Source organism: Xanthomonas sp. WHRI 10207 (assembly GCF_040202975.1).
In the GTDB taxonomy this organism is placed as follows: domain Bacteria; phylum Pseudomonadota; class Gammaproteobacteria; order Xanthomonadales; family Xanthomonadaceae; genus Xanthomonas.
Genome location: NZ_JBEGDX010000004.1, coordinates 113644 through 340721 on the forward strand (window position 1 = coordinate 113644; position 227078 = coordinate 340721).

The 227078-nt window shown below is 63.5% G+C and carries 207 protein-coding genes, 1 tRNA gene, 10 other RNA genes and 2 pseudogenes (2 of these 220 only partly in view); 127 read left to right on the forward strand and 93 right to left on the reverse strand.

Going from position 1 to position 227078, the window contains the following annotated elements; genetic code table 11:
* The 5 genes and pseudogenes from dtd to ABQU90_RS14745 all read left to right on the forward strand — a co-directional run.
* Positions 1–321, forward strand: the 3' portion of a protein-coding gene (gene dtd / locus ABQU90_RS14725; protein ID WP_311239047.1) for a D-aminoacyl-tRNA deacylase. 120 nt of this gene lie to the left of the window's left edge; 321 of the gene's 441 nt are visible here — the last part of the coding sequence; its start codon lies beyond the left edge, outside the window; the stop codon is at positions 319–321.
* Positions 322–429: 108 nt separating this feature from the next.
* Positions 430–2307 carry an RNA polymerase sigma factor RpoD gene (rpoD, locus tag ABQU90_RS14730; protein ID WP_055847682.1) on the forward strand — a complete coding sequence of 626 codons (1878 nt, stop codon included), beginning with the start codon at positions 430–432 and terminating at the stop codon, positions 2305–2307.
* A 241-nt stretch (positions 2308–2548) separates the two neighbouring features.
* On the forward strand, positions 2549–2797 hold the full coding sequence (locus ABQU90_RS14735) for a DUF6566 family protein (protein ID WP_323522565.1): 249 nt from the start codon (positions 2549–2551) through the stop codon (positions 2795–2797).
* Positions 2798–3016: 219 nt separating this feature from the next.
* Positions 3017–3092: transfer RNA gene (locus ABQU90_RS14740), tRNA-Ile, on the forward strand.
* Between the two features lie 76 nt (positions 3093–3168).
* Positions 3169–4356: pseudogene (locus ABQU90_RS14745) on the forward strand (IS3 family transposase).
* Between the two features lie 215 nt (positions 4357–4571).
* Here ABQU90_RS14745 and ABQU90_RS14750 read toward each other — a convergent pair.
* The gene (locus ABQU90_RS14750; RefSeq protein ID WP_115555138.1) at positions 4572–4931 is read right to left on the reverse strand and encodes a hypothetical protein; all 360 of its coding nucleotides are present in this window, start codon (positions 4929–4931) and stop codon (positions 4572–4574) included.
* Between the two features lie 484 nt (positions 4932–5415).
* Complete coding sequence (locus ABQU90_RS14755; protein WP_323522563.1) at positions 5416–7863, reverse strand: mechanosensitive ion channel family protein; 2448 nt, start codon at positions 7861–7863, stop codon at positions 5416–5418.
* A gap of 570 nt (positions 7864–8433) precedes the next feature.
* Here ABQU90_RS14755 and ABQU90_RS14760 point away from each other — a divergent pair.
* Positions 8434–8970: a hypothetical protein gene (locus ABQU90_RS14760; protein WP_323522562.1), complete on the forward strand. Its 537-nt coding sequence runs from the start codon at positions 8434–8436 to the stop codon at positions 8968–8970.
* 259 nt (positions 8971–9229) lie between these two features.
* Here ABQU90_RS14760 and ABQU90_RS14765 read toward each other — a convergent pair whose 3' ends face one another.
* Complete coding sequence (locus ABQU90_RS14765) at positions 9230–10084, reverse strand: NmrA family NAD(P)-binding protein (RefSeq protein WP_323522561.1); 855 nt, start codon at positions 10082–10084, stop codon at positions 9230–9232.
* A 119-nt stretch (positions 10085–10203) separates the two neighbouring features.
* Here ABQU90_RS14765 and ABQU90_RS14770 point away from each other — a divergent pair, with 119 nt between their 5' ends.
* The 7 genes from ABQU90_RS14770 (at position 10204) to ABQU90_RS14800 (ending at position 14647) form a co-directional block, all read left to right on the forward strand.
* On the forward strand, positions 10204–11196 hold the full coding sequence (locus ABQU90_RS14770) for a GlxA family transcriptional regulator (protein WP_323522560.1): 993 nt from the start codon (positions 10204–10206) through the stop codon (positions 11194–11196).
* Between the two features lie 151 nt (positions 11197–11347).
* Positions 11348–11893, forward strand: coding sequence for a cysteine hydrolase family protein (locus ABQU90_RS14775; RefSeq protein ID WP_323522559.1), 546 nt, complete (start codon positions 11348–11350; stop codon positions 11891–11893).
* Positions 11894–12102: 209 nt separating this feature from the next.
* Entirely contained in the window at positions 12103–12528 is a 426-nt protein-coding gene (locus ABQU90_RS14780) for a DUF2946 family protein (protein ID WP_349780881.1), read from the forward strand.
* Positions 12529–12590: 62 nt separating this feature from the next.
* Positions 12591–12806, forward strand: coding sequence for a hypothetical protein (locus ABQU90_RS14785; protein ID WP_323522557.1), 216 nt, complete (start codon positions 12591–12593; stop codon positions 12804–12806).
* A 254-nt stretch (positions 12807–13060) separates the two neighbouring features.
* Positions 13061–13522, forward strand: coding sequence for an SCO family protein (locus tag ABQU90_RS14790; protein ID WP_323522556.1), 462 nt, complete (start codon positions 13061–13063; stop codon positions 13520–13522).
* Between the two features lie 99 nt (positions 13523–13621).
* Complete coding sequence (locus tag ABQU90_RS14795) at positions 13622–14167, forward strand: copper chaperone PCu(A)C (protein ID WP_323522555.1); 546 nt, start codon at positions 13622–13624, stop codon at positions 14165–14167.
* An 81-nt stretch (positions 14168–14248) separates the two neighbouring features.
* Positions 14249–14647 (forward strand): winged helix-turn-helix transcriptional regulator, encoded by a 399-nt coding sequence (locus ABQU90_RS14800; protein ID WP_349780882.1) that lies wholly within the window; start codon positions 14249–14251, stop codon positions 14645–14647.
* A gap of 180 nt (positions 14648–14827) precedes the next feature.
* Here ABQU90_RS14800 and ABQU90_RS14805 read toward each other — a convergent pair whose 3' ends face one another.
* Both ABQU90_RS14805 and ABQU90_RS14810 read right to left on the reverse strand, forming a co-directional pair.
* Positions 14828–16975 (reverse strand): TonB-dependent receptor, encoded by a 2148-nt coding sequence (locus ABQU90_RS14805; RefSeq protein ID WP_323522626.1) that lies wholly within the window; start codon positions 16973–16975, stop codon positions 14828–14830.
* 191 nt (positions 16976–17166) lie between these two features.
* Positions 17167–17610, reverse strand: coding sequence for a DUF2946 family protein (locus tag ABQU90_RS14810; protein WP_349783478.1), 444 nt, complete (start codon positions 17608–17610; stop codon positions 17167–17169).
* 42 nt (positions 17611–17652) lie between these two features.
* On the opposite strand from ABQU90_RS14810, the gene ABQU90_RS14815 reads away from it, so the two are divergent.
* From ABQU90_RS14815 to map, 3 genes are all read left to right on the forward strand, one after another.
* The gene (locus ABQU90_RS14815) at positions 17653–17865 is read left to right on the forward strand and encodes a hypothetical protein (RefSeq protein WP_323522553.1); all 213 of its coding nucleotides are present in this window, start codon (positions 17653–17655) and stop codon (positions 17863–17865) included.
* A 155-nt stretch (positions 17866–18020) separates the two neighbouring features.
* Complete coding sequence (locus ABQU90_RS14820) at positions 18021–18248, forward strand: ParD-like family protein (RefSeq protein ID WP_323522552.1); 228 nt, start codon at positions 18021–18023, stop codon at positions 18246–18248.
* Positions 18245–19021, forward strand: coding sequence for a type I methionyl aminopeptidase (map, locus tag ABQU90_RS14825; RefSeq protein ID WP_323522551.1), 777 nt, complete (start codon positions 18245–18247; stop codon positions 19019–19021). Before ABQU90_RS14820 ends, map begins: the two co-directional genes overlap by 4 nt.
* A 30-nt stretch (positions 19022–19051) precedes the next feature.
* On the opposite strand, the gene ABQU90_RS14830 is transcribed toward map, so the two are convergent.
* Both ABQU90_RS14830 and ABQU90_RS14835 read right to left on the reverse strand, forming a co-directional pair.
* Complete coding sequence (locus tag ABQU90_RS14830; protein ID WP_323522550.1) at positions 19052–19600, reverse strand: hypothetical protein; 549 nt, start codon at positions 19598–19600, stop codon at positions 19052–19054.
* A gap of 187 nt (positions 19601–19787) precedes the next feature.
* Positions 19788–19861, reverse strand: a non-coding RNA gene (locus ABQU90_RS14835) — sX9 sRNA.
* A gap of 120 nt (positions 19862–19981) precedes the next feature.
* Between ABQU90_RS14835 and ABQU90_RS14840 the strand changes: the two genes are divergently transcribed.
* Positions 19982–21781, forward strand: coding sequence for a chloride channel protein (locus tag ABQU90_RS14840; RefSeq protein WP_323522549.1), 1800 nt, complete (start codon positions 19982–19984; stop codon positions 21779–21781).
* Positions 21782–21919: 138 nt separating this feature from the next.
* On the opposite strand, the gene ABQU90_RS14845 is transcribed toward ABQU90_RS14840, so the two are convergent.
* A complete protein-coding gene (locus ABQU90_RS14845) occupies positions 21920–22135 on the reverse strand; it encodes a hypothetical protein (RefSeq protein WP_323522548.1) in 216 nt (71 codons plus the stop codon).
* Between the two features lie 158 nt (positions 22136–22293).
* On the opposite strand from ABQU90_RS14845, the gene ABQU90_RS14850 reads away from it, so the two are divergent.
* The 4 genes from ABQU90_RS14850 (at position 22294) to ABQU90_RS14865 (ending at position 23688) form a co-directional block, all read left to right on the forward strand.
* Positions 22294–22363, forward strand: a non-coding RNA gene (locus tag ABQU90_RS14850) — sX9 sRNA.
* Between the two features lie 237 nt (positions 22364–22600).
* Entirely contained in the window at positions 22601–22777 is a 177-nt protein-coding gene (locus tag ABQU90_RS14855; RefSeq protein ID WP_323522547.1) for a hypothetical protein, read from the forward strand.
* Positions 22778–23072: 295 nt separating this feature from the next.
* The gene (locus ABQU90_RS14860) at positions 23073–23303 is read left to right on the forward strand and encodes a DUF1653 domain-containing protein (protein ID WP_323522546.1); all 231 of its coding nucleotides are present in this window, start codon (positions 23073–23075) and stop codon (positions 23301–23303) included.
* Between the two features lie 49 nt (positions 23304–23352).
* Entirely contained in the window at positions 23353–23688 is a 336-nt protein-coding gene (locus tag ABQU90_RS14865) for a hypothetical protein (protein ID WP_115529022.1), read from the forward strand.
* 216 nt (positions 23689–23904) lie between these two features.
* Here the strand turns inward: ABQU90_RS14865 and ABQU90_RS14870 are convergent, their stop codons facing one another.
* The 3 genes from ABQU90_RS14870 to ABQU90_RS14880 form a co-directional block, all read right to left on the reverse strand.
* Positions 23905–24642: a DNA/RNA non-specific endonuclease gene (locus ABQU90_RS14870; RefSeq protein WP_055847762.1), complete on the reverse strand. Its 738-nt coding sequence runs from the start codon at positions 24640–24642 to the stop codon at positions 23905–23907.
* 583 nt (positions 24643–25225) lie between these two features.
* Positions 25226–25369 (reverse strand): hypothetical protein, encoded by a 144-nt coding sequence (locus tag ABQU90_RS14875; RefSeq protein ID WP_349780883.1) that lies wholly within the window; start codon positions 25367–25369, stop codon positions 25226–25228.
* An 88-nt stretch (positions 25370–25457) separates the two neighbouring features.
* Entirely contained in the window at positions 25458–25859 is a 402-nt protein-coding gene (locus ABQU90_RS14880; protein WP_323522545.1) for a Rid family hydrolase, read from the reverse strand.
* Between the two features lie 124 nt (positions 25860–25983).
* Here ABQU90_RS14880 and ABQU90_RS14885 point away from each other — a divergent pair, with 124 nt between their 5' ends.
* Positions 25984–26910, forward strand: coding sequence for a LysR family transcriptional regulator (locus ABQU90_RS14885; protein ID WP_323522544.1), 927 nt, complete (start codon positions 25984–25986; stop codon positions 26908–26910).
* A gap of 328 nt (positions 26911–27238) precedes the next feature.
* Here ABQU90_RS14885 and ABQU90_RS14890 read toward each other — a convergent pair whose 3' ends face one another.
* Entirely contained in the window at positions 27239–29107 is a 1869-nt protein-coding gene (locus ABQU90_RS14890; protein ID WP_323522543.1) for a M14 family metallopeptidase, read from the reverse strand.
* Positions 29108–29685: 578 nt separating this feature from the next.
* Between ABQU90_RS14890 and ABQU90_RS14895 the strand changes: the two genes are divergently transcribed.
* The 3 genes from ABQU90_RS14895 to ABQU90_RS14905 are packed head-to-tail and all read left to right on the forward strand — an operon-like array spanning position 29686 to position 33150.
* A complete protein-coding gene (locus ABQU90_RS14895; protein WP_323522542.1) occupies positions 29686–30426 on the forward strand; it encodes an ABC transporter ATP-binding protein in 741 nt (246 codons plus the stop codon).
* 10 nt (positions 30427–30436) lie between these two features.
* Positions 30437–31873 carry an ABC transporter permease gene (locus tag ABQU90_RS14900; RefSeq protein ID WP_323522541.1) on the forward strand — a complete coding sequence of 479 codons (1437 nt, stop codon included), beginning with the start codon at positions 30437–30439 and terminating at the stop codon, positions 31871–31873.
* Entirely contained in the window at positions 31873–33150 is a 1278-nt protein-coding gene (locus ABQU90_RS14905; protein WP_323522540.1) for a DUF3526 domain-containing protein, read from the forward strand. The genes ABQU90_RS14900 and ABQU90_RS14905 overlap by 1 nt, the downstream gene beginning before the upstream one ends.
* 366 nt (positions 33151–33516) lie before the next feature.
* Here ABQU90_RS14905 and ABQU90_RS14910 read toward each other — a convergent pair whose 3' ends face one another.
* From ABQU90_RS14910 to ABQU90_RS14925, 4 genes are read right to left on the reverse strand one after another with little or no spacing between them, the layout of a single operon-like run.
* Positions 33517–34173: a DUF2894 domain-containing protein gene (locus tag ABQU90_RS14910; RefSeq protein WP_323522539.1), complete on the reverse strand. Its 657-nt coding sequence runs from the start codon at positions 34171–34173 to the stop codon at positions 33517–33519.
* Entirely contained in the window at positions 34170–34835 is a 666-nt protein-coding gene (locus ABQU90_RS14915) for an OmpA family protein (protein WP_115514018.1), read from the reverse strand. Before ABQU90_RS14915 ends, ABQU90_RS14910 begins: the two co-directional genes overlap by 4 nt.
* The gene (locus tag ABQU90_RS14920; protein ID WP_323522538.1) at positions 34832–37489 is read right to left on the reverse strand and encodes a DUF802 domain-containing protein; all 2658 of its coding nucleotides are present in this window, start codon (positions 37487–37489) and stop codon (positions 34832–34834) included. The genes ABQU90_RS14915 and ABQU90_RS14920 overlap by 4 nt, the downstream gene beginning before the upstream one ends.
* A gap of 10 nt (positions 37490–37499) precedes the next feature.
* Complete coding sequence (locus ABQU90_RS14925) at positions 37500–38237, reverse strand: DUF3348 domain-containing protein (RefSeq protein ID WP_323522537.1); 738 nt, start codon at positions 38235–38237, stop codon at positions 37500–37502.
* Positions 38238–38700: 463 nt separating this feature from the next.
* On the opposite strand from ABQU90_RS14925, the gene paoC reads away from it, so the two are divergent.
* From paoC to ABQU90_RS14945, 4 genes are all read left to right on the forward strand, one after another.
* Entirely contained in the window at positions 38701–40914 is a 2214-nt protein-coding gene (gene paoC, locus ABQU90_RS14930) for an aldehyde oxidoreductase molybdenum-binding subunit PaoC (protein WP_323522536.1), read from the forward strand.
* Positions 40915–41142: 228 nt separating this feature from the next.
* Positions 41143–41218, forward strand: a non-coding RNA gene (locus ABQU90_RS14935) — sX9 sRNA.
* Between the two features lie 322 nt (positions 41219–41540).
* The gene (locus ABQU90_RS14940; RefSeq protein WP_055847794.1) at positions 41541–41753 is read left to right on the forward strand and encodes a hypothetical protein; all 213 of its coding nucleotides are present in this window, start codon (positions 41541–41543) and stop codon (positions 41751–41753) included.
* A gap of 317 nt (positions 41754–42070) precedes the next feature.
* Positions 42071–42388: a hypothetical protein gene (locus ABQU90_RS14945; RefSeq protein WP_323522535.1), complete on the forward strand. Its 318-nt coding sequence runs from the start codon at positions 42071–42073 to the stop codon at positions 42386–42388.
* Positions 42389–42625: 237 nt separating this feature from the next.
* Here the strand turns inward: ABQU90_RS14945 and ABQU90_RS14950 are convergent, their stop codons facing one another.
* Together ABQU90_RS14950 and ABQU90_RS14955 are read right to left on the reverse strand one after the other, a co-directional pair.
* Positions 42626–42841, reverse strand: a complete 216-nt coding sequence (locus ABQU90_RS14950; protein WP_055847800.1) for a hypothetical protein — start codon at positions 42839–42841, stop codon at positions 42626–42628.
* 9 nt (positions 42842–42850) lie between these two features.
* The gene (locus tag ABQU90_RS14955; protein WP_055847802.1) at positions 42851–43102 is read right to left on the reverse strand and encodes a YkgJ family cysteine cluster protein; all 252 of its coding nucleotides are present in this window, start codon (positions 43100–43102) and stop codon (positions 42851–42853) included.
* Between the two features lie 473 nt (positions 43103–43575).
* Between ABQU90_RS14955 and ABQU90_RS14960 the strand changes: the two genes are divergently transcribed.
* Positions 43576–43743, forward strand: coding sequence for a hypothetical protein (locus ABQU90_RS14960; RefSeq protein WP_323522534.1), 168 nt, complete (start codon positions 43576–43578; stop codon positions 43741–43743).
* 116 nt (positions 43744–43859) lie between these two features.
* Here the strand turns inward: ABQU90_RS14960 and ABQU90_RS14965 are convergent, their stop codons facing one another.
* Positions 43860–45023, reverse strand: coding sequence for a zinc-dependent alcohol dehydrogenase (locus ABQU90_RS14965; protein ID WP_323522533.1), 1164 nt, complete (start codon positions 45021–45023; stop codon positions 43860–43862).
* 255 nt (positions 45024–45278) lie between these two features.
* Here ABQU90_RS14965 and ABQU90_RS14970 point away from each other — a divergent pair, with 255 nt between their 5' ends.
* On the forward strand, positions 45279–45911 hold the full coding sequence (locus tag ABQU90_RS14970) for a DUF4142 domain-containing protein (RefSeq protein WP_323522532.1): 633 nt from the start codon (positions 45279–45281) through the stop codon (positions 45909–45911).
* Between the two features lie 515 nt (positions 45912–46426).
* Here the strand turns inward: ABQU90_RS14970 and ABQU90_RS14975 are convergent.
* The gene (locus tag ABQU90_RS14975; protein WP_323522531.1) at positions 46427–47293 is read right to left on the reverse strand and encodes a glucose 1-dehydrogenase; all 867 of its coding nucleotides are present in this window, start codon (positions 47291–47293) and stop codon (positions 46427–46429) included.
* Positions 47294–47542: 249 nt separating this feature from the next.
* Here ABQU90_RS14975 and ABQU90_RS14980 point away from each other — a divergent pair, with 249 nt between their 5' ends.
* The gene (locus ABQU90_RS14980) at positions 47543–48184 is read left to right on the forward strand and encodes a DUF6766 family protein (RefSeq protein ID WP_323515026.1); all 642 of its coding nucleotides are present in this window, start codon (positions 47543–47545) and stop codon (positions 48182–48184) included.
* A 136-nt stretch (positions 48185–48320) separates the two neighbouring features.
* A complete protein-coding gene (locus tag ABQU90_RS14985; protein WP_161961694.1) occupies positions 48321–48506 on the forward strand; it encodes a hypothetical protein in 186 nt (61 codons plus the stop codon).
* A gap of 107 nt (positions 48507–48613) precedes the next feature.
* On the opposite strand, the gene cydB is transcribed toward ABQU90_RS14985, so the two are convergent.
* The 3 genes from cydB to ABQU90_RS15000 form a co-directional block, all read right to left on the reverse strand.
* Positions 48614–49630, reverse strand: a complete 1017-nt coding sequence (cydB, locus tag ABQU90_RS14990; protein WP_323522530.1) for a cytochrome d ubiquinol oxidase subunit II — start codon at positions 49628–49630, stop codon at positions 48614–48616.
* Positions 49621–51030: a cytochrome ubiquinol oxidase subunit I gene (locus ABQU90_RS14995; RefSeq protein WP_055847819.1), complete on the reverse strand. Its 1410-nt coding sequence runs from the start codon at positions 51028–51030 to the stop codon at positions 49621–49623. Before ABQU90_RS14995 ends, cydB begins: the two co-directional genes overlap by 10 nt.
* Positions 51031–51326: 296 nt before the next feature.
* Entirely contained in the window at positions 51327–51608 is a 282-nt protein-coding gene (locus tag ABQU90_RS15000; protein WP_323522529.1) for a hypothetical protein, read from the reverse strand.
* A 538-nt stretch (positions 51609–52146) separates the two neighbouring features.
* Here ABQU90_RS15000 and ABQU90_RS15005 point away from each other — a divergent pair.
* Complete coding sequence (locus ABQU90_RS15005; RefSeq protein WP_323522528.1) at positions 52147–53427, forward strand: sigma-54-dependent transcriptional regulator; 1281 nt, start codon at positions 52147–52149, stop codon at positions 53425–53427.
* The gene (locus tag ABQU90_RS15010; RefSeq protein WP_407078631.1) at positions 53427–53678 is read left to right on the forward strand and encodes a hypothetical protein; all 252 of its coding nucleotides are present in this window, start codon (positions 53427–53429) and stop codon (positions 53676–53678) included. The genes ABQU90_RS15005 and ABQU90_RS15010 overlap by 1 nt, the downstream gene beginning before the upstream one ends.
* 575 nt (positions 53679–54253) lie before the next feature.
* Here ABQU90_RS15010 and ABQU90_RS15015 read toward each other — a convergent pair.
* Positions 54254–54760: a YciE/YciF ferroxidase family protein gene (locus tag ABQU90_RS15015; RefSeq protein ID WP_323522527.1), complete on the reverse strand. Its 507-nt coding sequence runs from the start codon at positions 54758–54760 to the stop codon at positions 54254–54256.
* Between the two features lie 508 nt (positions 54761–55268).
* Between ABQU90_RS15015 and ABQU90_RS15020 the strand changes: the two genes are divergently transcribed.
* Positions 55269–55463 carry a hypothetical protein gene (locus ABQU90_RS15020; protein WP_115514003.1) on the forward strand — a complete coding sequence of 65 codons (195 nt, stop codon included), beginning with the start codon at positions 55269–55271 and terminating at the stop codon, positions 55461–55463.
* A 44-nt stretch (positions 55464–55507) separates the two neighbouring features.
* On the opposite strand, the gene ABQU90_RS15025 is transcribed toward ABQU90_RS15020, so the two are convergent.
* Positions 55508–56716: an FAD-dependent oxidoreductase gene (locus ABQU90_RS15025; protein ID WP_323522526.1), complete on the reverse strand. Its 1209-nt coding sequence runs from the start codon at positions 56714–56716 to the stop codon at positions 55508–55510.
* A 336-nt stretch (positions 56717–57052) separates the two neighbouring features.
* On the opposite strand from ABQU90_RS15025, the gene ABQU90_RS15030 reads away from it, so the two are divergent.
* The 5 genes from ABQU90_RS15030 (at position 57053) to ABQU90_RS15050 (ending at position 61650) form a co-directional block, all read left to right on the forward strand.
* Positions 57053–58345, forward strand: a complete 1293-nt coding sequence (locus tag ABQU90_RS15030) for a sensor histidine kinase (protein ID WP_323522525.1) — start codon at positions 57053–57055, stop codon at positions 58343–58345.
* Entirely contained in the window at positions 58342–59118 is a 777-nt protein-coding gene (locus tag ABQU90_RS15035) for a LytR/AlgR family response regulator transcription factor (RefSeq protein WP_323522524.1), read from the forward strand. Before ABQU90_RS15030 ends, ABQU90_RS15035 begins: the two co-directional genes overlap by 4 nt.
* A 45-nt stretch (positions 59119–59163) precedes the next feature.
* Positions 59164–59547, forward strand: a complete 384-nt coding sequence (locus ABQU90_RS15040) for a hypothetical protein (RefSeq protein WP_323522523.1) — start codon at positions 59164–59166, stop codon at positions 59545–59547.
* Between the two features lie 187 nt (positions 59548–59734).
* Positions 59735–61330 (forward strand): APC family permease, encoded by a 1596-nt coding sequence (locus tag ABQU90_RS15045; RefSeq protein WP_055847846.1) that lies wholly within the window; start codon positions 59735–59737, stop codon positions 61328–61330.
* A 29-nt stretch (positions 61331–61359) separates the two neighbouring features.
* A complete protein-coding gene (locus ABQU90_RS15050) occupies positions 61360–61650 on the forward strand; it encodes a DUF7684 family protein (RefSeq protein ID WP_115513997.1) in 291 nt (96 codons plus the stop codon).
* A gap of 203 nt (positions 61651–61853) precedes the next feature.
* On the opposite strand, the pseudogene ABQU90_RS15055 reads toward ABQU90_RS15050, so the two are convergent.
* Positions 61854–62543: pseudogene (locus ABQU90_RS15055) on the reverse strand (hypothetical protein).
* 545 nt (positions 62544–63088) lie between these two features.
* Here ABQU90_RS15055 and ABQU90_RS15060 point away from each other — a divergent pair.
* Positions 63089–64009, forward strand: coding sequence for an oxygenase MpaB family protein (locus ABQU90_RS15060; RefSeq protein ID WP_323522522.1), 921 nt, complete (start codon positions 63089–63091; stop codon positions 64007–64009).
* 614 nt (positions 64010–64623) lie between these two features.
* Here ABQU90_RS15060 and ABQU90_RS15065 read toward each other — a convergent pair.
* The 5 genes from ABQU90_RS15065 to ABQU90_RS15085 form a co-directional block, all read right to left on the reverse strand.
* The gene (locus ABQU90_RS15065; protein WP_323522625.1) at positions 64624–66693 is read right to left on the reverse strand and encodes a M13 family metallopeptidase; all 2070 of its coding nucleotides are present in this window, start codon (positions 66691–66693) and stop codon (positions 64624–64626) included.
* 149 nt (positions 66694–66842) lie between these two features.
* The gene (locus ABQU90_RS15070; RefSeq protein ID WP_323522521.1) at positions 66843–67538 is read right to left on the reverse strand and encodes a glycosyltransferase; all 696 of its coding nucleotides are present in this window, start codon (positions 67536–67538) and stop codon (positions 66843–66845) included.
* Between the two features lie 223 nt (positions 67539–67761).
* Positions 67762–68757 carry an aldo/keto reductase gene (locus ABQU90_RS15075; RefSeq protein ID WP_323522520.1) on the reverse strand — a complete coding sequence of 332 codons (996 nt, stop codon included), beginning with the start codon at positions 68755–68757 and terminating at the stop codon, positions 67762–67764.
* 628 nt (positions 68758–69385) lie between these two features.
* A complete protein-coding gene (locus tag ABQU90_RS15080; protein ID WP_323522519.1) occupies positions 69386–69955 on the reverse strand; it encodes a flavodoxin family protein in 570 nt (189 codons plus the stop codon).
* A gap of 317 nt (positions 69956–70272) precedes the next feature.
* Positions 70273–71169 (reverse strand): LysR family transcriptional regulator, encoded by an 897-nt coding sequence (locus ABQU90_RS15085; RefSeq protein ID WP_323522518.1) that lies wholly within the window; start codon positions 71167–71169, stop codon positions 70273–70275.
* 106 nt (positions 71170–71275) lie between these two features.
* Here ABQU90_RS15085 and ABQU90_RS15090 point away from each other — a divergent pair, with 106 nt between their 5' ends.
* The 4 genes from ABQU90_RS15090 (at position 71276) to ABQU90_RS15105 (ending at position 75910) form a co-directional block, all read left to right on the forward strand.
* On the forward strand, positions 71276–71686 hold the full coding sequence (locus ABQU90_RS15090; RefSeq protein WP_323522517.1) for a DoxX family protein: 411 nt from the start codon (positions 71276–71278) through the stop codon (positions 71684–71686).
* A gap of 40 nt (positions 71687–71726) precedes the next feature.
* The gene (locus tag ABQU90_RS15095; protein ID WP_323522516.1) at positions 71727–72533 is read left to right on the forward strand and encodes a DODA-type extradiol aromatic ring-opening family dioxygenase; all 807 of its coding nucleotides are present in this window, start codon (positions 71727–71729) and stop codon (positions 72531–72533) included.
* Positions 72534–72893: 360 nt separating this feature from the next.
* Positions 72894–74138, forward strand: coding sequence for a putative DNA modification/repair radical SAM protein (locus ABQU90_RS15100; RefSeq protein ID WP_323522515.1), 1245 nt, complete (start codon positions 72894–72896; stop codon positions 74136–74138).
* 332 nt (positions 74139–74470) lie between these two features.
* On the forward strand, positions 74471–75910 hold the full coding sequence (locus tag ABQU90_RS15105) for a UdgX family uracil-DNA binding protein (RefSeq protein ID WP_323522514.1): 1440 nt from the start codon (positions 74471–74473) through the stop codon (positions 75908–75910).
* Between the two features lie 300 nt (positions 75911–76210).
* Here the strand turns inward: ABQU90_RS15105 and ABQU90_RS15110 are convergent, their stop codons facing one another.
* Positions 76211–76768, reverse strand: coding sequence for a fasciclin domain-containing protein (locus ABQU90_RS15110; protein ID WP_055847877.1), 558 nt, complete (start codon positions 76766–76768; stop codon positions 76211–76213).
* Positions 76769–77090: 322 nt separating this feature from the next.
* On the opposite strand from ABQU90_RS15110, the gene ABQU90_RS15115 reads away from it, so the two are divergent.
* The 5 genes from ABQU90_RS15115 (at position 77091) to ABQU90_RS15135 (ending at position 82167) form a co-directional block, all read left to right on the forward strand.
* A non-coding RNA gene (locus ABQU90_RS15115) (sX9 sRNA) lies at positions 77091–77166 on the forward strand.
* Positions 77167–77307: 141 nt separating this feature from the next.
* Complete coding sequence (locus ABQU90_RS15120; RefSeq protein WP_323522513.1) at positions 77308–77949, forward strand: hypothetical protein; 642 nt, start codon at positions 77308–77310, stop codon at positions 77947–77949.
* A 499-nt stretch (positions 77950–78448) separates the two neighbouring features.
* Positions 78449–80086: a Na+/H+ antiporter gene (locus ABQU90_RS15125; protein ID WP_055847883.1), complete on the forward strand. Its 1638-nt coding sequence runs from the start codon at positions 78449–78451 to the stop codon at positions 80084–80086.
* A gap of 378 nt (positions 80087–80464) precedes the next feature.
* Positions 80465–81409 carry an ABC transporter ATP-binding protein gene (locus tag ABQU90_RS15130; protein ID WP_055847885.1) on the forward strand — a complete coding sequence of 315 codons (945 nt, stop codon included), beginning with the start codon at positions 80465–80467 and terminating at the stop codon, positions 81407–81409.
* The gene (locus tag ABQU90_RS15135) at positions 81406–82167 is read left to right on the forward strand and encodes an ABC transporter permease (RefSeq protein WP_055847888.1); all 762 of its coding nucleotides are present in this window, start codon (positions 81406–81408) and stop codon (positions 82165–82167) included. Before ABQU90_RS15130 ends, ABQU90_RS15135 begins: the two co-directional genes overlap by 4 nt.
* Before the next feature lie 417 nt (positions 82168–82584).
* Here the strand turns inward: ABQU90_RS15135 and ABQU90_RS15140 are convergent, their stop codons facing one another.
* The gene (locus ABQU90_RS15140) at positions 82585–82851 is read right to left on the reverse strand and encodes a DUF3297 family protein (protein WP_055847890.1); all 267 of its coding nucleotides are present in this window, start codon (positions 82849–82851) and stop codon (positions 82585–82587) included.
* 164 nt (positions 82852–83015) lie between these two features.
* Between ABQU90_RS15140 and ABQU90_RS15145 the strand changes: the two genes are divergently transcribed.
* Positions 83016–83567: a DUF6630 family protein gene (locus ABQU90_RS15145; protein WP_055847893.1), complete on the forward strand. Its 552-nt coding sequence runs from the start codon at positions 83016–83018 to the stop codon at positions 83565–83567.
* Between the two features lie 4 nt (positions 83568–83571).
* Here ABQU90_RS15145 and ABQU90_RS15150 read toward each other — a convergent pair.
* The 3 genes from ABQU90_RS15150 to ABQU90_RS15160 all read right to left on the reverse strand — a co-directional run bounded on the left by ABQU90_RS15150 (position 83572) and on the right by ABQU90_RS15160 (position 88177).
* Positions 83572–83647: non-coding RNA, sX9 sRNA (locus ABQU90_RS15150), on the reverse strand.
* A gap of 127 nt (positions 83648–83774) precedes the next feature.
* On the reverse strand, positions 83775–85679 hold the full coding sequence (locus ABQU90_RS15155) for a S8 family peptidase (RefSeq protein WP_323522511.1): 1905 nt from the start codon (positions 85677–85679) through the stop codon (positions 83775–83777).
* A gap of 62 nt (positions 85680–85741) precedes the next feature.
* Positions 85742–88177, reverse strand: a complete 2436-nt coding sequence (locus ABQU90_RS15160; protein ID WP_323522509.1) for a YadA family autotransporter adhesin — start codon at positions 88175–88177, stop codon at positions 85742–85744.
* Positions 88178–88380: 203 nt separating this feature from the next.
* Here ABQU90_RS15160 and ABQU90_RS15165 point away from each other — a divergent pair, with 203 nt between their 5' ends.
* Positions 88381–89784 carry a sensor histidine kinase gene (locus ABQU90_RS15165; RefSeq protein ID WP_323516882.1) on the forward strand — a complete coding sequence of 468 codons (1404 nt, stop codon included), beginning with the start codon at positions 88381–88383 and terminating at the stop codon, positions 89782–89784.
* On the opposite strand, the gene ABQU90_RS15170 is transcribed toward ABQU90_RS15165, so the two are convergent.
* The 7 genes from ABQU90_RS15170 to msrB form a co-directional block, all read right to left on the reverse strand.
* Positions 89766–90452 (reverse strand): response regulator transcription factor, encoded by a 687-nt coding sequence (locus ABQU90_RS15170; RefSeq protein WP_115555131.1) that lies wholly within the window; start codon positions 90450–90452, stop codon positions 89766–89768. The two genes, ABQU90_RS15165 and ABQU90_RS15170, sit on opposite strands and share 19 nt — an antisense overlap.
* A 435-nt stretch (positions 90453–90887) precedes the next feature.
* Positions 90888–91172: a DUF4031 domain-containing protein gene (locus ABQU90_RS15175; RefSeq protein ID WP_104615032.1), complete on the reverse strand. Its 285-nt coding sequence runs from the start codon at positions 91170–91172 to the stop codon at positions 90888–90890.
* Between the two features lie 8 nt (positions 91173–91180).
* Positions 91181–91762 carry a hypothetical protein gene (locus ABQU90_RS15180; protein WP_323522508.1) on the reverse strand — a complete coding sequence of 194 codons (582 nt, stop codon included), beginning with the start codon at positions 91760–91762 and terminating at the stop codon, positions 91181–91183.
* Positions 91763–91967: 205 nt separating this feature from the next.
* A complete protein-coding gene (gene motB / locus ABQU90_RS15185) occupies positions 91968–93140 on the reverse strand; it encodes a flagellar motor protein MotB (RefSeq protein WP_323522507.1) in 1173 nt (390 codons plus the stop codon).
* Between the two features lie 10 nt (positions 93141–93150).
* The gene (motA, locus tag ABQU90_RS15190; protein WP_055847909.1) at positions 93151–94005 is read right to left on the reverse strand and encodes a flagellar motor stator protein MotA; all 855 of its coding nucleotides are present in this window, start codon (positions 94003–94005) and stop codon (positions 93151–93153) included.
* Between the two features lie 97 nt (positions 94006–94102).
* The gene (locus ABQU90_RS15195; RefSeq protein ID WP_323522506.1) at positions 94103–94258 is read right to left on the reverse strand and encodes a hypothetical protein; all 156 of its coding nucleotides are present in this window, start codon (positions 94256–94258) and stop codon (positions 94103–94105) included.
* Between the two features lie 194 nt (positions 94259–94452).
* Positions 94453–94917 carry a peptide-methionine (R)-S-oxide reductase MsrB gene (msrB, locus tag ABQU90_RS15200; RefSeq protein ID WP_055847914.1) on the reverse strand — a complete coding sequence of 155 codons (465 nt, stop codon included), beginning with the start codon at positions 94915–94917 and terminating at the stop codon, positions 94453–94455.
* Between the two features lie 597 nt (positions 94918–95514).
* Between msrB and ABQU90_RS15205 the strand changes: the two genes are divergently transcribed.
* Positions 95515–95943, forward strand: a complete 429-nt coding sequence (locus ABQU90_RS15205) for a hypothetical protein (RefSeq protein WP_115513974.1) — start codon at positions 95515–95517, stop codon at positions 95941–95943.
* Positions 95944–96222: 279 nt separating this feature from the next.
* Here the strand turns inward: ABQU90_RS15205 and ABQU90_RS15210 are convergent, their stop codons facing one another.
* Positions 96223–96702: an Lrp/AsnC ligand binding domain-containing protein gene (locus ABQU90_RS15210; protein WP_005992148.1), complete on the reverse strand. Its 480-nt coding sequence runs from the start codon at positions 96700–96702 to the stop codon at positions 96223–96225.
* Between the two features lie 147 nt (positions 96703–96849).
* Between ABQU90_RS15210 and ABQU90_RS15215 the strand changes: the two genes are divergently transcribed.
* Entirely contained in the window at positions 96850–98139 is a 1290-nt protein-coding gene (locus ABQU90_RS15215) for a D-amino acid dehydrogenase (protein ID WP_323522505.1), read from the forward strand.
* On the forward strand, positions 98139–99227 hold the full coding sequence (alr, locus tag ABQU90_RS15220) for an alanine racemase (RefSeq protein ID WP_323522504.1): 1089 nt from the start codon (positions 98139–98141) through the stop codon (positions 99225–99227). The genes ABQU90_RS15215 and alr overlap by 1 nt, the downstream gene beginning before the upstream one ends.
* Positions 99228–99745: 518 nt before the next feature.
* On the opposite strand, the gene ABQU90_RS15225 is transcribed toward alr, so the two are convergent.
* Positions 99746–100321: a DUF3016 domain-containing protein gene (locus ABQU90_RS15225; RefSeq protein ID WP_115513971.1), complete on the reverse strand. Its 576-nt coding sequence runs from the start codon at positions 100319–100321 to the stop codon at positions 99746–99748.
* Between the two features lie 248 nt (positions 100322–100569).
* Here ABQU90_RS15225 and ABQU90_RS15230 point away from each other — a divergent pair, with 248 nt between their 5' ends.
* The 5 genes from ABQU90_RS15230 (at position 100570) to ABQU90_RS15250 (ending at position 105384) form a co-directional block, all read left to right on the forward strand.
* On the forward strand, positions 100570–101016 hold the full coding sequence (locus ABQU90_RS15230; protein ID WP_323522624.1) for a hypothetical protein: 447 nt from the start codon (positions 100570–100572) through the stop codon (positions 101014–101016).
* Positions 101003–101293: a hypothetical protein gene (locus ABQU90_RS15235; protein WP_055847930.1), complete on the forward strand. Its 291-nt coding sequence runs from the start codon at positions 101003–101005 to the stop codon at positions 101291–101293. Before ABQU90_RS15230 ends, ABQU90_RS15235 begins: the two co-directional genes overlap by 14 nt.
* Positions 101294–101416: 123 nt before the next feature.
* A complete protein-coding gene (locus ABQU90_RS15240) occupies positions 101417–103450 on the forward strand; it encodes a PAS domain-containing hybrid sensor histidine kinase/response regulator (protein ID WP_323522503.1) in 2034 nt (677 codons plus the stop codon).
* Positions 103451–103649: 199 nt separating this feature from the next.
* Positions 103650–103958, forward strand: a complete 309-nt coding sequence (locus ABQU90_RS15245; RefSeq protein WP_323522502.1) for a DUF3247 family protein — start codon at positions 103650–103652, stop codon at positions 103956–103958.
* Positions 103959–104046: 88 nt separating this feature from the next.
* Positions 104047–105384 carry a PQQ-dependent sugar dehydrogenase gene (locus tag ABQU90_RS15250; RefSeq protein WP_323522501.1) on the forward strand — a complete coding sequence of 446 codons (1338 nt, stop codon included), beginning with the start codon at positions 104047–104049 and terminating at the stop codon, positions 105382–105384.
* 804 nt (positions 105385–106188) lie between these two features.
* On the opposite strand, the gene ABQU90_RS15255 is transcribed toward ABQU90_RS15250, so the two are convergent.
* Positions 106189–106449, reverse strand: coding sequence for a hypothetical protein (locus tag ABQU90_RS15255; protein WP_115513966.1), 261 nt, complete (start codon positions 106447–106449; stop codon positions 106189–106191).
* A 212-nt stretch (positions 106450–106661) separates the two neighbouring features.
* Here ABQU90_RS15255 and ABQU90_RS15260 point away from each other — a divergent pair, with 212 nt between their 5' ends.
* From ABQU90_RS15260 to ABQU90_RS15270, 3 genes are read left to right on the forward strand one after another with little or no spacing between them, the layout of a single operon-like run.
* Positions 106662–107729: a class I SAM-dependent methyltransferase gene (locus tag ABQU90_RS15260; RefSeq protein ID WP_055847941.1), complete on the forward strand. Its 1068-nt coding sequence runs from the start codon at positions 106662–106664 to the stop codon at positions 107727–107729.
* Positions 107726–108439, forward strand: a complete 714-nt coding sequence (locus tag ABQU90_RS15265) for a pseudouridine synthase (RefSeq protein WP_104615048.1) — start codon at positions 107726–107728, stop codon at positions 108437–108439. The genes ABQU90_RS15260 and ABQU90_RS15265 overlap by 4 nt, the downstream gene beginning before the upstream one ends.
* On the forward strand, positions 108436–109116 hold the full coding sequence (locus ABQU90_RS15270) for an HAD family hydrolase (RefSeq protein ID WP_323522500.1): 681 nt from the start codon (positions 108436–108438) through the stop codon (positions 109114–109116). Before ABQU90_RS15265 ends, ABQU90_RS15270 begins: the two co-directional genes overlap by 4 nt.
* Before the next feature lie 463 nt (positions 109117–109579).
* On the opposite strand, the gene ABQU90_RS15275 is transcribed toward ABQU90_RS15270, so the two are convergent.
* The 6 genes from ABQU90_RS15275 to ABQU90_RS15300 all read right to left on the reverse strand — a co-directional run bounded on the left by ABQU90_RS15275 (position 109580) and on the right by ABQU90_RS15300 (position 114925).
* Entirely contained in the window at positions 109580–110386 is an 807-nt protein-coding gene (locus ABQU90_RS15275; RefSeq protein ID WP_323522499.1) for an SDR family oxidoreductase, read from the reverse strand.
* A gap of 187 nt (positions 110387–110573) precedes the next feature.
* Complete coding sequence (locus tag ABQU90_RS15280) at positions 110574–111134, reverse strand: DUF1415 domain-containing protein (RefSeq protein ID WP_323522498.1); 561 nt, start codon at positions 111132–111134, stop codon at positions 110574–110576.
* Positions 111135–111266: 132 nt separating this feature from the next.
* A complete protein-coding gene (locus ABQU90_RS15285) occupies positions 111267–112124 on the reverse strand; it encodes an alpha/beta hydrolase (RefSeq protein ID WP_323522497.1) in 858 nt (285 codons plus the stop codon).
* On the reverse strand, positions 112102–113841 hold the full coding sequence (locus ABQU90_RS15290; protein WP_323522496.1) for an ATP-binding response regulator: 1740 nt from the start codon (positions 113839–113841) through the stop codon (positions 112102–112104). The genes ABQU90_RS15285 and ABQU90_RS15290 overlap by 23 nt, the downstream gene beginning before the upstream one ends.
* Entirely contained in the window at positions 113834–114295 is a 462-nt protein-coding gene (locus ABQU90_RS15295; protein WP_323522495.1) for a hypothetical protein, read from the reverse strand. Before ABQU90_RS15295 ends, ABQU90_RS15290 begins: the two co-directional genes overlap by 8 nt.
* 144 nt (positions 114296–114439) lie before the next feature.
* Positions 114440–114925: a YajQ family cyclic di-GMP-binding protein gene (locus ABQU90_RS15300; protein WP_055847960.1), complete on the reverse strand. Its 486-nt coding sequence runs from the start codon at positions 114923–114925 to the stop codon at positions 114440–114442.
* A 106-nt stretch (positions 114926–115031) separates the two neighbouring features.
* Here ABQU90_RS15300 and ABQU90_RS15305 point away from each other — a divergent pair, with 106 nt between their 5' ends.
* From ABQU90_RS15305 to ABQU90_RS15325, 5 genes are all read left to right on the forward strand, one after another.
* Positions 115032–115928, forward strand: coding sequence for a DMT family transporter (locus ABQU90_RS15305; protein ID WP_115529180.1), 897 nt, complete (start codon positions 115032–115034; stop codon positions 115926–115928).
* Between the two features lie 142 nt (positions 115929–116070).
* Entirely contained in the window at positions 116071–117078 is a 1008-nt protein-coding gene (locus tag ABQU90_RS15310) for a methionine ABC transporter ATP-binding protein (RefSeq protein ID WP_115513957.1), read from the forward strand.
* Positions 117079–117080: 2 nt separating this feature from the next.
* The gene (locus tag ABQU90_RS15315) at positions 117081–117773 is read left to right on the forward strand and encodes a methionine ABC transporter permease (RefSeq protein ID WP_228323645.1); all 693 of its coding nucleotides are present in this window, start codon (positions 117081–117083) and stop codon (positions 117771–117773) included.
* A 217-nt stretch (positions 117774–117990) separates the two neighbouring features.
* On the forward strand, positions 117991–118791 hold the full coding sequence (locus ABQU90_RS15320; RefSeq protein WP_055847969.1) for a MetQ/NlpA family ABC transporter substrate-binding protein: 801 nt from the start codon (positions 117991–117993) through the stop codon (positions 118789–118791).
* Between the two features lie 533 nt (positions 118792–119324).
* Positions 119325–119882 (forward strand): CcdC protein domain-containing protein, encoded by a 558-nt coding sequence (locus tag ABQU90_RS15325; protein WP_115554651.1) that lies wholly within the window; start codon positions 119325–119327, stop codon positions 119880–119882.
* Positions 119883–120012: 130 nt separating this feature from the next.
* Here the strand turns inward: ABQU90_RS15325 and ABQU90_RS15330 are convergent, their stop codons facing one another.
* Positions 120013–120684, reverse strand: a complete 672-nt coding sequence (locus tag ABQU90_RS15330) for an OmpW/AlkL family protein (protein WP_115513954.1) — start codon at positions 120682–120684, stop codon at positions 120013–120015.
* A 144-nt stretch (positions 120685–120828) separates the two neighbouring features.
* Here ABQU90_RS15330 and ABQU90_RS15335 point away from each other — a divergent pair, with 144 nt between their 5' ends.
* The 6 genes from ABQU90_RS15335 (at position 120829) to ABQU90_RS15360 (ending at position 128464) form a co-directional block, all read left to right on the forward strand.
* Positions 120829–121389 carry a DNA-deoxyinosine glycosylase gene (locus ABQU90_RS15335; RefSeq protein WP_323522494.1) on the forward strand — a complete coding sequence of 187 codons (561 nt, stop codon included), beginning with the start codon at positions 120829–120831 and terminating at the stop codon, positions 121387–121389.
* A gap of 185 nt (positions 121390–121574) precedes the next feature.
* Positions 121575–122333 carry a DUF2884 family protein gene (locus ABQU90_RS15340; protein WP_323522493.1) on the forward strand — a complete coding sequence of 253 codons (759 nt, stop codon included), beginning with the start codon at positions 121575–121577 and terminating at the stop codon, positions 122331–122333.
* A 127-nt stretch (positions 122334–122460) separates the two neighbouring features.
* Positions 122461–124224 (forward strand): dihydrolipoyllysine-residue acetyltransferase, encoded by a 1764-nt coding sequence (locus ABQU90_RS15345; protein ID WP_323522492.1) that lies wholly within the window; start codon positions 122461–122463, stop codon positions 124222–124224.
* Positions 124221–124868 carry a hypothetical protein gene (locus tag ABQU90_RS15350; RefSeq protein ID WP_115562941.1) on the forward strand — a complete coding sequence of 216 codons (648 nt, stop codon included), beginning with the start codon at positions 124221–124223 and terminating at the stop codon, positions 124866–124868. The genes ABQU90_RS15345 and ABQU90_RS15350 overlap by 4 nt, the downstream gene beginning before the upstream one ends.
* A gap of 16 nt (positions 124869–124884) precedes the next feature.
* Positions 124885–126714: a dihydrolipoyl dehydrogenase gene (lpdA, locus tag ABQU90_RS15355; protein WP_323522491.1), complete on the forward strand. Its 1830-nt coding sequence runs from the start codon at positions 124885–124887 to the stop codon at positions 126712–126714.
* Positions 126715–127186: 472 nt separating this feature from the next.
* On the forward strand, positions 127187–128464 hold the full coding sequence (locus ABQU90_RS15360) for a Xaa-Pro dipeptidase (protein ID WP_323522490.1): 1278 nt from the start codon (positions 127187–127189) through the stop codon (positions 128462–128464).
* Between the two features lie 385 nt (positions 128465–128849).
* On the opposite strand, the gene ABQU90_RS15365 is transcribed toward ABQU90_RS15360, so the two are convergent.
* A non-coding RNA gene (locus ABQU90_RS15365) (sX9 sRNA) lies at positions 128850–128925 on the reverse strand.
* Between the two features lie 283 nt (positions 128926–129208).
* On the opposite strand from ABQU90_RS15365, the gene ABQU90_RS15370 reads away from it, so the two are divergent.
* Positions 129209–129904 carry a DUF6624 domain-containing protein gene (locus tag ABQU90_RS15370; protein ID WP_323522489.1) on the forward strand — a complete coding sequence of 232 codons (696 nt, stop codon included), beginning with the start codon at positions 129209–129211 and terminating at the stop codon, positions 129902–129904.
* A 52-nt stretch (positions 129905–129956) separates the two neighbouring features.
* Here the strand turns inward: ABQU90_RS15370 and ABQU90_RS15375 are convergent, their stop codons facing one another.
* Positions 129957–130769, reverse strand: a complete 813-nt coding sequence (locus ABQU90_RS15375; protein WP_055847993.1) for a hypothetical protein — start codon at positions 130767–130769, stop codon at positions 129957–129959.
* A 632-nt stretch (positions 130770–131401) separates the two neighbouring features.
* Here ABQU90_RS15375 and ABQU90_RS15380 point away from each other — a divergent pair.
* From ABQU90_RS15380 to ABQU90_RS15425, 10 genes are all read left to right on the forward strand, one after another.
* The gene (locus ABQU90_RS15380) at positions 131402–131767 is read left to right on the forward strand and encodes a hypothetical protein (RefSeq protein ID WP_074059361.1); all 366 of its coding nucleotides are present in this window, start codon (positions 131402–131404) and stop codon (positions 131765–131767) included.
* A 25-nt stretch (positions 131768–131792) separates the two neighbouring features.
* The gene (gene atpB / locus ABQU90_RS15385) at positions 131793–132593 is read left to right on the forward strand and encodes a F0F1 ATP synthase subunit A (RefSeq protein WP_055847994.1); all 801 of its coding nucleotides are present in this window, start codon (positions 131793–131795) and stop codon (positions 132591–132593) included.
* A 73-nt stretch (positions 132594–132666) separates the two neighbouring features.
* Positions 132667–132969, forward strand: a complete 303-nt coding sequence (gene atpE, locus ABQU90_RS15390; RefSeq protein WP_002814105.1) for a F0F1 ATP synthase subunit C — start codon at positions 132667–132669, stop codon at positions 132967–132969.
* A gap of 113 nt (positions 132970–133082) precedes the next feature.
* On the forward strand, positions 133083–133553 hold the full coding sequence (locus ABQU90_RS15395; protein WP_055847997.1) for a F0F1 ATP synthase subunit B: 471 nt from the start codon (positions 133083–133085) through the stop codon (positions 133551–133553).
* Between the two features lie 3 nt (positions 133554–133556).
* Complete coding sequence (locus ABQU90_RS15400) at positions 133557–134084, forward strand: F0F1 ATP synthase subunit delta (protein ID WP_055847999.1); 528 nt, start codon at positions 133557–133559, stop codon at positions 134082–134084.
* Between the two features lie 47 nt (positions 134085–134131).
* Positions 134132–135679 (forward strand): F0F1 ATP synthase subunit alpha, encoded by a 1548-nt coding sequence (gene atpA / locus ABQU90_RS15405; RefSeq protein ID WP_055848002.1) that lies wholly within the window; start codon positions 134132–134134, stop codon positions 135677–135679.
* A gap of 181 nt (positions 135680–135860) precedes the next feature.
* Positions 135861–136724 (forward strand): F0F1 ATP synthase subunit gamma, encoded by an 864-nt coding sequence (gene atpG, locus ABQU90_RS15410; RefSeq protein WP_055848004.1) that lies wholly within the window; start codon positions 135861–135863, stop codon positions 136722–136724.
* A 124-nt stretch (positions 136725–136848) separates the two neighbouring features.
* Entirely contained in the window at positions 136849–138255 is a 1407-nt protein-coding gene (gene atpD / locus ABQU90_RS15415) for a F0F1 ATP synthase subunit beta (RefSeq protein WP_055848007.1), read from the forward strand.
* Between the two features lie 137 nt (positions 138256–138392).
* Positions 138393–138815 carry a F0F1 ATP synthase subunit epsilon gene (locus ABQU90_RS15420; protein ID WP_055848010.1) on the forward strand — a complete coding sequence of 141 codons (423 nt, stop codon included), beginning with the start codon at positions 138393–138395 and terminating at the stop codon, positions 138813–138815.
* 228 nt (positions 138816–139043) lie between these two features.
* Positions 139044–139631, forward strand: a complete 588-nt coding sequence (locus tag ABQU90_RS15425) for a chorismate mutase (protein ID WP_323522488.1) — start codon at positions 139044–139046, stop codon at positions 139629–139631.
* A gap of 403 nt (positions 139632–140034) precedes the next feature.
* On the opposite strand, the gene ABQU90_RS15430 is transcribed toward ABQU90_RS15425, so the two are convergent.
* Positions 140035–140418, reverse strand: coding sequence for a GtrA family protein (locus ABQU90_RS15430; RefSeq protein WP_323522487.1), 384 nt, complete (start codon positions 140416–140418; stop codon positions 140035–140037).
* A gap of 134 nt (positions 140419–140552) precedes the next feature.
* Here ABQU90_RS15430 and ABQU90_RS15435 point away from each other — a divergent pair.
* From ABQU90_RS15435 to ABQU90_RS15450, 4 genes are all read left to right on the forward strand, one after another.
* Positions 140553–140628, forward strand: a non-coding RNA gene (locus ABQU90_RS15435) — sX9 sRNA.
* A gap of 80 nt (positions 140629–140708) precedes the next feature.
* Positions 140709–142073, forward strand: a complete 1365-nt coding sequence (gene glmU / locus ABQU90_RS15440; protein WP_323522486.1) for a bifunctional UDP-N-acetylglucosamine diphosphorylase/glucosamine-1-phosphate N-acetyltransferase GlmU — start codon at positions 140709–140711, stop codon at positions 142071–142073.
* 194 nt (positions 142074–142267) lie between these two features.
* A non-coding RNA gene (locus tag ABQU90_RS15445) (sX9 sRNA) lies at positions 142268–142337 on the forward strand.
* Between the two features lie 15 nt (positions 142338–142352).
* Positions 142353–143273 carry a right-handed parallel beta-helix repeat-containing protein gene (locus tag ABQU90_RS15450; protein WP_323522623.1) on the forward strand — a complete coding sequence of 307 codons (921 nt, stop codon included), beginning with the start codon at positions 142353–142355 and terminating at the stop codon, positions 143271–143273.
* A gap of 147 nt (positions 143274–143420) precedes the next feature.
* On the opposite strand, the gene ABQU90_RS15455 is transcribed toward ABQU90_RS15450, so the two are convergent.
* From ABQU90_RS15455 to ABQU90_RS15485, 7 genes are all read right to left on the reverse strand, one after another.
* Positions 143421–144773 (reverse strand): sensor histidine kinase, encoded by a 1353-nt coding sequence (locus ABQU90_RS15455; RefSeq protein WP_323522485.1) that lies wholly within the window; start codon positions 144771–144773, stop codon positions 143421–143423.
* 8 nt (positions 144774–144781) lie between these two features.
* On the reverse strand, positions 144782–146125 hold the full coding sequence (locus ABQU90_RS15460; protein WP_323522484.1) for a sigma-54-dependent transcriptional regulator: 1344 nt from the start codon (positions 146123–146125) through the stop codon (positions 144782–144784).
* 194 nt (positions 146126–146319) lie between these two features.
* Complete coding sequence (locus tag ABQU90_RS15465) at positions 146320–146790, reverse strand: hypothetical protein (protein WP_323522483.1); 471 nt, start codon at positions 146788–146790, stop codon at positions 146320–146322.
* 120 nt (positions 146791–146910) lie between these two features.
* Positions 146911–148119 carry an ABC transporter permease gene (locus ABQU90_RS15470; protein WP_323522482.1) on the reverse strand — a complete coding sequence of 403 codons (1209 nt, stop codon included), beginning with the start codon at positions 148117–148119 and terminating at the stop codon, positions 146911–146913.
* Positions 148120–148184: 65 nt separating this feature from the next.
* A complete protein-coding gene (locus ABQU90_RS15475; protein ID WP_323522481.1) occupies positions 148185–149480 on the reverse strand; it encodes an ABC transporter permease in 1296 nt (431 codons plus the stop codon).
* A gap of 11 nt (positions 149481–149491) precedes the next feature.
* On the reverse strand, positions 149492–150211 hold the full coding sequence (locus ABQU90_RS15480; protein ID WP_115528958.1) for an ABC transporter ATP-binding protein: 720 nt from the start codon (positions 150209–150211) through the stop codon (positions 149492–149494).
* A 47-nt stretch (positions 150212–150258) separates the two neighbouring features.
* Positions 150259–151530 carry an efflux RND transporter periplasmic adaptor subunit gene (locus tag ABQU90_RS15485; protein WP_115528957.1) on the reverse strand — a complete coding sequence of 424 codons (1272 nt, stop codon included), beginning with the start codon at positions 151528–151530 and terminating at the stop codon, positions 150259–150261.
* 205 nt (positions 151531–151735) lie between these two features.
* Here ABQU90_RS15485 and glmS point away from each other — a divergent pair, with 205 nt between their 5' ends.
* Complete coding sequence (gene glmS, locus ABQU90_RS15490; RefSeq protein ID WP_323522480.1) at positions 151736–153565, forward strand: glutamine--fructose-6-phosphate transaminase (isomerizing); 1830 nt, start codon at positions 151736–151738, stop codon at positions 153563–153565.
* Positions 153566–153613: 48 nt separating this feature from the next.
* Here the strand turns inward: glmS and ABQU90_RS15495 are convergent, their stop codons facing one another.
* On the reverse strand, positions 153614–156115 hold the full coding sequence (locus tag ABQU90_RS15495) for a hypothetical protein (protein WP_323522479.1): 2502 nt from the start codon (positions 156113–156115) through the stop codon (positions 153614–153616).
* A gap of 653 nt (positions 156116–156768) precedes the next feature.
* Between ABQU90_RS15495 and ABQU90_RS15500 the strand changes: the two genes are divergently transcribed.
* Both ABQU90_RS15500 and ABQU90_RS15505 read left to right on the forward strand, forming a co-directional pair.
* A complete protein-coding gene (locus tag ABQU90_RS15500; RefSeq protein ID WP_055848035.1) occupies positions 156769–157242 on the forward strand; it encodes a hypothetical protein in 474 nt (157 codons plus the stop codon).
* 235 nt (positions 157243–157477) lie between these two features.
* Entirely contained in the window at positions 157478–158632 is a 1155-nt protein-coding gene (locus ABQU90_RS15505) for a hypothetical protein (protein ID WP_323522478.1), read from the forward strand.
* A gap of 102 nt (positions 158633–158734) precedes the next feature.
* Here the strand turns inward: ABQU90_RS15505 and gloA are convergent, their stop codons facing one another.
* From gloA to ABQU90_RS15525, 4 genes are all read right to left on the reverse strand, one after another.
* Positions 158735–159259, reverse strand: a complete 525-nt coding sequence (gene gloA, locus ABQU90_RS15510; RefSeq protein WP_323522477.1) for a lactoylglutathione lyase — start codon at positions 159257–159259, stop codon at positions 158735–158737.
* A 215-nt stretch (positions 159260–159474) separates the two neighbouring features.
* Positions 159475–160512, reverse strand: coding sequence for a copper resistance protein B (locus ABQU90_RS15515; RefSeq protein ID WP_407078780.1), 1038 nt, complete (start codon positions 160510–160512; stop codon positions 159475–159477).
* A 233-nt stretch (positions 160513–160745) separates the two neighbouring features.
* Positions 160746–162572, reverse strand: a complete 1827-nt coding sequence (locus ABQU90_RS15520) for a copper resistance system multicopper oxidase (protein WP_323522475.1) — start codon at positions 162570–162572, stop codon at positions 160746–160748.
* Positions 162573–162797: 225 nt separating this feature from the next.
* On the reverse strand, positions 162798–163193 hold the full coding sequence (locus tag ABQU90_RS15525; RefSeq protein WP_323522474.1) for a CopL family metal-binding regulatory protein: 396 nt from the start codon (positions 163191–163193) through the stop codon (positions 162798–162800).
* A 132-nt stretch (positions 163194–163325) separates the two neighbouring features.
* Here ABQU90_RS15525 and ABQU90_RS15530 point away from each other — a divergent pair, with 132 nt between their 5' ends.
* The 3 genes from ABQU90_RS15530 to ABQU90_RS15540 all read left to right on the forward strand — a co-directional run bounded on the left by ABQU90_RS15530 (position 163326) and on the right by ABQU90_RS15540 (position 167359).
* Positions 163326–164429 (forward strand): PLP-dependent cysteine synthase family protein, encoded by a 1104-nt coding sequence (locus ABQU90_RS15530; RefSeq protein ID WP_323514793.1) that lies wholly within the window; start codon positions 163326–163328, stop codon positions 164427–164429.
* A 96-nt stretch (positions 164430–164525) separates the two neighbouring features.
* Positions 164526–166550, forward strand: coding sequence for a M3 family metallopeptidase (locus ABQU90_RS15535; RefSeq protein WP_323522473.1), 2025 nt, complete (start codon positions 164526–164528; stop codon positions 166548–166550).
* 137 nt (positions 166551–166687) lie between these two features.
* Entirely contained in the window at positions 166688–167359 is a 672-nt protein-coding gene (locus ABQU90_RS15540) for an SH3 domain-containing protein (protein ID WP_311238834.1), read from the forward strand.
* A gap of 244 nt (positions 167360–167603) precedes the next feature.
* Here the strand turns inward: ABQU90_RS15540 and fabB are convergent, their stop codons facing one another.
* Positions 167604–168812, reverse strand: coding sequence for a beta-ketoacyl-ACP synthase I (gene fabB / locus ABQU90_RS15545; RefSeq protein WP_115528947.1), 1209 nt, complete (start codon positions 168810–168812; stop codon positions 167604–167606).
* Positions 168812–169327, reverse strand: coding sequence for a 3-hydroxyacyl-[acyl-carrier-protein] dehydratase FabA (fabA, locus tag ABQU90_RS15550; protein WP_039421849.1), 516 nt, complete (start codon positions 169325–169327; stop codon positions 168812–168814). The genes fabB and fabA overlap by 1 nt, the downstream gene beginning before the upstream one ends.
* Before the next feature lie 340 nt (positions 169328–169667).
* Here fabA and dinB point away from each other — a divergent pair, with 340 nt between their 5' ends.
* The 3 genes from dinB (at position 169668) to gph (ending at position 171678) form a co-directional block, all read left to right on the forward strand.
* Positions 169668–170747, forward strand: coding sequence for a DNA polymerase IV (gene dinB, locus ABQU90_RS15555; RefSeq protein WP_323522622.1), 1080 nt, complete (start codon positions 169668–169670; stop codon positions 170745–170747).
* A 90-nt stretch (positions 170748–170837) separates the two neighbouring features.
* Positions 170838–170910: non-coding RNA, sX9 sRNA (locus ABQU90_RS15560), on the forward strand.
* Positions 170911–171027: 117 nt separating this feature from the next.
* Positions 171028–171678 (forward strand): phosphoglycolate phosphatase, encoded by a 651-nt coding sequence (gene gph, locus ABQU90_RS15565; RefSeq protein WP_323522472.1) that lies wholly within the window; start codon positions 171028–171030, stop codon positions 171676–171678.
* Between the two features lie 355 nt (positions 171679–172033).
* Here gph and ABQU90_RS15570 read toward each other — a convergent pair whose 3' ends face one another.
* Both ABQU90_RS15570 and msrC read right to left on the reverse strand, forming a co-directional pair.
* A complete protein-coding gene (locus ABQU90_RS15570; protein WP_323522471.1) occupies positions 172034–172426 on the reverse strand; it encodes a TfoX/Sxy family protein in 393 nt (130 codons plus the stop codon).
* A complete protein-coding gene (msrC, locus tag ABQU90_RS15575) occupies positions 172423–172905 on the reverse strand; it encodes a free L-methionine (R)-S-oxide reductase MsrC (protein ID WP_055848072.1) in 483 nt (160 codons plus the stop codon). The genes ABQU90_RS15570 and msrC overlap by 4 nt, the downstream gene beginning before the upstream one ends.
* A 117-nt stretch (positions 172906–173022) precedes the next feature.
* On the opposite strand from msrC, the gene bioD reads away from it, so the two are divergent.
* Positions 173023–173697: a dethiobiotin synthase gene (bioD, locus tag ABQU90_RS15580; RefSeq protein WP_323522470.1), complete on the forward strand. Its 675-nt coding sequence runs from the start codon at positions 173023–173025 to the stop codon at positions 173695–173697.
* Positions 173698–173862: 165 nt separating this feature from the next.
* Here bioD and ABQU90_RS15585 read toward each other — a convergent pair whose 3' ends face one another.
* The 3 genes from ABQU90_RS15585 to ABQU90_RS15595 form a co-directional block, all read right to left on the reverse strand.
* On the reverse strand, positions 173863–174198 hold the full coding sequence (locus tag ABQU90_RS15585; RefSeq protein WP_323522469.1) for a phasin family protein: 336 nt from the start codon (positions 174196–174198) through the stop codon (positions 173863–173865).
* A gap of 191 nt (positions 174199–174389) precedes the next feature.
* The gene (gene queD / locus ABQU90_RS15590; RefSeq protein ID WP_323522468.1) at positions 174390–174743 is read right to left on the reverse strand and encodes a 6-carboxytetrahydropterin synthase QueD; all 354 of its coding nucleotides are present in this window, start codon (positions 174741–174743) and stop codon (positions 174390–174392) included.
* Between the two features lie 169 nt (positions 174744–174912).
* Positions 174913–176298, reverse strand: a complete 1386-nt coding sequence (locus tag ABQU90_RS15595) for a DEAD/DEAH box helicase (protein ID WP_055848080.1) — start codon at positions 176296–176298, stop codon at positions 174913–174915.
* 378 nt (positions 176299–176676) lie between these two features.
* Here ABQU90_RS15595 and ABQU90_RS15600 point away from each other — a divergent pair, with 378 nt between their 5' ends.
* Positions 176677–177666, forward strand: coding sequence for a fumarylacetoacetate hydrolase family protein (locus tag ABQU90_RS15600; RefSeq protein ID WP_323522467.1), 990 nt, complete (start codon positions 176677–176679; stop codon positions 177664–177666).
* A gap of 43 nt (positions 177667–177709) precedes the next feature.
* On the forward strand, positions 177710–178372 hold the full coding sequence (gene maiA / locus ABQU90_RS15605; RefSeq protein WP_323522466.1) for a maleylacetoacetate isomerase: 663 nt from the start codon (positions 177710–177712) through the stop codon (positions 178370–178372).
* A gap of 312 nt (positions 178373–178684) precedes the next feature.
* Here maiA and ABQU90_RS15610 read toward each other — a convergent pair whose 3' ends face one another.
* Positions 178685–179818, reverse strand: a complete 1134-nt coding sequence (locus ABQU90_RS15610; protein WP_029221250.1) for a PilT/PilU family type 4a pilus ATPase — start codon at positions 179816–179818, stop codon at positions 178685–178687.
* A gap of 99 nt (positions 179819–179917) precedes the next feature.
* Between ABQU90_RS15610 and ABQU90_RS15615 the strand changes: the two genes are divergently transcribed.
* From ABQU90_RS15615 to ABQU90_RS15665, 11 genes are all read left to right on the forward strand, one after another.
* Positions 179918–180301 (forward strand): DUF4398 domain-containing protein, encoded by a 384-nt coding sequence (locus ABQU90_RS15615; RefSeq protein ID WP_055848089.1) that lies wholly within the window; start codon positions 179918–179920, stop codon positions 180299–180301.
* Complete coding sequence (locus tag ABQU90_RS15620) at positions 180298–181188, forward strand: coiled-coil domain-containing protein (RefSeq protein WP_055848091.1); 891 nt, start codon at positions 180298–180300, stop codon at positions 181186–181188. The genes ABQU90_RS15615 and ABQU90_RS15620 overlap by 4 nt, the downstream gene beginning before the upstream one ends.
* 353 nt (positions 181189–181541) lie before the next feature.
* Positions 181542–181760 (forward strand): HP1242/YdcH family protein, encoded by a 219-nt coding sequence (locus ABQU90_RS15625; protein ID WP_005991804.1) that lies wholly within the window; start codon positions 181542–181544, stop codon positions 181758–181760.
* Positions 181761–181999: 239 nt separating this feature from the next.
* On the forward strand, positions 182000–183370 hold the full coding sequence (locus tag ABQU90_RS15630; protein ID WP_115528940.1) for a pyridoxal-phosphate dependent enzyme: 1371 nt from the start codon (positions 182000–182002) through the stop codon (positions 183368–183370).
* An 89-nt stretch (positions 183371–183459) separates the two neighbouring features.
* Complete coding sequence (locus tag ABQU90_RS15635; protein ID WP_323522465.1) at positions 183460–184644, forward strand: cystathionine gamma-synthase; 1185 nt, start codon at positions 183460–183462, stop codon at positions 184642–184644.
* Positions 184641–185486, forward strand: coding sequence for an ABC transporter permease (locus tag ABQU90_RS15640; protein ID WP_115528938.1), 846 nt, complete (start codon positions 184641–184643; stop codon positions 185484–185486). The genes ABQU90_RS15635 and ABQU90_RS15640 overlap by 4 nt, the downstream gene beginning before the upstream one ends.
* Positions 185476–186822, forward strand: coding sequence for an ABC transporter ATP-binding protein (locus ABQU90_RS15645; protein WP_311238788.1), 1347 nt, complete (start codon positions 185476–185478; stop codon positions 186820–186822). Before ABQU90_RS15640 ends, ABQU90_RS15645 begins: the two co-directional genes overlap by 11 nt.
* Positions 186819–191051 (forward strand): glycosyltransferase, encoded by a 4233-nt coding sequence (locus tag ABQU90_RS15650; RefSeq protein WP_311238787.1) that lies wholly within the window; start codon positions 186819–186821, stop codon positions 191049–191051. Before ABQU90_RS15645 ends, ABQU90_RS15650 begins: the two co-directional genes overlap by 4 nt.
* A gap of 479 nt (positions 191052–191530) precedes the next feature.
* Positions 191531–192586 carry an acyltransferase family protein gene (locus tag ABQU90_RS15655; RefSeq protein ID WP_323522464.1) on the forward strand — a complete coding sequence of 352 codons (1056 nt, stop codon included), beginning with the start codon at positions 191531–191533 and terminating at the stop codon, positions 192584–192586.
* A 71-nt stretch (positions 192587–192657) separates the two neighbouring features.
* Positions 192658–194361 carry a hypothetical protein gene (locus ABQU90_RS15660; RefSeq protein ID WP_323522463.1) on the forward strand — a complete coding sequence of 568 codons (1704 nt, stop codon included), beginning with the start codon at positions 192658–192660 and terminating at the stop codon, positions 194359–194361.
* Positions 194361–195914, forward strand: a complete 1554-nt coding sequence (locus tag ABQU90_RS15665) for a hypothetical protein (protein WP_153066281.1) — start codon at positions 194361–194363, stop codon at positions 195912–195914. The genes ABQU90_RS15660 and ABQU90_RS15665 overlap by 1 nt, the downstream gene beginning before the upstream one ends.
* A gap of 4 nt (positions 195915–195918) precedes the next feature.
* Here the strand turns inward: ABQU90_RS15665 and ABQU90_RS22815 are convergent, their stop codons facing one another.
* Genes ABQU90_RS22815 through ABQU90_RS15690 form a run of 6 tightly spaced genes read right to left on the reverse strand, consistent with a single transcriptional unit; the run spans position 195919 to position 201056 of the window.
* The gene (locus ABQU90_RS22815) at positions 195919–196332 is read right to left on the reverse strand and encodes a GtrA family protein (protein WP_323522462.1); all 414 of its coding nucleotides are present in this window, start codon (positions 196330–196332) and stop codon (positions 195919–195921) included.
* Positions 196329–197267 (reverse strand): WxcM-like domain-containing protein, encoded by a 939-nt coding sequence (locus tag ABQU90_RS15670; protein ID WP_323522461.1) that lies wholly within the window; start codon positions 197265–197267, stop codon positions 196329–196331. The genes ABQU90_RS22815 and ABQU90_RS15670 overlap by 4 nt, the downstream gene beginning before the upstream one ends.
* Entirely contained in the window at positions 197264–198214 is a 951-nt protein-coding gene (locus ABQU90_RS15675) for a glycosyltransferase family 2 protein (RefSeq protein ID WP_115528931.1), read from the reverse strand. Before ABQU90_RS15675 ends, ABQU90_RS15670 begins: the two co-directional genes overlap by 4 nt.
* Entirely contained in the window at positions 198208–199311 is a 1104-nt protein-coding gene (locus tag ABQU90_RS15680; protein WP_115529172.1) for a DegT/DnrJ/EryC1/StrS family aminotransferase, read from the reverse strand. Before ABQU90_RS15680 ends, ABQU90_RS15675 begins: the two co-directional genes overlap by 7 nt.
* Before the next feature lie 54 nt (positions 199312–199365).
* On the reverse strand, positions 199366–200310 hold the full coding sequence (locus ABQU90_RS15685) for an electron transfer flavoprotein subunit alpha/FixB family protein (RefSeq protein WP_323522460.1): 945 nt from the start codon (positions 200308–200310) through the stop codon (positions 199366–199368).
* Entirely contained in the window at positions 200310–201056 is a 747-nt protein-coding gene (locus tag ABQU90_RS15690; RefSeq protein ID WP_323522459.1) for an electron transfer flavoprotein subunit beta/FixA family protein, read from the reverse strand. The genes ABQU90_RS15685 and ABQU90_RS15690 overlap by 1 nt, the downstream gene beginning before the upstream one ends.
* A gap of 231 nt (positions 201057–201287) precedes the next feature.
* Here ABQU90_RS15690 and rfbB point away from each other — a divergent pair, with 231 nt between their 5' ends.
* From rfbB to rfbD, 4 genes are read left to right on the forward strand one after another with little or no spacing between them, the layout of a single operon-like run.
* A complete protein-coding gene (gene rfbB, locus ABQU90_RS15695; protein ID WP_115528929.1) occupies positions 201288–202343 on the forward strand; it encodes a dTDP-glucose 4,6-dehydratase in 1056 nt (351 codons plus the stop codon).
* Between the two features lie 52 nt (positions 202344–202395).
* Positions 202396–203283, forward strand: a complete 888-nt coding sequence (gene rfbA, locus ABQU90_RS15700) for a glucose-1-phosphate thymidylyltransferase RfbA (protein WP_115528928.1) — start codon at positions 202396–202398, stop codon at positions 203281–203283.
* A complete protein-coding gene (gene rfbC / locus ABQU90_RS15705) occupies positions 203280–203837 on the forward strand; it encodes a dTDP-4-dehydrorhamnose 3,5-epimerase (RefSeq protein WP_115528927.1) in 558 nt (185 codons plus the stop codon). Before rfbA ends, rfbC begins: the two co-directional genes overlap by 4 nt.
* Positions 203834–204742: a dTDP-4-dehydrorhamnose reductase gene (gene rfbD, locus ABQU90_RS15710; protein WP_323522458.1), complete on the forward strand. Its 909-nt coding sequence runs from the start codon at positions 203834–203836 to the stop codon at positions 204740–204742. The genes rfbC and rfbD overlap by 4 nt, the downstream gene beginning before the upstream one ends.
* 100 nt (positions 204743–204842) lie before the next feature.
* Here rfbD and ABQU90_RS15715 read toward each other — a convergent pair whose 3' ends face one another.
* Complete coding sequence (locus ABQU90_RS15715; RefSeq protein WP_115562895.1) at positions 204843–206246, reverse strand: mannose-1-phosphate guanylyltransferase/mannose-6-phosphate isomerase; 1404 nt, start codon at positions 206244–206246, stop codon at positions 204843–204845.
* Positions 206247–206294: 48 nt separating this feature from the next.
* Positions 206295–207641: a phosphohexomutase domain-containing protein gene (locus ABQU90_RS15720; protein WP_115554616.1), complete on the reverse strand. Its 1347-nt coding sequence runs from the start codon at positions 207639–207641 to the stop codon at positions 206295–206297.
* A 134-nt stretch (positions 207642–207775) separates the two neighbouring features.
* On the opposite strand from ABQU90_RS15720, the gene ABQU90_RS15725 reads away from it, so the two are divergent.
* On the forward strand, positions 207776–208507 hold the full coding sequence (locus tag ABQU90_RS15725) for a CoA transferase subunit A (protein WP_323522457.1): 732 nt from the start codon (positions 207776–207778) through the stop codon (positions 208505–208507).
* A complete protein-coding gene (locus tag ABQU90_RS15730; RefSeq protein ID WP_115528924.1) occupies positions 208507–209139 on the forward strand; it encodes a CoA transferase subunit B in 633 nt (210 codons plus the stop codon). Before ABQU90_RS15725 ends, ABQU90_RS15730 begins: the two co-directional genes overlap by 1 nt.
* 30 nt (positions 209140–209169) lie before the next feature.
* On the opposite strand, the gene ABQU90_RS15735 is transcribed toward ABQU90_RS15730, so the two are convergent.
* Entirely contained in the window at positions 209170–210819 is a 1650-nt protein-coding gene (locus tag ABQU90_RS15735; protein ID WP_323522456.1) for an electron transfer flavoprotein-ubiquinone oxidoreductase, read from the reverse strand.
* A 125-nt stretch (positions 210820–210944) separates the two neighbouring features.
* Between ABQU90_RS15735 and ABQU90_RS15740 the strand changes: the two genes are divergently transcribed.
* The gene (locus ABQU90_RS15740; protein ID WP_323522455.1) at positions 210945–211544 is read left to right on the forward strand and encodes an alpha-ketoglutarate-dependent dioxygenase AlkB family protein; all 600 of its coding nucleotides are present in this window, start codon (positions 210945–210947) and stop codon (positions 211542–211544) included.
* A 496-nt stretch (positions 211545–212040) separates the two neighbouring features.
* Positions 212041–212115, forward strand: a non-coding RNA gene (locus ABQU90_RS15745) — sX9 sRNA.
* Between the two features lie 22 nt (positions 212116–212137).
* On the opposite strand, the gene ABQU90_RS15750 is transcribed toward ABQU90_RS15745, so the two are convergent.
* The 4 genes from ABQU90_RS15750 to ABQU90_RS15765 all read right to left on the reverse strand — a co-directional run bounded on the left by ABQU90_RS15750 (position 212138) and on the right by ABQU90_RS15765 (position 215745).
* Positions 212138–212782 (reverse strand): ABC-type transport auxiliary lipoprotein family protein, encoded by a 645-nt coding sequence (locus ABQU90_RS15750; protein WP_323522453.1) that lies wholly within the window; start codon positions 212780–212782, stop codon positions 212138–212140.
* Positions 212779–213705, reverse strand: a complete 927-nt coding sequence (locus ABQU90_RS15755) for an MlaD family protein (protein WP_055848166.1) — start codon at positions 213703–213705, stop codon at positions 212779–212781. The genes ABQU90_RS15750 and ABQU90_RS15755 overlap by 4 nt, the downstream gene beginning before the upstream one ends.
* A gap of 2 nt (positions 213706–213707) precedes the next feature.
* Positions 213708–214547, reverse strand: a complete 840-nt coding sequence (locus tag ABQU90_RS15760; RefSeq protein WP_323522452.1) for an ABC transporter ATP-binding protein — start codon at positions 214545–214547, stop codon at positions 213708–213710.
* Between the two features lie 85 nt (positions 214548–214632).
* On the reverse strand, positions 214633–215745 hold the full coding sequence (locus tag ABQU90_RS15765; protein WP_055848169.1) for an MlaE family ABC transporter permease: 1113 nt from the start codon (positions 215743–215745) through the stop codon (positions 214633–214635).
* 166 nt (positions 215746–215911) lie between these two features.
* Between ABQU90_RS15765 and ABQU90_RS15770 the strand changes: the two genes are divergently transcribed.
* Positions 215912–217171 (forward strand): threonine/serine exporter family protein, encoded by a 1260-nt coding sequence (locus ABQU90_RS15770; RefSeq protein WP_055848172.1) that lies wholly within the window; start codon positions 215912–215914, stop codon positions 217169–217171.
* A 59-nt stretch (positions 217172–217230) separates the two neighbouring features.
* Here ABQU90_RS15770 and ABQU90_RS15775 read toward each other — a convergent pair whose 3' ends face one another.
* The 3 genes from ABQU90_RS15775 to ABQU90_RS15785 all read right to left on the reverse strand — a co-directional run bounded on the left by ABQU90_RS15775 (position 217231) and on the right by ABQU90_RS15785 (position 220198).
* Positions 217231–217695: an H-NS histone family protein gene (locus ABQU90_RS15775; RefSeq protein ID WP_055848175.1), complete on the reverse strand. Its 465-nt coding sequence runs from the start codon at positions 217693–217695 to the stop codon at positions 217231–217233.
* A gap of 143 nt (positions 217696–217838) precedes the next feature.
* Positions 217839–219533, reverse strand: coding sequence for a proline--tRNA ligase (locus tag ABQU90_RS15780; protein ID WP_323522451.1), 1695 nt, complete (start codon positions 219531–219533; stop codon positions 217839–217841).
* A 263-nt stretch (positions 219534–219796) separates the two neighbouring features.
* A complete protein-coding gene (locus tag ABQU90_RS15785) occupies positions 219797–220198 on the reverse strand; it encodes a DUF4124 domain-containing protein (RefSeq protein WP_323522450.1) in 402 nt (133 codons plus the stop codon).
* 122 nt (positions 220199–220320) lie between these two features.
* Here ABQU90_RS15785 and pssA point away from each other — a divergent pair, with 122 nt between their 5' ends.
* The 5 genes from pssA to ABQU90_RS15810 all read left to right on the forward strand — a co-directional run bounded on the left by pssA (position 220321) and on the right by ABQU90_RS15810 (position 225437).
* Complete coding sequence (pssA, locus tag ABQU90_RS15790) at positions 220321–221094, forward strand: CDP-diacylglycerol--serine O-phosphatidyltransferase (protein WP_055848184.1); 774 nt, start codon at positions 220321–220323, stop codon at positions 221092–221094.
* A gap of 10 nt (positions 221095–221104) precedes the next feature.
* Positions 221105–221584 carry an alanine acetyltransferase gene (locus ABQU90_RS15795; RefSeq protein WP_323522449.1) on the forward strand — a complete coding sequence of 160 codons (480 nt, stop codon included), beginning with the start codon at positions 221105–221107 and terminating at the stop codon, positions 221582–221584.
* Entirely contained in the window at positions 221581–222063 is a 483-nt protein-coding gene (gene rimI, locus ABQU90_RS15800) for a ribosomal protein S18-alanine N-acetyltransferase (protein WP_323522448.1), read from the forward strand. Before ABQU90_RS15795 ends, rimI begins: the two co-directional genes overlap by 4 nt.
* Before the next feature lie 855 nt (positions 222064–222918).
* On the forward strand, positions 222919–224052 hold the full coding sequence (locus tag ABQU90_RS15805) for a pectate lyase family protein (protein WP_115513896.1): 1134 nt from the start codon (positions 222919–222921) through the stop codon (positions 224050–224052).
* Between the two features lie 242 nt (positions 224053–224294).
* Complete coding sequence (locus ABQU90_RS15810) at positions 224295–225437, forward strand: pectate lyase family protein (protein ID WP_055848197.1); 1143 nt, start codon at positions 224295–224297, stop codon at positions 225435–225437.
* Positions 225438–225739: 302 nt separating this feature from the next.
* On the opposite strand, the gene ABQU90_RS15815 is transcribed toward ABQU90_RS15810, so the two are convergent.
* Positions 225740–227078, reverse strand: partial view of a transglycosylase SLT domain-containing protein gene (locus ABQU90_RS15815; protein WP_323522447.1) — the 3' portion only. 635 nt of this gene lie beyond the right edge of the window; the window shows 1339 of its 1974 coding nt (coding positions 636–1974); its start codon lies off the right edge, out of view — the gene reads right to left on this strand; its stop codon occupies positions 225740–225742.

The window sequence follows — 227078 nt, forward strand, 5'->3', positions numbered from 1 at the left end:
CAGATCCGGCGCCTTGCCGAGCGCCTGCTGAGCTACCGGGTGTTCGGCGACGATGCCGGCAAGATGAATCGCTCGCTCACCGACACTGCCGGCGGTCTGTTGCTGGTCAGCCAGTTCACCCTGGCCGCCGACACCAGTTCCGGTAACCGGCCGGGCTTCAGCACTGCGGCACCGCCGTTGGAGGCTGAACGGGCGTTCAATCAATTGGTGGCGATCTGCCGCGAAAATCACCACGCCGGGGTGGAAACCGGGCGCTTCGGTGCCCATATGGTTGTCGACCTGGTCAATGACGGCCCGGTGACCTTCCTTCTCAGACCCTAGTCAGCGCAGTTCTACCAGCGGTCCTGTCTTGATTCCGGCAGACCGGGCTTCACGCTGGTATAATGCTAGGTTCTCTTTCCAATCTCAAAGCCGGTGGCGCGAGCACTCATGGCCAACGAACGTCCTGCCCAGCAATCCGACATCAAGCTACTGATCAGCAAGGGCCTGGAACAGGGCTATCTGACCTACGCCGAAGTCAATGACCATCTGCCCGACGACCTCGTCGACCCGGAGCAGATCGAAGACATCATCAGCATGATCAACGGCATGGGCATTGATGTCCATGAAGTTGCCCCCGATGCCGAAACCCTGCTGCTCAACGATGGCAACACCGGCAACCGCGAGGTTGACGACACTGCCGCCGAAGAAGCCGCCGCAGCGCTGACCGCGCTCGATACCGAAGGTGGCCGTACCACCGACCCGGTGCGCATGTACATGCGCGAAATGGGCACGGTCGAGCTGCTGACCCGCGAAGGCGAAATCGCCATCGCCAAGCGCATCGAAGAAGGCCTGAGCCAGGTCCAGGCAGCACTGGGCGTGTTCCCGCTGTCGACCGAAATGCTGCTCGCCGATTACGAAGCGCACAAGGAAGGCAAGAAGCGTCTGGCCGAGATCGTGGTCGGCTTCAACGACCTGATCGAAGAAGCCGATGCCGCCGCTGCCGCGTTGGCCGCCGCCGGCCCGGTTGCCGTCTCAGAAGACGATGCTGCCGACGACGACGACGCCGAAGATGGCGACGACGACGCTGCCGAAGAAGAGGCCGGCCCGACCGGTCCGGACCCGGTCGAAGTCGCCACGCGCATGGAGAACCTGGCCAACGAATACGCCAAGTTCAAGAAGATCTATGCCAAGAACGGCGCCGAGCACAAGCTGGTGGTCAAGGCGCGCGAAGACATGGCCGCCATCTTCACCACGCTCAAGCTGCCGCTGCCGCTGACCGACGCGCTGGTCACCCAGCTGCGTGGCGTGGTCAACGGCATCAAGGATCACGAGCGCAAGGTGCTGCACCTGGCGACCACTGTGGCACGCATGCCGCGCAAGGACTTCATCCGCTCCTGGGAAGGCAACCAGACCAACCTGGAATGGGTGGAAGACGCACTTAAGCGCAAGCAGAAGTGGTCGTCCGCGCTGCGCGACGTCAAGGACCAGATCGTGTCCGAGCAGCAGGGCTCGATCGAGATGGAAAAGGCCAACTACCTGACCCTTGGCGAGATCAAGGAGATCAGCCGTGCGATGGCCTATGGCGAAGCCAAGGCGCGCAAGGCCAAGAAGGAAATGGTCGAGGCCAACCTGCGTCTGGTCATCTCCATCGCCAAGAAGTACACCAACCGCGGCCTGCAGTTCCTGGATCTGATCCAGGAAGGCAACATCGGCTTGATGAAGGCCGTGGACAAGTTCGAATACCGTCGCGGTTACAAGTTCTCCACGTATGCGACGTGGTGGATCCGTCAGGCCATCACCCGTTCGATCGCCGATCAGGCGCGCACCATCCGTATTCCGGTGCACATGATCGAAACGATCAACAAGTTGAACCGCATTTCCCGTCAGATGCTCCAGCAGTTCGGCCGCGAGGCCACGCCGGAGGAGCTGGCCAAGGAAATGGACATGCCGGAAGACAAGATCCGCAAGGTGATGAAAATTGCCAAGGAGCCGATCTCGATGGAAACCCCGATCGGCGACGACGAGGATTCGCATCTGGGCGACTTCATCGAGGACACCAATGTGGAGTCCCCGATCGACAACACCACCAACATCAATCTCTCCGAGACGGTGCGGGACGTGTTGGCCGGCCTGACCCCGCGCGAAGCCAAGGTGCTGCGGATGCGCTTCGGTATCGACATGAACACCGATCACACGCTGGAAGAAGTCGGCAAGCAGTTCGACGTCACCCGCGAGCGGATCCGGCAGATAGAAGCCAAGGCGCTGCGCAAGCTGCGTCATCCCAGCCGCTCGGAACAGTTGCGCTCGTTCCTGGACATCGACTGACCTTAGTCGTTGCTGGATAGTCGTCGCACAACAGCCCCGCACATGCGGGGCTGTTGCGTTTCAAGCACCTGCCCGGTGATGCTAGTCGGGCAGCAGCGGCGCAGATTCGGACGGCGTGGCTTCACGCCTTTGCGACGAAGCCGCACCGCAACGCACTATTAAGTGGATGTTTCCTGCAATCTCACGCGAGATTGCAACCGGCGCCTTACCTTCGAGCGCGACAGGAACCTGAGACCGTCCGATGAGCAGACAAAGCCGCTTCGAAACCACCACGTACTGCGAGCATGAAATCCGCGTACGCGTCGAACAGGCTTCGCCCACAGCCAAGTGGACACTGTGGGTCGATGTGTACGCTGACGGCGGCGGCACTCGCCTCCCGCGCATCAACGACGGGACCCAGACCTGGGACACCTACCAGGACGCCATCGCGCAGGGGTTTCGCGCAGGTCGCCAGTTGATCGATAAGCAACGTCAGATAGTGGATGCTTGATGGTGTGGGTTGCAGGCATCTATCTACCAAGCGTCCAGCAGACACCAGACACCAGACACCAGACACCAGACACCTGCAGAGTCGCAGCAAGCGGGCGCAGATACGAACCCGCAGAGAAGACGGTGCCGCAGCAGACAAGCTCGCGGACAGACAGGTAAACTTGCTCGACTCCTGAGGGCCCGACGCATGGCATGCGGCATCAGCGAGCGCTGTGCAGCAGGGCCTATAGCTCAACGGTTAGAGCAGAGGACTCATAATCCTTTGGTTCCAGGTTCGAATCCTGGTGGGCCCACCAAAAAACAGTCCATGAATCGCTCCGGCTTTCCTACGACACCTTGCAGCCGTAACTCACGGTAGCAATAGGGGTGTCTATGAGCAGCAAGCGATACACCGAAGCGTTCAAGGTCGAGGTGGTCACGCAGGTCACCGACCGTGGCCACTCAGTGGCCGATGTGGCCAGCCGGCTCGGCATCTCAATCCACAGCCTATATGGTTGGCGGAAGCACTAGGCCTACCCATCGTCCACGCATTCGGCGGCAATCGAACAGACCTCGGAGTTGCGGCGGGTCACCGACGAGCGAGACACACTAAAAAGGCCGCAGCGCACTTTGCCAAGCTGGCCGTATTAAATACGCGTTTATGCTCGATCATGAGCGGGACTTTCGCCTTCGGAATATGTGCGGGGCGTTCGGCCTACACCCCGGCGGATACGACGCATGGCGGAGCGCGCCGATGTCGCAACGTGACAAGAATGACGCGCGCGTTCTCGGTCTGATCAAGCCGTCCTTGCTGGAAAGCGGATGTGTGTATGGTGACCGCAAGATCAACTGTGACCTTCGCGATATAGCTGAGTCGTGCGGCAAGCATCGGACAGCGCGACTGATGCGACATGAAGGCTTGCGTGCCCAGGTCGACTATGGCCGCCGGCCCGGTGTTCGTGGCGAGAAACTGGCCGCCGTGGCCAGCAATCAACTGGCGCGTCAGTTCGATCCTGGCGTGGCTAATCAAGCATGGGTCACCGACATCACCTACAGTCGAACGCACGAAGGCTGGCTGTACCTGGCCGTGGTGCTGGATCTTTTCTCAAGGACGATTGTGGGCTGGGCGATGCAATCGACCATGCATACCAACCTGGTGCTCCACGCATTGATCATGGCCGTATGGCGACGTCAGCCGCCTGCAGGACTGCTGGTCCACTCCGACCAAGGCACACAGTTTACCAGGCACGACTGGCAGGACTTTTTGAAGGCACACGGCTTGGTCAGCAGCATGATCCGTCGCGGTAATTGCCACGACAACGCAGTTGCTGAAAGCTTCTTCCAGCTCCTGAAACGTGAGCGCACCAAGCGACGGGTCTATGTGATACGCGAGGAAGCCAAGTCCGATGTCTTCAACTACATCGAGATGTTTTACAACACACGGCGACAGCACGGGCATAACGACGGGCTGTCGCCGGTAGAGTTTGAAAAGCAGCAATCATCATGAGGCTGCGGAGTGTCTACAGAAGTCGGGGCGATTCAGTGCGCTGCTGGCACTTGAGCGCAACAAACCAAATTTGAAGCGCTTACGGGGCTTGCTCCGCGATGGCCGCTATGTCGGCGATCGCTTTACAAGGAGTGCGCGAGATATTGGGGGAGAAGTGCAGATCGCAAAGCAAAGCGAACTGCACACCTTCCGACCATTCGAATGCGATGACGCTCAATTCTCATCCGAAGAGTGCCATCTCTTTTTCGTACCTGCGGGTCCCCGCTTTACACGCCGTGACGAGCGTCTTTTATGGTTTGCTGTCGTAATTGTTGTCTTCGTAAATGGAGAAGCCGCCCCTGATTTCCTTTGCCTTCAATGGCGTACTCGAGAGCATCAAGTCGAGCGCTTTGCGGGGAGTCAGCTTACCTTTCACGATGAAAGTCGGAAGTTCTTTCACATCCGTGTTTGCGACTTCGTCAGCATCGATCGATACTGGGCAACGTGTCAGTTCTGTGAACCGAGCAACTGCCTTGCCTAGGGGCATAGATGGGATGTTCACTCGGATCGCTTTATTTTGACAATTGTAAAAGCTTGGTTCCTGCGCAAGCACGGTCTGGGAACTTATTGCCAATGCTAACAGCGCAACTATCAGATAGATTTTTTTCAACTTATTATCCAAGCGTCATCATAGGATTTATCATTTAACTACAAATCCAGGCTGACATCCGCGATACGCAAGTAAGATTCAGCCTATGGACAGGGGGGGGTGGAGAAATATATTATAATTAGGTATTATCTATTTATAATATAAGTCGGCCCCTGGCAACCTGTGCGACCTATCAAAGCCCGTTCAAATTCTTCCGAGCAGCAAAGCCAAGTGGATCATCTGCAAGCTGGCATTGAGCTTGCGCTCGCAGTTTTTCATAGCTTTGGGTTTTTCTCCATAATCCTTTGGTTCCAGGTTCGAATTCTGGTGGGCCTAACGATGCAAGTCGTTTCTTGGTGTAGTGCGAATCGGAATGGAGTGGCAGTTCAAGCAGTTAGCTGATCCCACTCTGTTCACAAGATTTTCTCCTGTCAGCGCAAGTCCCAAACCTCGTTAACGCTGCTTTTGTAGGTGCTGAAAAATTGCAATTGATCTGCTGATCAGCTCAACCATCCGCTTGAGCGGGCAACTGATACACCGCTGCTGCTGCATGTGCCAACCCGACGCCGTGCGCTAGCAGCGCTTCGTAAAGCCGCATGACCAGCGCGCTACGCACGGCTCCTGCGTCGTCGTACTCGTGTGTCCAGGCGCGGACGACAAACTCCATTGCAACGTTTCCGATGTTGTCGAACAACGCCAACGGTGCTGGCGATTTGGATACACCGTCGGTGGTGCGCGCGACCTCGGTCAATAGTGCTTCCACCTCTGCAGGGACGCTGCCATACGCGACGTTGACGCGAATTTCCAGCCGGCGGCTGCGGTCCAGGAGTGTCCAGTTGACCAATTGTTGTGAGATCAATTGGCCGTTGGGCACCATGACGCTGGCGCCATCGAATGTGGACAGTCGCGTGGCGCGCATGCCGATGTCGCGTACCCGGCCCTTGGTTCCTCCGACTTCCACCACGTCACCGGGTTGAAATGGTCGCTCGAAAATCAGCACGAGTCCCGAGACAAAATTGTTCACGACGTTTTGCAGGCCAAGACCGACGCCGACACCGAGTGCGCCAAGCACGAATGTCAGTTGGCTCGCCTTGAAACCGGCTGCAGAAAATGCGCCAAGCAGCCCGAGTATCAACACCGCGTAGTAGCTCAGCGACGCAACGCTGTTGGCAACGCCGTGCGGTAACGACATGCGCGATAACACCTCGCCGTCCAGCACCAGGCGCACCGTCTTGGCCAGCCAGAACGCGAGGATAACCGTGAGTACGAACAGCAGAACATGGCCAAGACTCAGTCGCAGGTCACCTAATGCCCAGCTGTGACCGAGCAAGGCCGAAAGCGAGTCATGCACGGGCACCAATACGCGGAAGCGATCGAGCGTATAGGCAATCCAGCCAATGACGGCTGCAGCGACAAGCAGTCTGAGTAACATCTGTACTGCGGGGCCTGCATGTTGCCGCGCCAGTTTGAAGCGTGAGACACCGGGCCGCTTCAGCAATAGCTGCACCCAGGTTGCCAATACCGTCATGCCTGCAGCAAGAAGCAAGGCGAAATACAGGCTATCGATGACCCCACCAGTGAGTGTTTCAGCCAGCGAAACATTGCCGACAGCATTGGCCAGTAGGGAACATCCCAGCAGTATCGCCGCCCCATGCACGGTGAGGCGTAGCGCCTGTCCGATGTGTCCCGCAGTGGCGTGGTGAGCGTTGTGATGTGCGCGCCAGAGCAGCAAGGCAGCTGCGGCGAGCCCAAGCAACGTCAACCCGAGGATGTAGAGCCGGTAAATTACCGCACTGGAAAGAAACACAAAGCCTAGTCGCAATAACAGGAATAGCGCTGTCGCCACGTAGGGTGAGATACCCAGTAAACGTCGTTGTGAGCCGGGCAACAGGCGCATGACAGGAATCACCGCGACAACTAATGCGAGTTGGTGGGTAAGCATCGGAGCGTCGGGCTGAAAAGCAAACACACCGATGACCAACAGCAGCAACCAGCAAGACATGGGGCGCGCCAACACCGTTGCTTCCGCCTGACTTATCTGGCCATTTGCGATCGGAGCGCGGCTGCGCCACGCGAGCCATAGCAATAGCGGCAGTGAGCTGACCAACAGCGTTTGCAATGCACGCCTGCCCATCATCGTGTCGCCGTTGACATACTCACCGGCAAACCGTGATTCGATCTCCAAACCGTTGCTGATCGCGGCGCTGTTTTGGGTCAACGGCAAGATGCTGGCGTATGCCAGCTGCCAAAGAGGCAAACTATCAATGCGCAACAACCGCGCGTCATACGCCTTAATTGCCTCGTTGACCCCGCGTTGCGAACTCTCGATGCGAGCATCGACCGCGTTGCCCCGTTGCCCGAGTGCGATCAGCCTAGCGAGCGGGTCTGAAAGACCGCTCTCAGCTTGCACCAGATCGGCGATGACCTCGTCTACCCGCTGATGCAGCGCCGCTGGAAGTTCCTGCCCGATGGTTGCGGTCCATGCATCCCTACGCGCGGCCAATCCTGCGGCTTCGTTGGCGCGCTGGGTGGTGGCCACTGCCAAGTCTGCTCGCCATTGCGCGAGCTGTCTGGCCTGGAAGCGCCAGTGACGCGATAGGCTTTCGAGGCGTGGAATGGGGAGCATCCGCATCTCCGCGATGCTAAGTCTCCAAAACGGATCCTCGACCGCCGCTTCGATCGTCGCCAGTCGACGAGCGAACGATTCGGCCGGCGCACCGGAATCGACATTCGCTACGCGCGCACGCTCGGCCAGGCGCTGGTCCAGATCCGCCAGCGTCGGAATATCGGCGACATCGATTGCGGTAGGCCTTGTGGCGGGCTCTGCCGGCGTCGCGGTCAACGCCTGTGTCGTCGCAGAAACTGCACCGAAATTTGATGGGTGCGCATTCGCCGAAAGCGTCGAAAAAACGCAAGCGAACAACATGCATGCGACGCGTAGGGAAAAGACCATGACAGTTCCGCAAGACGGCTGGTAGATGCCGGATGCTAGCAGCACAATCATGCGCGTGATGGGAAATGAGCGCGGACTTTTGTAATCAGTAGAAAAAAACAAGAAGGCGATCGCTGGGTTGCTCCGAGTTTCCCGGGTCGTTGAAACCAAGCAGCGCGCTTGTTCGCCACGCATGCAGCTCTGTGGCTTACATGCGCGCACTTTTATGGAAGAGTTCGCTGAGCATGCGAGCATTGGATAGTTTAAATTGGCTGAAGAAAATGTCATGCAGATGAGTCTGCTGCTGTTTTCTCTTGCTCTGACCTTGCTAACAGTGGACTCTCTTTGATGGATCGTTATCGCGTTTTGCTCAACGGAACACTGGTCTGGGCATCGCGACGAAGAAAGTGTTCCAGGTCGTTGGCTAACAGACAGACCGTCTGACACCTGTTAGCTGAATTGCATGCTTCATGTCCGGCTCTATCTATTGAGAAAGTAAGGATCGTCAGGAGATGCGTGCTGTTCTGCCCGGCAGGGAAATCACGCGCTTCTTGATCGGCGCACCCGTAAAAAAAGATTCGTCCACACTCCATGACAACCACACGCGAGGCAAACGTGATGATGAACCCATCGGTTAGAAAAATCGGCGTATTGGCGACATCAGTCATGATGCTCCTGCTCGTGATGTCGCCCCCTGCATCGGCAGATATGGCAGCACGTACGGACTTCGACCTGATTTGCTCAGGAAACGGAGAGCACCTGGCGAGCCACAATACTTATGGTTACGAGTGGGATCGGAACAAGCACAAATACGTGCAAAACGATGGCGTTCAGTACGATCGCGAGCAGATGCAGGCGACGTTTCAGGTCGAAATCCATAATGGAACAGGTCGGATCAGGCCACCTAAAAGCATGGCGCCCCCTATCTCAAGAAGCGACGATGGTGGGTGGTGGAAGTTGCAAGATCTAAGCATCACGCCGGACCGCATCCAAGCTGCGTTCAAGTTCAATGGCATGAATGTGCCAAAGATTTCGATCGATAGGCACAGTGGGTTCATGACGATGAAGGGCTCGGAAACCTTTGAGGGGACCTGCACTGCGGTGGAGCCAGAGCGTAACCGCTTCTGAGGTGTGGACCGAACTTTCAGTCTGCGCGAAGCACAAGCTGCTGTGTGCAGTTACGTGACAGGCACGACAACGCGGTACCGGCAGTATGAACGTCTCTGACTATGCCGCCGCTTGGGCGCATGCTTGCGAGGGCGCAGCGTTATACCGGCAGCCACTCATTTGCACGCACGATCACGCCGTGCCGGCGCAGTACAGGCTTAAGCGATGCCTGTATTGCGCCGCCGGCTCAGCCGGGTAGTCACTGCACTAGCCGTCATCGTTAGCCGAGCAGATCCTTCAACCACTGTTCGACGCTGCGCGGCGTGCTGCCGAGCAATTGCTGGGCGCTGGTGGCGGGGTTGATGGTATTGGCAGGAGTTTGCCAAAGGGCCTGGTAGAACCCGGCGACGGCCATCGCAGCGGGGCCGAGCAGGGGCTGCAATTGCTCGCCGAATGCTTCGGGTTGCACGGGTTGAAAGTGCACATCGCGCTTGAAGTGCTTGGCCATTGCTGCGGCGAGGTCTGCGCCCAGCAGGCCTGGTAGCTGGCCGACGCCGACCACACCGGTGATGGCTGGCTGATCGAACAGCAGCGCAGCAACGTCGGCGATGTCCAGGTGCGAGCTCCAGGACACCGGAAAATCTTCCCGGATCGGGTAACCGAGGACGCCGTTGGCGTGCACGCCGCCGATGACCATGGGCAGCAGCAGGTTTTCCAGATACAGGCGTGGGGCGATGACGGCGCTGGAGACGCCGCTGCGCTGCACGCCATCGATCAGGAGGGCGATGGCCGAGTCGGGGGCTGCCTGCAATGCGTTGTCCGGTTCGTCGACGATGCTGCCGCTGGTGGAGATCAGCACGCGCGCGGGCTTTGCGGCGTCGATGGCCTGGACGATATTGGTGGCGTAGGCCACGCGCACGTCCTCGGGCGCCTGAGGCAGGTGTATGAAGACGCCCTGCGCGCCGCGATAGGCATCGGTCAATGATTGGACGGAGCCATTATCGATCTGCATCGAGGGGCGGGTGACCGCGTCGGCGTTGCGCACTGCGGCCACGGCCTGCTTGCCGGCCTGCAACAGCACATTGAGCAGCGGGGCGCCTTGTGCGCCGGTGGCACCATGGATGATGTAAGTCATTGGCATACTCCTGTGGACGTGAGAGGGAAGCTGTGGCGCAGGAGCATGGACGGCGTACTTCGGTTACTTCAACTGCACTAATGGCGCGCTGCTGAATGCAAGTCGGCGTGGAGAACGAGATGACATCCAGGCAAAGGGTCGAGGTTGGTGTGGTGCTGTATGCCAATGCGCAGCAGGCGGCCGTGCTTGGCCTTACCGATCTGTTTGCGGTGGCTAACCGGCTTGCAGGCGCGAGCGGTGCAGTCGAGGGCGCATTGATCCAGGTCACGCATTGGCAGCAGGCAACGCCCAGCATTGCGCCGTCGCGTGTAGTTGAGAGCGATACACACGTTGGTGCGCGCCTGTGTGCGTTGATCCTGCCGCCAAGTCTGGGCGATGCGCCGGATGATGAGCGCAATGGCAGCCTGATTGGCTGGCTGCGCGCGCAACATGCCCAAGGTGTCATGCTGTGCTCGGTGTGTGCGGGTGCGTTCTTGCTGGCCGGCACCGGCGTGATGGACGGACGTCGCATGACCACGCACTGGCTGCATGCAGACGCGCTGCAGCAGCGCTTTCCGGCGGTCCGGGTCGATTCGGACGAAATGCTCATCGACGAGGGCGATGTCATGTCCGCCGGTGGCGTGATGTCGTGGACAGATCTGGGTCTGCGGCTGGTGGATCGCCTGCTGGGGCCGGTAGTCATGCTGGAAACCGCACGCGTGCTGCTGGTCGACCCGCCGGGCCGGCAGCAGCGCTATTACAGTGTGTTTTCGCCACGTTTGACGCATGGCGACGCGGCCATCCTGCGGGTGCAGCACTGGCTGCAGGAGACCGGTGCGCAAGATGTGGCGCTGACCCGTCTGGCCACACAGGCGGGGCTGGAGGCACGCACGTTCTTGCGCCGGTTCCAGAAGGCGACCGGCATGACCAGCACGGAGTATTGCCAGCGGCTGCGGATCGGCCGGGCGCGTGCCTTGCTGGAAGCAAATGCCATGACCATCGATGCGATTGCGTGGGACGTCGGTTACCAGGATGCGGCGGCATTCCGTAAGGTGTTCAAACGCATTCTTGGACTGTCGCCCAGCGACTATCGGCAGCGATTTGCGGGTGCAAGCAGTGCCAGGGCGACCTGAGCTTACCGGCCGTCTGCTTCTTCGACGCGCGTCTCCGGCACGTCGAGCGGCGGTGGGATGTCGCTAACGGCCCGGTGATGTCGGCGGTGCCACTCGTCGTGATCACCGTGCAGGCGCATGCTGATGCATGGTATTCAACGCGAGAAACACCATGACCAAGGCCGTCATCGTCATCGATCTGCAGAACGATTATTTCCCCGGTGGGAAGCTGCCACTGACCGGCATCGAAGCGGCCGCAGCAAATGCGTTGTCAGTGATCGTCAATGCGCGTGACACTGGCGTTCCGGTGTTGCACGTGCGTCACGAGGCGGCTGTGGGTGCCCCGTTTCTTGTGGCCGGTTCGCAGGGCGCGCAGACCCATGACACAGTTGCGCCACAGGATGGCGAAGTGGTCATCGTCAAGCAGCACGTCAACGCCTTTCGCGAGACGCAGCTTGCGCAGCAGCTACAGCAACACGGTGTGACGGACGTGGTGATTGTCGGTGCAATGAGCCACATGTGCGTGGATGCCTGCGTACGCGCCGCCGCCGACATGGGCTATACGGTGACAGTGCTGCACGATGCCTGCGCCACGATGGACCTGGACTTCGATGGCACCAAGGTGCCTGCGGCCCACGTGCACGCGACGATGATGGCGGCGTTTCAGTTTGGCTATGCGGCGGTGCGATCCACGCAGGAGCATCTGCAGGGTCAGTGAGACAACGGCGCGCGCGTGGCGCTCGGTGCTGATGATGCAGACCGATTGCCGCGCGGGATACGCCTGGCCCGGATGCGGTGCGCAGTGCATGCAGTGCGCTCCGCCGCGCGAACCCAGGTGTCCGGCTGCGACGAAGGGTCGCAGGTGGCGTGCGGTTTTTTCATTACACTTCGCGGGTGCGCCTCCGTCCCTCGCCCTTGTTCAGCATGATGCAGCGTCTGGCTTGCCTGGCGCTGCTATTGCTGTTGGTCGCGCCCTTGGTCAGCCGCACGCTCCAGAACGCCTCCGGCGTTCTGGACGGGCCGCTTTGCCACAGTCAGCCCTGGCCAGCTGGCGAGGCGGCCGATGCCGTCGGTGGCACTGCACATGCCGCGCAGTTGGCAGCAGACGCCCAGGCCGGGACAGCCAAGCGGTGGCCGAGCGCCGAACACGATCTGCATCACACCGATGGCGGCCATGCGTTTGCCTGCGATTACTGCCTGCTCGCCGCGCGGCTGCTGCCCTGGCTGCTGCTGGCGTGCGTGCTGTTTGCGCTCCGTCGGGGCCGGCGTGCGGTTGAGCGTCTTGCCGCTGAGGCTCCATCAGCCGCACGCTGGTTGGCACATGCGCCACGCGGCCCACCGCTGTTTGCCTGAAACATCGGATGGAGAGCCGCACCCGTCAGCGGGTGTGATGTTGGATGTTCTGGAGCGTGTAGATGACCTACTTTGCTTTGCCGCCCCGCGCGGCGGCGACGCCTTGCCTTGCTCTTTTGACGCTGGTGCCGACACTGGCGTTGATTACACCTGCCCAGTTGCGCCGGCTGACTGCAGGCGAGCCACAACAGCCGAGTCGGATTGCTTCGAGCGATGGCGTACCGAACGCGGAGCACTGCGACCAGGCAGTTGGCGTACAACCGCAGGAGCGCCGGTGAATGACACGGCGGACGAATGTGTGCAGCAAGGGCTGCGATTGCTGCCGCTTCGCAATCAATGGCGCGCGATAGAACGGCATGCGCAAGGCCGCTCTTAATGGATGGGAATCAGGATGCAAGCAATGCGATCTGTGTGGAAGCGACGACTGTCGTACGTGATGCTGGGGTGTCTGGTCTGCGTATTGGCCGGATGTGGGCAATGGGGCGGTGGGTCCGCTCCCAATGGCGCAGACCTCAGCGCGATGGCGCGCGGAATGGATTTTTACCTTTACGACACCGAAGGTACGCCACGGCCATTGCGCAGTTTTCGTGGCAAGGCGTTGGTGTTGTTCTTCGGCTTCACCCATTGCCCGGATGTGTGCCCGACGACGCTGGCGCGTGCGGCGCAGGTCAAGCGCAAGCTTGGTGCGGATGCGGCGAAGGTGCAATTCGCGTTCGCCACGCTGGACCAGCAACGCGATAAGCCAAACGTGCTCAGGACCTACGTGAAGGCATTCGATCCGGACTTTATCGGCTTGACCGGTAGCGAGGGCGACATCCGGGTGGCGGCAGGCAATCTGAAAGTGAGTTATGCAAAAGTGCCGATGGGGCCGACATACACCATCGATCACTCCACCCGCAGTTTTCTTTTTGATCGCGACGGACAGCTGCGCGTGGGTCTGGCCCACGAGCAGACGGTGGACTCGGTTGTGCACGATATCCGGCAAGTGCTCTAACTGACGTACGAGCGACCTGCCGGCTTCCCGAATTTCAATGTCGATGACCGCGATGCAATGCGCTGTGGCGTACGCACGGCTCGACCCAAGGAGAACGAAATGAAATTGCATCTGTTGATGGTGAGTGCATTGTCTGCTTTGTCGATGGTGGCCTGCGAGCGCGCACCTGCGCCCGAAGCCAGCCCGGCGCCGGCTGCCGTGGCACCTGCGTCGACCGTAGCGCCGGCTGCAGCGCCTGTGGTGGTGGCGAGCGGCGCGTGGTCGCGCGCCACGCCGCCGGGCGCGCCGGTGGCGGGCGGCTATCTCACCTTGCGGAATCAGTCGGCAACACCGGATCGCTTGGTGGCGGTGGAATCGCCGGCCAGTGCACAGGTGGAAATCCATGAGATGACGATGGATGCGGGTGTGATGAAGATGCGCCATCTAGAACAGGGGCTGGTCTTGCCGCCAGGCAAAGACGTGGTGCTGGGTAGCGGCGGCACGCATCTAATGTTCATTGCACCGCACGCGCCATTCGAACAAGGCAAGCCGGTGGTGGCTACGCTGGTGTTCGAGCATGCGCCACGCGTCGAGGTGCACTTCGACGTTCGTCCCATCGGCGCATCGGCACCCAATGCCGAATCGCATGACCAGCATATGCACTAGACAGCGTCGTTGGGAATCGATGTGCCAGCACGGCGACGTGCTGGCAGCCAGGGGTCGTTCACTGCCAGGATCAGCCAGCCGATGGAAAGGTCAACAACTCCATGTTGTGGTGTCGCGCGTTTTTTCCGGTTGCTGGAGGGGCCATGGGCGTCGTTGATCGTGCGCGAGCTGCTTGCGGGGCCGCGCCGGTTCACCGAACTCAGGCAGCTATTGCAGGGCATCAGTGCACATACATTGACCAGTCACCTGCGGCGCTTTGAGGCCTCCGGTCTGGTGGCGCGCACCGCGTACGCGCAGACGCCGCCGCGCGTGGTGTACGAACTTACGCCATTGGGTGAAGGGCTGCATGGCGTCTTCGATGCACTGCGAAAATGGGGCGAATCGCTGCCAGCAGACACTGTTGCGGTGACGCAACCGGAGGATGACGTGGCAATGAGCATGCGGGAGATTGCAGCGGTCTGCCCGCTTGCCAGACCTTGAGCAAGCGTTTGGCACAAGCGCCACGGCATGGTCTGCAGATGCGGGCGGTGTCGTCGGGCGATTCCAACGGTTGATGCGTGCGCAGCTGCAAAACTAAAGCAGTGAGCAACGTAGCGCGTCGATCGATACCTGCAAACAGCATGTGGCTGGAACACAGCCACATGCTGCGCGACAGGTTGTCTAGAAGCGATGGTTCACGGTGAACTCCATGCGTCGATCCGGGCCGTATAGCCACTGCGTTTCGGTGTAGTACGCGGTGGTGAAGTACGCCTTGTCGAACAGGTTATAGATGCGTGCCGTCAGTGCCGTGTCCTGACGCACCTGCCAGCGTAGCGATACATCGGTGGTGGTGTAGCCGGGCAGTGCCAGCGCGTTGGCGGTATCGGCATAGCGCGTGCCCACATAACGCAGGCCCGCGGCGGCTGTCCAATCGGGCTGAAAGTTCCAGCTGAGCCATGCATTGGCGAGCCGTGCGGCGACATTGGGCGGGACGTTGCCTGCCCGCGAGATGGCAACTGCAGGGGCACCGGTGGCCTCGGTGAAGTCGTCGTAGCGGGCGCGTAATACGGTTGCGTTGAGATCCAGTTGCCAGCCGTTGCGCGTGGCGAGCGAGAGCGATGCTTCGATGCCGCGCGTGCTTTGCGCACCGACCTGCACCCGCAGATCGGGGTCGACGGGGTCGCGGGTGAGCAAGTCGGATTTGCGGATGTGATACGCGGCCAGCGTCCATTCGCCGCGTCCTTGCGCAAATGCCTGTTTCAGGCCCACCTCGGTTTGCCGGCCTTGCGACATCCCAAACCGGCTGTTGGCCGGGCTGAGCATCAGCAAGCCACCGACCGGGTCTGCGGCGCGCGCGTATTGCGCGTACAGCGCCAAGCCGGGCTGCAGATCGTAGACTGTGCCGATACGCCAGCCAACGTTGGAAAACGTGGTGCTGAAGGCCTGCGTACCGACGACAAGGTTCTGCCGATCGAGCGTGGAGTGGTCATAGCGCATCCCGCCGAGCACCGACCAGGCCGGGCTCAGTGCGAGCCGGTTTTCCAGGAATACTGCGTACTGCCGGGCACTGTTGCGATACCGCGGAATGGTGGGAATGTCGCTGCTGAAACGCCCGGGCACCGGTGCGTACGGGTCCACCGGACCGGCGCTGCCGACATAGGTGTTGTTGGTGTGCTGAAAGCGGCTGTCATTCGCATCGACACCGAACGAAAACATGTTGTCGAACCCTCCCACGCGTCCTCGCACGACGCTATTGGCGGTAAGCCCGGTCTGTTGTTGGTCGTGACCGATGGCCGTGTTGTCGGAGCGGTCGATCAGCCGCGTGGCGGTGTCGTAAAGATAGGCTTCGGCGTTGCGCCAATCGCGCTGACTGTCGATGTGGTACAGGCGCATGCTGAGAGTGAGTGCGGAGGTGGGCGTCCACACCGTGTCCAGCTGGGTCCACTGGTCGCGGAAGCGGATGACGCCATCGCCGATGTTGTAATTCTTGTGGCGCAGCGCCGGTAGCTGGCGTCCATCCACCAGTGGCGTTCCGAAGTAGCGCATCGGCGTCTGATAGCCGTAGGCGTAACGCAGGGTGGTGTGCAAGGTGGGGGCGATCTGCCAGCGCAGTGCGCCGGAAAAAGTGGCATCTGCGGCGCGGCCACGGTCTACCCAACCGCCGGTGGCATTGCCGCTGACATCCATGCGGTAGGACAGTGCATCGGTCAGGCCGCCGCCGCTGCCGAAGGCCAGGCGTGCGGTGTCCTGGGTCCCGAGAGTGGCCTGGATGTCGTTTTGAATGGCACCGGCGCTCGGCATTTTCGGGATGATGTTGACGACGCCGCCAATGGCGCCATCGCCATAGATCACCGAGGCCGGCCCACGCAGGACTTCGATGCGTTCGATGGACCAGGTGTCGAATGGAAAAGTGACGCCCACGCCGCCGTATTGGCGCAGGCCGTCATACAGGCGCATGACCGATGCGCTGTCGGTAAAGCCGCGGGTGGAGAGCGCGCTCAGCCCGTTGCCTGGATGCGCCATGGCACTGATGGCGCCGGCGCGGGTAATGGCGTCGGTGACGTTGCTGTCGCCGCGTGCATCGAGTTGATCGCGGGTGATGACATCAAGGCTGGCCGGTGTCTGGAACGGGCTCAGTCCCAGCGACGTGCCGGTCGATGCAGGTGTGTCGCGTACGGCTTGGTCCTGGCTGACGAAGATGGTGGACAGCGTGTTGGGCGTCTCCTGTGCGATTGCAGAGAATGCAGTGCAGAGCAGTGGCGCGGCCATGGCGCTGCGCAGCGCCATGGAAAGGCGCTGCGGGTGGGGCAAGTCGGTGTGCATGGACAGATCCAGGCAAGCGGCTCCCGTGACGGGTGCCGGTATCGAATAAGAAACAGGTACGCGAGTGCTGCCGCCTGTGCTGGAGCCCGTGTGCAAGACAAGGCAGCCAGGCACCACGATGGTGTGTTCGGACGCGCGGGGCAGCGACACATGGACGGCGACGAGTGCCGCCGATGCCATCCCTGTCGGTTGGACGTTTAAGCGCTGGCCGGCGGCCCGCGTGGAGCGTGCGCGTAGCGGAATCGCCCGGTAACGATCGGCAGCGTATCGGGCGAGGCGAACACCGGCGGAGCGGGCGCAGCAAGCGGCAACCATGCGGCAAGCAGCACCGGCAGCATGCGCGCCGCCAATGCGCAGTAATCGCATGCATCGTGTTGCTGGGTGTGGTCGCTGCCGATTGGCGCGCCGCCCCATGCGTGTCCAGTGGGTGTCGCCGCTTCGGCAATCGCCGCAACTGCTGTCTCGCCGTGGTGGCAAAGCTCGCTGACGATGGGAGGTGCGACGGCAGCCGCCTGCACCAAGCGTGAGACAACCGGTGCCACGGCCATCAGCATGGCAGCCATGATGGCCAACCAGGCAAATGTGCGTAGAGGTGTCCGCCGCTGTCTCACTACTGCGGATTCTATGTCAGCTGTGCGCACGCGATGCGGCAAGGCGATGCGTCGGCGGCATTTTGCGTGTTGATGAGGGTCCTGCTTTGCGCAGTGGTCGCCCGTGCTTGCCGCGCGGAGTATCTGTTCGGTTTTGTGGTGGGCATGACCTTCGTGTTCGGCGCGATGTTGCCATGCATCGTGTTCGTGGTGATTGCAACACTCTCTGCCGTTGCGCATTTCATGCTGTGGCCGGCGCTGCTGTGGGGCGTCGGCAAGGTGCGCGTGCGCCAGCCCCAGGTCTGATCCTGCGTCGGCATGCAGGGCTCTACGGGTGAGCGCCCGCAGGCCACCACCGATGCGTACCGAACCCTGCCGCACGGGCTGCTCAACCCATCGCGTGGCTTGTCGTCAAATATACGGTTCGTATACGATATGTATATTCAAAGCCGGGAGCCACCATGGGCATCGTCAATATCGATGACGACCTGCACGATCAACTGCGGCGCGCCTGTACCGTCACCTGTCGGTCGATCAATGCGCAGGCCACTTTCTGGATCAAGGTCGGCATGTTGTGCGAGATGCATCCGGAATCCTCGTTCCAGGACATCGTGGCGCAGGAGCTGCGCGCGGCGGGAGTGCGGCCGCAAACCTTGAAGCCGCATGCGGCAAAACCAGGGCGTGCATGATCAAGTCGCCGGATGAGATCGCACTGATGGCGATCTCCGGGCAGCTGCTTGCGCAGGTGTTTCATGCGCTGGATCGGCTGCCGCTGGAAGGGCGCAGCACGTTGGAGCTCAATGCCTTTGTCGAGCGCATGATTGTGGATGCGCTCGACGCACGGCCTGCAAGCAAGGGGCAGTACGGGTTCGAATTCGTGCTCAACGCGTCGATCGACGATGTGGTTTGCCACGGTGTGCCGTCGGCCGACGATGTGCTGCGCAGCGGGCAGATCGTCAATCTGGATATCACGCTGGAAAAGAATGGCTTTATTGCGGATTCCAGCACCACGTATCTGGTGGGCGAGGTTGCCTACCCGGCGCGGCGGCTGGTGCAGACCGCCTATCAGGCGATGTGGAAAGGCATCGCTGCGGTACGGCCCGGTGCGCGCCTGGGCGATATCGGGCAGGCCATTGCGCGGCATGCGCGCGATCACGGCTATAGCGTGGTCAAGGAATATTGCGGGCATGGCATCGGGCGCGAAATGCACGAAGAACCGCAGATCCTGCATCACGGCCACGCAGGCACCGGTTTGACGCTGCAGGAAGGCATGGTGTTCACCATCGAGCCGATGATCAATCAGGGCCGCGCAGCGATCCGTTCGCAGCCTGACCAGTGGCCGGTGTACACCCGCGATGGCAAGTTGTCGGCGCAGTTCGAGCACACGGTGGCGGTGACGCGCACCGGCGTGCGTGTGCTCACGCTACGGCCCGACGAAAAGCCGCTGTGCCCGGTGGAGTGATGCACCGCAAAGCGCGGCGCGCGGCGGCTGTCATTCTGGCGATGCGCGCCTGGACCCGTCGGGGAAGCGTGGGATGAGCAGAGTGGTGTTGGTCTGCAGCAGCGTCTGTACGGTTGTTTCCACACCGATAAACCGTCTGCGTTGCAGCAGATAAACCACCATGAGCAGCGCCAAGAACATCAGCGTTACGCCTGGCTTGATGATGACTGCGGGAACCAGAATCCCAGCCACGATATACGCCATGGTCCAGTTGCAGTAGCCGGTGATAGTGATCTCGCGGTGCCTGCGGTCGATCGCGATGTGCCCGCGCATGATCGGTGGGTACATCGGGCCGATGATCACCAGAAACGTCTCGCGAAACGCGTAGACATGCTCGGACAACGGATGGAATCTGAGTTCCGGCCAGCGCGACTGATCGAGCGCATGTTCCACCTGTGCCAATGAAAAACAGTCCAGTGCCTGACGGCTTGCCGGAATCCGGCGCCGGAACACCGGCAATCCCCATCCGAAGTACATGCGGTTCCAGCTGATCGACAGAACGCCTTCGATCGCGATCACTACCAGCAGCAGGTTGAACATCGAGGCTCCTTATCGTGTATCGGCTACTGCTGCGGGGTATGGCGAGGGACTGCAGTCACTCGGTGCCACCGCCGACTGTAGCAACCCCGCATGTGGCACAGGCCATCGCGCATCCAGCGCGCAGCATTCAGGGGCGCTGTGGCTGCCAGATTGCGTCAGGTCAGCGAAGCTGATGCACACTAAGGGCGGCAAAAAGGTAGCGAGTCGTCGTCAGCTGGGTGTGGACGGCGCACGCAGAACCGCAGTGTACGAGTGGTACATACCGATTCCGAGCAATCACCACACCCGCTCGGCGGTTGCGCAGTCGGTTTGTTAACCACTTTAATTTTCACGGTTGAGGTCGCTACTCGCGACGTGCCGATCCAGCGACCCCCTGGTGCCATGCAGCCACAGTCTCACAATATCCTTCCTGCGCAGTCGTCCACTGCCGCGCAGCTGCGCCGACCCGTCGAGTGGTTGCGCCGGCAGTTGCGTGCCAACGACCTGTGGTTTATCGGGCTGGCTGCGCTGGTGGGATTGGTCGCTGCCGCATTGATGGTGCTGCAGGCCGGAATCGCGCACGCGTTGCAGGCCTGGTTGTATGGGTTGGGGCCGGACGCGCGGCTCAGCACGGCAACCTCGATCACGCCAACGCAATTGCTGGTGCTGCCGCTGGGCGGGCTGCTGGTGGGCCTGGTGGCGTTGATGGCGCGACGGCGCAAGCGGCCGTTGGTGGATGCGGTGGAAGCCAATGCGCTGCACGGCGGGCGCATGTCGATGCGCGATAACCTGATCGTTGCGGTGCAGACCTTGTTGTCCAACGGCTTCGGCGCATCGGTCGGGTTGGAGGCGGCGTATACGCAAATGGGATCCGGCGCCGGCTCGCAGCTCGGTCGCATCCTGCGGGTGCGCCGCGCGGACATGCGCACTCTGGTCGGTGCCGGTGCGGCGGGTGCCATTGCCGGCGCCTTCGGTGCGCCGCTGGCGGGTGCGTTCTACGCGTTCGAGATCGTGATCGGCGCCTACACGCCATCGGCCTTGGCACCGGTGGCGGCTGCCGCATTGGCCGGTGCGTTCATGGCCAACGCGCTGGGTGCAGCGCCGTACTCGTTACCGGCGGCGGTGGCGTACCAGTTGCAGCCACGCGACTACGCGATCTACGTTGCGCTGGGGTTGGTGTGCGCGTTGATCGGCATCGCTGTGATGCGTCTGGTGGCCGGCATCGAACGCAGTGTGGGGCGCATCAATCTGCCGCTGTGGGGCCGCCCGGTCATCGGCGGGTTGCTGCTGATTCCATTGGCGATGTACTCGCCACAGGTGTTGTCCTCCGGCCACGGCGCGTTGCACCTGGATATGACCAGCAGCACCACCTTGCAGGTACTGGCTACGCTGTTGGTGCTCAAGTGCATTGCTTCCGGCATTTCATTGGGTTTCGGCTTCCGTGGCGGCTTGTTCTTCGCATCCCTGTTCATGGGCTCGTTGGTCGGCAGCCTGTTCGCCGTGGCCGTGAACCTGTTGGTGGGCGCGGCAGTGGTGGACGCGACCAGCGCCGCGTTGGTTGGTATGGCCGCACTGGCGGCGGCGATCGTGGGTGCACCGATGACCATGGCGATGCTGATCCTGGAGGGCACGCACGACTTTGTGCTGGCCAGCGCGGTGATGGCGGCGGTGCTGGTGGCCAATACGGTGGTGCGTCAGGTGTTTGGTTATTCGTTTTCCACCTGGCGGCTACATCTGCGTGGCGAAAACATACGCAGCGCACGCGACGTGGGCTGGGTCCGCAATCTGTCGGCCGGCAAGATGATGCGCAAGGACGCCAACCACACCGCGCACGACATCAGCGTTGGCGAATTCCGGCGGCGTTTTCCGCTGGGCTCGACCCAGCGCGTGGTGCTGGAAGATGCGGCCGGGCACTATGCCGGCGTGGTGCCGCTGGCGGTGCTGTATGCCGACAACGTGCAACCGGATGCGCCGGTCAGCGACTACGCCAGACATCGCGATGCGGCGTTGCTGGCAGACACCGACATCGTGGCGATCATGAAGGTCTTCGATGCCACGCAGGCCGACGAGCTGGCGGTGATCGATACCGACCGCCGGGTGCTGGGCGTGTTGTCCGAAGGCTTCGTGCGCAAGCGCTACGCCGAAGAGCTGGAAAAGCGCGAGCGCGAATTGATGGGCGAACGGGCCAGCGGCGACGACTGACGCCGTGGACCGAACCCGGTGCGCTCGCGTGAGTGCTGGATTGCGCCGACCAGTGCTGCGATGCGCGGGATCTACGACCACGCGACACGCGCCGGCCAGTGCATGCACCGCGATGCGCGTGCGCCTACGCGAGTGCCACTACACGGCAGCTGGCGAGTTGGCTCGTCCGTTGGCTGTCGCAGCGGTGTCTGATGGGTGTGGCGCAAGCGCATGCGCGGCCATCAGCGCGGTGAGCCGGCGGTGGCAGTCGCGCAGGGCAAGTGCGGAGGCCGGCATGTTGCAGGCGTCGAAGGTGTGCGCTTCCGCCTTCCAGGCGGCGAGCAGGTCTTCCAGGTCACAGAGCAGGCTCGGCATGGGGAGGTTCTCCGATGGGCGTTCTGTACCTACGGCTGCGGACAGCGGACGGATGCAGGACCGTTGTGCTGCAGGCTGACTCGGTTATTCAACAGCGGCTAACAACACGACTGCGCTCAACGCCAGGAGGCGTTGCCGGTGCTCGCTACGGTATAGATATGCGTACACGCCGGTTCTGAGCGTGCCGTCCACATCCCCCTGACGACTGCTCGCAACGTTTTGTCAGCGGCTCTAAAGCCACAGCGCGGTGAGCCGCCCCCAACGTGGGGACATCGCATTCGATATCGGCCGTGTGCCCCTCCGGCTTCTCGCGCCCGCGCACCGTTGGGTGCAGAGCGCCCGCGCCTTCGCCGGCCCGCGCACGTGATAACGCTGCATGCCGCTCACGCCGCCCGCAAGCCACACATGCGCGTCACTGCGTCGGGAGGAGGGTGGCTACACGGCTTTCTGCTAAAGGAGACGCGCATGCGCACTCAAGATAACGATAACGTCCGGATCGACGATCCCAGCCCGCCCGCCGGGATCAAGGCGCCCGGCAAGAACGATGATCTGCTGCAGGATGGCCCCGCCCAGGACAGCGAGATCGATGACGAAGACAGCATCGATGGCGATGGCGATGGCGATGGCGACGAAGACCAATAGGTCTGGGCGGGTGGTGCTGCACGGCGTGGTCCTGCACCGCGTCGTGCACACGTGCAGCGGGGGCGTGATCAATGAGAAGCACTACTTTGCTGATGTCTCCGCCCGCTGTTGCGGATGCCTGTTGCTGCGACGGTCCAGACGCCGCCATCGGCCTCTCGCCCGTCTGTGCTGCGCCGCTGGCATCCCCAGTGCAGCATGGGACGCGGATACGACAGCGGCCATGTGCGCATCGACCTCACTCGTAAGCACGCAGCGTCCGACCTACACTGCACAGCCTTCCAGACTGTTGAATGCTATGGAAACGTTGCCGCCATTACCGACAATCGCACTGGGCGAGTATCACCACTTCAAGGGCGGTCGCTACGAGGTGCTGGGCGTTGTGCGTAGCAGTGAAACCCTGGAGCCGCTGGTGCTGTATCGGCCGCTGGACAGCGAGATCGGCCTGTGGGTGCGGCCGTACGCGATGTTCATGCAACAGGTGGACGTGGATGGCGTGATGCGTCCGCGCTTTGCGCCGGTGGCGTGATCGGCGCGTGCCGTGATGCGGTAGCTTGCAAGCGCCCGATAAGGCAGCCATGAGCACGGCCAAAGCGCCGCTCACCACGCCCGACGGGCGCTACCTGATTGTACGTGGCCGGTTGTGGCGCACATCCGATCCACAGCTGAGCGCAGCGGTGCGCGCGAGGTTGGTCGCCGAGCTGATGGATGCACGTCGTGCGGTCAAGGCAGCCAAGCGTCACGACGATGCGCAGCAGCTGGCGCGCGCACGCGCCGAGGTCGATGCCGCCAAGATCGCCTTGGGAGAGCGCGGCCCGGTATGGTGGACAGACGGTGCCGACGACCTCACTCGGCATTTGGTCAAGAACACGCCGTATGCGGACTGGTTTGATGGTCTCGACGCCGCGCACTAGCGTGCACGCGGCAATATGCTGCAGAGCGTGATCGATAACAGAGGCGACGGAACCGCAGCGATGGCAGTGCTGCACGGCTCTGCGCACATCCGCGTGGTGCAACCTCGCAAGAACCTGTCGGCTCAGTACGCAAGCTGCCACACGCACAGCCGCGACCAGTTGCAGCGACCCAGCTCGATGCCGCCGGGCTGGGTCGTTGCTGACTGCGTAGGCGACTCAGCCCAGGTCGCAGTTGCTCGGCTGCGGCCAGGTGGTGGTGGGCAGCATTGCCTTGACGGCGGCCGGTGCGGTGATGCCGATGGTGCTGGCACCGTACAGATCTTCAAGCTCGTCGATGCTGACGATGTAGCTGTCCAGCGAACCCAGATTGGCGCTGTTGGGAATCAGCCAGCTGATGGCGCGCGTGCCGCCGCCGGGGTTGGCGGTGATGATGGTCTTCCAGAAGAAATCCGGTGTGCGAATGCCGTGGCTGCTCAGAAAATAGTCGTTGCTGGTGTCGCTGTAGATCACCCCGCCGTAGACCTGCACGCTGGCGATATCGCGGTAGCACTCGGCCACGTTCTCTGCGCGCACCCAGATGCCCTGATTGAAGCTGGACACCTGCGGCACGATGTTGGACATCAGGTTGGCGCGACGGATGTAGGTCGCGTTGTAATCCATGTGGTTGGAGGTCACCAGATGGCCGCGGTCGTAGCCGCTGCGCACGCTGGCATACGACGCTGCGGTGGTCTGTCCGCCGCAACCGCTGGGCAGCTCGGTGTCCAGATTGAAACTGGATGGACGCGCGGCCGATCCGGTGTCGGCTTGCAGGACGTATTCGTAGCGCAGCGCGGTGTGGTTGGTGCAGTCGTAGCGAAGCGTGTAACCGCCCTTATTGAGGGTGACGACTTGTGCCTGGGCCGCGGCACTGAAACCGGTGAGTAGCAGAACGGCAAGCAGGGTCCTGAAGCGCATGGGAGTGAATCTCCTAGGAATCGTTCGGACGCACAACGCCACCGCCGATTGCTCATAGAGCAGATCGACGTTCAGCGGAAAGTGCGCTGGTCGGGGGACAGGTTGGCTCGGTCTCTAGCGAGCACAACAGCTATCGCATGCAAATGTTTCTCGTTGGTGACGTAAGCGTGAGGAATGTGCGCTTGCACCATTTTTTTCGATGAAGGTGCGATAGAGATCACACATTTCCGTGCATACGTCGCGCAGGTGATAAGCCTTCGGTTATGCCTGGAGCACCTGCATACGCGACTGGATCACGCTTCACACTTCACACCGCGGGCCGACAAGCACGCCGCGATTGGCGTCTGGGTGACCACGGACGCCGAGAGTCGGCAGTGGCGTCCGTACCCTCTGGTGCGTGGACACGATCGGTTTCCACACCGCCAAGGTCATCGACGCACCAAGCACGCGCGCGTCGCCTGGCAACGGCGCGGCATCACCGCATCGTCGCGCCGGCGGACACAAAAAACCCCCCTTCCGCAGTCCGTGCGAAAGAGGGGCGTTTGCGCGTGTCGTGAGACGCGCGGTTCGAGTGGTCGATGCGCTATGCGACGTTTCTTTCCAGGTGCTGTCTGCTTGCAGGCTCCAGCTGGAACAGCGACACCAACTGCGTCAACGTGCCGGACTGCTTTTCCATTGCGCGTGCTGCGGCCATGGCTTTTTCCACCAATCGATCAACGGTACTCATCCGTTTTCGCTAGCGCCGCTGCGGCCATCAACCGAGCGCGATCGCTGCAGATCCGGCTGCAGCGCGCGATGCTACGCGTTGGACGAGCTTACTGACCGGAGGCCGGCAATTTGACCACCACCTTGATCTCGAAGCGGAAGCCGGCCAGCCAGGTCACACCGACGGCGGTGACGGCGGGGTAGGGCGCCGGTCCCCAGTAGCTGGCCCAGCGGTCCCACGCCGCATCGAACACGACTTCGGGGTTCACCATGAACCAGGTGACATCGACCACGTCCTGCGATGTGCAGCCGGCGGCACTGAGGATGGCATCGAGATTGTCGAACGCACGCGCGATCTCTGCGTCCAGCTCCGGCTCGGGCGAGCCGTCTTCGCGGCTACCGACCTGGCCGGCGACGAACATCAAGCCATCGGCACGCACCGCGGGCGAATACCGATGACGCTCGTACAGCGCGTGGCGGCCTTGCGGAAAAACAACGTCACGTGTGGCCATGGGACTCTCCTTCAAAGTGCGACAGAACGGACGCCCACCCTAAGCGCCTGGCCGCGCGCGATAAATCCGCAGCCTTGAGCAACACTGTTTGTAGAATCCAACTAATCTTGGCGCAGGAGTGGCGATGGATCGGTTCGATGCGATGCAGGCGTTTGCGCGTGTGGTTGAGACCGGCAGTTTCACCAAGGCGGCAGACACGCTGGAGATGAGCCGGGCCAGCGTGACGCATCTGGTGCAGCAACTCGAAGCGCGGTTGCGGGTGACGCTGCTCAACCGCACCACCCGCAGGGTGCACGTGACCGCCGACGGCGCCGCCTATTACGAGCGCGTGGTACGCCTGTTGGCGGACATGGACGATGCCGAAACCAGCTTGTCCGATGCATCGACGCTACCGCGCGGACGCTTGCGTGTGGATGTGCCCAGCCCGTTTGCACGCTTGATCCTGATGCCGGCGGTGCCGGCGTTTCATGCGCGCTATCCGGATATCCAGCTGGATATGGGCGTCAGCGACCGGCGCGTGGATCTGATCGGCGAGAACGTGGATTGCGTGGTGCGCGGCGGCACCATCGCCGATCAGTCGTTGATCGCGCGGCGGGTGGGTGATCTGCAGACCGGCGTGTATGCAGCGCCGAGTTATCTGCAACGGCTGGGCACGCCTGCGCATCCTTCGGAACTGGAAAACACCCGCCACCGCTGCGTCGGTTTCATGCGCTGGGGCACCACCACCACCGTGCCCTACGCGATGCAGCGTGGCGAGGAAGCAGTGACCGTACACGGCCGGCATGTCGTTGCCGCCGACGACGGCAATGCCTATCTCGCCGCCGGGCTGGCCGGCATGGGCGTGTTGTGGCTGCCGGTGTACATGGCTGCCGCACACGTGGCCAGCGGCGAGCTGGTACCGGTGTTCGAAGACTGGCAGCTGGAGCCGATGCCCTTGTCGATCGCGTTTGCGCCCAATCGCCACGTCAGCGCCAAACTGCGGGTGTTCATCGATTGGGTGATCGAGCTGATGGCCGCGCATGTGCATGTGGTGCGCCCGAGGTCGCGTTGAGTCTTGCGTGATGCGTTCGGCTTACGTAAGGGCGATGGCGCGGGGCATGCGCTGCCTCACGTCTCATGGAAAATTGGGCGGCGCCTACGAACTGGCGGGTCTGATTCAGGTGCCGCTGGTGTATGCGTTCAAGTTCACTCCCTACGACTGACGTTCCGTCTCAACAGTCGGCATGTCGAGGCGATGCTTTGACCTCATCTGCAACTTGCACACAGCGACGCAGGCCCGGACGCACGCGCCGCGTCGTGAGAACACGCACGCACCGTAGAGACGCAAGCGTGTGCTGCGCACGATGCAGCCAGTTCAACGCACGACCAATCCCATTGTCTTACTCTGCCAGTTCGCGTCGGACCGGATAACGCCAGCCGCTGATCGCCGCGAACGGCGCGCGCGCGTAGATCCATTGCAGGCGTGCATCGCCATCGGCGCGGAATGCGGCATCGCTGGCGAGCTTGCGTTCGAATTTGGCGCGCAGTGCGGCGTCGTGTTGCAGCAGCCCTTCGGTGAAAGTCACCAGCTCGGTGCCATACAACCCGCTGTCGGGACTGCCGGCATTGCGGAAGCGCCCACTGACCAGTAGCGAATCGCTGCTCTGCGGTTCGAGCAATGCAGCGGCCAACATGCGCATCGGTTGATCGGCTGGCACGCGAACGCTCCCCGCCGGGAAGGTTTCTTCCACGCGGCTTGGATGCGCTTGTTGCGTGTCGGCGTCCTTGAGGATGCGGATCTGCTGCACCATGCGTGTGCGTGGCTGCGACAGACGCTCGTGGCGGATGCCGTGGGCCTTGAGCAGGTCCACCACGTCGTCGTTGCCCGGTGGAATCCACCACGCCAGTGGATACTGCACCGCCTGCGTTTGCCGGTAGCCAATCACCGGCATCGTCCAAGTTTCGTCGCGACCTTCCCAGCGCAGCTCCTGGCGACCGGAAACCGGCGACAGCGCACGGGTATAGCTCACTCCCTTGAACGGTACCTGCGCTATCGGCTGCGGCAGGCGTTCCCATGCCACCATCAACTCCTGCGGCCGCGCCGCGCGATCTGCCTGCTTGGCTGCCGCGATGGCATGCGCATCCCGGCCGACCAACTGCAGCGCCGCTTCCAGCAGCACGTAATCGCCGAGCACGCGTTGCCGATACGACTTCAGGTGGTGATTTTCCACCAGCACGGTGGGAATGCCGGCGAAGTCACCGTAGCCGGTGGAGTAGCGCGGGCCTTCCGGCGCGTGGCGCAGCCCGGAGCGCGGGTTGTCCTTGTCGACCAGGCTGGGGTAGATGGCGGGGGAGTGGCCTAGCTTGCGCAGTGCGTCGCTGACCACCGGCGTGAAGCGCTGCTGCAGCCAGTCGGCGGTGGCACGTGAGCGCGCGTAGGTACCCCAACCGGCGTAGGTAAAGGTGATGTCATATTGATGATCCAGCCCATCGCTGACGTGCAGATCCAGATACAACGCCGGGTCGAGTGCGTGCAGCAGCGCCACCATCGCACGCGTTTCCGGCGTTTCCGGCGCTTCCAGCGCGAGATAGTCGCGATTGAGGTTGAGGCCGCGCGTGGTGCTGTTCCAGCCCATCTGTTGCGGGCCACGCAGTGCTGCACCAATCAGCGGGCCGCGCTGTTCGTGCCCGTCGATATTGAGGATCGGCACGAAGACAAAATCCACATCGTCGAGCAGGTGATCCTTGCCGCGCTGTGCGATATCGCGCAACAACATCAATCCCGCGTCCTTGCCGTCGATCTCGCCGCCATGGATACCGGCCTGCGCCAACACCACCGGCTTCCCGGGCTTGCCCTTGTGCGCACGGACCAGCAGCAACTCGCGCCCTTCGCCCGTTCTGCCGAACACTTCCAGCGACAACACCGGCGAGGCGGCGACCAGGCGCTCCAGCCATTCGCGCGTCTGCGCATAGCTGGGCGTGCTCGCAAAATCGCTGCGTTCCACCGGAGTGCGCCACGGATCGCCTGGCCCGGCAATCAATGCTTCGCTTGCACCCTGCCACGCGCGCACCGGCGGTAGCAGCGCGGTGGTATCGATGGGCTGCGCGCCGAGCTGTGCGGCACTGAATAGCGCTGCGACCAGGACGGTGGCGGAGGCAGCGTTGATGCGGCGCGTAGCGCGAGTGACCGCAGGGCACGTGCTCGGTTGCGATGCCAGTGCGTCGAACAAAGCAGGATGCACAGCGGTCGTACGTGGATCGGGGCTCATGTGGGGCGTCGTGATTCCGTTGGAGAGGCTGCAGTGATGACGCGCGAGACGGGTGTAGCGGTCTGCGCAAGGACATTGGGCTCGATGGACAGCGGCTGTCCTGATCAAGCGTGTCGGCCTTGACCAAGCGCGTTGCATGGCGGCTATGACGATGCCTGGAAATGCGAGCGCAGCGTGGTGCTGTTTACGTAATATTGTAACAAATATGTCGGCGCCCTCAAGGCAGCGGCACTGCAGCTGGAATCTCACGGACGGCACATCCGACTCACTTCGCGACCACGCACGCACACCAGATTGCCTCGAAGCAATCGCAGCCAAGCTCCCTCTGCACTGGGAGAAGGTCTGGGGTAAGAGGCCGTGGGCCAGCAGACAATCGCTCGCAGATAAGCGCTTTGAGCGCCGCTATCGCAAAGCCCCAATGCTGCAATAAGCCCGCTCATGCAACGCTTGTTACGCGTGACGCCGAACCATCCTCAAATCAAGGTTGCCGACATGCGCGTCAACGCAGTCCAGCAGCTACAAACTCAAGCAATCCGAGCTATGTGATAACGTATCACTTTGCTCGCCCACCCCATGCCATGCCCCCAAACCTGCAGTCAAACGCCGCGATTTCCATCCACGATCTGCACGTCGCCTACGCCGGGCGCGCGGTGCTGAAAGGGCTGAATCTGCACATCGCGCCCGGCAGCGTGTACGCGCTGCTCGGTGGCAACGGCGCCGGCAAATCCTCCACCCTGTCGGCGCTGCTGGGCTTCGTCAAACCCGCCTCCGGCAGCGTGCGGGTAGACGGCATCGACCCGGTCGCCGCGCCTGGCAAGGCACGCGCGCGGCTGGCGTATCTGCCGGAGAACGTCGCGCTCTATGAGCATCTGAGCGCGCTGGAAAATGCCGACTACTTGCTTGCGCTCGCCGGGCAGCGCTGCAGCCAGGCCGACATCGGCCAGGCGTTCGCGGCCGCAGGCTTGCAACGCGAAGCCTGGAGCCAGCGCCTAGCCGGATTTTCAAAGGGCATGCGCCAGAAGGTGGCGATTGCCGTGGCCACGCTGCGGCAGGTGCCGGTGCTGTTGCTGGACGAGCCCACCTCCGGGCTGGACCCGCGCGCCATTGCCGACTTCAACCAACTGGTCAGCGGCGTGCGCGCGCGCGGCGGCGCTGTGCTGATGGTCACGCATGATCTGCTGGGTGCGGTGGACGTGGCCGACCGGATTGGATTTCTCGAAGACGGCCGCATCGTCGAAGACCTCGGCGCCGGCGACAGCGGCTTCGATGTGCGCACCTTGCACGCACGCTTTGCACGGCCGCAGGAACGCGCTGCATGAGCGTGCGTGCATGAGCCCTGTGTGGTTGGTCGCGCGCGAAGAGCTGCGTTTCATGGCCCGCAATCGCTCCGCCGCCATCGGCGTAGTGTTGCTGATGCTGCTGACCTTGGTGGCGGCTTTGACCGCCGCGCATCACCAGCGTGAGGTCACCGAATTCCGTGCGCGTCAGCAACAGGCCGCGCAGCAGGCCTTCGACGCGCAGCCGGACCGTCACCCACATCGGGTGGTGCATTACGGTCATTTCATCTATCGCCCGTTGCCGGCCCTGGCCGCGTTCGATTCGGGCGTGGATGCCTTCACCGGCAACAGCATGTTTCTGGAAGGCCATCGTCAGAACACCGCCAACTTTGGCGATGTGCGTCAGAGCTCGCTGCTGGTGCGCTTCGGTCAACTGACACCGGCCTTCGTGCTGCAGGTGCTGGCACCGTTGATGCTGGTGTTTCTGGGGTATGGCGCCGTGGCTCGCGAACAGGAGACCGGCACGCTGCGCGTGTTGCTGCTGCAAGGCGCCACGCGCCGGCAACTGCTCGGTGGCAAATATCTCGCGCTGGCCGCCGTGGCCGGCGTCTGTCTGTTGCCGGCCTTGGTCGGCCTGATACCGATCGCGTTGCTGCCGGGCCAAGCGGTGCTGGTCGCGCTGCTGGTGCTGGCTTATGGCATGTATCTGCTGGTGTGGTGTGGCTTGGTGTTGGCGGTGTCGATGCTGTGCCGGCGCGGCCGCGATGCGCTGCTGGTGTCGCTGGCGCTGTGGGTGTGGCTGGCCCTGCTGGTGCCACGCGTGGCGCCGGATGTGGCCAGTGCGGCGTACCGGCTGCCCACGCGGTTGGAAACCGATGTGGCGATCCAGCGCGACTTGCGCACGCTCGGCGACAGCCACAACCCGGACGACCCGCACTTTGCGCAGTTCAAACAACAGGTGCTGGCGCGTTACGGCGTGCAACGGGTGGAAGACCTGCCGGTCAATTACAAAGGGTTGCTGGCACTGGAAGGCGAGCGGCTCACCGCCAGCCTGTTCGAGCGCTATGCGGCGCGCGATGCACGCATCCAGCAACAGCAGAATTTGCTGGTGCGCACGTTTGCCTTGCTGAGCCCGACGGTAGCGTTGCGCGAGGTCTCGATGACCCTGGCGGAAACCGATCTTCTTGCGCACGAACGCTTCCTCGCACAGGCCGAGCGTTACCGTTACACGCTGGTGCAACAGCTCAATCAGCTGCAGGCCGATGCGGTGAGCATGGCCGACGACACCGCGCAGGATGCCGGTGCCGATCAACGCAAGCGCATTGCGTCGGCGCATTGGCAGCGCATTCCGGTCTTTACCTTTACCCCGGCGTCCAATGCCGACGTCGTAGGCGTGGCAGCTGCGCCGCTGGGTCTGATTGCAGCGTGGATGCTGGCTGCCTTGTGCATATTGCTGGCCGCCGGACGGCGCGTGGGAGTGGCACGCTGATGGTGCTGTGGAAATACGAAGCGCTGTTGTTGCTACGCGCACGCGCGGCCGTGGCCGGATTGCTGCTGCTCACCCTGCTGACGGTGTGCAGCCTGCTCTCCGGGCAGCACGTCATCGACGCACAGCGCACCAACATCGCACGCATCGCACCGCTGCAACAGGAAGACAGCGCGGCAGTGGAAGCGTATGTCGCGCGCTCCAACGATGCCGGCAGCGCGGCGTACTACAGTTTCCACCCGACCTGGGACACGCCATCGCCATTGGCCTTCGCCGCAGTGGGCATGCGCGATGTGTCGCCGTACATCTTGCGGATACGCGCGCTGGGTCTGGAGGCGCAGATCTACGATGGCGACAGCTATAACCCCGAGCTGGCGCTGGCCGGGCGTTTCGATTACGCCTTTGTGCTGGTGTTTCTATTGCCGCTGTTCGTGATCGCGTTGCTGTTCGATCTGCGCTCCGGCGAGCGCGAGGCCGGGCGTGCGCGCATGTTGGCGGCATTGGCAGGCGCGGGCACCGCCTTGCTGGTGCGCCGCGTGGTGGTGCGTGCGGTGGCGGTGCTGGCCTGTTTGTGCGTGCCGTTCGCAATCGCTGCAAGTCTCAATGCGGTGCCGCTGCTGCAGCAACTGGCAATACTGGCGCTGACCTGCGCCTATCTGCTGTTCTGGGTGCTGCTGGCGGTGGTGGTGGGTCGCATCCGTTGGCGGCCGGCCGCGCATGCGACAGCGCTGGCCACCTGTTGGGTGGTGCTGGCGCTGGTGGCGCCGGCCTTGGCGCATGTGGCGATCAATCAGGCAGTACCGGTCAATCAGGGCACCGAAATTGCGCGGCTGCAACGCGAGGCGGTGAACCATGCCTGGGATATTCCTCGCCAGGCCACGTTGCAGCGGTTCTACGCAGGCAATCCGCAGTGGGCGGATTCGCCGCCGTTGACCGATGCGTTTCACTACAAGTGGTATTTCGCCTTCCACGAAAACGGCGATCAGCAGGTCGCCCCGCAGGTCGCCGCCTATCGGCAGGGCTTGCTGCGCCGCGAAGCACTCGCGCGGCGCGTGGCCAGTGTGTTGCCGCCGGTGGCAGTGCAGGCCGCGCTCACGCGCTTGGCGCACACCGATCTGCAGGCGCAGCTGGCCTATCAGGATCGCATTCGCGCCTATCACCAGGCATTGCGTACGTTCTATTACGGGTACCTGTTCCGCGACCGTCCGTTTACACGCGACGACTTCCCGCGTGCGCCGCGTTTCGACGCTGCCGCCAAGCCGGCGCTGCAGGGCAGCTAGGCGCGGCCAACGAAATAATTGCGCTCCGCGCCAGGCGTGCGCGGTCGATGCCCGGTATGGCTTGCGCAACTCGCAGGCTCCGGTTCCACGCGCCGTCCACACTCACCGGACGATGGCTCGGTCAGTTTTTTACCCGCTCCCAGTAGTCGCCAGGACGTGCGCCTGCGTTGCGCGTCGTGGAAGGTATGCGGGGGGCCTAACGATGCAGCTAGATGCGGTCTCTTGATCGGTCGGCGTCTCTATCAGCCACGTAGACGATGCAGCGTCGGCGGGTCGATCAAGATGCTTTGACGCTAGCGCAGCAGTGCCGCGTGACATGTGGTGGTGAGTAAACACCTTGCACGGTGAATGACACAAGCACCGCAATCACCCAGCGCTGCGCCGCTTCGACGTGCCACTACGGCTGCGCTTCTTGCCGGCGGCCAGCGGTGCGGCCGTTTCGTCGGCCAGCACGCCGCCGTGTTGCATCTGCTCCAGCCACGACAACGCATCGACATAGCCGAGGAAGTGCTGCAGATAGCCGGGCGAGCGTTCGCGCATCAGGGTGATGCAGCGATGCACCAGTACGCTGGAATTGAGCGGGCCGGCATCCTTGGGGGCGTCCTGCAGCGATTGACGCACCTGGCTGGCAGTACGCACCGTGGTCCAGGTGCGGCGGAAATCGTCCAGCGCCGGCAGCTCCGGAAACAGCTGCGCATCGGCGGCCGCGGTCTTTCTGCTGTCCACTTCCATCAACGCGGCGTGGCCTGCCAGCTGGTCGGTCAGGGCGCCGAGCGGGCTACGCTGCGTTGGTTGCGACGCAACGCCGGCCTTCGTGCCACGCGCAGTTTTTTTGATGGTGGCTCCATACGCATCGACCAGACCGGCAAGCGTTTGTTCCAGCACCGCACGCACTGCATCGGCCTGCGTTTCGGCACGCGTGGCCAGGGTCTGCATCAGATGGAAGCGCACCGGGTCCAGCCGATCGGCGCCCTGGCTGCGCCAACGCTCCAGGCGCGCGCGTGCGGATGCCGGTGTGCTCATCGTGTAGCGGCGGCCTGCGTGGGCGCGGCTCGCTGCGCACCGGATGGGCGCGCGATCGGGGCGATCTCCACGCGGCGATTCTTGGCGCGGCGCGCCTCGTCGGCGTTGGAGTCCACCGGTTGCTGCGCGCCGAACGCCGCAGCGAACACCGATGCGGCCGGCACGCCTTCGGCGATCAGTGCGCGGGTCACGGTGAGCGCGCGTTGCGCGGACAATTCCCAGTTGTCGGCATAGCGGCGGTTGCCGCCCAGCACCGGGCGGTCGTCGGTAAAGCCGCTGACCATCAGCAGTTCCTCGCGCGCGCTCAGGTACTGCGCCAATGGCGCCGCAAGCGACTTCAACACTTCGCGTCCTTCCGGCTGCAGTTGATCGGAGTTGAACGCAAACAGCACGTTGCCGCGAATGCCGATGCGACCATCGACCAGCGTGACGCGGCCGGCAGCCAGCGGCGCGGCCAGCGCCTGTTCCAGGGTCTTGCGGCGCTGCGCTTCGGCCTGGCGCTGTTTGACTTCCTGATCGAGACGGCTGGACAGCTGTAGCTGCACGCCGATCACCCCGACCAGGATCAGCACGAAGGCGCCCAGCAGCACCGACATCAGGTCGCCGAATGCGGCCCAGATCGGGGTGCCCGATTCGCCATCGCTTTCGATCTCGTCGCTCATGCCGGCTCCGCTGCGCCGGCGTCGCTACGGCGGCCTTCAAGCTGACGCAGTTCTTCGATGATCTGCTTCTGCGACAGCATGCTGAGGTCGACCACCTCACGCGCCTGCGCCACGTAATACGCCAGCTGGTCGTCGCTGCGCGCGAGCGAAGCATCCAGCGCGGTGGCAACGTGTTGCAGGCGTTCGTTGAGCTCGCCGGTGGAGCTGCTGAACAACTGCACCGCCATGCCGAAGGCTTCGCCGAGGCTGGCCACTTCCACCGCGCTGCCACTGACGTGCGCGGCCACCGCACCGAGCTTGCCGGTTTCGCTGCCGATCTGTTCGGTGAGTTGGCTGCCCACGCGCTGCAGCAGATCTGCCGAAGTGGTGACCAGCGCATCGACGGCTTCGCGTTGCTCGGTGGAGGCGTGATTGACCGCGTTGAGCAAGGTGTCCAGCGTGGCCAACAGGCGGCTGCGTTCTTCCAGCATGGCGGTGTCGCGCACCATGCTTTCCGACAGGTTCTGGCGCAGCTCGGCCACCACATCGGCCGCGGCCTTGGGCGCTTCGGAGGCGATCTGCATCAGGCGCGAGACCTCGGCAATCGTGGCGCTGGTTTGCGCCTGCGCCTGTGTGGACAGTTCGCTGGCAGTGTTGGCCAGGGTGTCGCAGATGGCCTGCTGTTGCTGGGTGACGCGCTCGCCGGTCTGTTCCCACTGCGTGGCCAAGGTGGCGCTCATCGCGGTGAAGCGCTCGCTCCACACTGCAAGACGCTGCGCATCGCGCGCTTCCAGCGCGGCCTGCAACTCGGTGTGCGAGTGCTGCAAGGTGCCGACCAGGTCTGCGGCATGCGTATCGAAGCTGGCGGTTGCGGCGGTCAGCGCGTTCTGGTGCTGGGTGGCCAACGCGGCGCTGGCGTTTTGCTGTTGTGCCAGCGCGTCGCTCCAGGCAGTGGCGGTCTCGCTGCTGGACTGCTCCATGCGCTTGGACACCGCATCCACCAGCGCGTTCGAACGCGCATCGAAGGTGCTGGCGAACTGCGTCAGTGCGTTCTGCAAGTCGTGCGTGAGCGTGTGATTGGCGCGCTGCTGTTCGGCCACCGCAGCGGTCCAGGTGGCTGCCGTGGAGGCGGTGCTGGTCTCAAAGCCGCTGGTCAACCCGTCCAGCTGCTGCTGCACCGCCTGCTGCACGCCGTGCTGCAAGGTGGTGGTCTGCTCGGCAAGCTGTTCCAGCGTGGCCTGCAACTGCGTACCGAGCGACTGGGTGGTGCGTTGTTGTTCGGCAAGCACCGACGCCCAGGTGTCGGCGTTGGCGGCGGTGCTGCGCGCAAAGCCGTCATCGAGTGCGCGCAACTGTTGCTGCACGGCGGAGCCGACGCTGTCCTGCAGAGCGCTGTTGCGCTGCTCGACCTGCGCCAGCATGGCTTGCATCTGCTCGATGAGCGCCTGCTGCGTACGCTCCTGCGCGGCCAGTGCGGCCTGCCAGTGCTCGGCCGCAGTGCGTGCGCTGTCCTTGAAGCCGGCGTCGAGGCCATGCAGTTGCTGCTGTACCGCTGTGCTCACGCCTTCCTGCAACGCTGTGGTGTGCTGGGCGATCTGCGTAAGCGTGGTCTGCAGCTGCGTGTCGAGCGCCAGCTGTGCGTGTTCCTGCGCGGCAAGCGCGGTGGTCCACTGTTGCGCGGCGCTGCTGGCACTGCGATCGAATCCGCTGCTGATGCCGTCCAGCTGCTGTTGCACAGCCTGGGTAAGCTGCGCGTGCAGCGCGGCGGTGTCGCGCGCAATGCTGGCCATGGTGGTCTCCATCGCCGGCTGCAATGCCGCGCCAACCGCGCGCGCGCTGTCTGCAACGCCGGCCTGCAGCGATTGCTCCATCGAGGTGGCCAGCCGTGTGTAGGCGGCTTCGGTTCTGGCATGGAACTCGGCCTGCTGTGCGGCCAGACGTTCGTCGGCGGCAATGCTCTGCTGCTCGATGCTGCCCATCAATGCATGCAGGCGATCGATCAATGCCGGCATCAACGCGCTTTGTTGCTGCTGCAGCTTGAACACTTCACCGCGCTGGTGCGCGTCCGAATGCGGATGCAATTCGGACGCGATCTTCAGATCCAGCCGCTGCACGGCCTGCAGCCGCTCGCGGCGGCACAGCGCCGACAACAGACCCAGCATAGCCGAGGTGGCAACACCGGCGATGGAGGTGCCGAAGGCGAATGCCAGGCCTTCCACCGGTGCCGCCAGCGACCCGCGAATGGCCTGCAGGTCGGTGGCGCTTTGCAGCGCAAACCCGGTGCCCTTGAGCGTGGCCATCATGCCGAGCAGGGTGCCGAGCATGCCCAGCAATACCAGCAGGCCGACCAGGTACGACGTCAGCACGGGCGCCGGCAACGCCACACGCGCACCCTGGATGCGCAGACGCACCGCATTGCGCAGGCTCGGGTGCAGCTGCTCCAGCCACGTGTCCAGCGCCGACGGCGCGGCGGTGAGCCCGGTCACTGCGGTATCCAGCGTGGCGCTGGCCTGACGATAGCGATACAGCTCCAGCGCACCGGCGAGATAACACGCGCCGATCAGCGCCGCGACGCAGGCGCCCAACGGGTTGTTACCCAGATAGCCGAACCCGACCCAACAAACCGCCAACAGGCCGACAAGAAACACACACACGTGTACAAGAGTTTTGAACATGACGTCCCAGTTAGCGGGTACGAAGCGCTGCAAGCAGGCCTTCGATCGGGTGAAAACGAACATCCAGTTCGGCGAGCAACACGCTCTGCATGTCTTTGCGAAATACATCCAGCCAGCCATCGGACACCGCGCGCGGCGCGATCTCCTGATCGGGTGGCGCGCTGTGCGCGTACGCGGCCTCGCGCAGGCGGTCGAAATGCGTGCCCAGCAGGCCCGGCACGGTGTTCAACAAGGTCTGCTCGCGCGGGCTCAAGGTCAGCTCCATCACCGCATCCACTTCGGCCAGCCGTGCCATGTCGCTGGACACCAGCGCCAGCAGGTCGCGCAGCCGCCCGCGCAGATCGCCGGTGGCGGTGCGCATGGCACGTTGCATCGCCAGGTAGTGCTGCCGGAACGGCGCGTAGTCGGGCACGGGCGGCGCTGCTTCCGTGTCCGTCGCAGCGCGCGCCTCGTTGCGCAACCGCGCGACCAGCGCATCCAGATCGGCCACGCTGCTGGTCGCAAGGCCGGCGCGCACGCGGGCGCAGGCGTCGGCATCGAGCGGACGCGGTTCTGGCAGGTCGTCGGTCTCGGGCAGCTTGCCATCCAGCGCCTTGGACACGGCCACTGCGCGTGTCCAGTCGATCCACTGGCTCAGCCGGTCGGCCAGCGCATGGTTGGACTGGGCGACGCGGACATCGCTGAGGCGTGCGAGCAGGCGAATGAACGCCGGGCCCGAGAGGGGCGCCCGTGGAGCAGCTTTCGCCATTGTTCCGGTCAAAGACCGCGCATTTTACACGGGAATGACAGCGGGTCGGCCGGCGACACCGGGCGTGCGCTGCGGTGGCTGGTGACGTTCATGGTTGGGCAGAACTGCGGTCAGGGTGGTATTCGGGAGTCGGGCTGTGGCGGCAGGTGACTGGCCGGAGCGTCGTCAGCGCAGATGCCCGCTGCAATCGGTCGAGCCGGCAGCATCAGGTGAGACGGTTGCGGCGCCTGCGCTTGCGCCGATTCATGAACGATGTTCATGACCGCATGCCGCCTACATGGCATCGCGCGGCGCGCGGGTTTGCTACAACCACAGCAGAGCAGCCGGCGCCCGCCATGCAGGGCTGTCGTCGCGCGTCAGGCACTTAGCCATCGCGTCCAGGCACTCGCCATCGCCGGATCTGGCGCCATCGCAGACCTGCCGCTGCGCGCGCAGGCCGCCCGCACCCCTCAGGAGCATCCGCATGAAGTTCGACACTCCCGCAGGACCCAACCCCAGCGACCAACTCAAGGTGCTGGGCCAGCCGGTCGACCGCGTGGACGGGCCGCTCAAGGTGACCGGGCAGGCCCGCTACGCCTATGAATGGCACGACCAGCCCGGGCAGATGGCTTACGGCTACATCGTCGGCGCGGCGATCGGCAAGGGCCGTATCACCGAGATGGACACCGCCACCGCACGGGCGGCGGCCGGGGTGATCGCTGTGCTCACCTACCAGAACGTGCCCACGTTGGGCACCGGCGAGTTCTACGTGCAGCGGTTTCTGGCAGCGCCACAGGTGGACCACTACCACCAGGCGGTGGCCGTGGTGGTGGCCGAGACCTTCGAGCAGGCCCGTGCGGGTGCGGCGCTGGTGCGGGTGCGTTACGCGCGCGAGCGCGGGCAGTACGACCTGGCCGCCCAGCAGGCTAGCGCCCCGGTGGCGCCGCAGGCTCCGTTCGGTGGGCCGCCACAGACCGCACAAGGCGATTTCGCCGCGGCCTATGCCGCCGCGCCGTTCACCGTGGATGCCACCTACCGCACCCCCGACCAGGCGCACGCGATGCTGGAACCGCACGCCACCATCGCGCGCTGGGAAGGCGAGCAGCTGATCTGCCACACCGCCATCCAGCAGATGAACTGGGGCACGCGCGATCTGGGCAAGGCACTGGGCGTGCCGAAGGAGCGCATCCGGCTGCTGTCGCCGTTCATTGGCGGTGGCTTCGGCGGCAAGGGCACCGCGCAGGCGGATCTGGTGCTGGCCGCGCTGGCCGCGCGTATCACTGCACGGCCGGTCAAGCTGGCCCTGCAGCGTCCACTGATGTTCAACAGCACCATCCACCGGCCCGCCACCATCCAACGCCTGCGCCTGGGCGCCACCGCCGACGGGCGGCTGACCGCGATCGGGCATGAGAGTTGGTCTGGCAATCTGCGCGGCGGTCGCAGCGAGCCGGCCACCTTGTCCACCCGTGCGCTGTATGCCGGCGCCAACCGGATGACTGCGGTACGGCTGGCGGTGCTGGATCTGGCCGAAGGCAACGCCATGCGCGCGCCCGGCGAGGCGCCGGGGATGATGGCGCTGGAAGTGGCGATGGATGAACTGGCCGAACGCGTGGGCATGGACCCGGTGCAGCTGCGCATCGTCAACGACACCCAGGTGGACCCGGAACAGCCGCAGCGCCCGTTCTCCACGCGGCCGTTCGTGGCCTGCCTGCGCAGCGGCGCGCAGCGCTTCGGCTGGTCGCAACGCAATCCCACCCCCGCCAGCGTGCGCGATGGCCGGTGGCTGATCGGCATGGGCATGGCCAGCGCCATTCGCGGCGCGCCGATCTCCAAGGCCGGCGCGCGTGCGCGACTGGACCGCAGTGGCACGCTGACCATCGAAACCGACATGACCGATATCGGCACCGGCAGTTACACCATCGTGGCGCAGATCGCGGCCGAACTGCTCGGCGTGCCGCTGCAGCAGGTGGTGGTGCGGCTGGGCGATTCCAGCTTTCCGGAAACGCCCGGTTCGGGCGGGCAGCAGGGCGCTGCCTCGGTCACTGCTGGCGTCTATGCCGCCTGCATGCAGCTACGCGAGACGGTAGCGCAGCGCCTGGACATTGCCGCAGACCAGGCCCGGTTTGCCGATGGCATGGTGCATGTGGGCGGCCGCGCCATCCCACTGGCGCGGGCGGCCGAGCATGGCGAGCTGGTCGCCGAGGACGCCATGGAATACGGCACGCTCAAGCAGCAGTACGCGCAGCAGACCTTCGGCGCGCACTTTGCGCAGGTGGCGGTGGATGCCGACACCGGCGAAATCCGCGTACGCCGGCTGCTGGCGGTCTGCGCCGCCGGACGCATCCTCAATCCCAAGACCGCGCGCAGCCAGGTGATTGGCGGCATGGTGATGGGCGTGGGCGCGGCGTTGATGGAAGAGATGGCGGTGGATACGCGGCTGGGCCTGTTCGTCAATCACGACCTGGCCGGCTACGAAGTGCCGGTGCATGCGGATATTCCGCATCTGGAGGCGCATTTCATCGACGAGGTGGACCCCACCATGTCGCCGTTGAAGGCCAAGGGTGTGGGCGAGTTGGGCTTGACCGGCGTGGCGCCGGCGCTGGCCAATGCGATCTACAACGCCACCGGTATCCGCGTGCGCGACTATCCGATCACGCTGGACAAGCTGCTGGCGCAGCTGCCGCGCAGAACGGGGTAAGTGCAGAAGGAAAAAAAGCGGTGTGGCGCCGGCCGGTGTATGCACCAGCGCCAGTGCCGTCAGCGAGCCATCGCGCGTTGGGTTGGCGATGGAGGCGATGCATCAAGCCGCGGACGATGCATCCATGTGCTAGCTGCTATGCGTGCGATTGAGCGCACCTGACACTGCGCGCTGCTAACAAAACTAAGGTGCTCATCGCCAGGTGTGCGCGGCCGGTGCTCGATGCGCATGTGCCCTTCGTACACTGCGGTTCTGAGCACGCCAGCCGCACCCACCTCACGACTGCTCGCGCCGTGGTGTAGTCGCTCTGATTGGAAGTTTTCCGCATCGATACCGATGCAAGTCGGGCAGCGCCAGATCACCTGTCATGTGCGTCTCTGGCGACCGCGTGCCAGTGACCGCACACTAACGAGCACGACCATGCAGTTGAGCTGCGCACTGCTCTACGCAGCATAAAAACCGTGTCGTTGGGCGAGCCTGGGCGCGATGGACACACCGTTCCAGCTGCCTCTGTACCCGTCTCTCTAACCAATTCAGGTTGTCGCACACCGTCGCCGAATTACTTCTGTTTTGTAAGGTGAACGGGTATAAGCTGCCGGCCGGGGAACACCCCAACGAGGAACGCAATGGACCACTCCGACATGCAAGTGTCCGATCTGCTGGTCTTGGAACTGCAAGGGTTCCACGACGCCTATGGCAGTGGACCGGACTTCTGGGACGCTTATCAACGCATCATGGGCGTGGCGGCGCAGGCCGGCGGCAACATGATCAATCTGGCCAACGAAATGGCCTCACTGGCACAAGGGCTCGGCGCCATCGATCGCGCGCAGCTGCTGTAACTTCCTCTCGCGGTCTGGTGCTGGCGTGCGGCTGCCGCCACGGCGCCGTGCACGTTGTGCCACCTTCGCATGCGTGACGATCCGCGCGCTCACCTCATCTTTCTGTCGTTTTCACGCACGCCTGCTGTGCGCATTTTTACGGTTGACGCATCGATGGCACGTTCGTGATCTTCGCCGATCACGCAGTGTCGGTCGGGGCGCTATCGCAATGCGCTGGGCAGTGGAGATGCGACGCGCCTGCGTTGCCCGCCAGTGCAGCGGCGCCCCCAACCCCGTGCCGGATGCAGTGATCCGGCACCTTGTTGAGGAGCCAAGGTGTGAGCGAAACAGTCGAAGGCGTGCGTGTGCATCTGATCGGTGGCCCGCACGATGGGCAGATGCTATGTGGCACATCATTGCCGGGCGTGATGCTGCCGGCGGGGTATCGCATGACGCCCTGGCCGGGCGGCCAATCCGGCATTCATTGGCACCGTGAGCTCAATCTGGCTTGCGTGCATGGGGCGCTGGCGGCAGATGAAGTGTGTGCAGCGCTGGGTGCGCAATGGCGTCGTTATCTGGCGACACGGCGGCAGCAAGCCGCCGCAGGCAAGGACGTAGACCTGCCCGACGGGTGTGCGAAGACGGCGTTGGCGTGATGACGCTAGCGCCGGCCGAGTGCGCCGCTTTCTGCGTAGGACACACATTGTTGGCGAGGCGGAGAACGCTCAGCGCGTTCGCTATGGTGCGGTCGCGTGCATACGGCAGCCGGGCGCTAGACAAGGCGCGGTCGATTCACTGACTCAAGGATTCGCGGGTGTGCATGTGGTGCGACATCCGCAGCGAATGCGCGGCGTTAAAGGCAAACGCAATACCGCGCGCTTGGCAGGTGAGGCTTACTCCGCGTCGGCGGGCGCCTTGGCCGGTGTGACCACGGCATTGTCAGGCGCGCCGCGCTTCTTCTCACGGCGCAGCGGCGTGTCGCCCAGGCGCTCAATTGCGCCACCGGATTGCTGAAACGCTTCCAGGTCGGCAGCCAGACGCTGTTCGGACAAACGCGGCTTGCCCGGTTGGTTGCTCACGGTCATCGACTGGCGGCGGGAGTTATTCATCGCGAATCCTCATGCGTTGTAGAGCGTCAAGGGGATGCCCCGCCGGCGCTGATCGTCGTAGGTGGCACGCACGTCGCGGCAGTACGGGCCGGACATGACAAAACGCCGACAAATCGCCGGGCGCGTTTCATAGATCGAGCAGCACATGCGCGCGGAATCGATCGCCACGCACCAACCTTCCTCATCGCGCGCCATCACGTGCCAGCCTTGCGGTGTCACGCTGGTCAGATGCTCGGGGATACGGTCGGTTGGATCGACCATGACGGTGAGCCGGCAACAGACGGCATCGCAGCGTTCGCAGAGATTCTTGATGGAAAAGGCCAGATTGAAGTGAAGGCGACACCGGGCTCCGGCCGCAAGTGCACCATACACCCTGCACGCGGCCGGATGTGAACCGGCGCCCGCAGGACCCGCTCTGACCGCGCACCAAGGGACGTGCGGGCTGAGCGGCGCGTCTCGGCGAGTTGCCCACCGGCAGCAACGCACGCCCGCGACGCAGCAAAGCGCGGATGCACCGAGATGACGTGCGGCATTGGCGTCTGGACGCGCCGCTTGATCGATGCAGATGACTCGTCGTGCTGACCTTGGTCGTCACGGTCGCTGAGCAACTGGCCTGAAGAACAGGCCCGCGCCGCGTTGCCTTTGTCACGCCGGTGCGAAGACGGGTTGCACCCCTGCCATCGATGGTGCGCCGTAGCGTGGTGGTGTCCGTAGCACGCATCAGGAGTACCGCCATGAACACATCCAGGCAGCCTCCATCCGCGCACGACCAGCCCGCAGGTCACGATCAGGACCACAGCGCCAAGCAGAAGCAGGACGCGCTGCAGGACGAGGCGGTGGAAGAAACCTTCCGGGCCGGCGGCCCGGTATCGCCGTTCGTGCCGGCCAAGCCGCTGGACTGAGCGCGGCGACTACGACATCTCGGCTGCCGAGAAGTGATGAACGCTGGTGGCGATCACAACCAAGCAGGCCCGGTCAGTGATCGGGCCTTCCTGGTTCATGTAGTTGGACGCGACGCTTACGGCGTCAGGACCACCTTGCGGCAGTCGTCCTGCTTCTTGTCGAACAACGCGTAACCCCGCGCTGCATCAGCCAGTGGCATGCGGTGCGAAATGATGGCATTGGGCTTGAGCTCACCGTTGCCGATACGCTCCAGCAGGTACGGCATGTGTTTTTGCACGTGCGTCTGGCCCATCTTGAAGCTCAGCCCCTTGTCAAAGGCATCGCCCAGCATAAAAGCGTGAATAAATCCGGCATACACGCCGGGCACGCTGACCACGCCGCAGCGCCGCGTAGCCGCGATGCATTGGCGGATCGCCACACCGCTGCTGCCTTCCAGCTTGAGGTTGGTGAGCGCGGTTTCGATTGCGCTGCCTTCCGCCTCAAAGCCCACCGCCTCGATGCTGGCATCCACGCCACGGCCGTCGGTCTGCGACACGATCACATCTGCCGGGTCGTCGATCTCGTCGAAGTTGATCGGGATCACGCCGTAGGCCTTGGATGCAAAGTCCAGACGGTACGCATGCCGGTCGACCATGAAGATGCGTTCTGCGCCCAGCATGCGGCAGCACGCCGTAGCCATCAGGCCCACCGGGCCGGCGCCGAAGATCGCCACCGTGGAGCCCTGCTTGACGCCCGCATCGACAACAGCCTGATACCCGGTCGGCAAGATGTCGGACAGGAACAACACTTGTTCGTCGTGCAGCGCATCCGGCACCACCAGCGGCCCGACGTTGGCCTTGGGCACACGCACAAATTCGGCCTGCCCGCCAGACAAGCCGCCGTAGAGGTGGCTGAAACCAAACAAGGCCGCAGGCGGGCGCATGTCTTTGTGATTCAGCGCGGCGCCCTTGCCGGTATTGGTAGTTTCGCACGCAGAAAATTCTTGCAGCATGCAGTGGAAGCAGCGCCCACACGCCACCACGAACGGAATCACTACGCGGTCGCCTGGCGTGACTGCGGTAACGTCCGGGCCGACCTCTTCAACGATGCCCATGAACTCGTGGCCAAGAATATCGCCATGGCGCAGGTCCGGAATCTTGCCGCGGTACAGATGCAGATCCGAGCCGCAAATCGCCGTGGCGGTGACGCGCAAGATCAAATCATCGCGTTCGACCAGAACCGGGTCCGGTACGGTTTCGACCCGCACATCGCGTGAGCCGTGGTAGTTGAGGGCAAGCATGTGGATCTCCTGAAGGCCGACGGGGCGCGGCAACGCAGAGCAGTGTTTGCATCCGGTCGTTAAGCCAGTCAGCACGGTGCGTGCGCACGGTGTGCACGTGCTTGCTCCACGACATCGCGTTGATGCGCATGTCACGTCTGGATAACCCGCGCGCTCGCAGTCTGACTTTACGCGCAGCACTGCGTTGTAACGTAAATGCGGTGACGCAATCCCGACAATTCATGATCGCCACGTGCGATCACTCAGGAGACAGGCATGGGACTTTTCAAGATGGTGACGGCCGGCGCAGTGGGTTATGTGGCATATAGGGCTTGGCAGCGTAGTCAGGGTCTGGCAGCGGACACGCAAGTCGAGCAGGGCGCACGGGAGGATCGCCAAACCGCGCAATCTGCCATCGGGACCACGCCGCCGCATGGCGACCCGCTGCACGCCAGTGTTGGTGATGCACGCGACCGCCAGCAGGCGCTGGGCGCGCTGGCCATCTTCAACGAGCAAGAGCGCACGCTAGCGCAGCTGGCGGTGGTCAAGGGCGTCGAAGGCGAGCTGCTGGATTTCGCACGCAAGATGGATGAAGCGCATAGCGCTGCACTGACCGACCTCAGCCGTTTCGCACCAGACCGCAGCGGTCCGCTGGGGCAGGCCGCATCTGCGCGTTCCAAGAGCGCACGCGACCAACTGCAAGCGTTGCACGGGCAGGCATTCGAAACGCAGTATCTGCAAACTGCCGTGCGCAGCCACGCGCAGGCACTGGAACTGCTGGATAAACAATTGAGCAGCGAGCCGGGCTCCAGCGATCTGGGCAAAGAGCTGCACCGCACGCGCGAAACCATCGCCGAGCATTTAGACCATGCGAAGGCACTCAGCGCGAAGCAGACCCAGCCGCATTGAGATCAGCTAGCAGTACTTCAGAGCAGCTAATAAACGGCTGCGTTGTGGCTAGGCAGACGTGATGGTCGCTCAATGAGGCATGTGCCACTCGTATATCGATTCTGAAAGCATCTTCTACGCCCATCTGGCAGAGGTCAGTAACACTCTGCTAGCCGCTCTAGAGCCAGCAACATCGTGATGTTTGACCAGGGTCATAGGCGGGTGGTTTGTGGGTCACGTGACCGTCGGGCGCGAGTATTGAACTCCAAGTTGATCATCGCGCAACGTAGATAAGACAGGCAGCCAAAGCTGCCTGTCTTTTTGACTGAAGTATGGTGCGTGACTGCGCACTGTAGTCACCTGGCGCAACTGACGCAGTGCAGTCTTGCGTTGGATTGAATCAGCAAGCCGAACAATGTGTTTTTCATGCTGTCGCGCAGGTGTCGGCTTAATTCCAAGCAAGCGGCAACCCTATCTCGGTCGAACAAACCCGCATCCCCTAAGGGTGACGCGGGCGCGATCACATCACGCGCGCGTTAAAGCGTGACAGCGCCGCCGGAGATCGTCAGGAGCGTGCCCGAGGTGTAGCTGGCCGTGTCGGCTGCGAGCATGACGTAGGCCGAGGCTAATTCCACCGGCTGCCCAGGACGTCCCATCGGTGTCTGCGCTCCGAAATTCTGCACAGATTCTTCGTCCATGCCGGAGGGAATGAATGGCGTCCAGATCGGGCCGGGCAGCACTGCGTTGACGCGGATCTTCTTTTCGGCAAGCACGCCGGCTAGGCCGATGGTGAGATTGGCCAAGGCACCCTTGGTGGCCGCGTAAGGCAGGATGTTGGGGGTCGGCTTCTTCGATTGCACCGATGCAGTGTTGATGATGGAACCACCATCTTTCATCAAGGGCACAGACAGCTGCACCAGATTGAAGACGGCGTGTACGTTGGTGTCGAAGGTCTTGCGCCACTCGTCCAACGTAATGTCTTCGAAGTTTTGGAAATATTTCTGATAGCCGGCATTGTTGACCAGGATATCCAGGCCGCCGAAGGTGCTGTTGACCTTGTCGATCAATGCGGCTGCCTGGCTAGGGTCGCTGATGTCGCACCCCACCAACAATGCCTTGACGCCGGCTTTCTCGATCAGTGCGCCGATCTTGTCTGCATCTTCCTGCTCGTCGGGCAGAAATGCGATGGCCACATCGGCGCCTTCACGAGCATACGCGATCGCAACGGCCGCACCGATGCCGCTGTCGCCACCGGTGATCAATGCACGCTTGCCCTTCAATTGCCCATGGCCGACGTAACTGTCTTCGCCGTGGTCCGGGCGCGGGTCCATCTTTTCGGTACGGCCCGGGAAGCCTTGCTGCTGGGGCTTGAATGGCGGGCGCGGATAATTGGGTACGGGCATGATCGTCTCCTGACATTGGGTTCGCTGACGTGCAGCACGCGAGTGCTGCGCTGAAAGCCAGTGTGAGCATGCAAACGTAAACATCAGGACTAGGCGATGTCGGCAGCGCGTATGCTGGCGACCCACGCGTGGGTGGCGCAGCTGTCTGTTCGGTTACGGAGTTGCATTGATTAGCGTGCGCGTCGTTGCGAGCTTCATGTGTTCTTGCTCACTGCATTCGATACTGAGCGCACTGTCAGGAGATCCACCATGTTTTTGCGCCGTAACGGGCTGTCGTTGTGTCTGCTTGCGCTGACCTTGTTTTTCATCGGCTGCCAGATCTATGCCGGGCTCCACGCCTACAACACGGAGCTACGCGAGCATGGATTGCCGACGCTGCAGCTGGCTGCCTATTTGCACAGCCCGCACTTCATGTCTGCGCTGTTCGAGAATTGGGAAAGCGAATTTTTGCAGATGGGCATGTACGTGTTGCTGACGGTCAAGTTGCGTCAGGTGGGATCTGCGGAATCGCGCCCGCTCGACCCCGGTCAAGAGCACACGTCGATCAAGCCAGGCCCTGCGCCGTGGCCGGTACGTGCCGGTGGGCTGTGGCTGCGCCTATACCAGCATTCGCTGGCGATCGCGTTTGGCATCCTGTTCCTGATGAGTTTTGTGTTGCATCTGATCGGCAGCTGGCGGCTGGAGCTGCTGGAACGTGCACAGAAGGGCTTGCCACCGATCAGCATGCTCGACCATTTCACCGATGCCGGGTTCTGGTTCGAATCGATGCAAAACTGGCAAAGCGAATTTCTGGCGGTGTTTTCACTGGTGGTCTTGACGATCTGGCTGCGCCAGAAGGACTCGCCACAATCCAAACCGGTCGAGGCGCCACATTCGCAAACCGGCGGATGATGGTGGTCGCAAGACCGCTGCGCAGACACTACTCGGACCCGCTAAAGAGCACTTCACGCCATCACACAACGTCGTTCACCGCACTGCAATGTGCCTTTGCCTAGCGTGACATCACACCGTGACGCAGGAGATGCAGATGGGGACCGAACCGAAAAAACCATGGGGCCCTGACGCCGATCAGAGCAAGCCATTTACGCCGCAGGAAAGGCGCAACGAAGATGCGGACTGGAAAGTGCACGACATGCCCGACGAGGACCGTGACGTGAACAAGGCCGACCCGGAGCACGATTACGAACGGCCGGACGGATCGGAAAAGCGCTGAGATCTCTCGCAATTGAATAGCACAGCGCCCGCAAGTGCTGACGTTGTGCTATCTGCCGCGTTGTGATGTCATGCCCGCACTCCACGCCGCGCAGCGTTGGAGCAGGCTCAATGGTGATAGCCCACATCCGCCGCGATCTTGCCGCGGAACACTCGATACGACCACACCGTATATCCCAACACCAGCGGCAACAGCACGATCAGGCCAACCATCGGAAAGATTTGCGACGACGGTGGTGCGGCCGCCTGCCAGATGGTGTAGCTCGGCGGTACCAGATACGGCCACATGCCCAGCACCAGCCCGATAAAGCCCAGCACGAAGATCGCCAGCGTCAGCAAGAACGGCGAGGCATCGCTGCGTGAGCTGTCGCTGCTGCGCCACAGCGCCAGTGCTACTGCCGCGGTCACCACCGGAATGGGCGACAACCACCAGAAGTTGCCATGCGCAAACCAGCGCGCCATCACGTGCGAGCTCAGGAACGGCAGCCACGCGCTGACCAGCACCAAAAAAGTCACCACCACACCGACCAACGGCTTGGTCAGCTGACGCGCCAGGGTGTGCGTGCGCCCCTCGGTCTTGAGGATCAGCCAGGTGCTGCCGAGCAGCGCATAGCCGAACACCAAGGCCGCACCGGTGAGCATGGTGAACGGGCTGAACCATCCGAAGACACCGCCGATATAGCGCCCATTCTCCAACGCCATGCCTTCCACCAGCGCACCCAGAATGATGCCTTGCGCGAATGCAGTGAGGATCGAGCCCGCGATGAACGACAGCGTCCACAGCCGCCGCGAGCGCTGCGCCTTGAAGCGGAACTCGAAGGCCACGCCGCGGAACACCAGCGCCATCACCATCAATAGCACCGGCAGATACAGCCCCGACAGGATCACCGCGTACGCCGCTGGAAATGCCGCGAACAAGCCTGCGCCACCGAGCACCAGCCAGGTCTCGTTGCCGTCCCAGATCGGCGCGGCAGTGTTCATCATCAGGTCTACTTCCTGCTCGTCGCGTGCGAACGGCGCCAGCATGCCCAACCCCAGCACAAAGCCATCGAGCACCACGTACATCAGCACGCCAAAGCCGATGACGCCGAACCACGCCACCGGCAACCAGTAACTCAGTTCCACGGTGCGTTCTCCTGCTCCAACGCGGTGTCTGCTGCCGACAACGGGCGTGCTGGGGTGTGTTCGCCGCCGGCCACGTCCGGGCCGTCGTGACTGGGGTGCGGGCCGGCGCGGACCAGCTTGGTCAGATAGAAGATGCCGAAACCGAACACGAACGCGTAGCCCAGCACATACACCAGCAGCGACACCGCCACGGTGGCTGTCGATTGCGGGCCCACCGCGTCGGCGGTGCGAAGCAGTCCATACACCACCCACGGCTGTCGCCCGATCTCGGTAACGAACCAGCCGGCGACCAGGGCGATAAAGCCGGCCGGCAGCATCACGTTCCAGGCCAGGATCAGCGCTTTTGCATGCAGCCGGCCGCGCCACCAGGCAATGGCGGAAATCCACGACAGCAACAGCATCGCCATGCCCAGGCCGACCATGATGCGGAACGCAAAGAACACCGGCGCCACCGGTGGCCGCTGATCGCGCGGCACCGAGGTCAGCGGGGTGATCTCGCCATCGGTGCTGTGGGTCAGGATCAGGCTGCCCAGACGCGGAATAGCGACTTCATAGTCGTTGCGCTCGGCCTCGGAATTAGGCAACGCAAACACCACCAGCGGCACACCGGCGCCGGCTTTTTCGTTATGCCAGTGCGCTTCCATCGCTGCCACCTTGAGCGGCTGATGTTCGAGCGTGTTGAGGCCGTGCTGGTCGCCGACCATGACCTGGATAGGCAGCACGATGGCCGCAAACGCCACCGACAGCCGCAACATGCGCGCCGCCTCGGTCAGATGCACGCCCTTGCGCAAGTAATATGCCGCCACACCGCCCACCACGAAGCAGGTGGTGATGAACGAGCCAAGCGCCATATGCGCAAGCCGATACGGAAACGATGGATTGAAGATGATCTGCATCCAGCTCACCGGATGCACGATGCCGTTGACCATCGCGTAGCCCTGCGGCGTATGCAGCCAGCTGTTGGACGACAGGATCCAGAAGGTGGACACCAGCGTACCGATCGCCACCATGCAGGTCGCAAAGAAGTGCAGCTTCTCCGACACGCGACCCCAGCCGAACAGCATCACGCCAAGAAAGCTCGCTTCCAGAAAAAACGCGGTGAGCACTTCATAGCTCAGCAGCGGCCCGATCACGCTGCCGGCAATGCGGCTGAGCTCCGGCCAGTTGGCGCCGAACTGGAACGCCATCACGATGCCGCTGACTACGCCCATGCCGAAGGAAACGGCGAAGATGCGCAACCAGAAAAAGTACAGCCGCTTCCACCCCTCGTCGTGCGTGCGTAGCCAACGCCATTCCAGAAAGCCCAGCAGATTCGCAAGGCCAATGGTGAAGGCGGGGAACAACACATGGAACGAAATGACGAAGGCGAACTGGATGCGGGACAACAACAGCGCTTCCACAGGGATCTCCCTAGTGCCGGACGAGCGTGGGTACGTTCACGGCGACACTGGCGTGGCAAAGATGATGGTCATTGGTGATCGTGATCGTGGGATCGGGGCTGACGTACAACGTCAGCATCTCGGGAAAGCGCTGCGCTATCGCGTTGCGCCTCGTCATGCTGCGGACCGCAGGCGTGTGCGCATGCGGCACTTAAGGGTGATCCGGCGTAGCGAGCGCAACTGCAAGGTGGCAATGCCGCGTTGCCGCGCCCGTTATCCGCGTGCCTGCCGTAGGCTTGCCTGCAACGGCGCGCCGACTACGCGCTGCGTAAATGCCGCAGGCAGCGTGGTGCTAGCCAGTCGGCAAGGGCCGCATTGGTCGAACCCGCGGTCAGACACAATGCATCGCGCACTGCCTTGATCGCCTGATGTTCGGTCAGATCCGGCTGCGCGTTGTAGGCATCGCAGACGGCGCGCACCGTGTTTTCGGGGATGCCATCGAAGGAGTGATAGCCCAACTGGCCACGCCGATGCTGGTCCCGCCAATACGTCAATTCGTTTTGCACATCGGCGTGGCGATGTACCGACACTGCATGCATGAGACACCTCGCTCGGCTAGGTCAGGGAGCAATGTTTGCGCGTTGAAAGTACGTTGCTGTGAGGATGGCCTGCATGCCGTCTCCACACGACACGCGCCGGCAGTGGATCACGTCTCAGGCCACTACGTTCACTGGCCGACTGGTCTAATACAAGGGCTCGGCATCAGCTCACGTCACTTCCGGCCAACCACCGGTTGCGATGCAACAGCACAAGCGAACTGATCTATTGAGTTCAGCCCGGCTGCGCACTCCAAGAATGCGCGGCAACCGTGCTGGCAAACCTTGCACTGTTTGGCGTTTCGGCATGCCCGGCGCGGCGACCGACCCCGACCATGACGCTTGGCACTGGCAAATTCAGGCCCAGCCGTGCGTACTTCGCGTATGAAGCGGCGAGCTCGACTTAGGGGGAAGGGCGCCGTTCGATCACGATGGTCGTGACTGCAGCGTGCAATCTCGTGGTGATACGCAGGCGCACTCTTCGCGCCGCCGTCACAATTCTCAACTGAACATGTACTAGTCATTGCGGACAGAAGCGCTCATGGACAGTCTTTCCTGCGCCATCATCGACGACGACGTGGAGTTCTGCGATCAGGTGGTGGAGTTAGCCACCGATAGCGGCTTCCGTGCCAAGGGCATTCACACTCTTGGCGAAGCCAGCCGTTGGTTGGACAGCAATTTCCCCGATCTACTGGTCGTGGACGTTGGCCTGCCCGACGGCAGCGGTTTCGATCTCATCGAACGGTTGGACCCGGACCACACACCGAAGATCGTGGTGGTGTCGGGCGATTACGCCTATGAAACCCAGGGCCGCGCGCAGCAGTTCGGCGTCAGCGAGTTCTTGACCAAGCCGTTCGCGCCGGAGCGCCTGGAGCGCGTGCTGGGCGGCCTGCGTGAGGCGCAGCAGGGCAATCTGGGCATCATTGGCAATAGCGACAGCATCGTGCTGTTGCGCAAGGACATCGTGCGCGTGGCGCCGACCGATTTGAATGTGCTGGTGACCGGCGAGACCGGCACCGGCAAGGATCTGGTCGCCCGTGCCATCCACCGGGTGTCCGGCCGTCGCGGTCGCTTCGTGCCGGTCAACTGCGGCGCGATTCCGGAAGAGTTGCTGGCCAGCCAGCTGTTCGGTCACGAGCGCGGCAGCTTCACCGGCGCCGACCGTCGTCACGCCGGATTCCTGGAACAGGCCGCCGATGGCACGCTGTTTCTGGATGAAATCGGCGAGATGCCCAAGCGGTTGCAGGTCTATCTGCTGCGGGCGATCGAGTCGCGCAGTTTCATGCGTATTGGCGGCAACGAAGAGATTGCGCTGGATGCCCGCGTGGTTGCGGCCACGCATCAGCATGTGCAGCGCGAGCACGCGGTGCTGCGCGAGGATTTGTTCTACCGTCTCAACGAGTATCCGATCCAGGTGCCGGCGCTGCGCGAACGCCGCGGCGATGCGCGCGTGCTAGGGCTGCGCGTGATCAACGAACTCAACGTCAAATACGGCAAGCGCAAGCTGCCGACCAAGTCGCTGCTGCGCTATCTGGCGTATCACACCTGGCCGGGCAACGTGCGCGAGCTGCGCTCGTTCATCCACTATCTGTATCTGCGCTCGGACGGCGATCTGCTGACTGCGCCGGATGTGGAGCAGACCGTGCCGCAGGCCGACGAAGACGGGTTGTTGATTCCGGCCGGCTGGACCATGCGTCAGGCCGAGGACGCCATGATCGAATCGGCCCTGGCGCGTACGCGCTTCAACAAGAAGGCGGCGGCACGCGAGTTGGGGATCAGCGTGCGGACGCTGCACAACCGGTTGAGCGACAAGGACGCGTAGTGACGGACGCTGCATTGCAGGGACGGCAGCGCGAGCTGCTGCATCAGTTGCGTAACCGTCTCAACGTGATGGGCTTTGCGTTGTACGCCTTGCGCAGCGACACCTCCAAGCCGATGGAGACGCTGCGTAACGCACATCAGTCCGCCACTGAACTGCTCAACCAGCTGGGCGAGCAAGAGCGTGCCCAGCAACTGGCCGACGACCCGCACCCCGAGGCATCGCCGGCAGCACTGCCGCCTGGCGACCACTGATCCGTCGTGCTCTTCTGACTGGGTGTGCTGGGTCTGGGATCTGGTAATGGCTAGAGCAGTCGTGCCGATGCGGAAGCGCGGCGCGTGCAGATCAATTGCATCCAGATGCACAAGCCCATCGATGCTTCAGCGGTGGCCCTACTCGTATAACTGCCCTTCGGAGTCGAAGGTTTCGCGTGGCGAGGTGGTGATGTGTCAGGGTATGGAAGCACCCTTCGTGCGGAAGCTGGCCTGTCCGCGCTGTGCATTGGTAGATAGTGACTTTGTGCAGATACTGGAAACGAGCCGGGTATGACCCACCGACGTTTGCAGTCAATCTCAAAGAGCTGAGTGACGCCGACCAAATGATTGAATCGTCCAGCAAAGAGTTTCTATCGCCAAACTGAGGAGCGATGGATGCCGAACGATCCGCACCGTAACTGTGCTAAGCCGCCAAGTGGCGAACCCGGCCACGGCATGCGCGCTGAAGGGCGCGCGTGCCGTGGTACCGAGCGCGTGCCGATTCCACTGGCGGTACGGCGCTTTCCTCGATCCACAGCGCCGCCCCTGCCAATAGCGCCGCCCCGAATGGTTGATCAGGCCGCCTTGATGGTCCTGGCTGCTTTCTGGTTGCCGCCTTGTTCGGCAAGCAGGGTCAGCTTTTCGTCGGTGGCCTTTTCTTCTTCCAGTGTGGCAAGCAGCAGCGGTAGCGCATCGCTGTAGCCGAGTTGCTTGGCCATTGCCGCAATGGTGCCGTACGAAGCGATTTCGTAATGCTCCACCTTCTGTGCGCCACCGATCAGCGCGGCGTCGCGCACTGGGCCGGCTTCGATTTCATCGATTACCTCGCGGCTTTCTTCCACCAGGCCTTCCATCGCCGCGCACTTGATGCGCTTGAGCTTGATGCCCAGCACGTCGACCACCTGGTCAATGCGTTCGATCTGACCCTGGGTTTCTTCCAGATGGGTTTCGAACGCGGCTTTCAATTTCGGCTCGGTCGCAGCACGTGCCAAACGCGGTAGCGATTTGGTGAGTTGCTTTTCGGCACTATAGATGTCCGACAGCTCGTGGATAAAAAGTTCTTCGATCGTCTTGATCGCCATGGGTGGCTCCCGTTGTTGTTCAGAGGTTTGAAATATCGCGCTCGCCGCCTGGCGGTAACGCTTTTTGGTTGCTCGCGTTCGACAAACGCGAGCACGATGGTTTTCTGATACGTGATTAGTAAGTCGGCCAAAGCGTCTGGCCTCAGGCCGTATCGCGTGATCGCTAAGCTAGTCTTGCGAGTGTTAGCGCGATTGGTGGAAACGGTGATCCCGATGCGATGGCGGCCTGTGCCGTAACGAGTGCGTGCACGCATCGCTCACGTAGGCGCGCGTTAGAGCACGGCAAGCTGGCTGGCAGATGTTTCTGCGTGAGCGTGCGTGCATCGCTGCCGCCTGCATCGGGCTGTACAGATGCGACGCGGCGTTACTACAGATGCCGTCTTACTGAAATAGCGAAAGGCCATGCGCAGGCAATATATCGGCGATGGCATGCATGTCGGTGGCATGTGTGCATGCGACATAGACGGATGCGCTACAACGCTGTTCACACGCCTGCACGAGATGTCCTATGACTCCGCTGGATAAACCGTTACGTCGCGAACTGCAGATCGGCGACCAGGCGTATACGTTGATCATCGACCCCGACGGGTTGAAGCTGGTCGAGAAAGGAAAACGCAAGGGCGTGCACTTGCGCTGGGACGCGCTGGTCAATGGCGATGCCGCACTGGCCATCGCCTTGAATGCCTCACTCGGCGATGGGTGATGTGCTCAAGGCGCCGTGCATAGCACCGCGATGACCCGCTTGGCTCAGGTCGTCGGAAACAACTGCGCCAGCGTGCGCACTGCTGCTTCGGTTGCGGCACGGTCGGGAGTTGCATCGGCATTATTGAAGTCGTTGGCGCCCTGCGCTTGTACCAGCAGCCCGTCGCGACGCGGCACCACATTGAGATTGTGGCCGCGCCAGACCAGACCGTAGGTGACCTCCGGTTGCGGGATCAGGCGTGCGGTCTGCCCACGCACCGGAATCACGCTGTTGTCGCCCAGCAGTGCACGCGCGCCGTAGCCGGTGGCGTTGATCACGATTTTTTCGCGCAGGTCGGCAAACTGACGCGGATCGTCGAAGCTGCGTGTGTAAAGCTCGCCGCCCGCCTGCAGAAAATCCTGCAGCAACAGCCGCGCATATGCGCTGATGTTGAAAGTCAGCTGGCTGTAGCGCCGCACGAACGGTACCGGGAACGGGTGGCTGCCGGCAGTCAGTGCTTGCGAGCGCGGGCCAAGGTCGTGCAGCAGCGTGCGCTCCAGTGGCGGGTAGTCTGGTTCGTGCGCCTCGGCCGAGGTGACCGGTTGATCGAACGGCACATCCGACAAGGCATAGCCATCGCGCCATTCGATCGGCTCGCCGGGTAAGCCGAGCAGGGTCTGATATCGGCGAAACGAGATCCGCGCCATCTCTTCCCAGCGCGTCTTGAAATCGGCTGTGGCGTGCTCGCTGGTGCAGACGCGCGAATCCGGCGACCACACGCCGGTGGCATAGAACGAGCGCACGTCCGGCAGCCGCTCGCGGGCATAAATGCGCACGCGTAGGCCGGCGCGTTGCGCTGCCACCGCCGTGGTCAGCCCAATCGCGCCACAGCCGATCACTGCCAGCTCGCGCACGTTTGCATCGGCCGCGCGCACCAGTCGCAATGTGTGTTCGGCTGCGCCCCACGACAACGACCAACCACTGCCGCCGTGCCCGTAGTTGTGCACCACGGTCTTGCGTCCGATGCGTTCTGCCTCGATGCGCGGGCCCTGCGCACGGAACGGCCGTGTGCAGCCGTCGATGGCGATGATGCGATCGACCGATGCGCGCATCGGCGTCAGTGCAGGCGCGGCAGCGAAGGGAATCGGCAATGCATCGGGCGGCGGCAACGGTGTGGACGGCGCAATGGCCGCCTTGCCGGTGGCAGCCCAACTGCCGGTCGAAGCGGCCGCAAGCGCAAGGCCTGCGCTGTGCAGAAAATGACGGCGGTGCATGCGACTCCTGCGCGGTGGTGTGGGTGGTCGGCCGACTGCGATGTAAGACGCGCCGGCGTCCCTCAGCAACACAGCGGGGCCACCCGATGGCAACGCACGCCGACCTGGCACGACAGCGTGCTAGGCCGCATGCCTTACGGCAACCAGGCAAGCGGTCTGTTGCTTGCGTGTGTCGAGCATACCGCGCAGGCCTTGGTCTGCCGACCGGCCAGGTCGGGTTTCGTCCTGCGATCCCGGTACTTGAGGTGGCGCTGACGGCCATTCGTCGCCCGGGGCTTTCGCAGCGGCACGTGCCGGCTATGCTCGCTCCCGTCCCATCTCCGACGAGTCCCTACCGTGTCTGCCAGCGTCTTTCTGATCGTGCGTATCGTGTTCGCCTGGGCTGCCGCGCTGGTGGTGGCGGGCAGCATGTGGGCGCAGCTGTTCGGCTCTACCGGCGCGTTCTTCGGCCTGATCTGCATGGTGCTGTTGACGCTGGCGTTGATGAGCGCGATTACCCATGTGCGGCGCGTCCGCCTGATCGCCGGACGGTTGGACCACGACACCTTGTCTACGCGTCAGCGCCGCCAGATCGAAGTGCCGCTGGAGGCACAGGCCAGCTTTGCGGTGGTGGAAGAGGCAGTGCGTGCGCTGCCTCGCGTGCAGGATGTCGAATGCGCGCCGGGCAGCCTGCTGATCCGTGCCAAGATCCGCCGCTTCGACCCATACGCAGGCCGCAAGCCTTCGCGCTGGAATCTGTTTGCGCGCTTTGCCATTACCCACAACCAGGTGCTGGTGACGATTGCGCCAGGGCAGGGCACCAGCAGCGTCACCGTGTTGTGCGAGCCCGATGCCGGCGCCTGGGTGGACCTGTTTGCAGTGGACGAAGGCAGCAACTTCGAGAACGCCGAAGCGATGAATCGCGCGGTGGTGCGCCGGGTCGGCGAGCAGCGTCGCGACGAGCAGGCCGCCGCCGAGCAATCGGTGATGGAAAAGGAACTGGCCGTGGCGCGCTTGAACCTGCTGCATGCGCAGGTGGAGCCGCACTTTCTCTACAACACGCTGGCCAGCGCCCAGGTATTGGCGCGCACCGATCCGCCGCGCGCGGACATCATGATCGGCCACTTGATCCAGTACCTGCGCCGCTCGCTGCCCAGCGCGGACGATGCAACTTCCACATTGGGCGAAGAACTCGAACGCACCCAGGCGTATCTGGAAATCCTGCGTATCCGCATGGGCGCGCGGCTGGCGCTGCAGGTGGAAGTGCCGTACGAGCTGCGCGGCCTGCAGGTGCCGTCGATGATGTTGCAGACGCTGGTGGAAAACGCCATCAAGCACGGGCTGGAGCCCAAGCCCGGCGGTGGCACCGTGTGGATCCTGGCGCGCTGCCTGGACGACCACCAGGCAACGCTGACCGTGGCCGACGACGGCCAGGGGTTCAACACCCATAGCCACGGCACCGGCATCGGGCTGAAGAATCTGCGCGAGCGGCTTCAATTGATCTACGCCGGCAAGGCGAGCTTCGCCATCGTGTCCAATTTCCCCAGCGGTGTGGCGGCCACGCTCACGCTGCCCTTGCCAGCGCAACCGGCCGCAACGCGCCCGCCGCCGCTGCCTGACGCCGCCACCACCGAGCAGGTGCAGGCGTGAGCGCGCTACGTGCGGTGATTGCCGAAGACGAAGCGCTGCTGCGGCAGTCCTTGCTCGCGCTGCTGGCCGAGGTGTGCCCGCAACTGCAGGTGGTTGGCGAATGCGAAGACGGCGCCAGCGCGCTGGAGACCATCGCCACTCAGCAGCCGGATGTGGTGTTTCTGGATATCCGCATGCCCGGCCTCACCGGCATCGAGGTGGCACGCGCGATGCGCGAGGTCAGCCCGCGCACGCAGGTGGTGTTCGTCACCGCCTACGATCAGTACGCCATCGATGCGTTCGAACACGGTGCGGTGGACTACCTGCTCAAGCCGATCAACCGCGAACGTCTGCAGGCCACCTGGCAACGCGTGCAGCAACGCGCCGCCGCCGGGCAGCCGGACGGCAGCTTGCTGGAAGCGCTCTTGCAGCGTCTCTCTGCACGCCCGGTAGCGCCCGGCGTCGCGCCACCACTGGCCTGGCTCACTGCCACCAGCGGCCGCGAGACGCGTTTGATCGCACTGGATGAGGTGGCGTATTTCCAGGCCGATCAGAAATACACCACGGTGATGACGGCCGGCGCTGAGGCGCTGCTGCGCACCCCGCTGCGCGAGTTGCTCGATGTGCTCGACCCGCAGGTGTTCAAGCAGATCCACCGCTCCACCATCGTCAACATGAAGGCGGTGGCCTCGGTAGTGCGCGACGACACCGGCAAGGGCCGGCTGGCCCTGCGCGGGCGCAGCGAAACGCTCACCGTCAGCCAGCCGTTCATGACCCTGTTCCGCGGCATGTAATCCCCCGTCTCCCCCATACCGCATCGACAAGAAAGGACTGCTTCCATGCGCCTGATCGCCTCCCTGGTGTATTGCCTGCTCGCCCTGGCCGGCTGCCACGAACGCAACGGCACCACTTCGATCACCCGCGCCACCAGCGATGGCCGCGACGTGCTTTTCAGCAAGACTTTGGTCACCGAGGCCGAGACCAATGTGCATTGCCTGGCCAGCAGCAGTGGCCAGTGCCATTACCTGATCTATGAAGAGCAGTGCCCGACTGCCACCACCGCCGCCACGGCCAGCGGCGGCACGCCGGCGCCGGTGTGTGCGCGCAAGACACTGGACAGCTTTGCGCTGCTGCCCGGTCAGGTCCGCGCGCTGCGCGGTCTTCCGGCGGCAGCCCACACCTGCGTTGACCGCAACGTGCCTGCTGCCGAGTGCCACGGGTAAGCCGCAGCACGTGGCAGCACGGCGGTGGTGCGTAGTGCAAGCAACAACTGCGACGGGCGCACAGATGCGCGCGTCGTCGCATCGCGGTGTCGCGCAGAGCCTGAATACGCACTGACGACAAGCGGCCGCTTCTGCGATCATTGTCGGCTTGTTGCCGGTTTGCGGCGCCCTCACTGTCAGGCTTTTCATGTCCGAACATTCGTTGCGCCGCGACGTCGGCCCTTTTGCGCTCATGCTCACCGGGCTGGGCTCGATCATTGGTTCCGGCTGGTTGTTCGGCGCCTGGCGCGCGGCTGGGCTGGCCGGTCCGGGCGCTGTCTGGGCCTGGATTCTGGGCGCGGCGATCATCACCACCATCGCGCTGTCCTACGCCGAACTGGGCGCGATGTTCCCCGAATCCGGCGGCATGGTGCGTTACAGCCATTACTCGCACGGCTCGTTGGTGGGCTTCATCGCCGGCTGGGCGAACTGGATCGCGATCGTCTCGGTCATCCCGGTCGAAGCCGAAGCCTCGGTGCAGTACATGGCTTCCTGGCCGTGGGCCTGGGCGCAGGGTCTGTATGTGCAGGCACCTGGCGGGGCTGGCGAGTTGTCGGTACCCGGGCTGCTGATTTCGGCGGTGCTGGTGCTGGTGTATTTCTTCCTCAATTTCTGGAGCGTCAAGCTGTTTGCGCGCTCCAACACCTTGATCACCGTGTTCAAGCTGGTGGTGCCGGCGGCGACCGGCGTGGCCTTGATCGCCAGCGGCTTTCACAGCGAAAACTTCAGCGTCGGCATCCATGGCGATGCCCATGTGATCGACCTGGCGGCAGTGCTCACTGCGGTGGCCACCGCCGGCATCGTCTTCAGCTTCAACGGCTTCCAGAGCCCGGTGAATCTGGCCGGCGAGGCACGTAATCCGGGCCGCAGCATTCCCTTCGCGGTGCTTGGCTCGATCGCGCTGGCCACGGTGGTCTACGTGATCCTGCAGGTGGCCTATATCGGCGCGGTGCCGCCGGATCTGCTGGCCAAGGCCGGCTGGCACGGCATCGATTTCCGCTCGCCGTTCGCCGAGCTGGCCATCATCGTCAACCTGCATTGGCTGGCGATGCTGCTGTACATCGATGCGTTCGTCAGCCCCAGCGGCACCGGCATCACCTACACCGCCACCACCGCGCGCATGGTCTACGGCATGGAAAAGAACGGCACCATGCCGGCCGCGCTGGGCAAGCTGCACCCGGTGTGGGGCGTGCCGCGCATGGCGATGTTCTTCAACCTGGCGGTGTCGTTCGTGTTCCTGTTTTTCTTCCGCGGCTGGGGCACGCTGGCGGCGGTGATCTCGGTGGCGACGATCATTTCCTATCTCACCGGGCCGATCAGTGCGATGGCGCTGCGTCGCCACGCGCCGGAACTGCATCGCCCGCTGCGCATCGCCGCCTTGCCGGTGCTGGCCGGCGTCGCGTTCGTGATGGCGACCGAACTGCTGTACTGGGCGCGCTGGCCGCTGACCGGCGAGATCATCCTGCTGATGGTCGTGGCGCTGCCGGTGTACTGCTACTACCAGGCCAAGCAGGGCTGGCCGGATCTGCGCCGCAATCTCAAGGGCGCGGCCTGGATGATCTGCTACCTGCCGATCATTGCGCTGCTGTCCTGGGCCGGCAGCAGCGATTTCGGCGGCCATGGCTACCTCAGCTACGGTACCGACCTGGCGGTGGTCGCCGCAGTCGGCGTGGTGTTCTACATCTGGGGCGTCCGCAGCGGCTGGCGCACCCCGTCGGTGGAGCAGGCGGTGGCGCGGGCTTGAGTGGGGCTGCGCACCTGGCCTGAAGCGCAATGCGGAATCCACGCAAGATCGTCCTGCATTCACTGCACGGCGAACGGCCAGGGCTAGCCGCTCTGGTCGCCGACTGGATCGCTGAAGGTGTCAACTACGTCGGTGTGGTCGGCGTCGATGCCGACCGCATCGAGGACCTGATCGATGACTTGTGCGTGGGAGATGGTTCGGCACCGTACTTCATGCTCACAGCGGCGCATGGCCCGGACGAGTCTCTGGAGGATGCTGTGTCCTTGGCGCAGCTACTGTCCGATGAGTTTGCAGGCCCGGTTCGTGTGATTGAGTTCTAGTCGTTCGAACATGCTGGCGCCACCGCGTCGTGCAACTCTTGCTTCAAAGGCGCATTAGGGCCATGACACAGCGACTCGAAGGACCTGGCGTGCGTCAGGATCAGGGCACTGGTCGGTGTTCAAATGCAAGACGGCCGATGGAATTCCTTCGGCCGTCTTGCAGTTCAATCGCGCGTTCTGGTCTGCGATCTGTGCGCAATGCTTCAGGCGTTGGCCACCAGCCGTGGCGCGCCATCGAAACGGTCCAGGTCGCGCAGCAATTCGGTGTAGCGACGCAGGCGGCCCATCTCACGCATGTTGACGATGTCCTCGTGGCGCAGTTCGCGCTTGGAGGTCACTTCCTGCTTGTAGTGCAGCACTTCCGGGTAGCGACGCGTCATGTCCAGCGCGTCGGCAACGCACTCGACCGAGTCTGCGTCCGGCGCCACCCGCGCGCGGCTGTTGAAGGCGCGCAACCACCGCTCGAAACCGGCGCTGTGATCGAACAGATCGGCGATGTACCACATGATGAACAGGATCGACGCCCACGAGGTAAAGATGATCACCACGCGGCTGAAGGTCAGGTGGTAGTCGTTCTGCCACAGCTGATGCGTGATCACGCCGAGCAGCACCAGCGAAATCGCCTGCCAGCCGATGATCGAGGCGATCACCCATTGTTTTTTGGCCACCTTGAGCAGATCGAGCTCTTCGTCGAGCTGCGTGTCGGTCTTGTCGCGCCAGTAGACGACCTGCTCGTCGAAGGAGCGTCGATGGAGTGCGTTGTCCTGCAATAGCAGGCCTAAACCCTGAAACAAAGCGATCATGACAAGCTCCTAACGGATGACTGGTACGAACGACTTGCTGCATCGGCGGTTGCCGGTGCCCTGGAGCGACCGACGCGCCTTGCGATGCATGACAGAGGTCGGACAGCTCTAGTTCTAGCACTTTCGCTGTGCATGGCAATGCCTGCGGCGAACCTGTGGCCGCGCAAAGTTGCGCACTTGCGCACAAAACGCTGAATTCAGGCGGTTTGTCTGCAATGCCATGGCATCGCGCGCGCATTGCATCGCCACTCTTGTTGCACTGCACACTTGCTACTGCGGCGATACCGCGCGTCACCGGCTTGGGCAGGTTGGGGATTTGCAGGCTAGGGATTGGGGTGCGTCGGCGGGGGTAGGCGAGCGCGGCTACCAAAACGACGGCGCGGCCTCGGCGTGGGCGCGGCCGGTGCTCGTCACCGGCACTGCCCTGCGGAAGCGGACGGCGCGCCCGTGCCGTCCGCGTCCACCTGACGACTGCGCTATTAGGTGATGGTCGCTCCAAGCGCGGGCGCTGCGCCCACGCAGCCGGCTAAACAAGAACGACGGCGCGTCGCTGTGGCTGACCGGTGGATGAGGCAGCTGTGGCAGGGTAGCCGCGCACTGACGTGATCATGCAAGCGCATCCGTATCATGGCGGCATGTCAGCCGTCCTGCGTACCCTCACTGCCCCCGCCGCCGAACAGATCCGCCGCTGGGTGCTGGGCGCGTTTCCGCGTGGCCAGAGCACCATCGAATACGATCAGCCGCTCGGCGATCCCGGCATTTTCGGGCCCGACAGCGTCACCTGGCGCGTGCACTCCGAATTTCCCGGCATGTTGTCCGGCGGGTTGTGCGCATTGATGCTGCAACTGTTGCACCCGCGCGCGCTGGCCGGGGTCTACGACCACTCCAACTTCCGCGCCGATCTGGTCGGTCGGCTGCGGCGCACCACTAACTTCGTCGCCGGCACGACCTACGCGCCGCAGGCCGAAGCCGAGCAGCTGATCGCGCGCGTGCGGCGTATCCATTCGCATATCCGCGGCCACACCGCCGACGGGGTGCCGTACGAAGCCAACGACCCTGCACTGCTGACCTGGGTGCATGTCACCGAAGCCTACGGATTTCTGCAGGGCTGCCGGCGCTATTGCCGTGATGTGCCGAGTGCCATTGCCGACCGCTATTACGACGAAGCGCGACACGTTGCCGAAGCCCTCGGCGCTACCGACGTGCCCGCCAGCGAGGCCGCGGTGGAGGCGTATTTTGCGTCGGTGCGCGGCGAGCTGCGCATGGACGCACGCTCGCGCGAGGTGCTCGACATCCTCACCAGCATCCAGCTGCCGGTGCCTGCGGCAGGGCTGTCGCGCGGCGTGTTCCTCGGTGCCGGCACTGCGTTATTGCCGGTCTGGGCCAGCGACATGCTGGGCCGCACCACCACCCAGCGCGCACAGGCACGCGCATCCGCCCGCCTGCTGCGTAGTCTGTCGCCGTTGTTCCGCACCGCGTTGCGCGACGGCTTATCGGCACGTGCCTGCCGGCGCATGCAGTTGGAACCGGCGACGTTGCTGCAGTGGCCTGAGTAGCGGTTTGGCAGGTGGGATGTGTGTGTGGCTTGCGTGCTGGTTTAGTGCTGCATGGTACTGCGGGTGCGGTTACATCGCCGCGACTACCGACCCTCACCCCAACCCCTCTCCCGGTGGGAGAGGGGCTTGTCTGCGGCGTCTTCTCGCAAGGCTTTAATAACCGATCAATCCTGCAGTGAATGACCTGCGATGTGCCTGCGCATCCGGCACCAAGTTTGTCTCACGCAGCGATTTGACCTGCGGTATGCCTGAGCGAGCGGCCTGCAACGTCCTCTCTCGCGGTGATTGACCTGCATGTAAAGAGCAATCGGCAGCCAAGACCCTCTCCCCCGAGAGATGCGTTTGGGTGAGGCAATAGCGCGCGTGGAGCGACAACGCCAGTAAAGAGCAATCAGCAGCCAAGACCCTCTCCCCACGAGAGATGCGTTTGGGTGAGGAAATGGCGCGCGTGGGGCCACAGCGCCAGGCATGTCGGGCCGACATCAGGCCGACACTGCAACCTACTGCACAGACTCCGCTGCGAGCGATGGCCGAGTGAGCAGGATGACTGTCCGATGATGGCAGGCACGCCGACAGTCGCGTTTACATCGTCGCTTCACGACCAACGCCAGCACTTACCAGATCTTGACCCGCTGCTCGGGCGCTAGATACAGCTGTTGATCCTGCGTCACATCGAAAGCCGGGTACCACGCATCCAGATTGCGCACGGTCTGCGCGCGGAAGCGTCCGGGTGCGTGCACATCGGTCAGCACGGCATTGCGTAGTGCGGCGTCGCGGTACTTGCCGCGCCAGGCTTGCGCAAAGCCAAGGAAGAAGCGCTGATCCGGGCTGAAGCCATCGATGGTTTGCGGCTGCTTGCCCTGCAGCGACAACTGGTAGGCGTCGTACGCGGTGGCCAGGCCGGCAACGTCGGCGATGTTTTCGCCCAGCGTCAGCTTGCCGTTGACCGCCAGATCGTCGAACGGCTTGTACGCGCCGAACTGCGCGGCCAGCGCATTGCCGGCGGTCTCGAATTTCTTCAGATCCTGCGGCGTCCACCAGTTATGCAGCTCGCCGTGCTCGTCGAACAGTGCGCCCGTGTTGTCGAAGCTATGGCTGATCTCATGCCCGATCACCGCGCCGATCGCGCCGTAGTTCACCGCATCGTCGGCGGCCGGGTCGAAGAACGGCGGTTGCAGAATCGCGGCCGGGAAGAGCAGGCGATTTTCCAGCGGCACATTCAACGCGTTGACCTCCTGCGGCAGCATGTACCACTCGCGATGATCGACCGCCTTGCCCAGCTTGGCGATGTTGCGGCGATACTCGAACAGGCCGGCGCGTTCCACGTTGCCCAGCGCATCGTCGCGACGCACGTCGAGTGCGCTGTAGTCGCGCCAGCTGTCCGGGTAGCCCACCGCCACGGTCAATCCGGCAATCTTGGCCTTGGCGTGCTGTTTGGTCTCCGGCGTCATCCACTCCAGCGCATCGATGCGCTTGCCGAATGCAGCGATCAGGTTCTTGACCATCTCTTCGACGCGGGTCTTGGTTTGCGCACTGACGTACTTCTGCACGTAGCGCTTGCCGACCGCTTCGCCCAATGCGGCGTTGGTGGCATCGATCCCACGCTTCCAGCGTTGGCGTTGTTGCGGCGTGTCTTCCAGGGTGGTGCCGTAGAACGCAAACTGCTCATCGGCAAACGCCTTGGACAGATACGGTGACGCACGATCCAGTGCACGAAAACGCAGATAGTCCTTCCAGGTCTGCAGCGGCTCGGACTGCACCAGCGCCGACAAGCCGCGCACGGCTTGCGGCTGCCACACGATGAAGTCCTGCTGCGCCTTCAGACCGGCGGCATCGAAGAACAGCGGCCAGTCCAGGCCGGGAGCGTTCCGCGCGAAATCGGACTGTTTCCAGGCATTTGCGCCCGCCTGCACGTTGTTGGTCTGCTCGGGCGTGGCGTGCACGCGCGCGATTGCGACTTCCAGGGCCAGGATGCGCTCGGCCTTGGCCGGAGCATCGTCGATGCCGGCCAGTTCCAGCAGCTTGACGATGTGGGCGCGGTAGGCATCGCGCAGCCGCGCCATGCGCCCGCCGTCCAGGTAGAAACTGCGCTCGGGCATGCCCAGGCCGCCTTGCACCAAGTACGGCGCGTAGCGGCCGGGGTTGTGCAGATCCTGCGAGACCCACAGGCCGAACAGACGGTCGGTGTAGAAATTCGTTGAGTTGAGCAGGTCCACATCGGCGCGTAGCTGCCCACCCAGGGTGCGTGCCAGCGCCTGCTTGTCTTCCAGCTGCGCGATGGCGTCGAGCTCCGGCTGCACCGGCCGCACGCCCTTTGTCTCGATGCTGGCTTCGTCCATATAGGCGGCGTAATAGTCGCCGATCTGCTTGTCCTCACCGGTGACGCGGTCGTTGGCGGCAGCGCCTTCGATGATGTCGCGGCTGTGCCGCTCGGTGTCGATGGCGATGCTGACGAAGCTGTTCAAGCTGGAGCGGTCGTCGGGAATCTGCGTGGTCTTGACCCAGTTGCCGCTGGCGTAGCTGAAGAAATCGTTGCCCGGCGCCACGCTGCGATCCATGCCTGCCATATCGAAGCCGAAATCACCGAGCTTGGGCGTGCTGGGGGCGGGCGTGGTGCGGGTGTCGGCCGCTGGCGCCGCGCCATCGCGGTGACAGGCTGCAGTGGTCAATGCCGCAGCAGCCATGGCAGCGATCAGGACAGGGCGGTGCAAAGAAGCCATGCGGCGTAACTCGGAAACAGGAACGAGGACCGCAGTGTAAGTGGCATGCGGTGCCACGTCCCGATTTGAGGGCAGGCGCCTATGCATCCTGGCGCGTTGTGGACACGCTCGGTTCAGCGCCGTCGCTGATACCAAAAACCCAGCGCGTCGCGGGTCTGCAGCATGCGGCGCCCGCGCCACAGGAAACGCAGCAGCAAGCCCAGGTGCTCGCGCTTGGAAAAACTGCGCAGCTTGCGGTCGGAGGTGTGCACGGTCTGGCGCAGGATCACAAAGCGCCCGCAGCGTGCCAGCGCACGGCTCAAGGCCACATCTTCGCCGGCGTAGTAGCGCGTATCGAAGCCGCCCGCGCTGACGAAGGCCACGCGCGTGCAGAACAGAAAGCAGCCGGGCGCGATGCCGGAAACGCGAAAGAACCAGCCGAACGCAGCCTGCGCTGCACGTTCGAACCACACCCGGTCGCCCTGCAGATGCACCTGCGCACCGCCGCCCACCGCGCCGGCCTCCAGCGCGGCCAGTGCGGCGCCGACCACCTGCGGGTTGATCAAGGTATCGGCATCCAGAAACAGCAGGCGCTCGCCTTGTGCGGCCTGCGCGCCCGCATTGCGGGTGGCAGCAATATGCCGCAGCTCGACCTCCAGCACTTTTGCACCGTTGTCGCGCGCAATGCGTGCGGTGTCGTCCTCGCAAGCATCGGCCACCACAATCGCTTCGTAGTCCAGCTGCATCGCCTGTGCGCAGGCATGCAGGCACTGCAGCGTTTCGCCGATCAGTGCAGCCTCGTTATGCGCGGGAATCACGAAGGACAGCATGGGACGTGGTGTGAGCGATGATGCGCCGAGTGTGCAAGCAGCGGTGGTGCGATGGCGTGAGTACATGCGATCGGCACAGCCACACCGTGCTCAGCCGGACGTGGCCGTCAGGGCGAGGCACGCATGTCTGCCGCCTGTGTTTCTTCGTGCCGGCGCTGTGCACAGACGCTTTCAGCAGTCCAGCGCGAAACCGCAGCGATTGCTGCGGTTTCGCGATCATGGCTCAGCGGTTGACCGCGCCCATCATCGCTTCGGGATAACGCGTGCCGGCCGCAGCCTGCGCCGGGAAAATCGCATCGATGCGCGCCAGTTCGTCGGGCATCAGTGCCACCTCCAGCGCGGCGATGTTCTCGTCCAGATATGCCTGACGCTTGGTGCCGGGGATCGGGATCAGGTCCTGGCCCTGCGCCAGCACCCAGGCCAGTGCCAGTTGCCCGGGTGTGATGCCCTTGTCGGTGGCGATCGCCTTGACCTGCTCCACCAACTGCAAATTGCGGGTGAAGTTGTCGCCCTGAAAACGCGGCGAATGCCGGCGGTAATCATCCGCGTCGAAGTCGTCGGGCGATGAGAACGCGCCGGTGAGAAAACCGCGGCCCAGCGGCGAGTACGGCACGAAGCCGATGCCGAGCTCGCGCACGGTGGCGAACACGCCGTTGTCTTCCGGCTCGCGCGACCACAGCGAGTATTCGGTCTGCACCGCAGTGATCGGGTGCACGGCATGTGCGCGGCGGATGGTGGCTGCGGCCGCTTCCGACAGCCCGAGAAAGCGCACCTTGCCCTGTTCGACCAGACGCGCCATCGCCCCGACGGTGTCTTCGATCGGCACGTTGGGATCCACGCGGTGCTGGTAGTACAGATCGATGTGCTCCACGCCAAGACGGCGCAGGCTGGCCTCGCAGGCGGACTGCACGTAGGACGGGCTGCCATCGATGCCGCGCACCGACGGGTCGTTGGGGTCGAGCTTGATGCCGAATTTGGTGGCCAGAAACACTTCGTGCCGGCGGGATGCGATCGCCTTGCCCACCAGCACTTCATTGGTGTGCGGGCCATACATGTCGGCGGTGTCGAGCAGACTGATGCCGCGGTCGAGCGCGCGATGGATTACCGCGATCGAGGTGGCCTCATCGCTCCGGTCGCCATAGAACGCGCTCATACCCATGCAGCCGAGGCCGAGTGCGGAAACGGTGGGGCCGGACCGGCCAAGTGTGCGGGTTTGCATGGTGGGGGGAAGCTCCGTGCAGCGAGGTAGGCGGGGAGAGTGGCGCGGCGTGCGTTAGCGCGATGTAGCCCACTCGCGAATGCTTGAGGCTGGTGAGTGGGGGTGGCGATGCCTTTTTGCTTGGGAATTGCAGCGACGTGCGGTTTCCACGGTTTAACGGCGGATGCGCTCAGCGAGAGTCCAGTTGTTGAGGGCACTGATTACAAGGCAGCGTCGCATAGTGAACAACTTTTGCTGCGGCATTCGATGACCTGTGGCGACACACAGCGTCTGCGTCTCGTTGCGCTTGCCGTATCGCCCATTGCGCGCGACGTGTTGCCGACGCCGCCATCGGCACTCTGGCCTGATGTCGAACACAGCACGCGCGATGTTGCAGAACATCATGCTGTCGTCGACGCAAGGCGCGATCTAGTATTGCCACGCGATTTAGGCATCACTGAGTGCAGTGCGCGCAGCCCCAGCGAGCCGCCAGCGCGGTCACACAACGCAGTCAATGCCAACGACATCGGCCAAGCTGCACGCCTGCTCTCGGCGCCACGCCTGCAACCGCATCGTCAAACAAACCAACGCCCGCGCGTATCGGGCCGCCTCAAGCCGGCCCAGACGCGCGGGCGCTGCGGTGGTGGCCTCAGTCTTTGAGCTTGTTGGCGAACTCGGCGACGCGCTTGCCGAGCAGCTTTGCGGTTTCCAGATCGCCGCTGCGCGGGGCTTCGTCCGGCGATGCGTCCGAGGGCGAGATTGCCAGCGCGCCGCCCCAACCGGCGGTCCAGTTGATGTCCTGCGGCCCGTGCGCCTTGGTGTTGGACGGCGGCAGACCGGTGCCGACCCAGACCTGCCCGTGCTGCTGCGACAGGGTCCAGAAATACTGGATGGTGGCGTACTTGTCGCCGTTCACCGAGGCCGAGTTAGTGAAGCCGGCGGCGACCTTGTCCTTCCATGCCTGCGCAAACCACGGCTTGGAGCTGTCGTCGGCAAACCTCTTGAACTGCCAGGCCGGCCCGCCCATGTAGGTGGGGCTGCCGTAGATGATCGCGTCGGCTGCGCCGATCGCCTCCCAGGCGTCGTCGGGCAGTTTGCCGTCTTGGTCGATGCGGTACAGCGTGGCCTCGCCGACACTGGCGGCCCCTGCATGCACGGCTTCGGCCTGCTTGACGGTGTGGCCGTAGCCGCTGAAATACACGATGACGATCTTGCTCATGGACGCTCCTGCTGAATGAGGGAGGCCGATTGTGCGCACACCAGCCGCGACAGATGAATGACCACGTGCGGGACGAACTGTTGCCGCGGCCGCTTGGGGCGGCCAATACAACCACTACACCGCCACCGGACCGGCGCAGCCGGCGTTCTGTGCTCACATATTCCGGTTCTGAGCCCGACATCCACACCAACGTAGGATTGCTGATGCGTGTTGCCGGCCGCTTTAGCCAGCAGCCGGCGCTAGGTGCGGCGTGTGCCAGGCGCGCTGCCACACTGCCACACCAACCGACGATAGCTGACGCGTGTTGCCGACCGCGCTTAGCCGGCCGCCGGCTCGGCCAGGCATTCGAGCAGGTAGTCGATGAAGCTGCGCACCTTCGGCGCCAGATGGCTGCGGCTGGCGTACACCGCAAAGATGCCGATCTCGCCGAGTTGGTAGTCGGGCAGGATGCGCAGCAGTCGACCGCTGGCGATATGCGCATCGGCCAGGAAGTCCGGCTGCATCACGATGCCCTGGCCGGCCAGCGCGGCCGCATTGAGCACGTGGCCGTTGTTGGCGCGCAGCCCGCCGTGGATGCGTACATCGACATCGCCGTCCGGGCCATGGAAGCGCAGCTCGTCGCCGCTGGGCGAGTATTGGTACAGCAGACATTCATGGCTGGCCAGGTCGGACGGGTGCTTCGGCGTGCCGGCGCGCGCCAGATACGCCGGCGCTGCGCAGGGCAGCAGCCGGACCTTGCCCAGTTGCCGCGCGATCAGCATCGGCGCCGGCTGGCGGGTGATGCGGATGGCCACATCGAAGCCTTCTTCGACCATATCGACCAGACGATCGGTCAGCGACAGGTCCAGCTCCACCTGCGGGTAGCGTGCACGAAAGCCGGGCAGCAGCGCGCCCAGGCGCTCGATCCCGTAGCTCACCGGCGCATTGACTCGCAGCACACCGGACGGCTCCAGCGCCTGCGCGCCGATGGTGGCTTCCAGGTCGTCCAGATCGGCCAGCAACTGCAGGCAACGCTGGTAGTACGCCGTGCCGGCGCTAGTCAGGCTGACCCGGCGCGTGGTGCGGTTGAGCAGGCGTGTGCCCAGGCGTTGTTCAAGCGCGGCGACCTGGCGGGTGACGTTGGCGGTGGAACGGTCCAGCGCATCGGCGGCGGCGCTGAAGCCGCTGCGTTCGGCCACCGCGGTGAACACACGCATCGCATCGAGGGTATCCATGGACGTTCCGATTGTTTCTTTGGTTGCAATAAATTATCCGAATCCGATGTATTTATCAGATTTTAGTAAGTAATAGGCTGTGTGGATCCTCAACGGAGTGCCCGTCATGTCCACCCACCTCGCACGACCTGGGACTGCTGCCTACGGCGCGGCGCTGCTGCGTATCAGCCTGGGCGCCCTGTTCCTGGTGCATGGTCTGACCAAGCTGTTGGTGTTCACCCTGGCCGGCACCGTGGGCTACTTCCAGTCGCTCGGCCTGCCCGCCGCGCTGGCCTACCTCAGCATGGCGCTGGAACTCGGCCTCGGCCTGGCGTTGCTGTTGGGCCTTTACGCGCGCTGGGTGGCGCTGCTGGGCGTGCCGCTGCTGCTGGGCACCATCGTCAGCGTGCATGGCGCCAACGGGTTCGGTTTCTCAAACCCGGGCGGCGGTTGGGAATATCCGGCGCTGTGGGCGGTGTTACTGATCGTGCAGTCGCTGCTGGGCGATGGCGCGCTTGCGCTGAAGCCGGCGCGCTGAAGCCTGTCATTTTGAAGACTGTCATTTCAAGGAGTCACGCATGACCCGCATGCCATCGTTGTACATCTCGCATGGATCGCCGATGACGGCGTTGCAGCCTGGCCAGGTCGGGCTGCGTCTGGAAGAGCTGCGGCAGCTGCTGCCACGGCCGCGTGCGATCGTCGTCGCCACGGCGCACTGGCTGGGCCGTCGCCCGCTGGTCAGCGGTGCTGCGCGGCCGGCGACTATTCACGACTTCGGCGGTTTTCCTGCACCGTTATACGAGTTGGAGTACCCCGCCCCCGGGGAGCCTGCGCTGGCGCAGCAGATCACCCGCCGCCTGGAACAGGCCGGCCTGCATCCGCAGCTGGACCCGCAACGCGGCTTCGATCACGGCGTGTGGGTGCCGCTGCGCTTGCTGTACCCGGCGGCCGACATCCCGGTGGTGTCGGTGTCGATCCAGCCCGAACTCGGCCCTGCCCACCAGTTTGCGGTGGGGCGCGCGCTGGCGCCGCTGCGCGACGACGGCGTGCTGGTGATCGGCTCGGGCAGCATCACCCACAACCTGCACGATTTTCGCCACGGGTATAGCGTTGAGCGCGAGGCGCCATATGTGCGCCCCTTCATCGAATGGACCGAGCGCAAACTGCTGGAAAACGACATCCCCGCGCTGCTCGACTATCGCCGACAGGCGCCGTACGCCGAGCGCGCGCATCCCAGCGACGAGCACCTGTTGCCGCTCTATGTCGCGATGGGTGCAGCCGGTGGCGACCAACTGGGCGCGCAGCGGATCGATGCCGGGATCGATCTGGGCTTTCTGGCGATGGATCTATATCGCTTCGACGGCGATGCCGCGATTGCCGCTTGATCGGGTTGTGAAGGCAGTGCCGCTGCCGCGGCGGCACTGGAGCAGTCATGGCGGCCCTTTGGCGCACGGCGGTAACGGCGTGACTGCCGTGCCGCAGCGTCGAGTGCATGAATGCAACGCCTTACCGATAAGGGCATTCGGCGGTGCCGCAGCGCTGACGACATCACCGCCGCACAGCAGTGTTGGGGCATCACCACAACACCTCAGTGCTGAGGCATGACCACAACACAGCAGCGGTGAGGCATCACCACAACACCGCAGTGTTGTGGCATCACCGCTGCCCCGCAGCGCTCTGAAGCATTCACGATCTGCTGCGGTGCAGTCTCATAGGCTGAGACGCCCTCGCTGCATGCTGCCCGCGTGAAAATCCTCGACAAGCTCGCCGTCCTCGCCGACGCCGCCAAATACGATGCCTCGTGCGCCTCCAGTGGGGCGAACAAGCGCAATTCGCTCGGTACCGGCGGGATCGGCAGTACCGAGGGCATGGGCATCTGCCACTCGTACACGCCCGATGGCCGCTGCGTGTCGCTGCTGAAGATATTGCTGACCAACTTCTGCATCTTCGACTGCGCGTACTGCGTCAATCGCGTGTCCAGCAATGTGCGCCGCGCGCGCTTCACGCCGGAAGAAGTGGTCACGCTGACGCTGGACTTCTACAAGCGCAACTACATCGAAGGCCTGTTCCTGTCCAGCGGCATCATCCGCAACTCCGACTACACCATGGAACAGCTGGTGGAAGTGGCGCGGCAGTTGCGCGAGGTGCATCGTTTTGCCGGCTACATCCATCTCAAAACCATTCCCGACGCCGCGCCCGAGCTGCTGGCTGCGGCTGGCCGCTATGCGGACCGTCTGAGCATCAATGTGGAGTTGCCGACCGAGCAGGGCCTGACCTTGCTGGCGCCGGAAAAAAGCGTTGGCGGCATTCGCTCGGCGATGGGCGAGCTACGTTGGCGCATCGAAGAAAACCAGCTGGAGCGCAAGGCCGAAAAAGTGCGCCGGGCCAAGCCGCCGCGCTTTGCGCCGGCAGGCCAGAGCACGCAGATGATCGTTGGCGCCGACGATGCCAACGACCGCGCCATTTTGGACGCCAGCCATAACTTGTACGGAAATTACCGCATGCGGCGGGTGTATTACTCGGCCTTCAGCCCGATCCCGGATGCATCGTCCAAGCTGCCGTTGCAGGCGCCGCCGTTGCAGCGCGAGCATCGGCTGTATCAGGCCGATTGGTTGCTGCGGTTCTATGAATTTTCGGTAGAGGAAATCGCGCCTGCACAATCCAGCGGCATGCTGGACCTGGATGTGGACCCCAAGCTGGCCTGGGCGCTGCGTAACCCAGAGCGGTTTCCGGTGGATCTGAATGTGGCGCCGCGTGAGATGTTGTTGCGGGTTCCGGGGCTGGGCACCCGCAATGTGGAGCGGCTGCTGTTGTCGCGCCGGCATGCACGGTTGCGGGTGGGCGATCTGGCGCGGTTGCGGGTGCCGATGAAGAAGCTGCTGCCGTTTGTGAGTGTGCTGGACCATCATCCGCGCCAGCGGCTGGACGATCCGGCGCGGTTACGTGCGCAGCTGGCGCCCGCACCGCGGCAGGCAAGTTTGTTCGATTGATGCTCCTGCCTTCTCCCATCGGGAGAAGCTGCCCGAAGGGCGGATGAGGGTGCGCCCGCAGGTATGAGCTGGACGTTCTTGATGGCTGCCACGAATCTCCAACTTCGGTCGCCGAATCCCTGCTCCAAGCGTTTGGGTGCCTTGCGGCGCGGGTGATGTGTCTTGGCAAACGTCACCAAAACCGCCATCGCCCGATGCGATCCTGCGCGGGAGCGACAAAGCGATAGCAGCGATACCCCTGCAAAAAAGCAGCAGTAAAGATGCAAGACACAACCAGAGTTCCGGCGACGAAGCGACAGCCGGAGCGGAAATCTTGAGGTCAGGTGTACGTAATGTTCAGCGCTGAGGTCGAACCACCGTGGAGTTTCGAGGCGTGGCGTGCGTTGGCGCGGGCCGGGTGGTGTGCGCAGGTAGAACCGGACGATGTGGCATGGAACGGTGGAGCACAGGGTGGGCTGTTGATGGGGCAGGGGTTGCTGGAGTTGCCGCTGACCGTGCCGCCGCCGCGGGTGTCGGCGGACTTCATGCAGCTGGCTGCATCGGTGTTGTGTCATCGCGATCCACAGCGGCACGCGGTGCTGTACCGGTTGTTGTGGCGAATCGCTTCTGGCGAGAAGGCGCTGCTGGAGCGCGCCACCGATGTGGATGTACACCGGCTTCGACAATGGCAAAAGGCGGTGCAGCGCGATACGCACAAGATGAAGGCATTCGTGCGCTTTCGGCGGTTGCCTGGAGAAGAGGAAGATTTCGTGGCCTGGTTCGAACCCGAGCACTGCATCGTGGATCGGGTGGCGCCGTTCTTCGCGCGGCGGTTTGCCGGCATGCAGTGGGCGATCCTCACGCCATACCGCAGCGTGCGCTGGGATGGGGAGGCGTTGTCGTTTGGCGATGCGGCGGTACGGTCGCAGGTGCCGGCCGACGACGCGCAGGAAACCTTGTGGCGCACGTACTACGCGCACATCTTCAATCCTGCGCGGCTCAACCCCACCATGATGCGGCAGGAAATGCCGCAGAAATACTGGAAAAACCTGCCCGAAGCGGCGCTGTTGCCGGAGTTGATCCGCGAGGCGGGTGTGCGCGTACGCGAGATGGCCGAGCGTGCGCCCGAGCCGGTGCGGCGGCGCGTGCCAGCGGCGCCCGCGCCCGCCGTGGAAGTTGCAACGCAAAGTCTGGCGCAGTTACGTACGGCCGCGCGCGACTGTCGCCGCTGCGAGCTGTGGCAACCGGCGACGCAAACGGTGTTCGGCGAAGGGCCGGACGATGCATCGGTGATGGTCATCGGTGAACAACCCGGCGACGAAGAGGATCTCAGCGGGCGTCCGTTCGTGGGCCCGTCCGGGCGTCTGTTCACCATGGCGCTCGGCGAACTGGGCGTGGATCGCCAGGCCTTCTACGTCACTAATGCGGTCAAGCATTTTCGTTTCGAACAACGCGGCAAGCGGCGCCTGCATCGCAATCCGGAGCGTGCGCATGTGCAGGCATGCAGTGGCTGGCTGCAGGCCGAGCGCGCGCAGCTGCGGCCGGCACGCATCGTCTGTCTGGGAGCGACCGCCGCCCAGGCAATCTTGGGGCCGGGCTTTCGTTTGATGCAGCAGCGTGGGCAGTGGCAACGGCTGGACGACGGCACGCCGGTACTGGCGACGGTGCATCCGTCCTGGGTGCTGCGGCAAGGCTCGGAGGCGGCGCGCGAGGAAGGTTATCGCGGCTTTGTGGAGGATCTGCGGCTATTGTTGGCGCCGCCGAGTGCGGCAAGCGATCTGGCCAAGGCATAAAAAAAGCGCGTGCAAATGCACGCGCATGGTGTCGGAGAACAAGACACCAAGTGAGGTCGCCGGCATGCCGGCGACCTCGTTACCGCCGCTTCGCGGTTGGGTCGCGCGGGTTGCACATGAACGCGCATCAATCTGTGTCTCGATGAGCCAATGGATACGACCAGGTCGTACCCACAACGACTGCCCATCGATGCCATGCAATCACGCACTAGCGCATGCAACGCTGCGTACCCACCGACGAACATTCGATCCGTTCGCGTCGGTGGGAGATACGGGCATGCGCCAGCGACGTGCCTGCAGTTACGGCATCAGCACCTTGTCGATCACATGGATCACGCCATTGCTCTGGTTGACGTCGGCAATGGTGACGGTGGCGGTGTTGCCCTTGGCGTCGGTGAGTGTGACTTTCTTGCCATTGAGCTTTGCGGTCAGCGGCTCGCCCTGCACGGTGGTCAGCGTGGCGCTACCGCCACCAGCCTTGATTTTGGCGATCAACGAGGCCGCGTCCACCTTGCCCGGCACCACGTGGTAGGTGAGCACCTTGGTCAGCATCGGCTTGGATTCGGGCTTCAGCAGCGTGTCTACCGTGCCGGCCGGCAATGCGGCAAACGCGGCATTGGTCGGTGCGAAGACGGTGAACGGGCCCGGGCCCTTCAGGGTGTCGACCAGGCCAGCCGCTTTGACGGCTGCCACCAGGGTGGTGTGATCCTTGGAGTTGACCGCGTTGTCGACGATGTCCTTGGTCGCCAGCATCGGCGCGCCACCCACCATCGGATTGGACGCAGCGTAAGCGGGAGCCATCGCGCTGGTGAGGGCAATAGCGGTGGCAATGGCAAGCGACTGGAATGAGGTCTTCATGAGGCATCGATCCTTTGGGTGAGCGATTACCTGGATGGCAATCGTGGATCTTGATACGCGGCCAGATGCGGCGCGGATGCATCACGTGGTTTTTACATAAGGATGCTGCGCTGCACCGTTGTCATAATCCCCAGTAGCAAACCGCGATCGAATGGTCCGTGGTTGAGTCTGTTCGATCAGCAATGCCCGCACATTCCGACCGACGGTTGAAAAACTCCTTGGCGAAACTGCAATGCAGGACGCGCGATCCGGCTGTCACTAAGAGCAGCTAACCAACCGACGGTGCAGCTGCCAGGCGGACACGGCCAGTGCTCGGTGCGGCATGTGCCACGCGCACACTGCGGTTTCTCCGCGCCGTCCATACCTACCCGACAACTGCTCGCTCCGTGTTATTAGGCGCTCTAAGTCCAGCGTCGTCGTCGCTATCGCATGACCTCCCTAATGCTGCACGAATGTTCGCGATTGGAAAAAGCGACATCGGTCAGTGCGATTAGTCTTGATGCCCTTGCGTGATAATCATTTCTAAGGCGCTGTAGACCATGAAGTCCAAAAAAATTGAATTCAATCGACTGGTGCTGCCGACAGTGTGGGTGGCAGGCGCGCTGGCGTTATTCGGCATTGCACACGCTTCAGCCGTCACGCCAACGCCTGCGCCATCAGCGACCGCTGCAGTCCCTGCGAGTGACAGTTATCGACCAGGGCAGAAATGGATTGTGCCGGGGGAGTGGGAATTCACGGTTGATTCTGCGCGCGTGGCCAAGGTGAAGATTCCCAACCACGGCGGCGGCTCGTGGGTTCCCACGCAAGTGATCCTGCTGACCTATAGTTACAAGAACATCGGATTCGACGACAGCGCTAATTACAAGGACGGCGGCCCGTCGACGCTGGCGTTTTCGAAAGCGCATATCGACGTGTCCGATGCCAACGATCCGGACAACGGCGGCGCAGGCAATTACCCCGTGCGCATCAAGCTCGTCGGAGACGCTGACGGTCAGGCGCCCGGGCAGGAGATGCTGGGCGCGCAATGGCCGTATGCTTTCAAGAAAAAGGTCACGGCGGTCAAGGTGACGGTGAGTCACTACGACTCCAAGCTGAAATTGCATGAAGCGACCTTCCTGGTCCCGGTCGAGGGCGCTCGGCAATCGACGCCGCACGCGAACAGGCACCTGCACCACAGCTGATCCTCGGTCGGCCAACCCGCGCGGGAATGCCGTCGGCATCCGCGACGTCGCGAGCGATCATGTGCCGGTTGCTTTCGACGGCACCGCGTTCTAAGCGACCGAGCGACTGTTGGCGTTGGCGATGGATCCATCGCCTGCCCATTCCCACTGCCCACTGCCCACTGCCCGCAACGCGCAGGCGCAGGCGCATTGACTGGCCTGTCGCTGCGCCACGATGGCGCAGCGATTCATCGTCCTACAGGCCATCTGTTTTGACGAAGCACCGCCGCATCGTTGTGTCGGCCTGTCCGTCCGGCAGCCACAGTGGCTGATCGATGCACACCCGCCACAGCGCTGCAGCACCACACCCCTGTGGCGGCCATGCACAGGACCACGCCCAGGCCCAGGCGGTGCAGTGGTTTCATCACCGGTTGCAAACCGGTATGGTCCCGTCAGTACGTGGTTGTGCGTCGCAATATGACGATGCCGCACGTGCGGCCGTTTCTTCTTCCGGGTTTTTATGCATTCGATCGATGTCGTCCTCGCCATGTTGCTGGCGGTCGCGGCCAGCGGTTATCTGATCCGCATCCTGCCGTTCTCGCTGCCGTTGCCGCTGGTCCAGATCGCGCTAGGCGCGGTGGTCTCTGGCGTGTTCGATGCGGGGCACGAGCTGGAACCGGAGCTGTTCTTCCTGTTGTTCCTGCCGCCGCTTCTGTTTCTGGACGGCTGGCGCATTCCCAAACAAGGCCTGTTCCGCGACAAGGCGGCGATCCTGGAACTGGCGCTGGGCCTGGTGGTGTTCACCGTGGTCGGGGCGGGGTTGCTGATCCATTGGCTGATCCCGGCGATGCCGTTGGCGGTGGCGTTTGCATTGGCGGCGATCATCTCGCCGACCGACCCGGTGGCGGTGTCGTCGATCGCCTCCAAGGTGCCGATCCCCAAGCGCCTGATGCACATCCTGGAAGGCGAGTCGCTGCTCAACGACGCTTCGGGCCTGGTGTGCTTCCAGTTCGCGGTGGCTGCGGTGCTCACCGGCACTTTCTCGGTGGCGACCGCTTCGCTGACCTTCCTGTGGGTGGCGTTGGCCGGGCTGGCGCTGGGTGTGGCCACCACCTTCGGGCTGAGCCGGATCCAGGCCTGGATCTGGCGCCACTTCGGCGAAGAACCCGGTTCGGCGATCCTGGTCAACCTGCTCACGCCGTTTGCCGCCTACCTGCTGGCCGAAGCCTTCCACGCCTCCGGCATCCTGGCTGCGGTCGCGGCCGGCATCACCATGAGCTACGTGGAAATGGCCGGCAACGCACCGGGCAACATGCGCCTGCAGCGCTCGGCGGTGTGGGACACGGTGCAGTTCACCTTCAACGGCATCATCTTCGTGCTGCTGGGCGAGCAGTTGCCGGGCATCCTGGATGGCGCGGTGCGCAGCGTGCAGGAGGCCGGGCACCTCAATCCCTGGTGGCTGGCGGTGTATGTGGCCACCATCAGCACCAGCCTGATGGCGCTGCGTTTTGTGTGGGTGTTTTTGTCGCTGCGCTGGAACATCTTCAAGGCGCAGCGGCGCGGCGAGCAGCATGTCAGCCCGCCATGGCGGATTGTGGTGGCGGTGTCGCTGGCGGGCGTACGCGGTGCGATCACCCTGGCCGGCGTGCTGACGCTACCGTTGATGCTGGAAGATGGCTCGCCATTTCCGGCCCGCCAGCTGGCGATCTTCCTGGCCGCCTCGGTGATCCTGGTGTCGTTGCTGGTGGCCAGCGTGGCACTGCCGCCCCTGCTGCGCGGACTGGAATTGCCGGAAGAAGAAGACGAGCAGCAGAAAGAAGACCTGGCGGTGAAGGCGGCTTCGCAGGCAGCGCTGGAGGCAGTGGAAAAGCTGCGCCAGCGATTGGTGGAAGACAGCGCCCATGCCGAGCGCTACAACGCCGCCGCCAACCAGGTCAGCCAACGCTACCAACGCAAGCTGGGCGCGGTGGACATGGCCGAAACCGACCCGGAAGAGGCCGGTGCATACGAGCAGGCCTTGCGCCAGTTCCGGCACGCGGCCTTGGTGGCCGAACGCAACGAATTGTTCAAGCTTGCGCGCCGTCGCGAGATCTCCGACGACCTGTCGCGCAGGCTGGTGCGCAATCTGGATTTGATCGAGTCGCGTAAGCGCGCTTGAGGAACGGGATTAGAGCGTCGGGAGTGGGGATTCGCAAGAGCCGGGCAATGGCACTGACGTCGTAGGAGCGCACCTGGGCGCGACGGGGCGGTACGTGTGATGCGCGCTCATGCGCGCAGGGAATCGGGAATCGGGAATCGGGAATCGCAAGAGCCAGGCCGGTAGCCACGGTCTTTTGTAGGAGCGCACCTGGGCGCGACGAGGCCGTACGTGTGATGCGCGCGCTCACCCGCTGGTGAAGCGGGAATCGTACGAGCACCCACACCCACACCCGCACCCGCCATCACGGCGCCTCGGGAGACACCATCCCATCTGCCCCCCTCCCATCGTCACGGCGCACCGCCTACCCTGGGCGCTTATCGTTCCCGTACAAAACCCATGACGCCCATCGTTTCCATCCAGGGATTGAGCAAGACCTACGCCGGCGGTTTCCAGGCCCTCAAACAGGTGGATCTGGATATCCAGCGCGGCGAAATCTTCGCGCTGCTCGGCCCCAACGGTGCCGGCAAGACCACCTTGATCAGCATCATCTGCGGGCTGATCAACCCCAGCACCGGCAGCGTACTGGCCGATGGCCACGACATCGTGCGCGACTATCGCGCCGCGCGTGCCAGCATCGGGCTGGTGCCGCAGGAACTGGCCACCGATGCATTCGAAACGGTGTGGGCCACGGTGCGTTTCAGTCGAGGTCTGTTCGGCAAGCCGGCAAATCCGCAGTACCTGGAAACCGTGTTGCGCGAGCTCTCGCTGTGGGACAAGCGCAACAACAAGATTTCCACGCTGTCAGGCGGCATGAAACGGCGCGTGTTGATCGCCAAGGCGCTGGCGCATGAGCCGCGAATTCTGTTTCTGGACGAGCCCACCGCCGGTGTGGACGTGGAACTGCGTCACGACATGTGGCAGATGGTGCGGCGCCTGCGCGAGCAGGGCACCACCATCATCCTGACCACCCACTACATCGAGGAGGCCGAAGACATGGCCGACCGCGTCGGCGTCATCAATCGCGGCGAGCTGGTGCTGGTGGAAGACAAGCACACGCTGATGCGCAAGCTCGGCAAAAAGCAGCTCACGCTAAGCCTGCAATCGCCATTGCACACGCTGCCCGCTGCGTTGGCAGACTTACCGCTGGAACTGTCGGCCGATGGCAACAGCCTGATCTACACCTTTGACACCCAGGCCGAGCAGACCGGCATCGGTGCGTTGTTGCGCCGACTCAACGAGCACGGCATCGACTTCAAAGACCTGCATTCCAGCGAGAGTTCGCTGGAAGAAATCTTCGTCAACCTGGTGCATGGCGCACGCAACGCGGAGGTGCGCGCATGAACCGGCATGCGATTGCAGCGATCTATCGTTTCGAAATGGCGCGTGCCTTCCGCACGCTCACTCAGTCGATCGCCTCGCCGGTGCTCTCGACCTCGCTGTATTTCGTGGTCTTCGGCGCGGCCATCGGCTCGCGCATGGGCGACATCGACGGCATCAGCTACGGCGCCTTCATCATTCCCGGGCTGGTGATGCTGTCGCTGCTCAACGAGAGCATTTCCAACGCCTCGTTCGGCATCTACATGCCGCGTTGGGCCGGCACCATCTACGAGGTGTTGTCCGCGCCGGTGGCGTGGTGGGAAATCGTGATCGGCTATGTGGGCGCTGCGGCGACCAAGTCGGTGATGCTGGGTTTGTTGATCCTGCTCACCGCGCGCCTGTTCGTGCCGTATGAAATCGCCCACCCGGTGTGGATGCTGGGCTTTCTGGTGCTCACCGCGCTGACTTTCAGCCTGTTCGGTTTCATCATCGGCATCTGGGCCAACGGCTTCGAAAAGCTGCAGGTAATCCCGCTGATGGTGGTGACGCCGCTGACCTTCCTGGGCGGCAGTTTCTATTCGATCAACATGCTGCCGCCGTTGTGGCAGAAGGTCACCTTGTTCAACCCGGTGGTGTATCTGATCAGCGGTTTCCGCTGGAGCTTTTACGGCAAGGCCGACGTGCATATCGCGGTGAGCACCGGCATGACGTTGCTGTTTCTAGTGGTGTGCCTGGGCGTGGTGGCGGCGATCTTCCGTAGTGGTTATCGGCTCAAGGCGTGAGTGCAGTGGTTTTGTCGGCTGCATCCTGGTGGGTGCGGTCGGAAGTCCAGGTCAAACGCTGGAGTGGGTCGAGTGCGCGGTGCCCGCGCCGCTCGCGTGACACGCCGTAAACCCATCCCTGGAGGCTCGGTGGCGGCATCCATGCCGCCACACGGTCCCGCAATCGGCGAGGACACCGCGCCAGAGCGTTTGCTGGCTGCTTTATTCAAAGCCATGCATCCCGACCATCCAGACTGGTCCTTGCCTGCCCACCGTCGCGGGACCTTACGCGGCATGGATACCGCGTAAGCGCTTACAAGGACGTACTTGCAGCGTGTCCCGCGAGGGTGGGCGGGCAAGGGCCCTGCAGCAAACTCGCAGCTCAGCAGCTGAGCAACTCTGCAATAGAACAGCTTGAAGTAGTGTGGTCGGCCGCTCTTACTCGGCAGCAGGCTGGGCGTCGCTCTTGGTGTCCAGGAAGTAGGCCACCACCTCACCCTTGACCTTCATCGTCATCGGGTTACCGCGACGGTCGCGCGCCTTGCCGACCTGCACCTTGATCCAGCCTTCGCTCACCGAGTATTCCTCCACGTTGTCGCGTTCGACCCCGTTGAAGCGCACGCCGATACCGCGATTGAGGACGTCGGCATCGTGGAACGGGCTGCGTGGGTCGATGGCCAGATGATCGGGAGGGGTATCGCTCATGGGAAAGGCGTCATGACGGGCCGGGATAGCCGTCTTCGGCCGCACAGGATACGGGCCTGTGCCGGGAAGACCAGCCCTGATGCCACAGACGCGCTCGCCCGCCGGTTTGCTTGCGCCGCGTGAGGCGTCACACTTCGCACCTGCAATCCTTGAGCGAGACCGCCATGCCCGACAACAGTGCCGATTACGAAGACGACGAAGGCCTGCCGCCCGAGACCGACGAAGACGATGTCGACGACCATCCGGCGCGGGTCTGGAATTTGCTGGTGCTGATCAACCCGGGCGACGAAGACACCGCACTGGGGCAGTTCGACGCCTGGCGCGAAACGCAGGCCGAGGCGGACGACGATGAGGGCGACGATGCCTGGCTGTGGGCGTTGAAGGACGCGATCGACTGGCGCTCGGGGTTTTATGTCGACTGGAAGGATACCGATTCGTTCATTGCCGCCATCGACGAACTGAGCGCGCGCTGGAACCTGCGCATTGCGTGGGGCGGCGATCTGGACGATGAAGACTTCGCCAACGGCCTTGGCGTGCCCGACCTGATGGCGGTGGCGTTCGACCGCCTGCGCGAGCATGGCTATTCGCTGTGGAACTGGAACACCGGCGGCGATGCCTATGCCGGCTGGATCGCGCTCAGTCGCGACGACGAGGCGATGCTGGCGCTGACCTCGCTGCTGGACGTGGAAGTGCGGCTGGGCAACGAGGCGTTCTAAGAGCGGCGAACACCACGTAGCGAATAGTCGTCAGGTGGGTGTGGACGGCGTGGAGGAACCGGAGCGTACGCGTGGTCCATGCCGCACCGAGCAGCGGCCGCGCCCGCGCCCGCCTGGCGGTGAGCACGGTCCTCTTGTTAGCTGCTGCAAGCCAGCCGCACGCCTGGTGCCGGAGGTGGCGTGCACCACCTCCGGCACGCTTGCCGATTACTGCCGCGCCATCAGCGACACGTTGTTGAACCCCCCTGAGCCGCCGACCAACTTGATGTAGTAGGTGCCGGTCTGTGGTGCGGTCAGCCGTAGCGTCTGCGCGCTGCCGGTGCGTGCGGATTTCAACTGGTAGTTGCTGGTGGTCGGCTCGACGTCGTAGCTGAGATACAGCGCGACGTTGCCGCCGCCACCGAAGCTGAGCACATTCAAGGCGCTGCCGGCGTTGGCGGTAAAGCGGTAGGTCTTTTCCTCGCTTTGACCGCCGCTCTGGCCGGTCAGGGCATCGCGGTTGGTCAGGCTCACGGTGACCGGTATGCAGGCGCTGCCGCTGCAGCTGTTCTGCACATAGTCCAGTGCCGCGGTGGCATCGACAATTCCGGTGCCGATCGGGCGACCTGTCGGTGGTCTGACCGGGAAGGTGCGCGCAGTCTGGCGCAGCATGGCTTCCATCTGCGCAGGGGCCAGCGGGGTCTTGCCGGAGGCGGCCAGCGCGCTCTGTACCAGGGCGGCCACCGCGGCCACATGCGGCGTGGCCATCGAGGTGCCGGCAAAGCCGACGTATTCGTACTCGCCGGAGGTCGGCGTGGTCTTGCCGCTATAGCCGGTCGACAACACCACCCCGTCCCAGCCGCCGTTGCCGGTGTCGTCGGTGGCACCGCCGCCGGGGCCGGACAGGTCCACGCTGCTGCCGAAGTTGGAGTAGAACGCGATCCCGCCGGTGATGCGGGTGGCGCCCACCGTGATCACGTTGCCGCAGCTCGACGGGCTGAACTGCGAGGCGTTGCTGGCCTCGTTGCCAGCCGCCACCACCACCACCGCACCGTTGGCCACTGCGGCGTCGATGGCGCTCTGGGTAGTGCTGTCGCATGAGCCTGGGCCGCCCAGGCTCAGGCTGATGACCTCGGCCGGATGGAGATTGTCCGGGACGCCGTCGATATGGCCGCCGGAGGCCCACACCATGGCATCGGCGATGTCCGAGCTGGTACCGCCACATTGGCCGAGTACGCGTACCGGCAGGATCTGCGCGTCGTAGGCAGCGCCGGCGCCGCCGATCGTATTGTTGGTGAGTTCGCCGACCGTGCCCGCGGTATGGGTACCGTGCCAGCTACTGGAGCGCGCCGGCAGTCCGCAGAAGTTGTCCTCTTCGGTCCAGTCGCCGTAGTCCAGCGCGCCCGGCACGCGGGCGTCGCTGTCGCGCCGGGAGATCGCCGCGTTGCTGATGAAGTCGTAGCCCGGCAGGATGTGGTCGTTGTTCTTCAGGTCCGGATGGTCGGGCAGGATGCCGGTGTCGAGCACCGCCACCACCACGCCGGCACCGGTGGAGCTCTCCCAGGCTTGCGGAGCGCGAATGCCGCCGATGCTGTCCTGCAGATGCCACTGGAACCCGGCATACAGGCGGTCGTTGGGGGTCACGGCGGTGGCGGTGGCCTGCGGCGTCACTGCGACGGCACCGGCCTTGAGTCTGGGCCCGGCAACGTCATCGACCGCGCGCAGCATGCGATCGAACTCGGCGTATTGCACTTGTGGGTCGGCGCGCAGTTCGGTCAGCAACTTGGCCTGGTCGGCGCTGCTGAGCGTGCGCGCAAGGTCCAGCAGGCTGGCGCCGGTGCCGGTGCGACGCAGCACGCGTGCGTTGAGCGGCGTGGCACGCGCGGCACCGCTGGCCGCGCGCAGGACACCGGCGCGGTTGGCGGCTGCAGACAGGATCGACAGGCGCGAGCTGTCGGACGGCACGGTGCTCTTGTATTTGACGATCAGCCGGGCGGGGAGTGCGGTGGGGGAAGTGGCCGTCGGCAGGCCGCGCAGGCTGAGTTGATCGGTGGCCGCATGGGCTTGAAACGTGGCCGTGGCCAGGATTGCGCTCAATAGCAGGGGCTTGAGCGGCAGCGAAGCATTGTTCATGGGATGGCTCTCGCAAGAATCGATGGAGTTAAGGGGAAGACGTGCACGGCGCGGCGCAGGGGTTACAAGTCCACGCCGAAGCCCAGGCCTGCCGACGAGTCGCTGCCGCTGAACGCGCCGCCGAGGCTGAACGAGGCGCGCTCGCCCACCTTCTTGGCGTAACCGATGGAGAGCGCGCGCTCTCCGCTCTGGAAGCCGGCGCCGACGGCTATGCGACCGCGGGCACTCTGGGTGCCGGCAGCATTGATGCCCATGTTGAGCATCGCCGCGCTCATTGCGCCGATGCGGTCGATACGGCGATCCATCGTCTGGAAGCGCCGTTCGCTGCCGTCGCGCAGTTGGGTGAAGCTGTCGCTCAGCGCCGACACCCGGCTGTCGGTGTAGCTGTTTGCCGAACTCAGCGTGCGGCTGTTGCCGGCGTTGAGCTGGGCCACGTTGGCGGCGTCGGTGTCGCTTTGTCCGGCAGCGACATTGGTGATCTGGCGCGTGTTGCCGGCGCTGCCGACCGAGACGCTGTTGGCGCGATCGGCCACCGCGCCACGTCCTAGCGCGACTGCGTTATCGGCGTCGACGCGCGCGCCCTGGCCGAGCGCGGTACCCGAGGCTGCGGTGACGCTGGCGCTTTCGCCCACGGCCACCGCGTTGGTGGCGGCGGTGGCAATGCTGGTGTTGGCGCCGACCGCGGTGCTGCCGTCGGCATTGACCCTGGCATTGGCGCCCAGCGCGGTGTCCTGCGGGCCGTAGGCCAGCGCGTCGGCGCCGACCGCCAGTCCGTTCTCGCCATTGGCGGTGGCGGACGAGCCGATCGCCACCGCATTGGTGCCGCTGCCGACCACCGGCGCCAGGCTGCCGCCGCCAACTGCCACGCCACCCGCAGACACGTTCTGCAAGGCGCCGATGCGGCCATCGAACACGGTCAGGGCCGCATCGATGGCGCCCATCGCCTCGCCGACATTGCCGTAGCTCGCGCCCTGCACCAGGTAGCTGCCGCTGATCAGGTTGCCGGTGGGGTCGAAAGCGCTACCGGCGCCCAGGGCGGTGGCCACGCTGCGCAGCTGGGCCAGGTTGACCGCGTCGGTGGCCTCGCTGCCGGCCGCCACGCTGGTGATCTGCCGGGTCAACCCGGACGCGACATCGCCCACCGCCACGCTATTGCTGCGGGTGGCCTGCGAATACGCACCCAGCGCCACCGCGCTGCTGGCCGAGCGGTTCCAGGAGTCGTCGACCCAGTTGCCCACCTTGGCGCCATAGCCGATGGCGGTTGCATCGACGCCATTGGCCTCGGTGTCGTTGCCAATCGCAGTGCCATTGGGGTTGAACCAGGAGGTCTTGGCATTGACGCCAAGCGCCACGCTGTTGACGGCGTAGGTTTCGGCGTTGTGGCCGATCGCCACCGAGTCGGCGTCGTGGGTCAACGCAAACCCGCCGAGCGACACGGTGTTGGCCCCGAACGTGCCGGCACTGTGGCCGATCGCCACCGAATTGGTGTTGCCCGGCAGGTTGGGGAAGATGTTGGCGTTGTAGCCGATGGCGATGGCGTAGTCGGACTGGGTCTGCGCACCCGCGCCCAGGGCGATCGCGCCGGTGCCGGTGGCTGCCGCGATCCCGATGCTGTTGCCTGCGCTCTCCGCAGCGGTGCTGATGCCGCCGATCGCGACGCTGTCGGTGCCGCTGGCCAAGGAATTGAAACCGATGGACACGGTACTGTCGGCGACCGCGCGTGCGCCGTTGCCGAGCGCACTGCTGCCCAGCCCGATCGCCTGCGAGCGGGTACCGATGGCGGTGGCGCCCTGCTCCAGTGCGCGTGCGCGATGTCCCAGTGCAGTGGCCTCGAAGACGCTGGCTTCGGCACCGCTGCCCACGGCGGTGGTCATCGCATCCAGCGCCTTAGCGCCGCCGCCGAGCGCGGTGGAGACGAAGCCGGTGGCTTCGGTGGACTCGGCGTGCACGGCGAGAATATTGCCGCCGTCGTCGTAATCGAACACGTCGGTGGTGCCACCCACCGCAACCGCCGATTCGCCGGTGGCCGCTGCCGCGTAGCCGGCGGCAATGGCGAACTTTTCGGTGACCGTGGCACCGGCGCCCAGGGCGATACCGCCCTCACCGAGCGCATTGCTTGCTTCGCCGATCGCCACTGCATAGGGCTCAGCGGCGAACGCGCCCACATCGGTGGTGGCGTCGGCGCCGCCGACGATATGAAAATGCTTGCCGGTGTCGGCAGCATCGTCCTGGTCGGCATCCTGCGCCGTGGTGTCCTGGTCGGCCGCGATGGCTGGTGTATTGGTACCGGTCTGACCATCGGTTGCGGCAGCGGTAGCGGCGTCGCCCTGCGGGGTGGCGACCTGCGCCATCACCGCGCTACTGCTGAGCAGCAGCGCGGTCAGGACCGCAGCATGCAGCAGCACGCGCTGCGGACGCTTGCCGGCATGGGGGTGCGGCGCGGTGGTGGTCGCGTGCCGGACGCAAGCCCGGTTCGAGAGATGGTCAAGCTGGCTCATGGAGATTCCCTGGCGCGTGGATGGAGTGGTCGACCGCTGCACGCCGGCTCCCAGACATCCCCACGTGTCTTGGAATTCCGTACATTTCATGTTGCGGGACAACGCAACATAGTCATGCGCTCCGCCACGTGTCACCAAGCCACGATTGCATCCACTCACCACGAATGTGAGGATGCAAAAACACCCCAAGACGTCTTGTCGTGATGCTGTCTGCCGCAAAATCCGTGTTCGTGCCGCGCTGGTTGGCCACGCGCTGGCGCGAGGAGCCGATCGATCGACGGCAGGTGGCCTTCCTGCAGCTGCTGCTGATCGCCATCGCGCTGTACAACCTGGGCGATGTCGGATTTTTTCTCTACGTCGCCGGGTTGAGCCGCTTGCAGGCCAGGCCAGATCTGGCCTGCGCGTTGGCCGGGACTGTGCTCACCGCGTTCGGCGCGCTGGCGGGCGTGCCGATGATCCGGCGCGGCCGCAGTGCGGCAGGCGTCAAGGTCTTCATTGCCGCCGCGTTGCTCGGCACCTTCGTCACTTACGTGCGGGTCGACATCTTCGACCTGCTGACCAATCCGATGCCGGTGATTGCGTTGGTGCTCGCCGGCATGGTGCTCGGTCGGCGCAATCTATGGCGCGTGTTTGCGCTGCTGGCGACGGTGTGCGCAATGGCGCTGGCCGCGCAATTGCTGTGGTTCCCGCCATCGCGTTCGACCTGGGGAAATGTCGGCCTGGGACTGATGACGGTTGCGGTGTATCTGCTGATCACCCTGATGCTCGACCGCACCATCGCCGCGCTGCGCGACAGCCTGGTGGAATCGGAACGCCGCCGCCGCGAACTCGAAGCGGTGAACCGCAAGCTGGTGCGCGAAATGGCAGAGCGCGAGCGGGTGCAGGAGCAGCTGCTGCACACCCAGAAAATGGAAGCGCTGGGACGCCTGGCCTCCGGTGTTGCGCACGATTTCGATAATCTGATCAACGTGATCATCGGCTTTGCGCAGCGTCGCGATGTGCTGGAAGGCCGTGGCGAGGCGCCGTTGCTCAAGACGCTGGAAAACATCGAAGCCGCATCGCGACGCGCGCTGACTGTCAGTCGCAGGATTCTCAATTTCGGCCGTGCCGAACCCGGCATTGCGCGCCTATTCGATGCGCGCCACGCGCTGCTGGAGATCGAACCCACGCTCAGGCAACTGTTCGGCCACGAGATCCGCCTGCAAGGCATCGCGCCGGGGCCGCCGTTGTGGATCGCGATGGATCTGGACGAACTGGAACTGGCATTGCTCAACATCGCCGCCAATGCGCGCGATGCGATGGACGGGCAGGGGCTGTTCCGCATCGAAGGCGAGCAGCAGGCCGGCATGGTGGTGCTGCAGTTCTCGGACACCGGCCCGGGGATTCCCGAGCAGCTGCTGGCGCGCATTTTGGAGCCGTTCTACACCACCAAACCGGCCGGCAAGGGCACCGGTTTAGGGTTGTCGGTGGTGAACGAAATCGTCACCGCCGCCGGCGGGCGTGTGGAGGTCGGCAACACGGGCGATGGTGCCTGTATCCGCCTGTTGTTACCGGCTGCGGCGCCGCCGGAGCGAGTCAATCGTGCCGATCAGCTAGCCAGCAGGTAACCCATTCCGCGCGAGGACAGCAGCGGAAACGCCGGCGCATCCGCTGCGGTGATGCGCGCGGCCTTGCGCCGCAGGCGATGGATCAGCATCTCCAACCGATGCAGATCGAAATCGCCGACGCATTCTTCCAATGCCGACACCAGCGCATCGCGCTCCACCGCTTGGCCGCGCTGTGCATCCAGGCAACCCATCAGGCAGCGTTCGAGCGAGGTCAGGACGACAATCCGCGCATCCGGCGCGACCAGGCACCAGCCATCCGATTCCAATCGCCACGCCGGTTTTTCCGCGCTGCTGGCATCGGCCGGGCGCAAGCGTCGCGACAGGTTACGCAGCGTCAGCGCCAGGATCTCCGGGTCGGCGGGTTTGCGCAGGAACGCGTCGGCGCCACTGCTCAGCGCATGCACGTGGTCCGAGCGGCCGCGGTTGCCGGTGAGCACCACGATGCCCAGGCCAGTGAACAGCGAACGCAGATGCGCGACCACGCTCAGGCCGCTCTCGTCCGGAAGCCCAAGGTCCAGCACCACCATGTCGAAGGTCTGCTCCAGCATCAGCCGGTACAGCGCCCCGGCGGTGCCGGCGCCACTGACCGCGAATCCGAACTCCTGCAGGCCGGGAATCAGGATTTCTTCGCGCAGGACGTCGTCGTCTTCAAGAACGGCGACGCGCAACATGGACGGCAGCTCGGAGGGCGGGACGCGAACAGACAATGCAACGGCTCCGGAAGATGGGTCGCTTCGATAGTGACAGGCTTGTGCGTGGGCACGGAAGCGGCTTCGCCGGTCACACGGGTGTGTGCGCCACAGGCGTCATCGGGTTGCAAAGATGCATGCGTTGTATGCGCGAGCATGATGCGCAGTTGCAGTGCCAGGCGTGTTTCGCCTGCGCGCGACTCGCGTTGGTTGCGTCATCGTGCTGATCTGCGCTGCTGTCTGCGGCGTTAGGTGTGCGGCTTGCGGTTTGATGTGGCGCTGCAACACCTGGAGACGCCGGCGTGCTGCTGCCCGTCAACGCACAGCGTTGCCGGTCTCGCGCGACGGCTGCGGCCATGCGCATTTGGCGGCACCTGTGCCTGTCGCGTGACTGGCGCGATCGCTGGATCGGCGCTACGGCACCTCACCGCGCGCCTGCGCACGTGCATTGGCGATCAGCGCCTTGAGCAGTGCGCGATCGGTATGGCGGGAGATGGGGATGGTGCCCAGGGCGATGGCCTCCAGGCGTAGCGGTGCGGGCACGTCGTAGTGCGCGCCGCTGAGTTTGTTCTGGAAGGCGCGGCGGGGAATGCCCAACCGCGCCGCCATGGCATGCAGCTCGTCCAGCGTATCGCCGAGCAGGTGCGCCCAGCGCTGGTCGCGCCACAGATGCACCGCATCGTCGATGTAGACAGCCATCGGCCGGATCAGGCCTTCTTGGATTTCTTCGGCTTCTTGCTGGCAGTCTCGCCGTCGGCGTCGTCCGTTGCGGCATCGGAGCTGGCGTCTGCGTCTGCCGCGCTGTCGTCGTCGCTGGCAGCGTCGTCGCCAGCCGCCTCTTCTGTAACGGCGTCGGTGCCGGCATCGACGGCTGCGTCTTCGGCCTCGCCGTCTTCATCGGCATCGGCGTTCTGGAATTCGGCCACCAGCGTGGTCAGATATTCCTCGGCGGTCTGGCCTTCTTCGGCGGCCAGGTCGTCGATCATCTGCTGCAGCTGGGTCGAATATTCCAGCGAGATGGTCTTGCCTTCGGCTTCCTGCAGGTTGGCCAGGTGCTTGAGCATGGCCAGCATCGGAACCGGGTTGTCGGCGCTGCCCATGGTCTGGCCACCGATCGACAGCATCCACTCGCTGCCACCCTGCAGACCGATCGCTGCCACGACACGGCCGTCGGCGTCCTGCAGCACGGCGTGGTTGGTGACCTGGGGCGCCTGGCCCAGACGGACGATGGGGCGCTTGGGGAGCTGCTTCTTGCGCTTGTCGCGCTTGGCCTTGGAATTGCGGGACACGGTGTTCTCGACGCTGGGAATGGCCGGCCATTCTAGAACGTGCGCCGCACGATGCGATGAGTCGCGGGAATCGGCAGGGTCACGGGCCAGGCGGAGTCCCCGCTCCAGGTGCGATTGCCTGGCAGATTCTGGAGCTCAAATCCCGAATCCCGCAGATCTGGTCAATCCCGAATCCCCAGCCCCAATCAATGCTCCCCAGCGCCAATCACTGCCCCTCCACCGCCACCCGCGGCGCGGCCACCGCCGCTTCGGCCGCCTTGGCAAGCGCAGCGGCCGAAGCCACCTGTGCGCTGGACGACATCCGCGGTGCGGCCGGGCGTACAGCGGCCGTGCTGGCCGGCACCGGAGTCGCCCCCGCAGCGCCCTTTGCTGCAGCGGGCGGCGTCGTGGCCGACGCAGCACCGGCTGCTGGCGCGCCCACCGTGGCCGTGCCGGTAGCAGCGGCGGCGCTGAGGTCCGGCACCTGGGTGTCGGCGTCGTGTACCGACTTGCCCAGCGCCACGCCCTGTCCGGCGCCGGCCAGCGCCGCCTGTTCGGCGTCCTGGGTCATCACCACGATGCTGATGCGGCGGTTGATCGGGTTCTGCGGGTCGGTCTTGTCGAACAGCACCGATGACGACAACCCGACAACGCGGGTCACCTTGGCATCGGACATGCCACCAACCACCAGCGCACGCCGCGCGGCGTTGGCACGGTCGGCGCTGAGTTCCCAATTGGTGTAGCCGGCATCGCTGCTGTAGGCGGTGGTGTCGGTGTGGCCGGTGATGCTGATGTGGTTGGGCACCTGATTGATGAAGCTGGACAGCTCACGCAGGATGTCCACCGTGTACGGCTTGAGCTGGTCGCGGCCGATGTCGAACATCGGGCGGTTCTGCTTGTCCACGATCTGGATGCGCAGCCCATCGGGCGTGAGGTCCAGCAGCAACTGGTCCTTGAACGGCTCCAGCGCCTGGCTCTTGTCGATGGCTTCCTTGAGGTCCTGCATCAGCGCTTCCAGGCGCTTCTTGTCCTTGGCGCGGCTGTCCACGTCGGTATCGGCCGCGTTGTCGCGCTTGCGGCCCATCTCGTCCTTTTGCCCCTTGGCCATGTCGGCGGTACCGCCGAGCTTGATCATCGAGGTGCTGGCGCCACCGGGTCCGTTCATGCCGGGCGACGGCGCCGGCGATTTGCCGGACAACGGGCTGGGGTTGCGGAAATATTCGGAGATCGCCGCGCGCTGTTCCTTGGTGGTGGCGGCCATCAGCCACAACACCAGGAAGAAGGCCATCATCGCGGTCACGAAGTCGGCAAACGCCACTTTCCAGGCGCCGCCATGATGGCCGCCGCCCTGCACCTTCTTGACCCGTCGGATGACGACGGTGGATTTGCCCTCGGCCATGACCGCGGTCCTACTTGATCGTCTTCAGGTGCATTTCGAAATCGCCGAAACTCGGACGCACATTGGACGGCAGGGTCTTGCGCGCAAATTCCAGTGCAATTTTCGGGTTGTAGCCACGCAGGCAGGCCAGCAGCGCGGTCTTGACCGCTTCGTACATGCGCCCGTCCTGATCGGCGCGCGCTTCCATCGCCGCCGACAGCGGCGCCACGAAGCCATACGCCAGCAGGATGCCCAGGAAGGTGCCGACCAGTGCGGCGCCGACGTGGTGGCCGATCTCTTCGATCGGGCCGCCGATCGACCCCATGGTGATCACGATGCCAAGCACCGCCGCCACGATGCCGAAGCCGGGCAGGCCGTCGGACACCTTGCTCAGCGCATGCGATGGCGCCATCGCTTCGTGGTGGTGCTTTTCCAGCTCCAGTTCGAGCAGCGGTTCCAGTTCGTGCGGCTCGATGTTGCTGCCGATCATCAGACGCAGGCAGTCGGTGATGAAGTCCAGCAGATGATGGTCGGCCACCACCTTGGGGTAGTTGCCGAAGATGGTGCTGTCCTGCGGTTTTTCGACATGGTCTTCCAGCGCCATGAACCCATCGCGACGCGCCTTGTTCAACAGCTCGTAGATCAGGCTCAGGGTGTCCTTGTAGTCGTCGGACTTGTAGCGCGGACCCTTGAACACGCCCAGCACGTCGGCGACGGTCTCCTTGACGATCTTGGCCGGCGTACTGACCAGGAACGCGCCCAATGCCGCGCCGCCGATGATCATCAGTTCGTACGGCTGCCACAACGCGCCCAGCTTTCCGTGCGACAGCACGTAGCCGCCGAGGACGCTGACGATGACAACAATGAAGCCAACGATGATGAGCATGGCGAAGCCGGAAGCAAGCTGGGAGTGCTAGTTGTTTCGGCTTGCGCGGCGGATTCTTGAAGCGCACGGCGTGAAGATGTGCGCTGTAACTGAACGCTCAGCCGATTGTCGTGGCGGCCTCATGCACGCGTTTGACCGCATCGCCGCCCGTCAGCGACAGCGGCGCGTCGCCGGCATATTCCCGGAATCGATTGCCCTGGGCGTTGGCAAACCGCATGCCGGAGGCGGCCTGGGCACCGGGCAGGGCCAGCATGCGGCCGGCGAAGATCAGCTGCGCCGCCCGGTGGCTGGATCGAAGCGGGCGGCGATCGCCCGCACGCCGTAGCGCCAGCCCACTGCGTCTGCGAGGTGGGCGATGGCCGCAGAGGCCTGCGTGGTGCTAGCTGCGGTCGGCACCAGTCGGCATGCGGCATTGCCTCAGCCAGGCTCCCGTACCCATCGCTTCCATCAGGCCGGCTGTGCCTCGGCGCCGTCACGATGCAGCGGGTTGGGCAGCGCCTGACCGTTTTCGGTAAAGCCCAGCGACACCGAGTTGAGGCAATGCCGCTCGCCGGTCGGCGGCGGGCCGTCCGGGAACACATGCCCCAGGTGGCTATCGCAGCGTGCGCAGACGATTTCGGTGCGGATCATGCCGTAGCTGATATCGCGGATCTCGCGCACATGGGCGACATCGTAGGGGGCGAAGAAGCTCGGCCAGCCGGTGCCGGATTCGAACTTGGCGCTGGAGCGGAACAGCGGCAACCCGCACAGCCGGCAGGTGTAGACCCCGTCGAGCTTGTTGTCCAGGAAGACCCCGCAGAACGGCGCCTCGGTGCCATGGTGCAGCAGCACGCGCTGTTCCTCGTCGCTGAGCCCGGCGATCAAGGCATCGCGCTGGGCGGGGGAGGGAGGGGTCAGGTCGAACTGGCTCATAGGGCTCTCGCATGCGCGCGCTGGCGACGTACCGGCGTCTGCACAGGTGATATGGGCATGGCGGGCCCGGTTCAACCGTGTTGGCTGGCGACGACCGACGACCGGCGACCGGCGACCAACGACCAACGACCAGCGACCAACGACCAGCGACCAACGACCAACGACCAGCGACCAGCGACCAGCGACCGCAACGCTGGCCGACCCTTATGATGCCCGCCGCTGCCTCGCAGGCGCTCCCAGGCGAGGGCACACGCTCGCCGAGTCTTCGCGCAGACGTGCGGGGATCGGCGTGGTTGCATCGGTCGTTCTGCCGAACTGTCGTGGCGGCAATGCGCACCTGCGGAGCGCTTGCGGGGCAGGGGAGCATTGCCGACAAGGGATGGAACAGTGAGCCCCAGGGTCTGCCAACGCTTGTTCCCATGCCTGATCGGGATCCGCTGTCGCAGACACCTCTGTTTCGCGCCCGGATAGGTCCGTTTCCCGACACCTGGATGGTTTTTCGAGCACCGACGTTCATGTGCCGGCCGGGCACATCCATTGCCACGCAACGGTGGCGCCCCCACTCCGTGAGTGTCCTTACTCACTGCGGCGGCTGACATGGCGATCCATCCTTCAACGCGCGCCCTGATGGCCTGCGCCCTGCTCAGTATTGCCGGCGCTGCCCTGGCGCAGTCCGCCACCAGCACGCGCTCGTCGAACACGCTGCAGCCCATCGCGACGCCGGCTCCCGCGCAGCCCAAGGTGGCGCCACCGCGTGCGCTGCAGCCATCCAATGCGTTGAGCCCGGTGCCGTCACAGCTGAGTCAGCGCCCGGCCGCTCCCAGCATCCCCACGCGTGGCCCGGCCGCAACGCCGGTTGCGCCAGCGGGCAGTCAGGTACCGACCGCCACGCCGATGGTCTACGACCGTAACGGGCGTCTGCTGCAAGGCATGCAGCCGGCCGGCCCCAACCGGGTGCTGGATACCAAAACCGGGCGCTACTACGACGCCGTCCCGGCCGGCGACGGCATGCGCGTGGTGCGCTGACAGCGGCATTGGTGCTGCCGACTGTCAGCCAGTGGCAACGCCGGCATGCAGTGGCAACCTGGTCAGCGCCGCAGGGTGACTGTGCTTATCGCATCAGCGGCCTGCCAGCAGGCAGATGCTCAGCCGACACACTCCCCGCACATCCCCCGCACATCCCCCGCACATCTGCCGCCAGCCACCAAGCACCAAGCACCAAGCCGAGCCGGCCGCCGCTCCACCCGCATTGCCGCCGGCCCTCGTGAGTCGCACTTTCGAATCCCGAATCCCGAATCCCGAATCTCAGCCCTCAATCGGCAACGCCAGCGTCTCCTTGACCTCTTCCATCACGATGTAGCTCTTGGATTCACGCACATGCGGCAAGGTGAGCAGGGTGCTGCCCAGCAACTTGCGATAGGACGCCATTTCGCTGATACGGGCCTTGAGCAGGTAATCGAAATCGCCGGACACCAGATGGCACTCCAGTACGTTGGGTAGCTTCAACGCGGCGCGGCGAAACTCTTCGAAGATATCGCCGGATTTGTAGGCCAGACTGATTTCCACGAACACCAGCAGGCTGGCCTTGAGATAGTGCGGGTCCAGCCGCGCGTAGTAGCCGGTGATGGCGCCATCGCGCTCCAGCCGGCGCACGCGCTCTGTGCACGGCGTGGTCGACAAGCCTACCCGTTCGCCCAGTTCGGTAAACGAAATCCGCCCTTCCTGCTGCAGGATGCGCAGGATCTTGCGGTCGATCTTGTCCAGCTCGCGCGCGCGGGTGGCCATGGGGTTTGTCTCCACAAGCTTTGACAGGAAGTTTCACTGCAAAGGCGAGCCGATTCCAGAAATCGCACTGCCTGGATCGCAATATACTGCGTCTAACTGTCTCCCCCAGCGCGTGCTTGTGGGGGAATACCCTTTCAGGAGAGCGACATGCGGGTGCTCATTCTCGGTAGCGGCGTCATCGGCACCACCACCGCGTGGTATCTGGCCCAGGCGGGCTGCGAGGTCACCGTGGTCGACCGCCAGCCGGCGTCTGCGCTGGAAACCAGCTATGCCAACGCCGGCCAGCTCTCGTTTGGCTACACCTCCCCGTGGGCCGCGCCGGGTGTGCCGGGCAAGGCGATGAAGTGGCTGTTCGAGCAGCATGCGCCGCTGTCGATCCGCCCCACCCGCGACCTGCGCCAGCTGACGTGGCTGAGCCAGATGCTGCGCAATTGCACCGCCGAGCGCTACGCGGTGAACAAGGCGCGGATGGTGCGCATGTCCGACTACAGCCGCGACTGCTTGAACGCGCTGCGGGCCAGCACCGGCATCGAATTCGAAGGCCGCCAGCTCGGCACCACCCAGTTATTCCGTACCCAGCAGCAACTGGACGCCGCCGCGCAGGACATCGAGATCCTGGCCCAATACGGAGTGCCCTATGAGCTGCTGAGCCCGTCGCAGATCGCGCAGTTCGAGCCCGGCCTGGCCGGTGGCGGCGCGCAGATGGCCGGCGCGCTGCGCCTGCCCGAAGACCAGACCGGCGACTGCCGCCTGTTCACCCAGCGCCTGGCCGAGCTGGCTGCGCAGGCGGGGGTGGAGTTCCGCTATGGGCAGCAGATCGAGCGACTGGAACACAGTGGCGGCCGCGTCACCGGCGTGCAGATCGATGGCCGTCTCGACACCGCCGACCGCTACGTGCTGGCGCTGGGCAGCTATTCGGCCGACCTGCTGCTCTCGCTCGGCCTGCATCTGCCGGTCTACCCGCTCAAGGGCTATTCGCTGACGATCCCGATCGTCGATGCCACGCGCGCGCCGACCTCCACGGTGCTGGACGAAAGCTACAAGATCGCGCTCACCCGCTTCGACGACCGTATCCGCGTCGGCGGGATGGCCGAGGTGGCCGGCTTCGACCTGTCGTTGAACCCGCGCCGTCGCGCCACCCTGGAAATGGTGGTCAACGACCTGTATCCCGGCGGCGGCGATCTGGCCCGGGCCGAGTTCTGGACCGGCCTGCGCCCGGCCACCCCGGACGGCACGCCGGTGGTGGGCGCCACGCCGTACGCCAACCTGTTCCTCAATACCGGCCATGGCACGCTGGGCTGGACCATGGCCTGCGGCTCCGGGCGTTACCTGGCCGACCTGATGCAGGGCCGCACGCCCGAGATCGATACCGAGGGCCTGGACGTATTCCGTTACCTGTCCACGCGCAGCCAGCGCCCGCAGCGGGAGGCCGCGTAGTGCGTCCTGCGCAAGCGTCGATCGATCTGGATGCATTGCGTCACAACTACCGCCTGGCCAAGCAGCTGGGCGGCGGCAAGGCGCTGGCGGTAGTCAAGGCCGATGCCTACGGGCACGGCGCGGTGCGCTGCGCGCAGGCGCTGGAGCCGGAGGCCGACGGCTTTGCGGTGGCGTGCATCGAAGAAGCGTTGGAACTGCGCCAGGCCGGCATCCGCGCGCCGATCCTGCTGCTGGAAGGTTTTTTCGAGCAGGACGAGCTGCGCCTGATCGCCGAGCATGACCTGTGGACGGTGATAGCCACGCCGCAACAGGTACGCGCGCTGGCCGAGTTCCAAAGCCCGCGCCCGTTGCGTATCTGGCTGAAGCTGGACAGCGGCATGCACCGGCTGGGGCTGTCGCCGGAGGATTTTCGCGCCGCCTGGTTGCGTCTGCGCGGGCTGCCGCAGATCGCCTCGCTGGTGTTGATGACGCATCTGGCGCGCGCCGACGAGCTGGAATGCAGCCGTACCGACGAGCAGGCGGTGGCGTTCGCGCTCACCGCGGGCGGCATGCGTGCGGAAACCAGCATTCGCAATTCGCCTGGCCTGCTGGGCTGGCCGGCACTGCGCAACGATTGGTCGCGCCCGGGCCTGATGCTGTACGGCGCAAACCCGTTCCCGCAGGACACCGAAATCACCGCGCAACTGCGCCCGGTGATGACGCTGCGCTCGCGCATCATCTCGGTACGCGACCTGCCGGCTGGCGAGCCGGTGGGCTATGGCGCGCGCTTCGTGGCCGAGCGGCCAACGCGCGTGGGCGTGGTGGCGATGGGCTATGCCGACGGGTACCCGCAGTTCGCGCCCAACGGCACCCCGGTGCTGGTGGATGGCCAGGTGTGCCCGCTGATCGGGCGCGTGTCGATGGACATGCTCACCGTGGACCTCACCGATCACCCGCAGGCCGACATCGGTGCCAGCGTCCAGCTCTGGGGCGATGCGCCACGCGTCAGCCCGCTGGCGACGCAGTGCAACGTCAGCGCCTATCAGTTGCTGTGCGGACTCAAGCGTGTGCCCCGGGTGTATGTGGGCGAGGCTGCTGCAGCAGTGTGAACGACACGAGTGCTTCGCCCTCACCCCAACCCCTGTCCCGAGAGGAGATGAGAGGAGAGGGGCTTCAAGCAGCAGCTCGACCGCTTGTCCTTCTCCCGCCGGGCGGGAGAAGGTGGCGCGCAGCGCCGGATGAGGGAACGGGCGAAGCCTCCTGCAGGCCGTGCGATACGAGTGCTTCGCTCGTCGCTCATCCCAACCCCTCTCTCGCGGGGAGAGGGGCCTGAGCGGCAGCTCGACTGCTTGTCCTTCTCCCGCCGGGCGGGAGAAGGTGGCGCGCAGCGCCGGATGAGGGGACGGCCGAAGCCTCGTGCAGGCTGGGCGCTACGAGTACTTCGCTCTGCCGCGGGGAAAGGGGCCTGAGCGGCAGCTCGACTGCTTGCCCTTCTCCCGCCGGGCGGGAGAAGGTGGCGCGCAGCGCCGGATGAGGGGATAGGCGAAGCCTCGTACAGGCTGGGCGCTACGAGTGCTTCGCTCGTCCCAACCCCTCTACCGAAGTGAGAGGGGCTCGAAGCGGCAGCTCACAACCCAGCCGTACTGCGATCGCCGCGGAACTGCTTGCGTACCCAGTCGTCGATCATCGCTTTCTCGAAGCGCAGCGGATCGCTGTCGGTCAGGCGTGGGCCGCTCATCAAAAACGCCGAGTCCACCAGCTTGCGTTCGCCCTGGTCGATCACCTGGCCGTTGGCACCGGTCAGCGTGTAGGTAAAGCTCAGGCGCGGCGGGTAGATGTCCTTGACCACGCGCACGTCCTGCATGCGCGGCCCGTGCCATGGCTCGTACTGGCCGGCACGGCGGATGTCGGTGATGGTCACGCTCAGGTGCTGGCCGTCGGGGAGCTTGCGGGCGGCACTCTGCTGGAAATGGGTCGCCAGCTGGGTCACCCAATCGCCGCGCTGCGCTTCCCAGCGGTTGCCGCTGAAGCGCACTTCGGAGAAGTCGGCCGGGTCGGTCCAGCGCACGTCCACCTTGCCATCGCTGCTCAGCGCACGTGGCGCCTGCGGGTCGGTGACGTTGCGTACGCGGGCCTGCACACCGGTCGCCGCGAGCAGTCCTGCCAGCAACAGGCCGGCGCCGGAAACACTGGAAAGTTTCATGGAAAGCCTCCAAGCGGAAGGTACGTTGCGTACCCGCTGTCACAGCAGTGTGGGGCTGCACCAGGCCGCCCGCAACGCACGCTGCGCGCTGGGGCGTCTTGCGTTGCCGCCCGGTTAATCCGCACCGCAGCGACCATGACGGCGAGTTCACTGCGCCTGCGCCCGCGCTTCACGGCACAGGCCGGAAGATCGGTCGCATGGACACCCACTCTTTTCGCACAAAGTCAGTTTCTTCGGCGCCGGCGCATATGCCGGCGGACGTGCGCCTGCAGTTCATCGACTGGGCAAAACAGCACGGCCACAACCCCGCCACCGGGGCCGCCGCCTTCGTCGCCCTGCAAAGCGAGGTGGACCTGGACCTGGCCACGCGCGCCTTGCACATGGAGCCCGGTACCGACCCACGCGACGCGTTGCGCGAGCACTTGGCCGGGCTGGCACGTCAGGTCGATGTGGCAGTGCAGTTTCCTCCGGTGTACGCCTACACCGCCGCGACGGGTGTGACCTATCGCTATTCGCTGATGCTGGTGATCGCCGAGGACTGTGTCGAGTGGACCGCGCGGATCTGGCAGGACCTGGATTACCAGGGAATGCTCACCGGCCGTGGACAAGGGCCGCGTGCCAATTACACCCAGCTGGCGCGCATGGCGCTGGAAAACGAGCTTGATCAGGAGCGCCCGCGTTATGTCCAGGCATGAATTGGAACTGGAACTGCCGCTCGGCGCGCAGGTGGCCACGGGCGACGACGGCTTCAGCCAGCGCTGTCGTGGTGAGTGCGCAGAACTCGGATTGTCGCGGGTACGGCTGCTGTTGCTGGACGCCGACTACGCACGCTCCACCGCCTGGCGCGAAGAGGCGCAGCGCTGGATGGACGAGCAGCTGCGCCGTGAGGGCGAGTGGGTATTTCGCGGGGTGATCGCCGGCATCGTGGTGCTGGCGACCTGCATCGCCCTGGCCGCCGCCACGCTGTGGTGAGCCCGCGACACAGGGGCGGAATGGCACCCTGCAATGGCGGTGTGAACCAGGCCGGCCCCCTGTGCACCCGCTGACGACATCGGCCGTGGTTTCATCTGCCCGTCATCCGCTCCGGCAGCATCCGTGGTTTCCGATTTGAGCACCTCCAGTTCCAGCCCCGATCTGGCCGCCGCCTTGCCGGCCGTCATCGCCGAGCCGTTTCTCGATCCGGCGATGTATCACGAGATCTTCCACAACATCGATGCCGGTTTCTGCGTCATCGACATGGTGTTCGAGGGCGAGCAGGCGGTCGATTACGTGATCCGCACGACCAATGGCGCGTTCGAACGCTATACCGGTCTGTCGAATGCGCTCAATGTGTCCATTCGCGACATGCTCCCCGAGCATGAGCAGGAATGGTTCGACCGTTACGGCCAGGTCGCGCGCACCGGCAACCGCATTCACTTCGAAATGCAGGCCAAAGCGCTGCGCCGCTGGTATTCGGTGGACGCGTTCCGGGTCGGTCAGCCGGAGCAGGCGCGGGTCGCGGTGCTGTTCATGGACATTACCGAGCGCAAACGCGTGGAGCGCGAGCTGGCCGAAAGCGAGGCGCGTTTTTCCGCGCTGGCGGACGGCCTGCCGATGCCGGTGTGGGTGTTGGACGCGCAGGGCGTGGTGCGCTTCGTCAATAGTGCGTACGGCGAATTCTTCGGCCTGGATATTTCCAGCGGCACCGTGTCGGCATGGAGCGAATTGCTGCACCCGGACGATCTGCCCGTCTTCCAGTTCGAGCTCTCCGCTGCGCTGGAAGAACAGCGCGGCTTGCGCGCGCTGGTACGTGCGCGACGCCACGACGGGCAGTGGCGCTGGATCGAAATGACCGCCACACCGCGCTACTCGGCCGATGGGCGCTTCATCGGCCTGGCCGGCAGCAGCCCGGACGTGACCGAGCAGCGCGAAATCGAACTGGCCCGCGAGCAACTGCTGGAATCGGAGCGCAGTGCGCGCAACGAAGCCGAAAGCATGGCGCGGCTGAAGGACGAGTTCCTGGCCACGCTGTCGCATGAGTTGCGCACGCCGCTGACCACCATCCTGGGCTGGAGCGAGTTGTTGTTGCAGCGGGTCGAAGAAGGACATCCCAATTACAAGGGCCTGTCGGTGATTGCCAGCAGCGCACGTGCGCAGAAGCGGCTGATCTCGGACATGCTCGACCTCAGCAGCATGTTGCTGGGCAAGGTACAGCTGGAAGTCGAATCGCTGGACCTGGCCGAGCAGGTGCGCGAGGCGCTGAGCACGCAGGAACTGGCCGCCGACGGCAAAGATCAGGTCATGAAACTGCATGTGCCGCCGACGCCGTGTCTGGTGCTTGGCGATGCCACCCGCTTGCAGCAGGTGTTGTGGAATCTGCTCTCCAACGCCATCAAATTCACCCCGGCGCACGGCCGCATCGATGTCACCATCGAACGCGACGACGGGCACCTGCTGGTCTCTGTGCGTGATTCCGGCGACGGCATCGCGGCCGAGTTCCTGCCGCATCTGTTCGGCCGCTTTCGTCAGGCCGATGGCACCACCACGCGCCAGCACGGCGGCCTGGGGCTGGGTCTGGCGATCGTGCAGCAGCTGGTGGAAATGCACGGCGGGCAGGTCGGCGCCACCAGTGGCGGGCGTGGCAAGGGCGCCACCTTTACGGTGCGTCTGCCCGAGCATATTCCCGATCAGGCCAAGCGCCCGCGCCGCGAGTTGCGTCGGCGCCTGATGTCCGAACAGATTGTCGAAGCGCGTGCGCTCAACGGCCTGCGCCTGCTGGCGGTGGAAGATCAACCGGACATGCTCGATTACCTGCGTCGCCTGCTTGAAGAGCAGGGTGCCGAAGTGGTCACTGCCGGCAGCGCCACCGATGCATTGGCTTTGATCGATCACCGCGGCCACGCACGCTTCGACGTGATGCTGACCGACATCGGCATGCCTGGCATGGACGGCTACGGATTGATCCGCACCGTGCGCGATAACCTGGGTCTGGATGCACATGCATTGCCGGCGGTGGCGGTGACCGCACTGGCCCGCGACGACGATCGCAAGCGCGCGCTGGACTCCGGGTTTCAGGAACACTTGGCCAAGCCGTATAGCGTGGCGCAGCTGGTCACCGCGGTCCGTGCGGCGCGCGAAGCGGTGGAGTGATGCCGGCGCGGCGGCAACGTCGCGCAGCTGAAGGAAGGTGTCGCCACAGGCACGGGTCGCTCGGTTTAGGCGTGGACTGCGTGAGATCGCCGCCCATGCATGCGCGGTGCGCACTCGGGCAAAACACAGGTGCAGCGTTTGCTGCATCGTTCACGCACGATGGCCTAGCGTGATGCGCTCCGCTCACGGAGACATCGCGATGTCCAAATACGCCCCTCACGTGTATTGCGAACACGTGCAAATCGCCACGCTCGAACATTGGGTCTCATTGCTCAACGGACAGGAGCGCGTCCGGATCGAGCTCGACGACGGCAGCATGCTCAGCGGCACTGTCGCAGTGCGCCCGACCATCCAGACTTATCTCGATGACAACGACAACGAAGGCGTCAACGGGCAGTTGCGGCTGGATCAGCTGGATGCCTCGCAGGAGCCGCACTGGATCTGGATGGATCGCATCGTGGCCGTGCACCCGCTGCCACTGGGCGACGATCCACAGGTGATGCCGTGAAGCGGACGTGTTGACGATGTATTTACTTCTTCCTGGGCGGTTGCCGGCATGATGGCCGACTGTCGCAACTGTTCAGGATTGGCTCGCAATGCATGCACCCCTGCTCCCGCTCATTCGCTGGCCGCTGTCGTTGCTGGCGGTTGCCGTTCTCGCCGGATGCGGCGACACCGCCACGCTGGCCATCGAACAGGGGACCGGGCCTGACCCGCAATTGCCCGAGCCGGTCAAACGCCTGATTCCCACGGTGAAGGTAGCCCCGGTCAAGCGCTGGGCCGCCAACGCCAAACCCATGGCCGCCGACGATCTGCAGGTCAATGCCTTCGCGCGTGATCTCGATCACCCGCGCTGGGTGTACGTGCTGCCCAATGGCGATGTGCTGGTGGCCGAAACCGCCGAACCGCCCAAGCCTGAAGATGCCGAAAGCGGTGGGGGTCTGCGCAAGAAAGTGCAGGGCGCAGTGATGAAGAAAGCTGGCGCCGTGGTGCCCAGCGCCAACCGCATCACCTTGCTGCGCGATGCTGACGGCGACGGCGTGGCGGAGGTGCGCACGCAGTTCATCAGCGGGCTGTTCTCGCCATTCGGCATGGCGCTGGTCGGTGACCGCTTCTACGTGGCCAATGCCGATGCGCTGGTGAGCTTTCCGTACAAGGCGGGCGACACGCACATCAGCGCCAAGCCCACGTTCGTGGCCAATCTGCCCGGCGGACTCAACCACCATTGGACCAAGTCGCTGCTGGCCAGTGCCGATGGCAGCAAGCTGTACGTGGGCGTCGGGTCCAACAGCAATGTGGCCGAAAACGGCATGGAGGCCGAGCTCAACCGTGCGGCGATCCTGGAGATCGATCCTGCCACTGGCAGCAGCCGCGTGTTCGCCAGCGGGCTGCGCAATCCGGTGGGCACCGCGTGGGAACCGCAGAGCAAATCGCTCTGGGTGGTGGTCAACGAACGCGACGAAATCGGCAGCGATCTGGTCCCTGACTACCTGACCTCGGTGCGCGATGGCGGCTTTTACGGCTGGCCATACAGCTACTACGGTCAGCACGTGGATGAGCGGGTCGAACCGCAAAATGCCGAATTGGTGGCCAAGGCGATCAAACCGGACTACGCGCTGGGCCCGCATACCGCTTCGCTTGGCCTGACCTTCGCCAGCGGCAGTTTGCTGCCGGAGCGTTTTCGCCAGGGCGCCTTTATCGGCCAGCACGGCTCGTGGAATCGCGACCCGCCCAGTGGTTACAAGGTGCTGTTCGTGCCGTTTGTCGATGGCAAGCCCAGCGGGACGCCGATCACCGTGCTGGATGGATTTCTGGACGCCGAAGGCAATGCGCAGGGACGCCCGGTGGGCGTTGCACCCGACAACAGCGGTGCCCTGTTGGTGGCCGATGACGTGGGCAACGTGATCTGGCGTGTGACGCCGAAGGCGCGGTAAGCGGAGGCGTTTCGTGAGCGTTGTCCCTTCTCCCCCCGGGAGAAGGTGCCCGAAGGGCGGATGAGGGTACGCGCGAAGCCTCGTGAACGTGCACTGCAGTGTGGCTGCGCCCCGTACCCTCACTCCAACCCCTCTCCCGAGGGGAGAGGGGCGTTGTCCCTTCTCCCGGCGGGAGAAGGTGCCCGAAGAGCGGATGAGGGTACCTGCGTAGCTTCGTGGACATGCCGCATAGCGTGGCTTCGCCCCGTACCCTCACCCCAACCCCAACCCCTCTCCCGAGGGGAGAGGGGCTTTTGTCCCTTCTCCCGGCGGGAGAAGGTGCCCGAAGGGCGGATGAGGGTACGCGCGAAGCCTCGTAGATGTGCTGCGTATTGGGCTTCGCCTCACACTCTCATCTCAACTACTCTCTCGAGGGGTGAGGACCTTTGATTTGTCGCCGCTTTCCTGTTGGGGAGCAGGATTTTCCGAGGTGACGGTCCTCTCCAGGCAACTGTGTTTGGCAACCAGGAGACATTAGTGGTCGCAACAATGGCGGCTAGAAAAACCGGGCATTTGCCCGGTTATTGGTGGACACGCGGCGCGGGCACCATAGCCACGCAGCGTAGATTCCGTGGCATGAAACGTGGGCACCACATCGTCAATGGAAGCAGGACAGCCAACGCATCCACGCCTGCTGCGCCAAGCCCCTGTGCGCTTATCGACGAGCAGCCGCTAGACAGACTTTAACAAGACGCTGCTAGCCGAACCTTTAGCTGATACCGCACGTGCCGCACGCAGTTCAATCATCTACACAAAGAACCATGCTCAGCGTGGCGCCTCTGGCGATGCACTGAAACGACGTGCGTAGCCGCGCTCTTCGGTGATGCGGATGACGTCGGCGTCGGCCATTTCTGGCGCGCCGTAGACCGCGTAGGCCACGCTGCCATCGTCACGCTCACCGACCTGATGCAGGCGGTAACGGGGGCGGCCGGCGCCGGTGTTTTCGGGGTAATGCATCGGTGGCGGCGTGTCGTCCAGGTCCATTTCGCTGTTGTCGACGACTCCACCTACGAACAGGGCTCGCATCGCGTATCTCCGGTGTGGGCTTGGGTTCCAGCCTAGGCCGGCAGATGTTGCGTGCGCATCAACGGTCCGTATAAACAGCGCAAGGCAATCCGTTCGCAGGTCACGCAATGGACGACCCGCGTCAGCGCATGGCAAGCACGGATCGCGTGGCGAGCACGGGCGGCAGGCGGGGCTCCCTTACAATGGCGGCCTGTTCCCGACCTGATGATCCGATGGCTGGCCCGCACGATGCCCCGCTTCAAGCCCTGTTCCTGCCCTTCGCCCAGGGCGCGCTGCCGTGGCCGACAGGCCCTGTGCTGTTTCTGCGTGCGCGCGACGGCTTTCCGCTGCGCGAGCACGCGTCCGCCGACGCGCTGACCTGCGAGCAGAGTTTCCGCCCGTTTGCGCAGGCGCTGGAGGGCAGTGGCTGGAGCGTGCGCGAAGAGAGCGAGATCGAGGCCGACAGCACCCGCTACGCGCTGGTGCTGGTGCTGCCACCGCGGCAGCGCGAAGAAGCGCGTGCGTTGTTTGCGCGCGCGCTGGCGCTGACCGCGCCCGGTGGCCGGGTCGTGGCGTGCCAGTCCAACAACGAGGGCGCGCGCTCGGGCGAGGCCGATCTGCGCCAGCTCGCCGGTCTGGCCGGTAGCCTGACCAAGCACCATTGCCGCACCTATTGGACCGCGCCGCTGCCCGCCGACACCGATGCCGCGCTGCAGGCGCGCTGGGCGGCGCTGGATGCGCCGCGCAAGATTCTGGATGGACGCTTCGTGAGCCGACCGGGTGTGTTCGCCTGGGATCGCATCGATCCTGCGTCGGCGTTGCTGGTCGAGCACCTGCCCGCCACCCTGGCCGGGCACGGTGCCGACCTGGGCGCGGGGTTCGGGTATCTCTCGGCCGAAGTGCTGGCGCGCTGCGCCAAGGTCACCGCGCTGGATCTGTACGAAGCCGAAGCGCGTGCACTCGCGCTGGCGCGACGCAATCTGCAGGACATCGCGCATCCGGCGCAGCTGCAGTACCTCTGGCAGGACGTCACCGCCGGGCTTGCGGCGCAGTACGACTTCATCGTCAGCAACCCGCCATTCCACACGCCGTCGCGCGCCGATCGCCCGGATATTGGCCAGCGTTTCATCGCCGTGGCCGCGCAGGCCTTGCGCCCGGGCGGGCAGCTGCTGCTGGTGGCCAACCGGCATCTGCCTTACGAGCAGGTGCTCAACGAAAGCTTCGGCCAGGTACGCGTCGCCGCCGAGCGCGGCGGCTTCAAGTTGATCGCTGCCGTGCGTGGCAAGGCGGCACGCGCATGAAGCTGGTCAAACACATCGCCAATCTCGGCTATGGCAGCCGCAAGCAGGTGACTCAGCTGTTTCGCCAGGGCGCCGTGACCGATGTGCAGGGCGAGGTGCTGTATGCCGACGATCAGGTGGAGCACGACGCCATCCGTATCGATGGCGAGCCGTTGGACCCGCCGCCGGGTTTCAGCCTGTTGCTGCACAAGCCCAGCGGTTACACCTGCTCGACCAAGGACACCGGACGGTTGATCTACGAGCTGCTGCCACCGCGGTTTCGCTCGCGTGCGCCAGTATTGGCGCCGGTGGGGCGGCTGGATCGCGAGACCAGCGGCATGCTGCTGATGACCGACGATGGCGCGTTGCTGCACCGGATCATTTCGCCAAAATCCGCACTGGACAAGGTCTACGAGGTCAGCCTGGCCGAAGACCTGCGTGGCGATGAAGCGGCGCTGTTTGCCAGCGGCGAGCTGTTGCTGGAAGGCGAAACCAAGCCATTGCTTCCCGCCGAGCTTGAGGTCCTTGGCGCGCGCCAGGCACGCCTGACCTTGCACGAGGGCCGCTATCACCAGGTGCGCCGCATGTTCGCCGCCGCCGGCAATCACGTGGCGGCATTGCATCGCAGCCGCATCGGCGGCTTGTCGCTGGACGCGCTGCCATCGGGCCAATGGCGTGCCTTGGAGGCAAGCGATCTGGAGGTGTTGTTCGGGCGCGGAGCGACTGCATGACGGCGGCCACGCCGCTGCCGTTTCGCCCGCAGGCGGTGATCTTCGATATGGATGGTTTGATGCTCGACAGCGAGCGCGCCATCACTACCTGTCTGGTGCAGGCGGCCGATGCGCAAGGGCTGACAATCGAGCCGACGTTCTGGTTGCAGATGGTCGGTACCGGCGATGTCGCCTGCCGCCGTCTGCTCGGCGAACGCGTCGGCGACGCCGCTGCCGAACGCATGCTGGCGCGCGCCCAACTGCTCTATGACGCCGTCGCGGAACGCGGCATCCCGCACCGGCCCGGCATCATTGCGCTGCTGGAGTATCTGGCTGCGCTCGGCATGCCACGTGCGGTGGCGACCTCCACCCAACGTCCGCTTGCCTTGCGCAAGCTGAAAGCGGCCGATCTGCTGTGGCGCTTCGATGCGGTGTGCACCGCCAGCGATGTGCAGCATCCCAAGCCGGCGCCGGATATCTACCTGCTGGCAGCGCAGTCGCTGGGCGTGGAGCCTGCACACTGCCTGGTGCTGGAAGACTCGCCGACTGGCGTGCGCGCTGCATTGGCGGCAGGCATGACCCCGATCCAGATCCCGGACCTGCTCGAACCCGATGCGGACGTGCGCGCGTTGGGCCATCGCATCATGCCCTCGCTGGGCGATGCGCAGCGCCTACTGGAAGCGCAACTGTCGGGTTGATCAGCGGGTGTGGATTAGCGTCCGAAAAAGTCTCCGAAAAAGCGTCTGGAACGCAGCGCCCAAGTGACAGGCGCAGCAACACGTGCTGGCGATCAGTCCACCACGCACGAGCGATCAGTGCGCAACAACCAAAGCCCAGCTCCCGCCGGTGCGAGAAGGCACGGTTCGCGCGCCACTGGTGCGCGTGCCTTTGAGCACCCGCGTTGCAAACGCGGGCTGGGACGCGGAGCGGGGGTTGGGGTGAGGGTGCGAGCAAATCGACCCACACCACACCACGCATGGACAATGCCCAAAGCGCAGCAGCGGATGCACGACGCGCGTGCTGATCTCCGAGCTTTCGCCTCACCGATCCCAACGTCGATGTCGTGCATGACGAACACCAAAGACCGGCAAGCACGCGCGTCCCCGCGTCGCAGCAGCGCGCTGCAAAGCGCATCACCCAAGCCGTATCAGCAGCACGCCCTCACACGTACTGCATCTTGCGCGACATGCCGCCGTCGACGATGAAGTCCTGCCCGGTGACGAATCCGGATAGCTGCGGCGACAGCAGATACACCGCCAGCTGCGCGATGTCTTCCGGCGTGCCCACACGTCCGGCCGGGTGCTGCGCATGGTCGCGTCGCGACAGTTTGGGCGCACGACGACGTTGCGGTGCACGCCAGGCATCGGTGCTGATCCACCCCGGACTGATGCTGTTGACGCGCACCTGCGGGCCTTCGCTCAGTGCCAATGCGTGGGTAAACGCGACCAAGCCACCTTTGGCCGCCGCATAGGCTTCGCTATGCGGCTCCGACTGCCAGGCGCGGGTGGAGGCGATGTTGACGATCGCACCACCGCCATCTGCCTGCGTCAGTGCGGGCAAGGCATGTTTGCTGCATAAAAACGCGCCATGCAGGCTTGCCAGGCGCCGATTCCAGTCATCCCACTCCAGCTGCGGCAATGGCGCAACGTGTGGGTCCGGTACGCCGGCGTTATTGACCAGGCCATCGAGTCGGCCGAAGCGCTTGCGCGCCGTGGCGATCAAGCGTGCGGCCTGCGTCTCGCGTACGGCATCGCAACGCACGAATGCACTGCGTTGCGGCAGCGCCCAGTCCTGCAGACAGGCCTTTCCGGCGGCAGCGTCCAGATCGCCGATCACCACGCTGCCGCCGGCACCGAGCACGGCCTGCGCAATGCCGCGTCCAATCCCTTGCGCGCCACCGGTGATCACCACCACGCGGTCCTGCAGCGGTGACGGGTTCCATGCGGAAACAGCGGGAATCAGGGCCATGGCGTGTGCGCATAACGAAAGGGTGCGGCACTGTAGCGCGCGCCATGTCAGTGCTGCAGCAACACCGGCGACGCGTACGGTAGCGTCGCGACCGCGCTTTTCATGGGCATTTCAACGGATTGCCGCCGCCGCACGGTGCCGGCGTTCGGCCCCTGCTGCACGCACTGGCGCGCGGCAGGGCGCAGGCTCAGTGTTGGGAGCCGTTCAACACGCGTTCCCAGCCCGCGCGGCCTAGCCGTTCCAGCGTCTGGATATTGCGCTCGACAATCACGTCCGGATCCGGGTACGCGGCCACCGCACGCTCCACGCTGTCCTCGCGCAGCAGGTGCAAGGTCGGGAAGGGCGAGCGGTTGGTGAAGTTGGCCACATCGTCCAGCGCGGCGCCTGCAAATTGATAGTCGGGGTGGAAGCTGGCCACCTGCAGGATGCCTTGCAGGTCCAGCGCCTCCACCGCCGCGTCGGCATTGTCGAGGAAGTCGTTGTACTCCAGGAAGTCGGTGAGCACGTCCGGATGCACGATCAGGGTGGTGTCGATCTGCTCGGCCGGCGTGTCGCGCAACAGGACCAGTTCCTCGGCCAGTTGTTCCAGCAGCGCCTCGGGCGTGCTGGCATCGCTGAGCACCAGCCGCACCTGTTCCTTGACGTACACCGCCTTGGCGAACGGACACAGGTTCAGCCCGATCACCGCGCGTTCAATCCACGTGCGGGTAGCGGTCAGCGGATCGGGCGTGGCAGGCGTGGTGGTCATCGTGGCGGCGGCGTGATGGCGCGCCAGTGTATGCGATCGCTGCCGAAGCGGCCGCCCGGGCCGATTCACCAGCGATGACGCAACAGACGCAACCGATGCTGCCCGGCGCCATGCTGCCCCGCGCACGCGCAATCAGCGTGCGTCGCTGTCGTCGCTGCGCGGCGCCTCGCCAATGTGCGCACCGACATGCGGGCGCAAGAACTCCACCGACACCTGGGCGACGTACTCGGCTAGTGGCGTCTTGTGCGGCGACCCGATGGCATGTGCGCCGCTGTCGAAGGCGATCGCCTGCTTGAGCGGGGCAGCCGTGCCCAGCGCATCGAACATGGCCAGCATCGCCGGCACCGAGGCAATCTGATCTTCGTCGCCATTGGGCGTGCGGTAATAGCCCAGCAGCACCGGGCAGCGCACCTGTGGCCACGGCGGCGCAGCGGCAAGTGCGTCGAACAGGCCGCGCAAGCTACGAAAGCCGTCCGGGTGGATGGTGTCCGACCAATACGCCAGTTCTTCAGCGCTGCGCGGGTACGGGTCGGCGATCGGCGCATCGGCGTCGCAAAGCCGATCGAGCAAGCCCGCATTGACCGGCTGGATGCCTGGCGACCATGCGACCACCGCTGCAACCTGCTCGGGATGCTGCGTCGCAAGCCAGAGCGCCAAGCTGCCGCCCATTGATGAGCCGACAATCGCCACACGCTCGCCCATCCGCCGCGCCTGCGTCAGCGCCTCCAGCGCAGAGCGTTGCAGCGCCGCCGTCGTCAGCCCCTGCATCGCATCGGCTGCACTGTCTCCGTGGCCGGGCCAGCGGTGCACGTAGCCGTTGGCGCCCAGCGCATCGGCCATCTGTTCGGGCAGCGCGCCAGCCTCGCCCGGGCTTGCAGAAAACCCATGCAGGAACAGCATCGCCACGGCGGTGCGTGTCTGGGCAGCGCTGCGCCAATGCCAGCGCGCCGCATTGCCGGGCTTCAACTCAGTGCTGTCGTTGGTGTGCATGGTGGGCCAGCAGTGCGAGCAGTTCGTGGGCGTTGATCGGCTTGGATAGATAACCTGCCACGCCGGCGGCTGCCGCTTCGCGTATCGAATCGGCGCGCGTATCGGCGGTCAATACGATGATTGGCGGCAGCGCGGCAATCGCATCGCGGGCCTGGCCCAATGCATCCCAGCCGGAGGTGCCGGGCATGTGCAGATCCAGAAACACCAGGTCCGGCGCAGCCTGGGCGATGCGCTGCACCGCATCGGTGCCATCGACATGGAAGCTCACCCGATGCCCGGCACGCGTCAGCAGATTGCCGATCACCAGGCGATTGGTGTCCATGTCCTCGAAGACCAGGCAATGCAGCGGCGGCACGGTCTGCGCGTGGTGCGCCAGCGCATCGCGCAGGCCGAGCGTGCGGTTGCTGTCGGCCGCGGCCACGGGCAGCTCGAAGATCCAGCGGAAGATGCTGCCACCGTCGGGGTTGTCGCTCACCGTCAGGCTGCCGTGCATCGCATCGGACACCGACAAGGCGATATACAACCCCAGTCCGACGCCGCCCTCGGCACGGCTGAATCCGGTGCTGAGCTGGGTGAACGGCGTAAAGATGTAGGCCTTCTTGTCGTCGGGCACACCGATGCCGGTGTCGGTGATCGTCGCGGCGATCGACCAGCGCTGCTGTAGCTGCGTGGCTTCGATCAGCAACTCGACTGCGCCACCGGCCGGGGTGAACTTGATTGCATTGATGACCAGGTTGCTGATGACCTGCTCGATGCGGCCCTCGTCGCCCAGCACATGGGGCGTCTCCGGTGCCTCCATGCGCACGCTCAGCGACACGCCCTTGGTGGATGCGGCGGTCGCGCAGACCGCTTTGACGGTGGTCAGCACGTCCAGCATGCTCAGTGGCTTGCTCTGCAGCTGCAGCCGCCCACCGTCGATGCTGGCCACGTCCAGCACCTCATTGACGCGATGGCGCAGCGCGGTCGCATTGACCGTCACCGCCTGCATCAGGTCGCGCTGTTCGGCTGGCATGCCGTCGGTATCGATCAGCTGCGCGCAATTGATGACCGCATTCAACGGCGTGCGCAGCTCATGGTTCATGGTGCTGATGAAGCGGCTTTGCGCATCGCGCGAGGCCAGTGCCTGCAGCGCCACTTCCTGCATCGCAAGCACGATGCGCGCCACCAGCAGCGGCAATACCATGCTGAGCGCCACCGCATACACAAAGTACGCCGGCCGCGACAGCCAGTAGCCGCTGGGTGCGGTCAACAGCATCAGCACGAAGGTGCTGAGCAGTACCGGCAAGGTGGCGCGTTGCCCATAGCGCGCCACCGCAGCGATGGTGATGAACGGCAGAAACGCGTTCAACGACATCAACAGTATGAAGGCCAGCGTGGTCTGGATGCCGATGAACAACAGGCTCATCGCAAAGCCCATCGCATCCAGCCACTCGCCCGGCGGGATGATCCGGCGCCGCACCAGCACCATCCATGCCACCGAGACGACCCACACGGTCACTGCGGTGGGGAAGACGTTGTGCGCATCCTTGACCAGTACCGGCTGTGGGCCGTACAGCCAGCCCAGGCACCACAGGGTCACCATGGTCTGCACGATCACCCGGCCGACGCAGGCGCGGTATTCCAGAAACGACTCGAACAGCCGCACGAGTCTGTCGTTGCGCAACTGCCTGGCCGCCAGAATCAGGCCGGTCGCTGCGTGGTTGGGAGTGCTACGCATGAGGGTCCGCGTCGTCGATGGGAAGGGTGCGCCGGTAGCGCTTGACCAGTAGACCTGCAGCAGTGGCCACGGCGGTGAAGCGGTGCGCAAGCGTGTCGCTCAACGCGTCGCGCTCCACCTCGCCGCGCAGCTGATCGCAGGCCTTGAGCAACTGCTGCGAGCCGGTCAACGAGATGGTGTTCTTCAACGAATGGATCTGTTCCAGCGCCTGCGCCTGGCTGGTGTCGGCAGCGCCGAGCGTGCAGCGCGCAATGGCGTGTTCGATCTCCACCGCAAAGGCGTCGGCAAAGGCCGCTGCAGCCACCGGATCGAGGCCGGCGATGGTGTGCAGCGTCGAGCCGCTTTCGATCTGCGGTTGTGCGTGGATCTTGGTCGCCTGCACACCGCCTGCGGCAGACGCGTTCGCCTGCCGGGCGTGCAGGCGATGCAACAGGCGGGTGAGCAGCGAGCGCATCGGGGCCGCTAGCCCTGCAGCCCGCTGCGGCGATGATGATCCACGCAGGGATGCCGCAGGCCTCGGTTGCCCCACTGCGCAGCACCTGCAGATGTCTGCAGGTGCGCGTCGGTCACCGCACTCACCGGCATCGCTCAACCACGCTCAGTCGCGAAAGTTGTCGAACTGCAGCGGCTGCTCGAAATCGGCCTTTCTCAGCAGCGCCATCGCGTCCTGCAGATCGTCGCGCTTCTTGCCGGTGACGCGCAGCTTGTCGCCGTTGATCTGCGCTTCGACCTTGAGCTTGGCTTCCTTGAGCTTGGCCACCAGCTGCTTGGCCTGCTTCTGCTCGAGGCCCTGCTTGACGGTGACCTTCTGCCGCGCGCCGGCCAGATTGGTTTCCACATCGCCAAAGTCCAGGCAGCGCACATCGATGCTGCGCGCCAACAGCCGCGCCCGCAGGATGTCGGTCATCTGCTTGAGCTGGAAGTCGCTGGGAGCGGACTGGTTGATGACCTTGCCGTCTTCCAGTTCGAACTTGGCTTCCACGCCCTTGAAGTCGAAACGCGTGTCCAGTTCACGGTTGGCCTGGTCTATCGCATTGGTCAGTTCGTGCTTGTCGACTTCGGACACCACGTCGAAGGAAGGCATGCAAAGCTCCTGTTGGCTGAAAACAGCCGCCATTCTAGGCCATCGTGCCGCGATGGCCGTCATCGACGCATGGCGGTCGGCGCGCTGCGACGGCGATAATGCGCCCATGCCCAGCACCCGTTCTCCGCTTCCCGCCATCGCCTGGATGGTCGCCGCCGTGGCCTGCTTCTCGCTGATGGATGCGGCGATGAAGCTGCTGGCTGCGCAGTACCCGCCGTTGCAGGTGACGCTGTTGCGCGGTGCCGCGTCGCTGCCGTTCGTGCTGGTGTGGGTGTTCGCCACTGCCGGGCCGCGTGCCATCGTGCCGGTGCGCTGGGGCCTGCATCTGCTGCGCGGGGCCTTGGGCATGGTGATGATCGGCTGTTTCGTCTACGGCCTGAAGCGCATGCCGCTGTCCACCGCCTACACCATCTACTTTGTGGCGCCGTTGCTGGTGGCCGCCTTGTCGGTGCCGCTGCTGGGCGAGCATGTGGGGCCGCGGCGCTGGACGGCGATCGGTATCGGCCTGGTTGGGGTCATCGTGGTGCTGCGCCCGGGCGTGGGTGGCTTGGTCTCGCTGCCTGGCCTGATGGTGCTGCTGGCGGCCACGGCCTACGCCATCGCCGCGGTCACGGTGAGCCTGCTGACCCGCACCGATACGCCGCAGGCCATGGTGGTGTGGTTTTTGCTGTTCATGGCGATCGGCGCCGGGGTGCTGGCCATCCCCGACTGGGTGCCGCTGCGGGCCAGTCACGGCTGGCTGATCGCCGGCATGGGCCTGGCCGGCGCGCTGGGGCAGATTGCGCTGACCCAGGCGTTCCTGCGCGGCGAGGCCTCGATGATCGCGCCGCTGGAATACACCGGCCTGGTCTGGGTGATCGGCTGGGACTGGCTGCTGTGGCAGACCTTGCCCGACGGCTGGACCTGGACCGGCGCCGGCATCATCGTCGCCAGTGGGCTGTATCTGCTGCGCCGGGAGCGGATTCGCCAGACCGATCGCCCGTTGCCGCTTGAGCGGCCGTGAGTGGGGATTGGGGATTAGTGATTCGCGAGGGCAAGAGCGCTGCGCTGTTACGCCTCCCCAATCCCGAACCATAGAACCGAATGGAATGACGGCCGTAAACATTGACTGGTAGGCTTCACGACCCCCCAATCGGCCACCCGCGGTGATCCAGTTTCAGGGCCTGCACAAGTCTTACTCCGTCGACGGTCGCCAGATCGTGGCGCTGCACCCGCTCGATCTGCGGATCGGCCCCGGCGAGGTGTTCGGCATCATCGGCCATTCCGGTGCCGGCAAATCCACGCTGATCCGGCTGATCAACCGGCTGGAAGAGCCTAGCGGTGGGCGATTGCTGATCGGCGAGGACGACGTCACCGCGCTGGATAGCCAGGGCCTGCGTGGCTTGCGCCGGCGCATCGGCATGATCTTCCAGCACTTCAATCTGCTGTCCTCGCGCACCGTGGCCGGCAATGTCGCCTTTCCGCTGGAACTGGCCGGCACTGCGCGCGCCGAGATCGATGCGCGGGTGGCCGAGCTGCTGGCGCGGGTCGGTCTGCAGGAGCACGCCAACAAGTATCCGGCGCAGCTGTCCGGCGGCCAGAAGCAGCGCGTGGGCATTGCGCGTGCGCTGGCCACCCGCCCGCAGATCCTGCTGTGCGACGAGGCCACCAGTGCGCTGGACCCGCAGACCACCGCCTCGGTGCTGCAGCTGCTGGCGCAGATCAACCGCGAGCTTGGCCTGACCATCGTGCTGATCACCCACGAGATGGACGTGATCCGCCGCGTCTGCGACCGCGTGGCAGTGCTGGACGCCGGCAAATTGGTGGAAACCGGCCCGGTCACCGAAGTCTTCCTGCATCCCAAACATGCCACCACGCGGCGCTTCGTGTCCGAAGCCGAGCACGTGGACGAGGCCGAGCTGCACCGCGATTTCGCCGCCGTCGGCGGACGTGTGGTGCGGCTGACCTTCCTGGGTAACGGCACCTATGAGCCGGTGCTGGGCCGCATCGCCCGCGAGACCGGGGTGGACTACAACATCCTGTCCGGGCGCGTGGACCGCATCAAGGACACGCCGTATGGCCAGCTCATCGTCGCCCTGACCGGTGGCGACCAGAATGCAGCGCGCGCCGGCTTCGTCGCCGCCGGCGTGCACGTAGAGGACCTGCGCGTATGAACCTGCTGCCGATCGCCGCCGCTGGCGGCTTCTTCCGCAATCTCGATGCCGCCAAGTGGGGCGACATCGGGCAGGCGACCCTGGACACCTTGCTGATGCTGGCCGGCGCGCTGCCGCTGACCTTGCTGATCGGCCTGCCGCTGGGGGTTGCGCTGTTCCTGTGCGGCGCCCCGCAGCTGCGCCGTCGCCCGGTGCTGTACGGCGCGCTGGCGCTGGTGATTAACCTGCTGCGCTCGGTGCCCTTCATCATCCTGATGATTGCGATGATTCCGCTCACCCTGACGTTGATGGGCACCTCGCTCGGCGTGCGCGGCGCGATCCTGCCGCTGGTGGTGGGCGCCGCGCCGTTCTATGCGCGGCTGGTGGAGACCGCATTACGCGAGGTGGACCGCGGCATTATCGAAGCCAGCCAGGCGATGGGCGCCACCACCCGCCAGCTGGTGCTGTGGGTGCTGTTGCCCGAAGCGCGCCCCGGCCTGATCGCCGGCGCCACTGTCACCACCATCGCGTTGATCGGCTTCACCGCCATGGGCGGGGCGATCGGTTCCGGCGGCCTGGGCGATGTGGCCTACCGCGAGGGCTATATGCGCTCGCATGCGGACGTCGCGTTGATCACCGTCATCGCCTTGCTGGTGCTGGTACAGCTGCTGCAGATGCTGGGCGACCGGTTAGTGGCGCGCTACAGCCGCCGCTGAGCCAGTCGCGTCGCCGCACGCTGCCGCGGTGGATGCGCCGCCGCATGCCGCTGCGGCGTCTATCGCTGCTGCGGGCTGCAGGCGGATGCGCTGGCATCGCCCCGGTGTTTGTCTTGCAGGCACAGCCCGTGCTGGCCGCCGCATCGCCGCTGCACCTGCGGTCTGCTAGGTTTAACGCCTGCGGCCCGTCCGCATTCCTCCTCCCACGGACCCTTTCATGAGCACATTTGCGTTTCGTTCCCTTCTTGCTGCGGCCACGCTGGCATTGGCGTCCTGCGGCGGCAATGGCGGCAGCGGTGGCGACACCCTCACCGTGGCCGCCACCGCCGTGCCGCACGCCGAAATCCTGGAAGTGGTCGAACCGCTGCTGGCCAAGCAGGGCGTGAAGCTGGACGTGCGCGTATTCAACGATTACGTACAGCCCAACGACCAGGTTGTGCAGAAGCAGATCGACGTCAATTATTTCCAGACCGAGCCCTATCTGGACGCGTACAACCGCGACCGCAAGAGCCAGCTGGTGACCGTGGTCGGCGTGCATATCGAGCCCTTTGGTGCGTATTCGCGCCGCTTCAAGGCGCTGGCCGACCTGCCGAGCGGCGCCGACGTGGTGATCCCCAACGACCCGAGCAACAACAGCCGCGCGCTGATCCTGCTCGACAAGGCCGGGGTGATCAAACTCAAGGATCCGAGCAACGCGCTGTCTACCCAGCGCGACATCGTCGATAACCCCAAGCAGCTGAAATTCCGCGAGCTCGATTCGGCGATGCTGCCGCGTGTGCTGGATCAGGTCGATCTGGCGCTGATCAACACCAACTACGCACTCGACGCCGGACTCAACCCCACCCGCGACGCGCTGGCGATCGAAAGCAAGGAGTCGCCGTACGTGAACTTCCTGGTGGCGCGCGCAGACAACAAGGACGACCCGCGCGTGCAGAAGCTGGCCAAGGCATTGACCAGCCCGGAAGTGAAGGCCTTTATCGAACAGAAGTACAAGGGCGCGGTACTGCCCGCGTTCTGAGGGCGATCAACAACACGGCCGCGCTCACCAGTGGGTGCGCGCGGCCGATGGTCTGGGCGGGCATGCAGCATGCGCAGAGCCCCAAGTCTGAGCTGCACGCTCTGATCGCCCCGTCCATCCGTGCCCGACGGCTTGCAACAACGCCGTCTTCGCGGTTTGAAAGAGCGCAACGACAAAGCGCGAGCCTCCAAACGGAGCTCGGCACTGTGGCGACGGTTGTCGCCCATCCTTGAGCCATTTGTGCGTGCGCGCTGCCGATGCGGGGTGGGGACTGCGCATTCCCTGCAACCGCACCCACTCCGCAGCGATGCCCTCGGTACCGCATGCGATGCTGCCGAGATGGGGCGTCTGACGCTTGCGAATCCATGCAGTGCGATGCGGGCGCAGACCGCCCACCCAGCCGCTCATCACGCCGCGCGCTGCCAAGTAGAGGCGTGCAAGCGTACGCGGCCGATTGCACGTGCAGCGCCGAACACGCGCGCCTGACGCAGGCGTAGTAGCGTGGTCGGCCATCTTCTTCGGCCATTGACGCGATGCCCCTGCTTCTTGCCATCCCGCTGGCCGTGATCATCGCCCTGGCGGTGTTCGCGGTGCTGTTTCCGTTATCGCTGCTGCAACGTTTCCGTGTCGGTACTGCGCGGCGCCAGGCGCGTGGCTGGTTGTTGATGATCAATCTGGCCTCAGCGGCGCTGTCCAGCGTGTTGTTCGTCATTTTTACCGCGATCGCTGCGGCATTCTGGCCGGGTGCGATCAGTCATGCCGCCTTCGGTTGGGCCTGCGGGCTGGCGCTGGGTGTGCTGGCCTTACGCCTGACCCGCTTCGAGCGTACCGCCCAAGGGTTGTTCTATCGACCCAATCTCTGGCTGGTGCTGGCATTGACGGCGCTGGTGGTGGTGCGGGTGATCGCCGGCATGGTGCAGGGCTGGCGCAGTGCCTGGCAGGGCGTGGCATGGCCGGTCGATGGCTGGCTCAGCCACGCCAGCCTGTTGGGCGCCGCCGGCGTACTGCTTGGCTACGCACTGGCTTACGCCACCTTGCTGTGGTGGCGTTGGCGCACCGCGCGGTTGCGTGGCAGCGTCTACTGGCGTTGAAGCGCGACGCGCACGCCAGCCAGCAATGCCGAATGCGTCGATCCAGGCTGGCGCACGTGGATGTTGGACATAAAAAAACGGGCCTCGCGGCCCGTTTTTTCGACTCAGACAGTTGTGTATCGCGACGTGCTTAGAAGCGCGCGCCGACACCGAAGCCAACAGTCCACGGATCCAGTTCCAGCTCGCTGCCGGTGCCCTGGCCGCCGACACGCAGTTCCGGACGCGAACGCATGTAGCGGGCGTCGGCACGTGCGAACCAGGTGGAGTTGATGTTCATGTCAACACCGACGGTGCCGATCACGCCCTTGGCGGTATCCAGGCCCACGTGCTGACCGGTGGTCGACGCCGCATCGATCTTCTCGTTGCTGAAGTTCGACTCGTAGTAGCCCACGCCCACGAACGGACGGAACACATTGTCGGCCTGGCCGAAGTGGTACTGGCCGCTGATGGCGATCGGCTGCTGCTCGACGGTGCCCACCTTGCCCACGCCATCGGCGTTGACGCGGTGATTGAACTTGTCGGCAGCGCCCCACACTTCAACAGCCCAGTTGTCGTTGATGTAGTAGCTGGCGCTCAGCGTCGGTGCCGGGCCGCCATCGACGTCCAGGCCCGGAGCCGGATCGTTCTTCGGCTTGATCAGGGCGACACCGCCGACCACTGCCCAATGCTTGCCGGACGCGCTATCGGCGCTGGTGGAAGTCGAGGAGGTATCGCCGGTATAGGTGGTGTCCTGCGCGAACGCGGACGGTGCAATCGCAAGTGCGGATACAGCAGCCAGGCTCAGGATGGAAATGGCACGCATTGGGGGTCTCCTCGCATAATTTTTGTTAGGCCCGTGGAGTGGGCCGCGCCAAAGCTATTCCTGAAAATCTGAATCCACGCCCACCTGCGACTCGCTAAAATTTCGTTTGTTCAGGAACTTTCCCAAGAAGGCCGTGGTTGCGACATGCAAGCTGAAAAAGACATTCACGCAGATGCGATTGCCGTGACGAAAAATGCCGTACGTGACGGCTTGCCAGCGCACATTCCTAACGATTGCCGTGTCTTGGTACTCGGCTCGATGCCAGGCATCGCCTCGTTGGAGGCCGGCCGCTATTACGCGCATCCACGCAATCGGTTCTGGCCAGTGATGCATGCCCTCTTGGGTATTGATGCTGCCGCGACGTATGCCGCGCGCATGCAGGCATTGAACGCACGGGGTGTCGGGTTATGGGATGTGATCGGCCAATGCGCGCGTCGCGGCAGCCTGGATGCTGCGATCGTCGCAGACAGTGTGGTGGTCAATCCGCTGCCTGCGTTGCTGGCAGGTTTGCCGCAGCTGCGCATGGTGGCCTGCAATGGCGCCGCGGCGGCGCAGGCCTGGCATCGCCATGTACAGCCGCTGTTGTCGCAGGACGCGCGCAGCGTACCGCTGCTGGCCTTGCCGTCCACCAGTCCGGCCAACGCCGCTTGGTCGTTGCCGCGTTTGTGCGCCGCATGGCAACCGGTGCGCGATGTGTTGGACTGATGCGGCCCTGGCCCACGTCAATGAATCGCCGACGATGATGCGTGTCTGCGCAATGCGCGCCCGTCAGCGCGTGTGCATGCAACCAGCACGTCGCCAGCTGCCGCCATAAGTCATGCCAGCGTCCGGCACAGGCAGCCCACAGCGCGTGGCCGCACAGTGCAGGCAGCACATGAAGGAGTACCGCGATGACGATCAGACATGCAATGACGATGGCGGCAACGCTCGCACTGGGCATCCTCACTGCAGCGGATGTGGCGCTTGCCGACGAGATGCAGTGCGATGTCAGTAGCGATTACGACCTCACGCTCAATCCGCGCAGCCTCATCCTGATTCGTAGCGCCGGGACGCCGCAGCGCCTGGTGATGCGCCAGGGCGCGTTGTTCGTCGACGATCGCTGGGTGACGCTGAGTGCAGACGACCGTACCCGCCTGATCCAGTTCGAGCGGCAGACCCGTGAGGTGGTGCCGCTGGCGCAGGAGGTTGGGCGCGAGGCCGCCGACATTGCGGTCACCGCGCTCGGCGAAGTGGCGGCCGGGTTCAGCCGCAGTCCCGAGGCGACCCGCGCGCAACTGGCCAGCGTGCGCGAAAAGATCGATCTGCGCTTGAAGCAGAGCTTCAGCAAAAGCCAGCTCACGCCCGTGAATATCGACGACGACATCGGCGCGCTGGTCGCCGAGGTGTTGCCGCAGTTGATCGGCGATGTGATCGCCGGTGCGGTGCAGTCCGGGCTCACCGGCAACGATATGCAGCTGCGTTCGCTCGATGGGCTGGAAGCGCGCATCGAGCGTCTGGTCGAGCCGCAGGCGCGTGCATTGCGCCCGCGTGCGCAGCGTTTGTGCGACCGCGTCGAAGCGCTGGATGGGCTGGACAATGCGCTGGCGTATCGTTTGCCCTCGGGCGCGCCACTGCACCTGTTGCAGGTGGATCGACGCGCCTCGAAATAAGCATGCACCTGCGTGCGCGGACGCTGCATCCTGCGGGCCGTGCGATTTTTTCGACGCCAATGGTTGGCGCTGCGGCCCGTGGCCGGCCACAATAGGGGTTTCCCCATCTGTTGCCGGAGTTCCCCGTATGGCCGAAATCAAGGAAGCACTTGTCCCCGATATCGGTGACTACAGCGACGTCCCGGTAATCGAGGTGCTGGTGTCGGTCGGCGATACGGTCGCAAAGGACCAGAGCCTGGTCACGCTGGAATCGGACAAGGCCACGATGGAAGTGCCCTCGTCGGTGTCCGGCGTGGTCAAGGAGATCAAGGTCAAGGTCGGCGATTCGCTGTCGCAGGGCGCCCTGGTGGCGCTGATCGAAGTGGCCGATGCCGGCGCCGACACTGCGGCCAAGCCCGCAGCAGCAGCTGCTCCTGCCGCTCCGGCCAAGGCTGCGCCCGCTGCTGCACCGGCACCTGCTGCCAAGGCCGCGCCGGCTGCACCTGCCGCCGAAGGCGGTCTGGTCGAAGCGCGCGTGCCCGATATCGGCGACTACACCGACATCCCGGTGATCGAAGTGCTGGTCGCCGTCGGCGATACCGTCGCCAAGGACCAGAGCCTGGTCACGCTGGAATCGGACAAGGCCACGATGGAAGTGCCGTCCTCGGCCGCCGGCGTGGTCAAGGAGCTCAAGGTCAAGGTCGGCGACACGCTGTCGCAGGGCAATGTGGTGGCGATCATCGCTGCCAGCGATGGCGGCGTCGGTGCGGCGCAATCTCCGGCCAAACCCACCACCGACACCGCCGAAACTGCCGGCAAGGTCGAGCCGGTCGCGGTGTCGGCCGAGCCGGACAAGCTGGCCCAGCGCGAGATCGCGCAGGTGCAGGGCGCACGTTCCAGCGATGCCTCGCAAGGTAGCCAGCCATCGGCCGGCAACCCGAGCAGCCCGCCGGTGACCTTCGACGCCGACAGCGTGCTGCCGTCCAAGGTGGCCTACGCCAGCCCGGTGGTGCGCGTATTCGCACGCCAGCTGGGCGTGGATCTGAACCAGCTCAAGGGCAGCGAAAAGGGCGGCCGCATCACCCGTGAAGACGTGCAGCGCTTCGTCAAGGCCGCGCTCACCGGCGGCGCGCCTGCCGCAGCCGGTGCCGCACCGGCCGGTGGTGGCAACGGCTTGAACCTGCTGGCCTGGCCGAAGGTGGACTTCAGCAAGTTCGGCGAGACCGAAACCCAGCCGCTGTCGCGCATCAAGAAAATTTCTGGTGCCAACCTGGCGCGCAACTGGGCCATGATTCCGCACGTCACCCAGTTCGAATCGGCCGACATCACCGACCTGGAAGCCCTGCGCGTGGCGCTGAACAAGGAAAACGAGAAGGCCGGCATCAAGCTGACCATGCTCGCCTTTCTGGTCAAGGCCAGCGCCGCTGCGCTGAAGAAGTTCCCCGAGTTCAATGCCTCGCTCGACGCAGCCGGCGAAAACCTCACGCTGAAGAAGTACATCAACATCGGGTTTGCCGCCGATACGCCGAACGGGTTGGTGGTGCCGGTGATCCGCGACGTCGACAAGAAGGGCGTGCTGCAGATCGCCCAGGAAAGCGGCGAGCTGGCCAAGAAGGCGCGCGACGGCAAGCTGGGCCCGGCCGACATGAGCGGTGGCTGCTTCTCGATCAGCTCGCTCGGCGGCATCGGCGGCACCGCGTTCACGCCGATCATCAATGCGCCGGAAGTAGCGATCCTGGGCGTGTCCAAGTCGGCGATGCAGCCGGTCTGGAACGGCAAGGAATTCGTACCGACGTTGATGCTGCCGTTGTCGCTGAGCTACGACCACCGCGTCATCGACGGCGCGCTGGCAGCCCGCTTCACCACCTACCTCAGCCAGGTGCTGGCCGACATGCGTCGCGTCCTGCTGTGAGGACTGCACTGCTGACGATCGCCGTGCTCGGCGTGTTGCCGTGGACCTGCGCGGTGGCACGCGAGTGCGACAGCACGCTGGGGCGCGGCTGGCCGCCGGCCGTGGGCAACTACGGCACCGCGGTGAGCACGCTGCTCGACGGCGGCAACAAGCCGGCATTGTCGTTGCTGACCCTGCCCACACGTGGCGTGGAAAGCGGCGTGTCGCTGGTGCCGGGCAAGGACGGCGCCGACTGGACCCTGCGCCACAGCCGCGCCGACGAGCGCGTCTACAGCTGGGTCAGCCAGAGCGATCGCGGCAGTGTGCAGTTCCGCACCGAGCAGACGCCTGAAACGGTCGAGATCCCGATTCCGGCGGCGTTGGCCAAACGGCTGGTCAGCAACTGGACCGCGGCCTTGACCCAGCTGGCACCGAGCGGCCGCACCGCGCCGGTGACCGAGGGCGAGGTGCTGTCGTTCCAGGTCGAGGGCGTGCGCTACAGCGGCACGCGCCCGAGCTGCGGCGCCGGCGAACTGCTGCTGCAACAGGCCGCGCTGCTGATCGAAGCCAGCGACGGCAAGGAAAAGAAGCGCGACAAGCGCTGGACCCAAATCGAATCGTCGCTGGATGAACTCCAGCAGACGCTTGCCGGCACAGCCGGTTAAGCCACAGGAGAAGCAAATGGCGGTCATTGAAATCAAGGTTCCTGACATCGGCGATTACAGCGATGTCCCCGTCATCGAAGTGCTGGTCGCCGTGGGCGACAGCGTGGCCAAGGACCAGGGCCTGGTCACGCTGGAATCGGACAAGGCCACGCTGGAAGTGCCGTCTTCGGCTGCCGGTGTGGTCAAAGAGCTCAAGGTCAAGATTGGCGACAACCTGTCCGAAGGCGCCGTGGTGCTGCTGCTGGAAACCGAAGGCGAGGCCGCCGCGCCTGCGCCCGCCAAGGCCGAGACCAAGGCCGCCGCGCCTGCAGCTCCCGCGGCCGCCGCACCCGGCAGCAAGCCGCCGGTGACGCCGTCGCACCGCGCCCCGGCCGAGCCGGCAGCGCCCAAGCCGGCGCTGGCCAGCGGCAAGACCGCGGACATCGACTGCAAGATGGTGGTGCTCGGCGCCGGCCCCGGCGGCTATACCGCTGCGTTCCGCGCTGCCGACCTGGGCCTGGACACGGTGCTGATCGAGCGCTACGCCAGCCTCGGCGGCGTCTGCCTCAACGTCGGCTGCATCCCGTCCAAGGCGCTGCTGCATGCCGCCGCGGTGATCGACGAAGTGGCCCATGCCGGCGATTTCGGCGTGGACTTCGGCCAGCCCAAGATCACCCTGTACAAGCTGCGCGAGTACAAGGAAAAAGTGGTCGGCAAGCTCACCGGCGGCCTGGCCAGCATGGCCAAGCAGCGCAAGGTGCGCACCGTCACCGGTGTGGCCAGTTTCGTCTCGCCCAACGAGTTGGAGATCGTCGGCGACGACGGCAAGACGCAGCTGCTGCGCTTCGAGCATTGCGTCATCGCCGCCGGGTCGCAGGCGGTGAAGTTGCCCAACTTCCCGTGGGACGACAAGCGCGTGATGGACTCCACCGACGCGCTGGAACTGCACGACATTCCCAAGACCCTGCTGGTGGTCGGCGGCGGCATCATTGGCCTGGAAATGGCCACGGTGTACAGCGCGTTGGGCAGCAAGGTCACTGTGGTCGAGTTTATGGATCAGCTGATGCCGGGCGCCGACAAGGACCTGGTCAAGCCGCTGGCCGATCGCCTGAAGAAGCAGGGCGTCGAGGTCCATCTCAAGACCAAGGCTACCGACGTGAAGGCCGACAAGAGCGGCATCACCGTGTCCTTCGAAGCGGCCGTGGAGGGCGAGAAGCCCGGCCTGCAGGCGACTGCCTTCGATCGCGTGCTGGTGGCCGTGGGCCGCTCGCCCAACGGCAAGAAGATCGGTGCGGAGAAGGCGGGCGTCACCGTCACCGAGCGCGGCTTCATTCCGGTGGACCGGCAGATGCGCACCAACGTGCCGCACATCTTCGCCATCGGCGACATCGTCGGCAACCCGATGCTGGCGCACAAGGCCACCCACGAAGGCAAGCTGGCCGCTGAAGTGGCGGCCGGCGAGAAAAAGGAATGGGTGGCGCGGGTGATTCCGTCGGTGGCGTACACCAACCCGGAAATCGCCTGGGTCGGCGTCACCGAGAACGAAGCCAAGGCCAAGGGCCTGAAGGTCGGCGTGGCCAAGTTCCCGTGGGCCGCCAGCGGCCGCGCGATCGGCATCGGCCGCACCGAAGGCTTCACCAAGCTGATCTTCGACGAAGACACCCACCGCATCATCGGTGGCGCCATCGTCGGCGTGCATGCCGGTGACCTGTTGGCCGAGATTGGCCTGGCGATCGAGATGGGTGCCGAAGCCGAAGACATCGGCCACACCATCCACGCGCATCCGACCCTGAGCGAATCGGTCGGCATGGCGGCCGAGGTGTACGACGGCACCATCACCGACCTGTACATCCCGAAGAAGAAGTAACAGCTCGCCTCGGCTGCTGTCAGCAACGCCCCGCCTTGTGCGGGGCGTTGTCGTGATGGGGATTGGTGCGCGTGATCGCTTTTGCTGTGGTCGTTGCCTGTGCAGTTGCAGTGGCGGTGCCGGTGCCGTGCCATGCGTGTGGTAGGGGTCAAGTGCATGCGGCGCTACTGCGCACGCGCGGATTTTTCCGCGGTTTCCAGCGTGGTACGCAGCCGCATGTGGCGACCCCGCTTGGCGGCTGCACTCGATCGCATGCGTCGACAATGCTGACCCCTGCAAGCGGATTTCGCAGGTCATCCGGCAGCCTCCAGTCTGGGCGGGTGGCGCTCGTGCATCGCGCGCGCGCCAGGCAGGGCTGACGCCGCCGCGCATGGCATTGCCACAGTGGGATCTCCGTGGCGCTTGCACAGCCCGCAGTGCGCTTGCACCATCGGGTTGCGGACACGCCGTTCGCAGCTCAGGGACGACCCCGATGTCGAAGATGCGTTTGCCGGCGCTGCTCGCCGCTGCTGGCTGCCTGTGTGCCTCGCTGTGTGCGTACGCACAGACCACCGTGATCACCGCCGCGCGCCTGCTGGACGTGCAGACCGGCCGCTATGTGGACAAACCGCAGATCGAAGTGGCCGCCCGCCGTATCACCCGCGTCGGTCGGCAGGGCGATCCGCTGCCGGCCGATGCGCAGCGCATCGATCTGGGCGAGCGCACGCTGTTGCCGGGGTTGATCGACATGCATGTGCATCTCACCGTGGACCCCACCCTGGGCGGCTATAAGGGACTGGAGTACACCGACAATTTCTGGACCGTGGTCGGTGTGGCCAATGCCGCAAAAACGCTGCGCGCAGGCTTCACCACGGTGCGCAATGTCGGTTCGCTCAACTACGACGATGTCGCGCTCAAGCAGGCGATCGAGCGCGGCACCGTGCCCGGCCCGCGCATCGTGCCGGCGACCTATGGCATCGGCGCGACCGGTGGCCACTGCGATGCCACCGAATTCCCGCCCTCGGTCAAGGTCACCGGCCCCGGTGTCGCCGATGGTCCGGACGCGATCCGCGCCGCGGTGCGGACGCTGCGTAAATACGGCGCAGAAGTGATCAAGTTCTGCGGTACCGGCGGAGTGCTGTCCAAGACCGACAGCGTCGGCGGGCAGCAATACAGCCTGGAGGAAATGCGCGCGCTGGTGGACGAAGCGCACCGGTTGGGCCTGAAGGTCGCCGTGCACGCGCATGGCACCGCCGGCATCAACGATGCGATTCGCGCCGGTGCCGACACCATCGAGCACGCCAGCCTGGCCGATGCGGAGTCCTTCAAGCTGGCCAAGGCGCATGGCACCTGGTTTTCGATGGACATCTACAACGACGACTACATCCTTGCCGAGGGCGAAAAGAACGGCCTGTTCGCCGAATCGCTGGAAAAGGAGCGCCAGATCGGGCGCAAGCAGCGTGAGACCTTCCGCGCCGCGCACGCGGCCGGCGTCAAGCTGGTGTTCGGCAGCGATGGCGGCGTGTATCCCAACGGCGACAACGCCCGCCAGTTCGCCAAGATGGTGGAGTGGGGCATGACGCCATTGGAAGCGATCCGCGCCGCCACCGTGGATGCGGCAGAGGCCCTGGGGCGCAGCAGTGACGTCGGCGCCATCGCCCCGGGCCGCTACGCCGATCTGATTGCGGTCAGCGGCGATCCGCTGCAGGACGTCACCGTGCTGCGGCAGGTAGAGGGCGTGATCAAGGGCGGCGAACGCGTCGCCGAGTGAGCACCCTGGCGCTCGCCGGTGCTTAGCTGCAGCGTGCCGCTGGTTGACGATGCCCGCGTCGTTGGTGCGCTGATCGACAAGCGACTCATCGAGTAGCGTGGCAACGCGATCAGAACTGGAAAGAGCACGCAAAACCGCGCGTCCGCAGGCAAGGGCGGCATGGGCGTTACAAGCCGGCCGATGACATGGCTGCGCAACCGCGCCCCAGAGCGGCTAACAGAACGTAGCCAGCAGTCGTCAGGTGGGTATGGCGGCACAAGCCGGCCGATGGCGTGGCTGCGCAACCGCGCCCCAAAGCGGCTAACAGGACGTAGCCAGCAGTCGTCAGGTGGGTATGGCGGCACAAGCCGGCCGATGACATGGCTGCGCAACCGCGCCCCAGAGCGGTTAGCAGGACGTAGCCAGCAGTCGTCAGGTGGGTATGGACGACGCGGACGAACCGGAGTGAACGCGAGGTCCATGCGGCAGCGCGGACCGGCCGCCCCCGCATGTCGGTGAGCAAAGTCGTGTTGTTAGCCGCCCTTACCCGGAACCGGATGTGGATGACATCCCTGCGGGGGGCAACGTCTGCGCACGATGCCGACAACGCCGGCGCCCGCTCAGCCGCTGCAAGACCCCGTCGCCCCGTCTTGCACGAGGCATCGTGGCTGGGGCATGTTGCAAGTGAAAGCTGTCCGGATGTCCGGCCACGCAGTCCATCACAGGGAGTGTCTATCGATGCGCAAGGCCGTGCTCGGAATAGGGATGAGCTGCATGCTCGCGACGGTGACCGCCGCAGCTGCGTCCACGCAGGACGATCCGGAGATGGCGGCGGCGCTGGCCAAATGCCCAAGTGCGGCGGCGTTCGTGCGCGCGCAGGAGCAGGCCAAGGCGGATGCCGCGACCGCCACGCCTGCCGAGGCGACGGCGGCTCCCAGCGCCCCCGCATTGCGCGCGCGGTTGCTGGAGATGGAGCGCCTGGATCAACAGGTCCGCAACGGTGACTGGTCGCAGGAAGCGATGGGCAAGATGGTGGTGATGGACGCCGAGCATCTGCCGCAGATGCGTCGCATCGTCGCCGAACACGATGGTTTGCCCAGCGTGGCGCAGGTCGGACGCGACGGCGTGGCCGCCGCCTGGCTGCTGGTGCAGCATGCCGACGCCGATCCGGCCTTGCAGGAGCGCGTGCTGGGCACGCTGACCCGGCATGGCGCACGCAGTGGCGAGGTGTCGGCGCATCAACTGGTGTTGCTGACCGATCGCGTGCTCATCGCGAACGGCAAGCCGCAGCGTTACGGCAGCCAACTGATCCCAGAGCAGGGACGTTGGGTATCCAAGCCGATCGCCGATCCGGCGCAGGTGGACGTACTGCGCGCCGGCATGGACGAGATGCCGCTGGCCGACTACGTGTGCGTGGCCACCCAGCTGTTCCCGGTGCCGTCGACGCCGCCCGGCAGCTGAAACGCGAACGGCCCGCACAGGGCGGGCCGTTCGCTTGCAACAGTGGCGCAGATCAGAACGCGAACGTCACGCCTGCCACCGGGCCCTTGAACTCCTGCTTCAGGCCGATCAAGCCATCGCTGCCGCGCTGGTCGACATCGAGCTTGAACCAGTCGTAGCCGGCGAAGATGCCGAAGTTCTTGGTGAAGCGGTATTCGGCAATCGCGTTGGCGCGGCTCAGGTCGCCCTCGTAGTCGTCGAAGTTGCCCCAGCTGGTGTTGAGGTACTGACCCTGCACGTTGAACAGCCAATGCTCGCTCGGACGCGCGGTGAAGCGGACGCCAACCACCGGCGCAACGCCATCGGCCTTCTCGTCCAGCACATCGCCGGAGAACACGCTGCCCAGATCGGCATACGCATTGGCTTCGACCTTGGCGTATTCGGCACCGATCTGCAGGCCCAGGCTGAATTCCGGCGAATCGATCACCGAGTAGTCGTACACCAGGGTCGCGACCTGATACTTCAGCTCACCCTTGATGAAGCTACCGGTCGGCACGGTCACGCCACCGGCGCTCAGATCCTGGGTCAGGGTCTCGCGGCGATCCTTGTCGTACTTGAAGTAATCGAAGATCAGGCGCTGACGGGTGCTGATGCGGAACACGCCATCGACGCGCGGCTCCCATTCCTTGCCGCCCAGCTTGAAATCTTCGTTGACCGACACATTGTTGCCTGCCACCAGCGTGTTGCCACGGATGGTGTTGTCGTTGTCCACATTCATCGCACCGAGGCGAATCTGGAAGCGGTCATCGCTATCTTCGGCGTGCGCGGGGGCGACATAGGCGACGGCCAGAACGCACGGGATCGCCAGTGCGAGAAGGTGTTTCATGGGGAGCTCCGTAATCTTGGAATGGTCAGGCCGATGGGCCAGTGGCGCGCACTATCGATAAGGCAGCGTCTTTCGAAAGTGAAGAACTCGTCGCACACATGTGAAGGCCGATATAGCAATCGGACAAAACGGTCCACAGGCTCAACAGGCATGGGCATCGCGCGCAGGGCGCGGCAAATCCAGGGTTGAAGACGACCCGCGCAAAGTGTGTCCCAGTGCATACCATCAGGTACGGTCATGGCCGCCAACTGCGCAACGGATGACGTTTCACACGCTGCGGTGCCCGAACCCAGCCACTGCACAGATCGAAACATCGTGCAGTGCGGCGGATTGGACCGCGGATGGGAAAGTGTCAGGGTGCGACAAAATGCGTAAAAAGCGGGAGCCCCGGTCTCCCAGGGCTCCCATACGCGACCTGCGGCGGTACCTTTCGACGAGGATGTGCAGGCCTCGCAGGTTCTGACCGCCGGTTTGTGGCAAAGTTCCCACCCGCCGCCACGACGCATGCTTGGTGCATTGCAGCAGCGAATGACTTCTGCCGGTTGTCTCGCAATTTGTCCCATTGCTATACTTTCGCGGCTCGACGAGGCGCAACTGCGCTTCCCCCCTCATTCACACGTAAGGTAACCGTAGTGCTGAACTCCGTTGACGCGGGTCGGCGGTTGATGCTGCGCGCTGCGGTATATCCGCTTGCTGCTGTAGCTATAACCAGTCTGGGGTTGCTGTTGGTCGGTCCCCGTTACTCTGCCGGTCTGGCATTGACCGGGTTTGCGACGGTACTGGGCGGTTGGGTTGCGGCACGCACCGCGCTCGGCGGCGGCATCCAGGCAGCAGGCATCGCGATGGTGCGGTTGGTGCTGGCGATGGTGCTGAAGTGGGTGTTGGTATTTGCGGCGTTGTCGCTGGGCTTTGCCCTGTGGCGGTTGCCTCCTCTGGCTCTGTTGGCAGGTATCGCCATCGGGTTGATTTTTCAGGTTCTGGCTCTGGCCAGGCGTTGATTCGAACTTAAAGGGCTCCAGACACATGGCGGGCGAGGCAGCAACACCTACCTCCTATATCCAGCATCACTTGCAGAACCTGATCTATCCGGTTCGCGAGGGTGGCGGCACGTTTTGGACCATCCACGTCGATACCCTGGTCATGGCCGTGTTGATGGGCCTGGTCATGGTGCTGGCGTTCTGGACGGCGACCCGCAATGCCACGGCCGGCGTGCCGGGCAAGTGGCAGGCATTCGTGGAAATCTGCCTGGAGTTCGTCGACCGGCAGGCCAAGGACACCTATCACGGCAGCAGCAAGCTGGTGACGCCGATCGCGATCACCATCTTCTTCTGGATCCTGTTGATGAATCTCCTCAAGATGGTTCCGGCCGACTTCATCGCCATTCCGCTCGGTTGGGCAGGCATCCACGCCTGGAAGCCGGTGCCCACCGCCGACGTCAATGCCACCTTGGGCATGTCGATCAGCGTGTTCTTCCTGATGATCGTCTTCTCGCTGCGCTCCAAGGGCGTTGGCGGCATGACCAAGGAATTCCTGACGGCGCCGTTCGGCAAATGGATGATGCCGTTCAACCTGCTTTTGAACATCGTCGAGTGGCTGAGCAAGCCGATTTCGTTGGCGATGCGACTGTTCGGCAACATGTTCGGCGGCGAGATCGTCTTCCTGCTGATCTGGGTGCTGGGCGGTGCGGGCATCGCCGGCATGGTCGCTGGCGGCGTATTCGGCCTTGGCTGGATGCTGTTCCACCTGTTGGTGATTCCGCTGCAGGCCTTCATTTTCATGATGCTGTCGATCGTGTATCTGAGCCTTGCGGAAGACAGTCACTGAGTTTCGCTACACCCTTCATACGCTTCATCTCGATTCATCCATCACCCTTAGAAACTTTCGTTCGGAGATCACCATGTACCTCGCCGTCCTGACCAACCTCGCTCAAGTCCAGAGCTCCACCGTCCTCGCCGTCGGCATCATGATCGGCCTGGCCGCGCTGGGTGCCGGCCTCGGTCTGGCCATCATGGCTGGCAAGTTCCTGGAATCGGCCGCGCGCCAGCCGGAACTGATTCCGGTGCTGCAGGTGCGTATGTTCATCACCGCCGGCTTGATCGACGCCGCGTTCATCATCAGCGTCGCCGTCGGCCTGCTGTTCGCCTTCGCCAACCCGCTGGCCCAGGTGTTCATCGAGCGTCTGTCGCAGGCTGCCGGCTGATCCAGCGGTAGCAGGATGTGGATGCAGCCAGTGCGGCTGCGCCCGCGGATGAAGGTCGGAAAGCGTCGCCACTGCGGCGGCGCTTTCACCCCTAAACAGCGATTGAGCGACCCATGGATATCACCCTTACCATCTTTGCCCAGGCGCTGGCCTTCGCCGGTCTGATCTGGATCGTCGCGACCAAAATCTGGCCGCCGCTGCTGCAGGCGATCGAAGAGCGTCAGCAAAAGATCGCTGAAGGTCTGGCTGCCGCCGATCGTAGTCAGAAGGATCTGGCGCAGGCCCAGGAAAAGGTCAACGAAGCACTGAAAGACGCACGCACCAAGGCCAACGAGATCATCGATCAGGCCCATGCGCGCGCCAATCAGATCATCGAAGCGGCCAAGCTCGAGGCGATTGCCGAAGCCAACCGTCAGAAGGATCTGGCCCAGACCGAAATCGACGCATCTGCCACCCGTGCCCGCGAAGAACTGCGCAAGCAGATCTCGGTGCTGGCGGTCAGCGGCGCCGAGAAGCTGCTCAAGCGCGAAATCGACGCCAACGCTCACAAGGCGCTGCTCGACGAGCTGGCGGCGGAGATTTAACCGATGAGTCAGGCCCTCACACTTGCCCGTCCCTACGGCCGTGCCGCGTTTGCAATCGCGCGTGAGGGCGGCACGTTCGCGCCCTGGTCCGATGCGCTGGCGTTTTCGGCGCAGGTGGCCGGCGACCCACGCGTGGCTGCGCTGCTGCTCAACCCGGCCCTGCGCCAGGAACAGGCAGTGACGTTGCTGGCGCCGCCGCAGGCTGGCGAACACTATCTGCGTTTCCTCGGCCTGCTGGCCGATGCGCATCGGCTGTCGCTGTTGCCGGAAGTGGCGGGGCTGTACGAACAGCTGCGTGCCGAGGCCGAGCATGTCGTCAAGGCGACCGTGACATCGGCCACCGAGATGACGCCGGCCGAGCTGGACACGATCGCCGCTGCACTGAAGAAGCGTTTTGGCCGCGAGGTGGACATCACCACCGCGGTAGATGCATCGCTGATCGGCGGCGCGGTGATCGACACCGGCGACGTGGTCATCGACGGCTCGCTGAAGGGCAAGCTCGCGCGTCTGCAAAGCTCGCTCGCCCACTGAATTCACATAAACGCATGGCCCTCGCGGCCGGCACCTAGGACTGAACGATGGCAACCACGCTCAACCCCTCCGAAATCAGCGACCTGATCAAGACCCGCATCGAGACGGTCAAGCTGTCCGCGGAGTCGCGCAACGAAGGCTCCGTGACCAGCGTGTCCGACGGCATCGTGCGCATCTTCGGCCTGGCCGACGTGATGCAGGGCGAAATGATCGAACTGCCCAACAACACCTTCGCCCTGGCGTTGAACCTGGAGCGCGATTCGGTCGGCGCCGTGGTGTTGGGCGATTACGAAAACCTGCGCGAAGGCGACGTGGCCAAGACCACCGGTCGCATCCTGGAAGTGCCGGTGGGTCCGGAGCTGCTGGGTCGCGTGGTCAACGCACTGGGCGAGCCGATCGACGGCAAGGGCCCGCTGGGTGCCACCCAGACCGCACCGGTCGAGCGCGTTGCGCCGGGCGTGATCTGGCGTAAGTCGGTCGACCAGCCGGTGCAGACCGGTTACAAGTCGGTCGATGCGATGATCCCGATCGGCCGCGGTCAGCGTGAGCTGGTCATCGGCGACCGTCAGACCGGCAAGACCGCGCTGGCGATCGATGCGGTGATCAACCAGAAGGGCACCGGCATCAAGTGCGTGTACGTGGCGATCGGCCAGAAGGCCTCGACCGTTGCCAACATCGTGCGCAAGCTCGAAGAAAACGGCGCGCTGGCGCACACCGTGGTGGTGGCGGCGACCGCGTCCGAATCGGCCGCGATGCAGTACATCAGCCCGTATGCCGGCTGCACCATGGGCGAGTACTTCATGGACCGCGGCGAAGACGCGCTGATCGTGTACGACGATCTGTCCAAGCAGGCCGTGGCCTACCGCCAGATCTCGCTGCTGCTCAAGCGCCCGCCGGGCCGTGAAGCCTACCCGGGCGACGTGTTCTACCTGCACTCCCGCCTGCTGGAGCGCGCAGCGCGCGTGTCCGAGGAATACGTGGAGAAGTTCACCAACGGTGCGGTGACCGGCAAGACCGGCTCGCTGACGGCGCTGCCGATCATCGAAACGCAGGCCGGCGACGTGTCCGCGTTCGTGCCGACCAACGTGATCTCGATCACCGACGGCCAGATCTTCCTGGAAACCGACCTGTTCAACGCCGGTATCCGTCCGGCCGTGAACGCCGGTATCTCGGTGTCGCGCGTCGGTGGTGCGGCCCAGACCAAGATCATCAAGAAGCTGTCCGGCGGCATTCGTATCTCGCTGGCGCAGTACCGTGAGCTGGCGGCGTTCGCGCAGTTCGCCTCGGATCTGGACGAAGCCACCCGCAAGCAGCTCGAGCGCGGTCAGCGCGTCACCGAGCTGATGAAGCAGAAGCAGTACGCACCGATGTCCATCGCCAACCAGGCGCTGTCGATCTACGCCGTCAACGAGGGTTACCTCGATGAAGTGCCGGTCAACAAGCTGCTGGCGTTTGAAGAAGGCCTGCACGCGCACTTCGCCAACACCCAGGGCGAGTTGATCTCCAAGATCAACAGCACCGGCGGTTGGGACAACGACATCGAAGCCGCGTTCAAGAAGGGCATCGCAGAGTTCAAGACCACCGGCACCTGGTAAGGCGCCGGGATTCGGGATTGGGCATTCGGGATTTGTAGGAGCGGTGGTTCGGGGCGTTGGCCCATGTCGAATCACCGCTGCCGAATCCCAGATTTAGGAATTAGAGAGTCGTGAAGTGGGACGCGGGAGGCTCTGGCCATTCCCGATTCCCGATTCCCGATTCTCACGAGCGGAGCGAGCAATGGCAGGCGGACGCGAAATCAAAACCAAGATCAAGAGCGTGCAGAACACCCGCAAGGTGACGCGCGCGCTCGAAATGGTCTCGGCCTCCAAGATCCGCAAGGCGCAGGAGCGCATGAAGACCTCGCGTCCGTATGCGCAGGCGATGAAGCAGGTAATCGGGCATCTGGCGCAGGCCAGCACCGATTTTCAGCATCCGTTTCTGGTCGAGCGTGAGCAGGTCAAGCGGGTCGGTTACATCGTGATCTCTTCCGACCGCGGCTTGGCCGGCGGTCTGAACAACAACCTGTTCCGCAAGATGCTGGGCGAAGTGCGCCCGTGGCAGGACAAGGGCGCCGAGATCGACGTGGTGACCATCGGTCAGAAGGCGTCGGCGTTCTTCCGTCGCATCAAGGTCAACATGGTCGGCAGCGTGACCCATCTGGGCGATAGCCCACAGGTCGAACAGCTGATCGGTGTGATCAAGGTGATGATCGATGCCTTCATCGACGGCAAGGTCGACCGCGTGTATCTGGTCTACAACCGCTTCGTGAACACGATGACGCAGAAGGCCAGCTTCGATCAGCTGCTGCCGCTGCCGGCCGCCGAGCACAAGGTGGCGCATCACGATTGGGACTACCTGTACGAACCCGATGCCGCGACCGTGCTGGAGCACGTGATGACGCGCTACATCGAGTCGCTGGTGTACCAGGCCGTGCTGGAAAACGTCGCGTCAGAACATGCCGCGCGCATGGTGGCGATGAAGGCCGCCAGCGACAACGCCAACAAGATGATCGGCACCTTGCAACTGATCTACAACAAGGCACGTCAGGCGGCGATCACCCAGGAAATTTCGGAAATCGTCAGCGGCGCGGCCGCTGTCTAGCCGGGAATGGAGAATCGTGAAACGGGAATAGGCAAGGCTTCGGTGCTCTTGATCTTCCCATTCCCCATTCTCGATTTCCCATTCCCGACACAAGAATCGAACAGACATTAGTGGAGTTATCCAAATGAGTCAGGGCAAGATCGTTCAGATCATCGGCGCGGTCGTCGACGTCGAGTTCCAGCGCAACGAAGTACCCAAGGTCTATCACGCGCTGAAGGTCGAAGGCACCGCCATCACCCTGGAAGTGCAGCAGCAGCTCGGCGACGGCGTCGTGCGCACCATTGCGCTCGGCTCCACCGACGGCTTGAAGCGCAACCTGTTGGCGACCAACACCGAGCGCGCCATTTCGGTGCCGGTCGGCGCCGGTACGCTGGGCCGCATCATGGACGTGCTGGGTCGTCCGATCGACGAAGCCGGCGACGTGCAGGCAGCGGACCATTGGGAAATCCACCGCGCCGCACCGTCGTACGAAGACCAGTCGTCCAGCACCGAGTTGCTGGAAACCGGCATCAAGGTCATCGACCTGATGTGCCCGTTCGCCAAGGGCGGCAAGGTCGGCCTGTTCGGCGGCGCCGGCGTCGGCAAGACCGTCAACATGATGGAACTGATCAACAACATCGCCAAGGCGCACTCGGGTCTGTCCGTGTTTGCCGGCGTGGGCGAGCGTACCCGTGAGGGCAACGACTTCTACCACGAGATGAAAGATTCCAACGTTCTGGACAAGGTCGCGATGGTGTACGGCCAGATGAACGAGCCGCCGGGCAACCGTCTGCGCGTGGCGCTGACCGGCCTGACCATGGCTGAGTACTTCCGCGACGAGAAGGACGAGAACGGCAAGGGCAAGGACGTGCTGCTGTTCGTCGACAACATCTACCGCTACACGCTGGCCGGTACCGAAGTGTCGGCGCTGCTCGGCCGTATGCCGTCGGCAGTGGGTTACCAGCCGACCCTGGCCGAAGAAATGGGCGTGTTGCAGGAGCGCATCACCTCGACCAAGAGCGGTTCGATCACCTCGATCCAGGCCGTGTACGTGCCTGCGGACGACCTGACCGACCCGTCGCCGGCGACCACCTTCGCCCACTTGGATTCCACCGTTACGCTGAGCCGTAACATCGCTTCGCTGGGCATCTACCCGGCCGTGGATCCGCTGGATTCCACCAGCCGTCAGATGGATCCGCTGGTGATCGGCAACGAGCATTACGACACCGCCCAGCGCGTCCAGCAGACCTTGCAGAAGTACAAGGAACTGAAGGACATCATCGCGATCCTGGGCATGGACGAGCTGAGCGAAGAAGACAAGCAGTCGGTGTCGCGCGCACGCAAGATCGAGCGTTTCTTCAGCCAGCCGTTCCACGTGGCCGAAGTGTTCACCGGCTCGCCGGGTAAGTACGTGTCGCTGAAGGACACCATCCGCGGCTTCAAGGCGATCTGCGATGGCGAATACGATCACCTGCCGGAGCAGGCGTTCTACATGGTCGGCAATATCGAAGAAGCCGTCGAGAAAGCCAACAAGATGAGCTCCAAGGCTTAACGGCCGGGATTTGGCATTCGGGATTCGGGATTTGGTACGGCGGTGAGCGGGAGCGTGATTGGTGGTCGTGGCGGCGAATGCGCTGTTGCCAATCCCCAATCCCGACTCCCTAATCCCCACCTCACAAGGTAGGCACCATGAGCACTATTCGTTGCGACATCGTCAGCGCCGAGAAGGAAATCTTCCACGGTGAGGCGACGCTGGTCGTGGCCACCGGCGAACTGGGCGAGCTGGGCATTGCGCCCAAGCACGCGCCGCTGATCACCCGCCTGAAGCCGGGCAAGGTGGTGGTCACCACCGCCAGCGGCGAACAGCTGGATTTCGCCATCTCCGGCGGCATCCTGGAAGTGCAGCCGCAGGTGGTGACCGTGCTGGTCGACACCGCGATACGGGCGCAGGACATCGACGAGGCTGCGGTCCGCAAGGTCAAGGAAGAAGCCGAGCGTTTGCTGGCCAACCGTGGCGACACGGTGGACGTGGCCCAGGCGCAGCGTCAGCTGGCCGAGGCGACCGTGCAATTGCAGGCGCTGGAGCGGTTGCGCCGCACCCTCAAGCACTGATCGATTGCCTGCCCCATTGTCTGTGGGCAAGCGACATGCTCCAGCTGTAATGCCGCAGGCAGATGTGGATTGGAAACGCCGACCTTCGTGTCGGCGTTTTCGTTTTTGGAGATGTGCCTGCGTGGCACAAGGCCGCGTGTTGTGGACAGCGCGCACACTGCGTGGCTCGTCGCTATGCAGCGCTTCACTGCGCGATGGCATGGTCACCCCCGACATTGAGGATACCCCATGACCCGCTCGATCGATGGCTTACGCGGTTATGCACTGACGTGCACGCTTGCAGTTGCACTGCTGGGTTGCGCGCTTCCGGTACGCAGCCAGCCGCCGCTGGATCCGCTGCTGGATCGCATCGTGCAACGCAATGCGATCGGCGATGCGGTGGCGCTGAGCAAGTGGGATAGCGGCAAGCCGGTGCTGGACCAGGCACGCGAAGCGGCGGTGCTGCAGAGCGTGCGCGATCAGGCGCCGGCGCACGGGCTGGATGCCGACGACGCGGCGCGCTTCTTTGCCGCGCAGATCGAGGCCAATAAATCGGTGCAGTACGCGCTGCTGAGCCATTGGCACGAACGTGGGCGTGCGCCGGACACCGCACGCCCGGATCTGGCCGCACTGCGCGCGCGCCTGGACCAGTTGCAGGGCGAGTTGCTCGACGCGCTGGCCGATGCCGCAGCGGCGCGGTCGGCGGCGCAATGCTCGGCCAGCACGGCACATGCGGCGGCACATTACGCTGGGCAATGGCAGCTGGATGCCTTGCATCGTGCGGCACTGGTGCGTGGCCTGGGCGACTTTTGCCTGCAGGCACCCGCCAAGAGCTAGCGCGGTGTGGTCGGCACACGGCGCGGTGGCGCAACGCGACTGCCGTGATGATGTTTCAGCAAGGTCGACGCAGTTCCATACGAACCAAGCCGCCGCAGGGCGCCGCGCGGCTTCCACCTCGATCGCAATCCGCCTGTAAACGCAATCGAGGTGATGCAGCCGGCAGCGGGGCAATGTGCAGCGCTTGCTGGCTGCCGTTTTCCTGCAACAGATGGGGTGTGCTGTCGCCGTGGTGCGCAAAGGCGGTGCGTTGGCAGATGCCGCTCTTAAGCTTCGTCAGCGTGTGGACAGCGCACACTTGGTGGACGCCTGCAGTGCGCGCGTTGTGGAGTGACTGAAGCGGGAAACAGTCGGCTGCCTTGGTTCAACGACGTGCGCTCCAGCCTCGGTCGCCCGCGCGCGTTCAGCGATACACCACGTGCCGGCCAAGGAAGAACGACACGATCGCCAGCCCGCCTTCGACCAGTGGCTTGGCCAGCCAGGCCTGGCGCAGGCCGACCAGATCCACCGTTGCCGACAGCAGCCAGGTGCTGATCAGCGTCAACGCCAGCCACATCACCGCAAAGCGGCGGAAACGCTGCCAGCCCAGCCGCGTGCCACCTTGTTGGGCGAAGGTGTAGCGGCCGTTGAGCCAGAACCCAAGCACCGCGCCGCTGATGCGCCCGAGCAGATTGGCCGGCACCGTCGGCATGCCGGCGGCGGTGGCGGCGATGAAGATGCCGCAATCCACAGCCAATTGCAGGCCGCCAATCAGGGTGAACTGGCTGCCTTGGCGAAACAGGCTCATGCGTGTCGGGGACGAAGAAAGGGCGCCCATCCTAGCGGCCGCAGTGCTAAAAAAGTTGTCATCGCGTGTTTAAGAGCAGCTAACAAAACGACTGTGCTCACCGTCAGGCGGGCGCGGCTGGTGTTCGGTGCGGCATGTACCACTTATACACTCCGGTTCCTTCGCGCCGCCCGCACCCACCTGACGACTGCTCGCTACGTGTTGTTAGCCGCTCTAAGACATCGATCGAGCACGCGGTTTTGCATGGCTGCGACTAGAATTTAGCCAATCTCCCGCCTTTGGAATTTTTGATGACCCTGCCCCTGCACGTCGTGATCCTGGCTGCGGGCGAGGGCAAGCGCATGCGCTCGTCCCTGCCCAAGGTGCTGCAGCCGTTGGCGGGCCAGCCGATGTTGGCGCATGTCATCGCCACCGCACGGCAGCTGCAGCCGGCCGCGATCCATATCGTCTACGGGCATGGCGGCGATCAGGTGCGTGCCGCATTTGCCGGGCAGGCCGATCTGCAGTGGGCCGAGCAACAGCAGCAGCTGGGCACCGGCCACGCGGTACAGCAGGCGATGGATGCGATCCCGGATGCGGCCACCGTGCTGGTGCTTTACGGCGATGTGCCGCTGATCCAGAGCGAGAGCCTGCTGCAATTGCTGCATGCGCCCGGCCGGATGGCGGTGCTGGTCGCCGAGCTTGCCAACCCTGCCGGCTATGGACGCATCCTGCGCGATGCCGAAGGCAAGGTGGCGGCGATCGTCGAGCAGAAGGACGCCAACGACGAGCAGCGACGCATCCGCACCATCAACACCGGCATCCTTACCGCCGAATCCACCGCGTTGCGACGTTGGCTGGGTGGCTTGTCCAACAACAATGCGCAGGGCGAGTTCTATCTCACCGACGTGTTTGCCAGCGCCGCCGCCGATTTCACCCCGGCCGACATGGTGCATGTGGGCGACCCGCAGGATGTGGAAGGCGCCAACGACCCCTGGCAACTCGCTCAGCTCGAACGCGCCTGGCAGCTGCGTGCGGCGCGTGCGCTATGCCTGCAGGGCGTGCGCATGGCCGACCCGGCGCGCGTGGAGCAGCGCGGCACGGTGCAGGTGGGGCGCGATGTGCAACTGGATATCGATGTGATTCTGGAAGGCGATGTGACGCTGGGCGATGACGTGGTGATTGGCCCGTTCGTACGCTTGCGCGATGTCACGCTGGGCGCCGGCACCCAGGTACGTGCGCACTGCGATCTGGAGGGCGTGGTGACCGAGGGTGCGGTGATGATCGGCCCGTTCGCGCGGTTGCGTCCGGGCACGCTGTTGGCCGATGGCGTGCATATCGGTAACTTCGTCGAGACCAAGAAGGTCACGATGGGGGTGGGTAGCAAAGCCAATCACCTCACTTACCTGGGCGATGCGGTGATCGGCAGCAAGGTCAATATCGGCGCCGGCACCATCACCTGCAACTACGATGGCGTGAACAAGTCGCAGACCACCATCGGCGATAACGCGTTCGTCGGTTCCAACAGCGCGTTGGTGGCGCCGATCGAGATCGGAGCCAATGCCACCATCGGTGCGGGCTCGGTGATCACGCGCGATGCGCCGGCCGGCCAGCTCAGCGTTGCGCGCCCGCGTCAGACCGTGATCGAAGGCTGGGAGCGGCCGACCAAGAAGTAGCATGGAGCGCTATCGCGGTGCGGACGCAGGAGACAGCAGTTGTGCTCTGCTGCAATGGTGGACTGCGTTTCGGGCCATGACGGAAGGTGCACGATGCAGCTACGACCAGACACGCTGTTGATCCTGCTACGCGGCGCGGCTGATAGAACGACGGCGCAGCCGCGAGGCGGGCGTGGCGTTTGCTCGGACGCGGCATGGACCAATCGCACATTGCCGTTCGCCGGCCGCATCCATCTGACGATTGCTCGCTACGTGTTGTTGGCCGCTCTTGGCGTGCTGATGCTGCAGCCAGGCACTGCAGCGGCGTCCAGTTATCGGCTGTATCTGGCGCCCGATGGCAACGATGCGGCGGCAGGCACCGAGCCTTCGACCGCATTGCGCAGTCTCGGCGCTGCGCAGCAACGCCTGGTCGAGCGACGGCCGGCAGCGGCGGTGGAGGTGGTGATCGCCTCGGGCACCTATCTTCAACAGTCGGTGCAATGGACCTTTGCCAATGGCGCGCCCATCCGTTTTATCGCCGCTCCCGGCGCTGCCACGCCGCCGCTCTTCGACGGACGCGGCGGCGCGACCTGGTTCGCCTTGAAAGGCGGTCGAAATGCACCGACGCGCCTGACCTTCGATGGGTTGAAGGTCAGCAATTACTGGATGGCGCTGGATCTGGGCAGCAGCAAGACAGATGAAGACGGTAATGGTGGCAACACGATCCGCAACATGCAGTTCGCACGGATCGGGGGGCGCTACGGCCGCAGTGCCGAGGCCGCATATTCGTTTGCGGCGATCCGGCTGCAACAATCGCGCGACAACCGCATCGAACACAATCGATTTGAGTCGATCGAAAACGATACCGACACCTCGGGCTTCATCCACGCGCTGTATCTGGCGCGGCACTCCTCCGGTAACCGGATCGAGGGAAATACGTTTGTGGACGTCAACGGCGATGCAATACGCACGCGCGATGCGTCCGACCAGACCTATGTCAGCGGTAATCACTTTCTCAGGGCTGGCAAATACGCCGCGTTTTCCGACTGGTTCAAAGCCGATGGCGAGTGTCCCTCGCAGGGCGGCGAGTTTGTCGGCAATACCGTGGGTGTCGGGTATTACCGTGCCATCGATGCGACACGTACCACCGGTGCAGACGATGCATGTGGCGCGCTTAAACGACCGCGCATTGCAGAGCGTGGTACGCTGAAATCCGATTGACGGCGCTGCACTTATAAAGCGATTGCGCGCGTGTGTTTCAGTCACTGTCTGCGCGGCGGGAGCGGTCCTGCGGGCCCGGCAATCGATCAGGGAGTCGCGTCAGCTCACGCGTTCGAGCGGGCACAACACGGTGCCGCGAGTGGATGCCTACGCAGCCGATGCCGAGGGCAGCAACAAGGTCACACACAGGCCTCCATGCTCGCGGTTGTGCAACGAAATACGCCCGCCATGCGCTTCGGCAATCTCGCGGGTGAGCGCAAGCCCCAGCCCGGTTCCATTGCGTTTGGTCGAATAGAACGGCATCAGGGCATTGTGCAAGACCGCTTCATTCATGCCATTGCCGCGGTCGAGCACTTCGATCCGCAGCCATTGCGATACGCGTGTCACGCGCACCGCAACGTCGCTATTGGGCGGCTGCGCTTCGCTGCAGGCCTCATGTGCGTTCTTGAGCAGATTGAGCATGGCCTGTTCGATCTGCGCTGCATCGATGCGGCTGCTGACATCGCTAAGGTCGCCTTGCACCTGGAACGGAATCTGCTGTTGCAGGCGTTCCAGAAATGGCGCCCAGGCGATGGTCTGCAATTGCGGCTGCGGCAGCTTGGCAAAGCGCGCATAACCGCGAATAAAGCCTTCCAGATGACGCGCGCGCTCTTCGATGGTTTCGAAAACCGTTCCCAGGCGGTCGGTGCGCTCGCGCCGTAACAGTTCGGCGCCGGAATGCGCCAGCGAGGCGATCGGTGCGAGCGAGTTGTTCAATTCGTGGCTGATCACGCGGATGACCTTCTTCCATGTCTGCACTTCCTGGCGACGCAATTCGGTGGTCAGGGTGCGGATCAGCAGTAACTCGTGGCCGCGGCCATTGAGGTGGAAGCTGCGCCGCGAGAGGTGGTAGATCTGCTCGTCGTCCTCGTCATCGCCGTCCTCGCGCACGGCGAACAGGCAGTCGCCGCCGCGTGCCAATGCGTCGCGTAGCTCGCCAGGCATGCGTTCGAGCACGTCGTCGAGATGCTGGCCTTCGAGTTTGCGTCCGCCGTAGAGCAGTTTGCGCGCGGCGTTGTTGGAAAAGCCGATGCGGCGCAGCCCATCGCCGCCGGCCACCACCAACAGCATCGCGACAGGGGTGTTCTGCAGCATGGTGTCGAGCATCAATTCGCGCTGCACCAGATCGCGCCGTTGCGCGCGCAGCACGTCGCCGAGTTCGGCATGTGCCTGCACCAACTGCGCCAGTTCGTCGGTGCCGCGCCAATGCACGCCGAAGTTGTATTCGCCATCGCGGTAGCTGCTGGTGGTGCCGGCCAGTGCGCGGAACAGCGAGCGCATCGGTGCGGTAGCGCGGTTGAGGCTGAACCACATTGCGGCCAGCAAAACGACGACCGAAATCACAGCCACCTGCCAGCCGCGATCGAGCCAGTACGCCATGAACCACGGCAGCGCGGCCGCCAGTGCCAGCACCGGCAACAGCCGTAAGAACAGGGCGAACGTGAAGGAGCGATGCCGCATGCGGAGATTCATTCCGGTTTGATGCCGTAACGGTCCATGCGCCGGTACAGCGCCTGCCGGCTCAATCCCAATTCGGCGGCGGCCTGCGCGATCACGCCTTGCGCGCGCGCCAACGCCTGTTCGATGCGCGCGCGATCGGGCTCGCCGGCGATTGCCGCTACCGGCCGCGCCGCGGCGGCGCGTGGCAGGCTCAGATCGCTGGCTTCGATGCGCGCACCTTGCGCCAGCAGCGACGCACGCTGCAGCACGTTGCGCAGCTCGCGCACATTGCCCGGCCAGGCGTGCCGTTGCAGCGCATCGCGCGCCTGTGCAGACAACGGCTTGCCGCCCGCCAGGAAGTGCTCGGCCAGTGGCGCGATGTCGCCCGGACGCTCGGCCAGTGCCGGCAGCGCGATCTCCACGGTGTTGAGGCGGTAGTAGAGATCCTCGCGGAAGCTGCCATCGCGGATCATCGACGGCAGGTCGGCGTTGGTGGCGCTGATCACGCGCACCTTGGCGTGCCGCTCGCGATTGGAACCCAGCCGCTCATAGCGCCCGGTTTCCAGCACGCGCAGCAGTTTCATCTGGCCCGCCAGCGGCAGGTTGCCGATTTCGTCCAGGAACAGCGTGCCGCCATCGGCCGCTTCGAATTTGCCTTCGCGCGCCTTGTTGGCACCGGTGTAGGCGCCGGCGTCGGCACCGAACAATTCCGCCTCGATCAAGTCGCCCGGCAGAGCGCCGCAATTGAGCGCGATGAAGGGGCCATGTTTGGTCGCCGAGTTGGCCTGGATGATCTCGGCGATCTTTTCCTTGCCGCTGCCGTTGGGGCCGGTGATCAGCACCGGCAGCTCCGAGCGTGCGACCTGACAGGCGAGCGCGATGGCCCGCTCGCTGGCGGGGTCGGCGAAGACCGCGCCGCGCAGATCGTAGCGCTGGGTCAGTTGCTCACGGCCGCGGTGCTCGCGTTCGCGGCGGTGCGCGAGTTCGCGGCGCGCCTCGGAGAGTTCGAGCAGATTGTTGACCGTGGTCAGCAGCTTGGTATCGTCCCACGGTTTGGCGATGTAGTCGGCGGCGCCGGCCTTGACCAGGCCCACCGCACTGCCCAGATGGGTCCAGGCGGTGAGCAAAATCACCGGCAGATCCGGATGACGCTGGCGGATCTGGGTAAACAGCGCCTCGCCTTCTTCGCCGGAGGTGGTGTCGGCGGTGAAGTTCATGTCCTGGATCACCAGGTCGAACGCCTGCTCGTCCAGCAGGGCCAATCCGGCCTGCGGCGATGACGCATGCCGCGCTTCGATGTCGTGCAAGGAAAACAGCACCTCCAGCGCGGTGGCCACGGCGGTGTTGTCGTCGATGATCAGGATATGCGGCATTGCGCGCTCGAAAGGCGAAAGGTGTTGGGGAAGTACTTGCCACAGCATACGGCGCCAGCCGGTGTCGCCGCACACCGCGTGCCGCAAGCCGATGGCGATGGCAACGGACGTTGCGACGGGGCAGTGCGCCGGCATAGTTGGCGCTGGACGTGCGACAGGCCGGCGCGCGTGCGTGCCCCGGCTGCAAGCGACGGCTACCGCAGCGCTTGTGGTGGTGTCGGTGGCGCAGGCGGCAATGGTGGCAGCAGCGATGCATATATCTGCGCGGTCCAGGTCAGGCTCAACTGCGCCTGCCCGCGTGCCACCTGGACCTGCACTGGACGGCCGGCGGCAGCGCGTAATGCGTGCAGCAGTTCTTCCACGGTGGCAATGCCGCGGCCATCGGCTGCGCGCAGGGTATCGCCCTTGCGCAGCTGCAGTACCAGCGTATCGCTGGCCTGCGTGACCAGCAGGCCGGCAGCTGTGGCGGTCAGCGCCAGCGTCTGTGCGTTGTGTTGCCAGCGCAGCTGATGATCGTCGATACGCAGCGCGGTGTGCTCAGTCACTTCGCTACGCGTCTGCGTTGTGGGGTGCACGGAGGCGCCACTGCCGGCATGCAGCGTGCCGCTCATCGCAGCGATGGCGAGTACGGCGGCGACGATACGGGGATGGACGATCGGACGCATAGGGAGAGAGTCCTTGTGAGGGAAGTATCGCGGTTTGTCGGCATGCGCAGCTGACCAGCGGCCGGCATCGCCGGGCGCCAGGGTGTGGTGATGGGTTTGAGGCAGCGTCCCATGGTGTGCTCAGGCGCTGCGCGTAGCGACTGCCGGCGGCACCAACGCCGCGCGACGTGCGGGCCAGAACACGGCGATCTGGCCGAGCATCCACAACGTGAGCGCGCCGATCGGCAGGTAGATCAACGGCAGGCGCGGCAATTCGTAGCGCGCCATCAACCACAGGTTGATCGAGTAGGCCATCAACATGCCGAGCACGATCCCGATCGAGGCCAACAGGAAATTCTCGATCTGGAAGTAGCGCAGGATCTGTCCGCGCGTGGCACCGAGTGCACGGCGAATGCCGATCTGCTTGGTGCGCTGCTGCACCCAGAAGCTGGCAAGACCGACGATGCCCAATGCGGTGACGATCAGCAGGGCGATGCTCATGGTGACCAGCAGCCATGACATCGAACGATCCTGACGATAGAAGTCGCGACGCATTTCTTCCAGCGTCTTCTTCTCCTGGATGATGCGACTGTTGCTGTTCTTCTCCAGGATCGCGACCGCTTGATTCAGTACTTCCTGGCGTCGGTCCGGATCGGTCCTCAGCAGGTAACGATGCCCCTCGCTGTAGGAAATCTTGACAGGGGACAGCATCGAGTCGTCATAAGCAGTCGCCCCACCGTAGTCGTTGACACGCGCCAGATGCTCGACGATGCCGACGATCTTGCTCGGCGTGTCTCCGGCGTAGATGGATTTACCCAATGCCGATTGCCCGGGAAACAGTTTTTCCGCTGCACTTTTGGTCAGGATGACGCTGGGAATCGTGGCCTTCTTGTCATTGCTCCAGCTGAATTCGCCTTCGGTGAAGCGCCGCCCCTGCACCAGCCGCAGGCCGAGCGTATCGAGCATTTGGGAATCGCCAGTGTAGGCGTTGAGGTCAATGGTCGGGACGCGTTGATCCGCGGTCAGGTTGATACCGGTGATCCAAATGCTGTCGCCGAACGGGACCTGGCTGACCGAGGAAGCGAACTTCACCCCTGGAATAGCGCGCAGCGCAGCCAGGTCGGTTTCTGTCAGTGCATTGGCGTTTTGATCTTCGCCGATGCCAGCGATGCTGATGCTGACGATTTCGTTTTCGGCCAGGCCGCTGGGGCGCTGTATACGCTCTATCCGGTTGCCGATGAGGAACAGCGCGTTGGAGATGATGGCGCAGCTCAGTGCGATCTCAAGCACGATCAACGCAGCAGCGGTCTTGTGCCGTTGCAGCGTGGACAGGATGGGGCGGATTTCCATGAGAGTGTCCTTTCTGGTTGCTGGCTGCAGCCGATGCGACGTAGGTCGCATCGGCTGCCAAGGCGTCACTGGGACTTGAGTTGAATGGCCGGCGCGACTTGGCAAGCCCGCCATGCAGGCAGCATCCCAGCCAGGATGCTGGCGAGCAGGGCCATCGCAAAGGTGCTCAGCAACATGGCTGGATCCAGATAGGCGAGATCGGCGTAGCTGCTGGGCTGTTGTCGCACACCCCAGAGTCCCAGGCCGGCCAGGCCGAGGCCCAGCAGGCCACCGGTCAATCCGATCGTCCCGGCCTCCACCAGCGCTTGCGCAAAGATGCTGCGTCTGGTCGCGCCAAGCGCCCTGCGCACACCGATCTCCCCGCTGCGCCGCAAAAATTTGGCCAGCATCAATCCAATGGTGTTGACCAGGCAGACCAGCAGAAACCCGAATGCCAGCCAGGTCTGCAGGCGGACATCGCTGGGCACCACTTTCTTGAAGTCCAGCCATTCCATCACGCTACGCAGCTCTACATTGTTAGGTCGCTCGAAGCGCCCGGCACGCCGTTGCAGATCGGAATAATTCTCCAGGTACTGGCGATAGGCAACGGCCTTTTGGGGAGTGTCCAGCTGTACCCAATACTGGATCCATGCACAGGGCTCATCGATGCCTTTTGCTTCCGCGCTGCTCGACCCCCAGCAGGAACGCGAGCCACTGGTGGCAAGTTTCAACTCCATCGCGGTGCTGAAGGGAATGAAGATCTGTTCCAGCTTGGCATAGCGCCCCCTGTTGATGTCGTAGAATTTCGGAATCGGACGCCAGTCCTTGAGGACACCGACAACGCGCAACGCGTTGCGATTCACGCGCACGGTTCGGCCCACGCTGTTTTCGCCGTTGAAGAGCTTTTTGTTCAGCGCCTCCGACAGGATTGCCACGCGCGCGCGGCTGCCGTCATCGCTGGTCGGCCAGGCGCCGCCATAGAGAAAAGGCGCGTCGAACATCGAGAAAAAATCGGTGGAGGTATAGCGCGCGTCAAGCGAAAACGGTCGCAGGGATGCATTGTCTGGTTCCACAGCGACGTCACCGCCGCTCATCATCGCCTGTCGATCGGCGCGTTTCTCGCGGAGCAAGGCTTCTGCGTCGAACCGTGTGAACTGCTCGAGTGCTTCTGTACTTCGGTGATCGCGCGAGCGCGCATCCAGTTGCGGGATGAAAATGGTCTGGCTCTTGCCGGGCAGCGGATCGCCGGACAGGATGTAGAACACGGTCAACGTGGTCATGCTGGCGCCGATGCCCAGCGCGATCGCCAGCACCATCAGCGCGGTGAGCACCTTGTTGCGACGGAAGCTGCGCAGCGCGAGATTGAAGTAATAGCCGAACATGGGGGCGGTCCTTATTCGGCCAGGCTTGCAGTGGCGGTGGGCGCGCGCATCAGGCTGGGATTGCGTTCCAGGTCAGTGGCCTGGCCGTCGACGATGTGCACGTTGCGCTGCGCGCGTGCGGCCAGTTCCGGGTCGTGGGTGACCATCACGATGGTGGTGCCCTGGCTGTTGATTTCTTCCAGCAGCTCCATCACCCCGCGTGCCATCTGCGAGTCGAGGTTGCCGGTGGGTTCGTCGGCCAGCAGCAGGCGCGGGCTGCCGGCCAGCGCGCGTGCGATGGCGGCGCGCTGCTGCTGGCCACCCGATAGCTCGGTCGGGTAATGCTTCAGGCGCGAACCCAACCCGACCTTGGTCAACGCCTCTTCGATGCGCTGCTTACGCTCGGACGCGGGCATGCCGCGATAGCGCAGCGGCACGTCGACGTTGTCGAACAGGTTGAGGTCGGGGATCAGATTGAAGCCCTGGAAGATGAAACCGATCTTCTGATTGCGCAGCCGCGAACGCGCGTCGTCGGAGAGATGGCTGACGTCTTCGCCATCCAGCAGATACTGGCCGCTGGTAAAGGTCTCAAGCAGTCCCGCCAGGTTGAGGAAGGTGGTCTTGCCCGAGCCGGACGGCCCGGTCACCGCGACGAATTCGCCTTCGCGCACATGCAGGTCCAGCGAGCGCAGCGCGTGCGTTTCCACCTGTTCGGTGCGGAAGACCTTGGAGACCGCTTGCATCTTGAGCATTGCCGATTCCTTTGCGAAAGAGAGTGCGACGAAGAGGATTGAATGAATCAGTGAACGGTGACGCGCGGGGCGTCACCAAAATTGTCTGCACCGGACACCACCACGCGGTCGCCGACCTGCAGCCCAGACAACACCTGCACCTCGCCCAGGCTGCTGACACCCGTGCGCACAGGGCGGCGCACTGCGGTGTTGCCATCCATCACATAGGCGTAGCTGCCGCCGGATTGTTCGACAAACGGGCCGCGTTCGACCTTGAGCACATTGCGACGCGTGTCCATCACCACGCGCGCGCTCATGCGCTGACTCTGGCGCAGGCCCCGCGGCTGCTTGTCGGTAAAGCGGATGCGTGCGGTGACTTCGCCGTTGACCACTTCCGGCGACACCGCCGAAATGGCACCGGGGAAGGGTTCGCCGCTGCCGCTTGTGAGCTGGGCCGGCATGCCGATCGCCAGATCGCGCGCGAAGCTTTCCGGCACCTTGATCTCGACTTCAAACTTGGACAGATCCACCACACCCAGGATCGGTGCGTTCGCTGCGACCTGGGTGTGTTGCACCGCCTGCACCTGGCCGACCTGGCCATCGAACGGCGACAACAGCGTGAGTGCGTCGACCTGGCGCTGCACTTCGGCCACCACTGCGCGTTGGCGGTCGGCCAGCAAACGTTTGTTGCGCGAATCCAGATCCGCACCCTGGCTCTTCAACGACGCATCCCGCTCGGCGTGCTGCAGGTCGATGTCGGTTTTCTTCAAGGTGTCCTGCGCCTTGGCCAGCTCCACCTGCGGCACCGCGCCGCCGTCGTAGCCGCGCTGATAGCGCTCCAGGTCGCGCGCGGCGGCCTGCTTGTCGATCTTGGCCTGGTCGGTGAGCTTGCTGGCGTTGGCACGGGCGAGCGTGGCGTCCAGCCCTGCGCGGCTGGACTCGGCTTCCAGTCCGGCCAGGGTGGCTTGTTCCTGCGCCAGCTTGCTGCGCAGTTCCGGACTGTCGATGCGCGCCAGCTCCTGGCCCTGCTTGACCACATCGCCGGCCACCACGCTCAGCGTCACTGTGCCGGCCGAGATCGCGTACAGCACCGGGCTGTTGGCGGCGATCACCCGGCCATCGGCGGCGATGTCGCGTACCAGATCGCCCTGGCTCACCGTGGCGATCCGCACCCTGCTGGCATCGAACGAGCTGCTGCCCGCGCTCCATGCGCTGATCGCCCAACCGATACCGGCCAGCACCGCCACGGTGGCGACGCTGGGCCACAGCCAACGGCGCCATGGCGCGTGGTGGGCGGGAGTACGGAGAACCTGGTCCTGGGCAGAGGTGTCGCGAATCATGGTCGGCGTGCTCGGTGGCGTCACGCTGACAAAGCAGGGCGCGTGCCAACTGCCAAGTGGCTGAAATAAAAGACATTCATTCCGGACGGGCGCGTGTCCGCAGTGTCCGCGGACACCGGCGCGGACACGCTGTCCGGGCACGGTCATGCAGTGGACAACAGCGGACACGCTAAAATGCCGGCCTTCTTCCTAAAGAGCTGTCCCTATGTGCGGCATTGTCGGAGCGATCGCCGGGCGCGATGTGGTCCCGGTCCTGATCGAAGGACTCAAGCGCCTGGAATACCGGGGCTACGATTCTGCCGGCATTGCGGTGCTCGATGGCGCGCAGGTGCGGCGGGTGCGGCGCACCGGGCGGGTGGTCGAGATGGCGCAGGCGGCGCAGGCCGAACAGTTCGGCGCAACCCTGGGAATCGGCCATACGCGCTGGGCCACCCACGGCGGCGTCACCGAAGCCAATGCGCACCCGCACATCAGTGCCGGCGTGGCGCTGGTGCATAACGGCATCATCGAAAACCACGAAGAACAGCGCGAAAAGCTGCGTGCGCTCGGCTACAGCTTCGAGTCGCAGACCGACACCGAAGTCATCGCGCATCTGATCCATCACCATCTGGCCGACGCGGGCGATTTGCTCAGCGCGCTACAGCGCACGGTCAAGGAACTCACCGGCGCCTACGCGCTGGCGGTGATGAGCCAGGCCGAGCCGGAGCGGTTTGTCTGCGCGCGCATGGGCTGCCCGTTGTTGATCGGCGTGGGCGAGGGCGAAAACTTCGTCGCCTCCGATGTCTCGGCCATCGTGCAGGCCACCCGCCAGGTGATCTTCCTGGAAGAAGGCGATACCGCCGAGCTGCGTCGCGAGGGCGTGCGCATCTTCGATGCCAACGACGCGCCGGTCGAGCGCCCGCTGCATCTGTCCGATGTGTCGCTGGCATCGCTGGAACTGGGGCCGTTCCGCCATTTCATGCAGAAGGAAATCCACGAGCAGCCGCGTGCGCTGGCCGACACCATCGAAGCGGCGATCGATGCGAAGGGCTTCCCGGCGTCGTTGTTCGGTGCCAACGCAGAAGCGGTGTTGCGCGAGATCGAAGGCGTGCAGATCCTGGCCTGCGGCACCAGCTATTACGCCGGCATGACCGCGCGCTACTGGATCGAAGCCATCGCCGGGCTGCCGTGCAGCGTGGAGATCGCCAGCGAATACCGTTACCGCGCCGCGTACGCCAACCCCAAGCATCTGATCGTCACCATTTCGCAGTCCGGCGAAACGCTGGACACGATGGAGGCGCTGAAATACGCAAAATCGCTGGGCCATCTGCATACCCTGTCGATCTGCAACGTGCCCGAGAGCGCGATCCCGCGCGCCAGCGAACTGGTTTGCTACACGCGCGCCGGCGCCGAAATCGGGGTAGCCTCGACCAAGGCGTTCACCACCCAGCTGGCGGTGCTGTTCCAGCTCACCATGGTGCTGGGCAAGCTGCAGGGCCGCATCAGCGAGGCTGAAGAGGCCGATTATCTGGAGCAGCTGCGCTTCCTGCCCGGCAGCGTGCAACACGCCTTGAATCTGGAACCGCAGATCATGGCCTGGGCCGAGCGCTTCTCACCGAAGGAAAATGCGCTGTTTCTCGGCCGTGGCCTGCATTACCCGATCGCGCTGGAAGGCGCGCTCAAGCTTAAAGAAATCTCGTATATCCACGCCGAAGCGTATCCGGCCGGCGAGTTGAAGCACGGCCCGCTGGCGCTGGTGGATGCAGCCATGCCGGTGGTGGTGATCGCACCGAACGACCGGCTGCTGGAAAAGGTCAAATCCAATATGCAGGAAGTGCGCGCACGCGGCGGCGAGCTGTTCGTGTTCGCCGACCAGGACAGCCACTTCAGCGAGTCCGAAGGCGTGCACGTGATCCGCACCCCGCGCCACGCCGGCGTGCTGTCGCCGGTGATCCACACCATCCCGGTGCAGCTGCTGGCGTATCACACCGCACTGGCACGCGGCACCGACGTGGACAAGCCGCGTAACCTGGCCAAGTCGGTGACGGTGGAGTAACGCCAGCGCTGCTTGCGTGCAGCGCCGGCGTCCATCCGGGAGTGCGCGCTAGCGGTTGAGTGCTGCGCAGGTGCTGGCGTCAGTGCTTGTGCAAAGCATGTTGCCGTTGCCAGGGCGGGGCTCATTGATCAAGCGCTGCGGTTCGCCTCCGCTCGCAGTGCGATTGGCGCGGATCAGCGAGTCTTTGACGTTTTCATTCTGAATTCGAAACGCCGGGACGATGTTGTTCTCCAGCAGCGAATTGCTCACCCGATCCAACAGCCCAACGCTGCCGCTCGCACCGGTGGCAAACCGGTTGTTGCGGATGATGGCGGTACTGAGAACGGAGCCGGTGTACGTGCGGTTCTGCAGATCTCCGCCTTGGCTGATCATCCGATTGCCGCCTTGTACGTTGAACGTTGCGGTCGAGTCTTGCGACGACAATGGATTCGTCGTCGCCTCGGCGGTGACCTCATTGTTGAGCATTTGCGAATGCCAACCGGGTAGCAGCGCCTGGGCATCGGTGTAAAAACCGTTCGGCTGCACCAGGCTCCCGCCGAAGCGATTAAAACGGTTGTACGCATGGATCACATCAGCGGATGGATAAAAGTTGGTGACAGGGCCGGACCCGTTGTAATCGTTGTTGACGAACAGCATCCTGCCATTGGTCGTCACGATGCTCACATCCGATTGCTGATCAGGGGGGATCTGCCAGGCGCTGTCTAGGGTGACGGTGTTGCCGAGAGTCAGCGGGTTGCCTGTCAGGTAGCGCTGCTGTCCGGTGCCTTTTCCAGCAACGATCATCGCTGAGTTGCCGTCGGCATTGCAGCGGTACGCCAGATCGATGGCTTGCCTTGCCAATGTCAGTTGTTTCCCCGAGACCGCAGCAGCCTTCCCGAAGTAGTTTCCGGTGCCTTCGTCCATCGTGAGCTGCCACGGTGGGGGCTCGGCGTCGACTGGGTATTGATTGGCGTTGTTGGCGTAATACACATCCCGGCTTGGCGCGCTGAATTGCAGTTCCGACGGTGTACCGTAATAGGGTGCCCCTGCAGAAATGTTCCTGTTGTGGGTGATGAGCGCGTTCTGCGCGTCGTGGTTGAACGCCAGCGCCGTCTCGTGCCAACGCAAGGTATTGCCCTGCACTGTCACGCCATAAACATTGCTGTCCATGAAAATCGGTTTGGTACTGGTGATGTCGTTACCGGAGATCTGCAAGTTGGACGTATCCATGGCCTTGATGCCGGTCGTGTGCGGATCGGTTCTTGTCCGATCTGACGACTTGCCGAGTGTGATGATTGAGTCGCGTACGAACGGAATCGAATGCAGGTCCTCGACGGACATGTGTTCGAACAGGATTGCACTGCCTTCGCGCAGATTCGGCGCGTTGATGGAGAGATCGCGTATGCCATACACGCCAGCGGCATAATTGATCGGGCGGCCACATTTAGGTTGTTTGGCCTGGTTGTAGGCAGTGGAGCCACCCTTGAAGATCACCGCCGGCGCATCCTTTCTGCCGACCACCTGCGGAAAGTTCAGCACGGTTGCCTGCTTGCCCGCACCTGCGATGACTGTGTGGTTGGGGATATTGTCGAAGCCTCGGCCGGACAAGGTGTAGCTGCCCGCAGGAATGGACACCACGCCACCCTTTGCATTGGCCGCGCAGGCGAATGCGGCCGCAAAGCTGGCGTCGTCCGAAGCGCCGTTGCCGATGGGCGGCGCAACATTGCATCGGGTTTGCGGCCAATTGGTTGCATACCCGATGTTGATACTGGTGATGGTAGTGCGCGGCGCCGTGCGATCCGGTCCGCTGCCGAAGTTTTGATAACGACTCCACGCGCTTGGGCCACCAGAGCCATTGTGTAGATACAGCTCATAATCGCCTTGCGGCACGTCGGCGGGAATGGCAAAACTCTGCACATACATTCCTTCCTTCGGATTGGAGAGATCTGCGCTCAGGATTCGCTGCACGCTTCCGTTTCTGACCAATGCGATCCGTACCGGTTGGCTCGATGCCGACATTCTGCCCAGTGCCGTGCCGAAGACGTTGAGTCTGCCGCCTGGAGACGCACCACCGCCCACGTTGCCTTGCACGAACCAGATATCCGGCGCATTCACCAGCGTTGTCGCACCGGTCCCGATGCCGGTGACGATCCGATACGCGTAGACGCCGCGCGCACGATCGGGCAGCTGAAACTTGAGTGATTGCTCGGTGGCTTGGCTCGGCACCACGTTGATCCAACCACTGTTGGTGCTGTCGGCGACATCCAATGGGCTGCCTACTGCGCCATCGTCGAGCCGGGTAAGGCGCACTGTGGCGGTTGGGTTGAGATTGCCGCCGCTCACGACAACCGTCTCGTTGCGATCGACCGGCTGCGATGCCCAGAACGTCATTGCGGTACCTGGCGGCACCTCGTCAGGCCGTGGATAAGCAAACGATGCAGGAGAAGCCGCGCCTCCCGTGCGCGCTTGGTTAGCGCCCAGATCAGGCCGTTGGGATGCGCTGCCATCAGTGCTGGCAACGCAAAGCGTCACTGCGATAAAGGCCGTAAGTTTGGAGGTTTTTACACCCATGTCGGATCACTCCTGATGCGGAAGCGAAGGGCTTCCGGAACGTGCGACCACCACGCGATGCGTTGCGCAAGGATCGTGCAAGACGGTTCAACGGTTATTGCTGGATGACGACAGCGGTGCATCGCACACGCGCATGCGCCTGCTAAAACCGCAGAACCATGATGCTCAGTGGCGTGGGGCTCGCCGAGCAGCGGCCATCCTAGAGATGCGCAGCTGTTTGAATGCGAACAGATGTCACACAGTCGTGCTCGCTTGGTTCCAATGTCTCGCTGCGGGAGCCAAGTCACTCTTTGAGACATGTGAAGGCGGTGTGGGGTGGTTGCGCGCTTCTGCATCGCGCTGCGGAATCGTTCGCTTCCCTCCGCCCTCGCGACGGAATCATTCTGCGATGCGATGCGATGCGATGCGATCGGCAAGGCAGCGATTGCGAGTGGAGCGTGCATCGCTGTGGTTGCGCCGTGGTCGCGAGGCGCAGATGTCTCTGCTGTTGCGAGTTGCGAGTAGCGCGGGTCCATTCGCGCAACGACCATACTTGCCTGACGGCCGGTAGCAGCTTGGTCAGCGGTTCTGGCGCTCGAGCACAGCCTCTGCCAACGCTTTGGCCCAGGTTATGCATAAGCTTCTTGCGAGGGTCACACCACGCAGGAGGACGTATGCAAGAGTCTTTCAAACAGGGGGCGCCGGCCGAATTGTGGCAGGCGTTGGTGCGCGAGGCGGGGCAGCGGATCGCACGTCCGCTGGACGAGTCGCGCGAGCATTATCTGGTCTTCGTGTTGCTGCGCTTTCAGCGCGATGCGCATCTGTTGTCGCGCACGCAGGCATTGGCGTGGTTGCACGCGCAGGAGCAGGTCGGCAGCGTGCGTGCCGATTTGTTGCGGGATGTGGGCGACGGCTGTCTGCTGATTGCCGGGCTGTTTCCCGGTCTGGCACAACGTCGCCGGGTCAGCGTGGACTACTTCATCGATCTCGGACGCGGCGCCTATTCTGACGTTGCCGACACCCGCTGCAGCGATGCAAGCCTGTTCGCGCAACTGGCCGATAGTTATCGCGAGTTGGTCCGCATCCTTGCTGCGTTACGCACGCCACCCAATTGGCAACCTGGGGCGGGCGGGATCTTGCATGCCTGAGCAGTGAGTCTGGGCAGGGGTGGTCCCGACACACGCGTCGGGCCCGCCCCGACTGCGATTGCCCGCGTCTGCGCGCACACTACCCCGGCAGGCAGATCCGCCGGGTAAGTGCCATTACCCCCATGATCAATGCCCTGCAGTGTTGATCGTCGTAGCGTCGATGCGCTGCGGCGCATCGTGCGCGCAGCATGGGGGACATGCTGCGCGTCGCAATCATCCAGAGGGACGTGGATTCATGAAGACGTGTATCGCGGCGGTGCTGTTGGCACTGCCTGGGCTTGCTATTGCACAAGACCTGCCGCCGGGCTATGCCGGTGAGGGCGGAATGACGCTGCAGGAAATCGACCCTGCCATCTATGCGTATCACTACGACCACGGCTTCGTGGGCGAAGATGCGATGGGCTGGGATCCTGCACTGCAGTTCGCCTGGTCGCGCATCGCCGCTGCCGAGGTTTGCGCACAGCAACCGCCATCGGATGCGGTGATCGCCAAGCTGGTGGAGCAGTACGGCAAGGATGCCGTGGTGCACCAGACCAACGGCATCGGTTTCCATGCAGCGCAGATGCGTGCTTCCAGTACGTTCTGTACTCCGACGCGTCATGCAGAAGCTGTCGCGGTAGTGCCCGCGTTTGCGGGCGGGGACTTTTCTACCGCAACCGCGTATGTCGCTGCTGCCGAGGCGGGGACGCTAGTGGTGGTGGCAGAGAATCAGCCGAAGACCATCGGTGATGGGGATGCACCGACTGCGCCATCGCTTTCTGCGGACTGGGCATTGATGCTGCCACTACAGCCACGAATGATCGTCGCCGCCAATGGTCAGCCGGCCGGCGATGAGATGTTGCACGTGATTCGGCGTGGACATACCGGCGCAGTCATCGCGGGGCAGGTTGCTGGAAATGTGCTCACCGGTGTCCTGCTAGGCAGAATGGGGGGATTCACCTTTGACAAACGCCAGTTGAAGGGTGAGGAGATCGAAAGCATCGGCAACCCGGGATATGCGCTACAGCGCGATGCGATCAATGCGCAATTGAAGCGCTATTTCACCGCCAAGCCCGGCGCGATGCCGATCGATGCATTTCCGTTGCAAGTGCTCATGTCCGAATGGCGGCTGGTTTACCAGAGCCTCAGCGACGAAAAATCCCCGTACGAACTACGTTATCAGGTCAGCATTGGTGGTGAATCGAGCGGATTCTTGAAGCGCAAGGCCAGTCCGTACAGCCTGTCGTGCCAGCCTACCCTTCGCACCGCCTCGTTGGAAGAGTGGGAAGCCAACGATTACGCATTGGTCAAAGAGGCCGCACAAGCCTATAGCGACGAATGCGCAGCGAAATTCGCCGAGCAGTTGCCGCAGTGGTTCCCAGACAGAGCGACTGTGACTGCCTCCAACTGATCAGTATCAGACTTGAAGGCAACTGATCGACACGGCTGTCTGCACAACGGAATGCGTGAAGGTTGAAAAAAATGCCCGGCTAACCCCGGGCATTTTTGTGCATTACGCCAGCGGTGTATTGGAAATGATCTCCACCCAATAGTCGTCCGGGTCCTTGATGAAAGCCAGGTGCTTCATGCGGCCGTCTTGCAGGCGTTTTTGGTATGCCACGCCGAGGCTGTCGAAGCGTGCGCAGGCGGCGTGGATGTCCGGTACCGAGACGCAAATGTGGCCGAAGCCGCGTGGGTCGCTGTTGCCGTCGTGATAGACCGGGCCGTCCTGGGTTTCGGTGCCGTGGTTGTGGGTGAGTTCCAGCACGCCAGGGATGCCGGCCATCCACAGACGGCGCGCTGCGTCGTCGTCGGGAATCGCTGTGCCTTCCGGCAGCAGTGCGAGAAAGTACAGGCTGAACTGGGCTTCGGCGAAGTGGCGCGCATCCAGCAGGCGGAAGCCGAGTACACGCGTGTAGAAGTCCAGTGAGCGTTGCGCATCCTTGATGCGCAGCATGGTGTGGTTGAACACGAAACCGCTGGTTTCAGCGGGCGCGGTGCTGGCGCCGGGAACGTGTTGCAGATCGGTCAGAGGCATGTTGGGTTCCTTGTTGAAAACGGGGGCGCAGGTCAGTGCTGCAGTGGATGCCGATGTTAGCGAGGCAATGGTTGTCGGCGTGTCTGCATTACGCGCGTCGGTGATCTGGGCTCCACGGGCTGTGGTCGATCATCGCTGTATGTCTGCGTTTGCCTGCGTACAGGCCGTGCGCATGGGCCGGAGCGGCCAGGTCCATGCGCACGGCCGTGACCATCTCAGAACCAGATGCGCACGCCGGCGATGAAGCGGCTGTCGCGTGCCGGTTCGTCGTCCATCGTGGCGCGCTGGACCCGGTTGCCGAAGCTGCGCTGATGCACCCAGCCGATGTAGGGCGCAAACCGGCGCGTGATTTCGTAGCGGAGGCGCACCCCCGCTTCGAGCTGCTCCAGTCCGCTGTCGATGCCGCGCTGCGTATCCTCGCTCAATGCGATGTTTGCTTCCACACGCGGCTGCAGGATCAGGCGGTTGGTGAGCAGTACGTCGTATTCGCCTTCCAGGCGCAGGGCCGCGCGACCTTGGCTGCCCACGAAGAGAGTAGCCTCGGTTTCGAACTTGTACGGCGCCAGGCCTTGCACGCCGAATGCTGCCCAACTGCGATGGTCGGTGCCGATGTCCTGACGCACGCCCACCAGCACATCCCACCAGGGCGAGACGGCGTGGCCGTAGAACGCTTCGACCGACGCATCTTGCGTGCGCCCCTGTTGTCGCTCGCCTTCGCTGCGTAGCCAGAGTCGGTTGATGTCTCCGCCGATCCACGCGCGCGCTTCCCATTGCTGGCCGCTGCCGCGATCGGTGTCGAACGCTTCCAGTCGATCGAGCAACACGTACCGGTTGACTCCCGTGCCATGCATCGCGTGGCTGTGCACGGGTGCGAAGGCCGCTGCGATGTCTTCGGCGGTCGGCTCTGGAATCGGCTCGCGTGGCCGTGCGGTGCTGTGGGTGGAGGCATGCGTTTGCATCGGCACGTTTGTAGGTGCGTCGTGATGCATCTGCGCATGGTCCATAGGTGTGTGATCCATCGGCGTCTGCTGCGCGGGGGATTCATCCATAGAAGCGTGATTCATCGCCGCGTGATCCATGGAGCCATGCTCCATGCCCGCGTGCGACATGTGGCTGTGATCGGTAGGCGGTTTTGATGCGGATTCCTGCGCCTCGGCCTGCTGCAGCGCCGGTACATCGGTGTGTGCTGCATGTGATGCGGCGTCGTGGTGAGCAGTCTCTGCAGGCGATGGCCCCTGACCGACGTGCTGCATATGCGCGTGGGCCATCTCCATGGCAGGCAGCGTGTCCTGCGCAGTTGCCGACTCCGCATCCGACGCTGTCACCGTGTGCAAATCGGCATCGTCAGCCTCGGCCGTCATCTGCATTGCATGCACATGCGGGTCGTGCGCTGCGTCGTTGCTCGGCGCATCCACATGCTCCTGTGCGGCCAACGATGCACTGAACAACCACGTGCTCACGAACAGTGGGCGTAGACGTAACGCGCTCATGCGTCCACCCGCACTTCGCGCATCATGCCCGCTTCCATGTGGTAGAGCAGATGGCAGTGGTAGGCCCAGCGGCCGAGCGCATCCGCGCGCACGCGATAGCTGCGGCGCGTGCCGGGCGGCATGTCGATGGTGTGCTTGCGTACCTGGAAATTGCCGTTGGTATCTTCCAGGTCGCTCCACATGCCGTGCAGGTGAATCGGGTGCTGCATCATGGTGTCGTTGACCAGCACGATGCGTAGCCGCTCGCCGTAACGCAGCCGCAGCGGGTCGGCGGAGGCGAAGGCGATGCCATCGAAGGACCATGCGAATTTTTCCATGTGGCCGGTCAGATGCAGCTCGATCTCGCGACCAGGCTCGCGGCCATCCGGGTCGTCGAACAGGCTGTGCAGATCGCCGTAACACAGCACGCGGCGGCCGTTATCGCGCAGGCCTATGCCGGGGTCGTCCAGTCGCGGTGCAGTGGCATTGCTGCGCATGTCGATCAACGGATTGCCAGTTTCGCTGGCGGGGTGGTGCGGTGCCTTGTCCGATGCGCTGTCCGGGGTGTGCGCATGCTGGGCCGGCATCGGCATCGGCATCGGCATCGGTATCGGCATCGCATGTCCGGCATGCATGTCGCCCTGCATGGCATCGTCAGCGTGCATGGAGTGATCGGCATGCCCCATGCCATCGCCATGCGCCATGTCCTGCATGGTCAGGATCGCGCGTGGGTCCAGTGCGGGAATCGGCGCCCGCAGGCCATGCCGCACTGCCAGCGTGCCGCAGGCAAATCCAGTGCGGCCCATGTCCTGCGCAAACAACGTAAACGCATCCTGGCCGGTCGGCTCGATGAGCACGTCGAAGGTTTCGGCCGCAGCAATTCGCAGCTCGTCCACGCTGACCGGATGCACGTATTGGCCGTCGGCGGCGACCACGGTCATGCGCAGGCCGGGGATGCGGATGTCGAAGTAGGTCATCGACGAGCCATTGATGAAACGCAGCAACACCTTTTCGCCGGGAGTGAACAAGCCGGTCCAGTTGCCGGCCGGCGCCACGCCGTTGAGCAGATAGGTGTAGGTGTTGGCGTTGACGTCCGACAGGTCGGTGGGGGTCATGCGCATGCGCCCCCACATGCCGCGGTCGGCCAGTGTCGCGCGCAAGCCGTCTTCGCGCGCATCGCGCACAAAATCGCCCACCGTGCGTTGCGCGTAATTGTCGTGGCTGGGCATCTGTTTCAAACGACGGAACAGCGCCGCCGGGTCGAGATCGGTCCAGTCCGATAACAGCACCACATGTTCGCGATCGTGGCGGTACGGCGGCGGTGTCAGCGGGTCGATGACGATGGCGCCATACAGACCAGCCTGCTCCTGGAACATCGAGTGGCTGTGGTACCAGTAGGTGCCGGATTGGCGCAGCGCGAAGCGGTAGTGATATTCCTGGCCAGGCGCGATGCCATCGAAGCTCATGCCCGGCACGCCGTCCATGTTGGCGGGCAGCAGCAGGCCATGCCAATGCAGCGAGGTGGGCTGGTCGGTCAGCCCATTACGCACACGCACGCTCACCGTGTCGCCCTCGCGCCAGCGCAGCGTTGGCGCAGGTAGGCTCTGATTGACGGTGATGGCAGGGCGCGTGCGCCCGGTGAAATTAACCGGCAGCCGGCCAATCTGCAGCGACTGGCTGCTGCCGCGCAGGACCGGCGTGGAGACCGCGCCGGCCGCACGCGCATCGGTGCGCCACAGCCCGGCGCCTGCGGCAAGCCCGCCCAGGGCCAGGCCTTGCACAAAACGACGCCGGCTGATGGCGGGTGTGGATGTTGGATCGAACACAGGGGAATCGGAAGACATGTCACCTCCGGCGCGTCTGCAACAGCAGGCAGACGCAGCGCATCGCTGGGAAATCCCGCGTGCGAGGACGCGGGGCGAAGCATGCGTGGAATGGCCGATGGACGTGGTGCGCGATCGTCAGATCAGGCGGACGACGCACGGATCGTCGAAGCGTTCGCGCAGCCCCTGCCGATGCTGAGCAGCGGCGACGCAGCGCTGATGAAGCGCGTCGTGTCGTATCGGCCGTTAGCCGATGGGAGGTCGAACCGGTTGTTCGTGTGCCGGGCTGGCACGGCCTTCGTCCAGGGCGGCAGGCACCGCGGAATGGCAGAGCAGCCCTGCCGGGACCGCAGACAGGGTCAGCAAGGCCAGGCTGCCGTGTTGCAGGCAGTCACAGCTGCCCAGCTTGCAGCAGTCGCTTGCGTGCGCGTGTTGGGTCTTGTCGGGCAACGGCGCCGCATCGGGCGCTGGCATGGCGTCATGGCAAGGCATTGCTGCTGTCATGCGCGCCTGCATCGCGTGCGTTGCTCCCTGCGGCCTGGCCATGTCCGGCATCGCCATGCCTACCGACGCCCACGCGCCGGTGGCCGTATTGGCGACCAGGCACAGGCATAACAGCAGGCGGAACAGGCAACGCAGCACGGGCGGTCGGGGCTGGCAAAGGACGCTGCGAGCATACCACCGGCCCGCAACTGTCCGCCCGATGACTGCCCGCCCCGGGTGCGCGCCTGGCGGCGGTAGAATCGGCGTCTCTTTCGCATCACGTCCGTGCCCATGTCGCAGCGCCAGTGGGTGGCCGCCGCCATCCAGAAGATCGAGGCCGATTTCAATCGTTCGGCCGACACCCATCTGATTCCGATGGACCTGCCGGGCTATCCGGGCATCGACCTGTACTTCAAGGACGAGTCCAGCCACCCCACCGGCAGCCTCAAGCACCGCTTGGCGCGCTCGCTGTTTTTGTATGCGCTGACCAATGGCTGGCTGCGTGCAGGGCGCCCGGTGATCGAGGCCTCCAGCGGGTCGACTGCGATTTCCGAAGCCTATTTCGCGCGCTTGCTGGGGGTGCCCTTCATCGCGGTGATGCCGGCCTCGACCTCGCCGGAGAAGATCGCCGCGATCGAATTCCAGGGCGGCCGCTGCCATCTGGTGGAGCGCGCCTGCGATCTGGACAGCGCCTCGCACCAGCTCGCGCGCGAGACCGGCGGGCATTTCATGGACCAGTTCACCTACGCCGAGCGCGCTACCGACTGGCGCGCCAACAACAACATCGCCGAATCGATCTTCAAACAGCTGGCCGAAGAACCGCACCCCATCCCCGACTGGATCGTCTGCAGCCCCGGCACCGGCGGCACCAGCGCCACCTTGGGGCGCTATGTGCGCTATCGCCGCCATCACACCCGCATCCTGTGCGTGGACCCGGAAGTGTCGGTGTTCTTCGATGGCTATTGCCGCGCGGTGGACGGGCAGTGCCCCAAGGAGCTGGCGATCACCGGCGGCTCGCGCATCGAAGGCATCGGCCGGCCGCGGGTGGAATCGAGCTTCATCGCCAGCTGCGTGGATGAAATGATCAAGGTGCCCGATGCCTTGAGCCTGGCCGCGATGCGTCACGTCAGCGCCACCCTGGGCCGTCGCGTGGGCGGTTCCACCGGCACCAACTTCATCGGCGTGCTGCACGCCGCGCAGCGGATGCGCGAGGAAGGCCGTCAGGGCTCCATCGTCAGCATCCTGTGCGATGCCGGCGAGCGCTACGCGCACAGTTACTACAACCCGGCCTGGTATGTGGAACGCGCGATCGATGTCACCGACAGCGATGCGGCCATTGCCAGCGCGGTCAACGGCGGCGCATTGCCGCAGCTGCCTTGTGCTGCGCTGGAATGATCGCCATATCGGGAGCCTGCTGACGCGCGCCGCGTGTCGGTAGGTGTCACCAGACATCTTCGTCATCCCTGATCCAGTCCACCGCCGGAGCGCCTCATGACCAACCCGCTGCTCGACCTGTCCGGACTGCCGTCCTTCGATGCCATTCTTCCCGCGCACGTGGGCCCGGCGATAGACCAACTGCTGGCCGAGGCGGAAGCGGCAGTGAAGGTGGCCGAGCAGGTCAGCCCGGTGAGCTGGAACAGCTTCGTGGTGCCGCTGGACGATGCCACCGAGCGGTTGTGGCGCGCGTGGGGCCAGGTCGGCCATCTGCAGGCGGTGATGAACACGCCCGAGCTACGCGAGGCCTACAACAGCAATCTGCCCAAGGTGAGCCGCTTCGGCAGCGCGCTGGGCCAGAACCTGGCGTTGTACGCACAGTACAAGGCGCTGGCGCAATCGCCGGAAGCGGCCGATTACGACGCCGCACGCCACAAGGTGCTGGACAACGCGCTGCGCGATTTCCGTTTGGGCGGCGCCGAGCTGGATGACGAGGCCAAGGCGCGCTTTGCGCAGATCCAGGAAGAACTGTCCGCGTTGGCGGCCAAGTTTTCGCAGAACGTGCTCGACGCCACCGACGCATGGTCGTACGTCACCGAAGACGACACCCAGTTGTCCGGACTGCCGGCCGAAGTGATCGCCGCCGCCCGCGCTGCCGCAGAAAAAGATGGCGTGCCGGGCTGGAAGTTCACCTTGCAGATGCCGTGCTATTTGCCGGTGCAAAGCGATGCCGATAGCCGCGACCTGCGCGCGCTGCTGTATCGCGCCAACGCCGAGCGCGCGTCCGAATTCGGCGATGCCGCGCTGGACAATAGCGCCAATATCGATCGCATTCTCGCCCTGCGCGCAGAGCTGGCGCAGCTGCTCGGGTTTGCCGGGTATGCCGACTATTCGGTGGCCACCAAGATGGCGCAAAGCCCGGATGAAGTGATGGGGTTCCTGCGCGACCTGGCGGTGCGCGCCAAGCCGTATGCGCGGCGCGACCGCGCCGAACTCGAAGCTTTTGCGCGCGACGAACTGGGCCTGGACGACCTGCAGGCCTGGGACCTGGCCTACGTCAGCGAAAAGCTCAAGCAAGCGCGCTACAGTTTCTCCGAGCAGGAAGTGAAGCAGTATTTCACCGAGCCGAAAGTGCTGGCCGGCCTGTTCGATGTGATTCACAGCCTGTATGGACTCACCGTCAAGCCGGACAGCGCGCCGGTCTGGCATCCGGATGTGCGCTTTTACCGGCTCGAAGATGCGCAAGGCGCGTTGGTCGGCCAGTTCTATCTGGATCTGTACGCGCGCGAAGGCAAGCGCGGTGGCGCCTGGATGGACGATTGCCGCAACCGCCGCGAGACCGCCAACGGCGTGCAGACACCGCTGGTGTATCTGGTGTGCAACTTCGGCCGTGGCAGCGGCGATGCACCGGCCACCTTCCGGCATGGCGAAGTCACCACGCTGTTCCATGAAATGGGCCATGGCCTGCATCAGCTACTCACCCGTATCGGCGAGCTGGGTGTGGCCGGGATCAACGGCGTGGAATGGGACGCGGTGGAATTGCCCAGCCAGTTCATGGAGAACTTCTGCTGGGAATGGGAGCGCGTGCAGGCGATGACCGCGCACGTGCAGACCGGCGAGCCGCTGCCACGCAATCTGTTCGACCGGCTGCTGGCCGCGCGCAATTTCCAGAGCGGCATGTTCACCGTGCGGCAGCTGGAATTCGCATTGTTCGACATGCAATTGCACAGCAGTTTCGACCCGACCCAGGACAGCGTGCTGCAGCTGATCGAGCGCGTGCGCGACGAGGTGGCCGTCAATCGCCCGCCGGCGTGGAATCGCTTCCCGCATCAGTTCAGCCACATCTTTGCCGGCGGCTACGCGGCTGGTTACTACAGCTATAAATGGGCCGAAGTGCTCAGCGCCGACGCCTACGCCGCGTTCGAAGAAGCACCCGAGCAGGTGGCCGAAACCGGTGCGCGCTTCCGCTTTGAGGTGCTGTCGCGTGGCGGCAGCCGTAGCGCTGCCGACAACTTCCGCGCCTTCCGTGGCCGCGCGCCCAGCATCGATGCGCTGCTGCGGCATAACGGCATGGCGGGCTGAGTGGGCCAGTCGTGCGCCTGCCATCGCTGGCAGGCGCTGCGTTCGCAATGCAGTGAGGTGGGTTGTCGTATAAGCGCAGCAGCGCGGTCACTCAGGTGGCCGATGCGCGACTGGATCAGCACATCAAGGAACGTGCAATGCAGCAACGTCTGTCATGGAGTTTGGTGGTGTTGATTGCCGCGGCGGTACCGGCCGCGGCGCAGCACGCCGGTCACGCCAGCAGTCTGGCTGGCCTGCGCGCAGGCCCTGGCGAGGAATACCGGCGCGTGGGCGAGGCCAGCGCCGGCAACGCGCTCACGGTCTATGGGTGCCTGAAGAACGGCAGATGGTGCGATGTGCGTACGCCGGATGCGCGCGGCTGGATGCCTGCGCAAGCGATCGCGCTGGAGCGCGGCGATCTGAGCCGCGTGGTGCCGAAACTCGAGTTTTCGCTGGACGCGTATTGGGACGCGCATTACCGCGGCCGCGAATGGACCGTGGAGAGTGAGCGCGCGCTGTGGCGCGACCATTCACCCGGCAACTCGCCGGCGCTGGAAGTGCTTGCGCCCGGTGAGGGCCTGCCGCAAACCGGCGACCCCTCCATCGCAAGACGCGCCAAGCAGGAGACACGCGTAAACACCGAACGGACTAACCGCGAGCGGGCCGAGATTGATGCGGCCAGGAGCTTGCAGTTCAAGCGCGATCAGGCCCGCACGGCGTGCCGCAGCAGGCAGCGCGCACAAGAGCAGAGCGCTGCCAGGGACGCGAATGGCCAGCCCGCCAGCAGCGGGACCTCGATGGAAGATTGCGACCGCTTGCGGGACGAATAAGACACCGCAGCTGCGCCTTGGCGCAGAGCGGTAAAGCGTGATTGCACGTCGCGCTTTCTCACATAGGCATGTCGTCAACATGCGCGCTGGCAACGCTGTTCTGGTGCATCGCGGTGGCTTGAAGTTGCACCGCCCGTCTTCCCACTGATGGACGAGGGGCAAGCCCTTGTACGGCGCGGACACGGATCGACTCTCCGTACCCGCGTGGCAGCACAACGCGCTCACGCGCGTTTGCATGCAGCGATCACACCCGCCCGAACACCAGAGTGCCGTTGGTCCCGCCAAAGCCAAAGCTGTTGGACATCACCGTATTCAAGGTGGCTTCCTGTGTCTGCCGCAGGATCGGGAAGCCTTCGGCGCGCGGGTCGAGTTCGTCGATATGCGCCGAGCCGGCCATGAAGCCATCGCGCAACATCAGCAGGCTATAGATCGCCTCGTGCACGCTGGCTGCGCCCAGCGAATGGCCGGATAGCGCCTTGGTCGACGACAGCGGCGGTACGTTATCGCCGAACACCGCGCGCACCGCGCCCAGTTCGGTGACATCGCCCAGCGGTGTCGAGGTGCCGTGCGTGTTGAGGTAATCGATCGGGCGATCCAGCCCCTGCATGGCCATGTGCATGCAGCGCACCGCGCCTTCGCCGCTGGGCGCCACCATGTCCGCACCATCGGAGGTCACGCCATAGCCGAGCAGCTCGGCATGGATGCGTGCGCCGCGTGCGACGGCGTGGTCGTAGTCTTCCAGCACCAGCATGCCGCCGCCGCTGCCGATGACAAAACCGTCGCGCTGCGCATCGTACGGACGCGAGGCCACTGCCGGGCGATCGTTGAAGCCGGTGGACAACGCGCCCATCGCATCGAACATCACGCTCATGGTCCAGTGCAGTTCTTCGCCGCCACCGGCGAACATCACATCCTGCGCGCCATGCCGGATCAAATCCGCCGCCGCGCCGATGCAATGCGCCGAGGTCGCGCAGGCGGCCGACAGCGAATAGCTCAGGCCGCGGATCTTGAACGCGGTCGCCAGCGAGGCCGACACCGCCGAGCACATCGTACGCGGCACCATGTACGGGCCGACCTTGCGCACGCCGCGGTTGCGCAGCAGGTCGGCGGTTTCCACCTGCCATTGGCTGGACCCACCACCGGAACCGGCGATTACGCCGGTGCGCACATCGCTGACCTGTTCGGCACTCAGGCCCGCATCGGCAATCGCATCGCGCATGGCCAGATAGGCGTACGCAGAGGCGTCGCCCATGAAGCGTTTGAGCTTGCGGTCGATCAGGGCTTCCAGATCCAGCGTGACCGCACCGCCCACCTGGCTGCGCAGACCGGCCTCGGCATGGTCGGGCAGGGCGGTGATGCCGGAGCGGCTTTCGCGCAATGCGGTGGAGACGGTGTCCAGGTCATTGCCCAGACACGAATTGATGCCCATTCCGGTGACGACGACACGACGCATCAGAAGTTCTCCGTCGAAGTGAACATGCCCACGCGCAGATCCTTGGCGGTATAGATTTCGCGCCCGTCCACCAGCATGCGCGCATCGGTCTGCGCCATGACCAGCTTACGGTTGATCACGCGGCTCACATCGATCTCGTAGCTCACCAGCTTGGCGCTGGGCAGCACCTGGCCGGTGAACTTGACCTCCCCGCAACCCAGCGCGCGGCCGCGGCCTGCAGCGCCGATCCAGGTCAGGAAGAAGCCGGTCAGCTGCCACATCGCATCCAGCCCCAGGCAACCGGGCATCACCGGGTCGCCGATGAAATGGCAACCGAAAAACCACAGGTCGGGGCGCACATCCAGCTCGGCGCGAATCACGCCCTTGCCGTGCGCGCCGCCGGTGTCGCTGATCTCGGTGATGCGGTCGAACATCAGCATCGGGTCGTTCGGCAGCCGGCCGCTGTCGGGTCCGAACAATTCCCCGCGCGCGCTGGCCAGCAATTGGTCGCGCGAATACGCACTTTGACGAGTCATGACAAACGTTTCCTGCAAGGAGCGAATGGCGAAGCCGGCAAGGGTGCATGAGCCGGCGCGGTTCAATCAAACGTTTTATCCGTACGCATGCGTGCTGTTTTCAGACGATTGCGCGGTGCGGCACGCAATGGGGTACGTCGCCACCTCGACCCGGCACACGCAATCCAGCCGTCGGCAACAGTGACATCGGGACGCCGCCATGACGGTCCAGCGCGATGGCGAAGGCGAGAACCGGCGACGGTCGCGCCCGTTTCGTGCCGCTTTGCCGTGAGTACTGGATCAAGGCGTGAGACGCGGCTGCTCTATCATGGACACAGCCCTGTTAAGAGACACCAGCTTGATGCGCAAGATCGTGCACGTGGACATGGATGCGTTCTACGCGTCCGTGGAGCAACGTGACGATCCCAGCCTGCGCGGCAAGCCGGTGGTGGTGGCCTGGCGCGGTGCGCGCTCGGTGGTTTGCGCGGCCTCCTACGAGGCACGCACCTTCGGCATCCGTTCGGCGATGCCGGCGCTGCGCGCCGAGCGGCTCTGTCCGGATGCGGTGTTCGTGCCGCCGGATTTTGCGCGTTACAAGGCGGTGTCGCGGCAGGTGCGCGAGATCTTTTATCGGCATACCGATCTGGTCGAACCGTTGTCGCTGGACGAAGCCTATCTGGATGTCACGCACGCCAAGACCGGCATGCAGCTGGCCACCGAAATCGCGCAACTGATCCGCACCCAGATCCGCGACGAAACTCGGCTCACCGCATCGGCCGGCATCGCGCCGAACAAGTTCCTGGCCAAGATCGCCTCGGACTGGCGCAAGCCCGATGGCCAGTTCGTCATCGCACCCAGTCGCGTGGATGCGTTCCTGCTGCCGCTCAAGGTCAATCGCATCCCAGGCGTGGGCAAGGTGATGGACGGCAAGCTGGCGGCGTTGGGCATCGTCACCGTGGCCGATCTGCGACTGCGCCCGCTGGAAGAATTGCAGGCGCATTTCGGCAGCTTCGGACACAGCCTGTATCGCCGTGCGCGCGGCATCGACGACCGCCCGGTGGAGCCAGACCAGGAAGTACAGTCGGTGTCCTCGGAAGACACCTTCAGCGAGGACCTCGCGCTTGATGCACTGGACCCGCACATCCTGCGTCTGGCCGAAAAAACCTGGCTCGCCACGCGGCGCACCGAGCGGATCGGGCGCACGGTGGTACTGAAACTGAAGACCTCAAGCTTTCGCATCCTGACCCGCTCGTACACGCCCGAGCAGCCGCCGGCTTCCTTTGATGCATTGGCGCAGATTGCGCTTGCACTGACCAAACGCGTGGAGCTGCCCGACGACACACGCTATCGCCTGGTCGGAGTGGGGTTAAGCGGTTTCAGCGATGCCGAAGAGGGCGCGGTGCAGGGAGAGTTGTTCGGCGAGATGTCGCAGGCGCAGTGAGGTCGTGCCTGCGATGCCGTGTGGTGGAGCAGCTACCAAAACGGCTGTGCTCACCGCCGGGCGGGCGCAGCCGGTGCTCGGTGCAGCACTACCACGCGAACACTCCGGTGCTGAGCGCGCCGTCCACAGCCACCTGACAACTGCTCGCGACGTTGTGTTAGCCGCTCTCAGCCCGCTGCATGCCGCGATGACTGCAGCACGCATCTGCATCGCGCACGCTGACACGGTCTGAATCCAGCCGCTCGTACACTGCAGTCCGCTCCCCAACGAGGCGTTGTGCATGTTTCCGTATCCGCTGGTGATCTTCGACCTGGACGGCACGCTGGTGGACAGCGCACCCAATATCGCCGAAGCGCTCAACGCCACCTTGCACGAACTCGGGTTGCAGCAGTTCAGCGAGGCAACGATTCGCGGCTGGATCGGCGAAGGCGTGCACGTGCTGCTTGCCACTGCCTTGCGCGAAGCCGGCGGCACGCACGATGCCGATACCGCGATGCCGGTAATGATGCGTCACTACGAAGCTAGCCTGCTGCATAACCCGCAGCTGTATCCCGGTGTCGGCGAGGCCTTGGTTGGCCTGCGCGAGGCCGGTGCCACGCTGGCGTTGTGCACCAACAAACCATCGCGGTTCATCGCGCCGCTGCTGGAGCATCTGGGCATCGCTGCGCAGTTCAGCAGCGTGCTCGGTGGCGATTCGCTACCGCAGCGCAAGCCCGATGCCGAGCCGCTGCTGCACCTGGCCAGGCAATTCCAGCACGCACCGCAGCAGTGCCTGATGGTTGGCGATTCGGCCACCGATGCAGCGGCCGCAAACGCAGCGGCAATGCCGTTGGCGATGGTGCGCTACGGCTATCTGCGCGGTTTCGATGTGCAGAGCTCCGGCGCGGTGGCGATCATGGATGACATGCGCGAGCTGCTGGCATTGACCTAGAGCGACTGACAAAACGACCGCGCGGGTGCCAGGCTGACGTGATCGGTGATCGGTGATCGGTGATCGGTACAGCGCGTCCTGTTTCCGTCGTGCGGTTCTAAGCCTAGCGTCCGCATCCAACCGACGATCGCTTCGTAGCTGCTGCTAGCTGCGTCTGGTGTATGGCGCGGCACGACAATGCGGTCGACAGCGGAGTGGGTGCGCTGGCTGGAGTTCGCAGCGGGATTTTTGTGTGGCGTGCCGCTGACGTTGCGACCGAGTGCTGCGCGTAACGCTCGCAGCCATCGTGTCAGGCACTGCTGTACGGGCGCCGATGCCGCGGACACTGCAACGGCGCTCCATCCGCTGTGTGGGCTCAATCCTCGCGCGTCTGGCTCAGGTCCGCAGCGTCATCGTTTCCTTCGAGCATGTCGCCGTGCGTATCGTCGTTGTCCGCCCGCGCGTAGTGCACGGTTTCCACCGGCCCCGCGACCGCGCGGCCGCGCACCGGCAACAGCGCACTGGCCACTTCGTATTCCGCCAGCAAGGCATGCCGACGCGCTTCCGGCACGTCCTGCCAGTGGCAATCGGTCAACGCGCCTTCCAGCGAATACAGCAGATTGAGGCTGGGCTTGAAACCGGCGCGGCGCACTTTGACGAAGGCGCCCACCGCGCCCACTGCCTGTAGATCCTCCTGCGTACGCAGACCGACCTGGCGCAGCCACGCCGCACTTTTCGGGCCGATGTTGCGCAGCCGTTCGGTGGTCACGTCAACGCACCGACGAAAATCTGCGCGATGGCTTCCAGGCCCTGCTGATCGTCGGCGTCGAAGCGATCCAGCTCCGGGCTGTCCAGATCCAGTACGCCGATCAACGTATCGCCCTTGACCAATGGAATCACCAGCTCCGAGCGCGATGCCGAATCGCAGGCGATATGCCCGGGAAACGCGTCCACGTCGGCAATGCGCTGGCTCTGTCGGGTGCTGGCGGCCGCACCGCACACGCCCTTGTCCAGCGGAATGCGCACGCAGGCCGGCAAGCCCTGGAATGGACCCACCACCAGCTCGCGGCCATCGTAGAAATAGAAGCCGGCCCAGTTGAGCGAGGGCAGCGAATTGAAGATCAGTGCGGCCAGATTGGCGGCGTTGGCGATCCGATCCGGCTCGCCGTGCACCAGGGCTTTGGCCTGGGCGGTGAGCTGGGCATATTGTTCCGGCTTGCTGCCGGTCAGCGACGAGGTGGCGAACATGGCCGAAGTTTAGCAGCGGCCATCCGCAGTGGCATTGCGACTCAGCCGCGCGTTCGGATCCGCACGCTATGCTGCGCGCCCTCTCGGCAATGGCGGCCCGGCCGCAGGATCGAACGCATGCAGCACCCTGCGTTGTACGTCACCGGCACCGACACGGGCATCGGCAAGACCATGGGCAGCACGGCGTTGCTGCATGCGTTGCGCGCGCGCGGGCACACCGCGGTGGGGATGAAGCCGGTCGCCAGTGGCTGCGAACAGACGCCGGATGGCTGGCGCAATGAAGACGCGCTGGCACTGCAGGCGGCCAGCGACCCGCAACCGGACTACGCCATCCTCAACCCCTACGCCTTTCCCGCACCGCTGGCACCGGAACTGGCCGCCGACGATGTCGGCGTGACCCTGTCGCTGGACCCTATCGCGCAGGCGTTTGCGCAATTGCGTCGCCAGGCCGAGGTGGTGGTGGTCGAAGGTGTCGGCGGCTGGGCCGCCCCGCTCAGCGCGGATCTGGACCAGGCCGATCTGGTGCGCGCGCTGCAACTGCCGGTGGTGATGGTGGTCGGCGTGCGGCTGGGCTGCATCAACCACGCGCGCCTGACCGCTGCCGCCATCGCCGCCGACGGGCTGGAATGCATCGGCTGGATCGCCAACGCAATCGACCCGCAGATGGAGCGCGTCGAAGAGAACATCCAGATGCTGCACCAGCGGCTGGCGATGCCGTGCTGGGGGCGGATCCGTTGGCGCCCGGGCGCCGATGCCGCCAGCCAGGCGCAGGAGCTGCGGCTACCGATTTAGTAGCGCCCAGGCGGCAAGCACGCCAGTACCACTCGCCGCGCGCAAGCCGCGGCGACAGATGGCCGGCAAACGCACAATAAAAAAGCCCGACAGAGGGAGGGATCTGTCGGGCCGGATTGCATGGGGGGAGGGACCCATGCAAAGACGCTGAATTTTTGGTGGCGGTTAGCTGCGCCGTGTTTTGCCTGCTGCGCCGGCCTGCTCGCTGCCGGTGTCGAACTGCTGCTTGGCAAACTGCCCAAGCTCGCTGGACATCTTCAAACCCATCCCGACCACTTCCTGGTTGGCCGAGGCCAAACGTTCCAGGTTGTCGCGGGCCAGTTGCAGACCTTTCGGCCAGAGCGTCTGGTAGGCACCCAGGTCGCGTGCCTGCGCAAACTCACCGAAGAAACTGGTTGTGGCGGTGACGTTCTGCTCCAGCGTGTCTAATGCCAATTGATTGGCACGTGCTGCAGTGGAGGCGAACTGACTGGTAAAGCTGTTTTCGAACTGCGCCGACATTGCGAACCCCTTCGGGAAAGCCGTGACCGTTTGTTGCGTTGCAGCATACGCGGATATTGTTGCGATGCAACACGTTTCCTGAAGTTTTCCCAAACTTCGTTGGAAAGCTTTGCAATTCAATCGGTTAGATGATCGTCAAAAACGACGAAACCGCCCATCAGGCGGCTTCGGGTCAAACAGTGCGCATGCGGTCAACCGCGATAGCGGCAGCCGGACGTGCAGGTTTCATGCACCACGATTTCGCTCAACTGCGGCAAGGCGGGCTTGAGCTGCTGCCAGATCCAGATCGCCAGCCGTTCGCTGGTCGGGTTCTCCAGCCCCTCGATGTCATTGAGGTAGTGGTGGTCCAGGCGGTCGTAGATCGGCTGGAAGGCCGTCTTGATATCGCCGAAATCCATGATCCAGCCGGTGTCTGCACCCGGTTCGCCGCTGACGTGCAGCTCGACCCGGAACGAATGGCCATGCAGCCGGGCGCACTTGTGGCCGGGCGGCACATTGGGAAGCCGATGCGCGGCTTCGAGCGTAAAGACTTTGAAGATATCCATGACGGTGATCGGCAAGCAGTAACGAAAGGGAAGGGCAGGTGCCGGCGTGGTGCCGGATCACGCAAGGGTCCGGACCGGCCGGGCCCGATACAAAGCAGGCCTGGATACAACGCGAGCCTGATACAACAAGGGCCGCATGGCGGCCCTTGTGCTCAGCAGACGCTGTCTATCAGGCGCCGCGGTTGGCCGGGCGGCCAGCGCCGCCACGGCTGTCGCGCCGGCCGGCACCTGCGCCCGCATTGGCCTGACGCGGCCCGGCGCTGCGCTGGCCACCCGGCTTCTTCGGGCCGGCATGTGCATGCGCCTGACGCGGTGCATCGCCATGCGGACGACGCGCGTGGCTCTTGCGCGGTGCGCGATCGCCGCCCGGCTGTTCAGCACGGCCCGGGGCGCTGTTGCCCCAACGGATCGGGGTCTGCGGCTCGTAGCCCGGCACGTCGCGGATTTCCACGTCGCGGCCCAGCATGCGCACGATCTGACGCAGCAGCTTGGCTTCGTCCTGCGCCACCAGCGAAATCGCCTCGCCGGTGGAGCCGTTACGGCCGGTACGGCCGATACGGTGCACGTAGTCCTCGGCCACCATCGGCAGGTCGTAGTTGATGACCTTCGGCAGCTGGTCGATATCGATACCGCGCGCGGCGATATCGGTGGCCACCAGCACGGTCACGCGGCCGGCCTTGAAGTCGCTCAGTGCACGCATGCGCTGGCCCTGGCTCTTGTTGCCGTGGATCGCCGCGGTCTTGATACCGGACTTTTCCAGGAACAGCGCCAGCTTGTCGCTGCCATGCTTGGTGCGCGCGAAGACCAGGGTCTGCTCGCGGCTGTCCTGCGCCAACAGGTGCAGCAGCAGATCGCGCTTGCGCGCGCCATCGACCGGGTGCACGCGGTGGGTGATGCTCTCGGCCACGGTGTTGCTCGGGGTGACCTGGATCTGCATCGGGTTGCGCATGAACTCCAGCGCCAGCTGCTTGATGTTCTCTTCGAACGTCGCCGAGAACAGCAGGGTCTGACGGTCCTGGCGCGGCAGCTTGGTCAGAATGCGCTTGATCGACGGCAAAAAGCCCATGTCGAGCATGCGGTCGGCTTCGTCCAGGATCAGCACTTCGATGCCGGACAGATCCACGCTGCGACGCTCGATATGGTCGATCAGACGGCCCGGGCAGGCGATCAGCAGGTCCACGCCACGACGCAGGGTGTCGAGCTGGTTGCCCATGCCCACGCCGCCGTAGATCACCGCGCTGGGAATGCGCAGGTACTTGCTATAGCCGCGCAGGCTGTCGTGCACCTGGGTGGCCAGCTCGCGGGTCGGGGTCAGGATCAGCGCGCGCGGCTTGCGCGGGCCATTGACCGGCTGCGGGGTGGTGCCCAGGTGCTGCAGCAGCGGCAGGCCGAATGCGGCAGTCTTGCCGGTACCGGTCTGCGCGCCTGCCAGCAGGTCGTGACCGGCCAGCACCAGCGGGATCGCCTGCTGCTGGATCGCAGTGGGGGTTTCATAGCCCTGCTCGGCCAACGCGCGCAGCAGGAAGGGCGCAAGGCCCAGGGATTCAAAAGACATCAGGAAGCTCCAAGTAAAGCGTCGCCACCAGGCCAGGCCCGGAGCGCAAACGCATTGCAGATGCAAAAAAGTGAGGCTCGGAGCGTTCCCGTGAACCGCGCTGCGAGATGGTGGAACAACCCGATCAAGAAGCGATGGGTTTGTCGGCACCACGAAAGGCGTCGGGTGGGGCGGGCGAGCGGATCGATCGATCCTGGCCTCGCCGGCGGTCCCAAAGGGAAACGGACGGCCGCATGCAGACCCGGCAAGTGTACGCGCGTTTGGCGCGCTGCACAAAAGACCGCGTCTGCGGTTGGGCTACGGGTCAGTTGTTTCAGGTGCAACCACTGTTGCAACAGGTCGTACAATCGGCCGATCAGCCACAGCAACAGGATCGTCATGAAGCTAGGTTCCCTGAAGGAAGGCGGCCGCGATGGCAGCCTGATCGTGGTCTCACGCGACCTGAGCAAGGCCGTGCATGCCACCGGCATCGCGCCGACGCTGCAGCGCGCGCTGGAAGACTGGAGCAACGTCGCGCCACGGCTGAATGCCTTGTCTGCCTCGCTCGACGACGGCAGCGCCGATGGCGTCTTCGATCTGGACCTGCAGGCGCTGGCCGCGCCGCTCCCGCGCGCTTACGAATTCGTCGATGGCAGCGCCTACCTGCCGCATGTGGAGCGGGTGCGCCGCGCGCGCAATGCCGAGGTACCGGAGAGCTTCTACACCGATCCGCTGATGTACCAGGCCACCAGTGCCGGCTTCTACGGCCCGCGCGATGCCATCAAGGTGATCAGCGAAGACCACGGCATCGATCTGGAGGCCGAAATCGTGGTCATCACCGACGACGTGCCGATGGGGGCCTCGCCCGAACAGGCGGCCGCGCATATCCAGCTGATCGGCCTGGTCAACGATGTCTCGCTGCGCAACCTGATCCCGGCCGAGCTCGCCAAGGGCTTTGGTTTTGTGCAGTCCAAGCCGCGCTCGGCGTTGTCGGCGGTGTTCGTCACCCCTGACGAGCTGGGCGATGCGTGGCGCGACAGCAAGGTCCATCTGCCGCTGGTGACCCACGTCAACGGTGTCTGGTTCGGTGCGCCGGAAGCGGGCAACGACATGCAGTTCGATTTCGCCCAGCTGATCGCCCATGCCGCCAAGACCCGTCCGTTGTCGGCCGGCACGATTGTCGGGTCCGGCACCATTGCCAATCAGGACACCACGCTGGGCGCGTCGTGTTTTGCCGAACAGCGCGTGGTCGAGACCTTGCGCGATGGCAAGCCGAGTACGCCGTTCATGGCGTTCGGCGATGTGGTGCGGATCGAGATGCTCGATGCCAGCGGCGCCAGCATCTTCGGCGCGATCGAGCAGCGCGTCGAACGGCAGCCATTGCCATGACGCGCAGCGTCCTGCCGGCTGACGCGGTCACTGGCGGCCGCGCATGAGCGCGGCGCTGGAGCTGTTTTCGTACTGGCGTTCGAGCGCTGCGTATCGCGTGCGCATCGGGCTGCAGCTGAAATCGCTGGCCTATGTCACGCACCCGGTGCATCTGGTGCGCGATGGCGGCGAGCAGCATGCCGCCGCCTACGCGCAACTCAATCCGCAGGAGCTGGTGCCGACGCTGCGCCACGGCGCGGTGGTGATTCCGCAGTCGCTGGCGATTCTGGAGTATCTGGAAGAGGCCTTTGCGGACAGTGCGCCGCTGTTGTCAGCCGCCCCAGCCGACCGCGCCCGCGTGCGCGCGCTGGCGCAGGTCATCGCCTGCGATGTGCATCCGCTCAACAATCTGCGCGTCACCCACTACCTGGAGCGCGGCGTTGCGCTGGACGCGGCGCAACGCCAGCAGTGGACACAGCACTGGATGCAGTGCGGTTTCAGCGCGCTGGAAGCGCAACTTGCGCAAGACCCGCGCACCGGCACGTTCTGCCACGGCGAAACGCCGGGTCTGGCCGATTGCGTGCTGATCCCGCAGCTCTACAACGCACGTCGGTTCGAGGTCGATCTGACACCGTATCCCACCTTGCAACGGATCGAACGACAGTGCCTGGCACTTCCGCAATTCGACGCTGCCCGGCCAGAGGCCCAGCCCGACGCGGTAGTGTGAGTGCAGCGAGATGTTCGACGGTGGCAGCAGTCCTTCGGCGACCGTCCCTTACAGGCAAGGAACGTGCGGCGCGTTGAAGCGGTGCCTAGTATTGAAGCGGTGCTTAGTAAGGCGAGGGCTTGAACGACAGGCGTGATCCGCGCCAAACCCCAGCCACGGGCCGCAACGGAAACAAATCAGTCGCAGCGGGCCGCAACAGAAACAGATCAGTCACAGCGCGCCGCAACGCGCGTGTCCGGTGTCCATGTCCTTCTCCCGCACGCGGGAGAAGGTGGCGCGCAGCGCCGGATGAGGGCGCTGCCGCGTCCCAGATCAGATAAACCCGTGACTGATCTTCGGCGCCGACGCTGCCTCGTAATCCGCGTACGGGTCGTGCTCGCCGGAGCCGCCTTCGGACAGGCGGAACTTCAGCGCCAGGCCATCGCGCGAATCGGCTGCACGCAGCGCTTCTTCCTGCTCGATCTCGCCGGTCTTGACCATGCGGAACAGGCATTGATCGAAGGTTTGCATGCCTTCTTCCAACGACTCTTCCATCGCCGCCTTGACCTCGTGCACCTGGCCGCGACGCAGCAGGTCGCGGATCATCGGGGTATTGAGCAACACCTCGGTGGCGGGGCGGCGGCGGCCGTCCACGCCCTTGACCAGACGCTGCGAGACCACCGCGCGCAGATTCAGCGCCAGGTTCATCAGCACGTTCTTGTGCGCGCTTTCCGGGAAGAAATTGAGGATGCGCTCGATGGTCTGGTCGGCGTTGTTGGAGTGCAACGTCGCCAGGCACAAGTGTCCGGTTTCGGCGAACGCGATGGCCGCCTCCATGGTCTCGGCATCCAGGATTTCGCCGATCAGGATCACGTCCGGCGCTTCGCGCATCGCATTCTTCAGCGCGCTCTGGAAGGCGTGCGTGTCCAGGCCCACCTCGCGCTGGTTCACGATCGACATCTTGTGCTTGTGCAGATATTCGATCGGGTCCTCGATGGTGAGGATGTGCCCGGTGGTGGTGCTGTTGCGGTGGTCGATCATCGATGCCAGCGAGGTCGACTTGCCGGAGCCGGTCGAGCCGACCACCAGCACCAGCCCGCGCGGGGTCATGATGACGTCCTTGAGCACCTGCGGCAGGTTGAGCTCTTCGATGCTCGGGATCCGGCTGCGGATGGCGCGGATCACCATGCCCACCTCGCCACGCTGCTTGAACACGTTCACGCGGAAGCGGCCGGCATCGGGCAGGGCGATGGCCATGTTGAGCTCGAGCTCGCGCTCGAACTGCGGCACCTGGCCTTCGTCCATCAATGAGTAAGCGATTTTCTTGACCATCCCCGGCGGCAACCCCGTGTTGCCGAGCGGGTAGAGCTTGCCTTCGATCTTGATGTACACCGGCGCGCCGGTGGTCAAGAACATGTCCGAGGCATTCTTTTCGGTCATCAGCTTCAGGAAGTAGCCGATATCCATGCGCAATGGTTCCCCAACAAACAGCAGCGTCTCGTTGCAAGTCCGCCGCAGGCTTCCGACAATGGCCGTGCTCGAGACTTCCTCGCTACGGCTCCCCTAATGACGGCTAGCTTCGCATACTTGCGGCGATCCCTGTATGGCATCGCCTGTTTCATGGTTCTTTCCTCTCCGGCCGCCGCCCAGGTGGCACCGGAGCTCACTGCCGCCGAACAGGCCGTACAACGCGCCACCCAGGCCGATGCCGACCAATACGCCCCGGATCTGGTCAATCTGGCCCGCCAGGAATTGATGCAGGCCCAGCAGGCGCAACTGGACAAGCGCCAGCGCAAGGAGGTGCCTCAGATCGCCCTGCGCGCCGCCGCCGATGCCGATCTGGCCAAGGCGCGCAGCGAAGAGGCCGTGGTCAGCGCCCAGCTGGAGCAACGTCGCAAGGAAGTGGCGCAGCTGCAGAACACCCTCAACACAGGGGAGAACGGCCGATGAAACTGCGTCCCTTGCTTTACATCGGCGCGCTGAGCCTGGCCACGCTGTCTCCGCTGGCCATGGCCGCCAAGGACGACCCGCAGGCCGACGCGCTCAATCGGCGCCTGGCAGCGTTGCAAAACGACCCGCAGACCAGCGATCTGGCCCGCTACGAGCGGTTGCAGGCCCAGCAAAGCGTGGCGGCACTGGCCGAGGCCAAGCGCCGCGACCGCGATGCGCTGGTGTTTCTGGCCGACCGCCGGGTCGAGATCGCCGAGCTCACCGCCCGCACCGCGCTGGCCCGGCGCGAGCTGGACCGCCTGGAAGGCACTCGCAACGATCTGCTGATCGAAGCCAGCCGCCGTGACGCCTCGCGCGCCCGGCAGGAGGCAGAGCGTCTGCGTGTGCAGGCGCAGATCCAGGCCGAGGAGGCCGAGCGCATGCGGCAGGCCGCCGAACAGGAAACCCTGGCCCGCCAGGATGCCGAGCTGGCGCTGACCAGCGTGGCCGGCAAGCAGACCGCCAAGCTCAATGCCGCCCAGCAGAAGGCCATCCAGCTCGCCCATGAAGAAGCCGAGCTGGTGGCCGGCGCCAAGCTGCCGTCGTCCAAGGTGGACAGCCGCGGCGAAGTGTTCTCGCTGGGCAGCGGCGCGTTCGGTGGCAAGGCGGCCTTGTCCGGCGATGCGGCCGGGCAGGCCAAGGCGTTGGCCGAATATCTGAACATCGGCAAGAAGGGCCGGGTCAGCATCGTCGGCTTCGACAGCGATGCGGGCACAGCCAAGAAGCGTGCCGAGGCGCTTCGCGACGCGTTGGTCGCTGGGGGTGTCGCGGCATCGCGGTTGCAGGTCAGTGGTGGCAAGGGTGCCGCCAGCAAAACGCGTGCGGCCGAGGTCGTTGTAGCGCCGTAGTGCAAGTGGTTGGAAGTTAAGGTCTTTTAACCCGGGCATGACGCCCGGTTGAACCGCGGTCACTGATTGCGCCAAGGAACGGCAAAAGCAGCCGTTCCGGCCTTGAACCCCCTCCGCGACCGGCGTAGGGTCGTACCTCCGGGCAGCAACTCCGCCGCCCGGAAAGTACGGAGGGCCGGGCCAGTGACGCAAGGGCACGCAGCGACGCAAGCGGTTGGAACAGATGGTGGTTTCGTCAGTGCGTCTGCCGTTGTGACCTTTGCCAACGTGACTCTTGGGTCTTCCATTCCCAAGCAGCGCCCTGTGCCGTTCGCGGCCGGGGCGTTCTTGTTTTAAGTGAAGGAGGTAACGCCATGTTCGAAGGGCAACCGCAGACCGAAATCGACGCATTGATCAAGTCCGATCCCGAGTTCAAGCAGCTGTACCAACGCCACAAGCTCTTGAACAAGAAATGCATGGATGCCGAACTTGGGGTGCTCCCCATCGACGACGTGACCTTGGGTCAGATGAAACGCGAAAAATTGCAGGCCAAAGAAAAACTCACCCGGATGTACGACCAGCTCACGCACTGATCCTTCCCCACCGTTAGAACAAGTTCACCGTCGCGGGCGGTGGCAGCCTCCTCGTCGGCTGTCACCGTCCGCGTCTTTCGTTTTGGCAGCGGCCTGTTGTGCGACGGGCTGCTCTTTGTGAGCAGTTGAGCACGCTCGTTCATGGGCGGGCACGATCGTTTCCCGCCTGAATGAGCATTCCCCGGCCGTTCGTCGGATAATGATCGGCCTAGCCCGCGCGGCGCAGCGACGATATCCCGATGGCGATTCATTCCTCCGTACTCGAACTGATTGGCAACACGCCGATCGTCAAGGCCCAGCGCCTGGACACCGGCGTCTGCGAGCTGTTCCTCAAGCTGGAGGCGAATAATCCCGGCGGGTCGATCAAGGATCGCATCGGCTTGTCGATGATCGAAGCGGCCGAGCAGCGCGGCGACCTCACCCCCGGCGCCACGCTGGTGGAAGGCACGGCCGGCAACACCGGCCTTGGTCTGGCCCTGGTGGCGCAGCAGAAGGGCTACCAGCTGATCCTGGTGGTGCCGGACAAGATGAGCCGCGAGAAGATCTTCAATCTCAAGGCCATGGGCGCCAACGTGGTGCTGACCCGTTCGGACGTGGCCAAGGGCCACCCGGAGTACTACCAGGACCTGGCTGCCAAGATCGCCGCCGAAACCCCCGGCGCGTACTTCATCAATCAGTTCGGCAACCCGGATAACCCGGCTGCGCATGAATTCGGCACCGGCCCGGAAATCCTGGCGCAGATGGACGGCCAGCTGGACGCGATCGTGTTCGGCTGCGGCAGCTCCGGCACCATGACCGGCCTGTCGCGCGCCTTCGCCACCGCCTCGCCGCACACCGAACTGGTGCTGGCCGACCCGGTGGGCTCGATCCTGACCCAATACATCGAAGAAGGCACGGTCAGCGAGAAGTCCGGCAGCTGGCTGGTCGAAGGCATCGGCGAAGATTTTCTGCCGGATATCTCGGATTTTTCGCGGGTCAAGAAGGCCTATTCGATCAGCGATGCCGAAAGCTTCCACACCGCGCGCGAGCTGCTGGCCAAAGAAGGCATCCTCGGCGGCTCGTCCACCGGCACGTTGCTGGCCGCGGCGCTGAAGTATTGCCGCGAGCAGACCACGCCCAAGCGGGTGCTGGTGTTCGTGTGCGATACCGGCAACAAGTATCTGTCGAAGATGTACAACGACTATTGGATGCTCGACAACGGTTTCCTGGAGCGCCCGCAACATGGCGACCTGCGCGACCTGATCCTGCGCCCGTACAACAAGCGCGACACCGTGGTGGTGGGTCCGAAAGACCTGCTGACCACCGCCTACCAGCGCATGAAGCTCTACGACGTGTCGCAGCTGCCGGTGATCGATGATGGCCAACTGGTCGGCATCGTCGACGAAAGCGATGTGCTGCTGCATGTGTATGGCGATGAAGCGCGCTTTCGCGATCCGATCTCCACTGCCATGGTCAGCAAACTCGATCGCCTGGATGTCGCTTCCCCGATCGAAGCGCTGCTGCCGGTGTTCGACCGCGGCCAGGTCGCCATCGTCATGGACGGCACGCAATTCCTTGGCCTGATCACCCGCATCGACCTGCTCAACTACCTGCGTCGCCGCGTGCAGTGATCGCGCAAGGCCGCGCGTGTCAGTGAGACGCGCGGCATTGGCCGTTCAGACCTGCTTGATACAATCGCCCACTTTTTCCGGGAACCTCCATGTCCAACCGCATTACCAAGAGCCACGATGGCGAGCGCACATTGGCGCTTGCAACGCTGGCGATCCATGGAGGGCAGTCGCCAGATCCGAGCACCGGCGCAGTGATGCCGCCGATCTATGCGACGTCCACCTACGCGCAGTCCAGCCCCGGCGAGCATCAGGGTTTCGAGTACTCGCGCACCCATAACCCGACCCGGTTTGCGTACGAGCGCTGCGTTGCCGCGCTGGAAGGCGGTACGCGCGCGTTCGCGTTTGCCTCGGGCATGGCCGCCACCTCCACCGTGATGGAACTGCTGGATGCCGGCAGCCACGTGGTGGCGATGGACGACCTGTATGGCGGCACCTTCCGCCTGTTCGAGCGCGTGCGCCGCCGCACCGCCGGCCTGGATTTCAGCTTCGTCGACCTGACCGACCCGGCCGCCTTCGAAGCCGCGATTCGCCCCGACACCAAGATGGTGTGGATCGAAACACCGACCAACCCGATGCTCAAGCTGGTCGACATCGCAGCGATTGCTACCATCGCCCGCAAGCATGGCCTGCTGATCGTGGTCGACAACACCTTCGCCTCGCCGATGCTGCAACGCCCGCTTGAGTTGGGCGCCGACATCGTCGTGCATTCGGCCACCAAATACCTCAACGGTCACTCCGACATGGTGGGCGGCATCGCGGTGGTTGGCGACAACGCCGAGCTTGCCGAACAGCTGGCCTTCCTGCAGAACTCCATCGGCGGCGTACAAGGCCCGTTCGACAGCTTCCTCGCCCTACGCGGATTGAAGACCCTGCCGCTGCGCATGCGTGCGCACTGCGAGAACGCACTGGCGCTGGCACAGTGGCTGGAAATCCATCCCGCCATTGAAAAGGTGATCTACCCCGGCCTGGCCTCGCACCCGCAGCACGCACTGGCCAAGCGCCAGATGTCCGGCTTCGGCGGCATCGTGTCCATCGTGCTCAAGGGCGGCTTTGACGCAGCCAAGCGCTTCTGCGAAAAGACCGAACTGTTCACCCTGGCCGAATCGCTGGGCGGCGTGGAAAGCCTGGTCAATCACCCCGCCGTCATGACGCACGCCTCCATCCCAGTAGCCCGCCGCGAACAACTCGGTATCAGCGATGCGCTGGTGCGGCTGAGCGTGGGGGTTGAGGATGTGGGGGATTTGCGTGGGGATTTGGAACAAGCGTTGCAATGAGTCATTCGAATCAAAATAAGCGAGATTTTCATCCAGGCTTGAGTCCACTCGCTCCCTATTTATCGTTGTTTCGACATCGGCAATTGATATGGGAGCTGTGTAAGCGCGATGTGACCGGAAAGTATCGCGGCTCACTCGGTGGTACATTTTGGGCCTTTCTCAATCCTTTGCTAATGTTGGCAATTTATTCTTTTGTCTTTGGCTACATTTTCAAATCCCGCTGGTCTGGGTCGGGCGTAACTGAGACGCACTTTGCGGTTGTTTTATTCTCAGGATTGATTTTTGGAAATTTCTTCTCGGAGTGCCTTAGTCGGGCGCCGGTTTTGATCACGTCCAACCCGAACTACGTTAAGAAAGTGGTCTTTCCACTCGAGGTTCTAACTTGGGTGGTGGTGGGGACCTCAGTTTTTCATGCGCTAATAAGTTTTATGGTATTACTGATTGCAATGTTGCTGACTGGCGCGTCCATGTCGGTAACTGCTTTGCTGTTTCCATTCATCATGATTTTGTTCCTGCCAATGGCGTCTGGGGTCACCTGGTTGATATCTGCCTTGGGCGTCTATTTTCGTGACGCGCAGCAGATCATGGCCGTCGTCTCGACTGCGCTTGTGTTCCTAGCACCTATCTTCTATCCGCGTAGCAGTTTGCCTCAAGATTATCAGTGGTTGCCAATGCTCAATCCACTGACGTTTGTAGTAGAGGCGGGCCGTGGTGTAGCGCTTTGGAATACGCTGCCGGAAGTAACCCACGTCTTGCTTTACTTTTTGGTGTCCTCCCTGGTCTGTTGGTTCGGTTGGCTGGGTTTCAATGCGACGCGCAGGGGGTTCGCCGATGTCCTTTGACGCGGTTATCGACGTCGATCAAGTCAGTAAGCGCTACGAGATCTACGCCGAGCCTTCCGACAGGTTCAAGCAGATGGCAGTCTCCGCCCTGGGGCGCGTCTTTTCATTAAGGGAGCGGCGTTATTTCAAGGAATTTTGGGCGCTGCATGGGGTTTCTTTTCAGGTGCAGCGCGGAGAGTGTGTTGCGTTAATTGGGCGTAATGGGTCCGGCAAGTCCACCTTGTTGCAGATCATTGCGGGAACCGTCACGCCGACCACTGGATCGGTTTCTGTTAATGGACGTGTCGCCGCGTTGCTAGAACTGGGTTCAGGCTTTAATCCGGAATTTTCGGGGCTTGAGAACGTTTATCTCAACGCATCCCTTCTCGGACTCTCGCGCGACGAGGTAGAAGCAAAGCTCGATGACATCCTTGCATTCGCAGATATTGGCGAATTCGTTCACCAGCCCGTGCGCACTTATTCTAGTGGAATGACCGTGCGGTTGGCGTTCGCTGTGCAAGCTCAGATCGATCCGGATGTGCTAATCGTTGATGAAGCGTTGGCGGTTGGCGATGCCCGCTTTCAAGCGAAGTGCTTTTCTCGACTGAAATCACTACGGGAGCGCGGAACTTCTATCTTACTTGTGACGCATTCGACAGAGCAGGTAGTCACACATTGCGATCGCGCGATTTTGATCGATCAGGGCCAGAAGTTAGAAGATGGTGCGCCTCGCCCTGTCGTGAATCTGTATCTCGATCTGCTTTATGGTCGTCAGAAATCTGCTGCGGCGTCCGCATCATCGCAAGTCATGCCAACAAGCAGCGTGCAACTCGATCACCAATTGGCTCAGTTCGACTCCGAATTTGGCGAGCGTGAAGAAACGATGTTCGCTTCGCGTCCACTGTTCAATCCATACGAACACCGTTGGGGCGACGGAAAGGCTGAGTTGCTTGACTTTGCCCTATTCTCTCAAGGCCAAGCTTTTCCTAATAGCTTGCCTGCTGGTGCTGAGATAGAACTTTATTTGCGTTACCGTTGCGACGCCGATCTAATAAGGCCGATTCTAGGTATCACTTTGAAAACCAAGGAGGGGCTGACTGTGTATGGAACCAATACCGAGATGGCGGCGGTAGAGGGCGTATTTAAAGCCGAGGGCAAGAGCGGGATAGCCCAATGCCGAATGAGGTTGAATTGTGCAGCAGGCGATTACTTTATTTCCGTGGGATTGGCTAGCCGGGAGACTAATGGCGAGGTCGTTCCGCACGATCGGCGATACGATGCAATTCACTTATGTGTCGAGTCGACTCTTCCCTTCATCGGAATCACTGATCTCCGAGCTAGTTTGAAACTGATATGACCCAGTATTCTGACCCAAGTGCAATTTTAGATGCATACGTTTTCGATAAGCAAACCAACTGCTGGCAGCGCGCGGAGAGTGGCATAGAGTGGGCCTATTCTGACGGCTATGCGGTAGAGGATAATCTCTATCAGTTGGTTGGATCTTGCATGGATCGAAGTGTGCAGTCCGTCGAACTAGCTGACCGAATTACCGACTGGCCAACGCGCTACTATTTCAGCGCACGCCGTGCGAATCTACTCAGGCCCCTTGCCGGAATGCTGCAAGGGGATGTTCTTGAGGTTGGGGCAGGTTGCGGTGCGATTACGCGCTATCTAGGCGAAACGGCCAACACTGTCGTGGCATTGGAGCCTGCTATACGTAGAGCGCGAGTGGCCAAGAAGCGTTGCGAGGATCTCAGTAATGTTCACGTCGTGGTCGACAACCTTGAAGAATTCGTTACTGAAAAGAAGTTTGATGTAGTTACCCTCATTGGCGTCCTTGAGTATGCTGAACGGTTTTCAGATCGAGAGGATGCAGCTTCGTACTGGTTAGATTGTGCGCGCAAACTGCTTAAACCAGGCGGGGTTTTACTGCTTGCGATTGAGAATCAACTGGGCCTGAAATATTTTGCCGGGGCACCAGAAGATCATCTCGGACGTCCTATGCTGGGTCTGGAAGATATCTATGAAGGTAGCGGAGCACGCACTTATGGGCGTCGTGAACTGGAAAGTATGGTCTACGCCGCTGGCTTCGCTGATATCGCGGTTGCATTGCCTTTTCCGGATTATAAGCTTCCAACGTCGGTTTGGTTTTCAAGGGATGTGCAGACCGCAACATGTTTTGATGGTGGCGCAGCGCTTGCGGCCGCATCTGTTACGCGCGATCCCCAGGTCGGCCGCCCCCCGTTGTTTGCAATCGATCGCGTCTGGGATGTAGTGGCGCGCAACGGACTACTGCCTGACATGGCGAATTCATTTCTGATTGTCGCGCATACCCAGTCGGGTAGCTCGCAGTTCGGCGTGGATAACAGCGATGTATCGGGATATCACTTTTCGACAGAGCGCGACAAGCCATTTGTGAAAGAAACGCGGTTTGAGTTGCGCAGCGGCCAACCCTGGGTGACGCGCAAATTCCTGATGCCTGACCTGACCCATGAGGTCGATGGGTTTCGATGCGCTATTGCGGATGAGCCTTACATCGCTGGCAGTGCGTTCACCAAGTCGTTTTACGAGATGCTGCTGCGTGATGGATGGCGAATTGAAGATGTCGGATCCTGGGTCAGGCAGTGGCTTGACGCGGTTGGTGTGCATGTTGGCCTTGATCCCGAGGTACTTATTAAGGCGCGTTACGATGCTGGTCTGCCACTGCCGGGTAATGTAGTCGATCTAGTGCCGCATAACCTGATAGAAAGTGCCGACGGAGCTCGTGTTTTCATCGATCTGGAATGGCGGGCGGCGGGTTCTGTGCCTCTGGGATATCTAGTCTTCCGGGCACTGTTTGAGGTGGTGGCTGCCTGCGTCAGAGTGGCTCGGCCCTATGATGCACGCCATTTGCAAGTTGTGCACTTTATCTCAGACGCAATGAGGGAATGCGGCGATCTGCTGGTACCTTCTGTGCAGGATTTCGTGCGTTATCTGGCAATGGAAAGCCGCTTTCAATTAGCCGTTTCAGGTAGGTCGGGAATGCCAGATTATGCGGACTTCTCGCAATCCAGACTGCCGGCGAGTATTAGTTCGGCCCAGGAAGGTCCGCTGGGTAATGTGCTTGCCGAATTCAGTGATACCCGTGAGAGTTTGGAGCGTGTGCTCGCCCAACATAAAGCGCTGTCGATCGAACATCATGATGTGGCGGAGTGGGCAAAGCAACTAGATGCAGAGCTGATGAGATTGCGTGAAAGCAACGCAGCATTGGTGACTGAGCATGAGGAAGTTGCCACTTGGGCAAAAAATCTGGATAGGCAGGTTGACGTGCTGATAGCTCAATCAGCAGTCGACAAAGCTCATCTCAAAGAGGCTTTGGCCCGTGAGAAGGAAGTTCTAGCCCGCGAGAGCTTATTGCTTAGGTCGCAATCATGGCGTGTAACAAAGCCGCTGCGTTTTGCGATGCGCTTGGTGCGTGGCGACTGGGGCACTGTAGCAAGTTCCTTGCGCGGCAAGCGCTGGACGCAGACACCGCTGTTGAATGCCGTTCGGTCTCCGGTGAAGCGCATTCTAATGCAGCGCGGAAAAGCAAGCCCGGCCACGCCCAAAGGCTTGTTGATGAATGCGCACGAGGATCCGATAAAGTTGTTGGATGGTGTTGTTTTCGACGTGGTCGATAAGCCTGAAGTCACCATCATTATTCCTGCCTATGGACGGCTTGATCATACTGCAGCTTGTGTGAGGTCGATTCACGCAAATCTACCTCGTGTAACAATGGAGGTGCTAGTTGTTGAGGATGCGTCCGGCGATACGCAAATTGGCGCGCTGAAGGAAGTGCCTGGGCTGCGATACTTCGAAAATCCGGTTAATCTTGGATTTCTTCGGTCATGTAATCATGCTGCCTCCCTTGCAAAGGGGCGATACATCTATTTCCTAAACAACGATACCGAGGTGACTGAAGGCTGGTTGGATGCGTTGATGAGTACTGCCAGTTCCTGGCCTGACTGTGGTTTGGTTGGCTCCAAGCTTATTTATCCTGATGGGCGTTTACAGGAAGCTGGTGGAATTGTCTGGAAGGATGCCAGTGCTTGGAATTATGGTCGACTGGACGACCCTTCCCGTAGTATCTACAACTACACGCGTGAGGTTGACTACATTTCTGGCGCTTCGATTATGATCGAAAAAGCGTTATTCGATTCCTTTGGCGGCTTCGACGAATATTATCTGCCTGCTTATTTCGAAGACACCGACCTTGCGTTTAAATTGCGTGCATCAGGGCGCAAGGTCGTTTATGAGCCGAAGTCGGTTGTGGTTCACTACGAAGGTATCTCGCATGGCACTGATACAGGGGCTGGTATCAAGGCGTACCAGTTGGAGAATCAGAATAAGTTTCGCAAGCGTTGGAGTGATGTTCTTGAGCGCGAGCACCTGGAAAACGCCGATCGCCCCTTTCTCGCCCGCGATCGTAGCCACCTTAAGAAGGTAGTGCTTGTCATCGATCACTATATCCCACAGCCAGATCGGGATGCAGGCTCGCGCGCCATGTATCAGCTGCTCATGTTGCTGGTGGATCGCGGTTACTCAGTGAAGTTTTGGCCAGAAAATATGTGGTACGACGAGCCTTATGCACGACCCCTCCAGGATGCGGGCGTGGAGATAATGTATGGTGGCGAGTATGTGACTGGTTTTAGAAGTTGGATTGCCGAGAACGGCGCGAGTATCGACGCGGTGATCTTTAGTCGTCCGCACATCAGCGCATGTTTCATCGATGACGTCTCTGCACATAGCCGTGCTTCACGCCTCTATTATGGTCACGATATTCATCACTTGCGTCTTATGGAGCAGATGAAAGTTGACCCCTCGCCTGCTGTTGAGGCAGAGATAGAACGTTTCCGATTGCTTGAGGAAATGTTGTGGCCCCGGATGGATGGCATCTATTATCCGTCTGAGCTTGAATCAGCCTACGTCAGGCAATGGGCCAAAGAACATGATATGAAAGCGGCAGTCCGTACCGTACCTCTTTACGCGTACGACGGGGTCTTGGCTGGCGCGCAGGATAACTTGGCCTCACGACGCGACATTTTGTTTGTTGCGGGTTTCGGCCACCCGCCAAATGCTGATGCCGCTGAATGGCTGATCCATAACGTCATGCCGTTGGTCTGCGCGAAGCGGCCTGACATTCATGTCACGCTCGCCGGCTCCAAGCCAACTGAACGCGTCCAGGCCTTGGCAGGCCCCAGGGTAACAGTCACGGGTTTTGTCAGCGATCATGCTCTTGAGCAGCTATACAAGCGGGCACGTGTGGCGGTGGCACCATTGCGATTCGGCGGCGGGATGAAGGGCAAGGTACTGGAGGCCATGCGGCATGGTCTTCCCATGGTTACTACGACAACGGGTATGCAAGGTCTTTCAGACGCTGAGTCTTTCGTTTACGCAACGAACGAGGCACCCAGTTACGCCGAGTACATCCTCAAGTTGCTTGAAGATAACGAAGACTGGCTGATAAGGTCTAAAGCCGCTCAGAGCTTTATCTTGCAGAACTTCTCAAGCGAAACCGTATTCCGCGCGCTGTCGAATGAATTGCCGCCAGTAAGTGGAAGCCATTGACGATGTTCGGAAGAATTGGATCAAGTTTCCGCGCGCTCGTGATTCTCTGCACAGCTGCCATGGTGGCGTGTAGCCAGGAGGGTGGGCGGGCTGCGTATCCTGAGCGTTTCGGAGTTAAGATAGCTTCTCCTGCAACTTCGGTGGCGGTCACACCGGCTTTGCCCTTACGCATTGTTGGTTATGGTCCGCACGGGACACATAGAGGTCAACCGTTCAACATCCAGCCTGATGGCGCATCCGCTTTATGGGTCAAGCTCAGCAGCCCGGTCGACGCATCAGTAACGCGCGTGATACTTGCTGGAAAGCCACTGGTGACTACCACTCAAAGCACCACCATCACAGCCGTCGTCCCGCTGGAGATCGTTTCAGTGTCAGGCAAGTTAAAACTGTTCGTGACGACGCGAGGTCCTAGCGGTGAGCTGGTCCAGTCGGACGATGTTTTCTTCGACGTAAGATAGCTCAGACCTTGGGGATCAACCATGAAACGCTCAATACTTGTAGCCGAGGGTCTTGCACGGCGTCAGGATAACTTTCTTTGGTTGCGCATAGTTGCCGCTATCCTTGTCATCTACGGTCATAGCTTCCATATTGCGCCCAATGGGGCCGCGAAAGAAGTATTTGTCTCGATGGGTTGGCAAATATACAGTGGAGACATTGCGGTCAACATGTTCTTTGTAATAAGCGGGTTCATGATTGCTGGCAGTTTTGTCCGGCAACCAGACCTATGGGAGTTTATGAAAGCGCGTGTGCTGCGTGTCTTTCCCGCTTTTTTTGTGTGTCTCATGATTTTGGCATTCATCGTAGGGCCGCTGGCATCGTCTCTACCACTGGGCTCGTACTTTAAGTCCAGTGAGGCATTTTCGTATGTATATCGAAACCTAGCATTTTCTTCGGCAATGCAGTTCACGCTGCCTGGTGTGTTCGAGAGCGGAGCCGTGAATGTGGTGAACGGTAGTCTCTGGACGTTGCCGGCCGAGTTTAGGATGTATGTCTTTGTGGCGATAATTGGTTCGCTAGGCATATTGGCGCAGCGCTGGGCGCTACTAGGATTCATCTCGGCGCTGATGTTAGTAGGCGTGGTTGCTCCGTGGGGCTTGCCATTACATCCTGACTGGGTCCGGCTCTCGGGTTACTTTGCTAGCGGTGTCTTGATCTTCGCATTTAGGGACAAGCTGAGCGTCAGTACGGCGGGCATGGTGGCGATCGCTTTTGCCACTTACCTATGTCGTGGTCTCGACGTTTATCTTTACATGTTCGCTTTTGCTCTTTGTTACTTCTGCTTTTGGTGTGCTTATGCTTTTCGCCTGCCTTCCATTGATGGGTGGGGAGACCCTTCGTACGCTATCTATTTATGGGGATGGCCGATCCAGCAGATGTTCGTCAGATTGTTTCCTGGCGAGACATCTACGGTGAATTTCTTCCTTTCAGCAGCAGTGGCGATCGGCGCTGGTTACCTTTCTTGGCATGTGATCGAGAAGCCGTGCCTCAAGTTAAAGCACGTTTTCTCCCGGAAATCCCCGGCTGTAGTGGAGTAAAAGTATTGAAAGCATCTGCACAGACGACCAAGCCCATGCTACTCGAGACGAAGGTCCAGCGGCCTGCCCCAATGTTCAATCGTGTCGTTCTGGCGGTAATTGCATTCATCTTTGCCCAGTGGTTCATCATGCCAGGCCTGCTAGCCCTGGATGTTCCGAGTCATTCTGACCTGTGGCGCTACTATGTCGTAGCACATGAGATGTCGTGGCAGGTTGCTATTAGCAGCCCAAGGCCTTTGATGCTGCTCGCTTTGTTAGCTCTTCAGGGCGTGCATAATGCGCATACTTTCTTTGTGCTCCTCAACGTCCCCGCAATCCTTTTCGCTTGCCTTCTAATGCGGTCAGCAGAGGGTTTAATGCGGCGAACGTTGCTCGCCTGGCAGGCCTTTGCGGTGTTCCTGGTCGTCTTCGGCACCGCTGCTTTTTACGAACTCAATCCGCTCGACTATGGCGGCATGCTTGCTGGTGCGATTCTCGCACTGCAACTTGGTTGGCTGGTCCGCGAACGTGACAATAGCGTGGCACTCGACGGTTGGGCATTCGTACGTATGGCGTCAATCGCAGCGCTTCTGGGATACCTTTCTTTCGAAACCAAACCCACTTTTGCAGCGCTGATCCCCGTGGCGCCACTAGTATTGGTCCGAAAATACGGGTATCGCAAGACGCTTTACCTTTGTGCCGCTTGTGTGGCTGTCATCGTTGCTTCGGTGGTGAAAGATATTGTGCTCAAATCGCCTTTCATCCAGCTAGGCGGTGCACCCAGTCCCTATAAAGTGGGTCTTGGCCCGCTAAGCTTCATGAAGGCGCTGGTGTTTTATACGAGTGAAATCCTGCCAGGTCCGCTTGTTCCTATCGCACTCTTCGGTTTGTGGCGTGCGTGGTGCGTCGATCGTTACATTTTTGCCATAGCCATCGTTGCACCGGTTCTGGCGGTAGTGCCAATGTGCGCGATCCCTGACCGTCTACTGCCCATGTACGGTTGGTATGGGACAGTTGTGCTAGCAGCTGTGCTCGCGCCAATCTTAGCGGGGCAGCGAAGAAAGGGCGGCAGCTGGATCATCGTGTTGCTGACGGTACTTGCGCTTGGGGCAGGGATTGCTGGCATCGAGCGAAATAACATCGTGCCCCAGTGGGTGAAAGCCAACCATGAGTTCAACACCCATGCATTTGCCGGGTTAGAGGCACTGCAAGGGCGTGTCTTGCCTGGTGAACGTATCCTTGTCGCCGGGCCGTTGATGCCATTCAGCCCGTTTCAAAGCGATAACTTCATCAGGCTCACTTCAGAGGTCGCATTCACTTGGGCAGTTAGTTTCCCTGTGTCGTCGGCGGCGCTCGTTGCGATGTCGAATGACTCAAAAGTGCACATACCGTTCTCTTCTTTGGATTACACAGCTTTTGATCGCGTTGCAGTCTTTGATGCGAGGGGGGATCTCATTGAACTTGAGCCCGCCACCGAATTTGGGTTAATGACAGTGCACGAGGCCGCGGCACGCATGTATTGCCACGACGAATTGCAGTTGGCTGATGAAGGTGCGCGCGTAATCGGGGTGATGCAGTGTCTTTCCCGCCAGGGCGAAGCGGCGGCTGCCGAGAGTTTTGGTGCACAGTTTGCTGCGGTAGGTAGGACGAACCAATGGGTCTGGTACGAGCGCGGTAAGGCGAGCGAAGCGCTCGGACATACTGCCATGGCCTATGAGGCCTATCAACGCGCGGCCGCCTTGGAGGATGCACCGGTGTTCCGTGACGCGGCCAAACGCGTCGCCCCAAGAAAATAATGAAAACTATGTCCTATTCGGATCTTGCGGACTGGCAATGGTCACGAGTTTTTGTGGCTTTCGCACTGGCTACCATCGTCGTCGTCGCGTTCCAATTCGCGGAGATCCGTTTCGGTTTGAATATTTGGGACGAAGGATTTCTATGGTATGGCGTGCAGCGAATTTGGGCAGGCGAAGTTCCCATCCGCGATTTCATGGCGTATGACCCAGCACGTTATTACTGGGTTGCTTGGTTGACCTCGCTATGGGGTGGTCGAGGCATTCTCGATATCCGCGTCGCCGTGCTTGTTTTTCAGATCGCGGGGCTCGGGTTTGGCTTGCTTCTGCTGCAAAACAATACAAATCGTCGCGATCCAGTGCTGCTCATTATCGCGTCCGTCGTATTGTGTTCGTGGATGTTTCCCCGGCATAAGCTGTTCGACATCGCGATTTCTATGTTCACTACGGCACTGCTTGCCTGGTGGATCGAAAAACCAAATGCACGCCGTTCATTATTGCTAGGTTGCTGCACAGGTGTCATCGCTTGTTTTGGCCGCAACCATGGTGTTTACGCCGTGGCGGCGACGGTCCTGGCTTTCGCATGGACATGGGTAGCCTCGGGCAGAGCTCCCCGTGTTGCCCATCTTTGCGCATGGGTCGCCGGTATTGCAGCGGGGTTTCTTCCGATTATTTTCGCCTGCCTTTTTATTGAAGGCTTTGCCGGCGCCTTCTGGCGAAGTATCCTGTTCCTGATCGATCTAAAGGGCACAAACCTACCGTTGCCCATTCCTTGGCCGTGGTCAGGGCCTTTCTCAGTGGATACCTGGGGTAACTTACGCCAGGTCTTTATTGGCTTTTGCTTCGCCGGTCTGATTGCGTATCCGGTGGTTGCTGGTTTTTACTTGTGGAGGCAACTACGCCAGCGTATCCGTGTGAACGTTGCCGTGGTGGCAACAGTGTGCACAGCGGTGCCATATGCGCATTACGCATTCTCGCGTGCCGACGTCGGCCATCTTGCGCAAGGTATCTTTCCCATGCTTATGGGGCTTTTTCTATTATTAAGTTCCGGCCGGAGAATTTTGTGTTGGACTTCCGGCGTCTTCGTACTCATGGCGACAGCGTGTGTAACTCTGCCGTCCCATCCGCGGTTCAGATGTATGCAGTCAGGGGATTGTGAAACAAGGGTCGTGGATGGACAGAGGCTCGTACTCGACAGTCCCACTTTTTCGGATGTCGATTTGATTAACCGAATGGTGAGTCGGTACGCGCCTGATGGTCGTGCCTTTGTTGCGACGCCCTATTGGCCGGGTGCATATGCAATGGAACAAAGGCGCTCGCCTCTCTGGGAAATATATGCAACTACAGGGCGTAACGATTCCTTCCAGCAGGAAGAGGTGGAACGGCTAAAAGCAGCTAATCCTGGATTTGCGATCGTACTCGACTTCCCACTTGATAGCCGAGAAGAACTTCGCTACAGCAAAACCCACCCACTGACTCTGGCTTACATTGAGGCGCATTTCGAACGGCTGCCATCATCCAATCCCTATTATCTTGTTTTCAAGGCAAAGGACTAATGCCTCAATCTGAGGTCGCTCGGGAGCCGAAAACGAAACGCGAGAGCAAGAATGTCAGTGGAATGGTTACCAGTATTGCCATTAGGGGGGCGAGGGCGACTGGAAAGCCGAGATGCTCCACCCACACAAACACTACAGCCAAGCTCACTAGGTACTGAGCAAGGTAGATAAACGGAAACATTATCAGCGAGCGCCAGCCGCGGTGTGTCTGGAAGACAAAGAGGCGATTAATGAAGAAGGCGATGGCGATGCCGAATGCGTACGCAATAGTGTAAGCCACTTTGTAAGAAGTGGCTTGGAGTAGCGCGAGGTAGGTAATGTAAGTGACAGCGGTGTTTAGGCCTCCCGAAATGAGGAACCGAACAAAGCTAGATGTCCTTACCAGTTTCCTCGCCTGTTGCAGCACATGCATGCTCATGCGTGGTTCACGCGAACCTGTTCGATGAAGGTGCCGTACTCGCGAATGTAATCCGCCGGATCGTAAAAGTGTGATGCGAACACGAGCAACACCGCGTCCTCGGAATACTTATACTGTATACCCCATGTCATAGGCGGCAGGTATAGACCGAGGTTTGGCTTGTCGAGCACGAATTGCTCGCGCTGTTCGCCATCGTCGGCAACTACGTGCACCGAGCCCTTAATCGCGATAAGGAACTGATGGCAGGCCAAGTGAGCGTGCTCACCGCGGGTTTCTGCTGTGGGCACGTCGTAAACCAAGAAGTAGCGCTTTGGCGTGAATGGGATATCCTTCTCGAACTCTCCCACGGACAGGCTGCCACGCATGTCAGCAATCGCGTTGAAAGTATGAAGTTTTACGCCACGCACACATGATGGCTGGACAACCGGCATTGTAGCTTGCGGCTGCAGTTTCTCAATTGCAACGGTACCAGCGTTGGCGTAGCCCACTATCTTGGCTGGGTTGCCGACCACAATGGCATTGGGAGGGACTGAGCGCGTGACGACTGCACCCGCGCCGACCATCGCATTTCGTCCTATGCGCACCCCTGGAAGGATCGTGGCGTTGGCGCCGATTGATGCGCCCATCTCGACTACTGTGCGCAGGAAAGTCTCGGGATAGACTTTGCTTCGTGGGCGGAGATCGTTGGTGAACGTTGCGTTGGGGCCGACGAAGACATTACTTTCGAGAGTGACACCGTCCCAGAGCTGGACACCGCATTTGACAGTCACGTTGTCGCCGACAACAACGTCATTCTCGATGAAGACCCCGTCGCAGATGTTGCAGGCGGCGCCTAAGCGAGCACCAGGCAGCACATGGGCAAACGCCCAGATTCGGGTGCCATCGCCGATTGTGGTCGACTCGCAGAGTCCTTTGTCATGGACATAGAAATTCATTGTTTTTTTCCAGGGAAATCAAGTTGCAGAGATACAATGTTGAGGGGGCGCTGCTTTGTATTTTCGTAAGCGCGCCACGCGTAGTTGCCAACGATGCCGATGCCCAAGGTATTGAGGGCCCCAAAGAAGAGTATCGCCAGCATGGACATCGTGTAACCAGGCACTTCATAGCTTCCAGCAAAGCGGGCAATTAGTACCGCTAAACTCAGAAGTAGTGCTACGCCTAGCCCAAGCACTCCCGCACCCATCAGGATTCGCACTGGCAGGTCGGAAAAAGCAAAGACACTGTCGAGGAGATAGGTGACTTTCTTCTTCAACGTCCATGCGCTCTTGCCATGTTCGCGTTCCATACGGGAGTAGTCGATAAACTCGCGGCGACCACCTAGCCAGAACAATAATCCGAGTAAGCTGCTATTAGCTTCACTAAGTGCAACAAGACGGTCGCGGAATGGCGCCGTCAATGCAAACACGTCCACCCCGCCGCGCGGGACTTCGGGTTGTACAAGACGACGATAGGCTCCCCAAAAGATTGTAGAGGCAAACTTGCTGAGACCGGGGTCTGCACGTCCGACACGCTTGCCGAAAACGACATCGAGCGGTTTGGTCGAAAGTGCAGCGAAGAACTCGCGCATGAGCGATGGCGGCTCCTGCAAGTCGGCGGCCATGACGCCAATGTAGTCGCCCTTCGACTCGGCTAGGCCACAACGGATAGCTGCGAACGCACCGAAATTGCGTGACAACAGCACCAAACGCGCCTGAAAAGTCGCCGCGTGAAGGCCTTGCTCTAATCGAGCAAAGCTGGCATCCGGACTTCCGTCGACAACAAAGATGACTTCCAGCGGTGCGTCCAAGTCGCTAGCTAATGCATCCAGCGCGTTCAGTAGTGCAGGAATTGATCCTTCGTTCTTGTAGACGGGGATCACGACCGAGTAGCGGGGCTTCACCACGAGTTACAAGCCTCGATCACTCGGGTTACCTCTGCATCCGTAAGCTCAGGGAAGCAGGGCAGCGTGACTACGCGCGAGCACGAATAGTCGGTGGCTTTGAGCGCGATGCCGTCGAAGCGGGCGGCGAACAAAGGCTGGCGATAATCGGGCGTCGGGTAATGCACTTCGCTGTTCACGCTGGCATCGGCCAGCTGCTTCTGCAATCCCGCACGATCGTTGGTATGCACAACATAAAGATGGGCAACGAAATCAACCCCGCTAACGGGCGGCACAACAATATTCGCATGTTTGATTTCACGCGAGTAGCGGTTGGCGATGTCGCGGCGGCGCGCATTCCAGCCATCAAGCAGCGGCAGCATCACGCGCAGAAACGCGGCCTGGATCTCATCGAGACGGCTGTTGCGCCCCCCTTGTAGTTCATTGCGGTACTTAGCCGCCCAGCCGTATTGGCGAAGTTTGCGGAGTGTCTCTGCGACAGCAGGGTCGTTGGTGGTAACAGCGCCACCGTCGCCCAGTGCGCCGAGATTCTTGGTCGGGTAAAAACTAAAGCTAGCCGCCTTGCCGAAGGTGCCGGCTTTGCGGCCCTGAGCATTACTAGCGCCATGCGCCTGTGCACAATCTTCGAAGATCGTGAAGCCGTACTGATCCGCAAGTGCAGCGAAAGCAGCCATGTCGGCTAGCTTGCCGTACAGGTGAGTAACGATGACGACGTCGATCTTGCCTAGGGCGAGCTCAGCTTCAAGCGCGGCTGGCGCCATGGTGCAGGTGACAGGGTCGATATCTATGAACACTGGCTCGGCTGCACAAGCAAGCACCGCAGTGGTGCCGTACATCGCGGCATTAGCGACCACTGCAACACGCTTGCCTTCACTAACGTTCAAGCTGCGCAGGCCGAGTTCAAGAGCCTCAGTACCGTTTGCCACACTGATGCAATCGTCAGCACCGCACCATTGCGCAAATTCCTCCTCAAAGGCCTTCACATTCGGACCAAGCACGTAGTAACCGCTCCTGATAGCTTTAACGGCCACCTCCTCGAGCTGTGCGGCAATTGGGCCAATGTGGCGGTCAAGAGCGTTGACTGGAACTGGCGTCGTCATGGAAATCCTGAAGTATTGAAATATGGCAGCCGGCAAGCTGTCCAAAATGGAGCGCTAGCTTAGTGCAGATTCGAGTTCGGGCAGAAGCGTAAACAAATCTCCCACCAACCCAATATCCGCAATCTCAAAGATCGGCGACTCCGGATCCTTGTTGATCGCCACGATGGTGCCAGCGTCCTTGATGCCGGTCAGATGCTGGATGGCGCCGCTGATGCCGATTGCCACGTACAGTTCGGGCGCGATGATCTTGCCGGTCTGGCCGACCTGCAGCTCGTTGGGGACGTAGCCGGCATCGACTGCCGCGCGCGAGGCACCGACGGCGGCGCCGAGTTTGTCGGCCAGGCTGTAGATATGCTTGAAGTTCTCTGCCGAGCCCACGCCGCGACCGCCGGACACCACACGCTTGGCGCTCTGCAGGTCGGGGCGGTCGGAATTGCCTGCTGCCAGGTCGATGAAGCGCGTGTGGGTCGGCAGTGCGGCCTCGATGCTAACGGGCTCGACTGCTGCGCTGCCGCCGCTAGCCGCTTCCGGCCACGAGGCGCTACGCACGGTTGCCACGACGATCTGGTCGGCCGGAGCCTTCACCGTAATGATGGCGTTGCCTGCGTAGATCGGGCGCTTGAAGGTGTACGCATCTTCGACGGTCATCAGATCGGAAATCTGGTTCACGCCCAGCAGCGCGGCCACGACCGGCATCAGGTCCTTGCCGAAGGTGGTGGAGGGACCGAAGACATGGGTGTAACCCTGACCGGCCAGCTGTGCGATCTGGGGCCCAAGCACCTGAGCAAGCGCGTGTTCGTTGGCGGCGTTGGCCACGGTCAGCACGCGGGCGACACCGGCCAGCTGTGCGGCCTGGGCTGCAACGGCGGCCGGGTCGGCCGCCAGCACGACCACGTCGATCGACTCGGCCGATACCGCCAGGGCGGCGCTCAGGGTCTTGGCGGTGGCCGCATTGAGCTGGCCGTTGAGGTGTTCGGCGACGACAAGAATCTTGGCCATTACAACAACCCCTTCTGCTTGAGTGCGGCCACCAGTTCGGCGGCGTCCTTGACCATCACGCCGCGGCTGCGCTTGGCCGGCGCCGCATAGTGGGTGGTGGTGAGACTGTCGTGCGCGTCCACGCCCAGGTCAGCGAATGCCAGGGTTTCCATCGGCTTGCTCTTGGCCTTCATGATGTCCGGCAGCTTGATGAAGCGCGGCTCGTTCAGGCGCAGATCGGTGGTGATCACCGCTGGCAGGTCGACCTCCAGCGTTTCCAGGCCAGCATCGACCTCGCGCGTCACCGTGGCCTTGCCATCGGCGACTACCAGCTTGCCCGCGAAGGTCGCCTGCGGGCGGCCCCACAAGGTGGCCAGCATCTGGCCGGTCTGGTTGGCGTCGTCGTCGATGGCCTGCTTGCCCAGGATGACCAGATCAGGCTGCTCTTTTTCGACCAACTTCAGCAGTGCGCGTGCGGCGGTCAGCGGCTGGATGGAAGCATCGGTCACCACATGGATGGCGCGGTTGGCACCCATCGCCAGGCCGTTGCGCAGATGTGCGGCAGCATCGGCTGGCGCCAGGGTGGCGACCACCACCTCGGTGGCGATGCCGGCATCGCGCAGGCGCAATGCTTCTTCCAGGGCGATTTCGTCGAACGGGTTGGGCGAGAGCTTGACGCCGTCGGTCACCACGCCGGAGCCATCCGGCTTGACCTGAATGCGGACGTTGTAGTCCACCACGCGCTTGTAGGCGACGAGGATTTTCATCGTGTACGAGATCCTTCAGCTATTGCGGGAAGGCCCGGCCGCGGCGGCAGGCTCGGGAGTGCGCCCATTCTAACCGGGGAGCATCCACCATGCGATGGCGTATGGATGTTGCGGTGCGTCAGTGGGGGCCATGGGGAGTCGCTCGCGCTTAAGTCCGATAATGCCGGGACCGTATATCCTGTGTGGTTTGAGAACGCAGCGCGTTTGGCGCGCGACCAGGAGGGGTAGACAGTGGCGACTTGGCTAGTAACAGGCGGTGCCGGCTTCATCGGCGGCAATTTTGTTCTTGAGGCGGTCTCCCGCGGAATTCGCGTGGTCAATCTGGACGCGCTGACCTATGCAGGAAATCTGAACACGTTGGCGTCGCTGGAGGGTAACGCTGACCACGTGTTCGTCGAGGGCGATATCGGCGACGGAGCGCTGGTCACCCGACTGCTGCAAGAACACCAGCCCGACGCCGTACTGAACTTCGCAGCCGAAAGCCATGTGGACCGCTCGATCGAAGGCCCGGGCGCCTTCATCCAGACCAATGTGGTCGGCACCCTGGCGTTGCTCGAGGCCGTTCGCGACTACTGGAAGGCATTGCCGGACGCGCGCCGTGACGCGTTCCGTTTTCTGCACGTGTCCACCGACGAGGTCTACGGCACGCTCGGAGAGACCGGCAAGTTCACCGAAACCACGCCCTACGCGCCTAATTCGCCGTACTCGGCTTCCAAGGCAGCGTCGGATCACCTGGTGCGTGCGTTCCACCACACCTACGGGCTACCGGTCCTGACCACCAATTGCTCGAACAATTACGGTCCGTACCACTTCCCCGAAAAACTCATTCCGTTGGTCATCGCCAAGGCACTGGCAGGCGAGCCGTTGCCGGTCTACGGCGATGGCAAGCAGGTGCGCGACTGGCTGTTCGTCAGCGATCACTGCGAGGCGATCCGCACCGTGTTGGCAAAGGGCAAGCTCGGCGAGACCTACAACGTGGGCGGCAATTCCGAGCGCCAGAATATTGAGGTCGTGCAGGCGATCTGCGCGCTGCTGGATCAACATCGTCCGCGCGAAGACGGCAAGCCGCGTGCGAGCCAAATCACCTACGTCACTGATCGGCCAGGGCATGACCGTCGCTATGCGATCGATGCCTCCAAGTTGAAGAACGACCTGGGGTGGGAGCCTGCGTATACCTTCGAGCAAGGGATTGCGCAGACGATCGAGTGGTACCTGACCAATCAGGCGTGGGTACAGGGTGTATTGGACGGAAGCTATCGCCTGGAACGCATCGGCGCGACGGCATAACACTCCATCTTCAGTGTCCGCAAAGATGTGCGGACCTCCCAAGGAAGCTCTCATGACACAACGCAAAGGCATCATTCTGGCGGGTGGATCCGGCACGCGCCTGTATCCAATCACCAAGGGCGTCAGCAAGCAGTTGCTGCCGGTGTATGACAAGCCGATGATCTATTACCCGCTCAGTGTTCTGATGCTGGCGGGCATCCGGGATATCCTGATCATCAATACACCGCATGAGCAGGCGTTGTTTCAGTCGCTGTTGGGCGATGGCTCGCAGTGGGGCGTCAATATCCAATATGCCGTGCAACCGAGTCCCGATGGACTGGCGCAGGCGTATCTGATCGGTCGCGATTTCGTCGATGGCAAGCCGAGCTGCCTGGTATTGGGCGACAATATTTTTCATGGTCATGGGCTGACCGAGACCCTGCGCCGCGCCGATGCGCGTGAGCAGGGGGCAACCGTCTTCGGTTACTGGGTCAATGACCCGGAGCGCTACGGCGTTGCCGAATTCGATCAGCAGGGCAAGGTTATCGACATTGCCGAAAAGCCGGAAAAACCCCGCTCCAACTACGCGGTCACGGGTCTGTATTTCTACGATGGCAAGGCTAGCGACTACGCTGCGGCGCTGAAGCCATCGCCACGCGGTGAGCTGGAGATTACCGATCTCAATCGCTGCTATCTCGATGCGGGCGACCTGCACCTGGAGCCATTGGGACGCGGCTACGCCTGGCTGGATACTGGAACGCATCAGTCGCTTCATGAAGCTGCAAATTTCATCGAAACGATCCAGATGCGACAGGGCTTGCAGGTGTGCTGCCCAGAAGAAATCGCCTTCGGGCAGGGTTGGATCGATGCCGAGCAGCTGGAGCGCCTAGCAGCGCCGTTGTCGAAGAATGGGTACGGTCAATACCTGCATGCGCTGGCGTTGCGGGGAGTTGTTCCATGAAAGTGATTGAAACCAAGCTGTCTGGCTGCGTGGTGATCGAGCCGGCAGTGTTTGGCGATGAACGCGGCTACTTTTTCGAAACCTGGAACGCAGAACGCTTTGGTCAACAGGGCTTGCCGACACGATTCGTGCAAAGCAACGTGTCGACTTCGGCCAAAGGCGTGTTGCGCGGCTTGCACTACCAATGGCCGCGGCCGCAGGGCAAGCTGGTTAGCGTGCTCGAAGGCGAGGTTTACGACGTGGCTGTTGACGTACGTCATGGATCGCCCACCTTCGGCCAGTGGGCGGCAGTGGTATTAAGCGCAGAAAACAAGAAGCAACTCTGGATTCCGGAAGGCTTTGCGCACGGCTTTGCGGTGCTGTCGGAGCGTGCGGTCTTCAGCTATCTGTGCACTGACGTCTACGTCAAGGAAGCCGATGCAGGTGTGCGGTGGGACGACGCGGCAATCGGGATCGACTGGCCGATCAGCGATCCGGTGCTCTCCGCCAAGGATGCAGTTGCGCCGTTCCTGGCCGATATGCCGGTCGAGCGCCTGCCGGTGTTTTCGCCGTGACCACCTTGGTCTTCGGCGCAAATGGGCAGGTCGGCACCGAATTGCTGCGCGCACTTGCAGCCGATGGTGCGGTGACCGCGACGACACGCAGTGGTCAATTGCCTGATGGTAGCGCCTGCGAAATCGCGGATTTCGACGCGCCGGACACGTTGACCAGTTTGCTGGATCGCCTCCATCCGACAGCTGTCGTCAATGCCGCCGCCTACACCGCGGTGGATCGTGCCGAGCAGGACCGCGACAGCGCCATGCGTGCAAATGCGCAGTCTCCAGGCGTCATCGCGCAGTGGTGTGCCGTGCACGACGTGCCATTGGTGCATTACTCCACCGATTACGTCTTCGACGGGCAAGGCACTGCGCCCTATCGCGAAGAATCGCAAACTTCGCCGCTGGGTGTGTATGGCGAAACCAAGCTCGCTGGTGAGCAGGCGATCCGCGCGTCAGGCGCTCAGCATCTGATCCTGCGGACTGCCTGGGTGTACGCCTCGCATGGCGCCAATTTCCTGCGCACGATGTTGCGCGTGGGTGCAGAGCGCGATGAGCTACGCGTGGTTGCCGACCAAGTCGGTACGCCAACGCCGGCGGCATTGATTGCCGATGTCACCGCGCAGCTGCTGCGTCAACGCAGCCCCGGCACATCGGGCACCTGGCACCTGACTGCTGCCGGCCAGACCAGCTGGCACGGGTTTGCCGAGGCCATCTTCGAGGAAGCCGTCGCGGCGGGTTTGCTGGCGCGCGCGCCGCGTGTCGTGCCCATCACCACAGCGGATTACCCGACGCCAGCAAAGCGGCCTGCATACTCGCGGTTATCGATCGACAAGCTGCAGAACGATTTCGGCATCGTGCTGCCGCAGTGGCAAGCTGGGTTGCAGCAGGTGATTACCGAGTTGGCTGCGGCCAAACGCTGATTGCAGCGGCTAGGCGGCAGTAATACTGCGCACCAGATTCACAAAGAAAAACAGCCGGGAATCCCGGCTGTTTTTTTAAAGCGATCCTGCAGGCGACCGATCAGGCGCGCCCGTAGGTATCTTCAAAACGTACGATGTCGTCTTCGCCCAGATAACTGCCGGACTGCACTTCGATCAATTCCAGCGGCAACTTGCCCGGATTGCGCAGACGGTGAGTCACGCCCAGCGGGATGTAGGTACTCTGGTTTTCGGTCAGCAGCAGAACCTCGTCGCCACGGGTGACTTCGGCGGTACCGCTCACCACGATCCAGTGTTCGGCGCGATGGTGGTGCATCTGCAGGCTCAGCACTGCACCGGGTTTGACGGTAATGCGCTTGACCTGATGACGTTGGCCCATGTCAATCGAATCGTAGGCGCCCCACGGACGATAGACCTTGCGGTGCCAGGTGGCTTCGGACCGGCCGTCGGCCTTGATGCGGCCAACCACGTCCTTGACCTCCTGAATACGATCGCGATGACCGACCAGCACGGCGTCCGGCGTCTCGACGACGACCACGTCTTCCAGGCCGACCATGGCGATCAGACGCGAGCCATAGGCATAGGTGTTGCGGCAGTCCACCTGGATCACGTCGCCATGATGTGCATTGCCGTGGGCGTCCTGCTCGGACACGTCCAGCAGCGACGACCACGAACCGACATCGTTCCAGCCAGCGTCCAGCGGGACCACGACCGCATCGGCGGTCTTTTCCATCACCGCGTAGTCGATCGAATCCGACGGGCTGGCCGCGAATGCGTCCTTGTCCAGGCGGGTGAAGTCGGCATCGCGCTTGCCGTTTTCCCAGGCTTTCTGGCAGGCATCGGCAATGGCCGGATGGAACTTGCGCAGTTCCTCCAGGTAACGCGAGGCACGGAACAGGAACATGCCGCTGTTCCAGTAGTACTCGCCGCTGGCGAGGTAACCCTGCGCGGTGGCCAGGTCGGGCTTCTCGACGAAACGCTCAACGGCAGTGGCGCCGGTACCGCTACCGGCCTTGATATAGCCGTAGCCGGTCTCGGGCGCTGTCGGCTTGATGCCGAAGGTCACCAGCTTGCCTTGCTCGGCCGCAGCAGCAGCTGCCGTCACCGCGGCCTGAAACGCGGCTTCATTCTGAATCACATGATCGGACGGAAGGACCAGCAACAGCGGGTCGGCACCGTCGCGCATGGCTTCCAGGGCCGCGACCGCGATCGCCGGTGCCGTATTGCGTCCCTTGGGTTCCAGCAGAATCGCGGACGGCTTTACGCCGAGTTGCTGCAGCTGCTCGGCGGCCATGAAGCGATGTTCTTCGTTGGCAACCACGATAGGCGCATGGCCTGCGACCGGAGCCGAGCGCAGCCAGGTGGCCTGCAGCATGCTCTTGTCGCCGACCAGCGGCAGGAACTGCTTGGGATAGGATTCGCGCGACAGCGGCCACAGGCGCGTGCCGGAACCGCCGGACAAAATGATGGGTAGGACGTCGCTCATGGGCGGGGGAAACTCCAAAGTGCGTCTATAGGTGGGAGAGGAGATGAATCAACCGCGCAGCAAGTCTGAAATCTCTTGCGTGCGGCTTTCCAGCAGTGCGGCGTCGCCGCGCGTTTCCACGTTCAACCGCAGCAGCGGTTCGGTGTTGGAGCTGCGCAGGTTGAAGCGCCACTGGCCGAAATCCGCACTGATGCCGTCGGTGTAGTCCAGTTCGGGCGACAGGTCGGCATAGTGTTCCATCACGCGGGCAACCGATGCCTTGGCATCGGCGACCTTGAAGTTGATTTCGCCGCTGCACGGGAACTTCTGCATGCGTGATTCGACCAGATCGGCCAGCGAACGACCGGACTGCGACACCAGCTCGGCGATCAACAGCCACGGAATCATTCCGGAATCGGCGTAGGCAAACTCGCGGAAGTAATGGTGCGCACTCATCTCGCCGCCATACACGGCGTTTTCGCTGCGCATTTTTTCCTTGATGAAAGCGTGGCCGCTCTTGCACAGCACCGGAATGCCGCCGGCTTCTTCGACCTGCTCGACCGTGTTCCAGGTCAGACGCGGGTCGTGCACGACTTTGCCGCCCGGCTGCTTGGCCAAGATGGCCTGCGCCAGCAAACCGACCAGGTAATAACCTTCGATGAAGCGGCCGGTGTGATCGAAGAAGAAGCAGCGGTCGAAATCGCCATCCCATGCGATGCCGAAGTCAGCGCCGTGTTCCTTGACCGCCTTGGCGGTGGCGGCTCGGTTTTCCGGCAGCAGCGGGTTCGGAATGCCGTTGGGGAAATTGCCATCCGGCTCATGGAACACGCGCACGAATTCGAACGGGAGGTGCGGTGCAAGCAGATCCACGATCAGGCCTGCGCCGCCGTTGCCTGCATTGACCACCAGCTTGAGCGGCTTGAGCGTGCTGCGGTCGACGTAGCTGAGCAGGTGCTCCAGGTAGGCAGTCTTATCGGTGCGGCTCTGCTCGCTTGCGGTGGGCTCGCCGGCTGCAGCGGTATCGGCAGCGACCGTGTCGCGGATCGCGAACAGGCCGGTATCGGAGCTGATCGGCCGCGCTTGCTCGCGCACCAGCTTCATGCCGTTGTAGTCCATCGGATTGTGGCTGGCGGTGACCATCACGCCGCCGGCGGCCTTGAGGTAATCGGTCTGGAAATAGACCTCCTCGGTGCCGCACAGGCCGATGTCGATCACCTCGCGGCCGCTGGCGCGCAGCCCTGCCGACAGCGCTTCCTGCAAGGCCGGGCTGGCCAGACGCACATCGTGGCCCAGGACCACAGGCCCTTGATCCAGCTGCGCCGCCAGTGCCACGCCGATCCGACGGGCCAAGTCCTCGTTGAGTTCATCCGGCACGCGGCCGCGAATATCGTAGGCCTTGAAGGCGGGTAGCGTCATGGGCAATTCCTGAAGTGGGGGACACCCGAGTTTAGCGGGTGCGCCGTGTCTTGGGTGTGGCGGAATTGCGACCGGGGACAGGGAACAGTCAGCGGATAGAATGGCCGTTTCACATCAGCGAGGTGAGGGCGGTGATGCGCAGCAATGAAGAGGGTAAGGCCGGCGGTAAACGCTATGCCGATGCAACGACGGCGCTGGATGGCGTGTTGGCCGATGGCCAGACGCTGGCGGTGGGCGGCTTTGGTTTGTGCGGGATTCCCGAAGCCCTGATCGCCGCCGTGCGCGATAGTGGGGTCGGCGGATTGACGGTGATTTCCAATAACGCCGGCGTCGATGGATTCGGGCTTGGTCAACTATTGGCCACCCGGCAGATCCGCAAGATGATTTCGTCCTACGTGGGCGAAAACAAGGAATTCGAGCGCCAATATCTGGCTGGCGAGCTCGAGCTTGAGTTCAATCCGCAAGGCACCCTGGCCGAGCGCCTGCGTGCGGGCGGTTCGGGAATTCCCGCGTTCTACACTGCCACCGGCTACGGCACCATCGTGGCCGAGGGCAAGGAGACCCGCGAATTCGACGGCAAGCACTATGTGCTGGAAACCGCGCTGCATGCCGATGTTGCGCTGGTCAAGGCATGGCGCGCCGATACCGCCGGCAACCTGGTGTTTCGCAAGACCGCGCGCAATTTCAATCCGGCCTGCGCCATGGCCGGTCGCATCTGCATTGCCGAGGTCGAGGAGATCGTGGCGCTTGGCAGCATTGATCCAGATCACGTGCATCTGCCGGGCATCTACGTCGACCGACTGGTGCTCAACACGGCGCCGGAAAAACGCATCGAACAGCGCACCGTGCGCGAAGGACAGCAGTAATGGCCTGGACCAGAGATCAGATGGCCGCACGCGCGGCGCGCGAATTGACCGACGGCGCCTACGTCAACTTGGGGATCGGCCTGCCGACGCTGGTGGCCAATCACATCCCCGACGGCGTGGACGTGTGGTTGCAATCGGAAAACGGCCTGCTCGGCATCGGCCCGTTCCCCACCGAAGATGAAGTGGACGCAGACCTGATCAATGCCGGCAAGCAGACGGTGACTGCGCGTGCCGGTGCCAGTTACTTCGGCAGCCATGACTCGTTCGCGATGATCCGCGGCGGCCATATCGATCTGGCGATTCTCGGCGCGATGCAGGTCACCGACCGCGGCGATCTGGCCAACTGGATGGTGCCAGGCAAGATGGTCAAGGGCATGGGCGGCGCGATGGACCTGGTGGCCGGCGTCAAGCGCGTGGTGGTGCTGATGGAGCACGTGGCCAAGGATGGCAGCCACAAGATCCTGCCGGCGTGCGACCTGCCATTGACCGGCGTGGGCGTGGTCGACCGCATCATCACCGACCTGGCGGTATTCGATGTCACCGCCGACGGATTGGTCTTGGTGGAGGCGGCCGATGGGGTGGAGCTGGAAGAGTTGCGCGCCAAGACTGGCGTGGAGTTCAAAGCCGCATAAACAATCAGGGGCCGATATGGCCCCTGATTTCTACAGGTTCTGGTAATTCGGCCCCGAACCACCCTCCGGGGTGACCCAGGTGATGATCTCGTAGGGGTCCTTGATGTCGCAGGTCTTGCAGTGCACGCAATTGGCGGCGTTGATCTGCAGGCGCTTGCCGCTGGGGCTGGCGGTGTCTGCGACCATTTCGTAGACATTGGCCGGGCAGAAGCGGGTGCAGGGGTTGTCGTACTCCTCCACGCAACGGGTGGCGCAAACATCGGTGTCCAGGACTTTCAGATGCACCGGTTGGTCTTCGTCGTGTTCGGTGGCGGCGAAGTAGACCGCCTGCAGGCGGTCGCGCGGGGCCAGTTCGCGGGTGCCGTAGTCGCGCTTGGGTTGTTCGTAGTCGCCGAGCTTGTGCAGCGCCGACCAGTCCGCCTTGTTCTTCAGGGTCCAGGGCGAGGCGCCCTTGAGTGCGGTTTCCCAGGCGGCATTGAGCAGGCCGAACCACAGCCCCTTCTTGAAGCCGGGTTTGATATTGCGGACTTCCTTCAGCTCGGCCATCGCGTCCGAGGCGCGCAGTTTTGCATCGAAGCCCTGGGGGGCCAGCTGCGATTGCACCAGGTGTTCGGCGGCGAGCATGCCGCTACGAATCGCCTGATGGGTGCCCTTGATCTTGGGCACGTTGAGCAGGCCGGCGGTGTCGCCGATCAGCAGCGCACCGGGCATTTCGACTTTGGGTAGCGACTGCCAACCGCCGGTGACGATAGCGCGCGCGCCGGCCGACAGGACGCTGCCGCCTTCCAGCAACGACTTGATCAGTGTGTGGTTTTTCCATTGCTGGAAGGCTTCCCACGGCTGGTACTTCGGGTCGCTGTAGTCCAGCCCGCTGACGTAGCCAAGCGCGATCTGGTTGTTGTCCAGGTGATACAGAAAGCTGCCTCCGTAGGTGCGGTTGTCCGCGGGCCAGCCGATGGTGTGCACGATCTTGCCGGGCGTGACGCGGCCTTCGGGCACCTGCCACAGCTCCTTGATGCCGATGGAATAGCCCTGCGGGTCGCTGTCTGCGGTGAGGTCGAAGCGCTTGAGCAGGCGCTTGGTCAGATGCCCGCGCGCGCCTTCGGCCAGCACGGTGACCTTGGCGCGGATATCGATGCCGGCGGTGTAGCCGGGCTTGTGCGAGCCGTCCTTGGCCACGCCCATGTCGCCGATGCGCACGCCCACCACCTGGCCGCTGTCGTCGTGCAGCGTTTCGGCGGCGGCAAAGCCGGGGTAGATTTCCACGCCCAGCGCTTCGGCCTGCGGAGCGAGCCAGGCGCACATCGCGCCCAGGCTGACGATGAAGTTGCCGTGGTTGCGCATGCCCGGCGGTACCACCGGGAACTTGCGCGCGCTGTCCTTGCCGAGGAACCAGAATTCGTCGTCGGTGGCGGCCACGCAGATCGGCGGCGGGTTATCGCGCCAGCCGGGCAGCAACGCGTCCAACGGGCCGGGTTCGATCACCGCGCCGGAGAGGATATGCGCGCCGATGGTGCTGGATTTTTCGATCACACACACACTCAACTCTGGGTTGAGCTGCTTGAGCCGGATCGCGAACGATAGCCCGGCCGGACCGGCACCGACGGTAACGACGTCGTATTCCATGACGTCGCGCTCGACCGTCTCTGACGCTTGCGCGCCGATTCCCGCTTCCGACATTGCTCCGCTCCCGTTGGCTCGATGGCTGGGGCGTATTTTCCGGGATTGCATGTGATGGCGGCAAATCGCGTTGATTCATCCGCGTCTGCGGGCGTGCTCCGGCGCGCGCATGCTAGCGTTTGCGCATGAAACTGCGCGTTGCATTGCCGGGAGCTCAGATCCATTGGTGTCGTGGCTGGTTGCAGGCCGCGCAGGCCGATGCGCTGATGCAGGCGTTGCTGGAACAGGTGCAGTGGGAGGTGCATCGCATCCGCATGTTCGGGCGGGTGGTGGATTCGCCGCGTCTGAGCAGCTGGATCGGCGATGCCGATGCCAGTTATCGCTACTCGGGGACAGAGTTTGCGCCGCAGCCGTGGCTGGAGGCGCTGCAGCCCGTGCGCGCCCGTCTGCAGGATGAAACCGGTTGCCCGTTCAACAGCGTGCTGGTCAATCGCTACCGCAGCGGAGCCGACGCGATGGGCTGGCATAGCGATGACGAGCCGGAGCTGGGCGCACAGCCAGTGATCGCATCGCTCAGCCTGGGGGCGGTGCGGCGCTTTGCATTCAAGCATCGCGACGATGCGGCAGTGAAGCAGACGCTGGAACTTGGCCACGGCGATCTGCTGTTGATGGCCGGCGAGACCCAGCAGCATTACAAGCATGCGCTGCCGCGCACTGCTCGCCCGGTGGGGGAGCGCATCAACCTGACCTTTCGTCTAATCGCGGTGCGCGTGTTCCAGCGATAAGAGCGGCTCACATAACGTAGCGAGCGCTCGCCTGGTGGTGAGTGCGGTGGTTGTGTCGTCTGCATCTTGGTGGATGCAGTCAGAAGCCCTGGTCAAACGCTGAGTGGGTTGAGTGGCGGTGCCCTCACCGCTCGCGGGACACGCCGTGAACCCGTCCCTGGGGGCTCGGTGGCGGCATCCATGCCGCCACACGGTCCCGCAAGCGGTGAGGACACCGCACCAGATCGTTTGCTGGTGTTTTTGCTGAAGAACGAAACCACCGCGTCGTGCGGTTTGCTGGTTGTTGTGCTGAAACTTTGCGCACCGACCATCGTGACTGGTCTTTGCCCGCTCACCGTCGCGGGACCCTTGGCGGCATGGATGCAGCCACGGAGCTTACGAAGACGTACTTGCAGCGTGTCCGCGATGGTGGGCGGGCAAGGGCATTGCAGCCAGCCCGCAGATCAGCCGCCTTGCGGCAGCCAACAGGCCGGCGCGGCCGGTGCTAGGAGTCGGTATGTCCCACTCGTAAACTCCGGTTCCACGCATTGTCCGCACCCACCTGACGACTGCTCACTAGGTGTTGTCAGCAGCTCCAAGTCCGTCGCTTGCACTTACAACGAACGCGGCAAGTTCTGGCTGTCCTGTTGCCCGTTGGTCAGCGTCCAGCCGACTAGCTCGGTGGTGACCTGGGTCAGCGCCTGCTCGAAGGCGACGGCCACCGCAGCGGTGTCGGTGCTGGCGGACGGGCGTGCGACCAGGAAGGTGCGCGAAGCGGCCACGCGTTGATCGGACGAATGCAGCAGCTTGGCGTTGAGTTCGATGGTGGCCGAGGGCACCGACTGGCCGGCGTAATCGGCTTCGAAGCGGCGCACGTCGATCGCCAGCTTGTAGTCCGAGCGGATCCCGGCGCCGATGCGCGCAACCCCCGCGATCTTGCCGGAGTCTTCGAACGCGCGCACCACGCTGTCTTCCAGCATGTCGGTGGCCGGTTGCGCCCAGCCGGCGCCGTGGTAGACCTGCAACTCGCCCGGGGTCGGGCGCACGTTAATGCGCGGGCTGTCGATGATGCGGGCAGCGCTCGGCTTGGCGACCGACAGCTGCCAGGTCACCTGCGGCCAGGTGGGATTGGGCGTGACGCGCACGGTGGGTGCGTAGATCGTGGCCGGCTTCTGGTCGCCACCGGTCAGGACCGAGCAGCCGCCCAGCGTCAGCAACGAGACGCACAACAGGGGACGCAGCAGGCGCATGGCAGTCATTTCGGTTCGAACTCCTTGGGTGCGTCGCGGCCAAGCAGGTAGCGCGCAGGGTTGTTGTCCAGTTTGTCGCTGACCCGGCGCAGGTCGCGGATCAGGCCGCGCAATTCGGTCAGTGTCGGTCCGAGCTGGCCCAGGCCATCGTTGGCAAAACTGTTGATGGCCGCGCGGTTTTCGCCAAGGATGTTGTCGGCGTTACCTGCGGCCGAATCCAGCTTGACCAGCGTTGCGTCCAGCTTGTTCAAGATGCCCGGCAGCTGCTGCACCAGGTTCTGATCCAGCCGCTTGATGGTGCCGTTGGTGGTGGTCAGGGTGGTGTCCAGATTGCGCGCGGCATCGCGCGCGCTGACGATCAGCGCCTGCATGCCTTCGTCGCGGTCGGCGATGCCGCCGCTGATCTTTTCCAGGTTCTGCAGCGTGGCCGAAATGCTGGCCACGTTCTTGTCGGAGAGCATTTCGTCCATGCGCTCGACGATGCGGTTGGCGGTATCGGTGATGTTCTGCAGCGCCGAGGGCGTGGTCTGGATGATCGGCGCATCGCTCTTGTCGATGGTGGTCAGCGTCGGCGCCTCGGGCGTGCCGCCGGAGAGCTGGATGATCGACGGGCCGGTCAGACTGGTGATGGCCAGCTTGGCGCGGGTATCGCTCTTGATCGGTGTGGTGGAGTTGACGCGCACGTGTGCGACCACTTGGCGCGGGTCGTTCGGGGCCAGCGTCAGTTCGGTGATCGAGCCCACCGCGATGCCGTTGTATTGCACCGGGCTGCCGACCGACAGGCCGGTGACCGCCTCGCGGAACACCACGCGGTACTGCTGCCAGGTGCGATCGGAGGAGTACTTGGCGGCCCACAGACCGAACAGCAGCAAGGCCAGGCCTGCCACGATGGTGAAGGCGCCGATCAGGACGTAATTGGCTTTTGTTTCCATGCTCAGGCGGTCTCGGTGGAGTCGGTCTTGGCCGCGCGCGCGGCGCGGGCGCGCGGACCGTGGAAATATTCCTGGATCCAGGGGTGATCGATCTGCTCGACCTCGGCCAGCGGCGCGTTGGCGATCACCTTGCGATCGGCCAGCACCGCGATGCGATCGCAGATGGCGTACAGCGTATCCAGGTCATGGGTGATCAGGAACACGGTCAGGCCCAGCGCCTGCTGCAGCGTTCGGATCAAGCGGTCGAAGGCCGCCGCGCCGATCGGGTCCAGCCCGGCGGTGGGCTCGTCCAGAAACAGCAGCGGCGGGTCCAGCGCCAGCGCACGCGCCAGGCCAGCGCGCTTGCGCATGCCGCCTGACAATTGCGAGGGCAGCTTGTCCAGCGCATCGGCTGGCAAGCCGGCCAGCTTGATCTTCAGCAGCGCCAGTTCGAAATACCAGCGCTCCGGAAACTCGCCGTGGTGTTCCTTCAGCGGCACCTGCACGTTTTCGCCGACGGTCATCGACGAAAACAGCGCGCCGTCCTGGAACAGCACCCCGGTATTACGAGTGATGTGCTGGCGGTCGACAAAACGCCCGGAGCGCGCATCGGCACCCAGCACCTGGATGCTGCCGGCATCCGGCTCGCGCAGGCCCAGGATGCTGCGCATCAGTACCGATTTACCGGTGCCCGAGCCGCCAACCACGCCCAGGATCTCACCGCGGCGCACGTCCAGGTCGAGCTCTTCGTGCACGACCTGGCTACCGAACCGGTTGGTCAGCCCGCGCACGGAGATCGCCAGTTGATCGTCGTCCTCCGTCTCTGTGCCGGGATTGGTGACTGGGGATTCGAGATTGTTCACAGCACCGCACTCCCACATCTCAGGGCGCCAACAGCGCTGCTGTCTTGCACGACTCCCAAATCCCGACGATCGAATCTCGGCTCCATCACCACCCCATCTTCATGAACCACAACGCCGCAATCGCGTCGAGGATGATGACCAAGGAAATTGTCTGCACCACCGACGAGGTGGTGCGTTCGCCCACCGACTGCGCGGTGCCGCTGACCTTCAACCCTTCCAGGCAACCGATCAGGCCGATCACCAGCGCAAACAGCGGCGCCTTCGACAAGCCGACCAGGAAGTGTCGCAACTGGATGGTGTCGTGCATGCGCGCCAGATACATCTGCGGCGGGATATCCAGATCAAATGCGCCTACGGTGACGCCACCGGCCAGGCCGGCGATCATCGCGATGAAGGTCAGCAGCGGCAGGGTGAAAATCAGCGCCAGCAGACGCGGAATCACCAGCAGGTCGATCGGGTCCAGCCCCAGCGTGCGGATGGCATCGACCTCTTCGCGCGATTTCATCGCGCCGATCTGCGCCGTGAACGCGCTGGCGGTGCGCCCGGCCAACACAATCGCGGTCAGCAGTACCGCAAATTCGCGCAGGAAGGCGATGGACACCAACTCGACCACGTAAATTTCCGCGCCGAAGTCGCGCAGGATCGTCGAGCCCAAAAACGCGATCACCGCGCCAACCAGATACGACAGCAGCACCACCAGCGGCACCGCATCCAGCCCGACCTGCTCCATGTGATGCACGGTGGAGGTGAGGCGGAAGCGGCGCGGCTCGTGGATCAGCCGCATGATCTTGACCAGGTTTTCGCCCAGAAAACTGTTGAGTTCCAGAATGCCCTGGCCGACGCCGTGGGTGGTGCGGCCCAGGCGGTCGAGTGCGGCGACAAAGCCGTAATCGCGCTTGGGCTTGGGGCGCTCGTCGTTGAGTTCTTCGATGGTGCACACCAGCGCCTGGTGTTCATCGCGGAAATCGATGGCGTCTTCTTTCAGCCCCATGCGGCCGGCAAAGCGCAGCAGTTGCAGCACGCCGGCCGAATCCAGTTGCTGGATGCCGCGCGCGTCGATGCGACGCACCCCGTCGGGCACCGCTTGCAGCAGTTCGGCCTGGGGCAGGGCGGTCGCCAGGACCCAACTGCCGGCGAGTCGGACCTGTGCCTGATCCTGCGAGTCTTGTTCGATGCGTGGAGGTTGCGGTTTGATCATTGGGTGGCCTGTCCGTGGCGCCAGCATACAGGGCCGGTGTGAGCGAATGATGGGGGCGCCTTCGCTGCGACGGCCTCGGATGGACGGAGGGCGCGCCGGCCACGCGCGCTGCGGCATACACTGACGTCCTCGCCGTATGGCGTTTTTCCGATCCGACCCGCCACGCATGTCCGCTGCCACCGTCGTCCTCCCGTCCGCCAGTGCCACCTACGCCCAGCGCGTCGCCTTTGTGTCGGAAATCGCCGGGCGTCTGCATTCCTATGGCACAACAGCGCAGCGCCTGGAGGCCGCGGTGATCGGGCTATCCCAAAAGCTGGGGCTGGATTGCGAGCCCTGGTCCAATCCCACCGGCATCATCTTGAGCTTCAGCGACCCGACCAAGGCGATCGGTTCCAGCGACATCACCCGCGTGATCCGGCTGGCACCGGGCGAGAACGACCTCTACAAGCTCAGTGTGGCCGACTACGTGGCCGACAGCGTGGCCAACGGGCGCATGAGCATTGCGCAGGGCCACACCGCGCTGCGCCGCCTGGACCGTGAAGTCGATCGGCGCGGCAAGACCTTGCAGGTGCTGGCCTTCGGTCTGGCCGCGGCCGGCGTGGCCGGGTTGTGGAAGTTGCCCTGGCTGGATATCGCCACCGCTGGCGCGATCGGCATGTCGATCGGCCTGCTGACCCAATACACCGACAAGCGCGCCGCCACCAAGGAAGCCGGCGAAGCGCTGGCCGGCCTGCTGGCTGGCGTGGTCGCCGCGCTGGTGGCATCGCTGGTCGGGCCGTTGAATCTCAATACGGTGATCATTGCCTCGCTGGTGGTGCTGCTGCCAGGCATGTCGCTGACCAATGCATTCAACGAGCTGGCCAGTCAGCACTGGGTCTCCGGCACGGCGCGTCTGGCCGGTGCGGTGACCACGGTGCTCAAGCTCACGGTAGGCGCCGTGATCGCGGTGACGCTGACCCAATTGGTGGGCTTGCACCCACAGGTGGCTGCCTTGCGTCCGCAGGCCGGTTGGGTGGAATGGGCGTCGTTGCTGGTGGCCGCTTATGCGTTTGCGGTGTTGTTCAAGGCCAATCGGCGCGATTATTTATGGATCATGGCCGCAGCGATGTCCGGTTATGTCATTGCGCGTTATGCCGGGCATGCCTGGGGTGGCCCGGCCGGAGTATTTGCCTCGGCCATGGCATTGACCGCCGCCGGTAATCTGTTTGGGCGGGTGGTGCACAAACCCGGTGCGCTGATTCGATTGCCGGGCATCATCATGCTGGTTCCCGGTAGTGTCAGCCTGCGGGGTTTTTTGACCCTGGTGCAGCAGCAGGATGTCAGCGTCGGACAAGCCGCATTGTTGGCGGTCACCAATATTGTGATGGCATTGATGGCCGGTTTGCTGTTTGGCAATTTGCTGATTCCGGCGCGCAAGAATTTATGAGCGGCCAGAAAATCACCCAATAAAAACGCCAGCAATGCCGGCGTTTTTATTGGTCTGGATCAAGCGGCCTTGGACTTCTTGGTGGCGCGCTTGGTGACCGTTTTACGTGGCGCGGCCTTCTTTGCCGATGCCTTCTTTGCACCGCCACCGATCTTGCTGATCAGGAAGTCTTCCACCTTCTTGCCAGCAGCGGTCAGTTCGGCCAGCCAGCGCGGCTGCTTGCCGCGACCGGTCCAGGTTTCCTGGGTATTGGACGGGTTGCGGTACTTCGGTGCAACCTTGCCCAGCTTGCGGCCGGCGCGCGGACCCGGCTTGCTGGCAGCGGCCGGACGACCCGGGCCGGCGCTGGCGGCGGTACCAAACAATTCTTCGATGGAATAACCCTGCGCTTTCGCCGCGCGGGTCAGCTGCGTGCGGACCTTGGCGATCGGGGCGCGCTTGGCAACCACGGTCTGCTGCTTCTTTGCATTTTTGATCAGTGCGCCCAACTGCTTGGCCGACAGGCCAGAAAGATCGATCGACATCGCGACTCCGGAAGATGAGAGAGAAAGAATGCCGATCCTTGGCAGCGGCGGCCATCATAATGTCAGAAAACCCGCATGACAAATGCGCCGAAATAATTCGGCGCCTTGTGTTCATCCGATTGGAGCGGAATTGCCCTGTTTGATCAGCACCCCAGGCGGGAGAATAATCCGGCCTTATCCAGGTTTTCTGCCGATTCGGCGGTGCGGGCGCGATATTCAAATGTGCCGGCTGCCAATCCACGTTCCGAGACGACCACCCGATGCGGAATGCCCAATAGTTCCATATCGGCAAACATGGCGCCCGGACGCAGGCCACGGTCATCCAGTGCGGCATCGAGACCGGCGGCGATCAATTCGTCCAGCAACGCCTGGGCGGCCGCGACCACCTGGGCGTCCTGCTTGGGGTTGATCACGCACACCACCACCTGCCACGGCGCCATCGGCGCCGGCCAGACAATACCGGCCTCGTCATGGTTCTGTTCGATTGCCGCGGCCACGATGCGCGAAATGCCGATGCCGTAACAGCCCATCTTCATCACCGCGACCTTGCCGTTTTCGTCGATGACGGCGGCCTGCAGCGCCTGTGCGTATTGGCTGCCCAGTTGGAACACGTGTCCCACTTCGATACCGCGGGCCAGACGCAGCTCGCCGCCATCGGCAGCGCGTTCGCCGTCGATGACGTTGCGCACATCGGCCACCGTCTCCGGCTCGGGCAGGTCGCGGCCCCAGTTGACGCCGGCAAGGTGGGCGCCAGGTACATTGGCGCCGACCACGAAATCGGCCATGGCCGCGACATCGCGATCGGCCACCACGCGCACCGGGCGGGCGGTCTTCAGCGGTCCCAGGAAGCCCGGCTCGCAGCCGAGGTGGTCGCGGATTTCGGCCTCGTTGGCAAGGCGGTAGTCGGCCAGGCCGGCCACCTTGCCCAGCTTGATCTCGTTGACCGCGTGGTCGCCGCGGACCAGCACCAGCACGAAGCCGGCGGTGGTCATCACCGCCACCGACTTGACCGTGCGCTGCAACGCGATGCCCAGCAGCTGGGCGACGTCTTCGCAGGTCTTCTGGGTGGGCGTGTCGATTTGGCGCATGCTTTCGGTCGCTTCCGGACGCGGACCCGGCAGCGCGGCGCTGGCGGTTTCCACGTTGGCGGCGTAATCGGAGGCCGTGGAGAACGCCAGCGAGTCTTCGCCGGAGTCGGCGATGACGTGGAATTCCTGCGAGGCATCGCCGCCGATCGCGCCGGAGTCGGCCTGCACCGCGCGGAACTCCAGCCCCAGGCGGGTGAAGATGCGGGCGTACGCCGCACGCATGTTGTCGTATTCGCGCGCCATGTCCGCATCGGTGAGATGGAACGAGTACGCGTCCTTCATCAGGAATTCGCGCGCGCGCATCACCCCGAAGCGCGGGCGGATTTCATCGCGGAATTTGGTCTGGATCTGATAGAAATTGAGCGGCAGCTGCTTGTAGCTGTTGATCTCCTGGCGCGCGAAGTCGGCCGCAGCTTCTTCGGCGGTGGGGCTGTAGCAGAACTCCTGCTGTTTGCGGTCGCTGATCTTGAGCAACTGCCCGCCGAACTTTTCCCAACGCCCGGTGGCGTCCCACAGCTCACGCGGCTGGATGGTGGGGAACAGCACCTCCACGGCGCCGGCGCGGTTCATTTCCTCGCGCACGATCGCCTCGACCTTGCGCAGCACGCGCAGGCCCAGCGGCGACCAGGTGTACAGCCCGGAGGCCAGCTTGCGGATCATGCCCGCGCGCAGCATCAGACGGTGGCTGACCAGCTCGGCGTCGGCCGGGGTTTCCTTGGTGGTGTGCAGGTGGAACTGGGAAAGACGCATCGGGCTTCGCTTGGGCGGAAAGCCCATAGTTTGCCAGTGTCGCGCCCTGCCGGTCATGGGCGCATACCTGCGCGGCGGGGGATGGGTGCGTTCGACTTGCCTGGTCAGGTGGTCGTAACGCCGGATCGTCGGCCTGCGGTGTGAGCCCGACCACGGTCCTGGACACGAGGTCGTGCCGCCTTCGAAACGCACCGCGCCACCGCCGCGGTGCGTTTTGTCACTGCCCAGCGGCGTGACGGCCGCTCACGCTGTCCAGCTCGAACTCAGGTGGTCGGGCCGCCAGTCGCTGCCGGCTTGCAATAGGCCTTGGCGGCGGCTTCGGCCAGATTGCGCTGCGCGGCACGGGCGTCCGGGTCCAGCGGGGTGCCGGGCTTGCCGTCGGTGCCGGCGCCCATGGTCACCTCGCCCTTGCCGCTGAGCAGCTCCAGGTTGCGGCGTGCGGTGAGGCAGTCGGCCGATTCCGGGGTGGCGGTCTCTGGCGCGGCGATGGCCGCAGTGCCGCTGCGCGCGTCGATCCGGCGCGATTCGTAGCGCTGGCCGGTCGGCGGCGGGGTTTCGGTGTAGTGGGTCACGCCCTTGGCGTCCTTCCACTTATACAGATCGGTAGCGCCTGCAGCGGCGCTGACCAGCAGCAACAGGGCGCAAAGCCCGGACGACAGGTGCATGTGGCTTCCCCTGGATGATTCCCGCCGCGATTGCAGCATCCACGGCCCGCGCTGGCAAGTGAGCGCGCTGCGGGATGCTGGCGCGCTACCGCCGGACGGACCTCAGGCCCTACACTTGTCGGATGGATGAAATGAGACCGCCCCCGCGCTCGCGCACGATTTACCTGCTGCCGAACCTGTTCACCACCGCCGGGTTGTTTTCCGGTTTCTACGCCATCATCGCCGCCGCCAATGGTCAGTTCGTCCAGGCGGCGATGGCGGTGTTCGTGGCGGCGGTGATGGACGGGTTGGACGGCCGGGTTGCGCGCCTGACCAATACCAGCAGCGAATTCGGCGTGCAGTACGACTCGCTGGCCGATCTGGTCAGCTTCGGCATGGCCCCGGCGCTGGTGATGTATCACTGGTCGCTGTCGGCGCTGAAGTACGACAGCAACGTAATGGGACGGGTCGGCTGGTCGGCCGCCTTCCTGTATGCGGCCTGCGCGGCGCTGCGGCTGGCGCGCTTCAACACCCAGGTCGGCGTGGTCGACAAGCGCTGGTTCATCGGTCTGGCCAGCCCGGCAGCGGCCGGGCTGATGATGTCCTTCGTATGGGCGTTCGCCGACGACAGCCTGGGCTTCGACGGCGAGCAGCTGCGCTACGTGGCGCTGGCGGTCACCGTGGTGTCGGCACTGTTGATGGTCAGCCGGATCCGCTTCTGGAGTTTTAAGGGCGGCGCGCGTGGCCCGCGTGCCGACCGCGTGCCGTTTCTGGCACTGGCGGTTGCCACGGTGGTGATCGCGCTGTTGGTGATCGACCTGGCGCGGTCGCTGCTGGTGATCGGCGTGCTGTATGCCTTGTCCGGCCCGATGATGTGGCTGTGGCGGCGTTGGCGGCGTGTCCCCGAGCTTCCGTGAGCCGGCGCCCATGAGCGAGCCTGCGCACGAACCGATGTGGTCGGACCTGCAGGTGTCGTGCCTGCAGGCGATGGGGCACACCGTGTATCTGGATCGCGACACAGCCGATGCTTTGCCTGCGCCGGTTGAGGTGGTCGACCACGCGCCGGTGTCTGCGCCAGTGCGTGCGCCGCGTGTCGCGCAAGCGGCTCCGGCTGCTGTACCGGCGGCGCGTCGCTCGGCGCCGACTGCGCCGGCCGAGTCGCGTGCGTCTGATGCACATTCGGCAGCTGCAGGTTCGGCAGCTGCGCCGCAACGGCGTGGCCGCGTTGGTCTGCCCGACCGTTTGCAGATGGCGTTGCTGCGCGCGTCCGGTTGCAACCCGGGCGACCCTTCGACGCAAGCCTTGATGGCCTCCTGGCCGCTGGCCGACTTGCGTGGCAATCCGGCCGCCAAGCGCGCGCTGTGGCCGCAGCTGCGCGCGTTGCGTCGCCGTCAGGACCCGGCGTGAGCGCAATGAACGCGCCGCTGCCCGCGCCACTGCGTGCCATGCGCGAAAGCGATCTGGACGCGGTGATGGAGATCGAGCATCGTGCCTATCCGTTCCCGTGGACGCGCAGCATCTTTCGCGATTGTTTGCAGGCGGGCTACCCGGGGTGGGTGATGGAGCAGGGCGGCCAGGTCATCGGTTACGGCATCATCAGCATCGCCGCCGACGAGGCGCATGTCCTCAACGTCTGCATCGCGCCGGAAGCGCAATCGCAAGGACACGGGCGCGTGTTGTTGCGCGCTTTGATCAAAGGCGCCTGTGACCGCGGCGCGCGACGCGCATTTCTGGAAGTACGGCCGTCCAATCCTTCGGCGATTGCGCTGTATCACTCTGAAGGCTTCAACGAGATCGGGCGGCGCCCGCGCTACTACCCCTCCAATACCGGACGCGAAGATGCGTTGGTGATGGCGATCGAGTTGTTCTTCGAAGGGTTTTCCTGAGCGCTGCGGCAGCCTCGCCTTCGCAGGCTGTCCATCATCGAATCGATTGCAGGTAACGATCGCGCGCATGGCGTTGTGCGTGCGTGCGTGCGTGGATGGGTGTGCGTATGAAAAACATGGGATTGCTTGCGCGCGCAGGCTGCTGTGCATAGCCAGTAACGTTTGTCCGTTGTCCGTTGTCCGTTGTCCGTTGCACGCGTACGGGTTGACTGTGTACGCAACCAGCGCCACGTGGCGTGTTCTCTTGAATATACAGCAACGCGAATAGCGCCATCGATTGACGCTTGGTCTTGGATCACGATGTCTTGCGCACGGCTCGCATCATGCAGTGCATGTATGCGGATGTATCGCTCAGTTGATCGCCTGCGTCATGCCTGTTCTACGTGCGCTAGGCGATTGTGCATCGCACCTCGCACGTTCGTGTCGGTTCCCGCTTGCTGGAGTGCGTGCGTGCCGACGCATCAAGCGCATGTGCCTCGTGCACGCGCTATCCAGTCAGCACGTTGCAATGGACGCTTTCGCTGCGAAAAAACAAGCCCATGTGATCGCAGCAGCAGGTTGTTTTGAAGGCATGTCCAACTGCAATGCGACACGCAAAATGCTGCGCTGCAGTGTCCCTGGCGCTGTCTCTGCGTGTCTTGATTACAGCGTTTTGTCTTCTCTTTGGTGTCTCGCAACCGTTTGCGTGACTGCGCGTGCACATCGAGGCATTGCTTAGATACAAGCGATTGCGATGCTCCTAGTATCCGTGTCGCGGAGCTGAAAATTACAGAGATGAAAAGTACGTTCCGCAGTCGATAGACGAGGAATGTGCCGCCGCGCGGCGCATCGAACCCATTCGAGGGAGACATCAAGATGAAGCCGAAATTTTCGACGGCGGCCGCCGCGTCGCTGTTTGTCGGGTCGTTGCTGCTCACCGGCGTTGCAAGCGCCGATCCTGCGCTGGAAGCAGCGACCACCGGGTGGGCGACGCAGAACGGCGGTACCAAGGGCGGCTCGAAAGCTGCCGCCGCCAATATCTACACCGTCAAGAATGCTGCGGAGTTGAAGAATGCGTTGAAGGCCAGCGTGGGCAGCAACGGACGCATCATCAAGATCAGCGGCATCATCGATATCAGCGAAGGCAAGCCTTACACCAAGACCTCGGACATGAAGGCGCGCGCGCGTCTGGATATCCCGACCAAGACCACGCTGATCGGCATCACCAGCAATGCCGAAATCCGCGAAGGCTACATGTACGTCAAGGCCAACGACGTCATCATCCGCAACCTCACCATCGAAAATCCATGGGACCCGGAGCCGGTCTGGGATCCGGATGACGGCAGCGCCGGCAACTGGAATGCCGAGTACGACGGCCTGACCGTGGAAGGCGCTACCAACGTATGGGTGGACCACGTGACCTTCACCGATGGTCGCCGCACCGATGATCAGAACGGCACCGGCAACGGCCGCCCCAAGCAGCATCACGACGGCGCGTTGGACATCAAGCGCGGTGCCAACTTCGTCACCGTTTCCTACTCGGCGTTCAAGTCGCACGAGAAGAATGGTCTGATCGGTTCCAGTGACAGTCATTCAAGCTTGGACAGCGGCAAGCTCAAGGTCACCATCCACAACACCCTGTTCCAGGACATTGCCGCGCGTGCACCGCGGGTGCGTTTTGGCCAGGTGCATCTGTACAACAACTACCACGTGGGCAGCACCAGCAATAAGGTCTACCCGTTCTCGCATGCGCATGGCGTGGGCAAGGAATCGAAGATCTTTTCCGAGCGCAACGTGTTCGACATCAGTGGTGTGAGCAGCTGCGACAAGATCGCTGCCGACTACGGCGGTAGCGTGTATCGCGACCAGGGTTCGCTACTCAATGGCAAGGCCTTGAGCTGCTCCTGGAACACAAATATCGGTTGGACTCCGCCATACACCTACAGCCTGCTGTCGGCCGACAAGGTGGCTGCGGATGTCAAGGCAAAAGCCGGCGCCGGCAAGCTGTAAGCGACAGCACCTGCTGCAAAGCGTTGCCACGCGCAGTGCACGAAAACGTGCGCTGCGCGTGGCTCGCGGTCATTCCAAAAACGCAGGTGCAACATGATGAAAATATACTTTTAAATAATGTACATAAGTATTAGCATCGGTCGGGTTCGCTAGGGGACTGGCCTGTTGGCCTGGGCGAACGCACGGGGAACACGTCGCGCAGCGGCGTGTCATGCATCACTCATTCAAGAGATTTCATCACCATGTCGAACGCATCGACTGTTGTGGGACGTACCGTTGTGGGCGTTGTATTGAGCGCCGCGTTGTTGTCGACCACCGCTTACGCAGCCGACCCTGCGCTGGAGGTTGCCACCACCGGCTGGGCCACCCAGAACGGCGGCACAAAAGGCGGTTCCAAGGCGGCGGCAGCGAATATCTATACCGTCAGCAACGCAGCACAATTGAAGGCCGCACTGAAGGCCAGCGCTGGCAGCAATGGGCGCATCATCAAGGTCAAGGGTGTCATCGACATCAGCGAAGGCAAGGCTTACACCAAGACCTCGGACATGAAGACGCGTGCGCGTCTGGATGTTCCGACCAAGACCACCTTGATCGGCGTCGGCACCAACGCGGAAATCCGCGAAGGCTATTTCTACATCAAGGCCAACGACGTCATCGTGCGCAACCTCACCATCGAAAATCCGTGGGATCCGGAACCGAAGTGGGATGCCGACGATGGCGACAACGGCAACTGGAATGCCGAGTACGACGGTTTGACCGTGGAAGGCGCCACCAACGTGTGGGTGGACCACGTGACCTTTACCGATGGTCGCCGCACCGACGATCAGAACGGCACCGCCAATGGTCGCCCCAAGCAGCATCATGACGGCGCGATGGACGTCAAGAAGGGCGCGAACTTCGTGACCATCTCGTACTCGGCCTTCAAGTCGCACGAGAAGAACAGCCTGATCGGCTCCAGCGACAGCGCCTCCAGCACCGACAGCGGCAAGCTCAAGGTGACCATCCACAACACCTTGTTCGAGAACATCTCCGCACGTGCACCGCGGGTACGTTTCGGCCAGGTGCATCTGTACAACAACTACCACGTAGGCAGCACCAGCAATAAGGTCTACCCGTTCTCGCACGCGCATGGCGTGGGCAAGGAATCGAAGATCTTCTCCGAGAACAATGCCTTCGACATCAGCGGTGTGAGTAGTTGCGACAAGATTGCCGGCGATTACAAGGGCAGCGTGTACCGCGACCAGGGGTCGTTGCTCAACGGCAAGGCGTTGAGCTGCTCCTGGAACAGCAACATCGGCTGGAAGCCGCCGTACACCTACAATCTGCTGTCTGCTAACAAGGTGGCTGCGGACGTCAAGGCCAAGGCCGGCGCAGGCAAGCTGTAACTGCTGCTGCACGCAGCGCTGCAAGGGTTGCAGCGCTGTTCGTCATCACACAACGCCCGCAGCGATGCGGGCGTTGTGCGTTTGCACGATGTGCCGATCAAGGTCTGGATGCCCTGCTGAGGGATCGTCAGCGAAGCCAGGACGCGATAGCACGCTGCCGCCACGCGTCCAAAGACGGACTTGCGATGCGGCCCGCAAGCGGCCAGCGCATCGCACTTCAACTAATTCATGGCAGAGAACACACGCAACGGCGCAGGCGCGCCCGCCTCAGCAAGCGGCAGGACGCGTCGGCAAAAGTGCACTCAGTCCTGCGCTGCGTTGTTCGCGCTCTGGCCCGGCGTGCACACCGGCTTTTGACGCTTGTCCACCAGCTTGCCCATCAGTCGGTCGCTCAGCGGCAGCATGTCGCCGTTGAGGCGCCAGTCGTAGATCACGCTAAAAGCCAGGATACGCGCAACGTACTCGCGGGTTTCCTTGTAGCTGATGGTCTCGATCCAGAAGTCCGGTTCGAAGCCCGGTCGTTGCGATTGCCAGCGGCCGGTCGGGCCGGGTCCGGCGTTGTACGCGGCGATGGTGAGATAGGGCAGGCCATAGGTGTTGAGCAACTGGCGCAGGTACGCGGTGCCGATGGCGATGTTGGTGTCCGGCTCGTACAGACTGGCGGCACCCGCGTAGCCGGGCAGGGCGATGCCCTTGGCCACTGCCGCGCCGGTGCCGGGCAATACCTGCATCAGGCCCATCGCATTGGCCGGCGAACGCGCACGTGGATTGAAGATGCTTTCGGCGCGGATCTCTGCAGCGACCCAGGCCGGATCGATGGCGTTCTTGGCGGCCTCGCGGCGAATGCTCTCATCGTGATGCAACGGGAAACGCAGCGCATACAGCCGTTGCTCGTCCGGTTGTTTGCCGAGCGCAAACACCGCGCGGTCGAACCAGCCGTTGTCGCTGGCCACCTCCACCGCCAGGCGGCGCTGGGTGTCGTCGAAGCGGCTGGCGGCATCGTTCCACTCGGCTACGGCCCAGCCGGGGCGATCGATCTGGAACAACGCAATTGCACGGGTCAATGCCGGGTCGCGCGCCACTGCGGCCTTGGCCTGCGGGCTGTCCTTGGGCTCCCACGGGCAGAGCCGATATGGCTGCTGCAGGCGGTCGGCGGCCAGGAAGCCGTGGAAGGTGGGCGACTGCGCGGCGGCGCGATACAACGGCTGTGCTGCCGCCGCCGAACCGGTCTTCTCGGTGAGGCGCGCTTCGAAATACTGCCAGCGCGAATCGGCGCGCTGGCTGGCCGGCATCTTGCGGATGGCGGCCAAGGCCGCAGGCCAATCGCCGCGCGACATTGCCTCGCGCGCGCGCCATTCGTGCAGGCGCTCGTCGTAGGCCGCATCGGGCACCGCGTTGAGCCTGCGCGCCGAATCCGGCAGGTAGGACGCTACCGTCCACAACGCAATCTGATACAGCACCTGCCCGCGCTGCGCGTCGCTGAAACCCAACGCGCTGGCGAGCTGCGGCAACTGTTGCTCGGCGGCATCCGGGTCGGTCTTGGCCAGCTTGGCCAGGCCATCGACGGCGATGTTGCGGCTGCGCTCGGTCTTTGGCCAACCCAGTGCACGCGGGTGGACCTTGTCGAGAAAGGCAGCGTAA

Excerpts from the sequence above, each read along its gene's own strand:
- ABQU90_RS14865 (WP_115529022.1), top strand. The coding sequence starts at position 23,353 with ATGAGCACGGCCAAAGCGCCGCTCACCACGCCCGACGGGCGCTACCTG.
- ABQU90_RS14815 (WP_323522553.1), top strand. The coding sequence starts at position 17,653 with ATGAGGGTCCTGCTTTGCGCAGTGGTCGCCCGTGCTTGCCGCGCGGAG.
- ABQU90_RS14970 (WP_323522532.1), top strand. The coding sequence starts at position 45,279 with ATGGGACTTTTCAAGATGGTGACGGCCGGCGCAGTGGGTTATGTGGCA.
- ABQU90_RS15460 (WP_323522484.1), bottom strand. The coding sequence starts at position 146,125 with ATGCCGCATATCCTGATCATCGACGACAACACCGCCGTGGCCACCGCG.
- fabB (WP_115528947.1), bottom strand. The coding sequence starts at position 168,812 with ATGCGTCGTGTCGTCGTCACCGGAATGGGCATCAATTCGTGTCTGGGC.
- ABQU90_RS14885 (WP_323522544.1), top strand. The coding sequence starts at position 25,984 with ATGGATCGGTTCGATGCGATGCAGGCGTTTGCGCGTGTGGTTGAGACC.
- ABQU90_RS15125 (WP_055847883.1), top strand. The coding sequence starts at position 78,449 with ATGCATTCGATCGATGTCGTCCTCGCCATGTTGCTGGCGGTCGCGGCC.
- ABQU90_RS15140 (WP_055847890.1), bottom strand. The coding sequence starts at position 82,851 with ATGAGCGATACCCCTCCCGATCATCTGGCCATCGACCCACGCAGCCCG.
- ABQU90_RS14950 (WP_055847800.1), bottom strand. The coding sequence starts at position 42,841 with ATGAATAACTCCCGCCGCCAGTCGATGACCGTGAGCAACCAACCGGGC.
- ABQU90_RS15645 (WP_311238788.1), top strand. The coding sequence starts at position 185,476 with ATGTCCTTTGACGCGGTTATCGACGTCGATCAAGTCAGTAAGCGCTAC.
- gph (WP_323522472.1), top strand. The coding sequence starts at position 171,028 with ATGTTTCCGTATCCGCTGGTGATCTTCGACCTGGACGGCACGCTGGTG.
- ABQU90_RS15130 (WP_055847885.1), top strand. The coding sequence starts at position 80,465 with ATGACGCCCATCGTTTCCATCCAGGGATTGAGCAAGACCTACGCCGGC.
- ABQU90_RS15005 (WP_323522528.1), top strand. The coding sequence starts at position 52,147 with ATGGACAGTCTTTCCTGCGCCATCATCGACGACGACGTGGAGTTCTGC.
- pssA (WP_055848184.1), top strand. The coding sequence starts at position 220,321 with ATGGATGAAATGAGACCGCCCCCGCGCTCGCGCACGATTTACCTGCTG.
- ABQU90_RS14920 (WP_323522538.1), bottom strand. The coding sequence starts at position 37,489 with ATGTTCAAAACTCTTGTACACGTGTGTGTGTTTCTTGTCGGCCTGTTG.
- ABQU90_RS14905 (WP_323522540.1), top strand. The coding sequence starts at position 31,873 with ATGGTGCTGTGGAAATACGAAGCGCTGTTGTTGCTACGCGCACGCGCG.
- ABQU90_RS15610 (WP_029221250.1), bottom strand. The coding sequence starts at position 179,818 with ATGGATATCGGCTACTTCCTGAAGCTGATGACCGAAAAGAATGCCTCG.
- ABQU90_RS15540 (WP_311238834.1), top strand. The coding sequence starts at position 166,688 with ATGCAGCAACGTCTGTCATGGAGTTTGGTGGTGTTGATTGCCGCGGCG.
- ABQU90_RS15640 (WP_115528938.1), top strand. The coding sequence starts at position 184,641 with ATGAGTCATTCGAATCAAAATAAGCGAGATTTTCATCCAGGCTTGAGT.
- rpoD (WP_055847682.1), top strand. The coding sequence starts at position 430 with ATGGCCAACGAACGTCCTGCCCAGCAATCCGACATCAAGCTACTGATC.
- ABQU90_RS14875 (WP_349780883.1), bottom strand. The coding sequence starts at position 25,369 with ATGAGTACCGTTGATCGATTGGTGGAAAAAGCCATGGCCGCAGCACGC.
- ABQU90_RS14765 (WP_323522561.1), bottom strand. The coding sequence starts at position 10,084 with ATGACTTACATCATCCATGGTGCCACCGGCGCACAAGGCGCCCCGCTG.
- ABQU90_RS15375 (WP_055847993.1), bottom strand. The coding sequence starts at position 130,769 with ATGAAACACCTTCTCGCACTGGCGATCCCGTGCGTTCTGGCCGTCGCC.
- ABQU90_RS15165 (WP_323516882.1), top strand. The coding sequence starts at position 88,381 with ATGCTGTCTGCCGCAAAATCCGTGTTCGTGCCGCGCTGGTTGGCCACG.
- ABQU90_RS15260 (WP_055847941.1), top strand. The coding sequence starts at position 106,662 with ATGGCTGGCCCGCACGATGCCCCGCTTCAAGCCCTGTTCCTGCCCTTC.
- ABQU90_RS15740 (WP_323522455.1), top strand. The coding sequence starts at position 210,945 with ATGAAACTGCGCGTTGCATTGCCGGGAGCTCAGATCCATTGGTGTCGT.
- ABQU90_RS14870 (WP_055847762.1), bottom strand. The coding sequence starts at position 24,642 with ATGCGCTTCAGGACCCTGCTTGCCGTTCTGCTACTCACCGGTTTCAGT.
- ABQU90_RS15585 (WP_323522469.1), bottom strand. The coding sequence starts at position 174,198 with ATGTCGGCGCAGTTCGAAAACAGCTTTACCAGTCAGTTCGCCTCCACT.
- ABQU90_RS15600 (WP_323522467.1), top strand. The coding sequence starts at position 176,677 with ATGAAGCTAGGTTCCCTGAAGGAAGGCGGCCGCGATGGCAGCCTGATC.
- ABQU90_RS15775 (WP_055848175.1), bottom strand. The coding sequence starts at position 217,695 with ATGTCGATCGATCTTTCTGGCCTGTCGGCCAAGCAGTTGGGCGCACTG.
- ABQU90_RS15425 (WP_323522488.1), top strand. The coding sequence starts at position 139,044 with ATGACCCGCTCGATCGATGGCTTACGCGGTTATGCACTGACGTGCACG.
- ABQU90_RS15480 (WP_115528958.1), bottom strand. The coding sequence starts at position 150,211 with ATGCTCAAGATGCAAGCGGTCTCCAAGGTCTTCCGCACCGAACAGGTG.
- atpE (WP_002814105.1), top strand. The coding sequence starts at position 132,667 with ATGTACCTCGCCGTCCTGACCAACCTCGCTCAAGTCCAGAGCTCCACC.
- motB (WP_323522507.1), bottom strand. The coding sequence starts at position 93,140 with ATGGCCGAGGGCAAATCCACCGTCGTCATCCGACGGGTCAAGAAGGTG.
- ABQU90_RS14925 (WP_323522537.1), bottom strand. The coding sequence starts at position 38,237 with ATGGCGAAAGCTGCTCCACGGGCGCCCCTCTCGGGCCCGGCGTTCATT.
- ABQU90_RS15455 (WP_323522485.1), bottom strand. The coding sequence starts at position 144,773 with ATGCGGCATCGCTCCTTCACGTTCGCCCTGTTCTTACGGCTGTTGCCG.
- ABQU90_RS15725 (WP_323522457.1), top strand. The coding sequence starts at position 207,776 with ATGCGCAGCAATGAAGAGGGTAAGGCCGGCGGTAAACGCTATGCCGAT.
- ABQU90_RS15685 (WP_323522460.1), bottom strand. The coding sequence starts at position 200,310 with ATGGCCAAGATTCTTGTCGTCGCCGAACACCTCAACGGCCAGCTCAAT.
- ABQU90_RS15205 (WP_115513974.1), top strand. The coding sequence starts at position 95,515 with ATGGCGATCCATCCTTCAACGCGCGCCCTGATGGCCTGCGCCCTGCTC.
- ABQU90_RS14890 (WP_323522543.1), bottom strand. The coding sequence starts at position 29,107 with ATGAGCCCCGATCCACGTACGACCGCTGTGCATCCTGCTTTGTTCGAC.
- ABQU90_RS15285 (WP_323522497.1), bottom strand. The coding sequence starts at position 112,124 with ATGCACACCAACGACAGCACTGAGTTGAAGCCCGGCAATGCGGCGCGC.
- msrB (WP_055847914.1), bottom strand. The coding sequence starts at position 94,917 with ATGAGCCAGTTCGACCTGACCCCTCCCTCCCCCGCCCAGCGCGATGCC.
- ABQU90_RS14840 (WP_323522549.1), top strand. The coding sequence starts at position 19,982 with ATGCAGCCACAGTCTCACAATATCCTTCCTGCGCAGTCGTCCACTGCC.
- fabA (WP_039421849.1), bottom strand. The coding sequence starts at position 169,327 with ATGACTCGTCAAAGTGCGTATTCGCGCGACCAATTGCTGGCCAGCGCG.
- atpG (WP_055848004.1), top strand. The coding sequence starts at position 135,861 with ATGGCAGGCGGACGCGAAATCAAAACCAAGATCAAGAGCGTGCAGAAC.
- ABQU90_RS15295 (WP_323522495.1), bottom strand. The coding sequence starts at position 114,295 with ATGCGCTCGCTGCTCACCCGCCTGTTGCATCGCCTGCACGCCCGGCAG.
- ABQU90_RS15135 (WP_055847888.1), top strand. The coding sequence starts at position 81,406 with ATGAACCGGCATGCGATTGCAGCGATCTATCGTTTCGAAATGGCGCGT.
- ABQU90_RS15050 (WP_115513997.1), top strand. The coding sequence starts at position 61,360 with ATGCGGAATCCACGCAAGATCGTCCTGCATTCACTGCACGGCGAACGG.
- queD (WP_323522468.1), bottom strand. The coding sequence starts at position 174,743 with ATGGATATCTTCAAAGTCTTTACGCTCGAAGCCGCGCATCGGCTTCCC.
- ABQU90_RS15395 (WP_055847997.1), top strand. The coding sequence starts at position 133,083 with ATGGATATCACCCTTACCATCTTTGCCCAGGCGCTGGCCTTCGCCGGT.
- ABQU90_RS15750 (WP_323522453.1), bottom strand. The coding sequence starts at position 212,782 with ATGACTGCCATGCGCCTGCTGCGTCCCCTGTTGTGCGTCTCGTTGCTG.
- ABQU90_RS22815 (WP_323522462.1), bottom strand. The coding sequence starts at position 196,332 with ATGAGCATGCATGTGCTGCAACAGGCGAGGAAACTGGTAAGGACATCT.
- ABQU90_RS15780 (WP_323522451.1), bottom strand. The coding sequence starts at position 219,533 with ATGCGTCTTTCCCAGTTCCACCTGCACACCACCAAGGAAACCCCGGCC.
- ABQU90_RS15660 (WP_323522463.1), top strand. The coding sequence starts at position 192,658 with ATGTTCAATCGTGTCGTTCTGGCGGTAATTGCATTCATCTTTGCCCAG.
- ABQU90_RS15300 (WP_055847960.1), bottom strand. The coding sequence starts at position 114,925 with ATGCCTTCCTTCGACGTGGTGTCCGAAGTCGACAAGCACGAACTGACC.
- ABQU90_RS15255 (WP_115513966.1), bottom strand. The coding sequence starts at position 106,449 with ATGCGAGCCCTGTTCGTAGGTGGAGTCGTCGACAACAGCGAAATGGAC.
- paoC (WP_323522536.1), top strand. The coding sequence starts at position 38,701 with ATGAAGTTCGACACTCCCGCAGGACCCAACCCCAGCGACCAACTCAAG.
- ABQU90_RS15505 (WP_323522478.1), top strand. The coding sequence starts at position 157,478 with ATGAAGACGTGTATCGCGGCGGTGCTGTTGGCACTGCCTGGGCTTGCT.
- ABQU90_RS15230 (WP_323522624.1), top strand. The coding sequence starts at position 100,570 with ATGCCGGCGGACGTGCGCCTGCAGTTCATCGACTGGGCAAAACAGCAC.
- ABQU90_RS15465 (WP_323522483.1), bottom strand. The coding sequence starts at position 146,790 with ATGCGTCCGATCGTCCATCCCCGTATCGTCGCCGCCGTACTCGCCATC.
- ABQU90_RS15520 (WP_323522475.1), bottom strand. The coding sequence starts at position 162,572 with ATGTCTTCCGATTCCCCTGTGTTCGATCCAACATCCACACCCGCCATC.
- ABQU90_RS15795 (WP_323522449.1), top strand. The coding sequence starts at position 221,105 with ATGAGCGAGCCTGCGCACGAACCGATGTGGTCGGACCTGCAGGTGTCG.
- ABQU90_RS15245 (WP_323522502.1), top strand. The coding sequence starts at position 103,650 with ATGTCCAAATACGCCCCTCACGTGTATTGCGAACACGTGCAAATCGCC.
- ABQU90_RS15345 (WP_323522492.1), top strand. The coding sequence starts at position 122,461 with ATGGCCGAAATCAAGGAAGCACTTGTCCCCGATATCGGTGACTACAGC.
- ABQU90_RS15730 (WP_115528924.1), top strand. The coding sequence starts at position 208,507 with ATGGCCTGGACCAGAGATCAGATGGCCGCACGCGCGGCGCGCGAATTG.
- atpA (WP_055848002.1), top strand. The coding sequence starts at position 134,132 with ATGGCAACCACGCTCAACCCCTCCGAAATCAGCGACCTGATCAAGACC.
- ABQU90_RS15665 (WP_153066281.1), top strand. The coding sequence starts at position 194,361 with ATGAAAACTATGTCCTATTCGGATCTTGCGGACTGGCAATGGTCACGA.
- ABQU90_RS15105 (WP_323522514.1), top strand. The coding sequence starts at position 74,471 with ATGTTCAGCGCTGAGGTCGAACCACCGTGGAGTTTCGAGGCGTGGCGT.
- ABQU90_RS15060 (WP_323522522.1), top strand. The coding sequence starts at position 63,089 with ATGTCAGCCGTCCTGCGTACCCTCACTGCCCCCGCCGCCGAACAGATC.
- ABQU90_RS14975 (WP_323522531.1), bottom strand. The coding sequence starts at position 47,293 with ATGCCCGTACCCAATTATCCGCGCCCGCCATTCAAGCCCCAGCAGCAA.
- ABQU90_RS15160 (WP_323522509.1), bottom strand. The coding sequence starts at position 88,177 with ATGAGCCAGCTTGACCATCTCTCGAACCGGGCTTGCGTCCGGCACGCG.
- ABQU90_RS14800 (WP_349780882.1), top strand. The coding sequence starts at position 14,249 with ATGGAAAGGTCAACAACTCCATGTTGTGGTGTCGCGCGTTTTTTCCGG.
- ABQU90_RS14985 (WP_161961694.1), top strand. The coding sequence starts at position 48,321 with ATGGGGACCGAACCGAAAAAACCATGGGGCCCTGACGCCGATCAGAGC.
- ABQU90_RS15090 (WP_323522517.1), top strand. The coding sequence starts at position 71,276 with ATGTCCACCCACCTCGCACGACCTGGGACTGCTGCCTACGGCGCGGCG.
- ABQU90_RS15335 (WP_323522494.1), top strand. The coding sequence starts at position 120,829 with ATGCAAGCTGAAAAAGACATTCACGCAGATGCGATTGCCGTGACGAAA.
- ABQU90_RS15485 (WP_115528957.1), bottom strand. The coding sequence starts at position 151,530 with ATGATTCGCGACACCTCTGCCCAGGACCAGGTTCTCCGTACTCCCGCC.
- ABQU90_RS15370 (WP_323522489.1), top strand. The coding sequence starts at position 129,209 with ATGAGCTGCATGCTCGCGACGGTGACCGCCGCAGCTGCGTCCACGCAG.
- ABQU90_RS15015 (WP_323522527.1), bottom strand. The coding sequence starts at position 54,760 with ATGGCGATCAAGACGATCGAAGAACTTTTTATCCACGAGCTGTCGGAC.
- ABQU90_RS15020 (WP_115514003.1), top strand. The coding sequence starts at position 55,269 with ATGACTCCGCTGGATAAACCGTTACGTCGCGAACTGCAGATCGGCGAC.
- lpdA (WP_323522491.1), top strand. The coding sequence starts at position 124,885 with ATGGCGGTCATTGAAATCAAGGTTCCTGACATCGGCGATTACAGCGAT.
- ABQU90_RS15735 (WP_323522456.1), bottom strand. The coding sequence starts at position 210,819 with ATGTCGGAAGCGGGAATCGGCGCGCAAGCGTCAGAGACGGTCGAGCGC.
- ABQU90_RS15195 (WP_323522506.1), bottom strand. The coding sequence starts at position 94,258 with ATGCTGGCCCTGCCCGGTGCCCAGGCCGCCTCCGGCATGCGGTTTGCC.
- ABQU90_RS15210 (WP_005992148.1), bottom strand. The coding sequence starts at position 96,702 with ATGGCCACCCGCGCGCGCGAGCTGGACAAGATCGACCGCAAGATCCTG.
- ABQU90_RS15045 (WP_055847846.1), top strand. The coding sequence starts at position 59,735 with ATGTCCGAACATTCGTTGCGCCGCGACGTCGGCCCTTTTGCGCTCATG.
- ABQU90_RS15145 (WP_055847893.1), top strand. The coding sequence starts at position 83,016 with ATGCCCGACAACAGTGCCGATTACGAAGACGACGAAGGCCTGCCGCCC.
- glmS (WP_323522480.1), top strand. The coding sequence starts at position 151,736 with ATGTGCGGCATTGTCGGAGCGATCGCCGGGCGCGATGTGGTCCCGGTC.
- ABQU90_RS15155 (WP_323522511.1), bottom strand. The coding sequence starts at position 85,679 with ATGAACAATGCTTCGCTGCCGCTCAAGCCCCTGCTATTGAGCGCAATC.
- ABQU90_RS14775 (WP_323522559.1), top strand. The coding sequence starts at position 11,348 with ATGACCAAGGCCGTCATCGTCATCGATCTGCAGAACGATTATTTCCCC.
- ABQU90_RS14845 (WP_323522548.1), bottom strand. The coding sequence starts at position 22,135 with ATGCCGAGCCTGCTCTGTGACCTGGAAGACCTGCTCGCCGCCTGGAAG.
- gloA (WP_323522477.1), bottom strand. The coding sequence starts at position 159,259 with ATGCCTCTGACCGATCTGCAACACGTTCCCGGCGCCAGCACCGCGCCC.
- ABQU90_RS15470 (WP_323522482.1), bottom strand. The coding sequence starts at position 148,119 with ATGGAAATCCGCCCCATCCTGTCCACGCTGCAACGGCACAAGACCGCT.
- ABQU90_RS14760 (WP_323522562.1), top strand. The coding sequence starts at position 8,434 with ATGACAACCACACGCGAGGCAAACGTGATGATGAACCCATCGGTTAGA.
- ABQU90_RS15325 (WP_115554651.1), top strand. The coding sequence starts at position 119,325 with ATGCCCCTGCTTCTTGCCATCCCGCTGGCCGTGATCATCGCCCTGGCG.
- ABQU90_RS15215 (WP_323522505.1), top strand. The coding sequence starts at position 96,850 with ATGCGGGTGCTCATTCTCGGTAGCGGCGTCATCGGCACCACCACCGCG.
- ABQU90_RS15595 (WP_055848080.1), bottom strand. The coding sequence starts at position 176,298 with ATGTCTTTTGAATCCCTGGGCCTTGCGCCCTTCCTGCTGCGCGCGTTG.
- ABQU90_RS15620 (WP_055848091.1), top strand. The coding sequence starts at position 180,298 with ATGAAACTGCGTCCCTTGCTTTACATCGGCGCGCTGAGCCTGGCCACG.
- ABQU90_RS15320 (WP_055847969.1), top strand. The coding sequence starts at position 117,991 with ATGAGCACATTTGCGTTTCGTTCCCTTCTTGCTGCGGCCACGCTGGCA.
- ABQU90_RS14955 (WP_055847802.1), bottom strand. The coding sequence starts at position 43,102 with ATGGTCGATCCAACCGACCGTATCCCCGAGCATCTGACCAGCGTGACA.
- ABQU90_RS15175 (WP_104615032.1), bottom strand. The coding sequence starts at position 91,172 with ATGGCTGTCTACATCGACGATGCGGTGCATCTGTGGCGCGACCAGCGC.
- ABQU90_RS14880 (WP_323522545.1), bottom strand. The coding sequence starts at position 25,859 with ATGGCCACACGTGACGTTGTTTTTCCGCAAGGCCGCCACGCGCTGTAC.
- ABQU90_RS15065 (WP_323522625.1), bottom strand. The coding sequence starts at position 66,693 with ATGGCTGCTGCGGCATTGACCACTGCAGCCTGTCACCGCGATGGCGCG.
- ABQU90_RS15250 (WP_323522501.1), top strand. The coding sequence starts at position 104,047 with ATGCATGCACCCCTGCTCCCGCTCATTCGCTGGCCGCTGTCGTTGCTG.
- ABQU90_RS15670 (WP_323522461.1), bottom strand. The coding sequence starts at position 197,267 with ATGAATTTCTATGTCCATGACAAAGGACTCTGCGAGTCGACCACAATC.
- ABQU90_RS15225 (WP_115513971.1), bottom strand. The coding sequence starts at position 100,321 with ATGAAACTTTCCAGTGTTTCCGGCGCCGGCCTGTTGCTGGCAGGACTG.
- ABQU90_RS15450 (WP_323522623.1), top strand. The coding sequence starts at position 142,353 with ATGCTGCAGCCAGGCACTGCAGCGGCGTCCAGTTATCGGCTGTATCTG.
- ABQU90_RS15040 (WP_323522523.1), top strand. The coding sequence starts at position 59,164 with ATGCGCCTGATCGCCTCCCTGGTGTATTGCCTGCTCGCCCTGGCCGGC.
- ABQU90_RS15265 (WP_104615048.1), top strand. The coding sequence starts at position 107,726 with ATGAAGCTGGTCAAACACATCGCCAATCTCGGCTATGGCAGCCGCAAG.
- ABQU90_RS15615 (WP_055848089.1), top strand. The coding sequence starts at position 179,918 with ATGACGGCTAGCTTCGCATACTTGCGGCGATCCCTGTATGGCATCGCC.
- ABQU90_RS14780 (WP_349780881.1), top strand. The coding sequence starts at position 12,103 with ATGCAGCGTCTGGCTTGCCTGGCGCTGCTATTGCTGTTGGTCGCGCCC.
- ABQU90_RS15270 (WP_323522500.1), top strand. The coding sequence starts at position 108,436 with ATGACGGCGGCCACGCCGCTGCCGTTTCGCCCGCAGGCGGTGATCTTC.
- map (WP_323522551.1), top strand. The coding sequence starts at position 18,245 with ATGATCAAGTCGCCGGATGAGATCGCACTGATGGCGATCTCCGGGCAG.
- rfbC (WP_115528927.1), top strand. The coding sequence starts at position 203,280 with ATGAAAGTGATTGAAACCAAGCTGTCTGGCTGCGTGGTGATCGAGCCG.
- ABQU90_RS14785 (WP_323522557.1), top strand. The coding sequence starts at position 12,591 with ATGACCTACTTTGCTTTGCCGCCCCGCGCGGCGGCGACGCCTTGCCTT.
- ABQU90_RS15275 (WP_323522499.1), bottom strand. The coding sequence starts at position 110,386 with ATGGCCCTGATTCCCGCTGTTTCCGCATGGAACCCGTCACCGCTGCAG.
- ABQU90_RS15340 (WP_323522493.1), top strand. The coding sequence starts at position 121,575 with ATGACGATCAGACATGCAATGACGATGGCGGCAACGCTCGCACTGGGC.
- dinB (WP_323522622.1), top strand. The coding sequence starts at position 169,668 with ATGCGCAAGATCGTGCACGTGGACATGGATGCGTTCTACGCGTCCGTG.
- ABQU90_RS14855 (WP_323522547.1), top strand. The coding sequence starts at position 22,601 with ATGCGCACTCAAGATAACGATAACGTCCGGATCGACGATCCCAGCCCG.
- ABQU90_RS14830 (WP_323522550.1), bottom strand. The coding sequence starts at position 19,600 with ATGTTCAACCTGCTGCTGGTAGTGATCGCGATCGAAGGCGTTCTGTCG.
- ABQU90_RS15120 (WP_323522513.1), top strand. The coding sequence starts at position 77,308 with ATGAAGTCCAAAAAAATTGAATTCAATCGACTGGTGCTGCCGACAGTG.
- ABQU90_RS15715 (WP_115562895.1), bottom strand. The coding sequence starts at position 206,246 with ATGAGCGACGTCCTACCCATCATTTTGTCCGGCGGTTCCGGCACGCGC.
- ABQU90_RS15280 (WP_323522498.1), bottom strand. The coding sequence starts at position 111,134 with ATGACCACCACGCCTGCCACGCCCGATCCGCTGACCGCTACCCGCACG.
- ABQU90_RS15110 (WP_055847877.1), bottom strand. The coding sequence starts at position 76,768 with ATGAAGACCTCATTCCAGTCGCTTGCCATTGCCACCGCTATTGCCCTC.
- ABQU90_RS15625 (WP_005991804.1), top strand. The coding sequence starts at position 181,542 with ATGTTCGAAGGGCAACCGCAGACCGAAATCGACGCATTGATCAAGTCC.
- ABQU90_RS15070 (WP_323522521.1), bottom strand. The coding sequence starts at position 67,538 with ATGCTGTCCTTCGTGATTCCCGCGCATAACGAGGCTGCACTGATCGGC.
- glmU (WP_323522486.1), top strand. The coding sequence starts at position 140,709 with ATGACCCTGCCCCTGCACGTCGTGATCCTGGCTGCGGGCGAGGGCAAG.
- ABQU90_RS15075 (WP_323522520.1), bottom strand. The coding sequence starts at position 68,757 with ATGCAAACCCGCACACTTGGCCGGTCCGGCCCCACCGTTTCCGCACTC.
- ABQU90_RS14965 (WP_323522533.1), bottom strand. The coding sequence starts at position 45,023 with ATGCTTGCCCTCAACTACCACGGCTCACGCGATGTGCGGGTCGAAACC.
- ABQU90_RS14770 (WP_323522560.1), top strand. The coding sequence starts at position 10,204 with ATGACATCCAGGCAAAGGGTCGAGGTTGGTGTGGTGCTGTATGCCAAT.
- ABQU90_RS15235 (WP_055847930.1), top strand. The coding sequence starts at position 101,003 with ATGTCCAGGCATGAATTGGAACTGGAACTGCCGCTCGGCGCGCAGGTG.
- ABQU90_RS15290 (WP_323522496.1), bottom strand. The coding sequence starts at position 113,841 with ATGCGTAGCACTCCCAACCACGCAGCGACCGGCCTGATTCTGGCGGCC.
- ABQU90_RS15805 (WP_115513896.1), top strand. The coding sequence starts at position 222,919 with ATGAAGCCGAAATTTTCGACGGCGGCCGCCGCGTCGCTGTTTGTCGGG.
- maiA (WP_323522466.1), top strand. The coding sequence starts at position 177,710 with ATGAGCGCGGCGCTGGAGCTGTTTTCGTACTGGCGTTCGAGCGCTGCG.
- rfbA (WP_115528928.1), top strand. The coding sequence starts at position 202,396 with ATGACACAACGCAAAGGCATCATTCTGGCGGGTGGATCCGGCACGCGC.
- ABQU90_RS15330 (WP_115513954.1), bottom strand. The coding sequence starts at position 120,684 with ATGCGTGCCATTTCCATCCTGAGCCTGGCTGCTGTATCCGCACTTGCG.
- ABQU90_RS15530 (WP_323514793.1), top strand. The coding sequence starts at position 163,326 with ATGTCGCAGCGCCAGTGGGTGGCCGCCGCCATCCAGAAGATCGAGGCC.
- ABQU90_RS15720 (WP_115554616.1), bottom strand. The coding sequence starts at position 207,641 with ATGACGCTACCCGCCTTCAAGGCCTACGATATTCGCGGCCGCGTGCCG.
- ABQU90_RS15305 (WP_115529180.1), top strand. The coding sequence starts at position 115,032 with ATGCCCAGCACCCGTTCTCCGCTTCCCGCCATCGCCTGGATGGTCGCC.
- ABQU90_RS15025 (WP_323522526.1), bottom strand. The coding sequence starts at position 56,716 with ATGCACCGCCGTCATTTTCTGCACAGCGCAGGCCTTGCGCTTGCGGCC.
- ABQU90_RS14915 (WP_115514018.1), bottom strand. The coding sequence starts at position 34,835 with ATGAGCGACGAGATCGAAAGCGATGGCGAATCGGGCACCCCGATCTGG.
- ABQU90_RS15085 (WP_323522518.1), bottom strand. The coding sequence starts at position 71,169 with ATGGATACCCTCGATGCGATGCGTGTGTTCACCGCGGTGGCCGAACGC.
- ABQU90_RS15630 (WP_115528940.1), top strand. The coding sequence starts at position 182,000 with ATGGCGATTCATTCCTCCGTACTCGAACTGATTGGCAACACGCCGATC.
- ABQU90_RS15635 (WP_323522465.1), top strand. The coding sequence starts at position 183,460 with ATGTCCAACCGCATTACCAAGAGCCACGATGGCGAGCGCACATTGGCG.
- ABQU90_RS15785 (WP_323522450.1), bottom strand. The coding sequence starts at position 220,198 with ATGCACCTGTCGTCCGGGCTTTGCGCCCTGTTGCTGCTGGTCAGCGCC.
- ABQU90_RS15420 (WP_055848010.1), top strand. The coding sequence starts at position 138,393 with ATGAGCACTATTCGTTGCGACATCGTCAGCGCCGAGAAGGAAATCTTC.
- ABQU90_RS15680 (WP_115529172.1), bottom strand. The coding sequence starts at position 199,311 with ATGACGACGCCAGTTCCAGTCAACGCTCTTGACCGCCACATTGGCCCA.
- ABQU90_RS15535 (WP_323522473.1), top strand. The coding sequence starts at position 164,526 with ATGACCAACCCGCTGCTCGACCTGTCCGGACTGCCGTCCTTCGATGCC.
- ABQU90_RS15400 (WP_055847999.1), top strand. The coding sequence starts at position 133,557 with ATGAGTCAGGCCCTCACACTTGCCCGTCCCTACGGCCGTGCCGCGTTT.
- ABQU90_RS15500 (WP_055848035.1), top strand. The coding sequence starts at position 156,769 with ATGCAAGAGTCTTTCAAACAGGGGGCGCCGGCCGAATTGTGGCAGGCG.
- msrC (WP_055848072.1), bottom strand. The coding sequence starts at position 172,905 with ATGTTCGCCACCTCGTCGCTGACCGGCAGCAAGCCGGAACAATATGCC.
- ABQU90_RS15080 (WP_323522519.1), bottom strand. The coding sequence starts at position 69,955 with ATGAGCAAGATCGTCATCGTGTATTTCAGCGGCTACGGCCACACCGTC.
- ABQU90_RS15495 (WP_323522479.1), bottom strand. The coding sequence starts at position 156,115 with ATGGGTGTAAAAACCTCCAAACTTACGGCCTTTATCGCAGTGACGCTT.
- ABQU90_RS15770 (WP_055848172.1), top strand. The coding sequence starts at position 215,912 with ATGTCCGCTGCCACCGTCGTCCTCCCGTCCGCCAGTGCCACCTACGCC.
- atpD (WP_055848007.1), top strand. The coding sequence starts at position 136,849 with ATGAGTCAGGGCAAGATCGTTCAGATCATCGGCGCGGTCGTCGACGTC.
- ABQU90_RS15690 (WP_323522459.1), bottom strand. The coding sequence starts at position 201,056 with ATGAAAATCCTCGTCGCCTACAAGCGCGTGGTGGACTACAACGTCCGC.
- ABQU90_RS15755 (WP_055848166.1), bottom strand. The coding sequence starts at position 213,705 with ATGGAAACAAAAGCCAATTACGTCCTGATCGGCGCCTTCACCATCGTG.
- ABQU90_RS15765 (WP_055848169.1), bottom strand. The coding sequence starts at position 215,745 with ATGATCAAACCGCAACCTCCACGCATCGAACAAGACTCGCAGGATCAG.
- ABQU90_RS14980 (WP_323515026.1), top strand. The coding sequence starts at position 47,543 with ATGTTTTTGCGCCGTAACGGGCTGTCGTTGTGTCTGCTTGCGCTGACC.
- ABQU90_RS14790 (WP_323522556.1), top strand. The coding sequence starts at position 13,061 with ATGGATTTTTACCTTTACGACACCGAAGGTACGCCACGGCCATTGCGC.
- ABQU90_RS15095 (WP_323522516.1), top strand. The coding sequence starts at position 71,727 with ATGACCCGCATGCCATCGTTGTACATCTCGCATGGATCGCCGATGACG.
- ABQU90_RS15360 (WP_323522490.1), top strand. The coding sequence starts at position 127,187 with ATGTCGAAGATGCGTTTGCCGGCGCTGCTCGCCGCTGCTGGCTGCCTG.
- ABQU90_RS15655 (WP_323522464.1), top strand. The coding sequence starts at position 191,531 with ATGAAACGCTCAATACTTGTAGCCGAGGGTCTTGCACGGCGTCAGGAT.
- ABQU90_RS15515 (WP_407078780.1), bottom strand. The coding sequence starts at position 160,512 with ATGCAGCACGTCGGTCAGGGGCCATCGCCTGCAGAGACTGCTCACCAC.
- ABQU90_RS15650 (WP_311238787.1), top strand. The coding sequence starts at position 186,819 with ATGACCCAGTATTCTGACCCAAGTGCAATTTTAGATGCATACGTTTTC.
- ABQU90_RS15000 (WP_323522529.1), bottom strand. The coding sequence starts at position 51,608 with ATGCATGCAGTGTCGGTACATCGCCACGCCGATGTGCAAAACGAATTG.
- bioD (WP_323522470.1), top strand. The coding sequence starts at position 173,023 with ATGCAGCACCCTGCGTTGTACGTCACCGGCACCGACACGGGCATCGGC.
- ABQU90_RS14795 (WP_323522555.1), top strand. The coding sequence starts at position 13,622 with ATGAAATTGCATCTGTTGATGGTGAGTGCATTGTCTGCTTTGTCGATG.
- ABQU90_RS15810 (WP_055848197.1), top strand. The coding sequence starts at position 224,295 with ATGTCGAACGCATCGACTGTTGTGGGACGTACCGTTGTGGGCGTTGTA.
- ABQU90_RS14940 (WP_055847794.1), top strand. The coding sequence starts at position 41,541 with ATGGACCACTCCGACATGCAAGTGTCCGATCTGCTGGTCTTGGAACTG.
- ABQU90_RS14895 (WP_323522542.1), top strand. The coding sequence starts at position 29,686 with ATGCCCCCAAACCTGCAGTCAAACGCCGCGATTTCCATCCACGATCTG.
- ABQU90_RS14820 (WP_323522552.1), top strand. The coding sequence starts at position 18,021 with ATGGGCATCGTCAATATCGATGACGACCTGCACGATCAACTGCGGCGC.
- ABQU90_RS14900 (WP_323522541.1), top strand. The coding sequence starts at position 30,437 with ATGAGCCCTGTGTGGTTGGTCGCGCGCGAAGAGCTGCGTTTCATGGCC.
- ABQU90_RS15475 (WP_323522481.1), bottom strand. The coding sequence starts at position 149,480 with ATGTTCGGCTATTACTTCAATCTCGCGCTGCGCAGCTTCCGTCGCAAC.
- ABQU90_RS14735 (WP_323522565.1), top strand. The coding sequence starts at position 2,549 with ATGAGCAGACAAAGCCGCTTCGAAACCACCACGTACTGCGAGCATGAA.
- ABQU90_RS14860 (WP_323522546.1), top strand. The coding sequence starts at position 23,073 with ATGGAAACGTTGCCGCCATTACCGACAATCGCACTGGGCGAGTATCAC.
- ABQU90_RS15430 (WP_323522487.1), bottom strand. The coding sequence starts at position 140,418 with ATGAGCCTGTTTCGCCAAGGCAGCCAGTTCACCCTGATTGGCGGCCTG.
- ABQU90_RS14960 (WP_323522534.1), top strand. The coding sequence starts at position 43,576 with ATGAACACATCCAGGCAGCCTCCATCCGCGCACGACCAGCCCGCAGGT.
- atpB (WP_055847994.1), top strand. The coding sequence starts at position 131,793 with ATGGCGGGCGAGGCAGCAACACCTACCTCCTATATCCAGCATCACTTG.
- ABQU90_RS14910 (WP_323522539.1), bottom strand. The coding sequence starts at position 34,173 with ATGAGCACACCGGCATCCGCACGCGCGCGCCTGGAGCGTTGGCGCAGC.
- motA (WP_055847909.1), bottom strand. The coding sequence starts at position 94,005 with ATGCTCATCATCGTTGGCTTCATTGTTGTCATCGTCAGCGTCCTCGGC.
- ABQU90_RS14755 (WP_323522563.1), bottom strand. The coding sequence starts at position 7,863 with ATGGTCTTTTCCCTACGCGTCGCATGCATGTTGTTCGCTTGCGTTTTT.